The organism is Pseudomonas sp. ABFPK (genome assembly GCF_001586765.1).
GTDB classification, from domain to species: Bacteria; Pseudomonadota; Gammaproteobacteria; order Pseudomonadales; family Pseudomonadaceae; genus Aquipseudomonas; species Aquipseudomonas asiatica.
On the sequence record NZ_LQXW01000001.1, the window covers coordinates 1 to 226,217 of the forward strand.

General features: G+C 62.0%; 217 protein-coding genes and 1 pseudogene (1 of these 218 running past the window's edge). 118 read left to right on the forward strand and 100 right to left on the reverse strand.

Features of this window, described 5'->3' with window-relative positions:
- Nucleotides 1–608: 608 nt before the first annotated feature.
- Nucleotides 609–1,829, reverse strand: coding sequence for a CaiB/BaiF CoA-transferase family protein (locus WM94_RS00010; protein WP_039612431.1), 1,221 nt, complete (start codon nt 1,827–1,829; stop codon nt 609–611).
- A 14-nt stretch (nt 1,830–1,843) separates the two neighbouring features.
- Nucleotides 1,844–3,025, reverse strand: coding sequence for an acyl-CoA dehydrogenase (locus WM94_RS00015; RefSeq protein ID WP_003252907.1), 1,182 nt, complete (start codon nt 3,023–3,025; stop codon nt 1,844–1,846).
- A gap of 161 nt (nt 3,026–3,186) precedes the next feature.
- Between WM94_RS00015 and WM94_RS00020 the strand changes: the two genes are divergently transcribed.
- The 10 genes from WM94_RS00020 (at nt 3,187) to WM94_RS00065 (ending at nt 12,993) form a co-directional block, all read left to right on the forward strand.
- A complete protein-coding gene (locus WM94_RS00020) occupies nt 3,187–4,086 on the forward strand; it encodes a LysR family transcriptional regulator (protein WP_061550156.1) in 900 nt (299 codons plus the stop codon).
- A gap of 436 nt (nt 4,087–4,522) precedes the next feature.
- A complete protein-coding gene (locus WM94_RS00025; RefSeq protein WP_061550157.1) occupies nt 4,523–5,644 on the forward strand; it encodes a Re/Si-specific NAD(P)(+) transhydrogenase subunit alpha in 1,122 nt (373 codons plus the stop codon).
- An 11-nt stretch (nt 5,645–5,655) separates the two neighbouring features.
- Nucleotides 5,656–5,970 (forward strand): NAD(P) transhydrogenase subunit alpha, encoded by a 315-nt coding sequence (locus WM94_RS00030; protein WP_003256966.1) that lies wholly within the window; start codon nt 5,656–5,658, stop codon nt 5,968–5,970.
- A gap of 2 nt (nt 5,971–5,972) precedes the next feature.
- Entirely contained in the window at nt 5,973–7,409 is a 1,437-nt protein-coding gene (locus WM94_RS00035; protein WP_024087962.1) for an NAD(P)(+) transhydrogenase (Re/Si-specific) subunit beta, read from the forward strand.
- 186 nt (nt 7,410–7,595) lie between these two features.
- The gene (locus WM94_RS00040) at nt 7,596–9,089 is read left to right on the forward strand and encodes an acetyl-CoA hydrolase/transferase family protein (RefSeq protein WP_003256967.1); all 1,494 of its coding nucleotides are present in this window, start codon (nt 7,596–7,598) and stop codon (nt 9,087–9,089) included.
- Nucleotides 9,090–9,462: 373 nt separating this feature from the next.
- Nucleotides 9,463–9,678 (forward strand): DUF1127 domain-containing protein, encoded by a 216-nt coding sequence (locus WM94_RS00045; protein WP_003256968.1) that lies wholly within the window; start codon nt 9,463–9,465, stop codon nt 9,676–9,678.
- 306 nt (nt 9,679–9,984) lie between these two features.
- Nucleotides 9,985–10,302 (forward strand): DUF2388 domain-containing protein, encoded by a 318-nt coding sequence (locus WM94_RS00050; RefSeq protein ID WP_015268503.1) that lies wholly within the window; start codon nt 9,985–9,987, stop codon nt 10,300–10,302.
- An 88-nt stretch (nt 10,303–10,390) separates the two neighbouring features.
- Nucleotides 10,391–10,684, forward strand: coding sequence for a DUF2388 domain-containing protein (locus WM94_RS00055; protein WP_061550158.1), 294 nt, complete (start codon nt 10,391–10,393; stop codon nt 10,682–10,684).
- A gap of 36 nt (nt 10,685–10,720) precedes the next feature.
- Nucleotides 10,721–11,041: a DUF2388 domain-containing protein gene (locus WM94_RS00060; RefSeq protein ID WP_003256970.1), complete on the forward strand. Its 321-nt coding sequence runs from the start codon at nt 10,721–10,723 to the stop codon at nt 11,039–11,041.
- Entirely contained in the window at nt 11,038–12,993 is a 1,956-nt protein-coding gene (locus WM94_RS00065; RefSeq protein ID WP_061550159.1) for a DUF4105 domain-containing protein, read from the forward strand. The genes WM94_RS00060 and WM94_RS00065 overlap by 4 nt, the downstream gene beginning before the upstream one ends.
- Before the next feature lie 127 nt (nt 12,994–13,120).
- Here the strand turns inward: WM94_RS00065 and WM94_RS00070 are convergent, their stop codons facing one another.
- Complete coding sequence (locus WM94_RS00070; protein WP_061550160.1) at nt 13,121–13,522, reverse strand: GFA family protein; 402 nt, start codon at nt 13,520–13,522, stop codon at nt 13,121–13,123.
- Nucleotides 13,523–13,789: 267 nt separating this feature from the next.
- On the opposite strand from WM94_RS00070, the gene WM94_RS00075 reads away from it, so the two are divergent.
- From WM94_RS00075 to WM94_RS00115, 9 genes are all read left to right on the forward strand, one after another.
- The gene (locus WM94_RS00075) at nt 13,790–15,097 is read left to right on the forward strand and encodes a CitMHS family transporter (protein WP_061550161.1); all 1,308 of its coding nucleotides are present in this window, start codon (nt 13,790–13,792) and stop codon (nt 15,095–15,097) included.
- A gap of 71 nt (nt 15,098–15,168) precedes the next feature.
- Nucleotides 15,169–15,939 (forward strand): TerC family protein, encoded by a 771-nt coding sequence (locus tag WM94_RS00080; RefSeq protein WP_003256974.1) that lies wholly within the window; start codon nt 15,169–15,171, stop codon nt 15,937–15,939.
- A gap of 194 nt (nt 15,940–16,133) precedes the next feature.
- Nucleotides 16,134–17,792: a Na/Pi cotransporter family protein gene (locus WM94_RS00085; protein ID WP_023661571.1), complete on the forward strand. Its 1,659-nt coding sequence runs from the start codon at nt 16,134–16,136 to the stop codon at nt 17,790–17,792.
- A gap of 30 nt (nt 17,793–17,822) precedes the next feature.
- Nucleotides 17,823–19,223 (forward strand): pitrilysin family protein, encoded by a 1,401-nt coding sequence (locus WM94_RS00090; RefSeq protein ID WP_015268495.1) that lies wholly within the window; start codon nt 17,823–17,825, stop codon nt 19,221–19,223.
- 129 nt (nt 19,224–19,352) lie between these two features.
- The gene (locus WM94_RS00095) at nt 19,353–20,375 is read left to right on the forward strand and encodes a DUF5924 family protein (protein WP_015268494.1); all 1,023 of its coding nucleotides are present in this window, start codon (nt 19,353–19,355) and stop codon (nt 20,373–20,375) included.
- A 201-nt stretch (nt 20,376–20,576) separates the two neighbouring features.
- Complete coding sequence (locus tag WM94_RS00100) at nt 20,577–21,710, forward strand: ABC transporter permease (protein WP_039612424.1); 1,134 nt, start codon at nt 20,577–20,579, stop codon at nt 21,708–21,710.
- Nucleotides 21,707–22,498, forward strand: a complete 792-nt coding sequence (locus WM94_RS00105) for an ABC transporter ATP-binding protein (protein ID WP_039612423.1) — start codon at nt 21,707–21,709, stop codon at nt 22,496–22,498. Before WM94_RS00100 ends, WM94_RS00105 begins: the two co-directional genes overlap by 4 nt.
- A 3-nt stretch (nt 22,499–22,501) precedes the next feature.
- A complete protein-coding gene (locus WM94_RS00110) occupies nt 22,502–23,440 on the forward strand; it encodes an MlaD family protein (RefSeq protein WP_061550162.1) in 939 nt (312 codons plus the stop codon).
- Entirely contained in the window at nt 23,437–24,063 is a 627-nt protein-coding gene (locus WM94_RS00115) for an ABC-type transport auxiliary lipoprotein family protein (RefSeq protein WP_003256980.1), read from the forward strand. Before WM94_RS00110 ends, WM94_RS00115 begins: the two co-directional genes overlap by 4 nt.
- A 140-nt stretch (nt 24,064–24,203) precedes the next feature.
- Here the strand turns inward: WM94_RS00115 and WM94_RS00120 are convergent, their stop codons facing one another.
- The 6 genes from WM94_RS00120 to WM94_RS00140 all read right to left on the reverse strand — a co-directional run bounded on the left by WM94_RS00120 (nt 24,204) and on the right by WM94_RS00140 (nt 29,704).
- A complete protein-coding gene (locus WM94_RS00120) occupies nt 24,204–25,433 on the reverse strand; it encodes a nucleoside recognition domain-containing protein (RefSeq protein ID WP_061550163.1) in 1,230 nt (409 codons plus the stop codon).
- A gap of 236 nt (nt 25,434–25,669) precedes the next feature.
- Nucleotides 25,670–26,998: a glutamate/aspartate:proton symporter GltP gene (gene gltP / locus WM94_RS00125; protein ID WP_003256981.1), complete on the reverse strand. Its 1,329-nt coding sequence runs from the start codon at nt 26,996–26,998 to the stop codon at nt 25,670–25,672.
- Between the two features lie 743 nt (nt 26,999–27,741).
- A complete protein-coding gene (locus WM94_RS00130) occupies nt 27,742–28,212 on the reverse strand; it encodes an inhibitor of vertebrate lysozyme family protein (protein WP_003256983.1) in 471 nt (156 codons plus the stop codon).
- A 2-nt stretch (nt 28,213–28,214) separates the two neighbouring features.
- On the reverse strand, nt 28,215–28,376 hold the full coding sequence (locus WM94_RS28600; RefSeq protein ID WP_003252966.1) for a DUF1328 domain-containing protein: 162 nt from the start codon (nt 28,374–28,376) through the stop codon (nt 28,215–28,217).
- Nucleotides 28,377–28,417: 41 nt separating this feature from the next.
- Complete coding sequence (locus WM94_RS00135; protein ID WP_061550164.1) at nt 28,418–28,708, reverse strand: hypothetical protein; 291 nt, start codon at nt 28,706–28,708, stop codon at nt 28,418–28,420.
- 174 nt (nt 28,709–28,882) lie between these two features.
- Complete coding sequence (locus tag WM94_RS00140; protein ID WP_061550165.1) at nt 28,883–29,704, reverse strand: BON domain-containing protein; 822 nt, start codon at nt 29,702–29,704, stop codon at nt 28,883–28,885.
- Between the two features lie 211 nt (nt 29,705–29,915).
- Here WM94_RS00140 and algB point away from each other — a divergent pair, with 211 nt between their 5' ends.
- Together algB and WM94_RS00150 are read left to right on the forward strand one after the other, a co-directional pair.
- The gene (gene algB, locus WM94_RS00145; RefSeq protein ID WP_061550166.1) at nt 29,916–31,262 is read left to right on the forward strand and encodes a sigma-54-dependent response regulator transcription factor AlgB; all 1,347 of its coding nucleotides are present in this window, start codon (nt 29,916–29,918) and stop codon (nt 31,260–31,262) included.
- A complete protein-coding gene (locus WM94_RS00150; protein ID WP_061550167.1) occupies nt 31,259–33,040 on the forward strand; it encodes a KinB sensor domain-containing domain in 1,782 nt (593 codons plus the stop codon). Before algB ends, WM94_RS00150 begins: the two co-directional genes overlap by 4 nt.
- Nucleotides 33,041–33,080: 40 nt before the next feature.
- Here WM94_RS00150 and WM94_RS00155 read toward each other — a convergent pair whose 3' ends face one another.
- The 7 genes and pseudogenes from WM94_RS00155 to WM94_RS00185 all read right to left on the reverse strand — a co-directional run bounded on the left by WM94_RS00155 (nt 33,081) and on the right by WM94_RS00185 (nt 40,255).
- Nucleotides 33,081–34,685, reverse strand: a complete 1,605-nt coding sequence (locus tag WM94_RS00155) for an EAL domain-containing protein (protein ID WP_061550168.1) — start codon at nt 34,683–34,685, stop codon at nt 33,081–33,083.
- Nucleotides 34,686–34,807: 122 nt separating this feature from the next.
- Nucleotides 34,808–35,596, reverse strand: coding sequence for an N-acetylmuramoyl-L-alanine amidase (locus WM94_RS00160; RefSeq protein WP_061550169.1), 789 nt, complete (start codon nt 35,594–35,596; stop codon nt 34,808–34,810).
- An 80-nt stretch (nt 35,597–35,676) separates the two neighbouring features.
- Nucleotides 35,677–37,602 carry a GGDEF domain-containing protein gene (locus WM94_RS00165; RefSeq protein WP_061550170.1) on the reverse strand — a complete coding sequence of 642 codons (1,926 nt, stop codon included), beginning with the start codon at nt 37,600–37,602 and terminating at the stop codon, nt 35,677–35,679.
- A gap of 27 nt (nt 37,603–37,629) precedes the next feature.
- Nucleotides 37,630–38,462, reverse strand: a pseudogene (locus tag WM94_RS00170) (endonuclease/exonuclease/phosphatase family protein).
- 34 nt (nt 38,463–38,496) lie between these two features.
- The gene (dsbA, locus tag WM94_RS00175) at nt 38,497–39,129 is read right to left on the reverse strand and encodes a thiol:disulfide interchange protein DsbA (protein ID WP_003256950.1); all 633 of its coding nucleotides are present in this window, start codon (nt 39,127–39,129) and stop codon (nt 38,497–38,499) included.
- 174 nt (nt 39,130–39,303) lie between these two features.
- The gene (locus WM94_RS00180; protein ID WP_003256951.1) at nt 39,304–39,921 is read right to left on the reverse strand and encodes a cytochrome c; all 618 of its coding nucleotides are present in this window, start codon (nt 39,919–39,921) and stop codon (nt 39,304–39,306) included.
- Between the two features lie 31 nt (nt 39,922–39,952).
- Nucleotides 39,953–40,255: a cytochrome c5 family protein gene (locus WM94_RS00185; protein WP_015268479.1), complete on the reverse strand. Its 303-nt coding sequence runs from the start codon at nt 40,253–40,255 to the stop codon at nt 39,953–39,955.
- Between the two features lie 201 nt (nt 40,256–40,456).
- On the opposite strand from WM94_RS00185, the gene yihA reads away from it, so the two are divergent.
- Nucleotides 40,457–41,089 (forward strand): ribosome biogenesis GTP-binding protein YihA/YsxC, encoded by a 633-nt coding sequence (gene yihA, locus WM94_RS00190; RefSeq protein ID WP_015268478.1) that lies wholly within the window; start codon nt 40,457–40,459, stop codon nt 41,087–41,089.
- A gap of 421 nt (nt 41,090–41,510) precedes the next feature.
- Here the strand turns inward: yihA and polA are convergent, their stop codons facing one another.
- Nucleotides 41,511–44,258: a DNA polymerase I gene (gene polA, locus WM94_RS00195; RefSeq protein WP_061550171.1), complete on the reverse strand. Its 2,748-nt coding sequence runs from the start codon at nt 44,256–44,258 to the stop codon at nt 41,511–41,513.
- 75 nt (nt 44,259–44,333) lie between these two features.
- On the opposite strand from polA, the gene WM94_RS00200 reads away from it, so the two are divergent.
- Nucleotides 44,334–44,621, forward strand: coding sequence for a DUF2782 domain-containing protein (locus tag WM94_RS00200; RefSeq protein WP_015268476.1), 288 nt, complete (start codon nt 44,334–44,336; stop codon nt 44,619–44,621).
- A gap of 69 nt (nt 44,622–44,690) precedes the next feature.
- Entirely contained in the window at nt 44,691–45,641 is a 951-nt protein-coding gene (locus tag WM94_RS00205) for a homoserine kinase (RefSeq protein ID WP_024087954.1), read from the forward strand.
- Nucleotides 45,642–45,742: 101 nt separating this feature from the next.
- Here WM94_RS00205 and WM94_RS00210 read toward each other — a convergent pair whose 3' ends face one another.
- Entirely contained in the window at nt 45,743–46,699 is a 957-nt protein-coding gene (locus WM94_RS00210) for a zinc ABC transporter substrate-binding protein (protein WP_061550172.1), read from the reverse strand.
- Nucleotides 46,700–46,717: 18 nt separating this feature from the next.
- Between WM94_RS00210 and zur the strand changes: the two genes are divergently transcribed.
- From zur to WM94_RS00230, 4 genes are all read left to right on the forward strand, one after another.
- Complete coding sequence (gene zur, locus WM94_RS00215) at nt 46,718–47,203, forward strand: zinc uptake transcriptional repressor Zur (protein ID WP_013970312.1); 486 nt, start codon at nt 46,718–46,720, stop codon at nt 47,201–47,203.
- The gene (gene znuC / locus WM94_RS00220; protein WP_039612413.1) at nt 47,200–47,976 is read left to right on the forward strand and encodes a zinc ABC transporter ATP-binding protein ZnuC; all 777 of its coding nucleotides are present in this window, start codon (nt 47,200–47,202) and stop codon (nt 47,974–47,976) included. The genes zur and znuC overlap by 4 nt, the downstream gene beginning before the upstream one ends.
- Entirely contained in the window at nt 47,969–48,751 is a 783-nt protein-coding gene (znuB, locus tag WM94_RS00225) for a zinc ABC transporter permease subunit ZnuB (RefSeq protein WP_003256958.1), read from the forward strand. Before znuC ends, znuB begins: the two co-directional genes overlap by 8 nt.
- 127 nt (nt 48,752–48,878) lie before the next feature.
- Complete coding sequence (locus WM94_RS00230; protein WP_061550173.1) at nt 48,879–49,586, forward strand: PA5502 family lipoprotein; 708 nt, start codon at nt 48,879–48,881, stop codon at nt 49,584–49,586.
- Nucleotides 49,587–49,695: 109 nt separating this feature from the next.
- Here WM94_RS00230 and katE read toward each other — a convergent pair whose 3' ends face one another.
- Nucleotides 49,696–51,831 carry a catalase HPII gene (gene katE, locus WM94_RS00235; RefSeq protein WP_061550174.1) on the reverse strand — a complete coding sequence of 712 codons (2,136 nt, stop codon included), beginning with the start codon at nt 51,829–51,831 and terminating at the stop codon, nt 49,696–49,698.
- Nucleotides 51,832–52,058: 227 nt separating this feature from the next.
- On the opposite strand from katE, the gene WM94_RS00240 reads away from it, so the two are divergent.
- The 3 genes from WM94_RS00240 (at nt 52,059) to WM94_RS00250 (ending at nt 54,572) form a co-directional block, all read left to right on the forward strand.
- Nucleotides 52,059–53,066, forward strand: a complete 1,008-nt coding sequence (locus tag WM94_RS00240) for a methionine ABC transporter ATP-binding protein (protein WP_003256960.1) — start codon at nt 52,059–52,061, stop codon at nt 53,064–53,066.
- The gene (locus WM94_RS00245) at nt 53,066–53,737 is read left to right on the forward strand and encodes a methionine ABC transporter permease (RefSeq protein WP_013970307.1); all 672 of its coding nucleotides are present in this window, start codon (nt 53,066–53,068) and stop codon (nt 53,735–53,737) included. Before WM94_RS00240 ends, WM94_RS00245 begins: the two co-directional genes overlap by 1 nt.
- Nucleotides 53,738–53,801: 64 nt before the next feature.
- Complete coding sequence (locus WM94_RS00250) at nt 53,802–54,572, forward strand: MetQ/NlpA family ABC transporter substrate-binding protein (RefSeq protein WP_013970306.1); 771 nt, start codon at nt 53,802–53,804, stop codon at nt 54,570–54,572.
- Nucleotides 54,573–54,691: 119 nt separating this feature from the next.
- Here WM94_RS00250 and WM94_RS00255 read toward each other — a convergent pair whose 3' ends face one another.
- The 5 genes from WM94_RS00255 to WM94_RS00275 are packed head-to-tail and all read right to left on the reverse strand — an operon-like array spanning nt 54,692 to nt 58,575.
- On the reverse strand, nt 54,692–55,324 hold the full coding sequence (locus WM94_RS00255) for an SCO family protein (RefSeq protein ID WP_013970305.1): 633 nt from the start codon (nt 55,322–55,324) through the stop codon (nt 54,692–54,694).
- Entirely contained in the window at nt 55,321–56,214 is an 894-nt protein-coding gene (gene cyoE, locus WM94_RS00260; protein WP_013970304.1) for a heme o synthase, read from the reverse strand. The genes WM94_RS00255 and cyoE overlap by 4 nt, the downstream gene beginning before the upstream one ends.
- The gene (locus tag WM94_RS00265; RefSeq protein ID WP_015268468.1) at nt 56,199–57,278 is read right to left on the reverse strand and encodes a heme A synthase; all 1,080 of its coding nucleotides are present in this window, start codon (nt 57,276–57,278) and stop codon (nt 56,199–56,201) included. Before WM94_RS00265 ends, cyoE begins: the two co-directional genes overlap by 16 nt.
- Nucleotides 57,279–57,287: 9 nt before the next feature.
- Nucleotides 57,288–57,869, reverse strand: coding sequence for a hypothetical protein (locus WM94_RS00270; RefSeq protein WP_023660931.1), 582 nt, complete (start codon nt 57,867–57,869; stop codon nt 57,288–57,290).
- Nucleotides 57,838–58,575, reverse strand: a complete 738-nt coding sequence (locus WM94_RS00275) for an SURF1 family protein (RefSeq protein ID WP_061550175.1) — start codon at nt 58,573–58,575, stop codon at nt 57,838–57,840. The genes WM94_RS00270 and WM94_RS00275 overlap by 32 nt, the downstream gene beginning before the upstream one ends.
- Nucleotides 58,576–58,638: 63 nt before the next feature.
- Between WM94_RS00275 and WM94_RS00280 the strand changes: the two genes are divergently transcribed.
- Entirely contained in the window at nt 58,639–58,842 is a 204-nt protein-coding gene (locus tag WM94_RS00280; protein ID WP_003258925.1) for a twin transmembrane helix small protein, read from the forward strand.
- A gap of 99 nt (nt 58,843–58,941) precedes the next feature.
- Here the strand turns inward: WM94_RS00280 and WM94_RS00285 are convergent, their stop codons facing one another.
- Genes WM94_RS00285 through coxB form a run of 4 tightly spaced genes read right to left on the reverse strand, consistent with a single transcriptional unit; the run spans nt 58,942 to nt 63,183 of the window.
- Nucleotides 58,942–59,829: a cytochrome c oxidase subunit 3 gene (locus WM94_RS00285; RefSeq protein ID WP_003258926.1), complete on the reverse strand. Its 888-nt coding sequence runs from the start codon at nt 59,827–59,829 to the stop codon at nt 58,942–58,944.
- 16 nt (nt 59,830–59,845) lie between these two features.
- Nucleotides 59,846–60,412, reverse strand: coding sequence for a cytochrome c oxidase assembly protein (locus WM94_RS00290; RefSeq protein ID WP_039612408.1), 567 nt, complete (start codon nt 60,410–60,412; stop codon nt 59,846–59,848).
- A 10-nt stretch (nt 60,413–60,422) separates the two neighbouring features.
- On the reverse strand, nt 60,423–62,012 hold the full coding sequence (gene ctaD, locus WM94_RS00295; protein ID WP_061550176.1) for a cytochrome c oxidase subunit I: 1,590 nt from the start codon (nt 62,010–62,012) through the stop codon (nt 60,423–60,425).
- A 43-nt stretch (nt 62,013–62,055) separates the two neighbouring features.
- Nucleotides 62,056–63,183 carry a cytochrome c oxidase subunit II gene (gene coxB, locus WM94_RS00300; protein WP_015268462.1) on the reverse strand — a complete coding sequence of 376 codons (1,128 nt, stop codon included), beginning with the start codon at nt 63,181–63,183 and terminating at the stop codon, nt 62,056–62,058.
- A gap of 370 nt (nt 63,184–63,553) precedes the next feature.
- On the opposite strand from coxB, the gene WM94_RS00305 reads away from it, so the two are divergent.
- Nucleotides 63,554–64,195: a hypothetical protein gene (locus tag WM94_RS00305; protein ID WP_061550177.1), complete on the forward strand. Its 642-nt coding sequence runs from the start codon at nt 63,554–63,556 to the stop codon at nt 64,193–64,195.
- 132 nt (nt 64,196–64,327) lie between these two features.
- Here the strand turns inward: WM94_RS00305 and WM94_RS00310 are convergent, their stop codons facing one another.
- The 6 genes from WM94_RS00310 to prlC form a co-directional block, all read right to left on the reverse strand.
- Nucleotides 64,328–65,860, reverse strand: coding sequence for a SulP family inorganic anion transporter (locus WM94_RS00310; protein ID WP_061550178.1), 1,533 nt, complete (start codon nt 65,858–65,860; stop codon nt 64,328–64,330).
- Between the two features lie 192 nt (nt 65,861–66,052).
- Nucleotides 66,053–66,772 (reverse strand): carbonic anhydrase, encoded by a 720-nt coding sequence (locus WM94_RS00315; RefSeq protein WP_013970295.1) that lies wholly within the window; start codon nt 66,770–66,772, stop codon nt 66,053–66,055.
- Between the two features lie 422 nt (nt 66,773–67,194).
- Nucleotides 67,195–68,253, reverse strand: a complete 1,059-nt coding sequence (locus WM94_RS00320) for a PA0069 family radical SAM protein (RefSeq protein ID WP_061550179.1) — start codon at nt 68,251–68,253, stop codon at nt 67,195–67,197.
- A gap of 77 nt (nt 68,254–68,330) precedes the next feature.
- On the reverse strand, nt 68,331–70,325 hold the full coding sequence (locus WM94_RS00325) for a M3 family metallopeptidase (protein WP_061550180.1): 1,995 nt from the start codon (nt 70,323–70,325) through the stop codon (nt 68,331–68,333).
- Nucleotides 70,326–70,449: 124 nt separating this feature from the next.
- A complete protein-coding gene (locus WM94_RS00330; RefSeq protein WP_013970292.1) occupies nt 70,450–70,731 on the reverse strand; it encodes a YheV family putative zinc ribbon protein in 282 nt (93 codons plus the stop codon).
- Complete coding sequence (gene prlC, locus WM94_RS00335; protein WP_249351837.1) at nt 70,728–72,779, reverse strand: oligopeptidase A; 2,052 nt, start codon at nt 72,777–72,779, stop codon at nt 70,728–70,730. The genes WM94_RS00330 and prlC overlap by 4 nt, the downstream gene beginning before the upstream one ends.
- A 102-nt stretch (nt 72,780–72,881) precedes the next feature.
- Here prlC and WM94_RS00340 point away from each other — a divergent pair, with 102 nt between their 5' ends.
- Both WM94_RS00340 and WM94_RS00345 read left to right on the forward strand, forming a co-directional pair.
- The gene (locus WM94_RS00340) at nt 72,882–73,430 is read left to right on the forward strand and encodes a gamma carbonic anhydrase family protein (protein WP_003261048.1); all 549 of its coding nucleotides are present in this window, start codon (nt 72,882–72,884) and stop codon (nt 73,428–73,430) included.
- Nucleotides 73,431–73,549: 119 nt separating this feature from the next.
- Nucleotides 73,550–74,200, forward strand: coding sequence for an HAD family hydrolase (locus WM94_RS00345; protein WP_061550182.1), 651 nt, complete (start codon nt 73,550–73,552; stop codon nt 74,198–74,200).
- A gap of 123 nt (nt 74,201–74,323) precedes the next feature.
- On the opposite strand, the gene WM94_RS00350 is transcribed toward WM94_RS00345, so the two are convergent.
- Nucleotides 74,324–75,397, reverse strand: coding sequence for an aminopeptidase (locus WM94_RS00350; protein WP_061550183.1), 1,074 nt, complete (start codon nt 75,395–75,397; stop codon nt 74,324–74,326).
- 85 nt (nt 75,398–75,482) lie between these two features.
- Here WM94_RS00350 and WM94_RS00355 point away from each other — a divergent pair, with 85 nt between their 5' ends.
- Complete coding sequence (locus tag WM94_RS00355; protein ID WP_061550184.1) at nt 75,483–75,896, forward strand: hypothetical protein; 414 nt, start codon at nt 75,483–75,485, stop codon at nt 75,894–75,896.
- Nucleotides 75,897–75,951: 55 nt separating this feature from the next.
- Nucleotides 75,952–76,365: a hypothetical protein gene (locus tag WM94_RS00360; RefSeq protein WP_013970286.1), complete on the forward strand. Its 414-nt coding sequence runs from the start codon at nt 75,952–75,954 to the stop codon at nt 76,363–76,365.
- 34 nt (nt 76,366–76,399) lie between these two features.
- Here the strand turns inward: WM94_RS00360 and WM94_RS00365 are convergent, their stop codons facing one another.
- Nucleotides 76,400–76,633, reverse strand: a complete 234-nt coding sequence (locus tag WM94_RS00365; protein WP_020191563.1) for a DUF1161 domain-containing protein — start codon at nt 76,631–76,633, stop codon at nt 76,400–76,402.
- A 73-nt stretch (nt 76,634–76,706) separates the two neighbouring features.
- Nucleotides 76,707–77,132, reverse strand: a complete 426-nt coding sequence (locus WM94_RS00370; protein WP_013970285.1) for an OsmC family protein — start codon at nt 77,130–77,132, stop codon at nt 76,707–76,709.
- Nucleotides 77,133–77,284: 152 nt separating this feature from the next.
- Between WM94_RS00370 and WM94_RS00375 the strand changes: the two genes are divergently transcribed.
- A complete protein-coding gene (locus WM94_RS00375; RefSeq protein WP_061550185.1) occupies nt 77,285–78,289 on the forward strand; it encodes an LLM class flavin-dependent oxidoreductase in 1,005 nt (334 codons plus the stop codon).
- 99 nt (nt 78,290–78,388) lie between these two features.
- Here the strand turns inward: WM94_RS00375 and WM94_RS00380 are convergent, their stop codons facing one another.
- Nucleotides 78,389–78,610 (reverse strand): DUF1161 domain-containing protein, encoded by a 222-nt coding sequence (locus WM94_RS00380; protein WP_003261041.1) that lies wholly within the window; start codon nt 78,608–78,610, stop codon nt 78,389–78,391.
- 101 nt (nt 78,611–78,711) lie between these two features.
- Nucleotides 78,712–78,927 (reverse strand): dodecin, encoded by a 216-nt coding sequence (locus WM94_RS00385; RefSeq protein WP_013970282.1) that lies wholly within the window; start codon nt 78,925–78,927, stop codon nt 78,712–78,714.
- A 150-nt stretch (nt 78,928–79,077) separates the two neighbouring features.
- Between WM94_RS00385 and WM94_RS00390 the strand changes: the two genes are divergently transcribed.
- A complete protein-coding gene (locus WM94_RS00390; RefSeq protein ID WP_003261039.1) occupies nt 79,078–79,401 on the forward strand; it encodes a YqjD family protein in 324 nt (107 codons plus the stop codon).
- On the opposite strand, the gene WM94_RS00395 is transcribed toward WM94_RS00390, so the two are convergent.
- A complete protein-coding gene (locus tag WM94_RS00395; protein WP_061550186.1) occupies nt 79,398–80,294 on the reverse strand; it encodes a LysR family transcriptional regulator in 897 nt (298 codons plus the stop codon). The genes WM94_RS00390 and WM94_RS00395 overlap by 4 nt on opposite strands.
- Nucleotides 80,295–80,405: 111 nt before the next feature.
- Here WM94_RS00395 and trpB point away from each other — a divergent pair, with 111 nt between their 5' ends.
- Both trpB and trpA read left to right on the forward strand, forming a co-directional pair.
- Nucleotides 80,406–81,623, forward strand: coding sequence for a tryptophan synthase subunit beta (gene trpB, locus WM94_RS00400; protein ID WP_015268451.1), 1,218 nt, complete (start codon nt 80,406–80,408; stop codon nt 81,621–81,623).
- On the forward strand, nt 81,620–82,429 hold the full coding sequence (trpA, locus tag WM94_RS00405; RefSeq protein ID WP_013970279.1) for a tryptophan synthase subunit alpha: 810 nt from the start codon (nt 81,620–81,622) through the stop codon (nt 82,427–82,429). The genes trpB and trpA overlap by 4 nt, the downstream gene beginning before the upstream one ends.
- Nucleotides 82,430–82,549: 120 nt before the next feature.
- Here trpA and WM94_RS00410 read toward each other — a convergent pair whose 3' ends face one another.
- Entirely contained in the window at nt 82,550–82,882 is a 333-nt protein-coding gene (locus WM94_RS00410; protein ID WP_013970278.1) for a DOPA 4,5-dioxygenase family protein, read from the reverse strand.
- Nucleotides 82,883–82,934: 52 nt separating this feature from the next.
- Here WM94_RS00410 and WM94_RS00415 point away from each other — a divergent pair, with 52 nt between their 5' ends.
- Nucleotides 82,935–83,552, forward strand: a complete 618-nt coding sequence (locus WM94_RS00415; protein ID WP_061550187.1) for an NAD(P)-dependent oxidoreductase — start codon at nt 82,935–82,937, stop codon at nt 83,550–83,552.
- Nucleotides 83,553–83,661: 109 nt separating this feature from the next.
- Here the strand turns inward: WM94_RS00415 and WM94_RS00420 are convergent, their stop codons facing one another.
- Complete coding sequence (locus WM94_RS00420; protein WP_061550188.1) at nt 83,662–84,561, reverse strand: LysR family transcriptional regulator; 900 nt, start codon at nt 84,559–84,561, stop codon at nt 83,662–83,664.
- Between the two features lie 108 nt (nt 84,562–84,669).
- Between WM94_RS00420 and betC the strand changes: the two genes are divergently transcribed.
- The 3 genes from betC (at nt 84,670) to WM94_RS00435 (ending at nt 88,783) form a co-directional block, all read left to right on the forward strand.
- Nucleotides 84,670–86,187: a choline-sulfatase gene (gene betC / locus WM94_RS00425; protein ID WP_061550189.1), complete on the forward strand. Its 1,518-nt coding sequence runs from the start codon at nt 84,670–84,672 to the stop codon at nt 86,185–86,187.
- A 14-nt stretch (nt 86,188–86,201) separates the two neighbouring features.
- The gene (gene choX, locus WM94_RS00430; RefSeq protein ID WP_013970274.1) at nt 86,202–87,131 is read left to right on the forward strand and encodes a choline ABC transporter substrate-binding protein; all 930 of its coding nucleotides are present in this window, start codon (nt 86,202–86,204) and stop codon (nt 87,129–87,131) included.
- Nucleotides 87,132–87,217: 86 nt separating this feature from the next.
- Nucleotides 87,218–88,783 (forward strand): SulP family inorganic anion transporter, encoded by a 1,566-nt coding sequence (locus WM94_RS00435; RefSeq protein WP_061550190.1) that lies wholly within the window; start codon nt 87,218–87,220, stop codon nt 88,781–88,783.
- A 139-nt stretch (nt 88,784–88,922) separates the two neighbouring features.
- Here the strand turns inward: WM94_RS00435 and aroE are convergent, their stop codons facing one another.
- Complete coding sequence (gene aroE / locus WM94_RS00440; RefSeq protein WP_013970272.1) at nt 88,923–89,747, reverse strand: shikimate dehydrogenase; 825 nt, start codon at nt 89,745–89,747, stop codon at nt 88,923–88,925.
- Nucleotides 89,748–89,772: 25 nt separating this feature from the next.
- The gene (gene hemF / locus WM94_RS00445; RefSeq protein WP_013970271.1) at nt 89,773–90,684 is read right to left on the reverse strand and encodes an oxygen-dependent coproporphyrinogen oxidase; all 912 of its coding nucleotides are present in this window, start codon (nt 90,682–90,684) and stop codon (nt 89,773–89,775) included.
- A 134-nt stretch (nt 90,685–90,818) separates the two neighbouring features.
- Here hemF and WM94_RS00450 point away from each other — a divergent pair, with 134 nt between their 5' ends.
- Entirely contained in the window at nt 90,819–91,796 is a 978-nt protein-coding gene (locus WM94_RS00450; protein WP_061550191.1) for an NADPH:quinone reductase, read from the forward strand.
- A 278-nt stretch (nt 91,797–92,074) separates the two neighbouring features.
- Here the strand turns inward: WM94_RS00450 and WM94_RS00455 are convergent, their stop codons facing one another.
- From WM94_RS00455 to dprA, 3 genes are all read right to left on the reverse strand, one after another.
- Nucleotides 92,075–92,383, reverse strand: a complete 309-nt coding sequence (locus tag WM94_RS00455; protein ID WP_177342339.1) for a hypothetical protein — start codon at nt 92,381–92,383, stop codon at nt 92,075–92,077.
- A 443-nt stretch (nt 92,384–92,826) separates the two neighbouring features.
- Nucleotides 92,827–93,384: an L-threonylcarbamoyladenylate synthase gene (locus tag WM94_RS00460; protein ID WP_024087945.1), complete on the reverse strand. Its 558-nt coding sequence runs from the start codon at nt 93,382–93,384 to the stop codon at nt 92,827–92,829.
- 42 nt (nt 93,385–93,426) lie between these two features.
- A complete protein-coding gene (gene dprA, locus WM94_RS00465; protein WP_061550192.1) occupies nt 93,427–94,524 on the reverse strand; it encodes a DNA-processing protein DprA in 1,098 nt (365 codons plus the stop codon).
- Between the two features lie 207 nt (nt 94,525–94,731).
- On the opposite strand from dprA, the gene def reads away from it, so the two are divergent.
- The 5 genes from def to WM94_RS00490 are packed head-to-tail and all read left to right on the forward strand — an operon-like array spanning nt 94,732 to nt 99,261.
- Nucleotides 94,732–95,238, forward strand: coding sequence for a peptide deformylase (def, locus tag WM94_RS00470; protein WP_003260000.1), 507 nt, complete (start codon nt 94,732–94,734; stop codon nt 95,236–95,238).
- A 60-nt stretch (nt 95,239–95,298) separates the two neighbouring features.
- A complete protein-coding gene (gene fmt, locus WM94_RS00475) occupies nt 95,299–96,231 on the forward strand; it encodes a methionyl-tRNA formyltransferase (RefSeq protein WP_061550193.1) in 933 nt (310 codons plus the stop codon).
- The gene (gene rsmB / locus WM94_RS00480) at nt 96,228–97,538 is read left to right on the forward strand and encodes a 16S rRNA (cytosine(967)-C(5))-methyltransferase RsmB (RefSeq protein WP_061550194.1); all 1,311 of its coding nucleotides are present in this window, start codon (nt 96,228–96,230) and stop codon (nt 97,536–97,538) included. Before fmt ends, rsmB begins: the two co-directional genes overlap by 4 nt.
- Before the next feature lie 23 nt (nt 97,539–97,561).
- Complete coding sequence (gene trkA / locus WM94_RS00485; RefSeq protein WP_013970264.1) at nt 97,562–98,935, forward strand: Trk system potassium transporter TrkA; 1,374 nt, start codon at nt 97,562–97,564, stop codon at nt 98,933–98,935.
- Nucleotides 98,936–98,946: 11 nt separating this feature from the next.
- Complete coding sequence (locus tag WM94_RS00490; protein WP_061550195.1) at nt 98,947–99,261, forward strand: tetratricopeptide repeat protein; 315 nt, start codon at nt 98,947–98,949, stop codon at nt 99,259–99,261.
- A 97-nt stretch (nt 99,262–99,358) separates the two neighbouring features.
- Here WM94_RS00490 and WM94_RS00495 read toward each other — a convergent pair whose 3' ends face one another.
- Both WM94_RS00495 and WM94_RS00500 read right to left on the reverse strand, forming a co-directional pair.
- On the reverse strand, nt 99,359–100,246 hold the full coding sequence (locus WM94_RS00495) for a lysophospholipid acyltransferase (protein WP_003260003.1): 888 nt from the start codon (nt 100,244–100,246) through the stop codon (nt 99,359–99,361).
- A gap of 41 nt (nt 100,247–100,287) precedes the next feature.
- On the reverse strand, nt 100,288–100,839 hold the full coding sequence (locus tag WM94_RS00500; protein ID WP_003260004.1) for a DNA-3-methyladenine glycosylase I: 552 nt from the start codon (nt 100,837–100,839) through the stop codon (nt 100,288–100,290).
- 83 nt (nt 100,840–100,922) lie between these two features.
- Between WM94_RS00500 and glyQ the strand changes: the two genes are divergently transcribed.
- Genes glyQ through WM94_RS00520 form a run of 4 tightly spaced genes read left to right on the forward strand, consistent with a single transcriptional unit; the run spans nt 100,923 to nt 105,281 of the window.
- The gene (gene glyQ, locus WM94_RS00505) at nt 100,923–101,870 is read left to right on the forward strand and encodes a glycine--tRNA ligase subunit alpha (protein WP_013970261.1); all 948 of its coding nucleotides are present in this window, start codon (nt 100,923–100,925) and stop codon (nt 101,868–101,870) included.
- The gene (gene glyS, locus WM94_RS00510) at nt 101,867–103,918 is read left to right on the forward strand and encodes a glycine--tRNA ligase subunit beta (RefSeq protein WP_061550196.1); all 2,052 of its coding nucleotides are present in this window, start codon (nt 101,867–101,869) and stop codon (nt 103,916–103,918) included. The genes glyQ and glyS overlap by 4 nt, the downstream gene beginning before the upstream one ends.
- A 3-nt stretch (nt 103,919–103,921) precedes the next feature.
- Complete coding sequence (gene gmhB, locus WM94_RS00515; protein ID WP_015268435.1) at nt 103,922–104,449, forward strand: D-glycero-beta-D-manno-heptose 1,7-bisphosphate 7-phosphatase; 528 nt, start codon at nt 103,922–103,924, stop codon at nt 104,447–104,449.
- Between the two features lie 46 nt (nt 104,450–104,495).
- Nucleotides 104,496–105,281 (forward strand): 1-acyl-sn-glycerol-3-phosphate acyltransferase, encoded by a 786-nt coding sequence (locus WM94_RS00520; protein WP_025337179.1) that lies wholly within the window; start codon nt 104,496–104,498, stop codon nt 105,279–105,281.
- Nucleotides 105,282–105,482: 201 nt separating this feature from the next.
- Here the strand turns inward: WM94_RS00520 and WM94_RS00525 are convergent, their stop codons facing one another.
- Both WM94_RS00525 and WM94_RS00530 read right to left on the reverse strand, forming a co-directional pair.
- The gene (locus WM94_RS00525) at nt 105,483–107,102 is read right to left on the reverse strand and encodes an MFS transporter (protein WP_061550197.1); all 1,620 of its coding nucleotides are present in this window, start codon (nt 107,100–107,102) and stop codon (nt 105,483–105,485) included.
- 98 nt (nt 107,103–107,200) lie between these two features.
- A complete protein-coding gene (locus WM94_RS00530) occupies nt 107,201–108,847 on the reverse strand; it encodes a GMC family oxidoreductase (RefSeq protein WP_061550198.1) in 1,647 nt (548 codons plus the stop codon).
- A 297-nt stretch (nt 108,848–109,144) separates the two neighbouring features.
- Between WM94_RS00530 and WM94_RS00535 the strand changes: the two genes are divergently transcribed.
- The gene (locus tag WM94_RS00535) at nt 109,145–110,032 is read left to right on the forward strand and encodes a LysR family transcriptional regulator (protein ID WP_013970255.1); all 888 of its coding nucleotides are present in this window, start codon (nt 109,145–109,147) and stop codon (nt 110,030–110,032) included.
- On the opposite strand, the gene WM94_RS00540 is transcribed toward WM94_RS00535, so the two are convergent.
- From WM94_RS00540 to WM94_RS00550, 3 genes are read right to left on the reverse strand one after another with little or no spacing between them, the layout of a single operon-like run.
- A complete protein-coding gene (locus WM94_RS00540; protein WP_061550199.1) occupies nt 110,021–110,839 on the reverse strand; it encodes a sulfite exporter TauE/SafE family protein in 819 nt (272 codons plus the stop codon). The two genes, WM94_RS00535 and WM94_RS00540, sit on opposite strands and share 12 nt — an antisense overlap.
- Nucleotides 110,836–112,107, reverse strand: coding sequence for an FAD/NAD(P)-binding oxidoreductase (locus WM94_RS00545; RefSeq protein WP_061550200.1), 1,272 nt, complete (start codon nt 112,105–112,107; stop codon nt 110,836–110,838). Before WM94_RS00545 ends, WM94_RS00540 begins: the two co-directional genes overlap by 4 nt.
- 39 nt (nt 112,108–112,146) lie before the next feature.
- Nucleotides 112,147–113,031, reverse strand: coding sequence for an MBL fold metallo-hydrolase (locus WM94_RS00550; RefSeq protein WP_061550201.1), 885 nt, complete (start codon nt 113,029–113,031; stop codon nt 112,147–112,149).
- Nucleotides 113,032–113,253: 222 nt separating this feature from the next.
- Between WM94_RS00550 and WM94_RS00555 the strand changes: the two genes are divergently transcribed.
- The 4 genes from WM94_RS00555 (at nt 113,254) to WM94_RS00570 (ending at nt 115,966) form a co-directional block, all read left to right on the forward strand.
- Complete coding sequence (locus WM94_RS00555) at nt 113,254–114,546, forward strand: sigma-54-dependent Fis family transcriptional regulator (RefSeq protein WP_061550202.1); 1,293 nt, start codon at nt 113,254–113,256, stop codon at nt 114,544–114,546.
- 241 nt (nt 114,547–114,787) lie between these two features.
- Complete coding sequence (locus WM94_RS00560; RefSeq protein WP_061550203.1) at nt 114,788–115,195, forward strand: RcnB family protein; 408 nt, start codon at nt 114,788–114,790, stop codon at nt 115,193–115,195.
- A 90-nt stretch (nt 115,196–115,285) separates the two neighbouring features.
- Complete coding sequence (locus WM94_RS00565; protein WP_015268426.1) at nt 115,286–115,588, forward strand: type II toxin-antitoxin system HigB family toxin; 303 nt, start codon at nt 115,286–115,288, stop codon at nt 115,586–115,588.
- Between the two features lie 6 nt (nt 115,589–115,594).
- Nucleotides 115,595–115,966: a type II toxin-antitoxin system HigA family antitoxin gene (locus tag WM94_RS00570; RefSeq protein ID WP_015268425.1), complete on the forward strand. Its 372-nt coding sequence runs from the start codon at nt 115,595–115,597 to the stop codon at nt 115,964–115,966.
- A gap of 273 nt (nt 115,967–116,239) precedes the next feature.
- Here the strand turns inward: WM94_RS00570 and WM94_RS00575 are convergent, their stop codons facing one another.
- The 5 genes from WM94_RS00575 to dnaA all read right to left on the reverse strand — a co-directional run bounded on the left by WM94_RS00575 (nt 116,240) and on the right by dnaA (nt 125,056).
- On the reverse strand, nt 116,240–118,612 hold the full coding sequence (locus WM94_RS00575; RefSeq protein ID WP_061550204.1) for a DEAD/DEAH box helicase family protein: 2,373 nt from the start codon (nt 118,610–118,612) through the stop codon (nt 116,240–116,242).
- A gap of 219 nt (nt 118,613–118,831) precedes the next feature.
- Nucleotides 118,832–121,252 (reverse strand): DNA topoisomerase (ATP-hydrolyzing) subunit B, encoded by a 2,421-nt coding sequence (gene gyrB / locus WM94_RS00580; RefSeq protein ID WP_061550205.1) that lies wholly within the window; start codon nt 121,250–121,252, stop codon nt 118,832–118,834.
- 4 nt (nt 121,253–121,256) lie between these two features.
- Nucleotides 121,257–122,360 (reverse strand): DNA replication/repair protein RecF, encoded by a 1,104-nt coding sequence (gene recF / locus WM94_RS00585; RefSeq protein ID WP_003260018.1) that lies wholly within the window; start codon nt 122,358–122,360, stop codon nt 121,257–121,259.
- A gap of 13 nt (nt 122,361–122,373) precedes the next feature.
- Nucleotides 122,374–123,477 (reverse strand): DNA polymerase III subunit beta, encoded by a 1,104-nt coding sequence (gene dnaN, locus WM94_RS00590; RefSeq protein ID WP_015268408.1) that lies wholly within the window; start codon nt 123,475–123,477, stop codon nt 122,374–122,376.
- Between the two features lie 40 nt (nt 123,478–123,517).
- Nucleotides 123,518–125,056, reverse strand: coding sequence for a chromosomal replication initiator protein DnaA (dnaA, locus tag WM94_RS00595; RefSeq protein WP_025337171.1), 1,539 nt, complete (start codon nt 125,054–125,056; stop codon nt 123,518–123,520).
- Between the two features lie 595 nt (nt 125,057–125,651).
- Here dnaA and rpmH point away from each other — a divergent pair.
- The 21 genes from rpmH to glmS all read left to right on the forward strand — a co-directional run bounded on the left by rpmH (nt 125,652) and on the right by glmS (nt 146,062).
- Nucleotides 125,652–125,786 (forward strand): 50S ribosomal protein L34, encoded by a 135-nt coding sequence (rpmH, locus tag WM94_RS28620; protein ID WP_003253163.1) that lies wholly within the window; start codon nt 125,652–125,654, stop codon nt 125,784–125,786.
- 13 nt (nt 125,787–125,799) lie between these two features.
- On the forward strand, nt 125,800–126,204 hold the full coding sequence (rnpA, locus tag WM94_RS28625; protein WP_003253166.1) for a ribonuclease P protein component: 405 nt from the start codon (nt 125,800–125,802) through the stop codon (nt 126,202–126,204).
- Nucleotides 126,197–126,442, forward strand: coding sequence for a membrane protein insertion efficiency factor YidD (yidD, locus tag WM94_RS28630; RefSeq protein ID WP_015268406.1), 246 nt, complete (start codon nt 126,197–126,199; stop codon nt 126,440–126,442). Before rnpA ends, yidD begins: the two co-directional genes overlap by 8 nt.
- A gap of 2 nt (nt 126,443–126,444) precedes the next feature.
- Nucleotides 126,445–128,127, forward strand: coding sequence for a membrane protein insertase YidC (gene yidC / locus WM94_RS00605; RefSeq protein ID WP_039612381.1), 1,683 nt, complete (start codon nt 126,445–126,447; stop codon nt 128,125–128,127).
- An 88-nt stretch (nt 128,128–128,215) separates the two neighbouring features.
- The gene (gene mnmE, locus WM94_RS00610; RefSeq protein ID WP_013970244.1) at nt 128,216–129,586 is read left to right on the forward strand and encodes a tRNA uridine-5-carboxymethylaminomethyl(34) synthesis GTPase MnmE; all 1,371 of its coding nucleotides are present in this window, start codon (nt 128,216–128,218) and stop codon (nt 129,584–129,586) included.
- Nucleotides 129,587–130,155: 569 nt separating this feature from the next.
- Nucleotides 130,156–132,048 carry a tRNA uridine-5-carboxymethylaminomethyl(34) synthesis enzyme MnmG gene (mnmG, locus tag WM94_RS00615; protein WP_015268403.1) on the forward strand — a complete coding sequence of 631 codons (1,893 nt, stop codon included), beginning with the start codon at nt 130,156–130,158 and terminating at the stop codon, nt 132,046–132,048.
- On the forward strand, nt 132,045–132,695 hold the full coding sequence (rsmG, locus tag WM94_RS00620) for a 16S rRNA (guanine(527)-N(7))-methyltransferase RsmG (protein WP_003260025.1): 651 nt from the start codon (nt 132,045–132,047) through the stop codon (nt 132,693–132,695). The genes mnmG and rsmG overlap by 4 nt, the downstream gene beginning before the upstream one ends.
- 18 nt (nt 132,696–132,713) lie before the next feature.
- Nucleotides 132,714–133,505 carry a ParA family protein gene (locus WM94_RS00625; RefSeq protein WP_012274913.1) on the forward strand — a complete coding sequence of 264 codons (792 nt, stop codon included), beginning with the start codon at nt 132,714–132,716 and terminating at the stop codon, nt 133,503–133,505.
- A 9-nt stretch (nt 133,506–133,514) separates the two neighbouring features.
- Complete coding sequence (locus WM94_RS00630) at nt 133,515–134,387, forward strand: ParB/RepB/Spo0J family partition protein (RefSeq protein WP_061550206.1); 873 nt, start codon at nt 133,515–133,517, stop codon at nt 134,385–134,387.
- 149 nt (nt 134,388–134,536) lie between these two features.
- Nucleotides 134,537–134,944 carry a F0F1 ATP synthase subunit I gene (locus WM94_RS00635; protein ID WP_008092225.1) on the forward strand — a complete coding sequence of 136 codons (408 nt, stop codon included), beginning with the start codon at nt 134,537–134,539 and terminating at the stop codon, nt 134,942–134,944.
- 16 nt (nt 134,945–134,960) lie between these two features.
- Nucleotides 134,961–135,830, forward strand: coding sequence for a F0F1 ATP synthase subunit A (gene atpB / locus WM94_RS00640; RefSeq protein ID WP_003260030.1), 870 nt, complete (start codon nt 134,961–134,963; stop codon nt 135,828–135,830).
- A 144-nt stretch (nt 135,831–135,974) separates the two neighbouring features.
- Nucleotides 135,975–136,232: a F0F1 ATP synthase subunit C gene (gene atpE, locus WM94_RS00645; protein WP_003097235.1), complete on the forward strand. Its 258-nt coding sequence runs from the start codon at nt 135,975–135,977 to the stop codon at nt 136,230–136,232.
- Between the two features lie 56 nt (nt 136,233–136,288).
- Nucleotides 136,289–136,759: a F0F1 ATP synthase subunit B gene (locus WM94_RS00650; protein ID WP_003260032.1), complete on the forward strand. Its 471-nt coding sequence runs from the start codon at nt 136,289–136,291 to the stop codon at nt 136,757–136,759.
- A gap of 12 nt (nt 136,760–136,771) precedes the next feature.
- On the forward strand, nt 136,772–137,308 hold the full coding sequence (locus WM94_RS00655; protein WP_003260034.1) for a F0F1 ATP synthase subunit delta: 537 nt from the start codon (nt 136,772–136,774) through the stop codon (nt 137,306–137,308).
- 21 nt (nt 137,309–137,329) lie between these two features.
- Complete coding sequence (gene atpA, locus WM94_RS00660) at nt 137,330–138,874, forward strand: F0F1 ATP synthase subunit alpha (RefSeq protein ID WP_013974906.1); 1,545 nt, start codon at nt 137,330–137,332, stop codon at nt 138,872–138,874.
- A gap of 48 nt (nt 138,875–138,922) precedes the next feature.
- Nucleotides 138,923–139,783 (forward strand): F0F1 ATP synthase subunit gamma, encoded by an 861-nt coding sequence (gene atpG, locus WM94_RS00665; protein WP_013974905.1) that lies wholly within the window; start codon nt 138,923–138,925, stop codon nt 139,781–139,783.
- Nucleotides 139,784–139,810: 27 nt separating this feature from the next.
- On the forward strand, nt 139,811–141,187 hold the full coding sequence (gene atpD, locus WM94_RS00670) for a F0F1 ATP synthase subunit beta (protein WP_013974904.1): 1,377 nt from the start codon (nt 139,811–139,813) through the stop codon (nt 141,185–141,187).
- Nucleotides 141,188–141,230: 43 nt separating this feature from the next.
- Complete coding sequence (locus WM94_RS00675) at nt 141,231–141,650, forward strand: F0F1 ATP synthase subunit epsilon (protein ID WP_003260039.1); 420 nt, start codon at nt 141,231–141,233, stop codon at nt 141,648–141,650.
- Between the two features lie 122 nt (nt 141,651–141,772).
- Complete coding sequence (gene glmU, locus WM94_RS00680; protein ID WP_061550207.1) at nt 141,773–143,140, forward strand: bifunctional UDP-N-acetylglucosamine diphosphorylase/glucosamine-1-phosphate N-acetyltransferase GlmU; 1,368 nt, start codon at nt 141,773–141,775, stop codon at nt 143,138–143,140.
- Between the two features lie 306 nt (nt 143,141–143,446).
- Nucleotides 143,447–144,223 (forward strand): DeoR/GlpR family DNA-binding transcription regulator, encoded by a 777-nt coding sequence (locus tag WM94_RS00685; protein ID WP_015268400.1) that lies wholly within the window; start codon nt 143,447–143,449, stop codon nt 144,221–144,223.
- Nucleotides 144,224–144,226: 3 nt separating this feature from the next.
- Nucleotides 144,227–146,062 carry a glutamine--fructose-6-phosphate transaminase (isomerizing) gene (gene glmS, locus WM94_RS00690; RefSeq protein WP_061550208.1) on the forward strand — a complete coding sequence of 612 codons (1,836 nt, stop codon included), beginning with the start codon at nt 144,227–144,229 and terminating at the stop codon, nt 146,060–146,062.
- A gap of 125 nt (nt 146,063–146,187) precedes the next feature.
- On the opposite strand, the gene lpdA is transcribed toward glmS, so the two are convergent.
- Entirely contained in the window at nt 146,188–147,588 is a 1,401-nt protein-coding gene (gene lpdA / locus WM94_RS00695; RefSeq protein WP_061550209.1) for a dihydrolipoyl dehydrogenase, read from the reverse strand.
- A 207-nt stretch (nt 147,589–147,795) separates the two neighbouring features.
- On the opposite strand from lpdA, the gene cfaB reads away from it, so the two are divergent.
- Complete coding sequence (cfaB, locus tag WM94_RS00700; RefSeq protein WP_061550210.1) at nt 147,796–148,980, forward strand: C17 cyclopropane fatty acid synthase CfaB; 1,185 nt, start codon at nt 147,796–147,798, stop codon at nt 148,978–148,980.
- Nucleotides 148,981–149,120: 140 nt separating this feature from the next.
- Here the strand turns inward: cfaB and cls are convergent, their stop codons facing one another.
- Nucleotides 149,121–150,560, reverse strand: coding sequence for a cardiolipin synthase (cls, locus tag WM94_RS00705; protein ID WP_061550211.1), 1,440 nt, complete (start codon nt 150,558–150,560; stop codon nt 149,121–149,123).
- A gap of 131 nt (nt 150,561–150,691) precedes the next feature.
- Here cls and WM94_RS00710 point away from each other — a divergent pair, with 131 nt between their 5' ends.
- The gene (locus tag WM94_RS00710; RefSeq protein WP_015272374.1) at nt 150,692–151,219 is read left to right on the forward strand and encodes a DUF3617 domain-containing protein; all 528 of its coding nucleotides are present in this window, start codon (nt 150,692–150,694) and stop codon (nt 151,217–151,219) included.
- Here WM94_RS00710 and folE2 read toward each other — a convergent pair.
- On the reverse strand, nt 151,203–152,108 hold the full coding sequence (folE2, locus tag WM94_RS00715; protein WP_061550212.1) for a GTP cyclohydrolase FolE2: 906 nt from the start codon (nt 152,106–152,108) through the stop codon (nt 151,203–151,205). The two genes, WM94_RS00710 and folE2, sit on opposite strands and share 17 nt — an antisense overlap.
- A gap of 201 nt (nt 152,109–152,309) precedes the next feature.
- Between folE2 and zigA the strand changes: the two genes are divergently transcribed.
- Genes zigA through WM94_RS00730 form a run of 3 tightly spaced genes read left to right on the forward strand, consistent with a single transcriptional unit; the run spans nt 152,310 to nt 155,153 of the window.
- Entirely contained in the window at nt 152,310–153,518 is a 1,209-nt protein-coding gene (gene zigA, locus WM94_RS00720) for a zinc metallochaperone GTPase ZigA (protein WP_061550213.1), read from the forward strand.
- A complete protein-coding gene (locus tag WM94_RS00725) occupies nt 153,515–154,141 on the forward strand; it encodes a DUF1826 domain-containing protein (RefSeq protein WP_061550214.1) in 627 nt (208 codons plus the stop codon). The genes zigA and WM94_RS00725 overlap by 4 nt, the downstream gene beginning before the upstream one ends.
- 40 nt (nt 154,142–154,181) lie before the next feature.
- Nucleotides 154,182–155,153 carry a GTP-binding protein gene (locus WM94_RS00730; RefSeq protein WP_061550215.1) on the forward strand — a complete coding sequence of 324 codons (972 nt, stop codon included), beginning with the start codon at nt 154,182–154,184 and terminating at the stop codon, nt 155,151–155,153.
- Here WM94_RS00730 and WM94_RS00735 read toward each other — a convergent pair whose 3' ends face one another.
- Nucleotides 155,154–155,546: a DUF3301 domain-containing protein gene (locus tag WM94_RS00735; RefSeq protein ID WP_061550216.1), complete on the reverse strand. Its 393-nt coding sequence runs from the start codon at nt 155,544–155,546 to the stop codon at nt 155,154–155,156.
- Nucleotides 155,547–155,666: 120 nt separating this feature from the next.
- On the opposite strand from WM94_RS00735, the gene pdxY reads away from it, so the two are divergent.
- Nucleotides 155,667–156,539, forward strand: coding sequence for a pyridoxal kinase PdxY (gene pdxY / locus WM94_RS00740; protein ID WP_013974845.1), 873 nt, complete (start codon nt 155,667–155,669; stop codon nt 156,537–156,539).
- Here the strand turns inward: pdxY and WM94_RS00745 are convergent.
- The gene (locus WM94_RS00745) at nt 156,536–157,021 is read right to left on the reverse strand and encodes an acyl-CoA thioesterase (protein WP_003260046.1); all 486 of its coding nucleotides are present in this window, start codon (nt 157,019–157,021) and stop codon (nt 156,536–156,538) included. The two genes, pdxY and WM94_RS00745, sit on opposite strands and share 4 nt — an antisense overlap.
- A gap of 343 nt (nt 157,022–157,364) precedes the next feature.
- Here WM94_RS00745 and WM94_RS00750 point away from each other — a divergent pair, with 343 nt between their 5' ends.
- Entirely contained in the window at nt 157,365–159,125 is a 1,761-nt protein-coding gene (locus WM94_RS00750; protein ID WP_061550217.1) for a cation:proton antiporter, read from the forward strand.
- 261 nt (nt 159,126–159,386) lie between these two features.
- On the opposite strand, the gene WM94_RS00755 is transcribed toward WM94_RS00750, so the two are convergent.
- The 5 genes from WM94_RS00755 to zwf form a co-directional block, all read right to left on the reverse strand.
- Nucleotides 159,387–159,794, reverse strand: coding sequence for an SMI1/KNR4 family protein (locus tag WM94_RS00755; RefSeq protein ID WP_013974843.1), 408 nt, complete (start codon nt 159,792–159,794; stop codon nt 159,387–159,389).
- Nucleotides 159,795–159,908: 114 nt separating this feature from the next.
- The gene (locus tag WM94_RS00760) at nt 159,909–160,763 is read right to left on the reverse strand and encodes a Tim44 domain-containing protein (RefSeq protein ID WP_061550218.1); all 855 of its coding nucleotides are present in this window, start codon (nt 160,761–160,763) and stop codon (nt 159,909–159,911) included.
- A 255-nt stretch (nt 160,764–161,018) separates the two neighbouring features.
- Nucleotides 161,019–163,205: a DNA helicase II gene (uvrD, locus tag WM94_RS00765; RefSeq protein WP_061550219.1), complete on the reverse strand. Its 2,187-nt coding sequence runs from the start codon at nt 163,203–163,205 to the stop codon at nt 161,019–161,021.
- A 130-nt stretch (nt 163,206–163,335) separates the two neighbouring features.
- On the reverse strand, nt 163,336–163,650 hold the full coding sequence (locus WM94_RS00770; RefSeq protein ID WP_061550220.1) for a hypothetical protein: 315 nt from the start codon (nt 163,648–163,650) through the stop codon (nt 163,336–163,338).
- 87 nt (nt 163,651–163,737) lie between these two features.
- Nucleotides 163,738–165,180: a glucose-6-phosphate dehydrogenase gene (gene zwf, locus WM94_RS00775; protein ID WP_061550221.1), complete on the reverse strand. Its 1,443-nt coding sequence runs from the start codon at nt 165,178–165,180 to the stop codon at nt 163,738–163,740.
- Between the two features lie 103 nt (nt 165,181–165,283).
- On the opposite strand from zwf, the gene hexR reads away from it, so the two are divergent.
- Nucleotides 165,284–166,150 (forward strand): transcriptional regulator HexR, encoded by an 867-nt coding sequence (gene hexR / locus WM94_RS00780; protein ID WP_011536461.1) that lies wholly within the window; start codon nt 165,284–165,286, stop codon nt 166,148–166,150.
- A 149-nt stretch (nt 166,151–166,299) separates the two neighbouring features.
- The gene (locus tag WM94_RS30650) at nt 166,300–166,518 is read left to right on the forward strand and encodes a PA3496 family putative envelope integrity protein (protein ID WP_080563834.1); all 219 of its coding nucleotides are present in this window, start codon (nt 166,300–166,302) and stop codon (nt 166,516–166,518) included.
- Here WM94_RS30650 and WM94_RS00785 read toward each other — a convergent pair.
- Nucleotides 166,460–167,422: a LysR family transcriptional regulator gene (locus WM94_RS00785; RefSeq protein WP_046615347.1), complete on the reverse strand. Its 963-nt coding sequence runs from the start codon at nt 167,420–167,422 to the stop codon at nt 166,460–166,462. The two genes, WM94_RS30650 and WM94_RS00785, sit on opposite strands and share 59 nt — an antisense overlap.
- Nucleotides 167,423–167,611: 189 nt before the next feature.
- On the opposite strand from WM94_RS00785, the gene WM94_RS00790 reads away from it, so the two are divergent.
- Together WM94_RS00790 and oadA are read left to right on the forward strand one after the other, a co-directional pair.
- Nucleotides 167,612–169,027: an acetyl-CoA carboxylase biotin carboxylase subunit gene (locus WM94_RS00790; RefSeq protein ID WP_013974837.1), complete on the forward strand. Its 1,416-nt coding sequence runs from the start codon at nt 167,612–167,614 to the stop codon at nt 169,025–169,027.
- 11 nt (nt 169,028–169,038) lie between these two features.
- The gene (gene oadA / locus WM94_RS00795; RefSeq protein WP_013974836.1) at nt 169,039–170,847 is read left to right on the forward strand and encodes a sodium-extruding oxaloacetate decarboxylase subunit alpha; all 1,809 of its coding nucleotides are present in this window, start codon (nt 169,039–169,041) and stop codon (nt 170,845–170,847) included.
- A gap of 180 nt (nt 170,848–171,027) precedes the next feature.
- Here oadA and WM94_RS00800 read toward each other — a convergent pair whose 3' ends face one another.
- The 3 genes from WM94_RS00800 to WM94_RS00810 are packed head-to-tail and all read right to left on the reverse strand — an operon-like array spanning nt 171,028 to nt 172,795.
- Entirely contained in the window at nt 171,028–171,699 is a 672-nt protein-coding gene (locus WM94_RS00800) for a GNAT family N-acetyltransferase (RefSeq protein WP_061550222.1), read from the reverse strand.
- Between the two features lie 8 nt (nt 171,700–171,707).
- Nucleotides 171,708–172,154, reverse strand: a complete 447-nt coding sequence (locus tag WM94_RS00805) for a GNAT family N-acetyltransferase (RefSeq protein ID WP_061550223.1) — start codon at nt 172,152–172,154, stop codon at nt 171,708–171,710.
- Nucleotides 172,155–172,165: 11 nt separating this feature from the next.
- Nucleotides 172,166–172,795 carry an FMN-binding negative transcriptional regulator gene (locus tag WM94_RS00810; RefSeq protein ID WP_061550224.1) on the reverse strand — a complete coding sequence of 210 codons (630 nt, stop codon included), beginning with the start codon at nt 172,793–172,795 and terminating at the stop codon, nt 172,166–172,168.
- 90 nt (nt 172,796–172,885) lie between these two features.
- Here WM94_RS00810 and WM94_RS00815 point away from each other — a divergent pair, with 90 nt between their 5' ends.
- Nucleotides 172,886–174,430, forward strand: a complete 1,545-nt coding sequence (locus WM94_RS00815; RefSeq protein WP_061550225.1) for a PLP-dependent aminotransferase family protein — start codon at nt 172,886–172,888, stop codon at nt 174,428–174,430.
- A gap of 30 nt (nt 174,431–174,460) precedes the next feature.
- Here the strand turns inward: WM94_RS00815 and WM94_RS00820 are convergent, their stop codons facing one another.
- The 4 genes from WM94_RS00820 to aspA all read right to left on the reverse strand — a co-directional run bounded on the left by WM94_RS00820 (nt 174,461) and on the right by aspA (nt 179,439).
- A complete protein-coding gene (locus WM94_RS00820) occupies nt 174,461–175,564 on the reverse strand; it encodes a polyamine ABC transporter substrate-binding protein (protein ID WP_061550226.1) in 1,104 nt (367 codons plus the stop codon).
- Nucleotides 175,564–176,607, reverse strand: coding sequence for a histone deacetylase family protein (locus tag WM94_RS00825; RefSeq protein WP_061550227.1), 1,044 nt, complete (start codon nt 176,605–176,607; stop codon nt 175,564–175,566). The genes WM94_RS00820 and WM94_RS00825 overlap by 1 nt, the downstream gene beginning before the upstream one ends.
- A gap of 231 nt (nt 176,608–176,838) precedes the next feature.
- Complete coding sequence (locus tag WM94_RS00830) at nt 176,839–177,831, reverse strand: AraC family transcriptional regulator (protein ID WP_061550228.1); 993 nt, start codon at nt 177,829–177,831, stop codon at nt 176,839–176,841.
- A gap of 183 nt (nt 177,832–178,014) precedes the next feature.
- Entirely contained in the window at nt 178,015–179,439 is a 1,425-nt protein-coding gene (gene aspA, locus WM94_RS00835; protein WP_003260072.1) for an aspartate ammonia-lyase, read from the reverse strand.
- A gap of 182 nt (nt 179,440–179,621) precedes the next feature.
- On the opposite strand from aspA, the gene WM94_RS00840 reads away from it, so the two are divergent.
- A complete protein-coding gene (locus WM94_RS00840) occupies nt 179,622–180,539 on the forward strand; it encodes a LysR substrate-binding domain-containing protein (RefSeq protein ID WP_013974829.1) in 918 nt (305 codons plus the stop codon).
- Here WM94_RS00840 and WM94_RS00845 read toward each other — a convergent pair.
- Nucleotides 180,531–181,157 (reverse strand): hypothetical protein, encoded by a 627-nt coding sequence (locus WM94_RS00845; RefSeq protein ID WP_061550229.1) that lies wholly within the window; start codon nt 181,155–181,157, stop codon nt 180,531–180,533. The genes WM94_RS00840 and WM94_RS00845 overlap by 9 nt on opposite strands.
- A gap of 270 nt (nt 181,158–181,427) precedes the next feature.
- Here WM94_RS00845 and purE point away from each other — a divergent pair, with 270 nt between their 5' ends.
- The 4 genes from purE to WM94_RS00865 all read left to right on the forward strand — a co-directional run bounded on the left by purE (nt 181,428) and on the right by WM94_RS00865 (nt 183,936).
- Complete coding sequence (gene purE, locus WM94_RS00850; RefSeq protein ID WP_003253304.1) at nt 181,428–181,919, forward strand: 5-(carboxyamino)imidazole ribonucleotide mutase; 492 nt, start codon at nt 181,428–181,430, stop codon at nt 181,917–181,919.
- Between the two features lie 10 nt (nt 181,920–181,929).
- The gene (locus WM94_RS00855) at nt 181,930–183,012 is read left to right on the forward strand and encodes a 5-(carboxyamino)imidazole ribonucleotide synthase (protein WP_061550230.1); all 1,083 of its coding nucleotides are present in this window, start codon (nt 181,930–181,932) and stop codon (nt 183,010–183,012) included.
- 96 nt (nt 183,013–183,108) lie between these two features.
- Nucleotides 183,109–183,354 carry a GlsB/YeaQ/YmgE family stress response membrane protein gene (locus WM94_RS00860; protein WP_003260079.1) on the forward strand — a complete coding sequence of 82 codons (246 nt, stop codon included), beginning with the start codon at nt 183,109–183,111 and terminating at the stop codon, nt 183,352–183,354.
- Between the two features lie 48 nt (nt 183,355–183,402).
- Entirely contained in the window at nt 183,403–183,936 is a 534-nt protein-coding gene (locus WM94_RS00865; protein ID WP_371033897.1) for a DUF3299 domain-containing protein, read from the forward strand.
- 61 nt (nt 183,937–183,997) lie between these two features.
- Here the strand turns inward: WM94_RS00865 and WM94_RS00870 are convergent, their stop codons facing one another.
- Both WM94_RS00870 and WM94_RS00875 read right to left on the reverse strand, forming a co-directional pair.
- On the reverse strand, nt 183,998–184,894 hold the full coding sequence (locus WM94_RS00870; protein ID WP_061550231.1) for a D-hexose-6-phosphate mutarotase: 897 nt from the start codon (nt 184,892–184,894) through the stop codon (nt 183,998–184,000).
- A 71-nt stretch (nt 184,895–184,965) separates the two neighbouring features.
- Entirely contained in the window at nt 184,966–185,364 is a 399-nt protein-coding gene (locus WM94_RS00875; RefSeq protein WP_003253317.1) for an acyl-CoA thioesterase, read from the reverse strand.
- 361 nt (nt 185,365–185,725) lie between these two features.
- On the opposite strand from WM94_RS00875, the gene WM94_RS00880 reads away from it, so the two are divergent.
- The 8 genes from WM94_RS00880 to WM94_RS00915 all read left to right on the forward strand — a co-directional run bounded on the left by WM94_RS00880 (nt 185,726) and on the right by WM94_RS00915 (nt 196,297).
- Nucleotides 185,726–187,015, forward strand: a complete 1,290-nt coding sequence (locus tag WM94_RS00880; protein ID WP_003258167.1) for an MFS transporter — start codon at nt 185,726–185,728, stop codon at nt 187,013–187,015.
- Between the two features lie 224 nt (nt 187,016–187,239).
- Nucleotides 187,240–188,238, forward strand: a complete 999-nt coding sequence (locus tag WM94_RS00885; protein ID WP_013974822.1) for a phosphate ABC transporter substrate-binding protein PstS — start codon at nt 187,240–187,242, stop codon at nt 188,236–188,238.
- Between the two features lie 139 nt (nt 188,239–188,377).
- Nucleotides 188,378–190,666 (forward strand): ABC transporter permease subunit, encoded by a 2,289-nt coding sequence (locus tag WM94_RS00890; protein WP_061550232.1) that lies wholly within the window; start codon nt 188,378–188,380, stop codon nt 190,664–190,666.
- A gap of 71 nt (nt 190,667–190,737) precedes the next feature.
- Nucleotides 190,738–192,354, forward strand: coding sequence for a phosphate ABC transporter permease PstA (gene pstA / locus WM94_RS00895; RefSeq protein ID WP_170977512.1), 1,617 nt, complete (start codon nt 190,738–190,740; stop codon nt 192,352–192,354).
- A 72-nt stretch (nt 192,355–192,426) separates the two neighbouring features.
- A complete protein-coding gene (pstB, locus tag WM94_RS00900) occupies nt 192,427–193,260 on the forward strand; it encodes a phosphate ABC transporter ATP-binding protein PstB (protein WP_003258171.1) in 834 nt (277 codons plus the stop codon).
- Between the two features lie 63 nt (nt 193,261–193,323).
- A complete protein-coding gene (gene phoU / locus WM94_RS00905) occupies nt 193,324–194,094 on the forward strand; it encodes a phosphate signaling complex protein PhoU (protein WP_013974818.1) in 771 nt (256 codons plus the stop codon).
- A 164-nt stretch (nt 194,095–194,258) separates the two neighbouring features.
- Complete coding sequence (locus WM94_RS00910; RefSeq protein ID WP_061550233.1) at nt 194,259–195,161, forward strand: response regulator; 903 nt, start codon at nt 194,259–194,261, stop codon at nt 195,159–195,161.
- A 239-nt stretch (nt 195,162–195,400) separates the two neighbouring features.
- Complete coding sequence (locus WM94_RS00915; protein WP_013974816.1) at nt 195,401–196,297, forward strand: M23 family metallopeptidase; 897 nt, start codon at nt 195,401–195,403, stop codon at nt 196,295–196,297.
- A gap of 32 nt (nt 196,298–196,329) precedes the next feature.
- On the opposite strand, the gene WM94_RS00920 is transcribed toward WM94_RS00915, so the two are convergent.
- The 3 genes from WM94_RS00920 to phoB all read right to left on the reverse strand — a co-directional run bounded on the left by WM94_RS00920 (nt 196,330) and on the right by phoB (nt 199,934).
- Nucleotides 196,330–197,670 carry a hemolysin family protein gene (locus WM94_RS00920; RefSeq protein ID WP_013974815.1) on the reverse strand — a complete coding sequence of 447 codons (1,341 nt, stop codon included), beginning with the start codon at nt 197,668–197,670 and terminating at the stop codon, nt 196,330–196,332.
- 218 nt (nt 197,671–197,888) lie between these two features.
- Nucleotides 197,889–199,196, reverse strand: coding sequence for a phosphate regulon sensor histidine kinase PhoR (gene phoR / locus WM94_RS00925; RefSeq protein ID WP_023661986.1), 1,308 nt, complete (start codon nt 199,194–199,196; stop codon nt 197,889–197,891).
- A gap of 48 nt (nt 199,197–199,244) precedes the next feature.
- Complete coding sequence (gene phoB / locus WM94_RS00930; protein ID WP_003253341.1) at nt 199,245–199,934, reverse strand: phosphate regulon transcriptional regulator PhoB; 690 nt, start codon at nt 199,932–199,934, stop codon at nt 199,245–199,247.
- Between the two features lie 172 nt (nt 199,935–200,106).
- Between phoB and WM94_RS00935 the strand changes: the two genes are divergently transcribed.
- Nucleotides 200,107–200,478, forward strand: coding sequence for a hypothetical protein (locus tag WM94_RS00935; protein ID WP_024087921.1), 372 nt, complete (start codon nt 200,107–200,109; stop codon nt 200,476–200,478).
- A gap of 113 nt (nt 200,479–200,591) precedes the next feature.
- Here WM94_RS00935 and ubiA read toward each other — a convergent pair whose 3' ends face one another.
- Nucleotides 200,592–201,482 carry a 4-hydroxybenzoate octaprenyltransferase gene (gene ubiA / locus WM94_RS00940; protein WP_061550234.1) on the reverse strand — a complete coding sequence of 297 codons (891 nt, stop codon included), beginning with the start codon at nt 201,480–201,482 and terminating at the stop codon, nt 200,592–200,594.
- A complete protein-coding gene (locus tag WM94_RS00945) occupies nt 201,482–202,039 on the reverse strand; it encodes a chorismate lyase (protein WP_015272344.1) in 558 nt (185 codons plus the stop codon). Before WM94_RS00945 ends, ubiA begins: the two co-directional genes overlap by 1 nt.
- 227 nt (nt 202,040–202,266) lie before the next feature.
- Between WM94_RS00945 and WM94_RS00950 the strand changes: the two genes are divergently transcribed.
- From WM94_RS00950 to WM94_RS00965, 4 genes are all read left to right on the forward strand, one after another.
- Complete coding sequence (locus WM94_RS00950; RefSeq protein WP_003253349.1) at nt 202,267–202,434, forward strand: rubredoxin; 168 nt, start codon at nt 202,267–202,269, stop codon at nt 202,432–202,434.
- A 16-nt stretch (nt 202,435–202,450) separates the two neighbouring features.
- Nucleotides 202,451–203,599: an NAD(P)/FAD-dependent oxidoreductase gene (locus tag WM94_RS00955; protein ID WP_061550235.1), complete on the forward strand. Its 1,149-nt coding sequence runs from the start codon at nt 202,451–202,453 to the stop codon at nt 203,597–203,599.
- 186 nt (nt 203,600–203,785) lie between these two features.
- The gene (locus tag WM94_RS00960) at nt 203,786–204,085 is read left to right on the forward strand and encodes an HU family DNA-binding protein (RefSeq protein ID WP_013974808.1); all 300 of its coding nucleotides are present in this window, start codon (nt 203,786–203,788) and stop codon (nt 204,083–204,085) included.
- Nucleotides 204,086–204,233: 148 nt separating this feature from the next.
- Nucleotides 204,234–204,608: a hypothetical protein gene (locus WM94_RS00965; protein WP_015272342.1), complete on the forward strand. Its 375-nt coding sequence runs from the start codon at nt 204,234–204,236 to the stop codon at nt 204,606–204,608.
- 134 nt (nt 204,609–204,742) lie between these two features.
- Here the strand turns inward: WM94_RS00965 and WM94_RS00970 are convergent, their stop codons facing one another.
- From WM94_RS00970 to exbB, 6 genes are all read right to left on the reverse strand, one after another.
- The gene (locus WM94_RS00970) at nt 204,743–206,146 is read right to left on the reverse strand and encodes an aminoacyl-tRNA deacylase and HDOD domain-containing protein (protein ID WP_061305170.1); all 1,404 of its coding nucleotides are present in this window, start codon (nt 206,144–206,146) and stop codon (nt 204,743–204,745) included.
- A 78-nt stretch (nt 206,147–206,224) separates the two neighbouring features.
- Entirely contained in the window at nt 206,225–208,303 is a 2,079-nt protein-coding gene (gene recG / locus WM94_RS00975; protein ID WP_061550236.1) for an ATP-dependent DNA helicase RecG, read from the reverse strand.
- Nucleotides 208,304–208,306: 3 nt separating this feature from the next.
- Complete coding sequence (locus tag WM94_RS00980; protein WP_013974805.1) at nt 208,307–209,233, reverse strand: hydrogen peroxide-inducible genes activator; 927 nt, start codon at nt 209,231–209,233, stop codon at nt 208,307–208,309.
- 94 nt (nt 209,234–209,327) lie between these two features.
- The gene (locus WM94_RS00985; protein WP_015272339.1) at nt 209,328–210,059 is read right to left on the reverse strand and encodes an energy transducer TonB; all 732 of its coding nucleotides are present in this window, start codon (nt 210,057–210,059) and stop codon (nt 209,328–209,330) included.
- Entirely contained in the window at nt 210,056–210,484 is a 429-nt protein-coding gene (gene exbD, locus WM94_RS00990; RefSeq protein ID WP_061550237.1) for a TonB system transport protein ExbD, read from the reverse strand. Before exbD ends, WM94_RS00985 begins: the two co-directional genes overlap by 4 nt.
- 3 nt (nt 210,485–210,487) lie before the next feature.
- Nucleotides 210,488–211,462 carry a tonB-system energizer ExbB gene (gene exbB / locus WM94_RS00995; protein WP_013974802.1) on the reverse strand — a complete coding sequence of 325 codons (975 nt, stop codon included), beginning with the start codon at nt 211,460–211,462 and terminating at the stop codon, nt 210,488–210,490.
- A gap of 190 nt (nt 211,463–211,652) precedes the next feature.
- Here exbB and WM94_RS01000 point away from each other — a divergent pair, with 190 nt between their 5' ends.
- Nucleotides 211,653–212,510: an SDR family oxidoreductase gene (locus tag WM94_RS01000; protein ID WP_061550238.1), complete on the forward strand. Its 858-nt coding sequence runs from the start codon at nt 211,653–211,655 to the stop codon at nt 212,508–212,510.
- A 130-nt stretch (nt 212,511–212,640) separates the two neighbouring features.
- Here the strand turns inward: WM94_RS01000 and WM94_RS01005 are convergent, their stop codons facing one another.
- The 5 genes from WM94_RS01005 to WM94_RS01025 form a co-directional block, all read right to left on the reverse strand.
- Nucleotides 212,641–213,372 (reverse strand): hypothetical protein, encoded by a 732-nt coding sequence (locus tag WM94_RS01005; protein WP_061550239.1) that lies wholly within the window; start codon nt 213,370–213,372, stop codon nt 212,641–212,643.
- Between the two features lie 59 nt (nt 213,373–213,431).
- Complete coding sequence (locus WM94_RS01010) at nt 213,432–213,812, reverse strand: RidA family protein (protein WP_003253379.1); 381 nt, start codon at nt 213,810–213,812, stop codon at nt 213,432–213,434.
- A gap of 23 nt (nt 213,813–213,835) precedes the next feature.
- Complete coding sequence (spoT, locus tag WM94_RS01015; RefSeq protein WP_015272335.1) at nt 213,836–215,944, reverse strand: bifunctional GTP diphosphokinase/guanosine-3',5'-bis pyrophosphate 3'-pyrophosphohydrolase; 2,109 nt, start codon at nt 215,942–215,944, stop codon at nt 213,836–213,838.
- Nucleotides 215,945–216,003: 59 nt separating this feature from the next.
- Nucleotides 216,004–216,267 carry a DNA-directed RNA polymerase subunit omega gene (rpoZ, locus tag WM94_RS01020; RefSeq protein WP_003253383.1) on the reverse strand — a complete coding sequence of 88 codons (264 nt, stop codon included), beginning with the start codon at nt 216,265–216,267 and terminating at the stop codon, nt 216,004–216,006.
- Nucleotides 216,268–216,528: 261 nt separating this feature from the next.
- Nucleotides 216,529–217,401, reverse strand: a complete 873-nt coding sequence (locus tag WM94_RS01025) for a LysR family transcriptional regulator (protein ID WP_013974798.1) — start codon at nt 217,399–217,401, stop codon at nt 216,529–216,531.
- A 207-nt stretch (nt 217,402–217,608) separates the two neighbouring features.
- Between WM94_RS01025 and WM94_RS01030 the strand changes: the two genes are divergently transcribed.
- From WM94_RS01030 to WM94_RS01040, 3 genes are all read left to right on the forward strand, one after another.
- A complete protein-coding gene (locus WM94_RS01030; RefSeq protein ID WP_015272334.1) occupies nt 217,609–218,991 on the forward strand; it encodes a glutamine synthetase family protein in 1,383 nt (460 codons plus the stop codon).
- A 4-nt stretch (nt 218,992–218,995) separates the two neighbouring features.
- A complete protein-coding gene (locus tag WM94_RS01035) occupies nt 218,996–219,769 on the forward strand; it encodes a gamma-glutamyl-gamma-aminobutyrate hydrolase family protein (RefSeq protein ID WP_015272333.1) in 774 nt (257 codons plus the stop codon).
- A gap of 113 nt (nt 219,770–219,882) precedes the next feature.
- Complete coding sequence (locus WM94_RS01040) at nt 219,883–221,424, forward strand: APC family permease (protein WP_013974795.1); 1,542 nt, start codon at nt 219,883–219,885, stop codon at nt 221,422–221,424.
- A 124-nt stretch (nt 221,425–221,548) separates the two neighbouring features.
- On the opposite strand, the gene gmk is transcribed toward WM94_RS01040, so the two are convergent.
- Nucleotides 221,549–222,169, reverse strand: a complete 621-nt coding sequence (gene gmk / locus WM94_RS01045) for a guanylate kinase (RefSeq protein WP_024087917.1) — start codon at nt 222,167–222,169, stop codon at nt 221,549–221,551.
- Nucleotides 222,170–222,182: 13 nt separating this feature from the next.
- Nucleotides 222,183–223,046 (reverse strand): YicC/YloC family endoribonuclease, encoded by an 864-nt coding sequence (locus tag WM94_RS01050; RefSeq protein ID WP_015272331.1) that lies wholly within the window; start codon nt 223,044–223,046, stop codon nt 222,183–222,185.
- 228 nt (nt 223,047–223,274) lie between these two features.
- Between WM94_RS01050 and rph the strand changes: the two genes are divergently transcribed.
- On the forward strand, nt 223,275–223,997 hold the full coding sequence (rph, locus tag WM94_RS01055) for a ribonuclease PH (RefSeq protein ID WP_013974792.1): 723 nt from the start codon (nt 223,275–223,277) through the stop codon (nt 223,995–223,997).
- 23 nt (nt 223,998–224,020) lie between these two features.
- Nucleotides 224,021–224,389 (forward strand): DUF4870 domain-containing protein, encoded by a 369-nt coding sequence (locus WM94_RS01060; RefSeq protein WP_003258195.1) that lies wholly within the window; start codon nt 224,021–224,023, stop codon nt 224,387–224,389.
- Between the two features lie 115 nt (nt 224,390–224,504).
- Here WM94_RS01060 and WM94_RS01065 read toward each other — a convergent pair whose 3' ends face one another.
- Nucleotides 224,505–225,284 (reverse strand): exodeoxyribonuclease III, encoded by a 780-nt coding sequence (locus tag WM94_RS01065; RefSeq protein WP_003253401.1) that lies wholly within the window; start codon nt 225,282–225,284, stop codon nt 224,505–224,507.
- 80 nt (nt 225,285–225,364) lie between these two features.
- On the opposite strand from WM94_RS01065, the gene pyrE reads away from it, so the two are divergent.
- Nucleotides 225,365–226,006: an orotate phosphoribosyltransferase gene (gene pyrE / locus WM94_RS01070; RefSeq protein WP_003253405.1), complete on the forward strand. Its 642-nt coding sequence runs from the start codon at nt 225,365–225,367 to the stop codon at nt 226,004–226,006.
- Between the two features lie 97 nt (nt 226,007–226,103).
- Here the strand turns inward: pyrE and argB are convergent, their stop codons facing one another.
- Nucleotides 226,104–226,217 carry the end of an acetylglutamate kinase gene (gene argB, locus WM94_RS01075; protein WP_003258198.1) on the reverse strand. The gene runs 792 nt beyond the window's last position, so only the last 114 of its 906 coding nucleotides appear in the window; the start codon falls outside the window, past its right edge; its stop codon occupies nt 226,104–226,106.

Below are 226,217 nucleotides of genomic sequence, written 5' to 3' on the forward strand. Positions count from 1 at the left end.
GCCAGCGTTCAATCTGAGCCATGATCAAACTCTTCAGTTCAATACTGCTTGGGTTTTTAAGAAACCCTAAACTTGGCTCAGCAATCTCAAATGACTATGTGATTTCTCGCATGGCCACTTGTGATGCCGATAATCTTTGTGACTATCAGTCCGTACTCACAAGCACCCACACGAATTGCTTGATTCGATTTGTTAAAGAGCGTTTGGTTAAGAGCGTTTCGTCTCAACCGAGGCGCGCATTCTACGCTCTCCTCATTTGCTGTCAAGCGTTTATTTTGAAGTTTTCTGCGAGAAACTCGTTTAGCTTCAAACACTTGACTCGCTGCGATCTCTCGTAGCGGGAGGCGAATCATACAGCGTTTAGAAGCGCTGTCAACCACCATCTCAACCGCTGCCGATCATTCGATCGAAGCGCTCCTGACACTACCTGAATCGCCTAACTAATTGATTTACAAGAAGTTTTACGCTTCGACTACGTCAGAAGTGGGGCGCATTATAAGGGGATTCGAAACCGCGTCAACCCTTAATTTCAAGAAACCTTGATATCGCTGAATAGCAAAGCGGGGAGGCCTGACGGCCACCCCGCTTTTCACCAAGGCCAAACGTCCTTAAAGCACACCGGCACTGCGCAGCCGCTGCACCTCACCGGCATCCAGCCCCAATACATCCTCCAGCACCACCTCGGTATGCTCACCCAGCAGCGGCGGCGCCCGACGGTACTCCACCGGCGTATCCGACAGCCGTATCGGGCTCGCCACCTGCGGCACACTCCCCGCCAACGGATGCGGAATGCTTACCGCCAATCCGCGCGCCAGCACCTGCGGGTCCTGGAACATCTGCGCCAGGTCATTGATAGGCCCGCACGGCACACCTGCAGCCTCCAGTTGGCTCACCCATTCCGCCGTGGTCTTGAACACCGTGGCCTGGCGAATCAGAGGAATCAGCTCGGCCCGGTTGGCAACCCGCAGCTTGTTGGTAACGAAACGCGGGTCGTCCGCCCACTGCGGCTGCCCGGCCACCTCGGCGAACTTGCGGAACTGGCTATCGTTGCCCACGGTAAGGATGAAGTCGCCATCCGCCGTCGGAAAATCCTGATAAGGCACGATATTGGGGTGCGCATTACCCAGGCGACGAGGCGGGTTGCCCGTGGTCAGGTAGTTCATCGCCTGGTTCGCCAGGCAGGCCACCTGCACATCGAGCAACGCCATGTCGACATGCTGACCCACCCCGGTCTGCTCGCGATGGGCGAGGGCAGCGAGGATCGCCACCGTGGAATACAACCCGGTAAGGATGTCGGTCAGCGCCACCCCTACCTTGACCGGCCCCGCACCTTCCTCACCTTCCGGGCGGCCGGTCAGGCTCATCAGCCCGCCCAACCCCTGGATCATGAAGTCATAACCCGCGCGCCTTGCATAAGGCCCGGTCTGCCCGAACCCGGTGATGGAACAATAGATAAGCTGCGGGTTGATCGCCTTCAGGCTCTGGTAGTCCAGACCGTAGGCAGCCAACCCACCAACCTTGAAGTTCTCGATGACGATATCGGACTTCGCCGCCAACTCACGCACCAGGCGCTGCCCCTCGGCCTGTGTGAAGTCGATGGTAACCGAGCGCTTGTTGCGGTTGGCCGACAGGTAATAGGCCGCCTCACTGGTGTTCTCACCCTCGGCATCCTTGAGGAAGGGCGGCCCCCATGAGCGGGTATCGTCACCACTGCCAGGGCGCTCGACTTTGATCACATCGGCACCAAGGTCAGCGAGAATCTGGCCAGACCATGGGCCGGCCAACACGCGAGAAAGGTCCAGCACCCGCAGATGTGATAGCGCGCCCATGGGCTGGCTCCTTATCAATAGAAGGCCTGGATGCCGGTCTGCGCACGCCCCAGGATCAGTGCATGCACATCGTGAGTACCTTCATAGGTGTTGACCACCTCCAGGTTGACCAGGTGACGAGCCACGCCGAACTCATCGGAAATGCCATTGCCACCCAGCATGTCACGCGCCATGCGAGCAATATCCAGCGCCTTGCCACAGGAGTTGCGCTTCATGATCGACGTGATCTCCACTGCAGCTGTGCCTTCGTCCTTCATCCGCCCCAGACGCAGGCAGCCCTGCAGTGCCAGGGTGATTTCCGTCTGCATGTCGGCCAGCTTCTTCTGGATCAACTGGTTGGCAGCCAACGGGCGACCGAATTGCTGACGGTCCAGGGTGTACTGACGCGCGGTGTGCCAGCAGGCTTCCGCAGCGCCCAGCGCACCCCACGAGATGCCATAGCGGGCGGAGTTCAGGCAGGTGAACGGGCCTTTGAGGCCGCGTACATCCGGGAAGATGTTTTCCTCCGGCACGAATACGTTATCCATGACGATTTCGCCAGTGATGGAGGCGCGCAGGCCGACCTTGCCGTGAATCGCCGGCGCGCTGAGACCTTGCCAACCCTTTTCCAGAACAAAGCCGCGGATATCACCCGCATCGTCCTTGGCCCAGACCACGAATACGTCGGCGATCGGGCTGTTGGTGATCCACATCTTGCTGCCAGTCAGGCGGTAGCCGCCGTCGACCTTCCGGGCACGAGTAATCATCGAACCCGGGTCGGAGCCGTGGTTGGGCTCGGTCAGGCCGAAGCAACCGATCCACTCGCCGCTGGCCAGTTTGGGTAGGTACTTCTGCTTTTGTGCCTCGGTACCGAACTCGTTGATTGGCACCATCACCAGCGACGACTGCACACTCATCATCGAACGATAACCCGAGTCGATGCGCTCTACCTCGCGAGCAATCAGGCCATAGCACACGTAGTTCAGGCCACTGCCACCGTACTGCTCGGGAATCGTGGCGCCCAGCAACCCGACCTCACCCATTTCACGGAAGATCGCCGGGTCGGTCTGTTCATGACGGAAGGCCTCGAGCACACGCGGGGCCAGCTTGTCCTGGGCGAACTGATAAGCGCTGTCACGCACCATGCGCTCTTCTTCAGTGAGCTGCTGATCGAGCAGCAGCGGGTCGATCCAGTTGAAGCTTGCTTTACCGGCCATGAGCGAAATCCTCGAAATAGGGGGCAGTTTCTTGTGCCTTTGAGCCTAGGCCTGATCGGCCGCCGGGACAAACGAGGATTGCGCACCAATTAGTGATAATTTGTCACTTCGTAAATCGGCAAAACGCCATATTGACAGCCTTACGAGTGAGGTTGACGTACATGCGCCGCAAGATCCCCAGTACCGCCGCTCTGGTTTGCTTCGAGGCGGCGGCGCGCCACGAGAGCTTTACCAAGGCCGCCCAGGAACTCGCCCTGACCCAGGGTGCCGTCTGTCGACAGATAGGCGGCCTGGAAGCCTTCCTCAATGTGGAACTGTTCCGCCGCTCGCGCCGCGGCGTGAAGCTGACCGAAGCCGGCCTTTCCTACAGCCGCCAGGTGGCCGCCCAACTGGACGCGGTAGAGCGCGACACCTTGTCGGTAATGCGCCAGCAGGGCGCAAACGTGATCGAGCTGGCCGTGGTACCCACCTTTGGTACCCAATGGCTGCTACCACGGCTAAAGGACTTCCAGCAGCGCCACCCTGAGGTCACGGTCAACCTCACCAACCGCACCCGGCCATTCCTGTTTGCCGACACCACCTTCGATGCCGCTATCTACTTCGGCGATGCCGACTGGTCCGGCACCCAGTCGCACCGGCTGATGGGGGAAAACCCGGTACCGGTGTGCAGCCCGGCGCTGCTGGGCGGGCAGGGCATACTCGACGCTCAGCGTATTGCCCAACTGCCCCTGCTGCAGCAGAGCACGCGCCCCTATGCCTGGCGGCAATGGTTCGGCAGCGTCGGCATGAATGTGGAACGCGACATGACAGGCCCGCGCTATGAACTATTCTCGATGCTCGCCCAGGCGGCCATGCATGAGATGGGCATCGCCCTGATTCCACCGTTCCTGATCCAGCGCGAGTTGGAGGAGGGTAGGTTGGTGGTCGCTAACAGGCATGCCCTGAGTAGTGACAAGGCCTACTATCTGATGATTCCGGAGCGCAAAGTGGAGTCGGCTTCGCTACGCGCCTTCCGTGACTGGCTGGTAAGCCAGGCCCAGGCGTACACGGCCAAGACGTGAGCAGGCACGATAAATTGACTCCGTAGTCAATTATTTTTAACACCTACAGATATATGTATTTGTCGCATATACATAAACTGTTATGCAGGAGCAAAAATCCGCTTTAACCCTGCTTACGGCGCGGCTTCGCGGGTTATTTTGCGACATTCACCAAGCCGTAAGCGAATCAACCGCAAATTTTTTGTTTTTTTCTCCTAATCTGCCAATAGCCTATGTTTGACAGGCTGCAGCCTGACCGTTGCGACATACGGTCACAGGGTGACTTGTAGTTTTGACTTCGTTTCGCTCCAGAACCGGTTGAAGGCCTCTGGCTTCGTCTGCAAAATGCTTCGCCCGCCCGGGATTCGGCGGGTCGGCGCTCCACAGCCGCCCCAGCGCACCATCCGAAGTGCGCTGGCTTTTAAAAAGACAAAAGGTCACCGCAGGAGAAATAGTCGTGCACATTGGTGTTCCTCTCGAGACGCAGACCGGTGAGACAAGGGTCGCTGCGACCCCGGAAACCATCAAGAAACTGATTGGCCAGGGCCATCAGGTCACCGTCCAACGGGGGGCAGGGCTCAATGCCAGCATTCCGGACAGTGCCTATGAGGCCGTGGGTGCTTCCCTGGGGAGTGCAGCCGATGCCTACGGCGCCCAATTGGTGCTCAAAGTGGTCGCCCCCAACGACCAGGAACTGGCCCTGATCAACAGTGGCAGCCTCCTGGTGGGCATGCTCAACCCCTTCAACAGCGAGCTGATCGGCAAGATGGCCGAGCGCGGCATTACCGCGTTCGCCCTGGAAGCCGCGCCGCGCACCTCGCGGGCGCAGAGCCTGGACGTGCTGTCGTCGCAGGCCAACATCGCCGGTTACAAGGCGGTGTTGCTGGCTGCCCATCACTACCCACGCTTCATGCCCATGCTCATGACCGCCGCCGGTACCGTCAAGGCCGCGCGCGTGCTGATCCTGGGCGCGGGCGTTGCCGGCCTGCAGGCCATTGCCACGGCCAAGCGCCTGGGCGCGGTGATCGAGGCATCCGACGTACGCCCGGCCGTGAAGGAGCAGATCGAGTCGCTGGGCGCCAAGTTCATCGACGTACCCTACGAAACCGAAGAAGAGCGCGAATGCGCCGAAGGTGTCGGCGGTTATGCCCGGCCGATGCCGGCAAGCTGGATGCAACGCCAGGCCCAGGCCGTGCACGAGCGCGCCAAGCAGGCGGATATCGTCATTACCACTGCGCTGATCCCGGGGCGCAAGGCGCCGACCCTGCTCAGCGCCGAAACCGTCGCGCAGATGAAGCCCGGCTCGGTGGTCATCGACCTCGCAGCAGCCCAAGGCGGCAACTGCCCACTGACTGTCGCCGACCAGGTGGTACAGGAGAACGGCGTGATCATCGTTGGCCCGACCAACCTGCCGGCCCAGGTGGGCGCCGATGCCTCGGCACTGTATGCACGCAACCTGCTGGACTTCATGAAGCTGCTGTTCGACAAGGACGGCGCGCTGGTCATCAACCTCGAAGACGACATCGTCGCGGCCTGCTTGATGTGCCGTGATGGTCAGGTCGTCCGCAAGAACGGCTAAGGAGCACGACAATGGAAGACATGCTGATTTCCCATGGCATCTACAACCTGATCATCTTCGTGCTGGCCATCTATGTGGGCTACCACGTGGTGTGGAACGTCACCCCGGCGCTGCACACACCGCTGATGGCCGTGACCAACGCCATCTCCGCGATCGTCATCGTCGGCGCCATGCTGGCCGCCGCCCTGACCGTGACCCCGGCCGGCAAGCTGATGGGCACCCTTGCGGTAGCCCTGGCCGCAGTCAACGTGTTCGGTGGCTTCCTGGTCACCCGTCGCATGCTTGAGATGTTCAAGAAGAAAACCAAGAACGAGGCGCAGAAGTAAGCATGAGCATGAATCTGGTAACGCTCCTCTACCTCGTCGCCTCGGTGTGCTTCATCCAGGCGCTCAAGGGCCTGTCGCACCCGACTACCTCGCGGCGCGGCAACCTGTTCGGCATGATCGGCATGGGTATCGCCATCGTCACTACGGTCGGCCTCATTTATAAGCTCGGGGCCGAGCTTGCCACCGCCGGCATCGGCTACGTCCTCGTTGGCTTGCTGGTCGGCGGCACCGCCGGTTCGATCATGGCCAAGCGCGTCGAGATGACCAAAATGCCGGAACTGGTCGCCTTCATGCACAGCATGATCGGCCTGGCAGCGGTGTTCATCGCCATCGCCGCGGTGCTGGAACCGCAATCGATGGGCATCGTTGCCGCCATGAGCGACCCGATCCCCACCGGCAACCGTCTGGAGCTGTTCCTCGGCGCAGCCATCGGTGCCATTACCTTCTCCGGCTCGGTGATCGCCTTCGGCAAGCTGTCGGGCAAGTACAAGTTCCGCCTGTTCCAGGGCGCACCGGTACAGTTCACCGGCCAGCACAAGCTGAACCTGATCCTCGGCCTGACCACCATCGCCCTGGGCCTGCTGTTCACCTTCACTGGCCACTACAGTGCCTTCACCCTGATGCTGGTATTGGCCTTCATCATGGGCGTGCTGATCATTATTCCGATCGGGGGCGCCGACATGCCGGTGGTGGTGTCGATGCTTAACAGCTATTCGGGCTGGGCAGCGGCCGGTATCGGCTTCTCGCTGAACAACTCGATGCTGATCATCGCAGGCTCTCTGGTCGGCTCGTCCGGTGCCATCCTTTCGTACATCATGTGCAAGGCGATGAACCGTTCGTTCTTCAACGTCATCCTCGGTGGCTTCGGTGGTGATACCGATGCTGGCGCGGCGCAAGGCTCCAAAGAGCAGCGCCCGGTGAAGTCTGGCTCGGCCGACGATGCCACCTTCCTGCTCAGCAACGCCGACAGCGTGATCATCGTCCCTGGCTACGGCCTGGCGGTGGCTCGCGCCCAGCACGCGCTCAAGGAACTGACCGAGAAGCTGAGCCACAACGGTGTGACCGTGAAGTACGCGATCCACCCGGTGGCCGGCCGTATGCCCGGGCACATGAACGTGCTGCTGGCGGAGGCCGAAGTGCCGTACGACCAAGTGTTCGAGATGGAAGACATCAACGCCGAGTTCGGCCAGGCCGATGTGGTGCTGGTGCTGGGCGCCAACGACGTGGTCAACCCTGCGGCGAAGAACGACCCCAAGTCGCCGATCGCCGGCATGCCGATCCTCGAAGCGTTCAAGGCCAAGACCATCATCGTCAACAAGCGCTCCATGGCCAGCGGCTATGCCGGCCTGGACAACGAACTGTTCTACCTCGACAAGACCATGATGGTGTTCGGCGACGCCAAGAAAGTCATCGAAGACATGGTCAAGGCGGTGGAGTGACAACGCCCGCTGCAAACCAGTTGATATAAAGGAAGCCCCGGTCAGAATCTGCCGGGGCTTTTCTTTTATTGATCCGGATCAACGGCTCTATTCCAAGGCTTCTCATACGACCATGGTCGTGGGACGGCAAGGGGCGAAGTCTCTAGACTGCGCTGCAGTAGTTTCAGTAGCCCGAGATAACAATCCATGTACCGTGATCGTATCCGCTTGTCCTCCCTGCACAGCAAGGTAATGAGTGCGGCTGATGCCGCTGGTCTGATCGAGGACGGCATGACCGTCGGCATGAGCGGTTTCACCCGCGCCGGCGAAGCCAAGGCCGTACCACATGCACTGGCCGAACGTGCCAAGCAGTCGCCACTGAAAATCAGCCTGATGACCGGCGCCAGCCTGGGCAACGACCTGGACAAGCAACTGACCGAGGCCGGCGTGCTGGCTCGCCGCATGCCGTTCCAGGTCGACAGCACCCTGCGCAAGGCCATCAACGACGGCCAGGTGATGTTCATCGACCAGCACCTGTCGGAAACCGTCGAGCAGCTGCGCAACCAGCAGCTGAAGCTGCCGGACATCGCGGTCATCGAAGCCGTGGCCATCACCGAGCAAGGCCATATCGTGCCAACTACCTCGGTGGGCAACTCGGCCAGCTTCGCGATCTTCGCCAAGCAGGTGATTGTCGAGATCAACCTCTCGCACAACACCAACCTCGAAGGCCTGCACGACATCTATATCCCGACCTACCGCCCGACCCGCACGCCAATCCCGCTGGTCAAGGTCGACGACCGTATCGGCAGCACCGCCATCCCGATCGACCCGGCCAAGATCGTCGGCATCGTCATCAGCGACCAGCCGGACTCGCCGTCCACCGTATTGCCGCCGGATGACGAAACCCAGGGCATCGCCGACCACCTGATCAACTTCTTCAAGAAAGAAGTCGAGGCCGGCCGCATGACCAACAAGCTTGGCCCGCTGCAGGCCGGTATCGGCAGCATTGCCAACGCAGTGATGTGCGGCCTGATCGAGTCGCCGTTCGAAGACCTGACCATGTACTCCGAAGTACTGCAGGACTCCACCTTCGACCTGATCGACGCCGGCAAGCTGAGCTTCGCCTCGGGCAGCTCGATCACCTTGTCGACCCGCCGCAACGCCGACGTGTTCGGCAACCTGGAGCGTTACAAGGACAAGCTGGTACTGCGCCCGCAAGAAATCTCCAACCACCCGGAGGTGGTCCGTCGCCTGGGCATCATCGGTATCAACACCGCGCTTGAGTTCGATATCTACGGTAACGTCAATTCCACACACGTCTGCGGTACCAAGATGATGAACGGCATCGGCGGCTCGGGTGACTTCGCCCGTAACGCCCATCTGGCCGTGTTCGTCACCAAGTCGATTGCCAAGGGTGGGGCGATTTCCAGCGTGGTGCCGATGGTCAGCCATGTCGACCATACCGAGCACGATGTGGACATCCTTGTCACCGAGCAAGGCTTGGCCGACCTGCGCGGCCTGGCGCCACGCGAGCGCGCCAGGGCGATCATCGACAACTGTGTGCACCCGGACTACCGCGCAGCACTGAGCGACTACTTCGATCGCGCCTGCCAGCGTGGCGGCCATACCCCGCACATCCTGCGTGAAGCCCTGAGTTGGCACGAGAACTTGGAAGAAACCGGGCGCATGCTGGCTAGCTGATACAGATGTGGTACGGAACGGCGGCCCTGCTCCCGCTGTTCCGGCTTCTTCGCATGCTCGCTAGCGAATGGGCCATAACAGTCCAACCCGTCTATCAAGATACCTGGTCGCCGTTACCCAATTAATCTGTACTACTGTACTGGTAATTTCACGCCTTCCTGGCAGACAAATACCTTTGGTTTAATGAAAATGCACCAAATAAGGGCAGACCAGTACAGTTACGCCAGTTTCGAGTGCAACAGTAGGGTTACACAGTTAACTGGACCATCGTCTTTCAACTGAACTGTATCTACTGTTATGGACGACAGAGGAGGATCATTGGCATCAGTTAAATCACTACCTAATCCCGCCATAAGCGGAAGGATGAAACATCATGGAACGTACCCTCAGTTCCGGTCTGGTTTTTGAAAGCAACGCCCAACAATCCAACGCTTCGCTGCCGCTGCGCGCTCTGTCCACCTTGCTGCTGTGGCAGCGCCGCATGGCCAGCCGCCGTCAACTGGCTCGCCTGGACGCCCGCCTGCTGGCCGACGCCGGTATCAGCGAGTCGCAGCGTTACGAAGAGCTGAGCAAGCCATTCTGGCGCTAAGCTCCGGCTTGCCGGCTTCGGCCGGCACCGCGAATTCCCGAAACCCGTTGCAGGTGACTGCGACGGGTTTTTTGTTTGCAGGCGGCATGCCAGAGCCTTTTCCCAGCGAACCTGTACAGTTTTGAAAAACATAAATCAGACCAGAACAGTTTATTGGTGCGCTGTTCATTAACATCCAGAAACACCGGCGCGTGATACGCTTGGCGTAACAGTCTGGTAGAACGCACTGTTGAAAAGTACCGCGACGAGCTGTGCGAGCGTCCGATAAAGCAGAACCACCCGACCCTAGTCCAGGAGTCCACGATCATGTCCCGTAAATACCTGATTGGCGCCGCCCTGATGCTGAGCCTGGCCGGCACCGCAAACGCCACCAGCTTCGTTGTAACCACCGACGCCGTCGTTGGCGCAGTGGCCGCGTCCACCGATGCCACTTCCGATATTTCCTCCTCGTTCCGTGACGACAAGATCGTCCAGGCCGCCCGTGACGACGCCGCCAGCTTCGTTGGCAGCCAGGGCGACATCCGCGGTGCCAAGCTGGAAAGCGCTTTCCTGCACATCCGCTCGCAGATGCCAACCCTGCAGGCCAGCGACGCGCAACTGGCGCAGGCCATCCTGGCGCTCTGACCCCGGCTGAGCCATTCAGCTGTGCTGGTCACCACCAGCACAGCCATACCCACCTTTGCCGCCCACGTTTCCAGTTGTTGTAGAGCCCATGCGTTATCTGTTGCCGTTGCTGTTCTCCGTTGTTGGCATGGCCAGCGCCCATGCCATGGATACCACTACGCAAAACCTGGTCATTACCGGCTATGTAACCAGCCAGGTCACCAGCGCACCGTTCGACCGCAAACTTGTCCGCCAGGCCCAGGACGATGCCGCTGCCTTCGTCGCCAGCGACGGCCAGATCCGCGGTGCACGGCTGGAGGCAGCGCTGGAATCATTACGCCACAATTGCGCACGGCATACCGTCGGCGATCTGGAACTGGCGCAAGCAATTCTCGTCCAATAATTAAATCTGACTCCCTGTATTTTTCGGAGATGCTCCATGCGTAAACCGCTGATTGCCGCTACCCTCGGCATGCTGCTGCTGGCCGACCTGGCCCAGGCACAGACCCTGGTGGCCACCAGCAATATCATCGTGCGCGCCTTTGGCCGTTCGATCGATTTCACCTCTGACACCACCACCTCGATCCGCGATTCAAAAGTGGTGCGCGAAGCCCATGACGACGCCGCCAGCTTTGTCGCCAGCAACGGTGACATCCGCGGCGCCCAGCTTGAGGCTGCCTTCAACACCCTGCGCGAGCGCGTGCCGCAAGCGCGTGACGCCAGCGACCAGGTACTGGCTGAAGCCATCCTCGCGCTGTGAACCGCGTGCGCGCCTGGCTGCTCGGCTGCGCCCTGACGCTGCTCGGCACGCCCGCCCTGGCCGACCTGCAGCTTGAGCTGCAGGCGTCCGGCCTTGATTCACAGCAGGCCCTGGCCACTCAGGCTCTGCTTGACGAAGCCATGGGCAAGCTGCCCCCCAGCTTCAAGCAAATGCTGAAACGCCGAGTGCGGGTCAGCTGGAGCGACAATATGCCGGCCGACGCCTATGGCCAGGCATCGCTGGTCTCTACCCTCGAACTCAATCGTCGCCTGCTGCCCAGCCTCACCGATGGCAGTGCAGCCACCGAACGCACCAACCGCCCGCATGGCACGGTGCGAGAAGAACTGCTGGCCACCGTGCTGCACGAACTCACCCATATCTATGACCGTGCCCGGCTGTGGCCCAGCGCCGAGAACGCGCTGATCGCCCGTTGCAAGCGCCAGCAAGGTACGTTGGGCAAGGTCGGCCTGCCCGAAGCATGCCGTGGCCAGGCCGAGCGCCGCTTCACCCTCAGCGACGACCCGCGCCTGCTCGACCTGGCCGGCTGGCAGCAGTACGTGGGCCGACGCGGCGAGCGCGAGCAGCACAACGGCCAGTTCGTGCGCAGCCCCGACAGCTATGAACTGAGCAGCCCCAAGGAGTACATCGCGGTCAATATGGAGTACTTCCTCCTCGACCCGAGCTACGGCTGCCGCCGTCCGGCGCTGAACCAGTACCTGCGCGAACACTTCGGCTGGGCACCACAGCAGGACAGCTGCGCCAAGGGCCTGCCGTTCATCAATGCCGGCAGCGACTTCGGCCGCCAGCCGCTGGGCGAAATCGACCCCGAGCGGGTCTATGAGGTGGACTACCTGCTGGCCGAAGCCAACCAGAACCTGGTCAGCCGCTGGGGCCACAGCATGCTGCGCCTGGTGATCTGCAAGCCGGGCCGCCCACGCGGGCCGGACTGCCGCCTGGACCTCGACCAGAGCCTGGTGCTGTCGTACCGCGCCTTCGTCAACGATGTACAGCTTTCCAGCTGGGACGGCCTGGTCGGTGCCTACCCCTCGCGTCTGTTCGTGCTGCCGCTGGGCCAGGTGATCGACGAGTACACCAAGACCGAACTGCGCAGCCTGGCCTCGGTGCCCTTGCGGCTCGACCGCGACGAGATCGAGAACCTGGTGCGTCAGGCCGCCGAAATGCACTGGAGCTACGATGGCAACTACTGGTTCCTGTCCAACAACTGCGCAATAGAGTCGTTGAAGCTGCTGCGCAGCGGCACCGCCAACCCACGCCTGAACGACCTCGACAGCATCATGCCCAATGGCTTGCTGGCTGTGCTCAAGGGCAGGGGGCTGGCCGACACCAGCGTACTAGACGACCCCCGCGAAGCGTTGCGCCTGGGTTATCGCTTCGACTCCTACCGTGACCGTTACCAGGCCATGTTCGAGGTGTTGAAGAAGCAGTTGCCAATAAAGCAGGACAAGGTCGAAGACTGGCTGGCCCTTGACGCCGAGCAACGCCGGGGCTGGTTCGCCCAGGCCGACCTGCGCACCAGCGCCGCCTTGCTGCTGCTTGAACAGGCCAGCTTGCGCCGGCAACTGCTGCTGGCCCAGGACGAGGTCAAGCAGCGTTACCTGAACGCCGCCGCGCTGAAGGATGGCAGCGTCAGCAAGGCCGATGCGACCCTCAGACAAATGCTCGCCAACAGTGGCTTCCTCAGCCGCCCGGCAGAGTTGCTCGACAGCAAAGGCTACGGGCTGCCGCAGCCGCAGGAGCGCAAGCACCTGGAACAGGTCAGCAGTGAGCGGCAAGCGCAGTTGCTGCGCTTGAGCACAAGCCTGGACAAAGAGGTGAGGGCGCTGCTGGAGCCGTCGCGGGCCAAGGAAATTGCGGCGGTGGAAGCCAATGTGAAGCAGGTGGGCGAACATCTGCGGGCGCTGCACAAGGCCGCCGGTGGCCTGCAATTGTAACGTCCACTGTGCCGGCCTCTTCGCGGGCATGCCCGCTCCCACAGGATCTGTACAACACCTGAGATCTGCGCCGTCACTGTGGGGAGCGGGTTTACCCGCGAAAGGGCCGGCACAGACAGCACAAAGCCTACAGGTTCTCCTCGGCCTCCGAAGGCAAATCCTCATCCAGATGCAACCAAGGCAACCGGCTACCCACCCAGATATGCCGGTTGGCCTTGACCCGTTCCGGGTGGTCCAGCGTCGCCACCGTCACATCCACCGTCTCCGGGCTATGTGTAGTCACCAACGCCATATGCGCCCCGCAATGCCCACAAAAGTACCGGCTGCAACTGGCCGGCGCCACATAGCAGTTCGGCTCGCCCGCCACCCACCGGAACCCCGAGCGGGGCAGGGTGAGCCAGGTCACCACCAGCCCGCCACTGACCCGCCGGCAGATCGAACAATGGCAATGGGCAATGTCCGTCAGGTCGCCCTCCAACCGATAACGCAAGGCGCCACAATGGCAGCCACCCTCGGTCACATCCTGCATCACCTACCTCTCGTCACCTTTGCTTCGGCGAAAGCTGGCTGAAAGCTTGCCCTCATAGGATAGCCCCCACTACCGGCACAAGACCGGTCAGCCAGGGCACCCGGTAACCACCGCGCCCGGCCCAATCAACAACAACAATGGTGATTCAGATGTATTCCTGTGCCCGACTTTCCGTAGCCCCCCTCCGCATGCTCCCTGCACAGCGCCAAGCGCGCTGATCCGCCCGAATCGACGTTCCTTTCGCCGCGCCACGCCTGGAGTATTGCCATGCTGACCTTCCTCGGCTTTGCCATGGTCATCACCTTCATGTACCTGATCATGACCAAGCGCCTGTCGGCCTTGATCGCGCTGATCCTGGTACCGATCCTGTTCGCCCTGTTCGGCGGTTTTTCCGCCAAGATCGGCCCGATGATGCTCGAGGGCATCAGCAAGCTCGCACCTACCGGCGTGATGCTGATGTTCGCCATCCTCTATTTCGCCCTGATGATCGATTCCGGCCTGTTCGACCCGGCCGTGCGCAAGATCCTCAAGCTGGTCAAGGGCGATCCGCTGAAAGTGTCCGTCGGCACCGCGGTACTGGCCCTGGTGGTCTCGCTCGACGGTGACGGCGCCACCACCTACATGATCTGCTGCGCCGCCATGCTGCCAATGTACAGCCGCCTGGGCATGAGCCCGCGGATCATGGCCGGCCTGATCATTCTCGCCGGCGGGGTAATGAACATGACCCCCTGGGGTGGCCCGACCGCCCGCGCCGCCAGCGCCCTGCACGTGGACCCGTCGGACATCTTCGTGCCGATGATCCCCGCCATGCTGTTCGGTGTGCTGGCGATCCTGGCCATCGCCTACATGTACGGCAAGCGCGAACGTGCCCGCCTTGGCGAGTTGCACCTGCCCACCGACGACATCGACCACAGCGAAATTACCGTTTCGCAGTTCCCGGACGCGCGCCGGCCAAAATTGCTGTACTTCAACGGTGCCCTGACCGCTGCTTTAATGGTCGCGCTGATTGCCGGCGTGTTGCCGCTGCCCGTGCTGTTCATGATCGCCTTCAGCGTCGCCATGATCGTCAACTACCCGTGCCTGCAGCAGCAGAAAGACCGCATCGCCGCCCACGCCGGCAGCGTGCTGGCGGTCACCGGGCTGATCTTTGCCGCCGGCATCTTCACCGGCATCCTGTCGGGCACCGGCATGGTCGACGCCATGTCCAAGAGCCTGCTGTCGGTCATCCCCGAGGCGTTGGGCCCATACCTCGCGGTGATAACCGCGATCGTGAGCATGCCGTTCACCTTCTTCATGTCCAACGACGCATTCTACTATGGCGTGCTACCGGTGCTGGCCGAAGCTGCCAGCCACTACGGCATCAGCCCGGTGGAAATGGCCCGTGCGTCGATCGTCGGGCAGCCGGTACACCTGCTAAGCCCCCTGGTACCCTCCACCTACCTGCTGGTGGCCCTGGCCGGGATCGAGTTCGGCGATCATCAGCGCTTCACCTTGAAGTGGGCAGTGCTGGTGTGCCTGTGCATAATGCTCGCCGCGCTGCTGATGGGGATTTTCCCGCTGTTCAGTAGTCTTTAATAAACACGTATTTCCCTAACGCGACGCGCCCGGATCCGGGCGCGTCGCCTTTACCGTTCGAAGGAAGACACATGGAATGGCTGACCAGCCCGGAAATCTGGGTTGCCTTTTTTACCCTTACCGCGCTTGAGATCGTCCTCGGTATCGACAACATCATCATGATCTCGATTCTGGTCAGCCGCATGCCCAAGCACATGCAGCCGCGCACCCGGATCTTCGGCCTGGCCCTGGCAATGGTCACTCGTATCATGCTGCTGCTGTCGATCACCTGGGTCATGCGCCTTACCGCCGACCTGTTTGTGGTCCTGGGCCAGGGCATCTCCGGGCGGGACCTGATCCTGTTCTTTGGTGGCCTGTTCCTGCTGTGGAAAAGCTCGCAAGAGATCTATCACGGCCTGGAAGGCGAGGACGAAAACCCGGAAGAACCGAAAGGCGCGGGTGGCAAGTTCTTCTACACCATCATCCAGATCGCCATCATCGACATCGTGTTCTCGCTGGACTCGGTGATCACTGCGGTGGGCATGGTGTCCCACGTACCGGTGATGATCGCCGCGATCATCGTCGCCGTGCTGGTGATGATGCTGTGCGCCGGCACCATCAGCGACTTCATCGACAAACATCCGTCGTTGAAGATGCTCGCACTATCGTTCCTGATCGTGGTCGGTACCGTGCTGATCGCCGAATCTTTCGACGTACATGTGCCTAAAGGCTATGTCTACTTCGCCATGGCGTTCTCGCTGGCGGTGGAAGCCATCAACATCCGCATGCGAACTGCCTTGGCCCGCAAGAACGGCAAAGAGCACGAGCCAGTGAAACTGCGCAAGGACATTCCGGGTCAATAAGATCAGGAAGTGCAGGACAAAGGGCCCTTCGGGCCCTTTTTTCATTTCCGCCATATTTCAAACAAATGACAGCCATGCGAAGCTGGCGACAGCTCCGCAGAACAACTAAAGCTTTGAGTGAGCACTGAAAATTCTTCAAACGCTCACGCTTCGTCTCTTGGCCCTCTGGGCCAATGCAACAGGGGGCCGTCGCCATGCTGACCCTGCTCAACCTGCTCTCGGCCGTTACGCTTCTGGTCTGGGGCACCCACATCGTGCGTACCGGAATACTCCGGGTATTCGGCTCGAGCCTGCGGCGCATCATCAGCCAGAACATGAGCAAACGCCCGCTCGCGTTCGTCGCAGGCATTCTGGTCACAGCCCTGGTGCAAAGCAGCAACGCCACAGCCATGTTGGTCACCTCGTTCGTCGGCCAAGGTCTGATGGCCATGACCCCGGCCTTGGCAATCATGCTCGGCGCCGACGTGGGTACCGCGCTGATGGCCCGGGTGCTGACCCTGGACCTGTCCTGGCTGTCGCCGCTGCTGATCTTCCTGGGTGTGATCTTCTTCCTCTCGCGCAAGCAGACGCGGGCGGGCCAGCTGGGCAGGGTAGGGATCGGGCTTGGCCTGATCATCCTGGCACTTGAGCTGATCGTGCAGGCAGCTACACCGATTACCCACGCCCAGGGCGTGAAGGTGCTATTCGCTTCGCTCACCGGCGACATCATGCTCGACGCCCTGGTCGGCGCACTGTTCGCCATGATTTCCTATTCCAGCCTGGCCGCCGTGCTGCTCACCGCGACACTGGCCGGCGCCGAAGTGATCAGCCTGCCAGTGGCCATCGGCCTGGTGGTGGGCGCCAACATCGGCAGCGGATTGCTGGCCTTCATCAGCACCAGCATGCAGAACGCCGCTGGACGCCGTGTGGCCCTGGGCAGCCTGCTGTACAAGCTGATCGGCTTGCTGCTGATCATCCCAGTGCTGCACCCGCTGGTGGGTTGGATGGACTCACTGAGCTTCAGCCCACAGGAGCTGGTCATCGGCTTCCACCTGCTCTACAACACGCTGCGTTGCCTGATCATGCTGCCCACGGTCAAACCCATGGGCCGGCTGTGCAACAGCCTGCTGCCCGAACGGGAAAACGGCAACGGCCAGATTCGCCCGCGCCATCTCGACACCTCGGCGCTGGAAACACCCAGCCTGGCCCTGGCCAACGCCTCCCGCGAAACCCTGCGCCTGGGCGATATCGTCGACAGCCTGCTCGAAGCCATGCTCGGTGCCCTGCGCGGTACCCAGGCCGCCTTGCCGCAGCAGGTCCGCGCCCTGGGCGAGGACGCCGAAGCCTTGTACAGCGCGATCAAGCTGTACCTGGCGCAGATTTCACGTGAAGGCCTCAGCGAACAGGACAACCGCCGCTGGGCAGAAATCATCGAACTGGCGATCAACCTCAAGCTGGCCTGCGACCTGATTGAGCGTATGCTGCGCAAGGTCCAGCAGCAGAAAACCAGCCAGCGCCGGGAGTTCTCCCAGGTGGGCCTGGAAGAACTCACCGGCTTGCAGGAACAGCTGCTGGCCAACCTGCGCCTGGGTTTGTCGGTGTTTCTCAGTGCCGACCCGGAAAGTGCCCGTCTGCTGCTGCGGGAAAAACGCCGATTTCGCGCCCAGGAACGGCGCCTTGCGCACGCCCATGTCAGCCGCCTGCAGCGCAAGGTGGTGCAAAGTATCGAGACCAGTTCGCTACACTTGGAGCTGATCGCCGACATGAAACGGTTGAACTCTTTGTTCTGTAGCAGTGCCTATGTGGTACTGGGCGGCTCGGACACGGGCGGGCTGATGCTCGACAGCGTGCCGGACGAAGCCCGACTGCCGTGATTTCGCCTACCTGAGGACCCAAGCTCGCCCATGCGTTGCCTGATGTTCGTTTGCCTGCTGATCTGCAGCCTGCCCTCATTTGCCCTCGACCGCTCGCGGGTTGAAGGTTACCTGTTGCCCAACGGCCTGCAGGTGATCCTGAAAAACGGCTATGAACGTGACCATGTAGCGATTCGCCTGGTGGTCGGCGTCGGCCTGGATGACTTCAATTGCGAGCAGAAAGAGCTGCCGCACCTGCTCGAGCACCTGCTGTTCAGCGGCATCGACGCAACCGGCGAGGGTGGCCTGGAAGAGCGGCTGCAATCGTTGGGCGGCGAGTGGAACGCCTACACCAGCAGCGCCGACACCACCTTCGTCATCGAAGCCCCGGCGCGCAACCAGCGCAAAGTCCTCGACCTGCTACTGGCGGTGATCCACGAAACCCGCATAGATGCCAAGGCCCTGGCCACTGCCAAGCGCATCATCGAGCGTGAAGATGGCGGCCATTATGGCCACCTGCAGCGCTGGCTCGACCGCCAGGACATCGGCCACCCCGCCAGCGACCAGTTGGCCACCGAGCTAGGCCTGAAATGCCCGGAGCGCTCCAACCTCGACGACATGACCCTGGAGCAGGTGAACACCTTGCGTGACCGCTGGTACGCGGCCAACAACATGACCCTGATAGTGGTCGGCGGCCTCGACCGCCTGCTGCCGGCCTACCTGGAGCGCACCTTTGGCGAATTGCCCGCCACCGAGCCGGAGGAGCGCCGCACCCTGGAAAGCATCGGCCAGCAAGCTGAACAGCGCCGCGACCTGACCCGCGGCTGGCTGGGCGACAGCGTCAAGCTGCACTGGCTGTTCGTCGAGCCGGTGCTGGACAACGACCATCAGGCCACCCTCGACCTGCTGTCGCACTACCTGGATTGGGCGCTGTATGACCAGCTGCGCTTGCGCAACGGGTTGTCCTACGGCCCTTCGGCACAACGCGAGAGCTTCGGCGACACTGGCCTGCTAAGCCTCAATGCCGACCTGGAGCGCGAGGACATCGACCAGGCGGTCGAGGTGATGCAGAAATTGTTCGATCACCTGCGCAAGGAAGGCCTCGACCCGGACACCTTCGAGCGCATCAAGTACGCCAGCGTCGCCAAGGAAAGCTGGAGCACCCAGGGCAACAGTGCCTTGGCCGACTACTATTGGGGCGCGCTGAACGACTATAGCGACGGACGCTTCGCCAACCCGGTGCGCAAGCTGCGCCAGGTCAGCCTGGCGCAGGCCAACGAGGCTCTGAAGGAACTGCTCAAGGAAGATGGCTATGTGCGTATCGAAAAGCCGTTGCTTGGCTATGATGAACTCTATGGGCTGGTTGCCTTGCTATCGGGGCTGATCCTGGCAGCGGGGCTGTTGCGCTGGCGTCGGCATGGTCCAGAAAAACCGAGCGGTGCTACACGCTAGCGGTGAATCGGCGGTATCCTTTTGCCAGTACCGGCCCATTCGCGGGTATCGCAACGCGGTCCCTGTGGGAGCGGGTTCACCCGCGAAGAAGCCGGCACAGCCACCATATCCTTTCTGTTGTAGCCCCCAATGCCCCAAATCCCCCACATCGTCCAGCGCATCATCGAACTGCTCAAACGCTACCCCGGCATCATCGCGCTCGGCGGTTTCCTCTCCGGCATCGGCAGTTTCATACTAGTCGACCGCCAGGCTGGCCTTGCCAGCTGGGTAGCTGTGCTCATGCTGGTCAGCTGGCTCTGGCTGATGCTGGAAAACACCCTCACCGGCCTGTTCGCGCGCACCTTCAACCGCGAAATACCGCAGCCATTGCTGCGCTATGCGACACAGATGATCCACCAGGAATCGCTGTTCTTCGTACTGCCGTTCTTCTTCATCACCACCACCTGGAACAGCGGCCAGTTGGTGTTCACCGGCCTGCTTGGCGCCGCCGGGCTGATTTCGATCATCGATCCGCTGTACTACAAGTGGCTGGCACCGAGGCGCTGGCTGTTCCTGGCGCTGCATACCCTGACCCTGTTCGCCGCCCTGCTGACCGCGCTGCCGATCATCCTGCACCTGACCACCGCGCAAAGCTTCAAGCTGGCCCTGATCGCAGCCATGGCCCTGTCGTTTCCCAGCCTTGCCAGCAGCTTCCCGATCAACAACTGGCGCCGTGCCGTGGCCCTGGTGCTGGTCACCCTGTCGGTCGGCGGCGGGGGCTGGCTTCTGCGCTCCTGGGTGCCACCAGCAACCTTGTGGATGACCGAAGTGGCGGTCAGTACCGAAGTGCTGAACCGCCAGCCGGGCGATTCGCTGCACGAAATTGCCGCCAGCCGCATCCGTAGCAGCGGCCTGTACGCCTACACCGCGATCAACGCGCCACGCGGCCTGAACGAGCGGATCTATCACGTGTGGCAAAAGGACGGCCAGGAAGTTGATCGCATTGCCCTGGACATCCATGGCGGGCGCAAGGAAGGCTACCGGGCCTGGACCCACAAGCAGAACTTCCCGCCGAACCCGGTGGGCAAGTGGCAGGTGAGGGTACTGACAGAGGATGGGCAGGTCATCGGTGTTCTGCGCTTCAAGGTGGTCGATGACGCGCCCGCAGGGTGAGTGTAAGGGCCCCTTTGCGGCCCATCGCCGGCAAGCCAGCTCCCACCGGGCCAGCGATAACCCGCTCCATGTGGGAGCTGGCTTGCCGGCGATGGGCTGCAAAGCAGCCCCCAAGGTCCGTGAAGACAGCACATAATCACCAAACAGCCCATGCCCGCTGCGCTATGATCAGGCCCTAAGCCTTAGCGCCGAGTCAGTAGCATGGAGCCGATGACCACCCCCAGCGCCACTCTGGACACCAGTAGCCAACCGGCCTGCCTGCGCATTACCGGTGACTGGACCCTGGCGCACTACGCCAGCCTCAAGCGTGAGAGCGAGCGCCTGCGGGCGCAATATGCTGCCGATACCGTCGCCGACCTTAGCCAACTGGGACGCCTGGATACCGCCGGTGCCTCGCTGCTGGCCGAACTGCTCGGCTCCGAACGCCTGTCCCGCTGCACCCATGGCCTGCCCGAAGCCAGCCGCGCCCTGCTCAAGAATGTCTACTGCTCGGTGCAGGACTACTGCATTCCGGTCAAGGAACCCGAGCGTAACGTGCTGCTGTTGCTTCTAGAGCGCATCGGCTGCGCCGTTGGCACCTTGTGGCAAGACACCCTGCAAGTGCTCGGTTTCGTTGGCCTGATCCTCGAAACCCTGCTGCGCCGAGCCCTGCAACCACATCGCTGGCGCTTCACCCCGGTCGTGGCGCACATCGAACAGACCGGTCTGGACGCCGCGCCCATCGTCGCCCTGCTGACCTTCCTGGTGGGCGCGGTGGTGGCCTTCCTCGGCGCTACGGTGTTGGCCGATTTCGGCGCGACCATCTTCACCGTCGACCTGGTGGCATTCTCGTTCCTGCGAGAGTTCGCCGTGCTGCTGACCGCCATCCTCATGGCCGGCCGAACCGCCAGCGCGTTCACCGCGCAGATCGGCTCGATGAAGGCCAACGAAGAAATCGACGCCATCCGCACCCTGGGCCTGAACCCCATGGAGATGCTGGTGGTGCCGCGCGTACTGGCGCTGTTGATTTCGCTGCCCTTGCTGACCTTCATCGCGATGATCTGCGGCATCGTCGGCGGCGCGGTGGTGTGCGCGCTGACACTGGACATCTCGCCAGCCATGTTCCTGTCGCTGCTGCAAAGCGACATCGGCGTGCAGCACTTCCTGGTCGGCCTGGCAAAGGCACCGTTCTTCGCCTTCCTGATCGCCGCGATCGGCTGCCTGGAAGGCTTCAAGGTCAGCGGCAGCGCCGAATCGGTTGGCGCGCACACCACCTCGGCGGTCGTGCAGTCGATATTCGTGGTCATCGTGCTGGATGCGGTGGCTGCGCTGTTCTTCATGGAGATGGGCTGGTGAATGGCCAGGAACGTGTGATCGAGGCCCGCGGCATCTGTAACCGCTTCGGCCGTCAGAGCGTGCACGAAGACCTCGACCTCGATCTGTATCGCGGCGAGATACTCGCCGTGGTCGGCGGTTCGGGCAGCGGCAAGTCGGTGCTGTTACGCAGTATTATTGGCCTGCGGCGGCCCAACGAAGGGCAGATCAAAGTGTTCGGCCAGGACCTGTCCGGCCTGCGCGAAGAGCAGCGCTCACTGGTCGAGCGGCGCTTCGGCGTGCTGTTTCAGAAGGGCGCGCTGTTCTCTTCGCTGACTGTCACCGAAAACGTGGCATTGCCGCTGATCGAGCACGCCGGGCTGTCCCGCGCCGATGCCGAGCACCTGGCCGGGGTGAAACTGGCCCTGGCCGGGCTGCCAATCTCGGCCGCCGACAAATACCCGGCCTCGCTGTCCGGGGGCATGATCAAGCGCGCCGCGCTGGCCCGGGCACTGGCACTGGACCCTGACATCCTGTTCCTCGACGAACCCACCGCCGGCCTGGACCCGATCGGTGCCGCCGCCTTCGACCAGTTGATCCTTACCCTGCGTGACGCCCTGGGCCTGTCGGTATTCCTCATCACCCACGACCTCGACACCTTGTACACCATTACCGACCGCATCGCCGTGCTGTCGCAGAAGAAGGTCCTGGTGGCAGGCCCGCTGGCCGAGGTCGAGCAGACCGACGACGCCTGGATTCAAGAATACTTTCATGGCCCACGCGGGCGCGCAGCCGAGCAGGCCGCCACCCGTGCCGGGCAGGAGCGCTGAGCAATGGAAACCCGAGCCCATCACGTTCTTATCGGCCTGGTCACCGTCCTGGTGGTGGCCGGCGCCATGCTGTTCGGCATGTGGCTGGCCAAGTCGAGTGTCGACGACGCCTTCAAGGACTACGTAGTGGTGTTCAACGAAGCCGTCTCCGGCCTGTCCCGCGGCAGCCCGGTGCAGTACAACGGCATCAAGGTAGGCGATGTGTCCACCCTGCGCCTGGACCCGAAAGACCCGCGCCGGGTACTGGCACGGGTGCGCCTGAGCGCCGACACGCCGGTGAAGGAAGACACCCAGGCCAAGCTGACCCTGGCCGGCGTGACCGGCAACTCGTTCATCCAGCTCAGCGGGGGCACCCCGCAAAGCCCCGAGTTGAAAGGCAAGGACGGCAAGCTGCCGGTGATCATCGCATCGCCCTCGCCAATCTCGCGCCTGCTCAATGACAGCAGCGACCTGGTGACCAACATCAACCTGCTGCTGCATAACGCCAACCAGATGTTTTCCGAGGACAACATCGGCCACCTCAGCAACACCCTGTCCAACCTCGACAAGACCACCGGCGCCTTCGCTGGCCAGCACGGCAGCATCACCCAGGCCATCGAGCAACTGGTGCAGGTGGGCAAGCAGGCCAGCGCCACCCTGGCCGAAACCCAGGCACTGATGCGCAATGCCAACGGCCTGCTGGGCAGCGAAGGCAAGCAGGCAATCGGCAGCGCCGAACAGGCCATGCAGTCACTGGCCGAGAGCACCGCCACCATCAACCGCCTGCTCGAGGACAACCGCGAAGCCATCGGCGACGGTGCCCAGGGCCTGAACCAGCTGACCCCGGCGATTCGCGAGCTACGCGAAACCCTAAACGCACTCAAAGGCATTTCCCGGCAACTGGAGGCCGACCCTAGCGGCTACCTGCTCGGCCGCGACAACAACAAGGAGTTCCAACCATGAAACCGTCGCTGCGCCTGCTGGCCCTGGCGGCCGCACTGAGCCTGGCCAGTGCCTGCTCGATCCTGCCGCAGAGCGAGCCCGTCGACCTGTACCGTCTGCCGGTGAACCAGCCCGGCCGGACGGCGCCGGCGCTGGATTGGTCATTGCGCCTGAACAAGCCGCTGGCCAGCGAAGTGCTGGCCGGGCCACGGATTGCAGTGATTCCCCAGGGCGATGTGGTCAGCAGCTACAAGGGCGCGCGCTGGAGCGACGCAGTGCCGGTGCTGCTGCGCAACCGCCTGCTCGACGGTTTCCAGCGTGACGGCCAGGTACAGCGCCTGAGTGCCGACGACAGCAACCTGCAGGCCGACTACGAGCTGGCTGGCGAGCTGCAGGCATTCCAGACCGAGTACCTCCCGGGCGGGGCGGTGGAGGTGGTGATCCGCTATGACGCACGCCTGATTCAAGGCCGCAACCAACGCATTCTGGCCAGCAAACGCTTCGAAATCCGCCAGCCGCTTGCCGACAAGCAGGTGTCAGCGGTGGTTGCCGGCTTCGGGAAGGCCTGCGACCAGCTGACCGGGCAGGTGGTGAGTTGGACCATTGCACAGGCAGGTAGTACACAACCACCATCAGTCCGTTGAGTCAGGCCCGGTTCTATCTCCTGTCAGGGCCTCATCGCCGGCAAGCCAGCTCCCACAGGTACTTCGCATGCCTTGAAGTCTGTGAGGTCAAGGTGGGAGTTGGCTTGCCGGCGATGGGCCGCAAAGCGGCCCCAAAAAGGTCAGGCAAAGAACCAGTAACAGACGAAGATCGCCGCGATCACACCGGAAAACTCCGCCAGCAAGGCGCAGCCGACGGCATGGCGCACGCGCTGGATACCCACCGCACCAAAGTAAACCGCCAGCACGTAGAAGGTGGTTTCGGTACTCCCCTGAATCGTCGCCGCCACCAGCGCCGGGAAGCTGTCCACACCGTGGGTCTGCATGGTCTCGATCAGCATCGCCCGCGCCGCACTGCCGGAGAACGGTTTGACCAGCGCCGTGGGCAAGCCCTCGACGAAGCGGGTGTCCAGGCCCAGCCCAGTCACCGCATGACGAATACCGTCCAAGGCCAGCTCCAGGGCGCCTGAGGCCCGCAATACACCCACCGCCACCAGCATCGCCACCAGGTAAGGCAACAGGCCCTTGGCCACATCGAAACCTTCCTTGGCGCCTTCGACAAAGGCTTCATACACCTTCACCCGCTTCAAGGCGCCGATCACCAGGAACAGGATGATCACACCAAACAACGTGAGGTTGCCCAGGATCGACGACAGGCTGGCCAGCGCGGCCGCCGAAAGGGTGCCGAGAAAGGCCATGAAGCCGCCCAGCAGCAAGGCACCGGGAATCAGGTAGGCAAGCACTACCGGGTCCCACAGGCGCAGGCGCTGCATCACTGCCACCGACAGCAGGCCGACCAAGGTGGAGACGCTGGTGGCCAGCAGGATTGGCAGGAACACCATGGTCGGGTCCGCCGCACCTTGCTGGGCCCGATACATGAAGATGGTCACAGGCAGCAGGGTCAACGACGATGCGTTGAGCACCAGGAACAGGATCTGTGCGTTGCTCGCCGTGGTACTGCTGGGGTTCAGCTCCTGCAGTGCGCGCATGGCCTTCAGGCCGATCGGCGTGGCGGCGTTGTCCAGCCCCAGGCCGTTGGCGGCGAAGTTCATGGTGATCAGGCCCAGGGCCGGGTGGCCGGGCGGAACTTCCGGCATCAGCCGGGCAAACAGCGGGCCGAGCACCTTGGCCAGCCACTCGACGATGCCAGCCTTCTCGGCGATCTTGAGAAAGCCCAGCCAAAGGGTCAGCGTGCCGAACAACAGCACCATCACCTCGACCGACAACTTGGCCATGGCGAATATGCTCTCGACCATCGCCGCGAAGATGCCGGCGTTGCCGCCTATTAGCCATTGGGCCAGGGCGGACACTGCCGCCACCAGGAAAAAGCCAAGCCAAAGGCCGTTGAGCATCCGTGTGTTCCCCCTGAAAAATGCCCGAATGATAGCGTATCGGGGCGTAAGGCTGGAGACCGCAGGCGAGGGCTGCGCCCTTGTATCGCGACACAAGGCCGCTCCCACAGAGGTCGGTGGATGCTGGCCATTGTGGGAGCGGCCTTGCGTCGCGAAAGGGCCGCAAAGCGGCCCCAAGATCTCACAGGCAACAAAAAGCCCCGACAGGTCGGGGCTTCTTGTTCAGCTCATCAGGCTCAGCGCTTGGCAGCTTCGCCAACCATGGCCGCTTCCTGCTTGCCGGCCATCAGCGAGGCGTAGTACTTCTCGCCCTTGGCGGCGTCGTACATGCCTTCCCAGCGCGCGATGACCAAGGCTGCCAGGGCGTTGCCCACAACGTTCAAGGCGGTACGGGCCATGTCCATGATGCGGTCGACACCGGCGATGAAGGCCAGGCCTTCCAGCGGGATACCCACGCTGCCTAGGGTGGCCAGCAGCACCACGAAGGAAACACCCGGTACGCCAGCGATACCCTTGGAGGTGACCATCAGGGTCAGCACCAGCAGCAGCTGCTGGCTCCACGACAGGTCGATACCGTACAGCTGGGCAATGAAGATGGCCGCGATGCTCTGGTACAGGGTCGAGCCGTCGAGGTTGAACGAGTAGCCGGTCGGTACCACGAACGAGCAGATCGACTTCGGAGCACCGTACTTCTCCATCTTCTCGATCACGCGCGGCAGCACGGTTTCCGAGCTGGAGGTGGAGTAGGCGAGAATCAGCTCATCTTTCATGATGCGCATGATCTTGATCACCGAGAAGCCGAACAGGCGGGCAACCAGGCCCAGCACCATGAAGGCGAAGAAGGCGATGGCGAAGTACACCAGTACCACCAGCTTGGCCAGCGGCAGCAGCGAGCTGAACCCGAAGTTGGCCACGGTCACGGCGATCAGGGCGAACACGCCGATAGGGGCGTAGTTCATGATCATGTGGGTGACCTTGAACATGGTCTCGGAAACCGCCTGGAAAGTACGCACCAGCGGGTCGCGCAGCTCTGCCTGCAGGCTCGACAGACCCAGGCCGAACATCACCGAGAAGAAGATGATCGGCAGCATTTCGCCACGCATCAGCGCTGCGAAGATGTTCGACGGGATCAGGTTCAGCAGGGTTTCGATGAACGCATGCTCATGCTGCACCTCGGCCGCGGTAGCCTGGTACTTGGAGATGTCCACTGTACCCAGGGTGCTCATGTCGATGCCGGCGCCCGGGTGGAACAGGTTGGCCAACACCAGGCCGACGACGATGGCGATGGTGGTCACCACTTCGAAGTAGATGATGGTCTTCAGGCCGATACTGCCCAGTTTCTTCGCGTCGCCAACCCCGGCGATACCCACGATCAGCGACGAAATCACGATCGGGACGACGATCATCTTGATCAGGCGAATGAAGATGTCACCAGCGGGCTGGAGGACGTTGCTGATCCACCATGCCTTTTCTGCACTGAAATGATTCAGTAGAGCGCCGATTGCAACACCCAGGACCAGACCGATGACGATCTGCCAGGCGAGGCTCAGTTTTGCCTTCTTCATGTCTTTACCCTTTGTTCTAGTGGTCATGGGCACCCAACGGAAACGCGCGTAACAGAGCTGTTGGCTAGGTCACGGGCAGCAGCTGCTTCCGTCCGGCGACTTCATGTAAGGACACCGCAGGCGAGCGACAGGGGCGCTCGGCCGGCGAAAAAGGCGGCAACTATTGCGATGGCAAAGGGGGAAATCTAATGCCTGAAGCGCATGACCCATGCCGTTTATGCATAACGTTTCTGACCAAAACGGGAGGTTCGCAAGTGCTTGATTTCCAACGTTCGGAATCCCGAACAAGACCAAACCGCCATATTTAGGCAGATTTGGCAGGGTAAAAAGGACAGGAGCGATGGCTTGTTCGACAATCCGAATGGCCGAAATGCCACTTGAACAAGCGCCGAGCTGATCGAAAAAAATTGATGTGCGGTCGAGACAAAATGTGTCTCGAAGAAGAAATCGCGCAGGAAGAGACGTTTCCTACATGGCTCCTCGGAAGTCAGGTCTGGTCAGATGCCCCTATGGCACCGCCGACCTGAAACTTCCGATTCCGCCTTTCCTGACCCGGCCCATTGCTGGAGGCACTCCCTGTACCCCTAGGCCACTCCGATCCTGCAACAATCAGAACAGCCCGACCCCTTGGTCATGTGCAGCCCCTCCTCGGGGCGGCGCATCATAGAAGGCTGAAATATAGAAAGGTTCAGCTTCTATTACGTGACAGTGCATGACCTTTCATCCGTACCGGGTACAAACGCTCAGTACCAGTTCGGGTCACGCTTGAGCTGCTCCTGCAGCATCGCTTTCATGCCGTCGTCCGGCTCACCCAGCCAGCGGTACTGTGCGTGACGGGTGGGCGACTTGTCGTTCGGCAGACCTTCGGGCACCTCCACGAGCATCCCGTAGGCATCATCCTTGTCCCAGCTGAACGCCACGATCAGGCGCTTGTAGGTGCAGTTGTCCTTGCCTTCGCACAACGGGCCGACCAGGTACTTGTCGCCGTCCTCGGTAACTGCAGACATCTGCTGCTGGGAACTGCCGGTCAGATTGACCACCCAGTCAGGCAGGCGTTCCTCGCCTTTGATCGTGTCCTGCCAGGTTTCCCTGTACTCCGGGTCCGAGCCGAGCAACTGGTCGACCCGGACCTGGCCGTCATTGGCCGCCATCGCCGCTGCACTGCCACCCAGTAACAGGGCGGCAGCCAGGGCTGTCCAACGCTTCCTGCCCATCTTCAACCTCGTCCACGTCCAAAGAAGAAGGAGGCTACGAACAGCACCAGGAAGACAATGAACAGAATCTTCGCGATACCCGTGGCAGCGCCCGCGATACCACCGAAGCCCAGTACGGCGGCGACAATGGCGATGATGAGGAAAGTGATAGCCCAACTCAGCATGGTGGTTCTCCTTTCTTTTTCGGAATCGGTTCAGCCGGCGGTCAGAACACCCAGCGGTCCTGGGGTACGACATTTTCCAAGGTGGCCGGTGACGCAGTGGCCTGGCCGGTTGGCAGCGGGTCGGCGGCCTTGACCAGGGTGTTGGCACGGGTTGCCTGAATCTGCGTCAACAGGGCGGTCTGCGCCGCCACTTGCTCGGCCAGGCGTGCGGTCTGCCAGCTGTAATAGAAGAGGCCAGCGGCCAAAGTCAGTACCAGCGCCAGGGTGAGTGACAACACCTGGCGCAGGGGCAGTGCGGCGCTCTGCAAGCGGTTGACGGATTGGCAGTTCATGCCGGCTCCTCCTGCTGTAATTCTTGTTCAAACCTGAATAAGTAATTGCAGCCTGCATGCCAGCCTTTTGATTCAAATAAAATCCTTTAAAATCAAGTATTTATACGGTAGGACAATAATCGACAGGGACGTATCCTGCACGATGCCGTCCGTGGGGTCGTGCGAATTGCACGATCAACCTTCGACCTTGGTCGCTACCTTGAGCAGGTCCGCGTCCACCCCGCGCACGCCGATGATCTGCCTAGCGATTTCCACGGCGATGGTTTTCTGCTCGCTGCTGACCACTTCGCCTGAAAGCCGAACCAGCCCCTCTTCGCTGGCCACTTTCAGGTTCAGGCCATCGAGGTTGCGGCTGAAGCGGTAGCTGTTCTGGATCTTGTCGATGATCCAGCTGTCACTCGGCTGCGGCCCGGTCGGCAGCCCAATCGGAGCTTCCCGGGCCTTGGCCATGGCGGCGGTATCGAGGCTGACCAGGTTGTTGACCAGGTGCACGCCCTCCGTGGTGCGCGCCACCACGCCGGCCAGCTCCTTGGCCTCGGCACTGTCGACCTTGCCGCGCAGGGTCACCACACCTTCGCTGCTCTGTACATCTATATGTGCCTTCTCGGTTATGCGGCTCCATAGCAGCCGAGCACGGATCACCGCAGCCAGGGTGGCGTCCTCCAGGCGCTGGGCGTAGGCACGCAACGCCAGCGGGCGCTCCACCAGCTGGGCATTGACCCGCAGTTGGTTGTCAACTTGCTCGATGCCACGGGTAGCCAGAGCCACATGCTCTGCCAGCTGGCGCTCGACGTCGTTCTCCACCTCACCGGAAAGGCGCGCCTGCTTGCCATCCACCTCGACCTGAATACGGAACGGGTCGAGCATGCGGTTCAGCGACAGGGCAGTTTGCAAGGCTCCCTCCAGGCGGGCGTCTTGCACCGGATCGGCGAATACCGGCGTGAACACCGGTAGCAGTGTGGCTGCCAACATGGCGGCTCGGATGGAAAAGGGCATGGCAGTGCCTCCTTTTGTAGGCAAAAACTGAAAATCCTCGCAACCAATGTGCCACCGTGCGCCTCTAAGAAAATCATCTGGATAGCGCGGCCTCCACGCGCTGATTGGCCAGTGGCTAGCATGCAAAGGACAGGTTCCTTCACAATGGACCATGCAACTTGCCCGATTTTTCCCACACTAAATGAAGATCTTTCCTAAAGGAGCGCAGCACATGGAGTCAGCCCAGGACAACCAAGGCCGCATTCTGCTGGTGGATGACGAGTCCGCGATCCTGCGCACCTTCCGCTACTGCCTGGAGGACGAGGGCTACAATGTGGCAACGGCCAACAGCGCCGCCCAGGCCGAAGCCTTGCTGCAGCGCCAAGTATTCGACCTGTGCTTCCTTGATTTGCGCCTGGGCGAGGACAACGGCCTCGATGTGCTGGCGCAGATGCGTATCCAGGCCCCCTGGATGCGGGTGGTGATCGTCACCGCGCACTCAGCGATCGATACGGCGGTAGACGCGATCCAGGCCGGCGCCGCCGATTACCTGGTCAAGCCGTGCAGCCCCGACCAGCTGCGCCTGGCTACCGCCAAACAGTTGGAAGTGCGCCAGCTTTCCGCGCGACTGGAGGCCCTGGAAGGTGAAGTGCGCAAACCCAAGGACGGCCTCGACTCGCACAGCCCGGCCATGATGGCGGTACTGGAAACCGCCCGCCAGGTCGCTGCCACTGACGCCAACATCCTCATCCTTGGCGAGTCGGGCACAGGTAAAGGTGAACTGGCCCGGGCCATTCACGGCTGGAGCAAGCGCGCGCGCAAATCCTGCGTAACCATCAACTGCCCGTCACTGAACGCCGAGCTGATGGAAAGCGAGTTGTTCGGCCACACCCGCGGCGCCTTCACCGGCGCCAGCGAAAGCACCCTGGGGCGAGTCAACCAGGCAGATGGGGGCACGCTGTTCCTCGACGAGATCGGCGATTTCCCGCTGACCTTGCAGCCCAAACTGCTGCGCTTCATCCAGGACAAGGAATACGAGCGCGTCGGCGACCCGGTAACCCGTCGCGCCGATGTGCGTATACTCGCCGCTACCAACCTCAACCTCGAAGAGATGGTGCGTGAGAGCCGTTTCCGCGAAGACCTGCTGTATCGCCTGAACGTCATCACTTTGCACCTGCCGCCGCTGCGCGAGCGCAGTGAAGACATCCTGACCTTGGCCGACCGCTTTCTCGCCCGCTTCGTCAAGGAATACTCTCGGCCTGCGCGCGGCTTCAGTGACGAAGCCCGCACAGCCCTGCTCAACTACCGCTGGCCCGGCAACATTCGCGAACTGCGTAACGTGGTGGAGCGGGCCAGTATCATCTGCCCGCAGGAACGCGTGGAAATCAGCCACCTGGGCATGGGCGAGCAGCCTACTGGTAACGCCCCTCGCATAGGCGCTGCACTGAGCCTTGATGAGCTCGAGCGCGCCCACATTGGTGCGGTGCTGGCCGCCAGTGACACCCTTGACCAGGCCGCCAAGACCCTGGGGATCGATGCATCCACCCTGTACCGCAAGCGCAAGCAGTACAACCTATGAAATGGCCGCCCATGAAGCTGCGCACGCGGCTTTTCCTCAGCATTTCGGCGCTGGTCACCGTGGCCCTGCTCGGGCTGCTGCTGGGCCTGGTCAGCGTGCTGCAGATGGCCACGGTGCAGCAGCGACTGGTGCGCGATACCACCCACACCTTGGAAATAGGGCTGAAGTTGCGCCAGAACCTTGGCGAACAGTTGACCCTGATCCTCGATGACGAGACCGCCCCGGAAAATCTGCGGCTGCTGCAAGACAACTTCCAGACCCTGCTGAACCAAGGGCTGGACCAAGGTGGCGAGCGCACCGGCTTCAGCAAGGCCAGCAGCAACTATCAGGCCTTCCTCCAGGCCTACCGCGCCAGCCCGGCGCCCTCCCGCAGCATGGGCGTTGACCAACCACTCGGGGCCGCGTTCAACCAGGTCCGCACCGATCTGATCGATTCCCACAAGCAGGCCCTGGAGCACATCACCCGCAGCGAGGAGCACACCCGCGACCACGCCCTGCTGGTCAGCGGCGTACTCGGCCTGATGGGTTTGGTGGTACTGGTACTGGGCTTCATCACCGCGCACAACATCGCCCGGCGCTTCGGCCAGCCGATCGAAGCATTGGCCAAAGCGGCCGACCAACTCGGCAAAGGCGATTTCGACGTCACCCTGCCGGTCACACAGGCCACCGAACTGAACCAGCTCACCCGCCGCTTCGGCCTGATGGCCGATGCCTTGCGCAAGCACCAGGCCACCAACGTCGATGAACTGCTGGCTGGCCAGCAACGCTTGCAGGCCGTGCTGGACAGCATCGACGATGGCCTGCTGATAATCGATCGCCAGGGCCGCCTGGAACACCTCAACCCGGTGGCGCAGCGCCAGCTGGGCTGGACCGACAGCCGCGCCGGTAGCAGCCTGGCCGAAGCCCTGCAGCGCCCGGAACTGGAACAGCAGCTACGCCAGGTACTGCGCGGCGGCAACCTCGACCGCCAGCCAGACGACCTGAACATGGACGTCGATGACGAAACGCGCCTGCTCGCCTACAGCCTGACCCCGGTCAGCCACCCGCAAGGGCCGATACTTGGCGCAGTGATGGTGTTGCATGATGTAACCGAGCAGCGCGCCTTCGAACGCGTGCGCAGCGAGTTCGTGCTGCGCGCTTCCCACGAGCTGCGCACTCCGGTGACTGGCATGCACATGGCCTTCGGTCTGTTGCGCGAGCGGCTCAAGTTCCCGCCAGAGGCGCGCGAGCATGACCTGCTGGAGACCATTGGCGAGGAAATGCAGCGCCTGACCCAGTTGATCAACGACCTGCTCAACTTCAGCCGCTACCAGAGCGGGATGCAGAAGCTCGAGCTGGCTCCCTGCGCCATAGACGAACTGCTGGAACGTGCACAACATCGCTTTGCCGAGCCGGCGGCGAACAAGCAGATCGAGTTGATCACGGAGCTGGAGCCGCCGCTACCGCGTATCCAGGCCGATGTCGCCCAACTCGACCGGGTGCTGGACAACCTGTTGCACAATGCCGTCCGCCATACCGCCAGCGGCGGTCGTATCCGCCTGCATGCACGACGGCATGCGGAGCGGGTGATCATCAGTGTCGAGGACAACGGCGAAGGCATTGCCTATGGGCAACAGGGGCGCATCTTCGAGCCCTTCGTGCAGGTAGGGCGCAAGAAAGGCGGCGCGGGGCTGGGGTTGGCGCTGTGCAAAGAGATCGTGCAGCTGCATGGCGGGCGCATGGGCGTGTTTTCCCGACCGGGGCAGGGAACCCAGTTCTACATGGCACTACCGGTCTGAATGTACCCTGCCCCCGGCCCCATCTTCGGTGCCGGATCAGTCAATGCTCAACCCGCCGCGGCAGCCGACCTCGAGTCACCAGCTCGGCAAACTGCCGGGCATTCAGTGGCCGGGCAAAAAGCCAGCCCTGGCCATAATTGACCCCTTCGCTGTTCAGCAGCACCGCTTGGTCTTCACACTCGATTCCTTCGGCAATCACCCGCAGGTGCAGATCGTGGGCCATGCGAATGATATGCGGGGCAACACCGCTACTGGCGGCGTCGTGCCCCAAGGCATCGATAAACGCCTTGTCGATCTTCAGGCAGTCCACTGGCAGGGTTTGCAAGTACGCCAGGCTGCAATAGCCAGTCCCAAAATCGTCGATCAGCACTTGATGCCCCACTGCGCGCAGCGCCTGGAGGTTGTCGCGGGCCACAACCACGTCGATCAGGCCGCGCTCGGTCACCTCGAAGGCGATCTGGCTGGCCGACACACGGTGCAAGGCCAGCAAGCGTGCCGCCACCCGGCCGATGCGCGGCACCATCACATCACAGGCCGCCAGATTCACCGAAATGTACAAGTTGGGATGCGAGCGCAGCAGTTGCCCTAGCTGTTCCAGCACACGCTGCAGGACAAAGTCCGTGATCTGGCGAATCTGCCCGGTGTTTTCCGCCAAAGGGATGAACAGGTCCGGGCTGGTCAGGGTACCGTCCGGGCGGCGCCAGCGCACCAGAGCCTCGGCCCCGACACAGCGTCGGCTGTCGAGCTCGAAGATCGGCTGGTAGAGCACCTGCAGTTCGCCGCGACGCAAGGCATTCTGCAATTCCGAGCTCATCGACCGCCGCTGCAGGATCAGTTGCAGTACCAGCCAGCCGATGCAACATGCCGCCAGTACACTGCCGGGGAACAGAAGCCAGAGCATGCCGTTCATCCTCAACGGCAGGCTCGCCCGCGGGGCGATCAGCACCAACTGGTAGTCCGGTGACTTGGTCGGCATTCGGTAGATCAGTCGATCGCTGAGTTCAAGCAGCGACTTGTGGCTGGTTGACCAGGCCGAAGGAGGCGGCCATACCTGCGGTGGGCCCAGCACGGGGATGGCCCGGGCACCGTTGTCCAACACCACCACCAGGCTGCCGCCCGGGGGCAGGTCGACCACATCGGTCAGGTGCCCACGAGAGGTGGATACCACGAACTTGCCCCTCCCAAGCATCAGCGCGGCCAGGTTCTCGTTCGGCTCGGTCGTGGTATTCAGCCAGTAGCTGTAGGTCGGCCCTTGTATGTCGGGGGCGCGCAAGGGTTCGAACGCCCGCTCGTCACCGCGGTTTGAGCAGGCCACATCTCCATCCACGTACGCCGCTTCATAAATGAAGCGGGAACTCAGGCCTACCTGCTGCAATGCCGTCAGCATCGCCGGGCTGCAGCCGCGCAAGGGTTGCGCCTGCAGCAGGTCGACCCCTTCGCGCAACTGGCCGAACACCTGCTCGAGGCGCTCCAGAAAGCGTTCGCCCTGGGCGTTCATCTGTGCACTCTCGCTTTGCTTCATCTGTTGCAGGGCAATGCCGATGCTTGCAGAAAGCAACAGTGCCGCGCTGGCCAGTGCTGCCAACGTGGCCAGCATCCAGGGACGGTAAAAAATTTGGCGCAGCAAGGCGATGAGGGCTGGCATCGAGGGCATCCAGTTGATAACTAAGGTATAGCAACTGAATCAGGAATCACCTTTGCCGTTTGGCGCTTCGCTACAAGCGCCGAAGGCCGCTCCTAAACAAGAGCCCGTCTCACCTTGGCAGCTCAACGCATCCGGTTGAGCACCTGCAGCATCGCCGCCGTCTGCGCATCCGGCATGCCATCGAAGCGCTGCGGGCGGAAACGCATCTGGAACGCGGCGATCACATGGCGGGTGGCAACATCCAGTATCCCAGTCTGCTCGATCGCATAGCCAAACCGCGCCAGCTCCTGCTGGTACCAGCCAACGCTCGGCGGGTTGACGCTGAAATAGGCTTGCTGCCGTGCCACGGCAGTTGCATCCGGCCAGACCCCCAGCCCGGCGTCGGCCAGGCGTTTCCACGGAAATAGCGGCCCCGGGTCAAGCTTGCGCAGCGGCGCGATATCGCTGTGGCCAATGATGTGTCGTGGCTCGATGTTGTTACGCTTGACGATGTCCTTGAGCAGCGCGATCAGCGACTGGACCTGCGCTTCGCTGTAAGGGTGCCAGACCCGCCCAGTCGGCGTGTCGGTGAAGCCCGGGTTGACGATTTCGATACCGATGGACGAGGAGTTCAACCAGGTCCGCCCCTGCCACTGGCTATCACCGGCATGCCAGGCGCGGCGGCTTTCATCTACCAGCTGATACACCGTCGCCGGGCCGTCACCAATCAGATAGTGGCTGCTGACTTCCCCTTGGGTCAGCAACGCCAGGGAACGCTCCAGCGAAGCATTGGTGTAGTGCAGGACAACGAACTGGATGCGGTTGTCCTGGTTGATCGAAGGGTGGCTACGGTCGATGCGCAGGCCGGTCGAGCAACCGGCGACAGACAACAGCAGGAAGGAAATCAGGGTTTTTTTAAGCGTGGAAAGCACGTCAGTGGCCTCAGCGTATGAGCGCTACAGTATAACGTGCTCCCCAAGGGCCGTGCGTGCCGCGAGTCAGCAGCTACCGGCTATGCCAGCTCGACACGGTTGCGTCCCGATTCCTTGGCCCGGTAAAGCGCCGCATCGGCGCGCTTGAGCACCTGATCGCCGCGCTCGCCGGGACGGAATGCACCCAGGCCGATGGACGTGGTGATCACCACCCGTTCGCCCTTGAAGTGGAACGGGCACGCCTCGACCGTGGCCCTCAGCACCTCGGCTATCTGGGCAGCGGCAGCCGGCGAGGTCTGCGGCAGCAGCAGGACAAACTCCTCGCCGCCAAACCGGGCGATGAAGTCATGGCTGCGCAGGCGCTTGCGCAACTGGTCGGCGACGATCTTCAAGACCTTGTCCCCAGCCAGGTGCCCATAGCTGTCGTTGATACGCTTGAAATGGTCCAGGTCGAGGATCGCCATCGCCAGATGGCCGCCGTGTGCCTGCCATTCGAGCATTTCGCGCTCGACCCGCTCGCTCCAGGCCGCACGGTTGGGCAGGCCGGTGAGGGGATCGAGCAAGGCCTTCTGGCGCTGCTCTTCCAAGTGCTCACGATAGCCGAGCGCCTCTTGCTCCATGTTCGCCACCCGCTCCGACAGCCCTTGCAGGCGTCCAGCCAGCTCCTGTTCGCGGCGATCACGCTCATGCTTGTGCTCATCCATGGTCACCAACAGACCTTCCAGGCGGTTTTCCAGAATGTGCTTGAGGCTGTCGACGTCAGCGGCACCTTGCACACTGCTCTGCAACCCATCGACGTGCTCACGCAGCTGGGTATCCAGCTCGCGAGCGGCCGAGCTGTTGTCGGCATGGCCGGCGCTAGCCTCGTGCAGGTGGCTCTGGAAACCTTCCAGGCGTTCGTTGAGCTGCTGCAGGTAGGTTTCGAATTCGTGCTGGCCGCTGTCGGTGATCGCCAGCATGAGCACAGCCAGGTCATCCAGCACCGGTATCAGCTCATACCAGTTCAAACCCCGGGCGACGCGTTCACGCATCTCTAGCGCCTGGGCCTTGTGTCGCTCCGGCAGGCTGAGGTCATCGAGCAAGCCGATCAGAGTGTGCTCGATGTGCTCGGCAACCTGGCTGTAGGGCGGCTCCACCGCGTAGGGCAGGGCGTAGGGGCCATCTTCGCCAAAGGTTTCTTCGAGTGTTTGCGCCGGTCCTGCTTCAACCGGCGGCTCGCTGGCGATAGCTACCGGTGCCGGTACATCGTCCGGGAGCGGCTGCGGCAGCGGGGCTGGTGACAGTTCGGCCGTTTCGATAAGCGCCGGGCCTGGTGCCTCCAGCTCGGGCTCCGAAATTACGAGGGCTTCGACAACAGAAGCTGAGGAGGCTGGCAACGGCTGTAGCGCGTCCATGTCGTCGGGCTGCGGGGCATCGACACCGGCAGGTGCCGCCAAAGGCTGCGCCAGAGGCACAAGCGCTGGCTCGCCTTGTACGCCATCCTCGCGGCCGCCGAACAAGCGCTGCAAGAAGCCGGGGCGGGCCTCCGCCGCCGATCTGCCCAAGGCTGACAGCGCGCGGCCCTGCAAGCCGCTCAACTCGCCCAGCAACGGTGGCAGGTCGCGTGACTGGGCCACTCCGCCATCGAGCTTCTTCGCCAGCTTTTTCAACGGACGCGACACATCGTTCGGCAATGGCAGGCCTTGCAGCTGGTCGACCAGCGCTGTCAGCGCATCGCTGACCTGGTTCATGCGGGCTTCCCGACGCTGTTCGGAGTCCAGTACCGCCTTCTCAAGACGAGGAATCAACCCGGCAAGGCCGGCGTCCATGTTGTCGCTGCGGATGACCTCGCGCATTTCCTTCATGCACTGGTCCACCACCTTGTCGCTGCCTTCGGCAGCCAGGGTGCTGCGTACCAAGCCACGACGCAGCAGGTCGAGACGGGCGTCCCAACGGCGCTCGAGCTTTTCCTGCTGCTCGATGCTTTTCAGGTATTTTTCTTTCCAGCGCTCAGCGTCTTCAGTCATGCCCGGGTCCGCAAACGGTGATGGCAATTAGCTCAGGACCGGCAGCGTATCCACAGTCAATGCATCAGGCAATCGAATCTCTACAGCAACGGGAAGGTGGTCGGAAATTGGCTGCGCCAGCACCTCGACACGCTCCAGCGTGAGGCTTGGGCTGAGCAGGATATGGTCCAGGCAACGCTGTGGACGCCAGCTGGGGAAAGTGGCCTCGACTTGCGGGGCTATCAGGCCCAGGTCGCGCAACGGTGAGTGCTCCAGCAGGTCGGTTGCATGGGTATTCATGTCGCCCATCAGCACCTGGTGGCGATAGCCGCCAATCAGCTCGCGGATGTAACCCAGCTGCAGAGCGCGGGTCTTGGCGCCGAGGGCCAGGTGCATCATCACCACGATCAGCGCATCTTCACCCTCGCCAAAGCGCACCAGGATCGCACCCCGCCCAGCCGGGCCGGGCAATGGGTGATCCTCGAGCAGTTGTGGCTTCAAGCGGCTGAGCACGCCATTGCTGTGCTGGGCAAAACGCCCAAGGTTGCGGTTGAGTTGCTGGTACCAGTAGGGGAAGGCGCCCAGGTGGGCAAGGTGCTCGACCTGGTTGACATAGCCCGAGCGCAGGCTGCCGCCATCGGCCTCCTGCAAGGCCACCAGGTCGAAGTCGCCCAGCAGTTGGCCAATCTTCTGCAGGTTACCGGCACGCCCGTTGTGCGGCAGCAGGTGCTGCCAGCTTCGAGTCACGTAATGCCGGTAGCGCTCGGTGCTGATGCCCACCTGGATGTTGAAACTGAGCAGCCGCAGACGACCATCCTCGGGCAGGCCAGGGGCATGCAAGTGATGCTCGTTGACCTGCGGCTGGTGCAGGCCAATGCCACGCGCGGTTCTGAAGCGGCGCATGGGTTACGCCGCTTACTTAGCGGCGCGCTCCTTGGCGATCAGCTGGTCGGCAACATTCAGTACGCCTTCCGGCCCGCCGGCGGTACCCAGGTCGAAGCGGTACTTGCCGTTGACCACCATGCTCGGTACGCCGGTGATCTCGTACTTCTTCGCCAGTTCCTTGGCCTGGTTGACCTGGCCCTTGATGGCGAACGAATTGAAGGTGGCGAGGAACTTGTCCTTGTCCACGCCCTGGGTGGCAAGGAAGTCGGCCATGTCCTGCGGGTCGGTCAGGCGCTTGCGCTGGTTCTGGATGGCATCGAACACCGCGGCGTGTACCTTCTGCTCGACGCCCATGGCTTCGAGGGTCAGGAACATCTGGCCATGGGCGTCCCACGCGCCACCGAACATGGCTGGTACGCGCTTGAAGTTGACGTCCTTGGGCAGTTTATCGACCCACGGGTTGATGGTCGGCTCGAAGTGATAGCAGTGGGGGCAGCCGTACCAGAACAGCTCGACCACCTCGATCTTGCCAGGTACGGAAACCGGAACAGGGTTGCTCAGCTCGAGGTATTCCTTGCCAGCGACAGGCTCGGCGGCCTGGACGGCAGTCATACCGAATACGCTGGCAGCGACCAGCGCGGCGCTGAGAATCAGTTTACGCATGCTTTACTCCTGGGCAGTCATTGGTCGCCACGACGCGACCTGCACTGAGACAGGCCGGGAACGGGCCGAGTTCTGTAGTGTAACGGCTGCGGACGGAAAAAAGGGCGGTCCGGCCGCCCTTTCATCATTGGCCTACAACATTAACTGAAAGTTAATGCGCCGCCTGTAATGGCCTCAGTGCAGGCCCTGGATGTAACTGGCCAGCGCCTCTATGTCGTGGTTGCTCAGCTTGCCGGCGATGGTGCGCATGGTCATGGCATCGCCATCGTTGGTGCGGTTGCCTTCGCGGAAGTCGGTGAGCTGCTTGGTCACGTACTGCGCGTGCTGCCCGCCCAGGTGCGGGAAGCCGGCCAAGGCGATACCCGCGCCGTTCGGCGAGTGGCAGCCGGTGCAGGCTGGCATGCCCTTCTCCAGGTCTCCACCGTTGAACAGCGCCCGGCCACGTTCGACCAACTTGGGATCGGCGGCGCCCACGCTGCCTTTCTGGCTGGAGAAGTAGGCGGCGATATCGGCCAGGTCCTGGTCGCTGAACGCGGCCAGCATGCCGGTCATCTCCAGCACGGTACGCTTGCCCGACTTGATATCGTGCAATTGTTTTTCAAGGTAGCGCTGGCCTTGGCCGGCCAGTTTCGGGAAGTTCGGTGCCAGGCTGTTGCCGTCGGGGTTGTGGCAGGCACCACAGACGGCCGTCTTGGCCTGGCCGGCGGCGGCATCGCCTTTGACGGGTTGCGCAGCAGTGGCCGCACCTGCGACACCCAGGGTCAACAGCAGACTCACGACTAGTTTGTTCATCAGCTAATCCAACACGGCTAAGGGTGAAATGTTATGTATCGGGACTGCCACTCATCCAAAGGATGACCAAACGGTAGTCCTCGGCACTGCAGTCCATGCACAATCCACGCGGCGGCATAGCCTTGAAACCCTGGGTCACGTGCTTCACCAGTACATCCATGCCTTGCGCCAGCCTTGGCTCCCATGCTGCCCGGTCACCCTGCCTGGGTGCCTGTGGCAACTGCCCGGTGTGACAGGCCGCACACGTGCGGTTGTACAACACCTCGGGATCCTGTGTAGCCTGTGCGCTGAAAAACGGCAGGAACATACCGACAGCAAGCAGCCATTTCGCCATGCGGAACGACCTTCAGGGTTGGGGGCCGCGCTGCGTTCTGTTGCGCGAGCTATTGTTCGACACCCCATGCCCGTTCTCCTTCGCCGGGAGAATGAGCACACAAAAACTGGGGCATTATATACTTCCGCCATCCAAACGGAAACGACACCGCTTGCCAGGCTCGGGCCTATAGAGTCAGGCAACACCCACATCGGATATCCCATGCAAGTCAAGAACCCCATCCTCGGCCTCTGCCAGAAAGCCAAATTCGCCCTCAGCGCTGCCAAGGTCGAACAATGCCCGGACGACCAGGGTTACGAGGTGGCTTTCGCCGGCCGCTCCAACGCCGGCAAATCCAGCGCCCTCAACACCCTGACCCATGCCAGCCTGGCACGCACCTCGAAAACCCCCGGGCGCACCCAGCTGTTGAATTTCTTCAGTCTGGACGATGAACGGCGTTTGGTCGACCTGCCAGGCTACGGTTATGCAAAAGTCCCGATTCCGCTCAAGCAGCACTGGCAGAAACACCTGGAAGCCTACCTGGGCAGCCGGGAGTGCCTGCGTGGCGTGATCCTGATGATGGACGTGCGCCACCCGATGACCGACTTCGACAAGATGATGCTCGACTGGGCCAAGGCCAGCAGCATGCCGATGCACATCCTGCTGACCAAGGCCGACAAGCTGACCCACGGCGCGGGCAAGAACACTCTGCTCAAGGTGCAGTCGGAAATCCGCAAGGGTTGGGGCGATGGCGTGACCATCCAGCTGTTCTCGGCGCCCAAGCGCCTGGGCGTGGAAGAGGCATACCGAGTGCTGGCGGACTGGATGGAGCTGGAAGACAAGCCAGTAGCCTGAGGCCTGCACCGCTCGTTGTAGGAGCAGCCTTGTGCTGCGAAGAGGCCATGACAGGCTGTATAGGTCTGTTGGCTGTACCGGCCCTTTCGCAGCACAAGGCTGCTCCTACAGGGGTAGCTGCGCCATCAGGTCAAATTCCGGGCAAAAAAAACCCCGGACTTCGTATGGGGAGGGGGAAGTTCGGGGTCCAAGTCCGGACCGCTAGGGCGGGGTCCAGATATCTGCCAACACTTAACACAACATAGGAGCATCGAAAGGCTTCACCAGCCATTCAGTTACTCTGAGTTCCGTTTCACCGGTTTAGTTCCAAAGCCCTGAAAACTATTTGCGATAGTTTCATGAAACTTCAGCACCGCTGGCACTGAGCAGTGCCGGATCCGCATCGCTACAACACGGATCCTACACAGCTTTCCCCACCCGATCAGTGAGCTTCGTCCCAATTCGCACCAATTCCTGCCTCGACCAGCAGCGGCACATCCAGTTTCGCGGCCTTGCTCATGTGCTGGCGAATTTCATCTTTCACCAGCTCCACCAGGTCCTCGCGCACTTCCAGCACCAGTTCGTCGTGCACCTGCAGGATCACCCGGGCATCCAGCCCGCTCTCGCTCAGCCATTTATCCACATTGACCATGGCCCGCTTGATGATGTCGGCCGCAGTGCCCTGCATCGGGGCGTTGATCGCCGTGCGCTCGGCGCCTTTGCGCAGGGCCGGGTTCTTGGCATTGATATCCGGCAGGTACAGGCGGCGGCCGAACAGGGTTTCTACAAAGCCTTGCTCCGCCGCCTGGGCGCGGGTGCGCTCCATGTACGCCAACACGCCCGGGTAGCGGGCGAAGTAGCGGTCGATGTAATCCTGCGACTGCTTGCGGTCGACGCCGATCTGCTTGGCCAGGCCAAAGGCGCTCATGCCGTAGATCAGGCCGAAGTTGATGGCCTTGGCACTGCGGCGCTGATCGGTGGTGACGTCTTCCAAGGCTACGCCGAATACTTCCGCCGCCGTGGCGCGGTGCACGTCCAGGTTGTTGCGGAAGGCATGCAGCAAGCCTTCGTCCTTGGCCAGGTGGGCCATGATGCGCAACTCGATCTGCGAGTAGTCCGCCGCCAGCAGCTTGTAACCCGGGCTGGCAACGAAAGCCTGGCGGATGCGCCGGCCTTCGGCAGTACGGATCGGGATGTTCTGCAGGTTCGGGTCGCTGGACGACAGTCGACCGGTGGCCGCCACCGCCTGCTGGTATGAGGTGTGGATACGCCCGGTGCGCGGGTTGATCTGCCCCGGCAGCTTGTCGGTGTAGGTGCTCTTGAGCTTGCTCAGGCTGCGGTACTGCATCAGTACCTCCGGCAGCGGGTAGCCTTGCTCGGTCAGTTCGTCGAGCACCGCCTCTGCCGTGGATGGCTGGCCCTTGGTGGTCTTGCTCAGCACCGGCATGCCCAGCTTGTCGTAGAGGATCGCGCCCAGTTGCTTGGGCGAGCCGAGGTTGAACTCCTCACCGGCCAGCTCATAGGCGCGCTGCTCGAGCTCGGCCATCTTTAACCCCAGCTCACCGCTCTGCACCTGCAGCAACGCGGCATCGACCAGCGCCCCCTGGCGCTCGATCTTGGCCAGCACCGGCACCAGCGGCATCTCGATGTCCATCAGCACCGGCTGCACGCTTGGCGTCTGTGCCAGGCGCGCCTGCAGCGCCTGGTGCAGGCGCAGGGTGATGTCGGCATCTTCGGCAGCGTAGGGGCCGGCCTTGTCCAGGTGGATCTGGTTGAAGGTCAGCTGCTTGGCGCCCTTGCCGGCGATATCCTCGAAGGCAATGGTGGTATGGTCGAGGTACTTCTGCGCCAAGCTGTCCATGTCGTGACGGGTGGCGGTGGAGTTCAGCACGTACGACTCGAGCATGGTGTCGTAGGCAACGCCGCGCATTTCGATGGCGGGCGAGCCATTGGCAAGGATGTTGATATCGTACTTGGCGTTCTGCCCGACCTTGGCCTTGGCCGGGTCTTCCAGCAGTGGCTTCAGCGCCAGCAGCACGGCAGTGCGGTCCAACTGGGCCGGCGCGCCTTCATAGTCGTGGGCCAGCGGCACATAGGCCGCTTCGTGCGGTTCAACGGCGAACGACAGGCCGACCAGCTGGGCCTGCTGAGCGTCCAGGCCGGTGGTCTCGGTGTCGAAAGCGAACAATGGCGCCTGGCGCAGCTTCTCCAGCCAGAAGTCGAAACGGGCCTGGTCGAGAATGGTTTCGTACCTGGGCTCGACCTTGGCCACCTGCTCCGCGACCGGCGCGATTTCGTCACCGGCCTTGGCAGCGTCACGCTGCACCTCGGCGATCCAGCTCTTGAATTCCATCTCGGTGTACAGCGCCAGCAACGCATCGCGATCAGGTTCGCCGCACACCAGGGCATCTACTTCGATATCCAGCGGCACATCGACCTTGATGGTAGCCAGCTCATAGGACAGGAACGCCGCGTCGCGGTGCTCTTCCAGCTTGGCCGGCAGGGTCTTGGCACCGCGAATGGCCAGCGTCGGGACCTTGTCCAGATTGGCATACAGGTCGCTGAGACCGCCGCCGATACCGGTCAGCAGGCCCACCGCGGTTTTTTCGCCCACGCCCGGCACACCGGGGATGTTGTCGACCTTGTCGCCCATCAGCGCCAGGAAGTCGATGATATGTTCCGGGCCGACGCCAAATTTCTCGTGCACGCCAGCCACGTCCAGCACGCTTCCGGTCATGGTGTTGACCAAGGTAATGTGCCCGTCCACCAGCTGCGCCATGTCCTTGTCACCGGTCGAGATGATCACCGGGCGGTCCAACGCGGCGCTGCTGCGCGCCAGGGTGCCGATCACGTCGTCGGCCTCGACCCCCTCGACGCACAGCAGCGGGTAGCCCAGCGCCTTGACGCTGGCGTGCAGCGGCTCGATCTGTACCCGCAGGTCGTCAGGCATGCTCGGGCGGTTTGCCTTGTATTCAGCGAACATGGCATCGCGGAAGGTGCCACCCTTGGCGTCGAACACCACCGCGAACAAGCTGTCGGGGTATTGCTTGCGCAGGCTCTTGAGCATGTTCAGCACCCCCTTCACCGCGCCGGTCGGCATGCCCTTGGAGGTAGTCAACGGCGGCAGCGCGTGGAAGGCGCGGTACAGGTAGGAGGAACCGTCCACCAGGACGAGGGGCGCTTGGCTCATGAGCAGAATCAACCTTTTCGACGGGTCCGGCGCTAGAATAGCCAGAATCATTGACGACAAAGGGACAAGGTTATCATGCGTACACTCAATCGCCTGTTACTGCTCGGTCTGTTGGCCACCATGCCTGTCGTCACCCTGGCGGCGGAAGACGCCCCCTCGGCCGATCCCGAGGTGACCATTCGCACGGAAGGCGACAAAACCATCCAGGAGTACCGACAGAACGGGTTCCTGTATGCGATCAAGATCACGCCGAAAAACGGCAAGCCTTATTTCCTGGTACGCGCCGATGGCTCTGATGGCAATTTCATTCGTTCCGACCAGCCGGACATGCTGATTCCGTCCTGGAAGATCTTCGAGTGGTAATCTGACGCGCACCGTTCACATCAACCCGGCACTTCCCGGCGGAAGTGCCCGTATGGGCAAATTTTCATCATGTCAGTCTTCACCCCCGTGACCCGGCCTGAGCTGGAAACCTTTCTGGCGCCGTACGCGCTGGGTCGTCTGCTCGATTTCCAGGGCATCGCCGCCGGCACCGAGAACAGCAATTTCTTCGTCAGCCTCGAACAGGGGGAGTTCGTCCTGACGCTGATCGAGCGCGGGCCCAGCGAGGACATGCCGTTCTTCATCGAGCTGCTGGACACTTTGCACGCAGCCGACATGCCGGTGCCCTATGCCATACGCGACCGCGACGGCAATGGCCTGCGGGAGCTGTGCGGCAAGCCGGCGCTGCTGCAGCCACGGCTGTCGGGCAAGCACATCAAGGCACCGAACGCCCAGCACTGCGCCCAAGTCGGCGAGCTGCTGGCCCACATTCACCTGGCTACCCGCGAGCACATCATCGAGCGCCGCACTGACCGCGGCCTGGACTGGATGCTGGCTTCGGGTGCCGAGTTGCTGCCGCGCCTTACCGCCGAGCAAGCCGCGCTGCTACAACCGGCTCTGGATGAAATCAGTGCGCACAAGGCACAGATCCTGGCCCTGCCACGGGCAAACCTGCATGCCGACCTGTTCCGTGACAACGTGATGTTCGAAGGCACCCACCTGACCGGTGTGATCGACTTCTACAACGCTTGTTCCGGGCCGATGCTGTATGACATTGCCATCACCGTGAACGACTGGTGCCTGGATGAACACGGCGCGATCGATGTGCCACGCGCCCAGGCGTTGCTGGCGGCCTATGCGGCGCTGCGGCCGTTCACCGCGGCCGAAGCCGAGCTGTGGCCGGAGATGTTGCGGGTAGGCTGCGTGCGCTTCTGGCTGTCGCGCCTGATTGCAGCGGAATCGTTTGCCGGGATGGATGTGATGATCCACGACCCGAGCGAGTTCGAAGTGCGTTTGGCGCAGCGTCAGCAGGTGGCCTTGCACCTGCCGTTCGCCCTCTAGAGCGTGTCTGCTTCTTCGCGGGTAAACCCGCTCCCACACAGGCGTGAGGCTGGCGCTATCCCTGTGGGAGCGGGTTTACCCGCGAAGAGGCCGGCACAGGCTTACAACTGCTCCAGGCACCCAACCAGGTCGCCACCCAGCTTCTCCAGCAAGCGCTCATAGCCCTTGCCATCCACCGGGTCGGTACCGCCCAGAGCATCCAGCTCGGCCAGGCGCACCGGCAGCCCGGCGGTCAAGGTCTCGGCTAGCCGCGGCCGCAGCGGCGGTTCGCTGAACACACAGGTCTTGCCCACTTCCTGCAGGCGCTTGCGCATGGCTGCCACGTGCTGCGCACCCGGCTGGACCTCGGACGCCACGCTGAACACCCCGGTGTGCTTCAGGCCATACTCGGCCTCGAAATAGTCGAATGCTTCGTGGAACACGAAGTACGGCTTGCCGGCAATCCCGGCCACCCGCGCCTTGATCCGCCCATCCAATGCGTTCAGGCGTTCGTCGAAGGCCTTGAGGTTGCTCTGATAGCGCGCCGCATTGGCTGGATCGATCTGCGCCAGGTCAGCCGCCATTTTCGCTGCAATCACACGCGCGTTGACTGACGATAGCCACAGGTGAGCATCCAGGCTGCCCGGGCGGTGGTCGTGGTCATGGTCGTCGTGGTCTTCTTCCTCATGGGAATGGCTGTCCTCGCCAAAATGCCGGAGCTTCATGCCCGGTAGCGCCTGCACGGCCACAGTGGGCTTGCTGCGATTGCCCAGTACCCGCGGCAGGAAGCCTTCCATGTCCGGGCCAATCCAGTAAAGCAGGTCGGCATCGCCTACCCGCCGTACGTCGGACGGGCGCAGCGCGTAGTGGTGTGGCGAAGCCCCCGGAGGCAGCAATACCTCAGGGGTGCCAACACCGTCCTGCACGGCAGCGGCAATCTGCTGCAGGGGTTTGATACTGGTCAGCACGCGCACGTCGGCCTGGGCGGAAAATGCGATGAAAGCGACAAAAAGGACTAGGAATCGGGACACGGTGAATACTCGAGTCGTCAGAAACAGGTAACATAATAACGTCTCCATCCAGAACCGTCGCTGCCCATGTCCATCACGCCGCTGGCCAACCGTCCTCACGATCATTCCCATTGCGTACACAGCGCACTGGCTGAAGCCGACGCCTTGTGCACCCGCCAAGGCCTGCGCCTGACCGCGCTGCGCCGTCGAGTGCTGGAACTGGTTTGGCAAAGCCACAAGCCGCTGGGCGCCTACGATATCCTCGCCGTGCTCAGTGAGCAGGACGGCCGCCGAGCCGCGCCGCCCACGGTGTACCGTGCGCTGGACTTCCTGCTGGAAAACGGCCTGGTGCACCGCATCGCCTCGCTCAACGCCTTTATCGGCTGCAGCCACCCCGAACACCTGCACCAGGGCCAGTTCCTGATCTGCCGGGCCTGCCATGTGGCCATCGAACTGGAACAGGACAGCATCAGCGAAGCCATCATCAGCAGCGCCAAGGGCGTGGGCTTCGCGGTCGAGACCCAGACGGTGGAAGTGGTCGGCCTTTGCAGCAATTGCCGGAGCGCGGCATGAGCGATGCACTGATCCGCCTGGAGCAGGTCGGCGTCACCTTCGGTGGCGAGGCGGTGCTCGACAGCATCGACCTGTCGGTCGCACCTGGCCAGATCGTCACCCTGATCGGCCCGAACGGCGCGGGCAAGACCACCCTGGTGCGCGCCGTGCTCGGCCTGCTCAAGCCGCACCGCGGCAAGGTTTGGCGCAGGCCGAAGCTGCGTATTGGCTACATGCCGCAAAAGATCCAGGTCGATGCAACCCTGCCGCTGTCGGTACTGCGCTTCTTGCGCCTAGTGCCCGGTGTAGACCGCGCGGCAGCCTTGTCGGCGTTACAGGAAGTGGGCGCCGAGCAGGTCATCGACAGCCCTATCCAGACCATTTCCGGTGGCGAGATGCAGCGCGTGCTGCTGGCCCGCGCCCTGCTGCGCGAACCCCAGCTGCTGGTGCTCGACGAGCCAGTGCAGGGCGTAGATGTGGTCGGCCAGACAGAACTGTACAACCTCATTACCCGCCTGCGCGACCGCCACGGTTGCGGCGTGCTTATGGTGTCCCACGACCTGCACCTGGTGATGAGCGCCACTGACCAGGTGGTATGCCTGAACCGCCACGTGTGCTGCTCGGGCCACCCGGAGCAGGTCAGCGGCGACCCGGCATTCGTCGAGCTGTTCGGCAAGACCGCCGCCCCCAGCCTGGCCATCTACCACCACCATCACGACCACAGCCACGACCTGCACGGCTCGGTGGTCGCCCCTGGCACCCATGTTCACGGAGCGCACTGCAAGCATGGCTGATTTTCTTCTCTACGCCCTGCTTGCCGGTTTGTCCCTGGCGCTGGTGGCCGGCCCACTGGGCTCCTTCGTGGTGTGGCGGCGCATGGCCTATTTTGGCGACACCCTGTCCCACGCCGCCCTGCTCGGCGTGGCCCTGGGCTTTGCCCTGGACGTCAGCCCGGCGCTGGCGGTAACCGTGGGCTGCCTGTTGCTGGCGATCTTGCTGGTTACCTTGCAGCAACGCCAACCGCTGGCCTCCGATACACTGCTTGGCATCCTCGCCCCCAGCACCTTGTCGCTGGGCCTGGTGGTGCTGAGCTTCATGCATGATGTCCGCATCGACCTGATGGCCTATCTGTTCGGCGACCTGCTGGCCATCAGCACCACCGATCTTGCCTGGATCCTCGGTGGCAGCGCGCTGGTCCTGCTGTTGCTCGCTGCACTGTGGCGGCCGTTGCTTGCAGTCACCGTGCACGAGGAGCTGGCCATGGTCGAGGGCCTGCCGGTGGCCGGGCTGCGCATGGCGCTGATGCTGCTGATCGCGGTGGTGATTGCCGTTGCCATGAAGATCGTCGGGGTGCTGCTGATCACCTCGCTGCTGATCATTCCTGCCGCTGCGGCGCAACGTCACGCCCGTTCTCCCGAACAGATGGCCTTGGGCGCCAGCCTGCTGGGCGTGACCGCGGTATGCGGCGGCCTGGCTCTGTCCTGGTTCAAGGACACCCCTGCCGGCCCGTCGATCGTGGTCTGCGCGGCGGTGCTATTCTTGCTGAGCCTGGCCCTGCCAAAACGCTGAAAAACAGGGCGTGTGAAGGCGCGCCCTGCAACCTTTTCGCACGTAAAGGGTCTGTAAGACTTGTTTTCGAGCGTGCGCACCTGGGTGTAGACTTGCTCGCTTTTTGCGCAAATAGAGAGTCGCAGGAATGAAGCCGTTCGCCTCCCGTTATCTGCTTGTTGCCGCGTTTTCCCTGTTCCTGGCTGCGTGTTCAAACGCGCCGGTCGAACAGGCCACCGCACCTGCCCAAGCAGATGCCTGGCAGCAATTGCAACAGAACATCGCCAGCAACGAGCTGGCCACCGCCGAAGACCAGCTGGCAGCCCTGCAGGCCCAGGCGCCGGATGACACGCGCCTGGAGCAATACCAGCGCCAGCTTGCCGAAGCCTACCTGCAACGCAGCCAGATCTTCCTGCAAAAGGGTGATGTGAACGCTGCCGCCACAGCCCTGGCCCGTGCCCGCGCGCTGATGCCGCAGGCCCCGGCGGTTACTGGTGGCGACGCCGTGACCCAGGCGCGCAAGGCCGAGCTGGAGAAAGCTGAAGCGGCGTTGAAAGCGGCCGAGGCCAAGCCCAAGGCGCGCATCATCGACCCGGCTGCACCGAGCACCGTGGTGGCCTTGAAGACCACCGACAGCCGCGCCATGCGTCGCCAGCTGGATGACATTGCCGCCGATGTGGTGAGCTATCAATGCGAGGTGGTGTTCCAGGTGCCGCGTACCGAAGATGCGCCTTGGCTGAAGACCTTGCTGGAGAAACGCGTGCGCAAGATCGACAGCGGGTTCGAGCTGAAGCAGAAGCACGAGATTCAGCGGTCATTGCCGGCGCAGGTGGTTCTGGTTCCGCATCAGCGTTAAGAATCTGGGGGCGCTGCGCGCCCCTTTCGCGACACAAGGCCGCTCCTACAAGGGAATGCGATCTCCTGTAGGAGCGGCCTTGTGTCGCGATGGGCTGCAAAGCAGCCCCTTAGGCAGGCACAGCCTCCGCAGCCGCCTCCCGCTCCCACACCCGATGCCCCTCTACCGCTTTGACGAAGGCATCCACGGTCTTCTGCTCGTCCCCCAGCAGCAACCCCTTGTCTTCTTTCAGCCCCAAGCTGCCCAAAAGCTCTTTGGTCACCACCATCGCCTTCAGGTGTTTGTAGCCCTCCAGCAGGAAGTGCTTGGCCAAACCACTGCCTGCCAGCGCATCGGTCGAGGCCTTGCCCGCTGGCACGACAATCCCGTCAAACATGATCGAGGGCATCCCTTCCATGGAGGCATCCACCGGCAGTTGCTTACCGTCCGCGGCAGTCACCGGTGCCGAGGTCGGCCCAAGCAGCATCGGCCGGGCACTGTGCGCCTCCAGAGCCTTGACCAGCTTGTCCACGCTGGCAGCGTCTACGCCATCTGCCACCAGCACGGCAATCTTGCGCCCCTTGATGCCAACCGAGCCCGGGTGGTTCATCTGGCTCAGGGCAGGCGACTGCGCAAGCTGGCTTCCCTTCACTTGCACAGTGCCTGCGCTCGGTGCAGGCAAACCGAGGTTGGCAGCAACCGCAGCCGCCAGCTTCAGGTCGATATTGGCGAGAATCTCATTCACTTCCCGAGCACGGATCGTCTCCCGCTCCACCTTGCCCAGCTCAAAGCTGTAAGCCTTGATGATGTGCTGCTGCTCGGTCGGGCTCATGCTCTGGAAGAACAACCGCGCCTGCGAGAAATGGTCGCTGAACGAATCGCTGCGCTGGCGGATCTTGTGCGCATCGATACGCTCCTGGTAGCTCTCGAAGCCGCCATCCTGCGCGGCTGGTGGCGTTTCCTTCGGCCAGCCACCGTCGATGGAGTTGGGCTCGTAGGATGCGCGACCCTTGTGCACCAGATGCTGATGCAAGGCGTCACGCTGGTTGTTGTGGTTAGGAGCGACGGGGCGGTTGATCGGGATCTGGTGGAAGTTGGGCCCGCCGAGGCGGCTAAGCTGCGTGTCGGTGTAGGAGAACAGCCGTCCCTGCAACAAAGGGTCGTTGGTAAAGTCGATGCCAGGCACGATATGAGCCGGGCAGAACGCGACCTGCTCCACTTCGGCAAAGAAGTTGTCCGGGTTGCGATTCAGGACCATCTTGCCCAAAGGTGTAACCGGCACCAGTTCTTCCGGGATTATCTTGGTCGGGTCCAGCAGGTCGAAATCGAATTTGTGCTCGTCGGCTTCCGGCACGATCTGCACACCCAGTTCCCATTCAGGGTAATCACCCGTCTCGATAGTCTCCCACAGGTCGCGACGCTGGAAATCAGCATCCTTGCCTGCCAGCTTCTGCGCTTCGTCCCATAGCAAGGAGTGCACACCCTGGCGCGGTTTCCAGTGGAATTTGACGAAACTGGCTACGCCCTGGGCGTTGATCAGGCGGAACGTATGCACCCCGAACCCTTCCATCATCCGCAAGCTGCGCGGGATAGCGCGGTCCGACATCGCCCACATGACCATATGAGCCGACTCCGGTACCAGCGAGACGAAATCCCAAAAGGTGTCATGGGCCGAAGCGCCGGTCGGGATCTCGTTGTGCGGCTCCGGCTTTACGGCGTGGACGAAATCCGGGAACTTGATCGCATCCTGGATGAAGAACACCGGCATGTTGTTGCCCACCAGGTCGAAGTTGCCCTCGTCGGTGTAGAACTTCACAGCAAAGCCCCTCACGTCACGCACGGTGTCGGCTGAGCCGCGCGGGCCTTGTACCGTGGAAAATCGCACGAAGACGGGCGTGACTTTCTCCGGGTCCTGCAGGAAGCCGGCTTTGGTCAGCTCGGCGTGGTTGCCATAGCTCTGGAAATAGCCATGCGCCCCTGTTCCTCGCGCATGCACGATGCGCTCAGGAATGCGCTCGTGGTCAAAGTGCGTGATCTTTTCGCGCATGATGAAATCTTCGAGCAACGAGGGGCCTCTATCCCCCGCCTTGAGCGTGTTCTGATTGTCAGCGATGCGCACCCCCTGGTTGGTACGCAACGCACTGCCTGTGGCATCGCTTCGGTCAGCCTCCAGGCTCTGCAACTTGGCGTTGGTATTGGCCCGGTCCGGGGTCTGGGTGCCAGCGGCCTCGCTGTGCTTTGGCGCGTCCGTGTTCTTGCTGGGCATGATCGGCTCTCCTCGTCAGTCTTAAGGCATACCCGTTTCGGGCTGTGTGCAAGTAGTGACCGGGAGGCTTTGCCGAGCGTTCAATCAGGATTACCGGTTGTCGCGATATGCCCGAAGGATTGGTGCATTACGAAATAAATGCTAAGAACAGCTATGGGAAAAGGCTAAAATGCGCGACCCCAGCTAACCGCTGACCCAAATTCCATGCGCCCCACAAGGTTCGCTACGTGATCGAGTTCCAACAGGTACACAAGACCTACCGCGTCGCCGGTAGGGAAATCCCCGCACTGAATCCGACCAGCCTGACCATCGAAGATGGCCAGGTGTTCGGCCTGATCGGCCATTCCGGCGCCGGCAAGAGCACCATGCTGCGCCTGATCAACCGCCTGGAAGAGCCTTCCGGCGGCAAGATCATCGTCGACGGCGAAGACGTTACCGCGTTCAACGCGAGCCAGCTGCGCGGTTTCCGTCAGCAGGTCGGGATGATTTTCCAGCACTTCAACCTGCTGGCCTCCAAGACTGTCGCCGACAACGTCGCCTTGCCACTGACCCTGGCCGGCGAGCTGTCGCGCAGCGAAATCGACAAGCGCGTGACCGAGCTGCTGGCCCGCGTCGGCCTTTCCGACCACGCCAGAAAGTACCCGGCGCAGCTGTCCGGTGGCCAGAAGCAGCGCGTCGGCATCGCCCGCGCCCTGTCCACCAACCCGAAGATCCTGCTGTGCGACGAGGCCACCAGCGCCCTCGACCCGCAAACCACCGCCTCGGTCCTGCAATTGCTGGCCGAAATCAACCGTGAGCTGAAGCTGACCATTGTGCTGATCACGCACGAAATGGACGTGATCCGCCGGGTCTGCGACCGCGTGGCAGTGATGGACGCCGGCCAGATCGTCGAGCAGGGCTCGGTGGCCGAGGTGTTCCTGCACCCGCAGCACCCCACCACCAAGCGCTTCGTCCAGGAAGACGAGCAGGTTGACGAAGGCGAGCAGCGTGACGACTTCGCGCACGTGCCGGGCCGTATCGTGCGCCTGACCTTCCAGGGCGACGCCACCTATGCGCCGCTGCTGGGCACCGTGGCCCGCGAAACCGGCGTGGACTACAGCATCCTCGCCGGGCGTATCGACCGCATCAAGGATGTCCCCTATGGCCAGCTCACCCTCGCCCTGATCGGCGGTGACATGGAAGCGGCGTTCGCCCGCTTCAAGGCAGCTGACGTACATATGGAGGTACTGCGTTGATGGACGCCCTGAATTTCTTTGCCAACGTCGACTGGGCCGAAATCTGGCTGGCCAGCGTCGACACCATGATCATGCTGTTCGGCTCGCTGTTCTTCACCGTGCTGCTCGGCCTGCCGCTGGGCGTGCTGCTGTTCCTCTGCGGGCCAAAGCAGATGTTCGAACAGAAGGGTGTGTATGCGCTGCTGTCGCTGATCGTCAACATCCTGCGCTCGCTGCCGTTCATCATCCTGCTGATCGTTATGATCCCGATCACTGTGCTGATCACCGGCACTTCCCTGGGCGTAGCCGGCGCCATTCCGCCGCTGGTGGTGGGTGCTACGCCGTTCTTCGCGCGCCTGGTGGAAACCGCCCTGCGTGAAGTGGACCGCGGCATCATCGAGGCCACCCAGTCGATGGGCGCCACCACCCGCCAGATCATCACCAGCGCACTGCTGCCGGAAGCTCGCCCGGGCATCTTCGCCGCCATTACCGTAACCGCCATCACCCTGGTTTCGTACACTGCCATGGCTGGTGTGGTCGGTGCCGGCGGCCTGGGCGACCTGGCCATCCGCTTCGGCTACCAGCGTTTCCAGACCGACGTGATGGTCGTCACAGTGGTGCTGTTGCTGGTACTGGTTCAAGTCCTGCAGAGCGTGGGCGACAAACTGGTCGTGCATTTTTCCCGTAAGTAACCCCAATGGGGTCGGCCCGGCCGACCCGTTCGGGGGCCGTCGCGGCCCTCACAAGGAGTGATCAATGAAGAAGCTGCTTGCTGTTGTCGCCGCTGTCGCGGCCTTCTCGGCCCACGCCGAGTCCCTGACCGTTGCCGCTACCCCGGTTCCGCACGCCGAGATCCTCAACTTCGTCAAACCTGTTCTGGCGAAAGAGGGCGTGGAGCTGAAGGTCAAGGAATTCACCGACTACATCCAGCCGAACGTGCAGGTGGCGGAAAAGCGCCTGGACGCCAACTTCTTCCAGCACCAGCCGTACCTGGATGAGTTCAACAAGGCCAAGGGTACCAACCTGGTGAGCGTTGCCGGCGTGCACATCGAGCCGCTGGGCGTGTACTCGACCAAGATCAAGAAGCTGGACGAGCTGTCCTCCGGCGCCACCGTGGTCATCCCCAACGACGCCACCAACGGCGGCCGCGCGCTGCTGCTGCTGGACAAGGCCGGTGTGATCAAGCTGAAGGACAACAAGAACATCCTGTCCACCGTGAAGGATGTTGCCGAGAACCCGAAAAGCCTGAAGTTCCGTGAGCTGGAAGCGGCCACCATCCCGCGCGTGCTGACCCAGGTCGATGCTGCCCTGATCAACACCAACTACGCGCTGGAAGCCAAGCTGAACCCGGAAAAAGACGCCCTGGTAATCGAAGGCAGCGACTCGCCTTACGTGAACATCCTGGTTGCCCGCCCGGACAACAAGGACTCGGACGCCATGAAAAAGCTGGCTGCTGCGCTGCACTCGCCTGAGGTGAAGCAGTTCATCAACGAGAAGTACAAAGGCGCTGTGGTTCCGGCGTTCTAAGCCGTCACATCGCGCTGGACTCTTCGCGGGTAAACCCGCTCCCACAGGGATAGCGCAAGGCTCACGGCCTACGCTGTACCTGTGGGAGCGGGTTTACCCGCGAAGCTTTTGGGGCTAACTCAATCCCGCTTCACGAGCCCAGGCAACTGCGCCACCAGCTTCTGGTTGTTGAACGGCGCCCGAATGAACCCGCGCTGACGCCCATCCGGCCCCACAACCGCCAGGTTGCCGCTGTGATCCACGGTATACCCCGGCTTGCTGGTGTCGGCCGGAATGAACGGAATGCTCAAGGCATTGGCCAGCTTCTGGGTATCCTCGATCGACCCCGCCACCCCGACGAAATCCTTGTCGAAATAACCCAGGTACTGCTTCAGCTGGTTCGGCGTGTCGCGGTTCGGGTCAACGCTCACCAGCACCACCTGCAGCCGGTCGACGGCCTCCTTGGGCAGCTCGCTCTTCACCTGGCGCAGCTGGGCCAGGGTGGTCGGGCAGATGTCCGGGCAGTAGGTGTAGCCGAAGAACAGCAACGACCATTTGCCCTTCAGGTCATCCAGTTGCACCGGCTGGCCGTCCTGGTTGGTCATGGTCACGTCGGCCACGGTACGGCTCTGCGGCAGCAGGATGATGCCGGCATCGATCAGCTCGGTGGGGTTGGGCTGGTCGCGGCCATTGAGCACCTTGTTGACGGTCAGGCCCAGGATCAACGCGACCAGGGCAACGAGGATGAAGACGGTTTTCTGGGTTCGGGTCATAGGTTCAGCAACAGGTAGTGGTCGAGGAGCAACGCGATGAACAGCGCGAACAGGTAGCCGATAGAGTACTTGAAGGTGCCGATCGCTGCGTGCGGCCGGCTGCCACGGTACAACACCCATGCCCATTGCAGGAAGCGCAGGCCCAGTACAAGGGCACAGGCCAGGTACAGCGGGCCGCTCATGTGGATGGCGTACGGCAGCAGGCTCACCGCCAGCAATACCAGGGTGTACAGCAGGATATGCAGCTTGGTGTAGCGCTCGCCGTGGGTCACCGGCAGCATCGGTATATCGGCCTTGGCGTATTCCTCCTTGCGGTGGATGGCCAAGGCCCAGAAGTGTGGTGGGGTCCACGCGAAGATGATCAGCACCAGCAGCAGGGGCTCGGCGCTGACATGCCCACTGACCGCCACCCAGCCCAGCAACGGCGGGGCGGCGCCAGCCAAGCCGCCGATGACGATATTCTGTGGCGTAGCGCGCTTGAGAAAACCGGTGTAGAGCACCGCATAACCGAGCAGGGAAGCCAGTGTCAGCCAGGCGGTGAGGGCGTTGGTGAACACCAGCAGCAGGGCCATGCCAAGTAGCGCCAGCGCCAGGGCGAACAGCAGCGCCGGCAGCGGCTCGACCCGGCCCTGGGCAAGCGGCCGTTTGTGGGTACGCGCCATCAGAGCGTCGATGCGTCGGTCCACCACATGATTGACCACCGCCGCGCCGCCTGCACAAAAGCCGATGCCCAAGTTGCCGAACAGCAGCACGCTCCAGCTGACACCCGCACGGGTGGCAAGGAACATGCCCGCCAGCGAGGTGATCAGCATCAGCACCACCACCTTGGGCTTGGTCAGCTCCAGGTAGTCACGCCAACTGGCCCTCTGTGCGCTCAGAAGCGTCGCCACGAATCATTCCTCATGTGGTGGGAGATGCCCACGCCAGCCACAGGCCGCAGGCGCCAGCCATGGCCGACACCCACGCGAACCTTGTCGACCACGCGGATGCGGTAGTTCACCAGCACCATGCTCAGCAGCAACAGCGCCCCACCAGCGTTGTGCGCCACGGCCACGGCCAGCGGCAGGTGCAGCAGCACATTGCTGATGCCCAGGCCGACTTGCACCACCAGCGCCAGCAGCACCAGCCGCGCCAGGCCAGGGAGGCCGCAGCGGTGCAGCTTCCAGCTGAGCATCAGCAGCACGCAGGTCACCAGCAGTGCACCCAGGCGGTGGCTGATGTGGATGGCCGTGCGCGCATCACTGTCCAGTTGCCCACCCAGGTAGTTGGGCCCGACGTGCTGGGTCAGATGGAACCCGTTGCTGAAGTCCGCCGCCGGCCACCACTGGCCGTGGCAGGTGGGCAGGTCGATGCAGGCGACGGCCGCGTAGTTGGCACTGACCCAGCCGCCCAGGGCGATCTGGCCGATCACCACCAGCAAGGCCAGCGCGGCGATCCGGCGCAGGCTCAATGGCAGCTTTGGCAAAGGCGCAAAGGCCCGGGACAGACGCAGGGACAACAGGAACAACAAACTCAGGGTAGTGAAGCCGCCGAGTAGATGCGCGGTGACCACCTGCGGCCACAGCTTGAGGGTGACCGTCCACATGCCGAAGGCTGCCTGGGCCAGCACCACGCCCAGCAGCAGCAAGGGCAGGCGGTAAGGCTGGCCATCGCGGGCATGCCGGCGCAGCGCCTGCAAGGCGAGCAGGGCGATCACCATCGCCAGGGTGCCGGCGAAGTAGCGGTGGACCATCTCGGCCCAGCCCTTGGCGGCTTCCACCGGATGTTCGGGGAAATGCAGCTCGGCATGAGCCAGCTGCGCTTCGCTCTTGGGCACGCTGATGAAGCCGTAGCAACCCGGCCAGTCCGGGCAGCCGAGGCCGGCGTGGGTCAGGCGGGTATAGGCACCGAGCAGGACGACCAGCAGTGCCAGCAAGGTGGCGAACACAGCAAGGCGGAATCCGGGTCTGGCCATGGCAGGCTCCTAGCCGATGTTGGACAGCTTGAGCAGGTGGCGCAGGTCGTCCAGCACATGCTTGCCGTTGACCTTGGCGTCGTAGCGCAGCACCAGGTTGCCGTGTGGGTCGACGATCCACAGCTGCGGGCCGGTCTCGCCGACCTTTTGCAGGTAGCGTTGCGCATCCAGCGGGTAACGCTGCAACTGTGGGTATTCGCGGCCGAGCAACGCCTGGTAATCGGCACTTGCCGGCTGGGCGGCCGCCAGGGCATGGCTGGCACGGCTGGCATCACGGCCCAGGCCGACCTGGATCTGCCGGGCCAGGTACACCAGCCGCTGGCAATCCTCGGCACAGGCTGTGGGTGTGCTCACCAGCAGCTGCCAGCGCTCGTCCTGGCCCGCCACGCCGAGATCGGAAAGGCTCTCACCGTTGCCGATCATCACGCCGTGGTAGCTGCGGCCGTCCGGCACCCAGAACTTGAGCTTGTACATGCTGGTGGCCAGAACCATCGGCCCGAGCACCACCAGCAGAATCAGCAGCAGCTGCAAACGCCCGCGGGCTCTGGGTTTGCTGCGTTCAGGCACTTCCAGTGGAGTGGCGGTGGCCATGACGTTTCTCCTTGTTGTGGTGCCAGCCGAAGTAGAGGTAGAGCAGTACCAAAGTGGTTGCCAGGGCAAACCATTGCACGGCGTAACCCAGGTGTTTTTCCGGGCCCATGGCAACGACCGGCCAGTCCAGGCGATAGGTCGCCGGGCCGGGTTCCAGGCGCAGCTCATGGGCGAAGCCATCGCGATCGAGCTGTTGCCATAGCTGCGCGGCATCCACGGCAGTCAGCAGGTGCGGCCACTGGCCGCCTGCAGGGTCGGGGTGCAGCTGGAACGTGCTACCAGGCGCGACATACACCGAAGCGTCCAACGCCAACGCCTGGGCAGGGGTATCGAAATGCACCGGCACGCGGCGGTCCGGCCAAGGCAGCCAGCCGCGGTTGACCAGCAGCCACACGCCGCTGGCCTGGTCATGGAAGGGTTGCAGCAGTTCGACACCGGCCTGGCCGTCACGCATGCGGTTGTCCAGAAGCAAGCTGTGCTCGGCGTCGAAGCGGCCATAGAGATGCACGCGGCGGAAGGCATTGTCCTGGTTCGCTGTCAGCTGGGCCGTGGCCACGGGCGCTTCGACCCGCCGCTCGGCATAGGCGGCCAGCAGCACGCGCTTTTCCTCGGCACGGCCGAGTTGCCAGCAGCCAAGCGCGATCAGCCCCGGCAGCAGCGCAAGCACCACCAGGGTTGGTACCCAGCCCGGACGAAACGGCCTCATCGGAGCCTCGTCGGGCCGATCGCTATACTTATCCACATCACCGCATCCCCCCGGAGTATCGCCATGCTCAAGGCCGCGATTGTCCTGATGCTGTTGGCCACGATTGCCAGCCTGTTCAGCGGCCTGGTGTTTCTGGTCAAGGACGATGAAAACTCGACCCGTTTGCTGAAGGCACTGACCGTGCGGGTGACCCTGGCGGCCCTCACCATCGGCCTGGTGGCCTGGGGCTTCATCAGCGGTCAGCTGGTCTCACACGCCCCCTTCTGAAGTTTTCACCTGACCCTGTGGGAGCGGGCATCCCCGCGAATGCGATGTTGAATGTACCGACGCATTCGCGGGCGCGCCCGCTCCCACAGGGTTCTCTATTCACAACACATAGACAAAGATGAACAACCCCACCCACACCACATCGACGAAGTGCCAGTACCAACTGGCCGCCTCGAAACCAAAGTGTTTCTCCGGGTTGAAATGCCCGCGCAAGATGCGCACGAACATCACGATCAGGATGATCGTGCCCAATGTCACGTGGGCGCCGTGGAAGCCGGTGAGCATGAAGAACGTCGCGCCGTAGATACCCGACCCCAGCGTCAGCCCCAGCTTGGTATAGGCCTCGTGGTACTCGTAGGCCTGCAACGCGATGAAGCTGGCGCCCAGGACGATGGTCAGCGCCATCCAGAATTTCAGCGGGCCACGGTGGCCGCGACGCAGGGCATGGTGGGCGATGGTGATGGTCACGCTGGAGCTGACCAGCAAGATGGTGTTGATCAGCGGCAGGTGCCACGGGTCGATCACTTCCTTGGGCGGCGGGAACAGTTTCGGGTCGGGCGTGTGCAGCAGCGGCCAGGTGAATTCGAAGGTCGGCCACAACATGTGCGCAACACCCTTGGCCCCTTCACCGCCCAGCCACGGCCCGGCCAGCACGCGCACGTAGAACAGCGCACCGAAGAAGGCCAGGAAAAACATCACCTCGGAGAAGATGAACCAGCTCATGCCCCAGCGGAACGAGCGGTCCAGTTGCGGGCTGTACAGCCCCGCGCGGCTCTCCCGCACCACCGAACCGAACCAGCCGAACAGCATGTAGGCCAGGAACAACGCGCCGATGAAGAAGATCAGCGGCCCGTGCGACTCGGGGTGACCGGCCTTCATGTCGTTGAACCAGGTACCCAGGCCGAACACCGTGATGAACATGCCGATGGTGGCGATGATCGGCCACTTGCTCTGCGCCGGAACGTAATAGTGCTCATGACTTGCCATTGCTGTTCTCCTTCCCTTAACGGGCGCCCTGGACGTCCTGAACCGCGACATGCGCGACCGGCGGGTGGCGAGCGGTGATGTCGAACAAGGTGTAGGCCAGTGTCAGGTGCTTCACGCTGGCCGGCAGGTCGCGGTCGACAATGAAGCGCACCGGCATCTCGATGCGTTCGCCGGGCTGCAGCACCTGCTGGGTGAAGCAGAAGCACTCGGTCTTGTGGAAGTACGCCGCAGCCTCGGCCGGGGTGATGCTGGGGATGGCTTGCGCACTCATCGGCCGATCGGTCGGGTTGTGGGCGATGAAAATCATCTGGTTCACCGCACCCGGGTTGACCTCCAGCTGGTCTGCGGTGGAATAGAAGTCCCAGACCATGTCGCTGGCATTGGTCGACATGAACTGCACCCGCACCGAACGCGTCGGATCGCTGACCTGGCTGCCTTCATACTGCCCACCGGTCTTGCCGTTGATGCCGAAGGCCTTGCACATCACGTCATAGATGGGCACCAGGGCGAAGCCGAAGGCGAACATCACCACCGTCAGCATCAGCAGGCGCAACACCAGGCGTTTCAGCGAAAGGCCGCTCATGGCACGGTTCCTATTTCACTTCCGGTGGCGTCTGGAAGGTGTGATAAGGCGCAGGCGAAGGGATCGACCACTCCAGGCCCTCGGCGCCATCCCATGGCTTGGCCGGTGCCGGCGCGCCGCCGCGGATGCACTTGATGACGATGAACAGGAAGAAGATCTGCGTGGCACCGAACATGAACGCGCCGATCGACGACACCATGTTGAAGTCGGCGAACTGCAGGTTGTAGTCGGGGATTCGCCGTGGCATGCCGGCCAGCCCCACGAAGTGCATGGGGAAGAAGGCCATGTTCATGCCGATGAACGATAGCCAGAAGTGCAGCTTGCCCAGGGTTTCGTCATACATGTGGCCAGTCCATTTCGGCAGCCAGTAGTAGGCCGAGGCGAAGATGCCGAAGATAGCCCCAGGCACCAGCACATAATGGAAGTGCGCCACCACGAAGTAGGTGTCGTGGTACTGGAAGTCCGCTGGAGCGATGGCAAGCATCAGCCCGCTGAATCCGCCGATGGTGAACAGGATGACAAAGGCGATGGCGAACAGCATCGGCGTTTCGAAGGTCAGCGAGCCTTCCCACATGGTGCTGACCCAGTTGAACACCTTCACCCCGGTAGGCACGGCGATCAGCATGGTGGCGTACATGAAGAACAGCTCGCCGACCACGGGAATACCGACCACGAACATGTGGTGGGCCCAGACGATGAACGACAGGAAGGCGATGGCGCCGGTGGCGTATACCATCGAGGTGTAGCCGAACAGCGGCTTGCGCGAGAACGCCGGGATTATCGAGCTGACCGCGCCGAAGGCCGGCAGGATCATGATGTACACCTCGGGGTGGCCGAAGAACCAGAACACGTGCTGGAACAGCACCGGGTCACCACCGCCGGCGGCACTGAAGAAGCTTGTACCGAAGTGGATGTCCATCAGCATCATGGTCACGACGCCGGCCAGCACCGGCATCACCGCAATCAGCAGGAATGCGGTAATCAGCCAGGTCCAGACGAACAGTGGCATCTTCATCAGGGTCATGCCTGGGGCACGCAGGTTGAGGATGGTGGCGATCACGTTGATCGCGCCCATGATCGAGCTGACGCCCATCAGGTGGATGGCAAAAATGAAGAAGGTGACGCTGGCCGGCGCGTAGGTGGTGGACAGCGGGGCGTAGAAGGTCCAGCCAAAGTTGGGCCCGCCGCCCGGGCTGAACAGGGTCGAGACCAGTAGCAGGAAAGCTGCCGGCAGCAGCCAGAAGCTGAAGTTGTTCATCCGCGGCAAAGCCATGTCGGGCGCGCCGATCATCAGCGGGATCATCCAGTTGGCCAGGCCGACGAAGGCCGGCATCACCGCACCGAACACCATGATCAGGCCGTGCATGGTGGTCATCTGGTTGAAGAACTCCGGCTGGACGATCTGCAGGCCAGGCTGGAACAGCTCGGCGCGGATCACCATGGCGAACGAGCCGCCGAGCAGGAACATCATGAAGCTGAACCACAGGTACATCGTGCCGATGTCCTTGTGGTTGGTGGTCAGCACCCAGCGCATCAGGCCCTTGGCCGGGCCGTGCGCATGGTCATGGCCGTGGGCGTGGTCGTCGATCACTGCACTCATGTCCTGTCTCCTGCAATCCATTGATTGCCGCGAGTAACCCGGTTCATTGCGCTTCAGCCTGCTTCAGCGCCAGCACGTCCTTCGGCGTGACCATGTCACCCTTGTTGTTCCCCCAGGCGTTGCGCTCGTAGGTGACCACGGCGGCGATGTCGACTTCCGAGAGCTGCTTGCCGAACGCGGCCATGGCAGTGCCGGGCTTGCCGTGGAAGACGATGCCCAGGTGGGCTTCCTTCGGCCCGGTGGCGATCTTCGAGCCCTTGAGCGCAGGGAACATCGGCGGCAGGCCCTGGCCTTCGGCCTGGTGACAGGCCACGCAGGTGGTGTGGTAGACCTTGTCACCACGTTCCACCAGTTCTTCCAGGGTCCATTCCTTGCTGGTCAGCTCCTTGAGCTTGGCAGCTTCAGCCTTGCGCTCGCCCAGCCAGGTGTCGTAGTCAGCCTTGGACTTGACCTCGACCACCACCGGCATGAAACCGTGGTCCTTGCCGCACAGCTCGGTGCACTGGCCGCGGTAGATGCCGGGCTTCTCGATACGGGTCCAGGCTTCGTTGACGAAGCCGGGGATGGCATCACGCTTGACCGCGAAGGCCGGCACCCACCAGGAGTGGATGACGTCGGCAGCAGTCACCAGAAAGCGCACCTTGGCACCCACCGGCAGCACCAGCGGCTGGTCGACTTCGAGCAGGTAGTGCTCGTCCTTGGGTGCCTTGTTGTGGATCTGCTCGGTGGGGGTGGCCAGGTTGCTGAAGAACTCCACGTCCTGGCCAAGGTATTTGTAGTGCCACTTCCACTGGTAGCCGGTAACCTGGATATCAATGTCCGACTCGCTGGCATCGTAGATGTCGATCAGGGTCTTGGTGGCCGGGATGGCCATGGCTACCAGGATCAGGAAGGGGACCACGGTCCAGAGGATTTCCACCCAGGTGTGCTCGTGGAAATGCGCAGCCTGCTGGCCGGTGGAACGGCGGTGGATGACCATGGACCAGAACATCGCGCCAAAGACAACGATGCCGATGATCACGCAGATCCAGAAGATGGTCATGTGCAGGTCGAAGACGGCGTTGGAGACTTCCGTCGCGCCTGGGTGCATGTTCACGGTCCAGGCGGCGTTGGCCTGACCAAAAACCGACCACAACAGGAGGCCCATCCAGACATGTGGATGTCGCATCATTGCGGGTTCCCCTTCTCGTTCTTGTAGTCCCGGAGGCGTGGCCTGCGGCAAGAGGGAACGGTGGTCAAGACTACCTGGCTTCGACGACCGAGCCCCTGCTAAAAGCAGTCGGGCCTCATCAACGAATCACGTTCACCGGGAGTATAGACAGCGACCAACGGCACGCAACGAAGCCCGTGAAATGAACTTCATGAAATGGCTGAATGGCCTGAAAACCGCGCGCTTGACACGGCATGGCACAATAATGGCTTTTCGATATGCCTGAGCATGCACACGTTTGCGCGAACTTATAACAAATGCGTCTTAGGTATTCTGTATACCGAGCTAATTTAGTGTCTTCCGTTTGAAACGTAATGTCCCTGGAGTTGTCATGAACATCGCTGCTGTACGCGAGCAGGTAAGCCAAGCCCATCAACACGAAGGCCAGACCGGCCAACTGAAAAAGCGTCTCGAGCTGCAACTGCCCCACCTGCACCCCTCGATCCAACTGCCTGAGCAGGACGCCCAGGGTACTTTGGCGCGCTTCGTCAGCGCCTACATCGACCAGGTTCCGGAACTGCTGGAGGCCGCCCATGAGGTCGCCCGCGAGGCCGGGATCGAATCGCAGATCAAACCTGTACTGAAAATCGCCGAAGCCTACTTCCTGCAGCCGCCCAGCCTGATGCAAGGGCATGTGGGCCTGGACTGCCTGCTGGATGAGGCCTACCTGGCGCACCGCCTGGTGGAAGAGGTGAACGACCTGTACATCCGTCACTTCCAGCAACCGTTGATCCCGGTCGACACCACCGTCGCCAACCTGATTGCCCACCAGTTGATTGGCGAGACGTTTGCCAACCAGCTGGATGAAGTGGTGCACCACTCGGTGGATGAAATGTTGAACGACGAAAGCTTCGCGGTGGAGTCGGTGGAGGCCTACCGCGAGAAATTGAGCAGCCCGGAAACGGGCGCGGCCTGGAAGCGCTGGCCGTGCCTGTCACGGCAGTTAGGGGTGGAGCTGGGCCAACCGGCCTGAAGTTCCTGTCCCGGCCTCTTCGCGGGTAAACCCGCTCCCACAGGTACTCCACAGGGTTCATGGCCTGTGCAGTACCTGTGGGAGCGGGTTTACCCGCGAAGAGGCCAGTTCAGGCGATACAGACTTTCAGCTTCAGGCCCCAACCCCCGCCGTAGTCCGCATCCGCCCCTCGATCCGCCGCTTCAAGCGCCGCTGCTCGATCAGCAACCGCGACCCATTGGCCGAATTACTGCGCCCCCAATCCTCAAGCAGCTCAAGGCACGAGTGGTCGATATAGCTGAGGTTACCCAGCGGCACATGCAGCGTGGTCCCCGCCGGCACGCTATCCAGCACCTGGGTCAGCGCCGGCACCTTGAGGAAGGTAGCCGCGCCACTCAACCGCAGCTCCATGTGTCCAGCCTTTTCCAGGCTGACCAGGTTGATCTTCAACCGCGCCGCCTTCAGTGCCAGCTTCAGCAAGGTCAGGGCAAAGCCCAGCAATACACCGGTCAGCAGGTCGGTAAAGATGATCGCCAGCGCCGTCGCCGCGTAGGTGAACATCGGCATGCGGCCATAGCGGCCCAGCCCACGAAACGCCTTGAAATCCACCAGCTTGACCCCGGTGAACACCAGCACACCCGCCAGGCTCGCCACCGGGATCTGCTGCAGCACGCTGCTCAACGCCACAACGAACGCCAGCAGCCACAGGCCATGGAAGATCGCCGAAGCCCGGGTCTGCGCACCTGCCTGCACGTTGGCCGAGCTACGCACGATCACCCCGGTCATCGGCAACGCACCGAGCACCCCGCACAGCATGTTGCCGATGCCCTGGGCCGACAGCTCACGATCAAAGTCCGAACGCTGGCCGCTGTGCATGCGGTCAACCGCTGCAGCCGACAACAAGGTTTCGGCACTGGCGATGAAGGCCAGGGCAAAAGCGGCGACCAACAAGGTAGGGTCGGCCAGTTGCATCAGGTCACCAGGGCGGATCCAGTCGATGGCCTCGGACAGGTCGGCCGGCACCTGTACGCGGTTCACCGGCAAAGCCAGCCAGATGCTGATGGCCGTCATGGCCGACACACCCAGCAGGGCACCCGGGACGAAGCGCAGCTGCTGCGGTCGCAGCCGCTCCCAGCTCCACATGATGGCGATGGTGCCCAGGCCCAGCGCACCGGCCATCCAACCAGAGCCGGCGCTTTCCTGCGGCAGGGCGGCGGCCACGGTCGCCGGGAACTCCAGCAGGTTCTGCATGCCGGATGGCTGCGGCGCGGTGTCGAACATCACATGCACCTGCGAAAGCACGATCAGCACGCCAATCCCCGCCAACATGCCGTACACCACCGCCGGAGCGGTAACCCGGAACCAGCAGCCCAGGCGCAGGCGCCCGGCCAGTAACTGCAGCAAGCCGGCCAGCAGCAGGATCGGCCCGAGCATGGCCATGCCGTGCTGGCGTACCAGCTCGAATACCAATACCGCCAGACCGGCGGCCGGGCCACTGACCTGCAGCGGCGAACCGGCGAGGAAACCAACGACAATACCGCCGATAATGCCGGTAATCAGGCCTTTGGCCGGCGGCATGCCAGAGGCGATCGCAATGCCCATGCACAACGGCAGTGCCACCAGGAAGACCACCACCGACGCTAGCAATTCACGCGGCAGGGCCGCTTTCAACTGTGTAATGTTCACCGTGTTTCTCCTTTCTTTGTCACACAGCCATTCCCCTGGCCGTGGGCACGTTTGCCCCTGACGAGCGCGCAGGCGCGGGCCGCCAGCGGGCGTGCCGGCAAGGCAGTCAGGGAATTCAAGGCAGCCGAAGGCCGTGCCACACCCCTACGGGGTGCAGCCGGCTATCAAGGTTCCAGCGGGTGGATGGGTCGCTTAGTAGCGGCCTCTCGGAGTAGCGCAGGGGACCGGCTCGCCAGCAGCCAAGGGCAGGAAGGTATCGCTGGCAGCGTCGTAGGCTTCGATCTTGCTGGTCTCGATGTCGTAGACCCAGCCATGGATGTACAGCTCACCGGCTGCCAGGCGCGAGGCCACCGAAGGGTGGGTGCGCAGGTGATGCAGCTGGGCGATGACGTTTTCTTTGGTCAGCACCTGCATGGTTTCGTGTTCGCTGCCGCACGAGCAGTTGTTCTCGACCACGGTCCGGGCCACTTCGGCGTGGCGCAACCAGGCGGACACGGTCGGCATCTTGGTCAGCGATTGCGGGTTGAGTACGGCACGCATGGCGCCGCAGTCGGAGTGGCCGCAGACGATGATGTGATGCACTTTCAACGCCAGTACGGCGTATTCGATGGCGCTGGAAACGCCGCCGTTCATCTGGCCATACGGCGGTACCACGTTACCGACGTTACGGGTCACGAACAGGTCGCCAGGTGAACTCTGGGTGATCAGCTCGGGAACGATGCGCGAGTCGGCGCAGGTGATGAACATGGCTCGCGGGGTTTGCGCGGTGGCGAGCTTCTTGAACAGCTCTTGCTGCTCGGGGAAAACGTCATGGTGAAAACGCAGGAAGCCGTCGACGATGTGCTTCAGGGCGGCATCGGCGCTCTCCGCGGGGACCTGCGGTACGACCTTGGATGGGTCCTTGACGGGCATGATTCATCCTCTTGACGGTGTGTAGGTAAATCCATTTTACCGGTGAAAGATTCTGGCTATGCAGGGATTTAGATGACACGCACGGGCCATAGATCACAGTCGGTGAAGACTGATTTCCTACGCTAGCGGGGAAAACTTAACTGAAACTTAATTCGAAGGCTCTAGAACAGGTGTTCCAGATAGGAAAGGCGGGTATTGGATAATAGCAAAAAAACATCAACTGCCAAGAGCCATTACTGCAATTATCAACTTGAATTAGTTGCATTGAGGGCTGGCAATGCGCCACATTCGGGCACCCGGAACCTGCGCAGAACCTGTGGGAGTGGGCGTGCCCGCGAAGGAGGCAGCTCGGTACATGGCACCGGCTGTGCCGGTGTTCGCGGGCGCGCCCGCTCCCACAAAGACCGTACTCTGCTCAAGCATCAGAACAACGCCATCTGCCCACCCGGCGGGCAAAACGCCGAACAATCCAGCGCCTGCGCTTCTCGCCCTTCGAACTCCAGCCGATTCATGGCCTTGGCAAAACGCTGCGCCAGCAATTCGGCAAACACGCCTTCACCGCGCATGCGCGCACCAAAGCGGCTGTCATACAGTTCGCCGCCGCGGCTCTGGCGGATCAGGCTCAATACATGCGCCGCCCGCTGCGGGTAATGGTCCTGCAGCCATTGCTCGAACAACGGTGCCACTTCCAGCGGCAGGCGCAACATCATGTAGGCTGCGCTCTGTGCACCTGCCTCCCTCGCCGCCTCCAGCAGCCGTTCCAGTTCACTGTCGTTGATCATCGGAATCATCGGCGAACACAACACGCCCACCGGCACTCCCGCCTCGCGCAACACGCGGATCGCCCGCAAGCGCGCCTTGGGTGACGCCGCACGCGGTTCCAGCACCCGTTTCAAGTCATCGTCCAGCGTGGTCAGGCTGATCATCACCCGCACCAGGCGCTGGCGAGCCATCTCGGCCAGCAGGTCGAGGTCGCGCAGCACCAGCGACCCCTTGGTGACGATGGTCACCGGGTGGCGAAAACGCAGTAGCACTTCAAGCAGGCGCCGGGTCAGCAGTTGTTCACGTTCGATCGGCTGGTACGGGTCGGTATTGGAACCCAGGTTGATCGGCGCGCACACGTAACCCGGTTTGCTCAATTGTTGCGCAAGCACCTCGGCGGCGTTGGTCTTGGCAATCAGCTTTGTCTCGAAATCCAGGCCGGGGGAAAGGTCCCAGTAAGCGTGGGAAGGGCGGGCATAGCAGTAGGTGCAACCGTGCTCGCAGCCACGGTATGGGTTGATGGAACGGTCGAAGGGCAGGTCGGGCGAGGTATTGCGGCTGATCACCGATTTGGCCGTCTCTACCCGTACCTCGGTGCCCTGGGTTTGCGGCACCTCCTGATACCAGCCGTCATCCTCCGCCATCGAATGGCTGGGGGCAAAGCGGTTGTGCGGATTGTGCGCCGTGCCACGGCCCTTTTGCGGTGCTGGAGGAATCATGGCCTACCCCGAATACTGTATTCATGTACAGTATCGCGCATGCCTGATTCTTTCCAGCACCTCCGGTCAGCCCACTCTCACTTCAGGCCATGCCACTGCAGGAAGGGCAGTTGGCTTGACTGCCGGCCGAGAAACGCCTCAATGCCGTCACGTAAAGGTCGCGATGCCCCAGGGGCAAGCAATGTTTCCTGCAGCGCCCGGCCTGTGGCCCGGTCCAGCAGGCCTTGGGCCTCGAAGCGGGTGAACAGGTCGAATGCGTGCACGTCCGACCACAGATAGGCGTAATAACCGGCATCGTAGCCGTTTACCAGATGGTCGAAGGCATGCGCCGGGTGCTCGAAATCGGCCAAGGGCCAGTAGCCACAACGCTCACGAGCATCGCCCAGGCGCTGCTCGAGGGACCGGCCATCGTTCGGCGTGCCATGCAGGTCCAGATCGAACAGCGCCATGCTCAGGTCGCGCGCGGTTTCCTCCACACCTTGCTGCCGCAAGCGGCGCAGGCATTCATCGACCCGGGCCCGGGAAAGCTTGCTGCCATCCTGAAGTGGCGAAGAGATCGCCACCAGGTAATCCGCGTCCCAGACCCAGCGCTCAAACAGCTTGCCGAACAGTTCCACGCCATCGGTACCGAGTTCGGTGACGTTGGACATCACGTGGTTGGTCGTGCGCACCAGCAAATGGTGCAAGGCATGGCCAAATTCATGGAACAGCTTGCGCAGTGATAGATGGTCCAGTAACGGCTGGCTACCCGGCAGCGCTGCAGGCACGTCGCTGTAGACCACCACCGAGGCCGCCTGGAAGATGCCCTCGGCATCGACCCGGCGGTTGCGAATGTAGGTGGTGAACACCGAGTCAGGTTGCTTGCCGGCATGCTGTACCGCGTCCAGGTACAGGAAACCGATCAAGGCGTTGTCCTGCCACACCTCGAACGGTTGCACGCTGTCATCCCAGGTTGCCAGCGGCTTGGCCAGCAGCGTTACGCCAAACAGTTTTTCCGCCAACTGCTGCAATGCGCTGACCACGGCATTCAGCGGGAAGTGTTCGCGCAAGGCTTCGGTGGAAAGCACCTCGCGCGACGAGGCCTGCAGATAGGCAATGTCCCAGGGCTGGACATTCCCCAGACCTTTGGCTGCGGCCTGATGCTGCATATCTGCACGCCACTGCAGCACGGCCGGCCGCACATGGTCGGCAAGGTCATGAAGAAAGCCGCGCACCTGGGCAACCGAACCCGCGCTCTTCGAATGCAGGCTCTGCTCCAGATGGCTGGCAAAGCCGAGCAAGTGGGCCTTTTCTTCCAGCAGCCTCGCCAGTTGCTCCAGGTGCGAGCGATTATCCTGCTGTTGGCCAAGGCCGACGCCTCGGGTGTTGTAAGCCCGGTATACGCGCTCACGCAGCTGCCTGTTGTCGGCATGCTTGAGCACGGCGTCGGTAGTCACGCTTTCACATGCAATCAACCAACCCGGCTCACCCGCCTCCTGTGCCCTGGTAGCCAGCTCGTCACGGATGCGTTGAGGTACACCGCTCAGTTCGGACTCATCCGTAATGCTCAGCCCTGGCCGGTTGATGTTGCCGCGAAACGCCTCGCGCGCAGCGCCAATCCGTTTCAGCAGTTCGGCCAGGCGTACCTTGCCTGCGGGGTCGAGCGATGCACCACTGGAGGTGAACTTGTGCAGATGCCAGCGCAGCGTGGCGCGTTGCTGGGCATCCAGCTGCTTGCCGATGTCGCTGTTGGCCAAGCGCTCATACAGGGCCTGCAGTGCTGAGTTGGCGAATTTCTGTTCGAACCGCTCCGTGGCCTTGGCGAAGAAGTCGAAGATGGCACCGGCCCAGGCTTGATCCCGACCAACCAATGGCGAGGCGGCATACAACACCGTCAGCAGCTGACTATCCAGCCCGTCCACCGCCAGCACCATGTCATCCCAGGTTGGCAGTTCCTGCTGTTCGCGAATGATGCGCTCGATGCCTTGCTCGTGCGCCAACAGCACGTGGTCGAAGGCAAACTGCATGTTTTGAAGCGTGATCGACGGATAATCGACGGGGATACGGCTATTTTGCAGAAGGGGGTTATCCATGGTGCAACACCTTGCTCGTAGAGAAGAGCAGGCGAGCTTGCATGGCCAGCGTGCAGCAGGTGGCCTGACTATCTACCACCCGGGGCATGCCCGCCCGGGCACGAACCCGGGCGGCACGACGGCTTTATTCAGCCGGTTTCTTCAGCTTCGGGTTGGGGAAGAACTGCACCGTCTGTACCTTGGCCGGCGCGGCTTTCGGTTCCAGATGGTTGACCCGGGTGCCGAGCTCCTTCGGCACCGACAAGCCCTGCTCGTTGAGGGTGTCAGTAAAGCCGCAGGCCACGCACTCGCGGTGCGGTACACCGTCTTCGTTCCACATCATCAGCTTGTCGGTCTCGCTGCACGCCGGGCATACCGCCCCGGCAATGAAGCGTTTCTTGGTCTTGTTCACGGCTACCTCGCTCATGCTGCAGCGTCCTCGCTCAGGCCACTATGGCGCAGCAAGGCATCGATGGAGGGCTCACGGCCACGGAAGTCGACGAACAGCTCCATCGGCTCGCGCGAACCACCACGTGCCAGGATCGCCTCGCGGAAGGCTCGGCCGGTTTCGGCATTCAGCACGCCTTCTTCCTCAAAGCGCGAGAAGGCGTCTGCCGACAGCACCTCGGCCCACTTGTAGCTGTAGTAGCCCGCCGCATAACCACCAGCAAAGATGTGCGCAAAGCTGTTGGGGAAGCGGTTGTACGCCGGTGGGCGCATGACGGACACCTCGTCGCGCACGCCTTCGAGCACCTGCAGCACGCTGCGGCCGTCGCCATGGGTTGCATGCAGCTCGAAGTCGAACAGCGAGAACTCCAACTGGCGCACCATCATCATGCCCGACTGGAAGTTCTTTGCCGCCAGCATCTTGTCCAGCAGGTCCTGGGGCAGGGGGGCGCCAGTTTCGTAGTGGGAGGAGATCAGTGCGAGGCCTTCCGGCTCCCAGCACCAGTTTTCCATGAACTGGCTCGGCAGTTCGACCGCGTCCCAGGCCACGCCGTTGATGCCGGATACACCGGGATGCTCGATGCGGGTCAGCATGTGGTGCAGGCCGTGGCCGAACTCGTGGAACAAGGTGGTGACTTCATCGTGGGTCAAAAGAGCCGGCTTGCCGGGCGCGGCCGGGGTGAAGTTGCACACCAGGTTGGCCACGGGGCTCTGCAACTGGCCAGCGGCTGTGCGGCGACGGTCACGCGCGCCATCCATCCAGGCGCCGCCACGCTTGTTGGCGCGCGCGTAGAGGTCGAAGAAGAAGCGGCCGACGTGCTGGCCGTTTTCCTTGATCTCGAACAGGCGCACATCCGGGTGCCAGCTGTCGAAGCCCTTGAGCTCGGCAATCTCGATACCGTAAAGGCGCTGCACGATGCTGAACAGGCCACCCAGCACCTTGTCGATCGGGAAGTAGGCGCGCAGGGCTTCCTGCGACACGCTGTAGCGCTGCTCGCGCAGCTTCTCGCCGAAGTACCCGGCGTCCCAGCTGGCCAGCTCAGGGCAGCCCTGCTCAGCGGCATAAGCCTTGAGCTGCTCCAGGTCCTGGGCGGCGAACGGCTTGGACCGCTTGGCCAGGTCACGCAGGAAGCTCAGCACCTGGTCACTGGACTCGGCCATCTTGGTGGCCAGGCTAAGCTCCGCGTAGTTCTTGTAGCCCAGCAGTTCGGCCAGCTCCTGGCGCAGGTCAAGGATTTCCTGCATCACCGGGCCGTTGTCGAACTGGCCGGCATTCGGGCCCTGGTCCGAGGCGCGGGTGCAGTAGGCCGCGTATAGCTCTTCGCGCAGGGCGCGGTCGCTGGCGTAGGTCATCACCGCGTAGTAGCTGGGGAATTCCAGGGTGATCAGCCAGCCGTCGAGGCCCTTGGCCTGGGCGGCGGCGGCCATCTGCGCCTTGGCCGAATCGGTCAGGCCGGCCAGCGCGGCTTCGTCGGTAACATGCTTGGTCCAGGCCTGTGTGGCGTCGAGCAGCTGGTTGGAGAAACGGCTGCCAAGCTCGCTGAGCTTGCTCTGCACTTCGGCGTAGCGCTGCTGTTTATCCGCCGGCAGGTCGATACCCGACAGGCGGAAGTCCCGCAGGGCGTGCTTGAGGATAGTCTTTTGCGCCACATCGAAGCCGGCGGCTTCGGGGCTGTCGATCAACGCCTGGTAGGCTTCGAACAGCGCACGGTTCTGGCCCAGTTCGGTAGAGTAGGCGCTAAGCGCCGGCAGGCAAGACTCGTAGGCTTCGCGCAGCTCCGCGCTGTTGCACACCGCATTGAGGTGGCTGACCGGGCTCCAGGCGGCGCCCAGGCGGTCATTCAGTTCGTCCATGGCCAGCACCAGGCCAGCCCAGGTAGGGTTCTTGCCCTGCTTTTCGAGGATCTCGGCAATGGCTTTACGGTTGTCGGCCAGGATCGCTTCGATCGCCGGCAACACGTGTTCGGCACGGATTTGCGAGAAGGGCGGCAGATCGTAGGACTGCAGAAGCGGGTTGTTCGCACTCACGGTTTGGATACCTTGGCAGAAGAAACACTGCCCCATCTTAATTACAATCGACGCCGACCGCAGCAGGCAGCCTGCCTATCGGCACAGATGAGAGACGCTATCATGGCCATCCGAAGCTTCCAGCAACACACTCCGAAAGTTGGGCCCAGGGCCTTCGTCGACCGATCGGCGGTAGTGCTGGGCGACGTGGAAATCGGTGAAGACAGCTCCGTATGGCCTTTGACTGTGATACGCGGCGACATGCACCGCATCCGCATCGGCGCGCGTACCAGCGTGCAGGACGGCAGCGTGCTGCACATTACCCATGCAGGCCCGTTCAACCCGGACGGTTTCCCGCTGATCATCGGTGACGAAGTGACCATCGGCCACAAGGTCATGTTGCATGGCTGCACCCTGGGCAACCGCATCCTGGTCGGCATGGGCAGCACTATCATGGACGGTGCCATCGTGGAGGACGAAGTGATCATCGGCGCCGGCAGCCTGGTGCCGCCGGGCAAGCGCCTGGTCAGTGGGTACCTGTACATGGGCAGCCCGGTGAAGCAGGCCCGGTTGCTGAACGACCAGGAACACGCATTTTTCGCCTACAGCGCCAGTAACTACGTGAAGCTCAAGGACCAGCACCTGGCCGAAGGCTACGACCAACCGGAATGACCGCATTCGCGGGTAAACCCGCTCACAGGTACGGCGCCGACCTCAGGCCCTGTGATATCCCTGTGGGAGCGGGTTTACCCGCGAAGAAGACCACGCAGCATTCAAAGTGGAACCCGCAAATGCACCAGCAAAACATCCTCTTCGACCTGGACGGCACCCTGACCGACCCGCGCCAGGGCATCACCCGCTCGATCCAGTATGCCCTGGCCAAACTGGGCATCGACGAGCCAGACCTGACCCGCCTCGAGCACTTCATCGGCCCACCCCTGCTGCAGGCCTTCATGCAGTTCTACAGCTTCGACGAAGCCAAGGCCTGGGATGCGGTGAACTTCTATCGGGAACGCTTCAGCGTCACCGGCCTGTACGAAAACCTGGTGTTCGAAGGTGTGCCGGAGCTGCTCGAGGCCCTGAGCGGGCAGGGTCGCACGCTGTACATCGCCACCTCCAAACCGTGGAAGTTCGCCCGTGAAATCGCCCGACACTTCGCCTTCGACCACCACTTCAAGGTGATCTATGGCAGTGAACTGGATGGCACACGCACCAACAAGGTCGAACTGATTCGTCACCTGCTTGAGGAAGAAGGGCTGGACCCGGCGCAGACGCTGATGATCGGCGACCGCAAGCATGACCTGATCGGTGCGCGCAGCAATGGCTTGCAGGCGGTGGCGGTGGGGTACGGGTTTGGTAGCCAGGAAGAACTGATGGCGGAAGAGCCGGCCTACCACTTTGCTACCTTGGCCGAGATGCATCAGGCGTTCCTCAAGGCTTGATGGCCCTGGGGGCTGCTTTGCAGCCCATCGCGACGCAAGGCCGCTCCCACATCGATCGGCGTAAGCAGGACCTATGTGGGAGCGGCCTTGCGTCGCGATGGGCCGCAAAGCGGCCCCAAATTCTCACAGGTTCACCATCAACCGCTGCAACGCCACCTTCCGCTCTTCAATCGGCAACCGCCCCAGTTGCTCGACCCGCTGATAAAACCGCTCCCAGTCCCCACCCACCTCACGGAACACCGCCGCAAACGCCGGTACCCACTGGTCATACAGCCCGAACGGCAGCAACTTGGCATTGCTCATCGGCCCATACATCCAGGCGTCATAACGCTTGTCACCACCCCACTGGGCATCACGCACCTGCCGGTATTCCCGCCTAAGCCGCTCGAACTCCGCCTGCTTGGCCGCCCGCTTTTGCACATCATCCAGAGGCCCGGCATAAATCGCCTGCAACCGCTCGCGGCTGGCCAGCACCAAACGGATGAATTGCTCACGCTGCTGCCCCTGCTCCCCGCCAGAGGCAGCCAGGCCCCGCGCCACACGCCATTGCCGCGTGCCTTCCTGCTCGACGAAGGAGGCAAACGACTCGTTGAACTCGGTGTCGTCCTGCACATAGAAGCGCTGGTGGGCCAGTTCATGGAAGATCAGCGTGGCCAGGCGCTCGTCGCTCCAGCCCACCATCGACGACAGGATAGGGTCGTCGAACCAGCCCAGAGTCGAATAGGCCTCCACGCCGCCCACGTACACATCCATGCCGTCCTGGCGCATCAACGCCGCCGCCCCACGTGCCGCGCCTTGCTGATAATAACCGCGATAGGCCACACACCCCGCGATCGGGAAGCAGTGCGTCACTGGCTGCAACGACAGCTCGGGGGTAGCGAACACATTCCACACCACGTAGGGCCGGCCAAGGTCTGCATACACCCGGTAGCTGCGGTTGTCCGGCAGCTTCAGCTGCTGGCTGGCAAATACCCGCGCCTGCCTGGCGTGTTCCAGGCGCGCGCGCAATTGCGCCGAAGTGGCCGGATTGGCCAATACCTGCTCCACCGGCTGCCGTGCGCGTAGCAGCTGCCACTGGCCCTCGGCCAACTGCCCATAGTAGGCGGCGCTGCTGCAACCGTTCAGCAGGAGCACCGCCAGCAGGGGAACCAAACGGGTGAAAACAAGGTCGAGTGGCCCAGGGCCTGAGCGCTGCATAAGAATAAGTCGAAGCATCCGGAACTGTCTGACTCGCTCAAGGCCGATTCACTCCAAGACTATCTCGCCAAGGGGGCGTTTCGCCATGCGTGCACTGTTGGTCACCGGCTCATTGCTGCTGATATCCGCCTGTTCGACCTTGCCAGACCCGGACCCGAACCAGGCCTGGGTCGACCTCACGCCCTACGACAACACCTCGCTGCACGCTGTGCAGGTAGATGAACGCGACTGGGCCGATAGCCGTTACTTCGAAGTACAGCCCGGCAGCCACGAGCTGACCGTGCGCTACCAGTTTCCGGTTACCCCCAGCAATATCGGCCCGGTCGAGGAGCCTTTGTGGCGGGATTGCCAGGTCAAGCTGACCTTCAAGGATTTCAGTGCCGGTCAGCGCTACCAGTTGCAGGCTGGCAGCATCGGCTTCCGCCCCTGGATCAAACTCTATGACCGTCAGCAAAAGCTGGTTGGCCAGGGCTCGCCTGCAGGCTGCCAGCGCACCTGAAACGCACAAACGGCGCTATGCTTGTAGCCTATAAGTCGCAAGTGGGAGTCTTGCCATGCGCCAGCCCATGATGCTGATCGCCCTCAGTGCACTGGGGGCATGCGCCAGCCCCTTGCCGCCCGTCGACCCCAAGCAGGCCTGGGTCGATCTGTACACCATGACTCCCGGCAGGGTGATCATGGCCGACCGCCTCGACGGCAAGCGCCTGGAAGATGGCCGTTACTTCCAGGTGACGCCGGGCAAGCACGAACTGGTAGTGCGCTTCGATTACGAGATCTACGGGGGCGGCCTCATGACCCAGCCCCGGGATCGTACCTGCTACCTGACTGTGCGCTTTGACAACTTCAAGGCCGGTGAGCGCTATCGCCTGGAGGCACGGGCGCCGGTAATGGAGCCGCAAGTGCTACTGTATGACGGCAGCCGCAAGGTGGTGGTGAACGAGCCTAGCGAGGTGTTCTGCATTCCTTGATATGGGGCTGCTTCGCAACCCCAGGCTCTGGAATCTACCGATCATTCTTCTGATAAATGATCTTCTTGGTCCCGCCATCGCAGGTCCCGACGACCATGTTCTGGTCCTTGACCTCGCTGTTGGGCACGATCTCCAGGGTATAGGACGAAACCCCCTGGGCCTGGATCTTGGCCTCGATCTCGGCTTTGAGTTCCTCGCACGGCTTGACCGCCGCCAGCGCAGATGTGGCGACCAGGGAAGCCAACACGGCGATTGCTACGCGAATCATGAAACGGCTCCTGAAAGGGCAGCGTGCTGCCGACGCTGTTTAGACTACAGCAAACCGCCCTCATTGCACGGCTTCATCCCACCAGCGCTGCATCCAGGCTGATCTTCGCGTTCAACACCTTGGACACAGGGCACCCGGCCTTGGCCTTGTCGGCGATCTGCAAGAACTGCGCTTCACTCGCCCCAGGCACCTTGGCCCTGAGCACCAGATGCACTGCGGTAATGGCAAAGCCATCAGCTTGCTTGTCGAGTGTCACTTCGGCAGCGGTGTCGATCCTGTCCGGGGTGAACCCCGCTTCGCCCAACATCATCGACAGCGCCATCGAGAAACAGCCGGCATGCGCCGCACCAATCAGCTCCTCCGGGTTGGTACCGGGCGAGCCCTCGAAACGGGTGTTGAAGCCGTAGGGGTTCTGCTTGAGCGCGCCACTTTCGGTAGAAAGCAGGCCTTTACCGTCCTTCAGGCCACCTTGCCAGATCGCCGATGCTGTCTTTTTCATGATGCCTCCTGGTCTCGGGTTACATGCTTATGGCTTCAGAGGTCAGCCGCCTACGGCAAGTTCAGAGCAATCGCACGGCAAGCATTGAATCCGTCGAATCTGCCCATACAGAGTTGAAAAGGCCTGTGGCCAAACACCTTTGCGGAGGCTCCATGACGCAGCTGCGTGACCTGAAGATTTCCACCCTCGACCTGGTGCCGGTACGCGCCGACGCCGGCCCGGCGCAGTCGCTGCGCAACTCGCTGGACCTGGCGCAGCATGTCGAGCGCTTTGGCTACAACCGCTTCTGGGTAGCCGAGCACCACAACATGGACGGCATCGCCAGCTCGGCGACTTCGGTGCTGATCGGCTACCTGGCCGGGGGGACCTCGAGCATTCGCGTGGGCTCTGGCGGGGTCATGCTGCCCAATCATGCGCCGCTGGTGATCGCCGAGCAGTTCGGCACCCTGGCCAGCCTGTACCCGGGGCGCATCGACCTGGGGTTGGGCCGCGCACCGGGTTCCGACCAGATGACCGCCTACGCCCTGCGCCGCGACCGCGCCGGCGGCCCGGATGACTTCCCGGACGATGTCGAGGAACTGTCACGCTACCTCGGCCCGCGTACCGATGATCAAAAAGTGATCGCCGTGCCAGGGCACGATACCGAGGTGCCGATGTGGCTCCTCGGCTCTAGCCTGTTCAGCGCTCAACTGGCGGGCATGCGCGGCATGCCCTACGCCTTCGCCTCGCACTTTGCGCCGCGCTACGTGCACGAGGCGATCCGCGTGTACCGCAACCACTTCAAGCCCTCGACCACATTGGACAAGCCGTATGTGATGCTGGGCATCCCCATGGTGGTGGCGGAAACCGACGAAAAGGCCGAGTACCTGGCCACTTCGGTGTACCAGCGCATCCTCGCGCTGATTCGTGGGCAGAGCCTGATGCAGAAGCCGCCTGTGGAAAGCATGGATGGGCTGTGGCTGCCCCATGAACGGGACGCGGTGGGTAGCTTCCTCGGCCTGGCGATGATCGGCAGCCCGCAGAAGGTGCGTGCCAAGGTGGAGGTGCTGCTGGAGCAGACCGAGGCGGATGAGCTGATCTTCACCTGTGATTTGTATGAGCATGCGGACCGGATTCGGTCCTATGAACTGATGGCGCAGGCTCTCAACGCCGCGTGATCTTCTTCGCGGGTAAACCCGCTCCCACAGGTACAGCGTCGCTCTCAGGCCCTGTGATATCCCTGTGGGAGCGGGTTTACCCGCGAAGAACCCAACCTGTTAACCGCGCCGGTACACAATCTCCTTGGTACCAGCCTCGCAGCTGCCAATCACCTTGCCGGCCGGGTCGCCCTTGTCGACGATCTCCAGCTTGTAGCCGGTAACACCCTTGGCATCCAGCTTGGCCGCAATCTCTGCCTTGAGTTCCTCGCACGGCTTGCCCGCCGCCAGCGCACCACCGGCCAGGGTCATCAGGCCCAGCGCCAGAATCAGTTTGTTCATCACTCGCTTTCCTTGTGCAGATGAAATCAGAAAGGGCGCCCGCCAAGGCGCCCCCCCCCTAAATACCCCATCATGCCAGGCTCATCCAGCCCGGCAGTGTTTCAGCTATTGGCGATACGGAAGCCGACCTTCAGCGTGACCTGGAAGTGCGCCGCCTTGTTGTCACGGATATGGCCACGGGTATCTATCACTTCGAACCACTCCAGGTGCTTGATGCTCTTGCCGGCTTCGGCCAGAGCATTGTTGATCGCCTCTTCGATGCTGGTGGTCGAAGACCCCACCAGTTCGATCTTCTTGTAGGTGTGATGATCGGTCATGAGCGCTCTCCTCGGATGATGGTGAGATTGAGCCTAGCAGCGCAGGCCTGGTTTACCTGCGAGCGGTCACCATTGGCGAAAGTTCGATCGCACTTTCCTGCGGGCCCAAGGTCGCAATCCTTACAGTCCATACTGCAAAGGAGAGTCAACATGCACCGCAATTCGCTGCGTAGAACGTCCCTGGAAAGCATGGAAGCGGAGATCGAGAGCCTTCTGAAAAGCCTGGAAAACCTCAAGCATGATGCGTCGGAGGAGTCCCAGAAATCGGTGAAGGCAATCCGCAGCAACGCCGAGAGTGCCCTGCGTCATTCGCGCCACCTGTTGAGCGATGCCTACGAGGAAGTGAAGCACCGCACCCGCCAGACCGGCATCGCCACCCGCGACTATGCCCAGGAACACCCGTACACAACTGCCGGCGTTGCCATTGGCGCGCTAGGCTTGCTGGCGGCGTACCTGATGTGCAAACGCAACTAAGCGCCCTGTCGCGCCAGTTCCGCCCTTAGCCACTGCGCCAACTGCTCGGCGCGCCCGTCCGCGGCGCGCCTGGGCACCCACAGCGCCAATGCGGCAGGGGTAGGTGAAAAGCCCCACGGCGCACTCAAACGGCCAGCTCGCAGGTCGTCAGCGACCAGCGGCTGCGGCGCAATCGCCACACCCAGCCCGGCCACGGCAGCTTCCAGCAGGTAATACAGGTGCTCGAAGGCCTGGCCATAGTGGAGGGCCGTCGGCTCCAAACCCTGTTCCAGCGCCCAGGTCGGCCAAGCCTGCGGGCGCGAGGTGGTGTGCAGCAAGGCTTCGCCCAGCAAGGCCTTGGCCGGCGCGCCATGCAAGCGCTCGAAACCGGCGAAATGCGGGCTGAGCACCGGCCCGATGCGCTCCTCGGCCAGTACATGCACCTGCATGTCCGTCGGCCACGGCGGCTCGGCGTAAACCAGCAGCGCATCCAACCCTGGCCGCCGTGGGTCCAGGTCGCCTTCACCGGCCGAAAGGTGCAGACGCAGTTCAGGTAAATCCGCCTGCAGCCGCCCCAATCGCGGGATGAACCAGCGCGCCAGCAGGCTGCCCGAGCAGCCCAGCACGAACGGCGCCTCGCTGACGTTGTGGCTGAGCTCGGCGCACACGCTGCGCAGGCGATCGAAAGCTTCGCCACTTGCATCGCGCAGACGTACGCCGGCATCTGTGAGTTTGATGCCACGCCCGTCCTTCACGAACAGCGCTACGCCCAAGTGCTCTTCAAGTACCTTGATCTGCCGGCTGACGGCGCCATGGGTGACGTGCAGCGCTTCGGCCGCCTGGCTGACGCTGTTGAGCCGTGCGGTAGCCTCGAAAGCCCGCAGGGCGTTGAGGGGAGGGAGATCGTGGGCCATTTTACCTGTGAGTTTTTCTGACAAGTTTGCGCAATCTTATCGGTTTTCAGCTGGGCTTGCCGTGGTTAGAGTAAAGCCCATCACTCATTCATTACGCCCTGGAGCGCCCCCATGACCCAGTCCCAATACCGCCCCGGCCCCGACGCCAATGGCCTGTTCGGCTCGTTCGGCGGCCGCTACGTGGCCGAAACCCTGATGCCACTGGTGCTGGACCTGGCCCGCGAATACGAAGCGGCCAAGGCAGACCCCAAGTTCCTCGAAGAGCTGGCCTACTTCCAGCGCGACTACATCGGCCGCCCCAACCCGCTGTACTTCGCCGAGCGCCTGACCGAGCACTGCGGCGGCGCCAAGATCTTCTTCAAGCGTGAAGAGCTCAACCACACCGGCGCGCACAAGGTGAACAACTGCATCGGCCAGGTGCTGCTGGCCAAGCGCATGGGCAAGAAGCGCCTGATCGCAGAAACCGGCGCCGGCATGCACGGCGTGGCCACCGCCACCGTCGCCGCCCGCTTCGGCCTGCCTTGCGTGATCTACATGGGCGCCACCGACATCGAGCGCCAGCAGGCCAACGTGTTCCGCATGAAGCTGCTTGGCGCCGAAATCGTCCCGGTCACTGCCGGCACCGGCACCCTGAAGGACGCCATGAACGAGGCCCTGCGCGACTGGGTCACCAACGTCGAAGACACCTTCTACCTGATCGGCACCGTGGCCGGCCCGCACCCGTACCCGGCCATGGTCCGCGACTTCCAGTCGATCATCGGCAAGGAAACCCGCGCCCAGCTGCAAGAGAAGGAAGGCCGTCTGCCAGACAGCCTGGTTGCCTGCGTCGGTGGTGGCTCCAACGCCATGGGCCTGTTCCATGAGTTTCTCGAAGAGCCAAGCGTGCAGATCATCGGCGTCGAAGCCGGTGGCCACGGCGTGCACACCGACAAGCACGCCGCCAGCCTGAACGGCGGCGTACCGGGCGTACTGCACGGCAACCGCACCTACCTGCTGCAGGACGAAGACGGTCAGATCACCGACGCCCACTCGATTTCCGCCGGCCTGGACTACCCGGGCATCGGCCCGGAGCACGCCTACCTGCACGAAGTGAAGCGTGTCGAGTACGTCAGCATCACCGACGACGAAGCGCTGGATGCATTCCACGCCACCTGCCGCCTGGAAGGCATCATCCCGGCCCTGGAAAGCTCCCACGCCTTGGCCGAGGCGATCAAGCGCGCACCGAAGCTGCCCAAGGACCACCTGATGGTCGTGTGCCTGTCGGGCCGCGGCGACAAAGACATGCAAACCGTCATGAACCACATGGCCGCCCAGGAGAAACAGGCATGAGCCGTCTTGAAAAACGCTTCGCCGAGCTGAAGGCCGAAGGCCGCTCGGCACTGGTCACCTTTGTCACCGCGGGCGACCCGGGCTATGACGCCTCGCTGCAGATCCTCAAGGGCCTGCCGGCAGCCGGTGCCGACGTGATCGAACTGGGCATGCCGTTCACCGACCCGATGGCCGACGGCGTGGCCATCCAGCTGGCCACCCTCCGTGCCCTGGAAGCCGGCCAGACCCTGGCCAAGACCCTGCAGATGGTTCGCGAATTCCGTGTGGATAACCAGACCACACCGATCGTGTTGATGGGCTACTACAACCCGATCCACCGCTTTGGCGTGGAAAAGTTCGTGGCCGAAGCCAAGCAAGCGGGTGTAGATGGCCTGATCATCGTCGACCTGCCGCCAGAGCACGACGCCGAACTGGCAACCCCGGCCCAGGCAGCGGGTATCGACTTCATCCGCCTGACTACCCCGACCACCGACGACGCGCGCCTGCCGCGCGTACTGGAGCGCAGCTCCGGGTTCGTCTACTACGTGTCGGTGGCCGGTGTGACCGGCGCCGGCTCGGCGACCACCGAGCACGTGACCGAAGCCATTGCCCGCCTGCGTCGGCATACCGATCTGCCAATCAGCGTAGGTTTCGGCATTCGTACGCCGGAGCAGGCTGCGGCCATTGCCCGCCTGTCGGACGGCGTAGTGGTGGGCTCGGCGCTGGTCGACAAGATTGCCCAGGCCAAGAGTGCCGAGCAGGCAGTCAACGATGTATTGAGCCTGTGCTCGGCGCTGGCTGAAGGGGTACGCGGCGCCCGCCGCTGAACCGCGTCGCCTGCTTCGCGGGCACGCCCGCTCCCACAGGGACAACACAGATGCTGAAAGCTGTGGAGGACCTGTAGGAGCGGGCTTGCCCGCGAAGAGGCCAGCACAGGCTATAGAGGCCTATCCCCCGAAAATCGAGAGATCCAGCGGCCGCACAGCCCCCATCCAGATAGCATGGTCACGGTGGTCCGCCAGTTCATCCCCGGTCAGCGGGTGCATGAACACCACCAACCCCTTCCGATACAGTGCCAACCACGGCAGCACCACCCCCACAAACTCCGGCTCGAAGGCCAGCTGGCAGCTCCAGTCCGGGTGCGGCCCCACCGGTTTCTGGTGCATGCGCCCCATGGTCACGGGAAACAGCCGCGCCGCTTCCTCACACAGCTCACGGGCCTGGTCCATGGTCGCTGCGTCGTAGTAAACGTGGGCGTGGTAACCCTTGATCCTCTGCACGATAACTCCTGATTGCGGTCCAAACATCACCACCTGCAAAGGGAGTGATGCAGTGAAAAACGCCGAAACCCCAGTGTTCAAACTGGTCTTGTTCGGGCCTGAAAGCAGCTTGGGCAACGCCCTGATGGTAGAGCTGCTGTCGCGCCAGCACGAAGTCACCGCCGTGGTCGACGACCTCAACCGCCACGCGCCGCGCCCCGGCCTGCATTTCAAGATAGGCGGGCTTGGCGATGCCGACCAGGCGGAGCAGGGCGCGGCAGGCGGGTCGGCAGTAATTGCCCTGTTGTCGACGCTGGCGCCGGGCGATCTGCCCAGGCAAGCCCGCATGAGCGAGGCGCTGGTGGCGGGGCTGAAGCGTACGACTATACGCCGGCTGTTGCTGGTGGGCGATTTCGATGTGCTGGATGAGCCGGGCAAGTACAGCGAGGCGGAGCGGGAGTGTGTGGACCAGGTGGTGGACGGGTTACAGCGCAGTGCGTTGCACTGGACGCTGATCAATGCCCCACAGGAACTGGCCGGGTTGGGGATGGAGCATTTTCGCAGCACCGAAGGCACGCTGGAACCGGGGTTGGCCGAGCCGTTGCGGCACCTGGCCAGGGTCGCGGCAGGGATGGTGGATATGCTGGAGCTGGATTTGCACCGGGGCGAGCATCTGAACTTCGTGGTCTAGATTGCCGGGGCTGCTGTGCAGCCCATCGCGACACAAGGCCGCTCCTACACGGGCCGGCCTTTGTAGGAGCGGCCTTGTGTCGCGATGGGCCGCAAAGCGGCCCCAAATCTCAAAGCCTACGCTCTTGCTCCAGCCAATCCACAAACCGCTCGATCAAAGCCCCACGCCGCTTGCGTGGTGGCAGCACCGCGTAATACCCGCGCGCCGAGCGCAAACTCCCCTCCAACGGCCGGCATAGCAACCCTTGCTCCACCAGCCCATCCACCAGATGCCCCCAGCCAATCGCCACCCCTTGCCCGGCAATCGCCGCCTGGATCAGCAACGTATAGTTATCAAACCGCAGCTGCCCGGCCGGCGGCGGGCTGGCCACACCAAACCCGCGAAACACCCCCGCCCAGTCAAACCAACGGCTAGCCTGCTCGCCCTTCAAGTGCAGCAAGGGCAATCGTTGCAAAGCCACGGCTGACAAGGGTTTGCCATGAATCAGCCGGGGGCTGCATACCGGGAAAACCTCCTCATCGAATAGCCAGCGGCTCTCGCCCTGGTGAAAACGCCCGTCGCCAAACAGCACCGCCACATCGATGTCCGGTCGCAACATGCCCTGGCTGCGCTCACCGGTCACCAGGCTCACGTCCACCTGTGGATAAGCCTCGTGAAAACGCTGCAGCCGTGGCATCAGCCAGAACGCCGCAAAGGCGAAGTCGGTAGCCACCTGCAGCACTTCCCTCTGGCCGCGCCCACTGGCCTGGGCAATGCCGTACTCCATGGCCTGCAGGCCCTGGTGCACCTGTTCGAACAGCACCTGGCCGGCCTCGGTCAGCTCGATACCCCGGTAAATGCGGTCGAACAACCGCGTGCCCAGCTGTGCCTCCAGCCGTTTGACTTGCTGGCTCACCGCCGGCTGCGTGGTGCCCAGCTCCAGTGCCGCAGCGGTAAAACCACGCAACCGTGCGGCAGCCTCGAACACGCGCAGTGTATCCAGCGACAATTTGGCAAGGTGGTCAAACATAAGCAGGGCTAATCCCCGTCATTGCCCGCCATGGGCTTTACCCATGTTATCCACAGTCGCATCTTGATAGGCAAGCAGTTCGCATAACCCTCAACGATGGAAGCCACCATGACGCGCCCGAATATCCTGTTCATCATGGCCGACCAGATGGCCGCGCCCTTGCTGCCGATCTACGTCTCTTCGCCGATCCAGATGCCGCACCTGAGCCGCCTTGCCGAACAGGCGGTGGTGTTCGACTCGGCTTACTGCAACAGCCCGTTGTGCGCGCCGTCGCGCTTCACCCTGGTCAGCGGCCAGTTGCCCAGTCGCATCGGCGCCTACGACAACGCCGCCGACTTCCCTGCCGATGTACCGACCTATTCCCATTACCTGCGCCGTCTGGGTTACCGCACCGCGCTGTCGGGCAAGATGCACTTCTGCGGGCCGGACCAACTGCATGGCTACGAAGAACGCCTGACCAGCGATATCTACCCGGCCGACTACGGCTGGGCGGTGAACTGGGATGAGCCCGACGTGCGCCCGACCTGGTATCACAACATGTCCTCGGTACTGCAGGCCGGCCCGTGCGTGCGCACCAACCAGCTGGATTTCGACGAGGAAGTGGTGTTCAAGGCGCGTCAGTACCTGTACGACCATGTACGCGAAAACGATGGCCGGCCGTTCTGCCTGACCGTGTCGATGACCCACCCGCACGACCCCTACACCATCCCCCGGCGCTATTGGGATCGCTACGAGGGTGTGGATATCCCCATGCCCCGCGCCGAATTCGACCAGGCAGAACTCGACCCGCACTCGCAACGCCTGCTGAAGGTCTACGACCTGTGGAACAAGCCGCTGCCTGTGGACAAGATCCGTGACGCCCGCCGTGCCTACTTCGGCGCCTGCAGCTATATCGACGACAACATCGGCCTGCTGCTGCAGACCCTGGAGGAATGCAACCTGGCTGACGACACCCTGATCGTGTTCTCCGGCGACCACGGTGACATGCTCGGCGAGCGCGGCCTCTGGTACAAGATGCACTGGTTCGAGATGTCGGCGCGGGTGCCTCTGCTGGTGCACGCGCCGAAGCGCTTCGCACCAGCTCGGGTCAGCGCCTCGGTGTCTACCTGCGACCTACTGCCGACTCTGGTCGAGCTGGCTGGCGGCGCTGTGGATAACCACCTGCACCTGGATGGCCGCTCGCTGGTCGGCCACCTGCAAGGGCAGGGCGGCCATGACGAAGTGATCGGCGAATACATGGCCGAAGGCACCGTCGGCCCGCTGATGATGATCCGCCGGGGGCCGTACAAGTTCGTGTACAGCGAAGACGACCCATGCCTACTCTATGACCTGAGCCGCGACCCGCACGAGCGGGAGAACCTCACCCGCAGCCCGGAACACCAGGCGCTGCTGCAGGCATTTGTCGATGAAGCACAGCAGCGTTGGGATATTCCCAGCCTGCGCCAGCAGGTTCTTGCCAGCCAGCGGCGCCGCCGCCTGGTGGCCGAGGCGCTGGCCGTCGGCAAGCTGAAAAGCTGGGACCACCAACCGCTGGTGGACGCCAGCCAACAGTACATGCGCAACCACATCGATCTCGACGACCTCGAGCGCAAGGCACGTTATCCACAGCCCGCCCCCCTGGATTGAGAAGAGAGGCCGCCATGCACAAGTTCTCCGCCGCCGTGTTCGCCCTGGCCCTGAGCCTGGGTACCGCCACGGCCCACGCCGCCGACAGCGACGCGCAATGCACCACCGTGAAGATGGCCGACCCCGGCTGGAGCGACATCGCAACGACCAACGCCTTGGCCCGCCTGCTTCTGGAAAGCCTGGGTTACCAGGTGAAAATCGACAGCCTGGCCGTGCCGATCATCTACGGCGGCCTCAAGGATGGCCGCGTCGATGCCTTCCTCGGCAACTGGATGCCGGCGCAGCAGGGCTTTCATGACAAGTTCATCGCCAATGGCGATGTGCAACAGCTTTCGCGCAACCTGGAAGGAACCGAGTTCACCTTGGCAGTGCCCGACTATGTGTGGAATGCCGGGGTGAAGGATTTCGCCGACTTGCAGAAACACGCCGACCAGTTCGACAAGAAGCTGTACGGGATCGGTTCCGGGGCACCGGCCAACCTGTCGTTGAAGGAAATCATCGACAAGAATGAGTTCAACCTCGGCCAGTGGAAACTGGTGGAGTCCAGCGAGCAGGCGATGCTGGCACAGGTCGACCGGGCGGTGAAGAAACAACAGTTCATCACCTTCCTCGGCTGGACCCCGCACCCGATGAACGTGAAGCTGAAGATGCATTACCTGAGCGGCGGGGAGAAGTGGTTTGGCAGCAAGGGCGAGGTGTATACCCTGACCCGTAAGGGTTATCCACAAGCCTGCCCGAATGCGGCCAAGCTGCTGGGTAACCTGAAGTTCACGCTGGACATGGAAAACACCATCATGGCCGAAGTTGTGGACAAGAAGATCAGCTTCGATGATGCGGCCAAGGCTTGGTTGAAGGCGCACCCCGAGTTGCTGGAAGGGTGGTTGGCCGGGGTGACGACCAAGGCCGATGGCAATGCGCTGGAGGCCGTCAAAGCCAAACTGTAACCTCACAAGCAAAACCTCTATCCCTGTGGGAGCGGGCATGCCCGCTCCCACAGGGTTGGCGAAACAGTAAGGAATGTGGATAACCCATGCATCGCCTCACTCACCTGCTGCCCTTCCTCTCATGGCTCCCCCGCCAATCGGGCCGCAGCCTGCGCCAGGACCTGCTGGTGGGCCTGAGCGGTGCAATCCTCGCCCTGCCGCAATCCATCGCCTATGCCCTGATCGCCGGCCTGCCGGCCGAATACGGGCTGTACGCCGCCATCGCGCCAGTGCTGATCGCCTGCCTGTGGGGCTCTTCCTGGCACCTGATCTGCGGCCCGACCGCTGCCATCTCCATCGTCCTCTACGCCAGCATCAGCCCGCTGGCCGTTGCCGGCAGCGCCGACTATGTCACCCTGGTGCTGCTGCTGACGTTCCTCGGCGGCATCTTTCAGTTACTGCTGGGGCTTTTGCGCTTCGGCGCACTGGTCAATTTCGTCTCCCATTCCGTGGTGCTCGGCTTCACCCTGGGCGCCGCTGTCGTCATTGCCCTGGGCCAGTTGCCCAACCTGCTGGGCATGGACCTGCCAAGCCAGGCCACGGCGCTGAAGACCGTGCAGGACCTGGCCAGCCATGCCGGCGAGGTCGACCTGCCTTCCTTGATTCTGGGCCTGGCCACAGTGGTGATCGGCGTAGGCTTCAAGCTCTGGCGCCCGCGCTGGCCCAGCCTGTTGATAAGCCTGATTTTGGTAAGCCTGCTGGCCTGGCTGCTGCCCGGGTTCTTTGGCCATGTGCCGCGTGTGCCGGCATTCACCGGCCAGCTACCACCCTTCAGCCCGCTGCCGTTGCTGGATGTGGAACTGATCCTGCGCCTGCTGCCCAGCGCTGTGGCAGTGGGCATGCTCGGGCTGGTCACCAGCCTGTCAATTGCCCGCTCATTGTCGGCACGTTCGGAGCAGTTGATCGACGCAGACCAGGAAATACGCGCACAAGGCCTGTCGAACATCGTTGGTGCATTTTTCTCCGGTTACCTGTCTTCCGGCTCCTTCACCCGTTCCGGGCTGAGCTACGACGCCGGCGCCCGCTCGCCCATGGCCGGGGTATTCTCGGCGCTGTGGGTGGCCGTGTTCGCCGTTGCCGGAGCTGGGCTGATCGCGCACCTGCCGATTCCGGCCATGGCCGGCAGCATCCTGCTGATCTGCTGGGGGTTGGTGGACCACCGGGGGATTCGTGCGCTGTTCCGGGTCAGCCGCTCGGAGTTTCTGGTAATGGCGCTGACGGCGGCAGCGACCTTGTTGCTGGAGCTGCAGACGGCGATCTATGCCGGAGTGCTGGCGTCGCTGTTCTTCTATCTGAAGCGCACCTCGCGGCCACGGGTGCAGCAGAGCCGTGAAGGGGAAGCAGATGTGCTGCGGGTGGGCGGGTCGATCTTCTTTGGCGCGGCGCATTACCTGCAGGTGCGCTTGCAGCGCTGCCAGGGGCCGCATGTTGTTATCGATGCGCGGCAGGTGAACTTCATCGATTACTCGGGTGTGGATATGTTGCACCGCGAGGCGCGGCGGTTGCGGCGGGCAGGGGGGAGTCTGACCCTGCACCGGGCCAGGCCGCAGGTGATCGAGGAGTTGCAGAAGCTGGAAGGGGTGGAGTTGTGCCCAATCCGGTTTGAGGAGTGAGGCTGAGATATGGGGGCTGCTTTGCAGCCCATCGCAGGCAAGCCAGCTCCTACAGGGATATCAGAAGGCCTGAGGCCGGCGCTGTCCCTGTAGGAGCTGGCTTGCCTGCGATGGGACCGCAAAGCGGTCCCCGACAATCTCAGCCGCGAGCCAGCTGCCGGCGCAACTCAGCCAACACTGGCGCCGTATCCGGCCGCACCCCACGCCAGATAAAGAACGCCTCAGCCGCCTGCTCAGCCAGCATCCCCAGCCCATCCAGCACCTTGGCCGCCCCCAGCTTCTCGGCCCACTGGCAAAACGGCGTAGGCTCCTTGCCATACATCATGTCGTAGCAAACCGTGCGCCCCGCCTCGACCAGGCTGTCGGCGATCGGCGGCAACTCACCGGCCAGGCTCGCCGAGGTGGCATTGATGATCACATCCACCGGTTCCTGCAACCAGGCAAATCCGCTGGCTACCACCGGCCCCAGCTCATCGAACTCACGCGCCAGTTGCTCGGCCTTTTCCACGGTACGGTTGGCAATCACCAACGACTGCGGCTTGTGCGCCAGGATCGGCTCCAGCACGCCACGCACCGCGCCACCAGCACCCAGGATCAGAATGCGTTTGCCTGCCAGCTCGACCCCGGCATTCACCGTCAGGTCGCGCACCAGGCCAGCGCCATCGGTGTTGTCGCCCTGCAGGCTGCCATCGGCCAGCTTGCTCAGCGTGTTCACTGCGCCAGCGCGCCGGGCACGCGGGGTCAGGCTGTCGCACAGGCGGTAGGCCTCTTCCTTGAACGGCACGGTGACGTTGCCGCCGCGGCCTTGCTTGAAGAAGCCGCGCGCGCAGTCGCTGAACTCGTCCAGCGGCGCCAGCAGGGTGGCGTATTCAAGGTCCTGGCCGGTCTGTTCGGCGAACAGGCGATGGATCAGCGGCGACTTGCTGTGGCCGATGGGGTTACCAAAAACGACGTACTGGTCCATGACGGCTCCTAGGTTATCCACAGGCTTACTGGCCGAGCCAGTCGCGGTCCTGCAGGAAGTACTCGGTCAGGCGTGCTTCTTCGCTGCCGGGCGCGGCCTTCCAGTCGTAGCCCCAGCGCACCTGCGGCGGCAGCGACATGAGGATGGACTCGGTGCGGCCGCCGGACTGCAGGCCGAACAAGGTGCCACGGTCGTAGACCAGGTTGAACTCCACGTAGCGGCCACGGCGGTATTCCTGGAACTCACGCTGCTGCGGGGTGTAGGGCGTGCCCTTGCGGCGCTGGACGATCGGCAGGTAGGCGTTGACGTAGGCGTCGCCAATGGCGCGGATGAAGGCGAAGCAGGTGTCGAAGTCCCACTCGTTCAGGTCATCGAAGAACAACCCACCAATGCCGCGTGGCTCGCCACGGTGCTTGAGGTGGAAGTAGCGGTCGCACCAGGCCTTGTAGCGCGGGTACACGTCGGCGCCGAACGGCGCGCAGGCCTGCTCGGCCACACGGTGCCAGTGGATGCAGTCTTCTTCATTGCCGTAGTACGGAGTCAGGTCGAAGCCGCCGCCGAACCACCAGACAGCCTCTTCACCTTCCTTTTCGGCGATGAAGAAGCGCACGTTGGCGTGGGAGGTGGGCACATGCGGGTTGTGCGGGTGGATCACCAGCGACACGCCCAAGGCCTCGAAGCCACGGCCCGCCAGCTCGGGGCGGTGGGCACTGGCCGACGGCGGCAGACCGGCGCCGAACACGTGGGAGAAGTTGACCCCCCCTTTCTCGATCACCTTGCCATCGCCGATCACCCGCGTGCGGCCCCCGCCACCGGCTTCGCGCACCCATGCGTCCTCGACGAAGCGGGCGCCGCCGTCTTCAGCTTCGAGGGCAGAGCAGATGCGGTCTTGCAGGTCGAGCAGGTAGGCTTTCACGGCCTCGGTGCGGCTAGTCATCGGGTCACCAGGAACGGGCAGGGAAGAATTCGCCGCGTAGCATACCACCCCCAGCCCGCGCGCCGCAGTTGACGGCGATCAAGCAAAGGCGTCCGATAGAAGGTCTTTCCCGACCCATACGACAGGAGTGCGAGATGGCCAAGCGTATCCAGTTCAGCCAGCATGGCGGCCCGGAAGTGCTGCAGTTTGTGGAATTCGAACCAGCCCCGCCAGGGCCACAGCAGGTGCGTGTACGTAACCATGCGATCGGCCTGAACTTCATCGATACCTACTTCCGCAGCGGTCTGTATGCACCGCCATCCCTGCCTTCAGGGCTGGGCACTGAAGCGGCTGGCGTGGTCGAGGCCGTGGGCGAGGGTGTGACCCGGCTGAAAGTGGGTGACCGCGTGGCCCATGCCGGCGGCCCGTTGGGCGCGTATAGCGAGGTGCATACGCTGCCGGAAGCCAACTTGGTGAAGCTGCCCGACAACATCAGCTTCGAGCAGGCAGCGGCGGTGATGCTCAAGGGTTTGACCGTGCAGTACCTGCTGAAGCAGACCTATGAGGTGAAGGCAGGTGACGTGATCCTGTTCCACGCAGCAGCTGGCGGCGTGGGTTCGTTGGCGTGCCAGTGGGCCAAGGCCTTGGGCGCCAAGCTGATCGGGACCGTGAGCTCTGCCGAGAAGGCCAAGCGGGCCAAGGCGCTGGGGGCGTGGGCGACCATCGATTACAGCCGTGAAGACGTGGCCAAGCGGGTGCTGGAGCTGACCGACGGCAAGAAATGCCCGGTGGTGTATGACGGTGTGGGTGCCGACACCTGGCTGACCTCGCTGGACTGCCTGCAGCCGCGCGGGTTGATGGTGAGCTTTGGCAATGCCTCGGGGGCGGTGAGCGGGGTGAACCTGGGGATTCTGGCGCAGAAAGGGTCGCTGTATGTGACCCGTCCGACGTTGGCGACCTATGCCAACAATGCCGAGAATACCCAGGCCATGGCCGATGACCTGTTTGCGATGATCGGCAGTGGTAAACTGGTTGTGGATATCCAACAGCGGTACCCGCTGAGTGAGGCGGCCAAGGCACAGGCGGAGCTGTCGGCTCGGCGGACTGTGGGTTCCACAATTCTGCTTCCTTGAGTTCACTCCCACAGGCACTGCACCGATCTTAAGTGCAGTGCCATCCCTGTGGGAGCGGGCATGCCCGCGAAGCAAGCACCGCGGTGCATGGCACCGGCTACGCCGGTGTTCGCGGGCGCGCCCGCTCCTACAGGTACTTCACCAGTCTTGAATACAGCGCTATCCCTGTGGGAGCGGGTTTACCCGCGAAGAAGACACCGCAGTGGATGGCACCGGCTGCGCCGGTGTTCGCGGGTGAACCCGCTCCCACAGGTACTGCGTCGGCCTTGAACAGGGCGCTATGCCTGTGGAGGACGGGTGGTTGGTATCGACTCGATACCATCGAGAATCGCCTCCACCAATCCCTCCGCCAATTCAATGGAATGCAGGCTCGACCAATACATGCCACGGCCTCCTTCGCGCAGGTACTCGAGGGCTTTCGAGCCCGTTTCGTAGGCGCCTCGCAGATACAGAGCTACATGAACCAAGGCGTCCTCGGCGGAAATGTTCGGGTTTACGGTGAACAGCGGTTCGTGGCCGGCATCGCAGCGGCCGAAGGGGCGGGTGGATGTGCAGGGTAGGGGTGGATCGGGGACAATCCTCTTCATCACTAGATCTCGCTTCATGGCACCACCCAGTCGTTACCACACGAATAGGTGGCAGCTGTACGCAGGGTGGTAAACCGGGTGGGAGATCTAAAACCCAGCAGGCACGAAGCCTCCTGCGAACAGCCGCCATGGACTGCCAAGATCACCCAGAACCCGGGTTACCACACCCGATCGCCAAGTTATTCGGCGACGGCTGAAGACTAAGGGCAGAGGTTCCCACTGAGAAGGTGATGGCAGGGGACGCGGCTCGTAGGATATTTCTCAATCCTCAAACCGGACAGCCATTCGGGACAAAATCAGAAAAATCTGGGGGGGCTTGGCCCTGACCTGTGGGAGCGGGCATGCCCGCGAATACGGGCGAAGCCCGTGCCAGGCACCGCGTTGGATTCTTCGCGGGCTCGCCCGCTCCCACAGGAGGTCCCGGCCAGGCCTGTGGATATGTGTCAGCCCGGACGAACGACTTCGCCAGTCACCAGGTCACGAATCACACTCGGGTTCTTCCTTCCACCCAACGCCCCACCCAGCACCAGATCCAGCTGACCATGGAAGTACTGCTCCACCCGCAACCGGGTCTTCGCCGCCGGGCGCCCGCCCGGATTGCACGAGGTGGAAATCAACGGCCCCACCAACGCACACAGCTCACGTACCACCGGGTGGTCACTGACCCGCAGTGCCACGGTGTCATGTTGCCCGGTAACCCATTCGGGCAACAGGTCCTGGTGCGGCACCAGCCAGGTGTTCGGCCCCGGCCAGGTGCTGCCCATGCGGTCGATCCAGTCTTCGGGGAAGTCCTCGAACAAGAAGTCGAACTGGCGGATGTTGTCGGCTACCAGGATCAGGCCTTTATCCACAGGCCGCGACTTCAGCGCCAGCAGGCGATACACCGCGTCCTCGTTCCACGGGTCGCAGCCCAGGCCCCAGACCGCTTCCGTCGGGTAGGCGATCACTGCACCCGCCCGGATCTCACGTGCGGCTTGTTGCACACGAAAACTGCTCACCATTTCTGTTACTCCGCCTATATACCTTGCTTGTGAGCAGTGTACTTAGCCCGCGCGGGCAAACCAACGCCCGGCTTCATTGCTGACCCGGCCTTCCAGCTCCAGTTCGGTCAGCTGCGCCAGCACGTCGGCAAGCGGCAGCTCGCTGCAGTGGGCCAAGCTTTCACTGGTCTGTGGCGCGGCATGCAGCAGGGCAAGCAGTGGATGGTCAAATTTATCCTCAACCGCAGGTGGCAGGTTCTGCCAACCCTGCAGGCTTTCCAGTATCTGCTCCACGCTCTCCACCAGCAGCGCGCCGTCACGGATCAACTGGTGGCAGCCCTTGGCCCCAGGATGGTGAATGGATCCCGGTATGGCATACACCTCGCGGCCTTGCTCGGCAGCCAGGCGTGCGGTGATCAGCGAACCACTGGCCAGGCTTGCCTCGACCACCAGCACGCCCAGCGACAGGCCACTGATGATGCGATTGCGCCGCGGGAAGTTGCCAGGTAGCGGCCCAGCGTCCAGCGGGTACTCGGAAACCAGCGCGCTACCGTTGTCGATCATCGCTTGCGCAAGCGAAGTGTGGCGCTGTGGATAAAGTTTTTGCAACCCCGTACCGAGCACGCCAATCGTGCTCCCGCCAGCCTGCATTGCGGCCCGATGAGCGGCACCGTCGATGCCCACGGCCAAGCCGCTGGTAATGGTGAAACCGGCCTGCGCCAAGTAGCGGGAAAATGCCGCAGCGGTGTCGAGCGCCGGTGGTGAAGCACGCCTGCTGCCCACAATTGCCAGTTGTGGGCGCTCGAGCAAGGCCGGGTCTCCAGCTACGAAAAGCAGTGGAGGGGCATCGTCGATTTCCGCCAATAGTGGCGGGTAGCCAGGGCCGTCCCACATCAGCAAATGCTGGCCCTGACGCTCTAGCCAGGCCATTGCGGCCAGTGCACCCTCACGAACTTCGGCACTGCGCCGGGCATCGATGGTGGCCTGGGGTATGCCCAATGCGCGCCAGGCGCCAGCCGGTGCGCACAGTGCCGACGAGGCACTGCCAAAGGCCTCCAGCAAGCTGTTAAAGCGACGCAATCCCGTTTCCGGCAGCCGGTGCAGGCGTAATCTCGCCTCCAGTTCGGCAGGCGGAAGAGGCGACGAATGGTAGGTCTGCATGGGGATCATCCTTGATCGAATCGGGGCCATCGACGTGGCACAAACTGTGGATAACTTTGTTGATAACGCTTTGACAACCTGTCCATCGAATGGGCAATAAGCTGGCCTTGAAAACCCTAGACGAGCTTTCACAGGTGCTGAAATCCCCGTTTCCCTTTATTATGTGTGCTCAGTTTTCAACCGAACGCACAGTGACTGCCTGACCTTATGGCCATCTTGAACATTCTCGAATTCCCGGACCCGCGCCTGCGCACCATCGCCAAGCCGGTGACGGTGTTCGACGACGCCCTGCGTCAGCTGATCGACGACATGTTTGAAACCATGTACGAAGCCCCTGGCATCGGCCTCGCCGCTACTCAGGTCAACGTGCACCAGCAGGTCGTGGTCATGGACCTCAGTGAAGACCGCAGCGAGCCGCGCGTCTTCATCAACCCCACGGTCGAAGAGCTGACCCACGACATGGGCCAGTACCAGGAAGGCTGCCTGTCGGTACCTGGCTTCTACGAGAACGTCGACCGCCCGCTGCGTGTGCGGGTCAAGGCCCAGGACCGCGACGGCAAGCCTTACGAGCTGGAGTGCGAAGGCCTGCTGGCGGTGTGCGTGCAGCATGAATTCGATCACCTCAACGGCAAGCTGTTCGTCGACTACCTGTCGCAGCTCAAGCGCGACCGGATCAAGAAGAAGCTGGAAAAGCAGCACCGCCAGCAAGCCTGATCCCCACCTTCCAGAAGGCTTGCTCCGGCAAGCCTTTTTCTTTTTTGAAGCGAGAACTCCATGCGCATCGTCTTTGCAGGCACTCCAGAGTTTGCCGCCGAACACCTCAAGGCCCTGCTCGACAGACCGTACGAGATCGTGGCCGTCTACACCCAGCCCGACCGCCCCGCTGGCCGTGGCCAGAAGCTGATGCCGAGCCCGGTCAAGCAACTGGCTGTGGCCCATGACATCCCGGTGTTCCAGCCGCCGACCCTGCGCAACCCCGAAGCCCAGGCCGAACTGGCTGCGCTGAAGCCGGACCTGATGGTGGTGGTCGCCTATGGCCTGATCCTGCCGCAGGTGGTGCTGGATATCCCGCGCCTGGGCTGCATCAACAGCCATGCCTCCCTGCTGCCACGCTGGCGCGGTGCCGCACCGATCCAGCGCGCCGTGGAAGCCGGCGACGCCGAGAGCGGTGTGACCGTGATGCGTATGGAAGCGGGCCTGGACACCGGCCCGATGCTGCTCAAGGTGGTCACCCCGATCAGCGCCGAAGACACCGGCGGCAGCCTGCACGACCGCTTGGCCGAGATGGGCCCGCCCGCAGTCGTCCAGGCCATCGCCGGCCTGGCCGATGGTTCGCTGCACGGTGAAGTGCAGGACGATGCCCTGGCCACCTACGCGCACAAGCTGAACAAGGACGAAGCGCGCATCGACTGGAGCCGCCCGGCCGTCGAGCTGGAACGCCTGATCCGTGCCTTCAACCCATGGCCGGTGTGCCACAGCACCCTCGATGGCGAAAGCGTGAAAGTGCTGGGCGCCAACTTGACCACAGCGACAGGCACCCCGGGTGAGATCCTCTCCGCCAGCAAGGACGGCCTGGTTGTCGCCTGCGGTGACCAGGCACTGAGCCTGACCCGCCTGCAACTGCCCGGCGGCAAGGCACTGAACTTCAGCGACCTGTTCAACAGCCGTCGTGAGAAATTCGCCAGCGGCAAGGTGCTGGGCCAATGAACCCACGCCTCGCCGCCGCCCGTGCCCTTGCCGCTGTACTCAGTGGCAAGGCCTCGCTGAACAGTTCGCTGCCAGCGCAACTGGACAAGGTCGATGAGCGCGACCGCGGCCTGACCCAGGACCTGGCGTTCGGTACCGCACGCTGGCAGCCACGCCTGGACCTGCTGGCGGCGCAGCTGCTGCAGAAGCCGTTCAAGGCCGCCGATGCCGATGTGCAGGCGTTGCTGCTGGTCGGCCTGTACCAGCTGTTCTACAGCCGTATCCCGGCCCACGCGGCCATTGGCGAGACCGTTGGCTGTGCCGACAAGCTGAAGAAGCCGTGGGCCAAGGGCCTGCTCAATGCCGTGCTGCGCCGCGCCCAACGCGAAGGCGAAGAATTGCTGGCCGGCATGGAGCGCGACCCGGTGGTACGCACTGCCCACCCGCGCTGGCTGCAGAAGTCGCTCAAGGCCTTCTGGCCGGAGCAGTGGGAGGCCATCTGCGCCGCCAACAACGCCCACCCGCCGATGATCCTGCGGGTCAACCGTCGCCACCACAGCCGCGATGCCTACCTGGCACTGCTGGCCGAGGCAGGTGTTGGCGCCAGCGCCTGCCAGTACAGCCGTGACGGTATCGTGTTGGCCGAAGCCTGCGACGTGCGCGGCCTACCAGGCTTTGCCGAAGGCTGGGTGAGCGTGCAGGACGAAGCCGCGCAGCTGTCCGCCGACCTGCTGGAACTGGCCCCCGGCCAGCGCGTGCTCGACGCCTGCTGTGCACCGGGTGGCAAGACCTGCCACCTGCTGGAAGCCGAAACCGGCCTGGCCCACGTGGTGGCCATCGACCTCGAAGCCAAGCGCCTGACCCGCGTGCGCGAGAACCTCGACCGCCTGCAACTGGACGCCGAGCTGATCGCCTGCGATGCCCGCGACACCGCCAGCTGGTGGGACGGCAAGCCGTTCCAGCGCATTCTGCTCGATGCCCCCTGTTCGGCCACCGGCGTGATCCGCCGCCACCCTGACATCAAGCTGACCCGTCAGGCCGACGACATCCCGGCCCTGGCCACGCTGCAAGGTGAGCTGCTCGATGCCCTGTGGCCGACCCTGGAAGTGGGCGGCATGCTGCTATACGCCACCTGCTCCAGCCTGCCGACCGAGAACACCGAAGTGATCGATGCCTTCCTTGCCCGCACCCCGGGCGCCCGTGAGCTGGACCTGGCCACCGAAGCCGGCCTGCGCCAGCCCCACGGCCGCCAGTTGTTGGCACAGGAAGGCGGCCACGACGGTTTCTACTATGCCAAGCTGATCAAGATCGCCGCCTCGCGCGGATAAAAACAAAAGGTAGGGAGTAGCGGATGAAGATCATCATCCTCGGCGCAGGACAGGTAGGCGGTACGCTGGCGGAGCACCTGGCCAGCGAAGCCAACGACATCACCGTGGTCGACACTGACGGCGACCGCCTGCGCGACCTGGGCGACCGCCTGGACATCCGCACCGTGCAAGGCCGCGGCTCGCTGCCTACGGTGCTGCGCCAGGCCGGTGCCGACGACGCCGACATGCTGGTGGCGGTAACCAACAGCGACGAAACCAACATGGTCGCCTGCCAGGTGGCCTATTCGCTTTTCCACACCCCGACCAAGATTGCCCGGGTGCGCGAGTCGGCCTACCTGACCCGCGAAGAGCTGTTCGACAACGACCATATCCCGGTCGACGTACTGATCAGCCCCGAGCAGGTGGTGACCAACTACATCAAGCGCCTGATCGAGCACCCAGGCTCGCTGCAGGTGATCGACTTCGCAGAAGGCAAGGCCCAGCTGGTGGCAGTGAAGGCGTACTACGGTGGCCCGCTGGTAGGCCAGCAACTGCGCCAGATCCGCGCGCACATGCCCAACGTCGACACCCGCGTGGCGGCCATCTTCCGCCGCGACCGCCCGATCACCCCGCGGGGCGACACGGTGATCGAAGCAGACGACGAAGTGTTCTTCATCGCCGCGAAGAAGGACATCCGCGCGGTGATGGGTGAGCTGCGCCGTATCGACGAAACCAACAAGCGTGTGGTCATCGCCGGTGGCGGGCAAATCGGCGAACGCCTGGCCGAGGCCATCGAAAGCCGCTACCAGGTGAAGATCATCGAGATGAGTCCGGCCCGTTGCCGACACCTCTCCGACACCCTGGAAAGCACCGTGGTGCTGCAGGGCAGCGCCTCGGACAAGGACCTGATGCTGGAGGAGAACATCGCCGACGCCGACATCTTCCTGGCCCTGACCAACGACGACGAGGCCAACATCATGTCGTCGCTGCTGGCCAAGCGCCTGGGTGCGCGCAAGGTGATGACCATCATCAACAACCCGGCCTATGTCGACCTGGTGCAGGGTGGCGACATCGACATCGCCATCAGCCCGCAGCTGGCCACCATCGGCACCTTGCTGGCGCACGTGCGCCGGGGCGACATCGTCAGCGTGCACTCGCTGCGCCGTGGCGCGGCAGAGGCGATCGAAGCGGTGGCGCACGGGGATTCGAAGTCGAGCAAGGTGGTCGGCAAGGCGATCGAAGACATTGCCCTGCCGCCGGGCACTACCATCGGCGCGATCATTCGTGACGAAGAGGTGATGATTGCCCACGACGACACCATGATCGAATCGGGCGACCATGTGATCCTGTTCGTTGTGGATAAAAAGCATATTCGGGATGTGGAGAAGCTGTTCCACGTCGGCTTGAGTTTCTTCTAGGAGCACAGGGCATGCGCGAATCGCTGGAGAAGATGCTGGCCAAGGGTGTGGATAACCCTTTGTTGAGGTTCGGCCTGGGCAAGGCCTGGCTGGATGAAGGCAATGGTGCTGAAGCGGCGGTGCATCTGGCACGGTGCGTGGAACAGGACCCGAAGTACTCGGCGGCGTGGAAGCTGCTGGGCAAGGCGCATCAGCTGCAGGGTGACCTGGCGGCGGCGCGCAAGGCCTGGGAGGAGGGGATCGTGGCCGCGCAGGCCCATGGGGACAAGCAGGCCGAGAAAGAGATGACCGTGTTTCTGAAGAAACTCAACAAGACATCAGGTTAACGCGGTCCCTGTGGGAGCGGGTTCACCCGCGAATGCGATGTTGGATTCACCGACGCATTCGCGGGTAAACCCGCTCCCACAGGGGACAGTGAAAATCTCAGTACCAGCGTGGCTCGCCAGCCGGGCGCTTCTTGAAGCGCTTCATGCTCCACATGTACTGGCTCGGGTACTCGCGCACATAGCGCTCGACCACCTTGCTCATCGCCGCCGCCGACACGGTCACGTCGGTGCTGTACATCTCTTCCGGCGCCGCCTCCAGGAACACCTTGAAGCCCGAGCCGTCAGGCAACCGCAGGGCATGCAGGAACACCCCAACCGCCTTGCCACCGGCCAGCATGTTCGGAACGAACTTGCTGGTCAGCGCCTGGGTACCCAGGAACGGCACGAACACCCCGGCCGACTCCGCCGGCTCCGGGTCGGCAGGAATACCCACCTGGCCACCACGGCGCACTTCTTTGATCACGCTGAGGATGCCTTCCTTGGTCGAAGGCGCCACGCGGTTGCCCATCTGCACCCGCTGCTCGCGCAGCAGGTCATCCACCGCCTTCAGCTTCGGCGGGCGATAGAAGATGATCGGTTTGCACTGGTTGCAGTAGAAGTGGTTCAGCACTTCCCAGTTACCCAGGTGGCTGGTGATGCCGACCACGCCCTTGCCCGAGGCCAGGGCCTGCTCCAGCACTTCCAGGCCGTGCACTTCCTTGACCAGCTCCAGCGAGCGCTGCGGCGGCCAGATCCAGGCACAGGCACTTTCGACGAAGGATTTACCGATATCCTTCAACGCGCGGCCCACCAGCTGCTCGCGCTCGGCCGGGTCCATCTCCGGGAAGCACTTGGCGAGGTTGATGCGCACGACATTGCGCGAGCCGTTGGGGATCTTCCACATCAGCCAGCCGATACCGGCGCCGACGCGCTGCACAGCGCCCCAGGGCAGCTTGGCAAACAGGCGCAGCACCCCGACCATCAGGGCGCCCTTGAACTTTTCCACAGGCGAATTCCTTATTTCAGCAAGGCGCGCATTGTAACCCCTCAGCGCAACAAGGCGGCGTAGCGATCGCAATCGGTGGTGTGGTCCATGACCATGCCGGTGGCCTGCATGAAGGCATAGCAGATGGTCGGGCCAACGAACGTGAAGCCGGCTTTCTGCAGGGCTTTGCTCATCGCCTTGGCTTCATCGGTAACCGCTGGCACCTCGCTGCGGCCAGTGAAGTGGTTGATCTTCGGCGCACCACCGACGAATGACCAGAGCCAGTCGGCGGGGTTGTCCACAGCCAGCCAGGCCTGGGCATTACGCCTGGCAGCCTTGAGCTTGAGGCGGTTGCGGATGATGCCGGCATCCTGCATCAGCTCCTCGATGCGTTCGTCGCTCATGACGGCGAGTTTCACCGGATCGAAGCCGTGCATCACCTCGCGATAACGCTCGCGTTTACGCAATACGGTGATCCACGAAAGCCCCGCCTGGAACCCTTCGAGCAAAAGCATCTCGAACAGCAACGCCGGGTCACGCTGGGGCGTTCCCCATTCCTGGTCGTGGTAGGCCTGGTACAACGGATCGTCGGTACACCAAAAGCAGCGTGGCATAAGGCTCCAATGAGTAGAGGGCGAGGCGAATCAGGTTATACTCCCGCTCTTTACATCCGCATCCCCAGATACAGGTGAATTTCGTGAGCCAGCCTACGCCAGCCGTGCGTACCTTCCAAGACCTGATCCTCGCCCTGCAGAACTACTGGGCCGAGCAAGGTTGTGTGGTGCTTCAGCCCTACGATATGGAAGTAGGCGCCGGCACTTTCCACACCGCTACATTCCTGCGCGCCGTGGGTCCAGAAACCTGGAACGCCGCCTATGTGCAGCCTAGCCGTCGCCCTGCCGACGGGCGGTATGGCGAAAACCCCAACCGCCTGCAGCACTACTACCAGTTCCAGGTGGTACTGAAGCCCAACCCGGCCAACTTCCAGGAGCTGTACCTCGGCTCGCTGAAAGCCATCGGCCTGGACCCGCTGGTCCACGACATTCGCTTCGTCGAAGACAACTGGGAATCGCCGACCCTCGGCGCCTGGGGCCTGGGCTGGGAAATCTGGCTCAACGGCATGGAAGTCACCCAGTTCACCTACTTCCAGCAGGTAGGCGGCATCGAGTGCTACCCAGTCACTGGTGAAATCACCTACGGCCTGGAGCGCCTGGCCATGTACATCCAGGGCGTCGACTCGGTGTACGACCTGGTGTGGGCCGACGGCCCGTTCGGCAAGGTCACCTACGGCGACGTGTTCCACCAAAACGAGGTGGAGCAGTCGACCTACAACTTCGAGCACGCCAATGTCGACAAGCTGTTCGAGCTGTTCGACTTCTACGAAAGCGAAGCCAACCGCCTGATCAAGCTTGAGCTGCCGCTGCCGACCTATGAAATGGTCCTGAAGGCCTCGCACACCTTCAACCTGCTGGACGCCCGCCGCGCCATCTCGGTAACCGAGCGCCAGCGCTACATCCTGCGTGTACGTACCCTGGCCCGGGACGTGGCGCAAAGCTATCTGCAAGCCCGCGCACGCCTGGGCTTCCCGATGGCCACCCCTGAACTGCGTGACGAAGTGTTGGCTAAGCTGGAGGCTGCACAATGAGTGCTCAAGATTTCCTGGTAGAACTGGGCACCGAGGAGCTGCCACCGAAGGCCCTCGCCAGCCTTGGCGAAGCCTTCCTGGCGGGTATCGAGAAGGGCCTGCAGGCCGCTGGCCTGAACTACAGCGGCAAGCAGGTTTACGCCGCGCCGCGCCGCCTGGCCGTGCTGATCCGCCAGCTGGACGTGCAGCAGCCTGACCGCAGCATCAATATCGACGGCCCGCCCCTGCAGGCTGCTTTCAAAGACGGCGAGCCGACCCAGGCTGCCTTGGGCTTTGCCAAGAAATGCGGTGTGGAGCTGTCGGAAATCGACCAGAGCGGCCCCAAGCTGCGCTTCTCCCAGCACATCCCGGGCAAGGCCACCACCGGCCTGCTGCCGACCATCGTCGAAGACTCGCTCAACGACCTGCCGATCCCCAAGCGCATGCGCTGGGCGGCCAGCCGTGAAGAGTTCGTGCGCCCGACCCAATGGCTGGTGATGCTGCTGGGCGACCAGGTGGTCGACTGCACCATCCTGTCGCAGAAGGCAGGCCGTGAATCCCGTGGCCACCGCTTCCACCACCCGGAAAACGTGGTCATCACCACCCCGGCCAACTACGTCGAAGACCTGCGCAAAGCGTACGTGCTGGCCGACTTCGCCGAGCGCCGCGAGCTGATCAGCAAGCGTACCGCCGAGCTGGCCATGCAGCAGGAAGGCAGCGCCATCGTGCCGCCGGCGCTGCTGGACGAAGTGACCGCCCTGGTCGAGTGGCCAGTGCCGCTGGTGTGCTCGTTCGAGGAGCGTTTCCTCGAAGTGCCACAGGAAGCCCTGATCACCACCATGCAGGACAACCAGAAGTACTTCTGCCTGCTGGACAGCGAAGGCAAGCTGCTGCCGCGCTTCATCACCGTGGCCAACGTCGAGAGCCGCGACCCGAAGCAGATCGTGCAAGGCAACGAGAAGGTCGTACGCCCACGCCTGACCGACGCCGAGTTCTTCTTCAAGCAGGACAAGAAGCAGCCGCTGGAAACCTTCAACGAGCGCCTGAAGAACGTGGTGTTCCAGGCTCAGCTGGGTACCGTGTACGACAAGGCCGAGCGCGTCTCCAAGCTGGCCGCCTTCATCGCCCCGCTGATCGGCGGCGACGCCCAGCGCGCCGGCCGCGCCGGCCTGCTGTCGAAGTGCGACCTGGCCACCGAGATGGTCGGCGAATTCCCTGAAATGCAGGGTGTTGCCGGTTACTACTACGCGCTCAACGACGGTGAGCCGGAAGACGTGGCCCTGGCCCTGAACGAGCAGTACATGCCGCGCGGTGCTGGCGCCGAGCTGCCGCAGACCCTCACCGGTGCTGCGGTGGCCATCGCCGACAAGCTCGACACCCTGGTCGGCATCTTCGGCATCGGCATGCTGCCTACCGGCAGCAAGGACCCGTACGCCCTGCGCCGTGCCGCCTTGGGCGTGCTGCGTATCCTGATCGAGAAGCAGCTGGACCTGGACCTGACCGGTGCGGTCGAGTTCGCGGTCAAGCAGTTCGGCGCCAAGGTCAAGGCCGCCGGCCTGGCCGAACAGGTGCTGGAGTTCATCTTCGACCGCCTGCGTGCGCGTTACGAAGACGAAGGCATCGACGTGGCCACCTACCTGTCGGTCCGTGCCCTGCAGCCAGGTTCTGCCTTGGACTTCGACCAGCGCGTGCAGGCTGTACAAGCCTTCCGCAAGCTGCCGGAAGCCGAGGCCCTGGCCGCGGTGAACAAGCGCGTGTCGAACCTGCTGAGCAAGGCCGAAGGCGCCATCGCCGATCACGTCGAGCCGAAGTACTTCGACAACGCCAACGAGTTCTCCCTGTACTCGGCCATCCAGCAGGCCGACCAGGCCGTGCAACCGATGGCTGCTGCGCGCCAGTACAGCGAATCGCTGGCCCGCCTGGCGGCCCTGCGTGACCCGGTCGACGCCTTCTTCGAGGCGGTGATGGTCAACGCCGAGGATGCCAAGGTACGCGCCAACCGTTATGCCCTGCTCAGCCGCCTGCGCGGCCTGTTCCTGGGCGTGGCCGACATTTCGCTGCTGGGGTAAGCCTTGAAACTGCTGATTCTCGACCGTGACGGAGTAATCAACTACGACTCCGACGCCTACATCAAGACGCTGGACGAGTGGGTGCCGATCCCTGGCTCGGTCGATGCGATCGCGCAGTTGAGCAAGGCGGGCTGGACGGTGGCCGTGGCCACCAACCAGTCCGGCATCGCCCGTGGCTACTATGCGCTGACTACCCTCGAGGCCATGCACGCGCGCCTGCGCGCGCTGGTGGCCGAGCAGGGTGGCGAAGTGGGCCACATCGTGTATTGCCCGCACGGGCCGGACGAAGGCTGCGATTGCCGCAAGCCCAAGCCTGGCATGCTGCGGGCGATCGCCGAGCATTACCAGGTCGGCCTGGAAGGCGTCTGGTTCGTTGGCGACAGCAAAGGTGACCTGGAGGCCGCCCTGGCCGTCGGTGCACAACCCGTGTTGGTGAAAACCGGCAAGGGCGAGCGGACCCTGGAAAAAGGCGTCCCGGAAACTACACTGATTTTCGACGATCTGGCAGCTATCGCCAGAGAACTAATTTAAACAGTGCGCCTTCGGGCGCATTTTTCTCAGGCGGGCATGCCCCGCAATGGTACAAGCCACTATGTCGATCCTGCAGGCGATCAGAATCTTTCTTTTTTACCTGCTGCTGGGCACCAGTTCGCTGCTGTGGTGCTCGCTGAGCTTCTTCGTCGCGCCGTTCCTGTCGTTCCCCAAGCGCTACAAGTTCATCAACGTGTACTGGTGCCGTTGCGCGTTGTTCCTGGTGCGCACCATCCTGGGTATCGACTACAAGATCACTGGCGCCGAGAACGTGCCTGATGAGCCTTGCGTGATCCTGTCCAACCACCAGAGCACCTGGGAAACCTTCTTCCTTTCCCAGTATTTCTCGCCGCTGAGCCAGGTGCTCAAGCGCGAGTTGCTGTACGTGCCGTTCTTCGGTTGGGCCATGGCCATGCTGCGGCCGATCGCGATCAACCGCGATAACCCCAAGGAAGCCCTGCGCCAGGTAGCCAGCAAGGGTGACGAGCTGCTCAAGCAGAAGACCTGGGTGCTGATCTTCCCGGAAGGCACCCGCGTGCCATTCGGCACCATGGGAAAGTTCTCCCGTGGCGGTACCGCGCTGGCAGTGAATGCCGGGCTGCCGGTGCTGCCGATTGCCCATAACGCCGGCAAGTTCTGGCCCAAGACCGGTTGGGGCAAGCGCGCGGGCACAATCGAGGTGGTGATTGGCGAGCCGATGTACGCCAACGGCACCGGGCCACGGGCCATCGCCGAGCTCAACGACCGCGCCGCGGCGTGGAACGAAGCGACCCAGCGGGCCATGGGTTCGCTGCCGCCAGCAGAGGAAAAACCCCAGGAACAGATGGCCTGACCATCTGTGGATAACTTGTGAACTGTTTTTGGATTAAAAGCCTGAAGTGATCGCTAAGTGTTTGAATTAGTTGTTTATTTCTGTGTATGACATTTTTCTGAAAATCGTGCATAAGTTTTTTTGGGGCATAAGAAAACCGGCTTTTACAGCCGGTTTTTTTATTGCCTCATGCGGGCGTGTGGAAACGGCCCGTTGCAGCCGTCAGATCTTGTCGATATCCACATCCCTGGTTTCTTTCAGGCAGAAGATCCCCACCACCAGGCTGACCCCGGTCACCAGCACCGGGTACCACAGCCCATAGAAGATATCCCCGGTGTACACCACCAGCGCGAACGACAGCGTTGGCAGGAAGCCACCGAACCAGCCGTTGCCAATGTGGTAGGGCAGTGACATCGAGGTGTAGCGGATGCGAGTGGGGAACAGCTCGACCATCACCGCCGCCAGCGGGCCATAGGTCATGGTCGCGATCAGGATCATCGCCACGATCAGCACCACCACCATCACCTGGTTGACCTGCCCAGGGTCGGCCTTGGCCGGGTAACCGGCCTGTTCCACCGCAGCACGCATGGCTGCTTCGTCGAAGCCGTTGATGGTCTTGTCACCGATGTTAACCACCACATCGCTGCCGGCCACATCCACAGAGCTGTACGGTAGGCCTTGCTTGACCAGGAAAGTCTTGACCTTGTCGCACGGGCTGTCGAAACGCGCCTTGCCCACCGGGTCGAACTGGAAGGTGCAGCCTTGCGGGTCGGCAGTGACAACGATCGGCGCCTGGCGGCTGGCTGCGTCGATCTGTGGGTTGGCGTAGTGGCTCAGCGCCTTGAACAGCGGGAAGTACAGCACCGTGGCCAGGAGCAGGCCGAGCATCAGGATCGGCTTGCGGCCAATACGGTCGGACAACCAGCCGAAGAACACGAAGAACGGCGCACCAATGACCACGCTGATGATCAGCAGGGTGTTGGCCTGGGCCGGGTCCATCTTCAGCATCTGGGTCATGAAGAACAGCACGTAGAACTGCGCCGTGTAGAAGGTCACGGCCTGCCCGGCGTTGATGCTGAACAGGGCGGTGAGCACCACTTTAAGGTTCGGCCAGGAAGTGAACGACTCACGGATCGGCGACTTGCTGACCTTGCCCTGAGCCTTCATTTTCACGAAGGCCGGCGACTCGTGCATGCTCATGCGAATCCAGGTGGAAATCGCCAGCAGCACGATCGACAACAGGAACGGCAGGCGCCAACCCCAGGTTTCGAACTGGTCGCCACTGATATAGCGGCTGCCCAGCACGACCACAAGCGACAACAACAGGCCAAGGGTGGCGGTGGACTGGATGAAACCCGTGTGGAAACCGCGCTTGCCGGGCGGCGCATGCTCGGCCACATAGGTGGCCGCACCGCCGTATTCACCACCCAGCGCCAGCCCCTGCAGCATGCGCAGGACCACCAGGATGATCGGTGCCGCGATGCCGATGCTGGCGTAGGTGGGCAACAACCCTACCGCGAAGGTGGACAGGCCCATCAGCACGATGGTGACCAGGAAGGTGTACTTGCGCCCGATCATGTCGCCCAGCCGGCCGAACACCAGCGCGCCGAATGGCCGCACCAGAAAGCCGGCGGCAAAGGCCATGAGGGCGAAGATGAAGGCCGTGGTGTCGTTCACGCCAGCGAAGAACTGCTTGCTGATGACCGCTGCCAGCGCACCATAGAGAAAAAAGTCATACCACTCGAAAACTGTCCCGAGGGATGACGCGAAAATGATCTTGCGTTCTTCACGACGGCTGGAGCTGCTGGCCGCCGCACCCTGCTCTTGGATGTAATCCGACATCGTTGCTGTCCTCGGCCCGCAGGCCACAGTGATTATTCTTGTTGTTCCACTGTCGGCAGCTTCTGACCGCCAGCTGCCGGTACTGCACGCACCCGGGGTCAGGGCGTCGGTATCGCGTCTTCGTTCAGATAGGTCTGGGTAGCAGCTCCTTTGAGGATCAGTTGCGCCGCCTTCTCGGCGATCATCAGGGTGGGTGAACAGGTATTGCCGGAGGTGATCTGCGGCATGATCGAGGCGTCCGCCACGCGCAGGCCGGGGATGCCGTGTACGCGCAACTGGTTATCCACAACGTCCAGTTCGCCATTGCCCATGCGGCAGGTGCCGACCGGGTGGAAGATGGTGGTGCCGATCTTGCCGGCGGCTTCGAACAGCTCTTCTTCGGTTTGCAGGGCTGGGCCCGGCAGGTATTCCTTTGGGTCGAACGCAGCGAGGGCAGGGGCCTGGACGATACGCCGGGTAAGGCGAATGGCATCGGCGGCGACGCGCAGGTCCTGGGAGTCGCTGAGGTAGTTGGGGTCGATCAGCGGCGTGCTGTTCATGTCGCTGCTGCGGATATCGATACGCCCGCGGCTGGCCGGGCGCAGGTTGCACACCGAGGCGGTAAAGGCCGGGAACGTGTGCAGTGGTTCGCCGAATCGCTCAAGTGACAGCGGCTGCACGTGGTACTGCAGGTTGGCGGTGGCCTGCTCCGGGCTTGAACGCACGAATGCACCCAGCTGGCTCGGGGCCATGGCCAGCGGGCCACTGCGGTCATAGAGGTAGCGCAGGCCCATGCCCATCTTGCCCCACAGGCTGTTGGCCATCTGGTTCAGGGTACGGGAATTGCGGATCTGGTAGATCAGGCGCAGCTGCAGGTGATCCTGCAGGTTGCCGCCAACACCGGGCATGTCGTGACGCACGCCAATGCCCAGGCTTTCCAATAACTGCCGCGGGCCGATGCCGGAGCGCTGCAGGATACCGGGAGAGCCCACAGCACCCGCACAGAGGATGATCTCGCGACGTGCCGCAAACTCGTGCCAGGCACCCTGCCAGAACGCCTTTACCGCACGCGCACGGGTGTTGTTGAGCAGCACCTGGTCAACCTGAACGCCGGTCAGCACGGTGAGGTTGGGGCGGTCCTTGATCGGCCGCAGAAAAGCCTTGGAAGCGTTCCAGCGCACACCGCTGCGCTGGTTGACCTGGAAATATCCACAGCCCTGGTTGTCGCCGGTATTGAAGTCCTCGACCTTGCCGATGCCGCTTTGCTCGGCGGCATCACGGAAGGCATCGAGGATCGGCCAGCTATAGCGCTGGCGCTCGACCCGCCATTCGCCATCACCACCGTGGTGCTCGCTGGCGCCGGCAAAGTGGCTTTCGCTGGCCTTGAACAGCGGCAGTACGTCCTTCCAGGCCCAGCCTTCGTTGCCTTGCTCGGCCCAACGGTCGTAGTCGGCAGCCTGGCCGCGCATGTAGATCATGCCGTTGATCGAGGAGCAGCCACCTAGCACCTTGCCGCGAGGGTAGCCCAATGCACGACCACCCAGACCGGGCTGCGCCTCGGTCTTGAAGCACCAGTCGGTGCGCGGGTTGCCGATGCAATAGAGGTAACCGACGGGGATATGGATCCAGGGATAGTTGTCGCGGCCACCCGCTTCCAGCAGCAGTACGCGGCAGGAAGGGTCGGCGGACAAACGATTGGCCAACAGGCAACCGGCGGGACCGGCTCCTACGACCACGTAGTCGAAGACAGAATCGGCTGATGGCATTTGCAACCTCGGGCCTGATTATTATTCTTGTCCCGATCCATCTTAGTGAGTAATTTCGTGGAGGAAACACGAGATTTCGCGCAGCCGCTGTGCGTTTTAGCACAGCGATCATCACGGCAACGGCGCGGTCCTGTAGGAGCGGCCTTGTGTCGCGATGGGGCGCGCAGCGGCCCTGAGTCAGCACATGTGGTCCTTCAGGTAGACCGAGTTTGCTGAATTCAGGGCCGCTGCGCGCCCCATCGCGACACAAGGCCGCTCCTACAAAGGTTCGCGCGGTCTGGATGCATAGGGACAAGCATGTTCGACTGGAACGATCTGCGGTTTTTCCTCGAGTTGCAGCGCAGCGGCCGCCTGCTTACCGCCGCCAAGCGCCTCAACACCACCCACAGCACCGTGGCCCGGCACATCGAGAGCATCGAGCAAAGCCTGGGGACTGCGCTGTTCGTGCAGCATGCCCAGGGCTATGAACTGACCCCCTCGGGCCAGGCCCTGCTCAAGCACGCCGAAGCCATGGAAAACGTCGCCCTGCTGGCGCAGGAAGAAATCACCCAGGCCATCACGCCGCTGGGCAAGATTCGCCTGGGGGTGACCGAAGGCATCGGCATCATGTTCTTCACCCCGCGCATGAATGCGCTGTTCGACCGCTACCCCGGCCTGGAAGTGGAGTTGGTGGCGGTACCGCGCTTCGTCAGCATCCTCAACCGCGAGGCGGAGATCAGCATCCACCTGGAACGGCCCAACGCCGACCTGCTGATCACCCGCAAGCTCACCGACTATCGCCTGGCCCTGTACGCCAGCCAGGACTACCTGGATCGCGCGCCCCCGCTGCGCAACCGCGAGGACCTGGCCCGGCATAGCTGGATCGGCTACGTCGACGACTTGCTGTTCAGCCAGGAACTGCTGTTTCTCAACAGCTTCTGCCGGGCCCCCAACGTGGTGTTTCGCAGCACCAGCGTGATCGCCCAGCAAACCGCCGCCCGCGCCGGGTTGGGCATCGCCGTACTGCCCAACTACATGGCCCGCCACGACCCGACGCTGGTGCGCGTGCTGCCTGGCGAAACCATCCAGCGCAGCTACTGGATCTGCACCCGCCGCGAACTGCACAAGTCGGTGCGCCTGCGGGTAGTGTGGGACTACCTGCTGGCGCTGTGCGCGGCAGAACAGAGCGAGCTGCTAGCCCAGTAGCGCCTTGCCGGCCAGCAGCAGGGCCGCAGCCCAACCGGCCACGGCAAACATCTGCTGCAAGCGCGGCCCGGCCAGCCTGGCCGCCAATGGCCGCGCCAGCAGCAGGCCGAGCACCGCGCCAACGGCGAACGGGGCGCCTACCTGCCAGTGCATGACCCCTGCCAGGCTGGCGCTGACCACACTGCCGGTGGACACCAGCGCGATCACCGCCAGCGAAGTGGAAACGATGCTGGCCATGCGCAGGTTGGTGTAGCGGTTAAGGGCCGGGATGATGACAAAGCCACCGCCCACGCCCAGCAGGCCGGACAGCAGCCCTGACAATGCGCCGGTAAAGGCCAGGGCGCGCGCGCAGGGCAGGGTCCAGCGCAAACGGCCCTGCAGCGGGTTCAGCACGCAGGGTTCGATGTAGCGATGGGCATCATTGGCTTCGTCGTGCAGTTCCTTGGCCGCCTTGCGCCAGATGCGCAGGCAGGCATACACCAACACCCCGGCGAACACCAACTGCAGTGGCGTGTTCGGCAGGCGGTGCGCCAGCATCAGCCCGAACGGCGCCGCTGCCACACCGATCAATGCGATGAACAGCGCCGCCCGGTAGCGCACCAGGCCCTGCCGCAAGCCCAGCACAGCACCCACCGCTGCCGCCATGCCTACGGCCAGCAGGCCGACCGGTGCCGCCTCGACCATCGACAGCCCCAGGCCGAACACCAGCAAAGGCACTGCGAGAATGCCACCGCCGGCACCGGTCAACGCCAGCACGGCACCGATGATCGCGCCCAGGCCCGCTCCCAGTATTTGATGTTCGATCACTGCCGACCCTCGGCTACCAACGGCTGTGGCCGTGCCAGCCACTCGCGGCCCTTGAGCATGCCTTTCCAGTACAAGGGTGGCAGCACCTGCGCCTTGAGCAACCAGGCCAGACGTGTCGGCTTGCGGCCATCCAGCAACCAGTTGGGGAAGCTTGGAGCCAACTTGCCGCCATAGGTGAACTCGGCAAGGACGATCTTGCCGCGTTCGACGGTGAGCGGGCAGGATCCATAACCATCGTACTGGGCCAGGGTAGGCAGCCTGCCCAGGGCCACCAGTACATTGTTGGCCACGACCGGAGCCTGCTTGCGTGCAGCGGCGGCGGTCTTGGCATTGCTGGTGTTGGTCACGTCCCCAAGGGCATGGACATTGGTGAAGTGGCGATGGCGCAGGGTGTGCGGGTCGACATCGACCCAGCCGGCGCTGTCGGCCAACGGGCTTTCACGAATGAAGTCCGGTGCCACCTGCGGCGGTACCACGTGCAGCATGTCGAAGGCCTCGATACGGGTTTCGCTGCTGCCATCGGCCAAGGTGCGCACGAAGGTGGCTCGCTTGTTCGGGCCGTCCACGGCGACCAGGCGGTGGGAAAAATTGAGGTCCACGGCGTACTTCTCGATGTACTTCATGAGTGCGGGCACGTAGTCCGCCACTCCGAACAACACTGCACCGGCATTGAAGAAACTGGCTTTCACAGCCCCCAGGTGACCATGCCGCAGCCAGTGGTCGCAAGACAGGTACAGCGCCTTCTGCGGCGCGCCTGCGCACTTGATCGGCATAGGCGGCTGGCAGAACAGCGCTCGCCCTTGCTTGAGCTTCTGCACCAGTTCCCAGGTGTAGGGCGCCAGGTCGTAGCGGTAGTTGGAGGTGACGCCGTTGCGGCCCAAGGTCTCGCTGAGGCCATCAATGGCCGCCCAATCCAGCTTGAGGCCGGGGCAGACCACCAACTGTTCATAACTGATGGCGCGGCCGCCTTCGAGGAGGACCAGTTGGCCCAGCGGGTCGAACCCCTGCACACGTGCGTTTATCCAGCGAACGCCGCGCGGAGTGGTCGAGGCCATAGTGCGAGCAGTGCTTGGCGCCATGAACACACCGGCACCGACCATGGTCCAGCCGGGCTGGTAGTAATGCACTTCGGCGGGGTCGATCAAGGTCACATCCAGCGACGGGTCACGGCTGATCAAGCTGGAAGCGGTGGCGATTCCGGCGGCGCCGGCACCGACGATGACCACTTTGTGGTGATCGGTATTGGCAGGGGACAACAAGGCAGGCATGGCGGTAAATCCTGTAAATCTGGTTATGGGGCAGGGCGGTCACAGCTTGTTCAGCGGTATCTTCAGGTAGCTCACACCGTTATCTTCCGGCGCGGGGAACTGGCCGCTGCGCATGTTCACCTGCACCGAAGGCAGGATCAGCACGGGCATGTCGAGGGTCTTGTCGCGGGCTTCACGCATGGCGACGAAGCTGTCCTCATCGATGCCCTGGTGGATATGAATATTGTTGGCGCGCTGCTCGGCCACGGTGGTGACGTACTGCATGTCACGGCCACCTGGCAGGTAGTCGTGGCACATGAACAGCCGGGTCTGGTCGGGGAAGGCCAGCAGACGACGGATCGAGCGGTACAGGGTACGGGCATCGGCCCCCGGGAAGTCGCAACGGGCGGTACCGTAGTCGGGCATGAACAGGGTGTCGCCGACGAACACCGCTGTCTCGCCGGCGTCCTCGATCATGAAGCTCATGCACGCAGGCGTGTGCCCCGGGGTGTGCAACGCGCGGGCATGCAGGTTGCCAATGCGAAAACCTTCCTCGTCCTCGAACAGCACATCGAACTGGCTGCCATCGCGGGCGAAGCCAGGCTCGGCGTTGAACAGGGTACCGAACACTTTCTGTACCTGGGTGATATGCGCGCCGATGGCGGTATGGCCGCCAAGCTTTTCCTTCAAATAGGCCGCCGCCGAAAGGTGGTCGGCATGCACATGGGTTTCCAGCACCCACTGCACGTCAGCTCGCAGCTCCTTCACCCGGTCAATCAACTGGTCCGCCGAAGCAGTGCAGGTACGCCCCGACTTGGGGTCATAGTCCAGGACACTGTCGATCAACGCACACTTGCGCGTTTCGCCGTCCATGACCAGGTAGCTGATGGTCGAGGTCGCCTTGTCGTAAAAAGCGTCCACGTGCAGGTTGTTGCCGATGATCATCGCGTTCTCCAATTTATCCGCCCAGCCTTGTACAGGCGTAGGCAGTGCCAGGAGGTTTATCAAGATGCATGCCAGGCATTTTCCTGCGTTTGGGCCAATGAAACCGGCCCGTTGCTGACAGTTGCCGACGACAGTGGCAGCGCAGATGGCAGTCGACTGTCAGCCGATGGCAGTGTTTGGCAGTCCTTGTTACCCTGCGCCGGTCATCCAATCGGTGCCGTCATGCCTGAAGCCCATCCCCTCATCCTAGCTTTGGTTTCCTATCTTGAGCACGATGCCCTGCCAACCATCGTGCTGGATACCGACTACAACATCCTGGCGGCCAACGCTGCCTATCGCCGCCAGTTCGGTCGCCATGAGCAGGCGCCGCTGGGTGAGAAATGCCACAAGGTCTCGCACCACTACGCCGTGCCTTGCGACCAGGCCGGCGAGCATTGCCCGATGCGCAAGGCGTGGCAAAGCAAGGTTCCGGAGCGTGTGTTGCATATTCATCACACGCCACGTGGCCCCGAGCATGTGGATGTCGAGCTGCGGCCGATCCTGGATGAACAGGGCAGGGTGGTGGCCTTTGTCGAACGCCTGACCAGCATCACCCTCGCGTCGGCGCAGCCTCAGGAACAAGGGCTGGTCGGCCGCGCGCCAGCGTTCAAAGCGGCCCTGGCCAGCCTGCAACGTGCGGCACCGGCGCAGATCCCGGTGTTGCTACAGGGTGAGTCGGGTACCGGCAAGGAACTGTTCGCCCGCGCAGTGCACTTGGGTAGCCCCCGGGCCAACGGCCCGTTGGTGGTGGTTGACTGTACCGGCCTGAACGAGTCGTTGTTCGAGAGCGAGTTGTTCGGCTACGAGAAGGGCGCGTTCACTGGCGCCAACCAGCGCAAGATCGGCCTGGCTGAAGCGGCGCATGGTGGCACCCTGTTTCTGGATGAAATTGGCGAGGTCCCGCTGGCGATGCAAGTGAAGCTGCTGCGCCTGATCGAGTCCGGCAGCTTCCGCCCGGTAGGTAGCCTGCGTACGGTGCATTCGGATTTCCGCCTGGTATCGGCAACCCATAAACCGCTGAAGCAAATGGTCGCGGACGGCACCTTCCGCGAAGACCTGTACTACCGCATCAGCGGCTTCCCGATACGTCTGCCGGCATTGCGCGAACGAGCAGAAGACCTACCGTTGCTCGCCCAGAGCCTGCTGCAGCGCATGGCCGGCAAGCCGACACCCAGGCTGAGCGACGAGGCCTTGCAGAAACTCGTGCTGCATCCATTCCCAGGCAATATTCGCGAACTTCGCAACATTCTGGAAAGGGCGCGTTTGTTTGCGGACGACGGACTTATCCGGCCCGAGCATTTGCCGGAGGACATTGGGTCGACAGGGGCGATCACGGCAGATGGCCGGCGCAATCACCTGGGTGAGCTGGCCCAGGCACTGCAACAGTTCAAGGGCTCGCGCAGTGAACTGGCCCGTCACCTTGGCCTGAGCGAGCGCACCCTGTATCGCCGGTTGAAGGAGCTTGGCCTGAATTGACGCGTTCGGTTAACGCGGTCTACAAGGACACGCGTATCCCCGAGGGCAACACACATCCTGTGGGAGCGGGTTCACCCGCGAACACCAGCGAAGCCGGTGCCATCCACCGCGCCTCCTCAGACCTTTACCGGACCTTTACCTCTGTCCTGACATTTAGCGGGAATGATTGTGGTCTGATCAGTTAACCGAACCTGGCAGCCAGTCAGCTCCCGCCAGGCGTCAACATGCAGAGGACCGCAAAATGAAGACAACCCTGACCGTGATCTGCGCCGCGCTCATGCTCAGCGCCCCCTTGGCCAGTTTCGCGCAGCCAGGCCCACCTGACCGGCATGATGGCGGCCCATCGCACCAGGGCAACCCACCGCATGGGCAGCCACAGTACCAAGGCCGACATGACAATGGTCGCGGTCCCGCCTACCGCGACCCGAACTTCCGCCCACAACAGGGCATGCCGGTTCCGCATCAGCAGTGGCAGCGTGGCCATGTGGTTGACCCGCATTACCGTGGCGACCGTTACTGGGTGACCGACTGGAAAGCACGCCACCTGTATGCGCCACCGCGTGATCACCGTTGGTTGTATGTGAACGGGGACTATGTGCTGGTGGCTATTGCCAGTGGTGTGATCGTCAACGTCCTCAGCGGTTACTGAATACCTGTTCCACGTGGAACGTTGAATCGTTGTCGGAGCGACTCTACCAACCCTTGCGTGCAGTCCCACCATGGGACTACACTACCAAACATGAAGATCATCGCCATCAGCCAGTTGAAAGCCTTTTGGGAAACCTACCCAAACGCTGAACAACCACTACGCGCATGGGTCGACGAAGCCAGGAAAGCGACATGGACGAGTCCTGATACCATCAAGAGCCAGTACCGTAACGCAAGCATCCTGAAAGGCAGACGCGTCGTCTTCAATATCAAAGGGAACGATTACAGGCTGGTGGTAGCCGTTGCCTACCGCTTTGGAGCGGTCTACATCAAGTTTGTCGGAACGCACGAGGAGTACGACAAAATCGACGCAAACACTGTGGAGATGGAGTGACTATCAATGAACATCCGCCCAATCCGCACCGACTACGACTACCGGGCAGCACTCAAGGAGATCTCTCCGCTGTTCGAGAATGAGCCAGAACCTGGCACACCCGAGGGAGACGCTTTTGAAGTCATGATCACCTTGATCGAGGCTTACGAGAGCAAGCATTTTCCGGTGGAGCTGCCAGACCCGATCGAGGCCATCAAGTTTCGTATGGAACAGTCCGGCCTAACCGCTGCCGATTTGGCTCCTGCCATAGGTAAGACAAACCGGGTCTATGAAGTGCTAAATCGTAAGCGTTCATTGACGCTGCCAATGATTTGGAAATTGCACGAAATGTTTGGCATTCCGGCTGAAAGCCTGATCAAACCAATGAAGACAGCTTGAAGCCAGCTGTCCACACTATTTGTGGAAGAGCGAATAAGCCTTGGAGGAATAGGGAAAGGTCACTAGCCTAAGAACCCGCTTCCCAAAGCCAACTATCATGGTCCCACTCCACTCGGCGCAGTTCCTCAACAACGTCATCTGAAAAATCGCCGAAGGTCTCCTCCCGGCACACCGAGAGACCGCGCCCATACAAACGATGGATGGCTTCCACTTGAGGGGCTACGCCGCTATCAACAATCACCAAGTACGGCAATTGGCGTAGATTAGGCGGCACTAGAGAAGTTTCATAGTGGCCAGACTGTCCGTCAGCCGATACCCCATCATCTTGTAGCCTATTTTTCGCTTCTCCCACATTCGCATTAATGCGACGTTGCCCTCATCAACAAAATCGATGACTTGTACATCAGTCTTGGCGGTGTGCGTTCGATTCAATCGACCAGTGTATTGCTGGAGGATTCCCCGCCAGGAAATGGGCATAGCCAGCACGAGTGTATCCAATGCAGGATGATCAAAGCCCTCACCAATCAGTTTTCCCGTAGCAAGGAGGACTCGAGGCGTGTCTTCAGACAAGGATTCAAGCTCTCCAAGACGGGATAATCGCTGCTTCTTGGGCATTCTTCCATGAAGGGTAAAGAGGTTTTCAATATACGCCTTCAGTGCCTGCTCTAAGGCATCCACATGCTCCGTGCGTTGCGTCAACACTAGTACTTTTCTACCTTGCTCATAGGCTGAGCGGATCTCTGAAACGATCTGCGCAGTACGCCCCGGGTCGTCGGCAAGTCTTTTGAAGACCTCTTGTATTCCCGCACCATCAGATACAGGAACCGGACCACTAAGCATCCGAGGAGTGACTGACAAATCGTGGGGGGCATTTTCTGGTCGTGCCGCAGTATGCCGAATGGGACCGCACTGCATGAAAATAATTGGCTGCTGTCCGTCTCGGCGGATGGGTGTAGCAGTCAGACCAAGCACATAGCGCGCGGGGGCGCTTCGTAGTAATGCTTCAAAGGAGACCGCAGAGAGGTGATGACGCTCATCCACAATAATCTGACCGTAATTTTTGATCAGGTCACTGATTTCACCTTTCCGCGAAAGTGACTGCATCACAGCGATATCAATCAGCCCGGTTGTCTTAGGCTTTCCACCGCCAATCGTACCGACTACCTCCTTTCCTACGCCCAAGAAGGTCTGTAATCGGGCTTGCCACTGCCGAAGCAGTTCCGTGCGATGCACAAGTACCAGAGTGTTAACTCTACGCCTGGCAATTAGAGCAGCGGCGGTTACTGTTTTACCAAACGCCGTTGGGGCGCAAAGTACTCCTGTGTCATGCGGAATCAGTGCAAGGATTGCCGCGTCCTGATCTGGACGTAATGCACCCAAGAATTTGACCTCGAGGGCAGCGCCAGCAAAGCGTTCATCCTGAAGTTGCGGAGTGATCTTGTGGTCTTTTAAGAGATCCTCTACCGCATCCCAACAGCCGCGAGGAATCCCAATATGCAGAGGGAAATTTTGAGCGCAGCCAATGACTCTGGGTTTATTCCAAACCGATAGCCGCATTGCCTGCGCCTTGTAAAAATCAGGGTTTTGAAAAGCCGCAAGCCGAATGAGCTGGTTAGCCAATGGCTGGGGTAGCTGTGACTTCTCAAAATAAATCAGGTTAGCCAGCGTAACGTTGAGGGTATCTGGTAAAGGGCATGTCAGCGACCGGGAAGTTGGCTCACGATGTTTCCAGGGTTCGGCTTCACTCTGCTCGTCAAAAAAAGCAACACCCAAAGGATCTCGATTGCCCATGGCTTGATTGATAACCGGCTGGATGCTTTCTGGACTCATCCGCCGAACAGAAGCCAGGAACCCCCATTGATCGGGATACGGTTCCAGTGAGTCGTCGACAAAAACACTGTGATTGTTTGCCCTGGCTCGCTTCTGCAGCGGCAGAGCAATCAGGTTGCCGAACCCACCCTTGGGCATAAAGTCCTGATTCGGGAAGAGCCTGTCGTACGAACTGAGTGACAGCTGTCGGGTGCGCTCGCAAGCATGACTTATGATCGCGGCTCCCAAACGGCGGGCGTCACTGGCAGGCACTTTGTCTTGGAAGAAAATCCACGCGTGTGCCCCATTGCCAGAACGCGAGATTTCCAGAATTACAGGAACATCGAGAGAACGGCCAGCATGCACAAACGCCAGCGCATCCTCTCGCCAGTCAGCTTCATCGAAATCGACAGCTAGGAAGTGACACGTATCATCCGAAAGCAGCGGATAGACCCCAACCACAATAGTCCCTGAGAGGTGACGATAAATGACCTCGTCGTTCACTGGTAGGAGTTGACGCTTGCCACAATCTCCGCATTTGATAAGTGGCTTTTCACAGATTCCGGGCCGCCATTCATTGGCACAGGCAGGTGCATACCCAGACTTGCCGCCTCTACTTTCCCAGCGCAATGGGTAGGTGTCGATACGTCCTTTGAACAAGCTACGGAAAAGAGCGAGTTTGCTATCAGTATCAAGGTTGGTGAGCGGCTGATTACCCAGTACCGGCATACATACAGACTCAGCTGGAAGCTGCCACTCAATGCCATGCGCCTCAAGCAAGGCTACAAGTCGCTCATTCTCTGCCCGCAATTTTGCAACCAGCGTGGAATCGCTCACTGCTTAGAAGCCTCTGTCGCTGAACAGGTTGCTAACCTAGTTACGGGTATGACGGCGGCCATCAAATGCCTTCGGGGCCTTCAGGTGAGGCTGAAGAAAATAGAGGCAAAAAAAAGCCCGCGCGTGCGAGCTTGATGTTGACCGGTGGGGACCAGAATCTGGGCCCGGCCGGTCATCTATCTGTGAAAGCGTGCAGCTTTTCTGTAAACCTACACCGAATCAGAAGTCCAGGTTCGATACCGACAGCGCGTTGCTTTCGATGAAGTCACGACGCGGCTCGACCGCATCACCCATCAGGGTGTTGAAGATCTGGTCGGCAGCGATCGCATCCTCGATGGTGACCTTGAGCATACGGCGGACGGTTGGGTCCATGGTGGTTTCCCACAGCTGCTCAGGGTTCATCTCGCCCAGCCCTTTGTATCGCTGGATGGTGTGGCGCTTGGTGGTTTCGTTCATCAGCCAATCCAGGCCTTCCTTGAACTCGACAATTGCCTTGCGGCGCTCACCGCGCTGCACATAAGCACCTTCGCCCAACAAGCTGGACAGCTTGGCACCAATGTTGACTACGGTACGGTAGTCATTACTGCCGAAGAAGTCCCGGTTGAAGGTGACGTAGCTGGCCAGGCCGTGGGAGGTAACTTCCACTTCTGGCAACCATACGTTGCGCTCTTTGTCTTCGCGCAGGCTGGCTTTGTAAACCAGGCCGGACTTCTGGCTGTTGTTCAGACGTTCCTGGAACTTGGCCAGCCAGGCTTGCATCACAGCATGGTCACCCAGCTGTTCCAGGCTGACTTCCGGCAGGTAGATGAAGTGCTCGGTCAGCTCTTCCGGGTACAAGCGCGACAGACGCTTGAGTGTCTTCATGACACTACGGAATTCATTCACCAGTGCTTCCAGCTGTACACCGGAAACCGCTGGTGCCGACTCGTCCAGATGCAGGCTGGCATCTTCCAGGGCCGACTGGGTCATGTACTCTTCCATGGCCTCGTCGTCCTTGATGTACTGCTCCTGCTTGCCTTTCTTCACCTTGTACAGCGGTGGCTGGGCAATGTAGATGTAGCCGCGCTCGACCAGCTCCGGCAGCTGACGGAAGAAGAAGGTCAGCAGCAGGGTACGGATGTGCGAACCGTCAACGTCAGCATCGGTCATGATGATGATGTTGTGATAACGCAGCTTGTCGATGTTGTACTCTTCGCGACCGATACCACAGCCCAGTGCAGTGATCAGCGTGCCAACTTCCTGGGACGAGATCATCTTGTCGAAGCGCGCTTTCTCGACGTTGAGGATTTTACCCTTCAACGGCAGGATTGCCTGGGTACGACGGTTGCGGCCTTGCTTCGCCGAGCCACCCGCGGAGTCACCCTCCACCAGGTACAGTTCGGAAAGGGCAGGGTCCTTTTCCTGGCAGTCCGCCAGTTTTCCTGGCAGGCCGGCGATATCCAGCGCGCCTTTACGGCGAGTCATTTCACGGGCTTTACGTGCCGCTTCACGGGCACGGGCAGCATCGATCATCTTGCCAACGACGGCCTTGGCCTCGTTGGGGTTTTCCAGCAGGAAGTCGGCGAAGTACTTGTTCATCTCCTGTTCCACGGCGGTTTTCACCTCCGAGGAGACCAGCTTGTCCTTGGTCTGCGAGCTGAACTTAGGGTCCGGCACCTTCACCGAGATGATCGCGGTCAGGCCTTCACGGGCGTCGTCGCCAGTGGTCGCCACCTTGTTCTTCTTGGCCAGGCCTTCCTGTTCGATGTAGCTGTTCAGGCTACGGGTCAGCGAGGAACGGAAGCCCACCAGGTGAGTACCGCCATCACGCTGCGGAATGTTGTTGGTGAAGCACAACAGGTTTTCGTTGAAGCTGTCGTTCCACTGCAGGGCGACTTCAACACCCACGCCATCGTCACGCTGGACGTTGAAGTGGAACACCTGGGAGTTGACCGGGGTCTTGTTGGTGTTCAGATATTCAACGAACGCACGCAGGCCACCTTCGTACTTGAAGAACTCTTCCTTACCGCTACGTTCATCCTTCAGCAGGATGCCAACGCCCGAGTTGAGGAACGACAGCTCGCGGATACGCTTGGCCAGGATGTCCCAGCTGAAGTGAATGTTCTTGAAGGTTTCAGCCGAAGGCTTGAAGTGGATGTGGGTACCGGTGGTTTCGCTGTCACCGACAACCGCCATCGGTGCCTGTGGAACACCGTGAACGTAGGTCTGTTCCCAGATCTTGCCGCTACGGCGAACGGTCAGTACCAGTTTCTCAGACAGGGCGTTCACTACAGAAACACCTACGCCGTGCAGACCGCCGGATACCTTGTAGGAGTTGTCGTCGAACTTACCGCCAGCGTGCAGCACGGTCATGATGACCTCGGCTGCGGAAACGCCTTCTTCTTTATGCACGTCGACCGGAATGCCGCGACCGTTGTCGCGCACACTGATGGATTCGTCCGGGTGGATGATGACGGTGATGTCATCGCAGTGACCGGCGAGGGCTTCGTCGATCGAGTTGTCGACCACCTCGAAGACCATGTGGTGCAGGCCGCTACCATCATCGGTGTCGCCAATGTACATGCCGGGGCGCTTGCGCACGGCATCCAAACCTTTCAGCACCTTGATGCTGGAGGAGTCGTACGTTTGATTTTCGCTCATGCATTCACTCCCGATGGTCGTGGGTCTGGGTGATACGGCCTTGTTCCACGTGGAACAAAGCAACTGGCGTTTCCGTCTGCCAGCCTTCCCTCAGTAATTCGTGATCTACACAGGTGATGAACACCTGGCAGCGTAATTCTTCAAGCAAGCGACACAGCGCGCGGCGATGCTGGTCGTCCAGTTCGGACGGCAAGTCATCCACGAGATAAATACAGTGACCGCGGCGAGCCTGACTAACGAGGTGGCCTTGGGCAATGCGCAATGCGCACACCACCAGCTTTTGCTGACCACGCGACAGGATGTCGGCTGCATTGTTGGCAGCCAGACGAAGACGCAGATCAGCACGCTGCGGACCGGCCTGGGTGTGGCCCATCTGCTGATCGCGAAGGAGAGAGGAAGCGAGTACTTCTTGCAGTTCCCGGTCCTTGTCCCAGCCTCGGTAGTAGCTAAGGGTCAACCCGTCCAGCTCGACCAGTTCGCTCAGGGTTCGCTCGAAGACGGGCTTCAAGGCCTTGATGTAGTTGCGACGGTATTCATCTATTTCCGCACTGGCCAGGCACAATTCCCGGTCCCAGGCGGCTTGCGAAGCTGGGTCAAGTGTACCATGCCGCAACCATGAGTTCCGCTGCCGGAGTGCCTTCTGCAGCCGTTGCCAGGCTGGCAGAAAACGAGGTTCCACGTGGAACACCCCCCAATCCAGGAACTGGCGGCGTATTTTCGGAGCGCCTTCCAACAAGCGGAAACTGTCCGGATTGATGAGCTGAAGCGGTAGCAATTCAGCCAGTTGCGCCGCACTCCGCGCATTCTGCCCATCGATGCGAATAGTGAACTCCCCCTGCCGCTCCCGGGATACACCCAGGTTACTGCTGCCACCCTCGGCCAATTGCACTTCGCCAAACACGGTACAGGCCGGTTGTTCGTACTGGATAACCGGGTTCAGGCGGGTGCTGCGGAACGAGCGCGCCAGCCCGAGCAGGTGCACGGCCTCAAGCACGCTGGTTTTGCCGCTGCCGTTGGCGCCGTAAAGGATATTGATGCGGGGGGACGGTGAGAGTGTCACCGGGTGCAAGTTGCGCACCGCGGTGACCATGATACGTCGAAGAGACATTTCGCCTGCTACGTTACAGACGCATCGGCATGACAACGTAGGAAGAATCGTCATTGCCAGCTTCCTGCAGCAGGGCACTGCTGTTGGAATCGGACAGGATCAGACGAACTTGCTCGGTAGTCATTACGCCCAGCACGTCCAGCAGGTAGCTGACGTTGAAGCCGATTTCCAGCGAGCTACCTTCGTAGTCCACGCTGATTTCTTCTTCAGCTTCTTCCTGCTCCGGGTTGTTGGCCTGGATTTTCAGTTGGCCAGCAGCCAGTTGCAGGCGGATACCGCGGTACTTTTCGTTGGAAAGAATCGCAGTACGGCTGAAGGCTTCACGCAGCGCCTGACGGTCGCCGACCACCAGCTTGTCACCGCCCTTGGGCAGTACGCGCTCGTAGTCCGGGAACTTGCCGTCCACCAGCTTGGAAGTGAAGGTGAATTCACCGGTGGTGGCGCGAATGTGGTGCTGGCCCAGGACGATGCTGACCATGCCTTCCGGGTCGGTCAGCAGGCGTGCCAGTTCGAGGATACCTTTGCGTGGCACGATGACCTGGTGGCGATCATCCTGCTCGATCGGTGCGCTCATGGAGCACAGCGCCAGCCGGTGACCGTCAGTGGACACAGCTCGCAGGGTGTTGCGGGAAACCTCCAGCAGCATACCGTTGAGGTAGTAGCGCACATCCTGCTGGGCCATGGCGAAACTGGTGCGCTCGATCAGGCGGCGCAGCTTGCTCTGTTCCAGGTTGCAGGTCAGCGAGCCCGGGCCTTCTTCCACGGTCGGGAAGTCATTGGCTGGCAGGGTCGACAGGGTAAAGCGGCTGCGGCCGGCCTTGACCAACAGTTTCTGCTCGTCGACCTTGATATCGATCAGGACGTCGTTCGGCAGGCTTTTGCAAATGTCCATCAGCTTGCGTGCCGGGACAGTGATTTCGCCAGGCTCGGCCGGCTCTTCCAGTTGCACGCGGCCTACCAGTTCGACTTCCAGGTCGGTACCAGTCAACGACAGTTGCTGGCCTTGCACGACCAGCAATACGTTGGACAGGACCGGCAAGGTCTGGCGGCGCTCGACGACACCGGCGACCAGTTGCAGGGGTTTCAACAGGGCTTCGCGTTGAATGGTGAAATGCATGGTCTAGTCCCTTGCCTTCAATTAGCTGCGCAGACGGCCATCAGGTCGTCAGCGTCCGCAGCAGGTTCTTGTAGTCCTCGCGGATGTCCGCGTCGGATTCCTTCAGTTCGTTGATCTTGCGGCAGGCGTGCAGCACGGTCGTATGGTCGCGACCACCGAACATGTCGCCGATTTCCGGCAGACTGTGGTTGGTCAGTTCCTTGGACAGGGCCATGGCCACCTGGCGTGGACGCGCCACGGAACGCGAACGACGCTTGGACAACAGATCGGAGATCTTGATCTTGTAGTACTCGGCGACGGTACGCTGAATGTTATCCACACTGACCAGTTTGTCCTGGAGCGCCAGCAGGTCCTTGAGCGACTCACGAATCAGTTCGATGGTGATGTCGCGGCCCATGAAGTGCGAGTGAGCGATCACCCGCTTCAATGCGCCTTCCAGTTCACGGACGTTGGAACGGATGCGCTGGGCAATGAAGAAGGCCGCGTCATGCGGCAGTTCAACCTTGGCCTGGTCGGCCTTCTTCATCAGGATCGCCACGCGGGTTTCCAGCTCTGGTGGCTCGACCGCCACCGTCAGGCCCCAACCAAAGCGCGACTTCAGACGCTCTTCCAGGCCTTCGATCTCCTTGGGGTAGCGGTCAGAGGTAAGGATTACCTGCTGGCCACCCTCGAGCAGGGCGTTGAAGGTGTGGAAAAACTCTTCCTGCGAGCGCTCTTTACGGGCAAAGAACTGGATATCGTCGATCAGCAACGCATCCACCGAGCGGTAGAAACGCTTGAATTCATTGATGGCGTTGAGCTGCAGCGCCTTGACCATGTCCGCGACGAAGCGCTCCGAATGCAGGTACACGACCTTGGCGTTCGGGTTCTTCTTCAGCAGGTGGTTACCCACAGCATGCATGAGGTGGGTTTTACCCAGGCCCACACCACCATAAAGGAAGAGCGGGTTGTAACCATGCTTGGGGTTGTCTGCCACCTGCCAGGCAGCCGCGCGCGCCAGCTGGTTCGACTTACCTTCGACGAAGGTGTCGAACGTGAAGGTGCGGTTCAGGTAACTGGTGTGTTTGAGCGCACCTTCAACCTGCACGGTGCGCTGTTCGGTCCGGGCACTGCCAGCCGACGCAGAAGCCGGTTCGGCCATGGCATCGAAGCTATCACGCGAGGATGGCTCGGCCAGTTCATCGACCAGCACAGGCTCGGCCGCCGCCACGGCGACGGGTTCGACCGCTGCCGGCACTGCCTTCTGTGTCTGGCTCTGAGCCTGGGTCTGGGCCAGCGAGGCGGCCACCGCAGCACTTACTGGCGCATTGGGTGCGGCACGTGGCGCAGAGCTGCGACGGCTGCCGATCAACAAGGAAAGGGCAGGCGCAATGCCGCTGCCGTTTTCGCCCAACAGCTCGAGCAAACGACCCAGGTACTTTTCATTGACCCAATCGAGAACGAAACGGTTAGGCGCATAGACGCGCAACTCGTCGCCTTCGGCTTCGACCTGTAGCGGACGGATCCAGGTGTTGAATTGCTGGGCAGGCAGTTCATCGCGCAGAAGCTCCACGCACTGCTGCCAAAGTTCCACTGACACGGATATCCCCTGAGTTTGAAAGCCGGATGAGGCAAAAACAAACCGCCATTGTACCGGTCGAGCGTTCAGTTATCCACATGTGGACACGTTAGGAACCATGACAAAACAGCCATTTATCGACCAAAACGGCTTCTTCGCACTGTGAATAAGCCCTGTGGATAAGCAACCATGAGCGCTATGCACAACCCCAAGGTCAGGCCTGTTGATAACTCATCTGTGGATAAGCGGCTATTTAATCCACAGCTTTTGACCACGAAGAAAACAAGCGCAGCACCGGTTGAGAACACAGTTGTAAAACTCTGTACAGCCCGGATTTTCTAGCCTCAAGCAGGTTATCCACAGAAGGTTATCCACTTAAGATTTATAGATTCTTCAGAAAAGCTTTTTATATGTCTCTTCTTTTTTTTCATGTTGTCCCCAATTCGTGTGTCCGATCAAGCACCCTTGGGAGATGGACAAGCACGCACCGTCCATCACGTGCTCTATATGGAAAGACTGGTTGGAAATTGACCTACGGGCTTGCTTTCTCTAGAATCGCCGGTCTCTTAAAAAGGGGGCCATCCCGGCCCGTCGTCGACAAACCAGGTAACACGCCATGAAACGTACTTTCCAACCAAGCACCATCAAGCGCGCGCGCACCCACGGCTTCCGTGCCCGTATGGCTACCAAGAACGGCCGCGCTGTTCTGTCGCGTCGTCGTGCCAAAGGCCGTAAGCGTCTGGCCATTTGATTTTTCGGCACAGGTGGTGAGTCAGGACTTCAGTCGGGAAAAGCGACTGCTTACACCCCGACATTTCAAAGCGGTCTTCGACTCCCCAACCGGCAAGGTTCCAGGGAAAAACCTGCTGATCCTTGCTCGCGAGAACGGCCTCGATCACCCACGCCTTGGCCTGGTGATCGGCAAGAAGAGCGTCAAGCTCGCCGTTCAACGCAACCGCCTCAAGCGCTTGATGCGCGATTCCTTTCGCCTGAACCAGCAATTGCTTGCCGGGTTGGACATTGTGATCGTCGCGCGCAAGGGATTGGGTGAGATAGAAAACCCGGAATTGCACCAACACTTTGGCAAACTCTGGAAACGCCTGGCGCGCAGCCGGCCCACTCCAGCAGTGACCGCCAATTCCGCAGGGGTAGACAGCCAAGATGCGTAAACTGGCGCTCGTTCCGATCCAGTTTTACCGTTACGCCATTAGTCCTCTGATGGCCAACCACTGTCGTTTCTTCCCCAGTTGCTCCTGTTACGCTTATGAAGCCATCGAAAACCACGGCCTCTGGCGTGGTGGGTGGCTAGCCGTTCGTCGCCTGGGGCGTTGTCATCCGTGGAACGACGGCGGTTTCGATCCCGTTCCTCCCGCTCCTTCCTCCCGAACTTCTTCGATAGCCGAGTAATCATGGATATTAAACGCACGATCCTGATCGTCGCCCTGGCAATCGTGTCCTACGTCATGGTCCTCAAGTGGAACCAGGACTACGGCCAGGCTGCCCTGCCGACTCAGAATACTGCTGCCAGCACCGTTGCCCCGGGTTTGCCGGATGGCGTACCGGCCGGTAATGCCGGCGCCAGCGCCGATGTGCCAAGCGCCAACGCCGAAACCAGCGCTGCCGAACTGGCGCCGGTTGCGGTCAGCAAGGACCTGATCCGGGTCAAGACCGATGTCCTGGAACTGGCTATCGATCCGGTCGGTGGTGACATCGTCCAGTTGAACCTGCCGCAGTACCCACGTCGTCAGGACCACCCGGACATTCCGTTCCAACTGTTCGACAACGGTGGCGAGCGTGTCTACCTGGCACAAAGCGGCCTGACCGGCGTCAACGGTCCGGATGCACGTCCTGCCGGTCGCCCTCTGTACGCTACTGACAAGAAGGGTTACCAGCTGGCCGATGGTCAGGAACAACTGGTGGTCGACCTGAAGTTCAGCGACAACGGCGTCAACTACATCAAGCGCTTCAGCTTCAAGCGTGGCGAGTATGACCTGACCGTCAGCTACCTGATCGACAACCAGAGCGGCCAGGCCTGGAGCGGCAACATGTTTGCCCAGCTCAAGCGTGACGCCAGCTCCGATCCGTCGTCGAGCACTGCCACCGGCACCGCTACTTACCTGGGCGCTGCCCTGTGGACCCCTTCCGAGCCTTACAAAAAGGTCTCGATGAAGGACATCGACAAAGGCAATTTGAAAGAAAATGTGTCCGGCGGCTGGGTTGCCTGGCTGCAGCACTACTTCGTGACCGCCTGGATTCCGGCCAAGTCGGACAACAACGTTGTCCAGACCCGCAAGGACAGCCAAGGCAACTACATCATCGGCTACACCGGCCCGGCCATCAGCGTGCCTGCTGGCGGCAAGGTCGAAACCAGCGCCATGCTGTATGCCGGCCCGAAAATCCAGTCCAAGCTGAAAGAGTTGTCCCCAGGTCTTGAACTGACTGTCGACTACGGTTTCCTGTGGTTCATCGCCCAGCCGATATTCTGGCTGCTGCAACATATCCACAGCCTGCTGGGTAACTGGGGCTGGTCGATCATCGTGCTGACCATGCTGATCAAAGGCCTGTTCTTCCCGCTGTCGGCTGCCAGCTACCGTTCGATGGCGCGCATGCGTGCCGTCGCACCAAAGCTCGCTGCACTGAAGGAACGCTTCGGTGACGATCGCCAGAAGATGTCCCAGGCGATGATGGAGCTGTACAAGAAAGAGAAGATCAACCCGCTGGGCGGCTGCCTGCCGATCCTGGTGCAGATGCCAGTGTTCCTGGCCCTGTACTGGGTACTGCTGGAAAGCGTGGAAATGCGCCAGGCCCCATGGATGCTGTGGATTACCGACCTGTCGATCAAGGATCCGTTCTTCATCCTGCCGATCATCATGGGCGCCACCATGTTCATCCAGCAGCGCCTGAACCCGACGCCGCCGGATCCGATGCAGGCCAAGGTGATGAAAATGATGCCGATCATTTTCACCTTCTTCTTCCTGTGGTTCCCGGCTGGTCTGGTGCTGTACTGGGTTGTGAACAACTGCCTGTCGATCACACAGCAGTGGTACATCACTCGCAGCATCGAAGCAGCCAGCAAAAAAGCTGCTGCTTGACAGGCTACTGCGCTAGCCTGTGAATAAAAAACGCCCCCTAGTGGGGCGTTTTTGCTATCTGTCGTTTTTGTCGTAGAGGCTTTCGAGCATGAACACTGTGCGTGAAACCATCGCCGCCATCGCCACCGCCCAGGGCCGCGGCGGTGTGGGTATTGTCAGGTTGTCCGGCCCTCTGGCCGCCAAGGCCGGCCAGTTGATCACCGGCCGTACGCTTACCCCGCGCCACGCCCATTACGGCCCGTTCCGCGACGAGGAAGGCTTGGTACTGGATGAAGGGATCGCGCTGTTCTTCCCCGGGCCGAATTCGTTCACCGGCGAGGACGTGCTGGAACTGCAGGGCCATGGTGGCCCGGTGGTGCTGGATATGCTGCTGCAGCGCTGTGTACAGGTTGGTTGCCGGCTGGCTCGCCCGGGTGAGTTCAGCGAGCGTGCATTCCTCAACGACAAGCTCGACCTGGCCCAGGCCGAAGCCATAGCCGATCTGATCGAAGCCAGTTCCAGCCAAGCTGCGCGCAATGCCCTGCGTTCGCTACAGGGGGAGTTCTCCAAGCGCGTGCACTTCCTGACCGAGGCGTTGATTGCGCTGCGCATCTACGTCGAGGCGGCGATCGACTTCCCTGAAGAGGAAATCGACTTCCTCGCCGACGGCCATGTGCTGGCGATGCTCGATACGGTGCGGGGCGAGTTGTCCAAAGTACAGCGTGAAGCCGGGCAGGGGGCTTTGCTGCGTGACGGCATGACTGTGGTCATCGCCGGTAGGCCGAATGCCGGCAAGTCGAGCCTGCTGAACCAGCTGGCCGGACGGGAAGCGGCCATCGTCACCGACATTGCCGGCACCACGCGGGACATCCTGCGCGAACATATCCACATCGACGGCATGCCGCTGCACGTGGTCGATACTGCCGGTTTGCGCGACACCGATGACCATGTGGAAAAGATTGGCGTGGAACGTGCGCTGAAGGCCATTGGCGAGGCAGACCGGGTGTTGTTGGTGGTGGACTCCACCGCGCCCGAGGCCAGCGACCCGTTTGCCCTGTGGCCAGAATTTCTCGACCAGCGGCCAGACCCGGCCAAGGTGACGCTGATTCGGAACAAGGCCGATCTTAGTGGTGAGCGGGTAGCGCTGGAACAGTGCGATGACGGGCATGTAACGATCACCCTCAGTGCCAAAGGGGACGATGCAGGGCTGCAGTTGCTGCGTGACCACCTGAAGGCCTGCATGGGTTATGAACAGACGGCCGAGAGTGGCTTCAGTGCTCGCCGGCGCCATCTGGATGCCCTGCGCCAGGCCAGTGAGCACCTGGAACATGGCCGTGCACAACTGACCCTGGCTGGCGCGGGTGAGCTGTTGGCGGAAGACCTGCGGCAGGCGCAGCAGGCCCTGGGGGAGATTACCGGGGCATTCAGCTCTGATGACCTGCTGGGGCGGATTTTCTCCAGTTTCTGCATCGGCAAGTAATTCACAGCCAGGCAAAACCAAGAGCCGCTCCTTCGGGAGCGGCTTTTTTTGCCTCAAATTTCGCAGCTCCTACGGAAAACGCGCCGCACCTGCAGGCTGTGCAGACCCCTGTGGGAGCGGGTTCACCCGCGAAGAGGCCGGTGCAGGTTCACATTTTTTTCATTCACCTACCCCAATCTGCTCTCAGGAGCCCTGTGGAAAACTCGCCTTCAGCTCCGTTGATAAGCAGGCTTTTTTTCTGAGGACAAACCCGCTTGTGGGTAAACAGCCATTTAATCCACAGGCTAAATCGTGTTATCCATAGCCCTCATGGTACTCCAGCCACAGGGTTTAATTTTTCTCTACACGGCATGAATAAAGGCCTGCATAACCTTATCCACAGTAAAGCTTGTGCATAAGAATAAACATAAAAACAAAGCTTTTTTAAATTCTTCCTCTTTGATTTCTGTTGGCTGCCACTCATCCACAGACTGGTCAAAATTTGCTCAGACGGTTTCTTTAAAGGGGGTGAAGTCCCTATACTTGTCCGCTTACCTTCTCTATTCGCAAAAACAGGCACGAGGTGCGTGGTGGATTTCCCTTCCCGTTTTGAAGTGATCGTCATCGGCGGCGGCCATGCCGGTACCGAGGCTGCGCTTGCGTCTGCACGCATGGGTGTGAAAACCCTGCTGCTGACCCATAACGTGGAAACCCTCGGTCACATGAGCTGCAACCCCGCCATTGGCGGTATTGGCAAAAGCCATCTGGTCAAAGAGATCGATGCCCTCGGCGGCGCCATGGCGCTGGCCACCGACAAGAGCGGCATCCAGTTCCGCGTTCTGAACAACCGCAAGGGCCCGGCCGTACGCGCCACCCGTGCACAGGCCGACCGCGCCATCTACAAGGCAGTGGTGCGTGAAATCCTGGAAAACCAGCCGAACCTGTGGATATTCCAGCAGTCCTGCGACGACCTGATCGTCGAGCAGGACCAGGTCAAAGGCGTGGTGACCCAGATGGGCCTGCGTTTCTTCGCCGAATCGGTGGTACTGACCACCGGTACCTTCCTCGGCGGGCTTATCCACATTGGTTTGCAAAACCATTCCGGTGGTCGCGCCGGCGATCCACCTTCGATTGCCCTGGCCCACCGCATGCGTGAACTGCCGCTGCGCGTCGGCCGCCTGAAAACCGGTACCCCGCCGCGCATCGACGGCCGTTCGGTGGACTTCTCGGTGATGACCGAGCAACCAGGCGATACGCCGATCCCGGTGATGTCGTTCATGGGCAACGCCCAGATGCACCCGCGTCAGGTGAGCTGCTGGATCACCCACACCAATGCGCGCACCCACGAGATCATCGCCTCGAACCTCGACCGTTCGCCGATGTACTCGGGTGTCATCGAAGGTGTTGGCCCGCGCTACTGCCCGTCAATCGAAGACAAGATCCACCGCTTCGCCGACAAGGAAAGCCACCAGGTGTTCATTGAGCCGGAAGGCCTGACCACCCATGAGCTGTACCCCAACGGTATTTCCACTTCGTTGCCGTTCGACGTTCAGCTGGAGCTGGTGCGGTCGATCCGCGGCATGGAGAACGCCCACATCGTGCGCCCTGGCTATGCCATCGAATACGACTACTTCGACCCGCGCGACCTCAAGTACAGCCTCGAGACCAAAGTCATCGGCGGCCTGTTCTTCGCCGGCCAGATCAACGGCACCACCGGTTACGAAGAAGCCGGCGCCCAAGGTCTGCTGGCCGGGACCAACGCGGCCCTGCGGGCGCAGGGCCGAGACAGCTGGTGCCCGCGCCGCGACGAGGCATACATCGGCGTACTGGTCGACGACCTGATTACCCTGGGTACCCAGGAGCCGTACCGCATGTTCACTTCGCGTGCCGAGTACCGCCTGATCCTGCGCGAAGACAACGCCGACCTGCGCCTGACCGAAAAGGGCCGCGAACTCGGCCTGATCGACGATCAGCGTTGGGCCGCCTTCTGCGCCAAGCGCGACGGCATCGAACGCGAGGAGCAGCGTCTGAAGTCGACCTGGGTCCGCCCGAACACCGAGCAAGGCCAGGCCATTGTGGATAAGTTCGGTACTCCGCTCAGCCACGAGTACAGTCTGCTCAACCTGCTGGCGCGCCCGGAAATCGACTACGCCGGGCTGATCGAGGCAACCGGCGGTGAAGCGATTGATCCACAGGTCGCCGAGCAGGTCGAAATCCGCACCAAGTACGCTGGTTACATTGATCGCCAGCAGGATGAAATCGCACGTCTGCGTGCCAGCGAAGACACCCGCCTGCCTGTGGATATCGATTACTCGACGATTTCCGGCCTGTCCAAGGAAATCCAGGGCAAGCTGGGCCAGACCCGTCCGGAAACCCTGGGTCAGGCTTCGCGTATCCCGGGCGTGACCCCGGCGGCGATTTCCCTGTTGCTGATTCACTTGAAAAAACGCGGCGCTGGCCGCGAATTGGAGCAAAGCGCTTGAGTTCCCTGGTCACCCCGCAACACGCTGAAGAGTTGTCCACAGGTGCGCGCCAGCTCGGTGTCGAGCTGAGCGCCGAGCATCACGAGAAGCTGCTCGGCTACCTCGCCCTGCTGATCAAATGGAACAAAGCCTACAACCTCACCGCCGTGCGCGACCCCGACGAAATGGTGTCGCGTCACCTGCTCGACAGCCTCAGTGTCATGCCGTTTATCCACAGCGAGCGTGACAACTGGCTGGATGTCGGCAGTGGCGGTGGCATGCCCGGCATCCCATTGGCTATCCTGCATCCGCACAAGCGCGTGACGGTGCTGGACGCCAATGGCAAGAAGACCCGCTTCCTGACCCAGGTGAAAATGGAGCTCAAGCTGGACAACCTCACGGTTATCCACAGCCGGGTCGAAGCCTTCCAGCCGGCACAACCTTTCAGCGGAATCATCTCTCGCGCCTTCAGCAGCATGGAGAACTTCACCAACTGGACCCGCCACCTGGGCGACACCGGGACGCAATGGCTTGCAATGAAGGGGCTGCATCCTGCCGATGAACTGGTAGCATTGCCCGCAGACTTCACAGTGGAAAGCGAGCAGGCTCTGACCGTTCCAGGTTGCCAGGGCCAGCGCCATCTGCTGATACTGCGCCGCAAGGCATGACTGGGAACACACGCAACAATGGCTAAGGTATTCGCAATCGCGAACCAGAAAGGTGGTGTGGGCAAGACCACCACCTGTATCAATCTCGCCGCCTCGCTGGCCGCGACCAAGCGTCGTGTGCTGCTGATCGACCTCGATCCGCAGGGCAACGCCACCATGGGCAGCGGTGTGGACAAGCACGAGCTCGAGCACTCGGTCTACGACCTGTTGATCGGGGAATGCGACCTGGCCCAGGCCATGCATTACTCCGAGCACGGTGGTTTCCAGTTGCTGCCGGCCAACCGTGACCTGACAGCCGCCGAAGTGGTGCTGCTGGAAATGCAGGTCAAGGAGAGCCGCCTGCGCAACGCCTTGGCGCCTATCCGCGAGAACTACGACTACATCCTCATCGATTGCCCTCCGTCGCTGTCGATGCTGACGCTCAACGCCCTGGTCGCTTCCGATGGCGTGATCATTCCGATGCAGTGCGAGTATTACGCACTGGAAGGTCTCAGCGATCTTGTGGATAACATCAAGCGCATCGCCGCCCGGTTGAACCCGGAGCTGAAGATCGAGGGCCTGCTGCGGACCATGTACGATCCGCGCCTGAGCCTGAACAACGATGTCTCGGCGCAGCTGAAGGAGCACTTTGGCCCGCAGCTGTACGACACGGTCATTCCGCGCAACATTCGCCTGGCCGAGGCCCCGAGCTTCGGCATGCCGGCCCTAGCCTACGACAAGCAATCGCGAGGCGCGCTGGCTTATCTGGCCCTGGCCGGGGAACTGGTACGCCGTCAACGCCGTCAATCACGCACTGCACAAACAACTTAAGGAATCCGTATGGCCGTCAAGAAACGGGGTCTCGGACGTGGGTTGGATGCACTGCTCAATGGTCCTTCCGTCAGCGCGCTCGAAGAGCAGGCTGTGAAGATCGACCAGAAAGAACTGCAACACCTGCCGGTCGAGCTGATCCAGCGTGGCAAGTACCAGCCGCGCCGGGACATGGACCCGGAGGCGCTGGAAGAGCTCGCGCACTCGATTCGCAACCATGGCGTGATGCAACCGATCGTGGTGCGCCCGATCGATGGCAACCGCTACGAGATCATCGCCGGTGAGCGCCGCTGGCGCGCCACCCAGCAGGCTGGCCTGGACAAGATCCCGGCGATGGTCCGCGAAGTGCCCGACGAAGCCGCCATCGCCATGGCGCTGATCGAGAACATCCAGCGCGAAGATCTCAACCCGCTGGAAGAGGCCCTGGCCCTGCAGCGCCTGCAGCAGGAGTTCGAGCTCACCCAGCAACAGGTGGCCGATGCCGTGGGCAAGTCGCGGGTAACCGTGGCCAACCTGCTGCGCCTGATCACCCTGCCTGACGCGATCAAGACCATGCTCGCCCATGGCGACCTGGAGATGGGCCACGCCCGTGCATTGCTCGGCCTGGAAGAACACCGCCAGGAAGAGGGGGCGCGTCATGTTGTCGCACGTGGCCTCACCGTGCGCCAAACCGAGGCACTGGTTCGCCAGTGGCTCAGCGACAAACCTGATCCGGTCGAACCGAGCAAACCTGATCCGGATATCGCACGCCTTGAACAGCGGCTCGCAGAGCGCCTGGGCTCGGCCGTGCAGATACGCCATGGCAACAAGGGCAAAGGCCAATTGGTTATTCGCTACAACTCGCTTGACGAGTTGCAAGGCGTGCTTGCTCACATCCGCTGAAACAATTCCCGTTGTAGCGCGCAGTCGGAAATCACTACCGAATAGTTGAATAGGGGTTAATCCACCCCTATACTCTGCGCGCATTTTGTCGGCACAAATTATGCCAAGTCATAACTGACTTGCTGGTCGACTTCCGAGGAGCAGTTGTGATGGAAATCCGCACGCCAAACCGCCTGCCTTTCCATCGCTGGGCGGTTTTCCCGGTACTGCTGGCTCAATTCGTCGTACTGCTGCTGGCAACGTTGGTGTTGTGGCAGTGGAAAGGGGCGGTCAGTGGATATTCAGGCCTTTGCGGAGGTTTGATTGCCTGGCTACCCAATGTGTATTTCGCCTGGAAGGCTTTTCGCTTCAGCGGGGCCCGGGCGGCACAAGCCATCGTCAAGTCGTTCTACGCTGGCGAGGCAGGCAAGATGATTTTGACGGCAGTGCTTTTTGCACTGACCTTCGCAGGAGTGAAGCCACTGGCGCCGCTAGCAGTATTCGGCGTCTTCGTGTTGACCCTTTTGGTCAGCTGGTTCGCGCCCCTGCTGATGAATAAAAGACTTTCGAGACCTTAGGGCGTTTGAGGCAACCATGGCAGCAGAAACCGCTTCGGGCTATATCCAGCACCACTTGCAGAACCTGACCTACGGTCAACTACCAGACGGCAGCTGGGGCTTCGCCCATTCGGCTGCAGAAGCCAAGGCAATGGGCTTCTGGGCGTTCCACCTGGACACCCTGGGTTGGTCCGTCGCGCTGGGTCTGATCTTCCTGTTCATCTTCCGCATGGCGGCCAAGAAGGCGACTTCCGGCCAACCTGGCGGCCTGCAGAACTTCGTAGAAGTGATGGTGGACTTCGTCAACGGCAGCGTGAAGGACTCCTTCCACGGCCGTAGCCCGGTAATCGCTCCGCTGGCGCTGACCATTTTCGTCTGGGTATTCCTGATGAACGCCGTCGACCTGGTACCGGTCGACTGGATTCCTCAGCTGGCCATCCTGATCTCCGGTGACCCGCACATTCCGTTCCGCGCCGTGTCGACCACCGACCCGAACGCGACCCTGGCCATGGCCTTCTGCGTGTTCGCCCTGATCATCTTCTACAGCATCAAGGTCAAGGGCCTGGGCGGCTTCATCGGTGAGCTGACCCTGCACCCGTTCGGCAGCAAGAACATCTTCGTTCAGATCCTGCTGATTCCGGTCAACTTCCTGCTGGAATTCGTCACCCTGATCGCCAAGCCGATCTCGCTGGCACTGCGTCTGTTCGGCAACATGTATGCCGGCGAACTGGTGTTCATCCTGATCGCTGTAATGTTCGGCTCCGGCCTGCTGTGGCTCAGCGGCCTGGGTGTGGTGCTGCAATGGGCGTGGGCTGTGTTCCACATCCTGATCATCACCCTGCAAGCTTTCATCTTCATGATGCTGACCATCGTCTACCTGTCGATGGCTCACGAAGATAACCATTAAGACCGCCTGGCGTGTCTGATAGCCTTCCCCGCCTGTTCGGGGGGAGGGCTTAAAAAGTCCGCAAGGGCATGCTGTACCAAACGATTTGTTTTACCGCTTCAAACTAAAAACCTAACCAATACGACGTAAAAGTCGGGAGGAAAGATGGAAACTGTAGTTGGTCTGACCGCTATCGCTGTTGCTCTGCTGATCGGCCTGGGTGCTCTGGGTACCGCCATTGGTTTCGGCCTGCTGGGCGGCAAGTTCCTGGAAGGCGCTGCTCGTCAACCAGAAATGGTTCCGATGCTGCAGGTTAAAATGTTCATCGTTGCCGGTCTGCTCGACGCCGTAACCATGATCGGTGTTGGTATCGCTCTGTTCTTCACCTTCGCGAATCCGTTCGTTGGTCAGATCGCCGGCTAATCACTCGTCACCACGAGTTGATGGCTGTATGAATTAAGACCGAGCGAGGTGTTGGCGTGAACATTAATGCAACCCTGATTGGCCAATCCGTTGCTTTTCTGATTTTTGTACTCTTCTGCATGAAGTATGTGTGGCCTCCGGTCATCACTGCCCTGCAAGAGCGCCAAAAGAAGATTGCCGACGGCTTGGACGCTGCCAACCGCGCAGCTCGCGACCTGGAGCTGGCCCAAGAGAAAGCGGGTCAGCAACTGCGCGAAGCTAAAGCACAGGCAGCCGAAATCATCGAGCAAAGCAAGAAACGCGCTGCTCAGCTTGTCGAGGAAGCCCGTGATCAGGCCCGCGTCGAAGCTGACCGTGTGAAGGCTCAGGCTCTGGCCGAGATCGAACAGGAACTGAACAGCGCTAAAGACGCCCTGCGCGCCCAAGTGGGTGCCCTGGCCGTTGGTGGTGCTGAAAAGATCCTTGGCGCCACAATCGATCAAAACGCGCATGCGGAGCTGGTTAACAAACTGGCCGCTGAAATTTAAGCGAGGGCGATCATGGCAGAACTGACCACGTTGGCCCGACCTTACGCTAAGGCTGCCTTTGAGCATGCCCAGGCCCATCAGCAACTGGCCAATTGGTCAGCCATGCTCGGCCTGGCTGCTGCGGTGTCGCAAGACGACACCATGCAGCGCCTGCTCAAGGCCCCGCGACTGACGAGCGCAGAAAAGGCCGCCACGTTCATTGACGTGTGCGGTGACAAGTTCAATGCACAGGCACGGAATTTCATTCATGTTGCCGCGGAAAACGACCGTCTCCTGCTTCTGCCGGAGATTGCCGCCCTGTTCGACCTGTACAAGGCCGAGCAAGAGAAATCCGTGGACGTGGAAGTCACCAGTGCCTTCGCGTTGAACCAAGAACAGCAAGACAAACTCGCCAAGGTTCTCAGTGCACGGTTAGGCCAGGAAGTGCGCCTGCACGCGTCGGAGGATGCCAGCCTGATTGGCGGCGTCGTCATCCGCGCTGGTGACCTGGTAATCGATGGCTCTGTTCGCGGCAAAATCGCGAAACTGGCCGAAGCATTGAAATCTTGAGTTTGAAGGGGCAGCAGAGCAATGCAGCAACTCAATCCTTCCGAAATTAGTGAAATCATCAAGGGCCGCATCGACAACCTCGATGTGAGCTCCCAAGCCCGTAACGAAGGTACCGTTGTTTCGGTATCCGACGGTATCGTGCGGATCCACGGTCTGGCCGACGTCATGTACGGCGAAATGATCGAGTTCCCTGGCAGCGTATTCGGCATGGCCCTGAACCTGGAGCAAGACTCCGTAGGTGCAGTGATCCTGGGTGCCTATGACACCCTCGCCGAAGGCATGAGCGCCAAGTGCACCGGTCGCATCCTGGAAGTTCCGGTCGGCAAAGGCCTGCTGGGCCGCGTCGTCGACGCTCTGGGTAACCCGATCGATGGCAAAGGTCCTCTGACCACCACCGAAACCGACGCGGTCGAAAAGGTCGCTCCAGGCGTGATCTGGCGTAAGTCGGTAGACCAGCCTGTACAGACTGGCTACAAGTCCGTCGACGCCATGATCCCTGTCGGCCGTGGCCAGCGCGAGCTGATCATCGGTGACCGTCAGATCGGCAAGACCGCCATGGCCATCGACGCCATCATCAACCAGAAAGACTCCGGTATTTTCTGTGTTTATGTTGCTGTCGGCCAGAAGCGTTCCACCGTTGCCAACATCGTTCGCAAGCTGGAAGAAGCCGGCGCCCTGGCCAACACCATCGTGGTCGTTGCCAGTGCTTCGGAATCCGCCGCACTGCAGTTCCTGGCGCCATACGCCGGCTGCACCATGGGCGAGTTCTTCCGTGACCGCGGTGAAGACGCCCTGATCGTTTACGATGACCTGTCCAAGCAGGCCGTTGCCTACCGTCAGATCTCCCTGCTGCTGCGTCGTCCACCAGGACGTGAAGCGTACCCAGGTGACGTGTTCTATCTCCACTCCCGTCTGCTGGAGCGTGCATCGCGCGTTTCGGAAGAGTATGTCGAGAAGTTCACCAACGGCGCAGTCACTGGCAAGACCGGTTCCCTGACCGCCCTGCCGATCATCGAAACCCAGGCTGGCGACGTTTCCGCGTTCGTTCCGACCAACGTGATTTCCATCACCGACGGTCAGATCTTCCTGGAATCGGCCATGTTCAACTCGGGCATCCGCCCAGCAGTGAACGCCGGTGTTTCGGTATCCCGCGTAGGTGGTGCCGCTCAGACCAAGATCATCAAGAAGCTGTCCGGTGGTATCCGTACCGCTCTGGCTCAGTACCGTGAACTGGCTGCATTCGCCCAGTTCGCTTCCGATCTGGACGAAGCGACCCGCAAGCAGCTGGAGCATGGTCAGCGCGTTACCGAGCTGATGAAGCAGAAGCAGTACGCGCCGATGTCCATCGCGGACATGGCCCTGTCGCTGTATGCCGCTGAGCGTGGCTTCCTGACTGACGTAGAAGTCTCCAAGATCGGTAGCTTCGAGCAAGCACTGATCGCCTTCTTCAACCGTGATCACGCTGAGCTGATGGCGAAGATCAACGTGAAGGGTGACTTCAACGACGAAATCGACGCAGGCCTGAAAGCCGGTATCGAGAAGTTCAAGGCCACCCAGACCTGGTAAGCCGCAGCGGGGGCTCAGGCCCCCGCTTGCTAACCTGATAGGTGATACATGGCAGGCGCAAAAGAGATTCGCAGTAAGATTGCGAGCATCAAAAGCACGCAAAAAATTACCAGCGCCATGGAGAAAGTGGCGGTCAGCAAGATGCGCAAAGCACAAATGCGCATGGCTGCTAGCCGTCCTTACGCGGAGCGTATCCGCCAGGTGATCGGTCATCTGGCCAACGCCAACCCGGAATACCGCCACCCGTTCATGATCGAGCGCCCTGTAAAGCGCGCCGGTTATATCGTGGTGAGCAGTGACCGTGGTCTGTGCGGTGGCTTGAACACCAACCTGTTCAAGGCCCTGGTCAAGGACATGAACGAAAACCGCGAACAGGGCGTGGAAATCGACCTGTGCGTGATCGGCAGCAAGGGTGCGACTTTCTTCCGCATCTTTGGCGGCAACGTCGTAGCCGCGATCAGCCACTTGGGCGAAGAGCCATCGATCAACGATCTGATCGGCTCCGTCAAAGTGATGCTGGACGCCTACCTGGACGGCCGTATCGATCGCCTCTCGGTGGTTTCGAACAAGTTCATCAACACCATGACCCAGAAGCCAACGGTCGAGCAATTGGTACCGTTGGTGGCAACCCCGGATCAGGATCTCAAGCATCACTGGGACTACCTGTACGAACCCGACGCAAAAGAGCTGCTGGACGGCTTGATGGTGCGTTACGTGGAGTCGCAGGTGTACCAGGCGGTGGTCGAGAACAACGCTGCTGAACAAGCGGCCCGGATGATCGCCATGAAGAACGCCACAGACAACGCCGGTGATTTGATCAAAGAGCTTCAGTTGATCTACAACAAGGCGCGTCAGGCTGCGATCACCCAGGAGATCTCGGAAATCGTCGGCGGCGCTGCCGCGGTTTAACGGTTCAAATATTCAGAGGATCCAGCTATGAGTAGCGGACGTATCGTTCAAATCATCGGCGCCGTCATCGACGTGGAATTCCCACGTGACGTCGTGCCGAGTGTTTACAACGCGCTGAAAGTACAAGGCGCGGAAACCACCCTGGAAGTTCAGCAGCAGCTGGGCGACGGCGTGGTTCGTACCATTGCGATGGGCTCGACCGAAGGCCTGAAGCGCGGTCTGGAAGTCGTTGACTCCGGCGCTGCCATTTCCGTTCCTGTTGGTAAGGCCACCCTGGGCCGTATCATGGACGTACTGGGCAACCCGATCGACGAGGCCGGCCCGATCGGCGAAGAAGAGCGTCGCGGTATCCACCAGCCAGCGCCTTCGTTCGCTGACCAGGCAGGCGGCAACGACCTGCTGGAAACCGGCATCAAGGTTATCGACCTGGTTTGCCCGTTCGCCAAGGGTGGTAAGGTTGGTCTGTTCGGTGGTGCCGGTGTCGGCAAGACCGTAAACATGATGGAACTGATCCGTAACATCGCCATGGAACACAGCGGTTACTCCGTGTTCGCTGGTGTGGGTGAGCGTACTCGTGAGGGTAACGACTTCTACCACGAGATGAAGGACTCCAACGTTCTCGACAAGGTAGCGCTAGTCTACGGTCAGATGAACGAGCCACCAGGAAACCGTCTGCGCGTAGCGCTGACCGGCCTGACCATGGCCGAGAAGTTCCGTGACGAAGGTAACGACGTTCTGCTGTTCGTCGACAACATCTATCGTTACACCCTGGCCGGTACCGAAGTATCCGCACTGCTGGGCCGTATGCCTTCGGCAGTAGGTTACCAGCCGACCCTGGCTGAAGAGATGGGCGTTCTGCAAGAGCGTATCACCTCCACCAAGGAAGGTTCGATCACCTCCGTTCAGGCCGTATACGTACCTGCGGACGACTTGACCGACCCGTCGCCAGCGACCACCTTCGCCCACTTGGACGCCACCGTCGTTCTGTCCCGTGACATCGCCTCCCTGGGTATCTACCCAGCCGTCGACCCACTGGACTCGACTTCGCGCCAGCTGGACCCGAACGTGATCGGCAACGAGCACTACGAGACCGCTCGTGGCGTTCAGTATGTTCTGCAGCGCTACAAAGAGCTGAAGGACATCATCGCGATCCTGGGTATGGACGAACTGTCCGAAGCCGACAAGCAACTGGTAGCCCGCGCTCGTAAGATCCAGCGCTTCCTGTCGCAGCCGTTCTTCGTGGCCGAAGTCTTCACCGGTTCGCCAGGCAAGTACGTTTCCCTGAAAGACACCATCGCTGGCTTCAGCGGCATCCTCAAAGGTGACTACGACCATCTGCCAGAACAAGCGTTCTACATGGTCGGCAGCATCGACGAAGCGATCGAGAAAGCCAAGAAACTGTAATTCCTGCGCCCCGCAAGGGGCGCTATCAGGTTGAGGCAAGCAGATGGCTATGACAGTCCATTGCGATATCGTCAGCGCGGAAGGAGAGATCTTCTCCGGCCTGGTCGAGATGGTAGTTGCGCACGGTAACCTAGGTGATCTTGGTATCGCTCCGGGTCACGCGCCGCTGATCACCAATCTCAAGCCTGGTCCGATCACGCTGACCAAGCAGGGTGGCGCCCAAGAGGTGTTCTACATCTCTGGTGGTTTCCTCGAGGTTCAGCCGAACATGGTCAAGGTGCTTGCCGATACCGTGCAACGTGCTGCAGACCTGGATGAAGCTCAGGCTCAGGAAGCCCTCAAGGCTGCCGAGAACGCCCTGAATCTGAAAGGCGCGGACTTCGACTACGGCGCCGCCGCCGCACGTCTGGCCGAGGCCGCAGCTCAGCTGCGTACCGTCCAGCAAATGCGCAGAGGCAAGTAATCGGCTCTCGGCTGATAACTTCTGTAGCGATTGAGTAAAAGGGTAGCCTCGGCTACCCTTTTTCTTTTTCTGATTTCTCCCCCCCGGTCATTTCACTGACCACCCAGGATTGGTAGCCAGTAATGTCACTCGATATCGTTATTCTCGCCGCCGGCCAAGGCACCCGCATGCGCTCGGCGCTGCCCAAGGTGCTGCACCCGGTAGCCGGCAACTCCATGCTTGGCCATGTTATCCACAGCGCGCGCCAGCTGCAGCCGCAAGGTATTCATGTGGTCATTGGCCATGGTGCCGAGTTGGTTCGCGAGCGCCTGGCCGCCGACGACCTGAACTTCGTCATGCAGGACAAGCAGCTGGGTACCGGCCATGCGGTTGCCCAGGCATTGCCGGCCTTGACCGCCGAAACCGTGCTGGTGCTGTACGGTGATGTGCCGTTGATCGAAGTGGAAACACTGCAGCGTCTGCTGGCCAAGGCCAACGAGCAGCAGCTAGGCCTGCTCACGGTGACCCTCGACGACCCGACCGGTTATGGCCGCATCGTGCGTGACGAGCAGGGCAAGGTGACCGCCATCGTTGAGCACAAGGACGCCAACGATGCGCAGAAAGCGATCAAGGAAGGCAACACCGGTATTCTGGCCCTGCCGGCCGCGCGCCTGGCGGACTGGATGGGCCGCCTGTCGAACAACAACGCCCAGGGCGAGTATTACCTGACCGACGTCATCGCCATGGCTGTGGCCGATGGGCTGGTGGTGGCTACCGAACAGCCACACGACCCGATGGAAGTGCAAGGCGCCAACGACCGCCGCCAGTTGTCCGAGCTGGAGCGCCACTACCAGTTGCGCGAAGGCCGTCGCTTGATGGCCCAGGGTGTGACCCTGCGCGACCCGGCGCGTTTTGATGTCCGCGGTGAAGTGACCGTTGGCCGTGACGTGCTGATCGACATCAACGTGATTCTCGAAGGCAAGGTGGTCATCGAGGACGATGTGCAGATCGGCCCGAACTGTGTGATCAAGAACACCACCCTGCGCAAAGGTGCAGTGGTCAAGGCCAACAGCCACCTCGAAGGTGCCGTGATGGGCGAGGGCAGCGATGCCGGCCCGTTCGCCCGCCTGCGCCCGGGTAGCGTGCTGGACGCCAAGGCCCATGTGGGTAACTTCGTCGAACTGAAGAACGCTCACCTGGGTGAGGGCGCCAAGGCCGGTCACCTGACTTATCTGGGCGATGCCGAAATCGGTGCTCGTACCAACATCGGCGCCGGCACCATCACCTGCAACTACGATGGCGCGAACAAGTTCAAGACCGTGATGGGCGAGGATGTATTCATCGGCTCGAACAACTCGTTGGTAGCGCCTGTGGAAATCAAGGCTGGTGCGACCACTGCAGCCGGTTCGACCATCACTCAGACCGTTGAGGCAGGCGATCTGGCGGTGGCTCGTGCACGTCAGCGCAACATCTCGGGTTGGAAGCGGCCGGAAAAGATCAAGAAGAGCTGAGTTATACACAGCTGTTTCGATCGAAAGCCGACTTATGTGAATAAGTCGGCTTTTTATTTTGCGGCATATCGCAGCCTCTGTAGGAGCGACCTTGTGTCGCGATGGACTGCAAAGTAGGCCCGACAATTTCTGTTTTGCCTCGAAAACCCAGGGGCCGCGCTGCGGCCCATCGCGACACAAGGCCGCTCCTACAGGGGCCGCGCCAGTGCAGAGAGAATCTATCCACAGGGCAGTGACGACTTGACGAATCGCTCATCTTAGGTTTTGATTGCCATCATTATCTTTCGAATCGAAACTTAAGCGCTCATGTCGAAACGAAACACCCCGCAGCGGCGGCACAACATCCTGGCTTTGCTCAGCGAGCAGGGCGAGGTGAGTGTGGACGCGTTGGCCAAGCGTTTCGCTACCTCGGAGGTCACCATCCGCAAGGACCTCGCTGCCCTGGAAACCAATGGCCTGTTGCTACGGCGTTATGGTGGCGCGGTCCCGGTGCCTCAAGAGCTGCTCGGTGAACCTGCCCAGCCGGTGTCTTCCTATAAAAAGGCCATCGCCCGCGCTGCTGTGGCGCGTATCCGCGAACATGCGCGCATCATCATCGACAGCGGCAGCACCACGGCAGCCATGATCCCTGAACTGGGCCGCCATCCTGGCCTGGTGGTGATGACCAATTCGATGAACGTGGCCCGCGCCATCTGCGACCTTGAACACGAGCCGGTGCTGCTGATGACCGGTGGCACCTGGGACCCGCATTCCGAGTCTTTCCAGGGCCAGGTGGCTGAGCAGGTGTTGCGCTCCTACGATTTCGACCAACTGTTCATAGGCGCCGACGGTATCGACCTCGGCCGCGGCACCACCACCTTCAACGAACTTCTCGGCCTGAGCCGGGTCATGGCCGAAGTCGCCCGTGAAGTGATCGTGATGGTCGAATCGGACAAGGTAGGGCGCAAGATCCCCAACCTCGAGCTGCCCTGGGGCAGCGTGCACACCCTTATTACCGACGAACGCCTGCCCGCAGCGGCACGCGAACAAATTCAAGCCCGCGGCATCAACCTGATCTGCGCCGCGATCAGCCAGGAGCAATAAACCATGTGTGGAATCGTTGGTGCCGTCGCCGAGCGCAACATCACAGCCATCCTGATCGAAGGCCTCAAGCGTCTTGAGTACCGCGGGTACGACAGCGCCGGCCTGGCCGTCCTCGCCCAGAACGGTGAACTGCAGCGCCGTCGCCGTATCGGCAAGGTCAGTGAACTGGAAGCCGCTGTTGCCGCCGAGCCACTGGCCGGCCAGCTGGGCATCGCCCACACTCGCTGGGCCACCCACGGTGCGCCGACCGAGGGCAACGCCCACCCGCACTTCTCGGGCAATGAAGTGGCCGTGGTGCACAACGGCATCATCGAGAACCACGAAGAACTGCGCGAAGAGCTGAAGGGCCTTGGCTATGTCTTCACTTCGCAGACCGATACCGAAGTCATCGTCCACCTGATCCACCACACCCTGAAGAGCGTTCCGGACTTGACCGATGCCCTGAAGGCTGCGGTGAAGCGCTTGCATGGTGCTTACGGCCTTGCGCTGATCAGTGCCAAGCAGCCTGACCGCCTGGTAGCCGCACGCAGTGGCAGCCCGCTGGTCATCGGCCTGGGCCTGGGCGAGAACTTCCTGGCGTCCGACCAGCTGGCCCTGCGCCAGGTCACCGACCGCTTCATGTACCTGGAAGAAGGCGACATTGCTGAAATCCGCCGTGACCAGGTCTCCATCTGGGACCAGGATGGCCACAAGGTCCAGCGCGAAACCGTGCAGTACCACGAAGGTGCCGAAGCTGCCGACAAAGGGACCTACCGCCACTTCATGCTCAAGGAAATCCACGAGCAGCCAAGCGTGGTGCAGCGCACCCTGGAAGGCCGCCTGGGCAAGGACAACGTGATGGTCCAGGCCTTCGGCCCGCAGGCTGCCGAACTGTTCGCCAAGGTGCGCAACGTGCAGATCGTTGCCTGCGGTACCAGCTACCACGCCGGCATGGTCGCCCGTTACTGGCTGGAAAGCCTGGCCGGGATCCCGTGCCAGGTCGAAGTGGCCAGCGAGTTCCGTTACCGCAAGGTGGTAGTGCAGCCGGACACCCTGTTCGTCTCCATCTCGCAGTCTGGCGAAACCGCCGACACCCTGGCCGCACTGCGCAACGCCAAGGAGCTGGGCTTCCTCGGCAGCCTGGCGATCTGCAACGTCGGTATCAGTTCGCTGGTGCGTGAGTCGGACCTGACCCTGCTGACTCTGGCCGGCCCGGAAATCGGCGTGGCTTCGACCAAGGCTTTCACCACCCAGCTTGTTTCGCTGATGCTGCTGACCCTGGCTCTGGGCCAGGTGCGCGGTACCCTGGAAGCCGGCGTCGAAGCCGAGCTGGTTGATGAACTGCGCCGCCTGCCGGCCCGCCTGGGCGAAGCCCTGGCCATGGACGCCACCGTCGAGAAAATCGCCGAGCTGTTCGCCGACAAGCACCACACCCTGTTCCTCGGCCGTGGTGCGCAGTACCCGGTGGCGATGGAAGGTGCGCTCAAGCTCAAGGAAATCTCCTACATCCACGCCGAAGCCTACCCGGCAGGCGAGCTGAAGCACGGCCCGCTGGCTCTGGTGGACAACGACATGCCAGTGGTAACCGTTGCGCCGAATAACGAACTGCTGGAGAAGCTGAAGTCCAACCTGCAGGAAGTACGCGCCCGTGGTGGCGAGCTGGTAGTGTTTGCCGACGAGCAGGCCGGCATGACCAATGGCGAAGGTACCCACGTGATCAAGGTGCCGCACATCGCCGACGCCCTGGCGCCGATCCTGTATACCATCCCGCTGCAGCTGCTGTCGTACTACGTCGCCGTGCTCAAGGGCACCGACGTGGACCAGCCGCGTAACCTGGCCAAGTCGGTTACGGTCGAGTAAGCCAGAAGCCAGGGGCGCTTTGCGCCCCGTCGCGACACAAGGCCGCTCCTACAGGAAACTGCGTTCTCCTGTAGGAGCGGCCTTGTGTCGCGATGGGCTGCAAAGCAGCCCCCGGCTATCTCGCATCAGATCTGCATCGCCATCCCGTCCACATTCATCGCTGCCTGGCGCAAGGCCTCGGAGCGGGTAGGGTGGGGGTGGCAGGTGAGGGCGATGTCTTCCGCCGAGGCCGAAAACTCCATGGCCACGCAGAACTCACCGATCATCTCGCTGACACTTGGGCCTACCAGGTGCACACCCAGCACTTCGTCGGTCTCGGCATCGGCGATGACCTTGGCGAAGCCTTCGGTCTCGTGGTTGATCTTGGCCCGGCTGTTGGCCGTGAACGGGAACTTGCCTACTTTATAAGCACGCCCTTCGGCCTTGAGCTGCTCTTCGGTCTTGCCCACGGTGGCCAGCTCCGGGCGGGTGTAGATCACGCCAGGAATAAGGTTGTAGTTGACCTCGTGGGGCTTGCCGGCGATGCGTTCGATGCAGGCCACCGCTTCGTCTTCGGCTTTGTGCGCCAGCATCGGGCCGGAGGTGACGTCGCCAATCACCCAGATACCCGGCACGGAAGTGCGGTGGTGGTCATTGCCGAGCATGCCGCGCTTGTCGGTTTCCAGGCCTACGCTTTCCAGGTTCAGCCCCTTTGTATAGGGGCGGCGGCCGATGGCGACCAGTATGTAGTCGGCCTGCAGCGTTTCTGCGGTGCCGCCGGCGGCTGGCTCCAGGGTCAGGTTCACGCCATCGGCGCTGGCGTTCGCCTGGGTCACCTTGCTACCCAGCTTGAACACCATGCCTTGTTTGGCCAAGGCCTTCTGCAGGGTCTTGGCGGTTTCTTCGTCGGTGCCCGGACAGATGCGGTCGAGGTATTCGATGACCGTGACCTGGCTGCCCAGGCGGCGCCATACCGAACCCAATTCGAGGCCGATCACGCCAGCTCCGATCACGACCAAATGCTTGGGCACCTGTGGCAGCGACAGCGCGCCGGTGGAGTCGATGATGCGCTGGTTGTCGATGGTCACGCCCGGCAGGGGCGTAGGTTCGGAGCCGGTGGCAATGACGATGTCTTTGGTCTGCAGTGCGGTTTCGCTGCCATCCTCAGCCTTGACCACGACCTTGCCGACGCCATCCAGGCGACCCCAGCCCTTGATCCAGTCGACCTTGTTCTTGCGGAACAGGTACTCGATGCCCTTGGTCAGGCCGGTCACGCTCTCGTCCTTCTGTTTCATCATCTGGGCGAGGTTGAGGGTAGGTTTGACTTCGATACCGAGGTGGGCGAACTCGTCACCACTGGCGGCTTCGTACAGCTCGGAAGCATGCAACAGTGCCTTGGAGGGCATGCAGCCCACGTTCAGGCAGGTGCCGCCCAAGGTCGAGCGGCCTTCCACGCAGGCTACGCTCAGGCCCAGTTGGCCGGCGCGGATGGCTGCGTTGTAGCCGCCAGGGCCACCGCCGATGATCACCACGTCATAGGATTTCATGGGTTCAACTCCAGGATGAAGAAGCGCAAGAGGGGCACAAGGTTAAGCTGAGACGCAAAAATTGTATACAATCTGCTGCGTGGATAAGATCAGTTGGTTCTAGACCATGGTCTCGTTTAGAGGAAACATCCCACGAATGAACTACTCTGATCCGGCGACGTTCGAAATATAAGGCGTCGTGGCCAAATACGGACAGGAGGGTCGTTCATGCTTGCGCAACTTCCACCGGCACTGCAGAGCCTGCATCTGCCGCTGCGGCTGAAACTGTGGGACGGTAACCAGTTCGATCTGGGGCCTAGCCCGCAGGTCACTATCCTGGTCAAGGAGCCACAGTTGATCAGCCAGTTGAGCCACCCGAGCATGGACCAGCTGGGCACGGCATTCGTCGAAGGCAAGCTGGAGCTGGAGGGCGATATTGGTGAAGCCATCCGCGTATGCGATGAGCTGAGCGAAGCGCTACTGACCGATGAGGACGATGCCCCACCGCAGCGCCGGGCCCATGACAAGAGCACCGACGCCGAAGCCATTTCCTACCATTACGATGTTTCCAACGCGTTCTACCAGCTATGGCTGGATCAGGACATGGCCTACTCGTGCGCCTACTTCCGTGAGCCGGACAACACGCTGGATCAGGCACAGCAGGACAAATTCGATCATCTGTGCCGCAAGCTACGCCTGGAAGCGGGTGATTACCTGCTCGACGTTGGCTGCGGCTGGGGTGGGCTGGCGCGTTTCGCTGCTCGCGAATATGGCGCCAAGGTGTTTGGTATCACCTTGAGCAAGGAGCAGCTCAAGCTCGGTCGCGAGCGGGTGAAGGCAGAGGGGTTGGCCGACAAGGTCGACCTGCAGATTCTCGACTACCGCGACCTGCCTCAGGACGGCCGCTTCGACAAGGTTGTCAGCGTTGGCATGTTCGAGCATGTCGGGCATGCCAACTTGGCGCTGTATAGCCAGAAGCTGTTCGGTGCCGTGAGGGAAGGGGGCCTGGTGATGAATCACGGTATTACCGCCAAGCATGTGGATGGTCGCCCGGTCGGGCGTGGCGCTGGCGAGTTCATCGATCGCTACGTGTTCCCCCATGGCGAGCTGCCGCACCTGTCGATGATCAGTGCCAGCATCTGTGAAGCGGGATTGGAGGTAGTAGACGTGGAGAGCCTGCGTTTGCACTACGCCAAGACCTTGCACCACTGGAGCGAGAACCTGGAGAACCAGCTGCACAAGGCGGCGGCGCTGGTGCCCGAGAAGACCTTGCGCATCTGGCGCCTGTACCTGGCCGGGTGTGCCTATGCCTTCCAGAAGGGCTGGATCAACCTGCATCAGATCCTGGCCGTGAAGCCGTACGCCGATGGGCACCATGACCTGCCTTGGACGCGTGAAGACCTGTATCGCTGAATTGCAACAAAGCACGCAAGCGCGACACCATACCCTGTGGAGCGGGTTTACCCGCGAATGCGTCGGTACAGCCACTGACGTCTTCGCGGGTAAACCCGCTCCCACAAGGTCCGCGATACCCTGCAACGGGCGCAGGCGCATCAGAGAATCGGCGAAATCAGCCGAGCAATCCGCATCCCCAGTTGCTGCAGCCGATGAGTATCGCGGCTGTCCTCCGCAGTAATTTCCCGTGCCTGTTCAAAGTCATTGCTCAGCATTTTCTCGACCTGGTCAGCGAAGCCGCGGTCGACCGTGAGCAGGGTGATTTCGAAGTTCAGGCGGAACGAGCGGTTGTCCAGGTTGGCACTGCCGATCGCGCTGACATCGTCATCCACCAGCACCACCTTCTGATGCAGGAAGCCCGGTTGGTAGCGGAACATGCGTACACCCGCACGTACTGCTTCGAAGGCGAAAAGGCTGGAGGCGGCATAGACGATGCGATGGTCTGGGCGTGACGGAATCAGCACTCGCACATCGATCCCACGCAGTACTGCCAAACGCAACGCGGCGAACACCGCCTCGTCGGGGATGAAGTACGGGCTGGTGATCCACACGCGCCGGGTGGCTGAATGGATCGCCTCAAGGAAGAACAGCGAGCAGGTTTCCTGTGGATCGGCCGGGCCGCTGGCCAAGGCTTGGCACAGCACGCCGTTGTCAGGGTAGGCGTCCGGCAGAATCAGCGGCGGTAGCTGGCGCGTGGCCCAGTACCAGTCCTCGGCGAACGACTCCTGCAGGCAGGCCAGCACCGGCCCGCTGATCTGCACGTGGGTGTCGCGCCAAGGTGAAAGCTGCGGGTGGCCACCGAGGTACTCATCGCCCACGTTGTGCCCGCCGATAAAACCGAGCAAGCCATCCACCACCACGATTTTGCGGTGGTTACGGAAGTTAACCTGGAAGCGGTTGAACCAGCCCCGACGGGTTGCGAAGGCATGAATCTGTACACCACCGTCGCGCATCAACTGGCTGTAGCTTGCCGGCAAGGCATGGCTGCCGACACGGTCATACAGCACGAACACCCGCACCCCCTCGGCGGCTTTGCGCAGCAGCAGTTGCTGCAATGCTTTGCCAAGGTTGTCGTCATGGATGATGAAGAACTGCACCAACACCACGTCGCGGGCTTTTTCGATGGCGGCAAATATTGCATCGAATGTTGCCTTGCCATCGATCAGCAGCTTCACCTCGTTATTGGCAAGGCAGGGCATCCGCCCGAGTTTGGGCATGGCGCGCAAGGCCGCATAGCTTTCCGACTCGCGGGCGGTAAGGGCTTCTTCTACCCAAGGCCGCCAGTTGAGGTTGGCCATGGCCACATGCATTTCCTGGTTGGCCTGGCGCCGAGCCTTGATGTAGGCATAGAACGAGCGCGCACCGAAGATCAGGTAAGGGATCAGGGTGAGGTAGGGGATGAAGAACAACGGCATGGCCCAGGCGATTGCGCCCTGGGCAGTGCGCACGGTGAACAGTGCGTGTAATGCGGCGACGATACCCAGCAAATGAACCAGGCCGAGTAGGTAACCGAAGAAGTAGGGGCTGTGGTAGTCCATATGCATCCTGCTTGCCGAGTACACTTGAGTAACAGAACACGTTCCCGGTCCGCCTTGCAACCTGCAGGTGGATTTGGCGTCTAAGGCACAGACCGGCCCGCTTGGCCGGCTTTTTCCAGGAGCGTTCGTCCATGAAGATTCGTCTGCCACTGTTGGCGTTGGCCCTAGGTGTGAGCAGCCCGCTGGTGCATGCTCAGATGCTACAGCCAGGTTTGTGGGAGCTGACCACCAGCAACATGCAGGTCGATGGCAAGCCGTTACCCGATATGGAGTTCATGCTCGGCCAGTTGAAGAACCTGCCGCCAGAGCAGCGCGCGATGATGGAAGGGGTGCTGGCCAAGCAGGGAGTGACTGTTGGGGGTAAGGGGGTGCGCTCGTGCCTGACGCCAGAACAGGTGGCAACCAACGATATCCCCCTGCAGGACCCGAAGTCAGGTTGTACACAAAAGATAACCGACCGCACCGGCAATGTATGGAAGTTCCAGTTCAGCTGCCCCAAAGCGCAGGGCAGTGGCCAGGCGACTTTCCTCAGTGACCGGGAATTCACCACCCAGGTCAACGGTACATTCAACGCTTCGGGTGTACAGCAGCAAGGCAGCATGAACACCCGTGCCGTGTGGTTGGGTAATGACTGCGGCTCGGTCAAGCCGCGCAGCTGACATCCCATTGCCACTGGCTGGTCGCGACAGCATCGTGGGCATGCAGGCTTTCTGCATGTTCCACGCGCAGCTTGAAGGCCGTGCTCCATTCCATTTGCCGTAGCGCCTTGTGCAGGCGTCGTGCGGCGTCTTCGCAGAACATCAGATTCTGGCCGTTGGCCAAGGCAAAGGCTTGTTCGTCTGCGCGCTTAACTGCGGTCTGCACCGCTGTCCCCAGGCTTGCTTCTATGCGGTCGATCAACTCGGTGATTGGCAGAACCTGCTGATTGCTGCGCAGCCTTACCTGGATTTGCGCGCTACTACGTTGGCTATGGGGCGTCGCTACGATGCCTTCGGCGCTGCCAAGCCACTGCAGCACTGCAGATTTGTCGACCTGCTCTGCACTGAAATGCGCCTGGAACTGCTGCTGAATCAGTTGCCGTGCAAGTGCAGCCGAGCATGGGCAGGTCGAGGAGTAAGGGACAGAAACGGATAGTTCCACGTGGAACATTTCATTTTCGATCCTTGCATCGACTGTGACGGCATAGCTTTTCCAACCCTCCAGCGGGCTGATCAATGCAGGCCTTTTTAGCAGATGCTCGAAGCGCAGACGCAAATAGGCTGAGGAAGAAAGGCCTTCATGGCTGCTGAGGAAGTCAGTCAGCAGCTGGTGGATGGTGAGCGGCGTCAGGGGCTGGTGCTCCAACGACTCCAGGGCGAGATAAAGCCGTGACATATGGATACCGCGTGAGCTGCCGTCTACCAGGCTAACGCCGGCATCGACAGTGGCAGCTGCTGTGCGCCCCTCGAACTGCACAGGTTGGGCGATCCCGCACATACCCACCCAGTTCAAAGGTAAGGCGTATTCATGGGTTTGTGCGGCTATGTCGGGGAGCTTGAGCTGAGTCATCTGCTATTCCAAACAAAAGGGAGATCAGCGGCCACCACCGATCAAGCTGCAATGCCGGGAGGGGCACCCTGGCACTTGGCGGGTTCATTTCTCCTCCCGGGGACACTCGTTCGTCACGAACGGCTTGGCGAAATTGTATTGTTACTTTATAACATTGTGCAATGCATCGTTTCGAATGCGCTCGCCTGAAGAGGTTTCGCCATGTCCAACCGTCTCCCTGTCACCGTGCTATCCGGCTTCCTTGGCGCCGGCAAGAGCACCTTGCTCAACCATGTGCTGCGTAACCGCGACAACCTGCGAGTCGCGGTCATCGTCAATGACATGAGCGAAATCAACATCGATGCGAGCGAGGTGCAGCGCAACGTAAGCCTCAACCGTGCCGAGGAGAAGTTGGTGGAAATGAGCAATGGCTGCATCTGCTGCACGCTGCGTGAAGACCTGCTCGAGGAAGTGGCACGGCTGGCTGAAGAAGGGCGTTTCGATTATTTGCTGATCGAGTCCACGGGGATCTCGGAGCCACTGCCTGTGGCCGAGACCTTCACCTTCCGCGACGAACAGGGCCGTAGCCTGTCCGACATGGCGCGCCTGGACACCATGGTCACTGTGGTCGATGGCCTGAACTTCCTGCGTGATTACCAGGCAGCAGACAGCCTGGCCAGCCGTGGCGAAACCCTGGGTGAGGAAGACGAGCGCTCAATCAGTGACTTGCTGATCGAGCAGATCGAGTTCGCCGATGTACTGTTGCTGAGCAAGATCGACCTGATCAGCCAGCACGAGCGCGAAGAGCTCATGGCCATTCTGCGCAGCCTCAATGCTCGGGCGCAGATCGTGCCCATGGTCATGGGCCAGGTACCGCTGGACCGCATCCTCGACACCGGCCTGTTCGACTTCGACCAGGCCGCCCAGGCACCGGGCTGGCTGCAAGAGTTGCGCGGCGAGCATGTGCCGGAAACCGAAGAGTATGGCATTGCCGCCACCACCTGGCAGGCCCGGCGCCCCTTTCATCCACAGCGCTTTTTCGACTTTATCCACAAGCCCTGGAGCAATGGCCGCCTGCTGCGTTCGAAAGGTTTTTTCTGGCTGGCCAGCAAATACCAGGAAGCTGGAAGCTGGTCGCAGGCAGGCGGCATGATGCGCCATGGCTTGGCGGGCCGCTGGTGGCGTTTCGTGCCGCGCGAGCAGTGGCCACAGGATGTGGATAACACTGCCGCGATCTTGAAGAACTGGGTTGCCGAGAGCGGTGACTGCCGCCAGGAACTGGTGTTCATCGGGCAGAATATCGACTTCGAAGAATTATCCACTGCACTCGATGCATGCCTTTTGACCGATCAGGAAATGGAAATGGGGCACATGGGCTGGTTGCGCCTGCCCGATCCGTTCGGTTCATGGCATGAGGAGGCCGCAGCATGAACCCTGCATCCAAGCCTGTGGATATTTTCCAGGTATTTGGCGAGACACCGCAGGTGCTGACCGATGTGCTGCAGGATGGCGTAAACCTGGCGGTATGGCGCCGACGTTTGCCGCCGCAACTGGAGGACTTTGCCGCGCTGGTGGTCAGCCTCGGCCAGCCCTTGGCAGACCAGCGCGTCATCGATGTGGATGAGCAACACATGCCGGTTTTCACCGAACTCTTGCGCGAAGCGGCCGACTTGCAAGGCTATGAGGCATTCGTGGCGGATGTGGCCTGGCTGGTGGCGGCCTATACCTGCCTGGTGGGTGCGCAGCGGGTAGGTTTGCGCCTGCGGGTACTGACAGGCCCGATGTGCCCGCGCTTCCATGTGGATAACGTTCCGCTGCGTCTGCTCACCACCTACGCAGGCCCAGGTAGCGAGTGGTTGAAAGAGGACGCGAGCCCTCGTGGCAACTTACACACAGCTATATTGCCTGTGGATAAAGTGCAGCACCTGCAAGCTGGCGACGTGGCTGTGCTCAAAGGTGAGAAGTGGCAGGGCAACGAAGGTGCGGGCCTGGTGCATCGTTCGCCGTCGGGGCAGCTGGGGCGCCTGCTGCTCAGCCTTGACTGGCTGGCCTGACAGCGCATAGTGAGGCATCACCATCGCCCGAAGCCGCCCCATGCTGCAGAACATTCCCACCCACGTGATTGCCGGCCCGCTGGGGGCCGGCAAGACTACCCTGATCCGTCACCTGCTGGCCCAGCGCCCGGCCAATGAGCGCTGGGCGGTATTGATCAACGAATTCGGCCTGATAGGCCTGGATGCGGCCTTGCTCAGCTGTGACGAAGACGGCATCGCCATCGGCGAGGTCGCAGGTGGCTGCCTGTGCTGCGTCAATGGCATGCCGTTCCAGGTGGGGCTGGGCCGACTGCTGCGCAAATCCCGCCCTGACCGGCTGTTCATCGAGCCGTCCGGGCTGGGTCATCCTTTGCAGTTGCTCGCTCAGTTGCAAAAAGCCCCTTGGGCTGGAGTGCTGACAATACAGCCATTGCTGATGGTCGTGGACGCGCAGTCGATGGTACGGAACGAGCAGCTTCCGGAGGCTCAACAGCAGGCGTTCGATGCTGCTGAAAACGTTGTCTTGAACAAATCAGAGGCTGTGGATGAAAGTACTAAATTGTTGATAAATAATAGATTTCGTGAAAAGAAAATCTTCTGGACCGTCCAAGGTAGGCTGCCCTTGTCGGACCTTCCGGCTGTAACTAATGGCATTGTCGACAGCTCGGTTGTGGATAACAGGATTGTCGACAATCTTGTAAATCCACCGACAGCGCTATGGGCAGACCCCGGGCAGCCGATTTGTCTTGCACAGCAGGGAGAGGGAGGTTGGAGCATCGGCTGGCGCTGGCACCCTGGCCAGCAATTTTATCCACAGCGGCTGCAGGCGTTCTTGCGGGCTTGGCCGTGGCGGCGCGCGAAGGGGGTTATCCACAGCGTGGAGGGGTGGCAATCATTCAATGGCCTGAATGGGGACATGCCCGCCTGGCAGCCCAGTGACTGGCGCAGGGATACGCGTATCGAGCTGATTTTCGACCAGCCGCAATCGCAATCCGCGCTGCAGGCCGGGTTGAGCGAATGTCGTGTCAGCTGATCAGTTGCGCCAGCGGTTGTGCTCCTGGCGCCACTGCTGCATCTCGATGACATTGTCGGTGCGCGGTGGGGTCTTGATCTCGAACGGGTAGGGCGCCAGTTCGATCTGCACGCTGTGGGCGCCGAACTGGGTCACGGTACCGGGGTGGCGCTGCTCGCCCGTGACGGTGAATTCGAATGCGTAGACGCGCGCCAGGCGCTTGCGGCCGTTGGCGTCACGGACAAAGGCGATGCGCTTGAGTGCGACCGCGTCGTCGAGCAGTTCGAGGTCGAGCTTGGCGCAATGCTGTTTGACCCGTTCCAGGGCTTTCTCGCGCAACCCGTGGTTGTGCCACAACCAGCCGCCTGCCGTGGCGACCAGCATCAGGACGAAGAGGTTTTCCAGGGTCAACATTTGCGTATGCTCCAAACAGGTCGATCCAGCTTAACTGCGTCCCTGGCCTGTCGTACAGGTGGCAATCGAGTTCATACTGCGTTGCGCACAATCCCTGAAACAGCTTTGGAAACCTCCCGCATGAAACGTACCCCGCACCTGCTCGCCATCCAGTCCCACGTGGTGTTCGGCCACGCCGGCAACAGCGCCGCGGTGTTTCCCATGCAGCGTATCGGGGTCAATGTGTGGCCGCTCAATACCGTGCAGTTCTCCAATCACACACAGTATGGCCAGTGGGCGGGTGAAGTGCTTGCCCCCGCGCAAATTCCCGCGTTGGTGGAAGGCATTTCCAACATCGGCGAGCTGGGCCATTGCGATGCGGTGTTGTCCGGTTACCTGGGCAGTGCCGAACAAGGCCGGGCGATTCTGGCTGGCGTCGAGCGGATCAAGGCAGTCAACCCAAAGGCTTTGTACCTTTGCGACCCGGTCATGGGGCACCCTGAGAAGGGCTGTATCGTGCCAGCGGAAGTGAGCGAGTTCCTGCTCGATGAGGCGGCTACCAGGGCCGATATCCTGTGCCCCAACCAGCTGGAGCTGGACAGCTTCTGTGGCCGCCGAGCGCAGTCGCTGGAGGACTGCGTGAACATGGCGCGCAGCCTGTTGCAGCGCGGGCCGCAGGTGGTGCTGGTCAAGCACCTTGCTTACCCCGGGCGCGCCGAGGACCAGTTCGAGATGCTGCTGGTGACCGCCGAGCAGAGCTGGCATCTGCGCCGCCCGCTGCTGGCGTTCCCGCGGCAGCCGGTAGGGGTGGGTGACCTGACCTCAGGCCTGTTCCTGGCCCGAGTCCTGCTCGGCGACAGCTGGGTGCAGGCGTTCGAATTCACCGCTGCGGCCGTACACGAAGTGCTGCTCGAAACCCAGGCCTGCTCCAGCTATGAACTGCAGCTGGTGCGGGCCCAGGACCGCATTGCGCACCCAAGGGTGCGCTTCGAGGCACAGCTGCTGGCGCTTTAAATCGCGTCGGTTTTCAGGTCCTGGTAGCGCTTTTCCAGCTCCTGGCGGATCTGACGGCGCTGCTGGCCCTGCAGGAAGCGGCGCTTTTCTTCACTGCTTTGCGGCTGGCGCGGCGGCACCTGCACCGGGCGACGGTTGTCGTCGACCGCTACCATGGTGAAGAAGCAGCTGTTGGAATGGCGCACCGAGCGCTCGCGGATGTTCTCGGTCACCACCTTGATGCCCACCTCCATCGAGGTGTTGCCGGTGTAGTTTACCGACGCCAGGAAGGTCACAAGTTCACCCACGTGCACCGGCTCACGGAAGATCACCTGGTCGACCGACAGGGTGACTACATAGCTGCCGGCATAGCGGCTGGCGCACGCATAGGCCACTTCGTCGAGGTACTTGAGCAGGGTGCCGCCATGTACGTTGCCAGAAAAGTTGGCCATGTCCGGGGTCATCAGGACGGTCATGCTCAGCTGGGCGTTTCCAGGTTCCATAGTGTGCTCACGGTGAGGTTGCGCGGAATCGAGCGAATGGGGGGCATTATCTGCAGACACTTCTGTTCCCCTCTTTTGAATTTGCCTTCCTGGTACGGGACGTTGGCTGACGCTCCATCGTCACGCCGATCATGCCATCAGCGGCGCTTTTCCAGCCGATCTGTTTCTGCATATTGCACCGCCTCTTTGCGGCGGGGTGCGATGTTAACCTGACTGCACCCATGCAACATGGGCTTTTCCTGCATTCAAAACAGTATGTACTTGCTGCTCGCTCAGGGTTGCCTTGGCAGAGGAGCGGTCTGCCCAGGCATCCAGCAACGGACGAGAAAAGGAGTATCACGCCATGCATGCCATCAGCTTCATCCAGGACCTGGCAGTCATCATGCTGGTTGCTGGCGTGGTCACCATTCTCTTTCACCGCCTCAAGCAGCCTGTGGTGCTGGGCTACATCGTCGCCGGCTTCATCATCGGCCCGCACACCCCACCATTCGGCCTGATCCACGATGAAGACACCATCAAGACGCTCGCCGAGCTGGGAGTGATCTTCCTGATGTTCTGCCTGGGGCTCGAATTCAGCCTGCGCAAGCTGTTCAAGGTAGGCGCCACGGCGTTCATCGCGGCGTTCCTGGAAATCGTGCTGATGATCTGGATCGGCTTCGAGATCGGCCGCTGGTTCGGCTGGAACACCATGGATTCGCTGTTCCTCGGCGCCATCCTGGCGATTTCCTCGACCACCATCATCGTCAAGGCGCTCAACGACCTGAAGATGAAGAACGAGCGTTTCGCCCAGCTGATATTCGGCGTGCTGATCGTCGAGGACATCCTCGGTATCGGCATCATCGCCCTGCTGTCGGGCATCGCCGTCAGCGGCACGGTCAGCTCGGGCGAGGTGTTCTCCACTGTCGGCAAGCTGTCGCTGTTCATGATCGTCGCGCTGGTCATTGGCATCCTGCTGGTGCCGCGCCTGCTGGCCTACGTGGCCAAGTTCAAAAGCAACGAGATGCTGCTGATAACCGTATTGGGCCTGTGCTTTGGCTTCTGCCTGCTGGTGGTGAAGCTCGAGTACAGCATGGTGCTTGGCGCCTTCCTGATTGGCGCGATCATGGCCGAATCGCGCCAGTTGCTGAAGATCGAGAGCCTGATCGAACCGGTACGCGACCTGTTCAGCGCCATCTTCTTCGTCGCCATCGGCCTAATGATCGACCCCCAGGTGCTGATCGACTACGCCTGGCCAATCGTGGTCATTACCCTGGCGGTGGTGTTGGGCAAGATGTTGTCGTGTGGCATGGGCGCGTTCATTGCCGGAAATGACGGGCGTACATCGCTGCGGGTGGGCATGGGGCTTTCGCAGATTGGCGAGTTTTCCTTCATCATCGCCGCGCTGGGCATGACTCTGCAGGTGACCAGCGACTTCCTCTACCCGGTGGCTGTGGCGGTATCGGCAATCACGACGCTGCTGACACCCTACCTGATCCGTGCCGCCGACCCGCTGTCGCTCAAGCTGGGCAAGGTGGTGCCCAGCCGCCTGGCGCGGGTGTTGTCGTTGTATGGCGAATGGTTGCGCAGCATCCAGCCGCAAGGCGAGAGCGCCATGCTCGCGGCGATGATCCGGCGCATCCTGTTGCAGGTTGGGGTGAACCTGGCGCTGGTGATCGCCATCTTCTTCAGTGGTGGCTATTTCGCCGAGCGGATCGGCAACTGGCTCAGCGAGTGGGTTAGCGATACCAGCCAACAGAAAGCGCTGATCTGGGGCGCAGCGCTATTGCTGTCGCTGCCATTCCTGATTGCCGCCTATCGAAAGCTCAAGGCGCTGTCGATGCTGTTGGCGGAGATGGGCGTCAAACCCGAAACGGCCGGACGGCATACTCAGCGCGTGCGCCGAGTTATTGCCGAGGTGATCCCGTTGTTGTCGCTGCTGGTGATTTTCCTGCTGCTGTCGGCGCTGTCGGCGAGCATTCTGCCAACCAGCGAATTGCTGCTGGTGATTGCCGTGGTGGCTGCGGTGGTGGTGGCCTTGCTGTGGCGCTGGTTTATCCGCGTGCATACGCGCATGCAGATTGCCTTGCTGGAGACGCTGGAGAACAGCCGCGAGAATACGCACTGAAGAGAGCAATGCTCCCTGCGCAAGATTTCACCGTTGTCCGAGGGGATGGAGCGGTAGCGATGTCGCCAGGCGCAGAAAGCCTGGCGATATTAACTATACCAGTGGCACTAGGCCATAAGTTTCCCATTTCTGGGCCGGCCTCTTCGCGGGTAAACCCGCTCCCACAGGTACTGCACAATGATCAGCACCTGTGCAATACCTGTGGGAGCGGGTTTACCCGCGAAGAGGCCGGCACAAGCAGGACCAGATCAGAGATTGAAATCAGCTCTCCAGCCAGACATCCCGCGCCCAGTGCCACACTGATTCCCAGCTGTCTTCACCGACGATTTCCTCTTCGGCATCCCACAGCACCACGGTCCCATCCTCTTCGACGCAGTAGTAGTTGTCGCCGTCCTGGCACAGTGGAATCAGGTCACGCGGTACGCCGGCATCCCAGGCGTTGGCGGCGACGTCGGGCAGGTAGGTATGTGACTGTGGGTCGGTAACGGTCACCGGCTCCAGTGAGCCATACACCACGTCACTGACGGTCAGCAGGAACTCTTTGAACACGAACGGAATGTTAATGAACAGCTCTTCTTCGATTTCGACCAGCAGGTCCTCGTCGGGAAGCTCAAGGGGCACCGGCACTGGCTCGTTGGCTTCACGGAGTTGTTCGATCACTTCTTCCACGGTTCACTTCCTCTGACCTAGATGACAACGCTGCGCGTTATACCCTAGTAGGCCACTCTGGCAAAAGCAAAAACCCCGGGACAGGCCCGGGGTTTTTTGTGCAGCACGCAGCGGTTAGCCGTTTTGACGGATACCGGCCACCAGCCAAGGCTGGTTTTCGCCCTGGGCGCGAACCATGTGCCAGCTTTCGCTGAACACTTCGCCCTGGTCGAAGCGCGAGTTCTTCGACACGCCACGGAAGGTCAGGGTGGCGTCGGTACGGTCGGCGCGGTCGTCAACACCGTCCAGCTGTACCTCGAGGTTGTCGATGTAGGTGGACTGGAAGCCATCACCCAGTTCGGCGCGCTCGCGCTTGAGGAACTCGAGCATCTGCGGGGTGACGAACTCGGCGATCATGTCCATCTCGTTGGCGTCCCAGTGCTGCTGCAGCGCCTGGAAGTGGTTACGGGCAGCAGCCAGGAAGTTCTGCTCGTTGAACCAGGCCGGGGCGTTGATCACCGGGGCGGCTGCGGCAGCAGGTGCGGCCGAACCACCGAAGATCGACGGCTGGGCCGGCTGCGCGTGAGTTTCACGCTGCATCGGCGCATGGCCCGGCATGGCCATTTGCGGCTGCTGCTGGCGACGGCGCGCGGCGATGAAGCGGAACACCAGGAAGGCGATGAGCGCCACGATCAGGAAGTCCATGATCTGGAAGCCTTCGAAACCGTCGCCCATGAACATGGAAGCCAGCAGGCCACCGGCGGCGAGGCCGGCCAGAGGGCCTAACCAGCGCGAAGCACCGCTGGCGGCCGGAGCGGCACGGCCAGGTGCGGTCGGCGCGGCGGCAGGCGTGGTTGGCGTGGCCTGGCGGGTCTGGTGAATAGGCGCGGAGCCCGAGCTCTTGCCGCCGCCAAAACGCTTGGCGTTGGCGTCCAGGCTCAGCGTCAGGCCGACGCAGAGCGCCAGAGCGATGCTAAGAAAACGTTGCATAAGTGGGATATCCCCTGTTGTGGATTGCACGCGCGTCATGGTGCACAGGTTCCCGGGCACATGACCAGCGACATAATGTTTCGAGCTTTTGCCTGAATGTTACAAGGTGCTTATGACGGACCTGTAGGGGCGGCCTTGTGTCGCGAAAGGGCTGCGAAGCAGCCCTAAGATATCAGCGTCGACGCCATGATTGTGGGGCCGCTTTGCGGCCCTATCGCGACACAAGGCCGCTCCTACAAGGGACCGCGCAGGCTTTCAGATGGCCTCGAGCTTGGCATACCCCAGCATCAGCCACTTGCTCCCTTCGGCAAAATTCACCTGCACACGCGCCTGGGCGCCGGAGCCCTCGAAGTTGAGGATCACACCCTCGCCAAACACCGCGTGCTGCACACGTTGGCCAAGGTTGAACGCGGTCTGCGGAATGCTGGCATTGGCGAACAGGTTGCTGTTCGTGGCCGTCTTGGCCCCGCCGAACGGTCGGCTGACGCTGTTGGACAGGCGCACTTCCTGAACCAGGCCTGCCGGAATTTCGCGTATGAAACGTGACACCTTGTTGTAGGTCTCGCTGCCATACAGGCGACGCGTTTCGGCGTAGGTCATGACCAGCTGGCGCATGGCGCGGGTGATACCCACATAAGCCAGGCGGCGTTCCTCTTCCAGGCGACCAGGCTCTTCCAGGCTCATCTTGTGCGGGAACAGGCCTTCTTCCATGCCCACCAGGAACACATACGGAAACTCCAGGCCCTTGGCACTGTGCAAGGTCATCAGCTGGACGCTGTCTTCATGCTCGTCGGCCTGTGTATCGCCTGCTTCGAGCGAGGCGTGGCCAAGGAATGCCGAGAGAGGCGAGAGGTCGGCGTCTTCGTCGGTAGACTCGAAGTTGCGCGCTGCGCTGACCAGTTCCTCAAGGTTTTCTACCCGTGCCTGGCCCTTCTCACCCTTTTCTTCCTGATGGTAGATGATCAGCCCGGACTGCTCGATGGTGGTTTGGGTCATGGTATGCAGCGGCATGTCCACGACCTTGGCAGCTAACCCTTCGATCAGCTCGATAAATGCACCCAGGGCACTGGCAGCGCGGCCTTTCAGGGCTTTGGCGGCAAGCAGCTGGCACATTGCTTCCCACATCGAAAGCTGGCTGTGGCGGGCGTGCTCGCGTATGGCTTCGACAGTTTTTTCGCCAATGCCACGTGGCGGCACGTTGATCACCCGTTCCAGGGCAGCATCGTTACCGCGGCCTTCTATCAGCCGCAGGTAAGCCATGGCGTTCTTGATTTCGGCGCGCTCGAAGAAGCGCTGGCCACCGTAGATGCGGTAGGGGATGCGTTCGCGCAGCAGGGCTTCTTCCAGCACCCGCGACTGGGCGTTGGAACGGTACAGTATGGCGATCTCGTTGCGCGCATTGCCCTTCTTGACCAGGCTCTCGATGGTTTCCACCACGTAGCGCGCTTCGTCGTGCTCGTTGTAGGCCGCATACAGGGTCAGCGGTTCGCCTTCACCCATGTCGGTCCACAGCTCTTTGCCCAGGCGCCCGCTGTTGTTGGCGATCAGTGCGTTCGCCGCCTTGAGGATGCCACCGGTGGAGCGGTAGTTCTGCTCCAGGCGGATCATCTCGGCGTCGGGGAAGTCGGCAGTGTACTGGTGAATGTTCTCGATCTTGGCACCGCGCCAGCCGTAGATCGACTGGTCGTCATCGCCCACCGCCATCAGGCTGTCACCGCCGCGCGCCAGCAGGCGCAGCCAGGCGTACTGCACGGCGTTGGTATCCTGGAACTCGTCCACCAGCACGTGGCGGAAGCGCCGCTGGTAGTGCTCCAGCAGGCCCGGGTGGTCGCGCCACAAGTCCAGGGCGCGCAGCAGCAGCTCGGAGAAGTCGATGACCCCGGCGCGCTCGCAGGCCTGCTCATAGGCGGTATAGACGTCGCGCATGGTCGACAGGAACAGGTCGCCCCCGGCCTGGATATGCTGTGGACGCAGGCCTTCGTCCTTTTGCCCGTTGATGAACCACTGGGCCTGGCGTGCCGGCCATTTCTGCTCGTCCAGGCCCAACTCGCGCATCACCCGCTTGATCAGGCGCTGCTGGTCGTCGCTGTCGAGGATCTGGAAGTTCTGCACCAGCCTCGCTTCCTGCCAATGGGCCCGCAGTAGGCGATGGGCCAGGCCGTGGAAGGTGCCGACCCACATGCCCGCCGGGTTGATACCCAGCAGTTGCTCGATACGCTGGCGCATTTCTGCCGCGGCCTTGTTGGTGAAGGTCACCGACAGGATCGAGTGCGGCGATGCCTGCTCCACCTGGATCAGCCAGGCAATGCGGTGCACCAGCACGCGGGTTTTACCGGAACCGGCGCCAGCAAGCACCAGTTGACGCCCGAGCGTGGCCGCTACGGCCTGGCGTTGGGCATCGTTGAGGGAGTTCAGCAGGAGGGAGAGGTCGTCTGTGCGCATCGGGCCATTCTAGGGCGCGGCAGGAAATGGGGCAAACCTCTACTGTATAAATATTCACCTGCCACATGTCCGTTCATCGAGCCGATGGAAGGTGCCAGGCCACCGCTCGGGCGACCTGGCCGGCAGCGGCTCAGTCAATCGCCTCGATGGTACGAATTTCGCAGCGCTGCGAACCGTCTGCATGAATGATCTCCACGGTTTTCCAGCCAGTGCCGCCTGCACGCTCGAAAGCCACGGTTTTTTCCGTCAGCACCTGCGGAGTGATTGCGCCGCTATCCAGAAGTTGAAGCTCAAGCACTTCCCAGCCACCCCTGTGGCGCAGCTTGGGTTCGACCAGCACCGGTTCTATGGCCGGGGAGGCGACCGTAACGGTGCCGTGAACCCTGAAAACCTGCTTGCCGTGGGCGATGTCGTTGATTGCAACGAGGTTGGTGATAGTAGCCATTGTCTGCTCCTGTCTCGGGTTGAAAGTAGCGCCAGTGCGCTGGGCTACTTTCTGCCCTTTGGCCTACCAGGGGAGCAGGGCAGTGCTTCAGCTATGCCAGTGCCTGCCGTGCCTGGCGAGCAGGCTGTTGGCTTGCTCTGGCCCATTACAGCCTGCCGGGTACGGTCGCGGCGCCTGGAAGTGCTCTTCACAGCCCTTGATGATCGGGTCGATCCAGGCCCAGGCCGCTTCCACTTCATCGCGGCGCATGAACAGCGTCGAGTCGCCCTCCAGCACATCCAGCAGCAGGCGCTCGTAGGCGTCCCAGCGGCGGGTCTGGCTGAACACCTGGGCCAGGTTCAGGTCCAGGTCCACAGGTTCCAGGCGCATGCCCTTGCCCGGGCTCTTGGTCATCATGCGCAGGCTGATGCGCTCGTCCGGTTGCAGCTGAATCAGCAGCTGGTTGACCTGGCCACCATTGAAAAGCTCGTGGGGCACCGGCTTGAACTGGATGACGATCTGCGATGAGCGCCGTGCCATGCGCTTGCCGGTACGCAGGTAGAAGGGCACGCCCGCCCAGCGCCAATTGTCGATGTGCGCCTCGATGGCGATGAAGGTTTCGGTGTCGCTGTCGTTGTCGACGTCCTTTTCGAAGTAATAAGCCGGCACTTCCTGGCCGCCGATGCGCCCGGCGCCATACTGGCCGCGTACGGTCTTGTCCTGCACGTCCTGGCCAGTGATGGGCTTGAGGGCCCGCAGGATCTTCACTTTCTCGTCACGCACCGCTTCGGCCTCGAACTGCGCGGGGGGCTCCATGGCCACCAGGCATAGCAGTTGAAGCAGGTGGTTCTGCAACATGTCGCGGGTCGCCCCGGCGCGGTCGTAGTAGGCACCACGGTTCTCTACACCCAGGGTCTCGCAAACGCTGATCTGAACGTGATCAACCTGGTTGTTGCGCCACACCGGCTCCAGCAGGGCGTTGGCAAAACGCAGGGCCATGAGGTTCTGCACGGTTTCCTTGCCCAGGTAGTGGTCGATGCGAAATACCTGGTTTTCCTCCAGCACTGCGCCAATCGCTTCGTTGATGGCGGTAGCCGATTCCAGCGAGTGGCCGATCGGCTTTTCCAGCACGATGCGCGCCTCAGTGTCTGCCAGGCCGGCGTTATGCAGGTGCTTGGCAATCGGCACGAACAGATTGGGGGCGGTGGCCAGGTAGAAGATGCGCGTCAAGCCGCCGGGTTCGCCCAGGTAGCGCGCCAGGCGACCGAAGTCGGCGCTTTGCGAAGCATCCATGGAGAAATAGTCGACCCGCGCGGAAAACCGCTGCCAGACCTCTTCGTCGAAGTCGTTGCGGGCAATCTGTGCCCGGCAATGGCGTTCGGCGAGCTTGAGATAATCGTTACGTGGCAAGTTGCGTCGTGCCAGCGCGATGATCCGCACGGCGTTGTTCAGACGGGCCTCGCGAAACAGGTGGTAGAGCGCCGGAAGCAGTTTGTGCAGGGCCAGATCGCCGGTGCCGCCGAAGACCAGAATGTCGCAAGGAATAGTCAAACCACCACTCTCCACGTTCGTTTAACTGGGCGGGTTGGCGTCCATGTAGTATAACTACAAGAAAGCTACAACCCGGCCAGCCGATCATAACCGAGTCCAGCCTGTGAATCTGTTGCAACATATCGCCCAATCGCGCCACCTGCTGCGCAAATCGGAACTCAAGGTAGCCGACCACGTGCTGCTCGACCCGGCTGCCGTCATGCACAGCTCCATGGCCGATCTGGCGCACAGCGTGGGTATCAGCGAACCGACCATCGTGCGTTTCTGCCGCGCGATCGGTTGCTCGGGGTTCCAGGACCTGAAGCTGAAGCTGGCGCAGAGCCTGGCTGCGGGGGCGAGTTTCGGCCAGTTCGCCATCCATGAAGACGACTCGGTCGCCGACTACAGCCTGAAGATCTTCGACACCACGCTGCACACCCTGATGGAAGTGCGCGAGCACCTCGACCCACAGGCGCTGCAGCAGGCGGTGACTGCCATGGCCCAGGCGCAGCGTGTGGAGTTCTATGGCTTTGGCGCCTCCGGTGCGGTGGCGGCCGATGCTCAGCACAAATTCTTCCGTCTGTTGCTCAGCGCGGCAGCCTATTCCGACCCGCACATGCAGGCGATGTCGGCGGTGACCCTGAAACCAGGTGATGTCGCGGTATGCATTTCCCAGTCGGGCCGTTCCAAGGACCTGCTGATTACCGCCAACCTGGTCCGTGAGAGCGGCGCCAACCTGATTACCCTGTGCCCAAGCCAGACACCGCTGGCGGAGCTTTCGACTGTCAACCTGGCGATCGATGTGCATGAAGACACCGAAATCTACACCCCGCTGACCTCGCGTATCGCCCACCTGGTGGTGATCGACGTGCTGGCCATGGGCGTAGCCATGGCGCGCGGGCCGAGCCTGGTCAACCACCTGAAGAGCGTGAAGCGCAGCTTGCGCAGCCTGCGCTTGTCGCCCAAGTCGATCAAGGCTACCGACGACTGAATTCTCCCTGCGCCGGCCTCTTCGCGGGCTTGCTCGCGAATGGGCCGGTACAGGGAGTGAAAATTCACGATTCTGTCACCATTCCACAGCCAAACCGTAAACCACTCAAGCCAGTCTGAAACTCCCGCATCCTATCTGGGAGACAGGCAATGGCTCGTGACTTCGACGGTACGTACCAACCCAGCGCCAAGGCTCGCAAGCAGCAGGAAAAGGATCAGCGCCGCATGGAATACCGCCGCGCGATCGAAAGCTATTGCGACCAACGTCAATTGCTCCGCGAACTAGTGGACTACCCCGAACTGCAAGAGCTCACGGTCTGGCAGGCGTCGGCAGCAGCTTCCCCGAAAAACGCTCAACCAGCGCGCTGATCAGCGCACGTTCGCTGCGGATGAACGCCAGGAAAGCCAAGGCCACCGGCGACTGCCGTTTGGCCTTGGACTGCACCACGCACCAGCTGCGGTACAGCGGCAGTTCTTCCACCGGCAGCTCCCTCAATACACCGGTAGCCAGCTCCAGGTTGACCGCATGGCGGGTAAGCATGGCAATGCCCAGCCCGGCAATTACGCACTCGCGCTGGGCGTCGGCCGAGGCCACCTCCAGGGTCTGGGTGAAATGCACGCGCTTGTCCTTGAAGTATTCCTCGCAAGCCTTGCGCGTGCCCGAACCCTGTTCGCGGACCAGCAGGGTATGAGGCTCCAGGTCCTGCAGGCGCAGTTGCTCCAGTTTGCACAGCGGGTGCTCGGGCGGTGCCACCGCGACAATCGGGTTGTTGAGGAACGGCAGAAACTCCAGGCCCATGTCCTGCGGCACCATGGACATGATGATCAGGTCGTCGCGGTTGTCTGACAGGCGGCGGATGGCCTGGGCGCGATTGACCACCGTCAGGGTCAGGTTGACCTCCGGGTGACGCTGCTTGAAAGCCGCGAACAGGTGTGGCACGAAGTACTTGGCACTGGACTCGATCGCCAGTTTCAACTGCCCCTGCAATGAGCCCTGCATGTCCGAAAGCTGCATGTCCAGGCTCTCCAGGCGCCCGAAGATATCGCGGCTGGCGCGTTGCAGGGCCTCGGCAGCTTCGGTCAGGTAAAGCTTCTTACCCACGTACTCGAACAGCGGCTGACCGATCAGCTCTTCGAGCTGACGGATCTGTAGACTAACGGCGGGTTGCGTAAGCGCCATCTCTTCTGCCGCACGGCTGTATGAACGCAAATCGCACACCTCGTTGAAGATCTGCAGTTGACGCAAAGTCATACGCATCAAGGACTTACGCATTTTTATCCGCCCTTCGGCAACACCTTGTTACCGCACTATAAGCTTTTGCTAATACAGCCCCTAACAAATATTGATTTTTGTTTATCAACCTACAGCGCTAGGGTGAATGTGCGACTGGCCAGCAACGTCTGGTCACGCGCCGACCGGGAGAACCGGCTCGACTGTTCCTACGGCTTTGGGAAGACTCCAGTGATAAAAAAAATCCTGATCGCCAACCGAGGTGAAATTGCAGTTCGGATCGTGCGTGCGTGCGCCGAAATGGGCATTCGCTCGGTGGCGATCTATTCCGACGCCGACCGCCATGCGTTGCACGTCAAGCGTGCCGATGAAGCCCACAGCATTGGTGCCGAGCCGCTGGCCGGTTACCTGAACCCGCGCAAGCTGGTGAACCTGGCTGTGGAAACCGGCTGTGATGCCCTGCACCCAGGTTATGGTTTCCTGTCGGAAAATGCTGAACTGGCAGAGATTTGCGCCGAGCGCGGGATCAAGTTCATCGGCCCGGCCGCCGAGGTCATCCGCCGCATGGGCGACAAGACCGAAGCGCGTCGCACCATGATCGCCGCTGGTGTGCCGGTAACCCCGGGTACAGAAGGCAACGTTGCCGATATACACGAAGCCCTGAGCGAAGGTGACCGCATCGGTTACCCGGTCATGCTCAAGGCCACCTCTGGTGGTGGCGGCCGTGGTATTCGCCGTTGCAACAGCCGTGAAGAACTGGAACAGAATTTCCCCCGCGTCATCTCCGAGGCTACCAAGGCCTTTGGTTCTGCGGAAGTGTTCCTGGAAAAGTGCATCGTCAACCCCAAGCACATTGAGGCGCAGATCCTCGGTGACAGCTTTGGCAACGTCGTGCACCTGTTCGAGCGCGACTGCTCGATCCAGCGCCGCAACCAGAAACTCATCGAAATTGCTCCGAGCCCCCAGCTCACCCCCGAACAGCGCGCCTACATCGGCGACCTGGCGGTGCGTGCGGCCAAGGCAGTGAACTACGAGAACGCCGGTACCGTGGAGTTCCTGCTCGCCGATGGCGAGGTGTACTTCATGGAAATGAACACCCGGGTGCAGGTGGAACACACCATCACCGAGGAAATCACCGGTATCGACATCGTCCGTGAGCAGATCCGCATTGCCTCGGGCCTGCCGCTGTCGGTCAAGCAGGAAGACATCCAGCACCGCGGTTACGCGCTGCAGTTCCGCATCAACGCCGAAGATCCGAAGAACAACTTCCTGCCCAGCTTCGGCAAGATCACCCGTTACTACGCACCCGGCGGCCCGGGCGTGCGTACCGACACGGCGATCTACACCGGCTACACCATCCCGCCGTTCTATGACTCCATGTGCCTGAAACTGGTGGTGTGGGCGTTGACCTGGGAAGAAGCCATGGACCGCGGCCTGCGGGCCCTGGACGACATGCGCGTGCAAGGGGTGAAGACCACCGCCGCGTACTACCAGGAAATCCTGCGCAATCCGGAATTCCGTAGCGGCCAGTTCAACACCAGCTTCGTCGAAAGCCACCCGGAACTGACCAATTACTCGATCAAGCGCAAACCCGAAGAGCTGGCCCTGGCCATCGCCGCCGCCATCGCCGCCCACGCAGGCCTGTGAGGAACCCCATAATGTCCAAGAAAATTCACGTAACCGACACGATCCTGCGCGACGCCCACCAGTCCCTGCTGGCCACCCGCATGCGTACTGAAGACATGCTGCCGATCTGCGACAAGCTCGACAAGGTCGGCTACTGGTCGCTGGAAGTCTGGGGTGGCGCCACCTTCGACGCCTGCGTGCGCTTCCTCAAGGAAGACCCGTGGGAGCGCCTGCGCAAGCTGCGCGCAGCGCTGCCCAACACCCGCCTGCAAATGCTGCTGCGCGGCCAGAACCTGCTGGGCTACCGCCACTACAGCGACGACGTGGTCAAGGCGTTCGTCGCCAAGGCCGCGGTCAACGGTATCGACGTATTCCGTATCTTCGATGCCATGAACGACGTGCGTAACCTGCGCGTGGCCATTGAAGCGGTCAAGGCTGCCGGCAAGCACGCTCAGGGCACCATCGCCTACACCACCAGCCCGGTGCACACCATCGAAGCCTTCGTGAACCAGGCCAAGCAGATGGAAGCCATGGGTTGCGACTCGATCGCGATCAAGGACATGGCCGGCCTGCTGACCCCGTTCGCCACCGGCGAACTGGTCAAGGCGCTGAAAGCCGAGCAGTCGCTGCCGGTGTTCATTCACTCCCACGACACTGCCGGTCTGGCCGCAATGTGCCAGCTGAAGGCTGTGGAAAACGGCGCCGATCACATCGACACCGCCATCTCCAGCTTCGCTTGGGGCACCAGCCACCCGGGTACCGAGTCGATGGTTGCCGCGCTCAAGGGCAGCGAATTCGATACTGGCCTGGACCTGGAACTGCTGCAGGAAATCGGCCTGTACTTCTATGCCGTGCGCAAGAAGTACCACCAGTTCGAAAGCGAGTTCACCGCCGTGGACACCCGCGTACAGGTCAACCAGGTACCGGGCGGCATGATTTCCAACCTGGCCAACCAGCTCAAGGAACAGGGCGCCCTCAACCGCATGAACGAAGTGCTGGCTGAGATCCCGCGCGTGCGTGAAGACCTTGGCTTCCCACCGCTAGTGACCCCGACCTCGCAGATCGTCGGTACCCAGGCGTTCTTCAACGTGCTGGCCGGCGAGCGCTACAAGACCATCACCAACGAGGTGAAGCTGTACCTGCAAGGCGGTTACGGCAAGGCTCCGGGCGTGGTCAACGAGCAGCTGCGCCGTCAGGCGATCGGCAGTGAAGAAGTGATCGACGTGCGCCCGGCCGACCTGCTGAAGCCGGAAATGGCCAAGCTGCGTGCCGATATCGGCGCCCTGGCCCGTTGCGAAGAAGACGTGCTGACTTTCGCCATGTTCCCTGACATTGGTCGCAAGTTCCTCGAAGAACGCGAAGCCGGCACCCTGACCCCTGAAGTCCTGCTGCCAATTCCTGAAGCGGGCGCAGTGGCGTCCCATAGCGGTGAAGGCGTACCGACCGAGTTCGTCATCGACGTGCACGGCGAAACCTACCGCGTCGACATCACCGGTGTGGGCGTGAAGGCCGAAGGCAAGCGCCACTTCTACCTGTCGATCGACGGCATGCCGGAAGAAGTGGTGTTCGAGCCGCTCAACGAATTCGTCGGCGGCGGCAGCAGCAAGCGCAAGCAGGCCAGTGCCCCGGGCCACGTCAGCACCACCATGCCAGGCAACATCGTCGATGTGCTGGTCAAGGAAGGCGACATGGTCAAGACCGGCCAGGCCGTGCTGATCACCGAAGCCATGAAGATGGAGACCGAAGTGCAGGCGGGTATCGCTGGCAAGGTCGTGGCCATCCACGTGGCCAAGGGCGACCGTGTGACTCCGGGCGAGATCCTGATCGAGATCGAGGGCTGAGATAAGCCCTCATCTATAGGCGGTTTACCTCTGGGGAGCGGATGCTCCCCTTTTTTTTTGCGTTGAATCTGCCGGCCTCTTCGCAGCACAAGGCTGCTCCTACAGGCCCCCGCAAGCCTGAGGTCAGTACCTGTGGGAGCGGGTTTACCCGCGAAGAGGCCGGCTGATCCAACACAACTCTCAACCTTTACGGCATGCCTCAAGTGTTTCTACCTGACCTCCAGGTTGTTGGTTGGTATCGCTCAACCACCGCTCGAACCCGGCGGCCACCGCTGGCCACTCATCATCGGTAATCGAATACCACGCCGTATCCCGATTGTGGTCCTTCACCACCAGGTGCTTGCGGAACACTCCTTCATAGACAAAGCCAAACCGCTCCGCCGCGCGCTTGGAGCGGGCGTTGGCGTTGTTGCACTTCCACTCCAGCCGGCGGTTGCCCAGCTCGAAGCCCAGCTTGCCCAGCAGGTACACCGCCTCGGTGCCCTTGGGTGTACGCTGCATGGCGGCGCCGAAGGCGATGTGGCCAATTTCGATGCGACCGTGGTCGGGCACGATCGACATCAGGCTGAGGATGCCCTGGGCCTGGCCGCTGGTGCGGTCGATGACGGTGTAGAACAGCGGGTCGCGGCCGGCGGCGTTGCCTTCCAGCCAACGGTCGAAGGCGGCACGCTCGGCAAATGGGCCATAGGGCAAGTAGTCCCACAGTACCGGATCGGCAGCCGGGCCTTGCAACACCTCCCAGAGGTCGTCGCCATGTCGCGCCGGGTCAAGCTTTTCGAGGCGGATGAAACGGCCGTCGATAGGGTCGGCCTGTGGGACTGCGGCGGGTTTCCAGTTCAATGCGTCGGTCATGTTCGGCCTTAGAACTCTTTGCGGAATTGGATGAAGCCCGAGCGCTCGGCAACCTGTTGGTACAGGCTGATGGCGGTGGCGTTGGTCTCATGGGTCACCCAGTACACCTTGATGCAGTTGTCGGTCTTGGCTTGGGCGTAGACGTGCTCGATCAGCTGGCGGCCGATGCCCAGGCCGCGCTGCCCGCTTTCCACGTACAGGTCCTGCAGGTAGCAGGCGTTGCCAATGCTCCAGTTGGAACGATGGTAGATGAAGTTGACCATGCCCACCGCCTTGCCATCGACCCAGGCCAAGGCTGAATGGGTCGGTTCGTTTGGGTCGAGCAGGCGTTGCCAGGTGCTGAGGCTGACCTCATCGGCCAATTCGGATTCATAGAAGTGCAAGTAGGCCTGCCACAAGGCGAGCCAGGCAGCATGGTCTTGGGTGGTGACAGGACGCAGGGTAACGCTGGACATGGGCTATTCCTTCAGAGTTGGTGCATATGCGCCGCGAGTTGGTTATCCAGGTAATCGGGGCTGGCGCTAAGGCCTTCACGCACGCCGGCAATGTCTTGCTCAGAGCGGTTCTGGCTTAGCTTGCGCGCGCCTTGCAGGCGGGTGATGGGCAAGCGAACACCGACGATGGCGCGGAGCATGCCATCGAGGTAATCACGCGGGGCGTCGGTGACTTTCCACGGTTCGCCGCGGCCTTGTTCGTGGCGCTCGGTCAGTCGGCTGACAATGGCCAGCAAGGGTTCGGCTTCGTGGATCACTTCGGCTGGGCCATAGGCGTGCACCGCCAGGTAGTTCCAGGTTGGCACCACCTTGGGGTTGTCGGTCTTGCTCGGGTAGTAACCGGGGCTGACATAGGCATCGGCGCCGGGGAACACCAGCAGGGCTTCGCCACCTTGCCTCAGGTCGTGCCATTGGGGGTTGGCCCGCGCCAGGTGGGCATAGACGGTGCCGAATTCGCCTTCGGCAATATCGACCAGCACTGGCAGGTGCGTGGCCAGCAGGCCTTGTTCGCCCTGGCTGACCAGGATGGCCAGGCGGGTGTCGAGCATGTGCTGGTGCAGGCGCCCGAGGTCGTGTTCCTGATGGGGTTTGCTGTTGTACATGCTCGGTTTCCTTGTGCGATGGCTCCATCCTAGGCAGGCTATTGGTTCATAGTAAGAGCCATTAACAGCTGTTTTTATAGGTCCAATGCCATGAGCGAGCGCCCCCTCGTGTTGCCTTTCGACCCTGCCGGGATCGACCTCGATCGCCGCCGCGGGCTCAGCCAGCAGCTGTACCAGGCGCTACGTGCGCGGGTGCTGGACGGGCGCCTGAGCAGTGGCACACGGCTACCGGCCACTCGTGATCTGGCCGCCATGCTGGCGCTGTCACGCAACAGTGTGGTGCGGGCCTATGACCAGCTATATGCCGAGGGCTACATCGAAAGCCGGGTAGGCGACGGCACCTATGTGAGCCAGTTACCGAAGCTCTCAAGTGCAAAACTATCCACAAAAGTATCCACAGGGTTATCCCGTGTGTTATCAACAGACTTATCCACAAATCCCTCAGAAAATACTGAGGATTTATCCAGCAAGCGCCGTTCCAGCGAGCCTTTGCAGCGCCTGAAAAGTAACCATCTGCCGCCCCCAAAAAGCGGTGCACCGCGTGCTTTTCGCGTCGGTATTCCGGCGTTCGACCTGTTCCCCTTCGACGTCTGGGCCAAGCTACAGGCGGGTTTCTGGCGCAACCCGGCTCCGGCGCAGTTGGGTTATGGTGACCCGGCAGGCGAGCCGCTGCTGCGTGAACTGATCGCGGCCTACCTGCGTCGCTCGCGTGGGCTGAGTTGTACCGCTGAACAAATTGTGATCACCAGTGGTGCGCAGCAGGCAATCAGTCTTTGTGCACAGTTGCTGTTGCAGCCGGGCGACGGTGTGGCTGTGGAAAACCCGGGTTACCGCGCAGCCGGGCATGCCTTTGCGCTGGCCGGTGGCAGGCTGTGTGGCGTGCCGGTGGACGAGGACGGCATGGACTGTCGCCGGCTCGGGCAACTGACGGATTGCCGGCTGGCCTATGTCACGCCAGCCCACCAGTACCCGACCGGGGTGACCATGACTCTGGCGCGACGCCTGGAACTGCTGGCCTGGGCCGAGCGCAGCGAAGGCTGGATCATCGAAGACGACTACGACGGCGAGTACCGGTACAGCGGTGCGCCCTTGGCCCCGCTAGCAGCGCTCGACCGGCACGGGCGGGTGCTGTACGTCGGTACCTTCGGCAAGATCGCCTTTCCGGCGTTGCGCCTGGGCTATCTGGTACTGCCACCGCAACTGGCGCAGCCGTTCAGCCAGGGCAGGGCGCTGGCGGTGCGGCATTCGGAGGTCAGTAGCCAGTGCGTGATGGCCGAGTTCATGGCCCGGGGGCACTTCCAGCGGCATATTCGGCGCATGCGCAAGGCGGCGTTGAGCCGGCGCAATGTGCTGAAGGCTGGCTGGCCCGTGGATATTCCGGGTTTGAGCGGCATGCCGGAGGTGGCGGCCGGGCTGCATGTGAAGGTCGATGTGGATAACTTTGCGCGGGAGCAGGAGTTGGTGGCCAAGGCTGAAGCGGTGGGGGTTGAGGTGACGCCGCTTAGCAATTTCTGGCTGGCTGACAGCGAGGTGCCTGTGGATAAAAGGGCAGGGCTGGTGCTGGGGTTTGCAGCGGTGCCGGAGGGGGAGATTGCCGAGGCGTTGATGCGCTTGCGCAAGGCCTGGAGAAAGTGAATGGGGCCGCCTAGCGGCCCCGGCTCTAAATCAGGTACCAGACTTGATCCGTGTCCAGGCCCTGGTCCGAGCTCGCTCGGCATCCCGCGCCAGGGGCTTGAGGGTATACAGCTTGGCCATCGCCTCCGCTGTCGGATACAGGTTGGGGTTGTTGCGAATCGCCGGGTCGACCTTGTCGGTCGCATCCTTGTTCGGGTTCGGGTACCCGACAAAGTCGCTGATAGGCGCAATCACCTCAGGCCGCAGTAAGTAGTTGATGAACGCGTGGGCATCTTCCGGGTTGGTCGCATTCTTCGGAATCGCCAGCATGTCGAACCAGATCGGTGCACCTTCCTTGGGCAGGCGCATGTCCACCACCACGCCATTCTTCGCCTCGCGGGCGCGGTTGGCTGCCTGAGAGAAGCTACCGCTGTAGCCCACTGCCACGCAGATATCGCCGTTGGCGATGTCAGCCATGTACTTCGAGGAATGGAAGTAGGTGATGTGCGGGCGAATCTTCAGCATCAGCGCTTCGGCTTTCTTGTAATCAGCCGGTTTGTCGCTGTTCGGTGGCAGGCCCAGGTACTGCAGGGCCAGCGGCATGATCTCCGACGGCGAGTCGAGCAGGGCCACGCCGCATTGCTTGAGCTTGGAGATGTTCTCTTCCTTGAAGATCAGGTCCCAACTGTCCACCGGGGCGTTGTCGCCGAGCGCAGCCTTGACCTTGGCCGGGTTGAAGCCGATCAGCACGGTGCCGTACATGTAGGGTACGGCAAATTTGTTGCCGGGGTCGTTGGCTTCGATCAGCTTCATCAGCGCCGGGTCCAGGTGCTGCCAGTTCGGCAGCTTGCTGCGGTCCAGCGGCTGGAACACACCCGCTTCGATCTGCTTGGCGAGGAACACGTTGGATGGCACTACCACGTCATATCCGGAGTTGCCGGTCAGCAGTTTCGCTTCCAGCGCCTCATTGGTGTCGAAGATGTCGTAGACCAGCTTCACTCCGCTGTCTTTCTGAAACTCGGTGAGAGTTTGCGGAGTGATGTAGTCGAACCAGTTGAACACCCTCAGGGTGCGCTGTTCGGCCTGGGCCTGCAGGGCACCGGTGAACAGGGTAGCGGCGATGAACGGGGCGAGCAGACGCTTGAGTCGAACCATTATCGGGCTCCTGGCTGGGCCTGCTGGAAGCCTTCCAGCACATTGACCGCGTTGATACCGATTTCTTCCACAGCGTAGCCGCCTTCCATCACGAAAAGGGTCGGCTTGCCGAGCTGGGCGATGCGCTTGCCCATTTCCAGGTAGTCCGGGCTGTCCAGCTTGAACTGCGAGATCGGGTCGTCTTTGAAGGTATCCACACCCAGCGAGATCACCAGCACTTCAGCGTCATAGGCGGCGATGCGCTGGCAGGCGTCCTCCAGGGCGGCGTTCCAGGCGGCCCAGTCGCTGCCAGCCGGCAGTGGGTAGTTGATGTTGCAGCCTTCGCCGGCACCCTCGCCGGTTTCATCGGCATAGCCGAGGAAGAACGGGAACTCGTCGCGCGGGTCGCCATGGATCGAGGCGAAGAACACATCGTTGCGGCTGTAGAAGATGTCCTGGGTGCCGTTGCCGTGGTGATAGTCGACATCGAGGATTGCGACCTTGCGCCGGCCCTGGTCAAGGAAGGCCTGGGCGGCGATGGCGGCGTTGTTCAGGTAGCAATAGCCGCCCATGACTTCGCCAGCCGCATGGTGCCCTGGCGGGCGGCACAGGGCGAAGGCGGAATGGGCGCCTTGCTGGATCGCCGCCTGGGCGGTGAGGGCGACCTGGGCGGCGCTGTAGGCAGCCTGCCAGGTCCCGGCGGTGATCGGTGCGCCGGCGTCGAAGCTGTAGTAGCCCAGCTCACCGTGCAGGCCGGTGGGTTTTATCTGGCGCAGGGAGCGTGCGGGCCAGGTGAATGGCAGCAGGTCGCCTTCCTGGCCCAGTGCGGCCCAGCGCGCCCAGGCGCCTTCGAAGAAGTCCAGGTAGCCGGCACTGTGGATACGCAGCAACGGTGCACGGCCATAGTCGGTGGGGCCCTGGATGTCGCCAAGGTTGCGCTTTTTCACCTGGTCGAGCACATGGTCGGCGCGTGACGGCATTTCGAAACAGGGCATCAGCTTGCCGTCGATCAGCTCGCAGCGGCCATGGTGCAGGCGGTGGTCATCGGAATAGATCGTCAGCATTGTTGTTCTCCATTGGATACTGGCGTGGGCCCATTTTCATGGGCGAGCCACCCGGGGAGAATGACGCATACGGCCAAAAGGGGATCGATGTGGCCAAGCTCATTGGCAGAATTTGTTGGTGGCCTGTACTGGCCCTTTCGCGGGTGAACCCGCTCCCACAGGTACGGTGTTGCACCTGAGTGGGTGCAATCCCTGTGGGAGCGGGTTCACCCGCGAAAGGGCCGGTAAAGTTCAACCGCGAAAATGGCTTGGCGCTACACCACTCCAACGCTGGAAGGCATGCCGAAAACTGGCGGTCTCGCTGAACCCCAGGGACTCGGCAATCCGGTAGATCGGCATCTGCGCATCAGCCAGCAACTGTTTGGCCCGCTCGAACCTCAGTTCATCCAGCAGCTGTTGATAACTGCTGCCCAACGCCTGCAAATGCCGGCGCAGCGTGCGCGAGGAGCAGTTCATCTGCCGTGCCAGCCCTTCCAGCCCGGGCGCTGCATCCAGTTGCTGCGCCAGCAGTTGGCGAATCCGCCCCAGCCAGGCCTGGCGGCCGGTGAATTCCAGGTTCAGGCGCCGGCAGCGTTCGCTCATTGCCTTGTGGGTAATCGGGTCGGCCAGCGGCAGTGGCGTGTCCAGCCAGCGCCGTTCGAAGGCAAAGGCATTGTCCTCGGCGTCGAAACCGACTGGGCACTGGAATGCCCCGGCATAGAGAGCATGGTAACCGGGCCGTGGGTGTTCAAAACGAGCACCCAGCAGGGGCAGCGGGCGGCCGAGCAGGTCGTCGCAGATGACCTTCAGCGACACCAGGCAGAACTCGGCATTGAAGGCGGTCAGCGCCGGGCTGTCGTGGTAATCGCTGGCGCTGAACCAGACACGCTGGCCGTCATCGAGCAAACGCAGCTTGAAGATTGTTCCCAGCAGTGCCGGATACTGCAGTGCCAAGCGCAAGGCGTCACCCAAAGTGGCACTGGAGAGCAGGGCGTAACCGAGCATGCCGTAGCACGACACATGCATGCGCTGGCCCAGCTCCAGGCCTATATCTTCGCGTCGGGCAACGGCGTTGGCGCACACCTGCAGTTCCTGCTGGGTGGTGATACGCGCATCGGCATGGCCCAGGTCTGCCGGGCCGATGCCGCTGCCGGCCAGCAGCGCCGACGCCTCGCAACCGTCTGCCTGGAAGACGTTGAGGATCAGCGAAACCGCGTTGAGGGTGGTCAGGTGGCTGTGCAGCATGCTGGGTAATCCCGTTGGCCTGGGACGCATTATGGAGCAAGTTGTGTGCCGTTGTTCGGGGGGCCGCAAAGCAGCCCCAAAATCCTTCAGGCAAAAAAAAGGCCCGAAGCATAGGCTCGGGCCTTTGAAAGGTTGAGAGGTGTCTAGTCCCTCGACCTGGTGAGACTGTTTACAGCAGCCTGGTTACGCCTTCAGCGGAACCAGACGGGGAGCGATCATGTTTTCCGGACGCAGGATGTCGTCGAGCATCGCGTCGTCCAGCAGCTTCTCTTCGCGCACCAGTTCCAGTACGCCGCGGCCGGTTTCCAGGGCAACGCGGGCGATACGGGTGGCGTTTTCGTAGCCGATGTACGGGTTCAGGGCGGTGACCAGGCCGATCGAGTGCTCGACCAGTTCACGGCAGCGCTGTTCGTTGGCGGTGATGCCGACGATGCAATGCTCGCGCAGCATGTCCATGGCACGTTGCAGCAGGCGGATCGAGTCGAAGATCTTGTAGGCGATCAGCGGCTCCATCACGTTCAGCTGCAGCTGGCCACCTTCGGCGGCGACGGTCAGGGCCAGGTCGTTGCCCATGATGGCGAAGGCCACTTGGTTGACGGCTTCCGGGATAACCGGGTTGACCTTGCCTGGCATGATCGAGCTGCCTGGCTGACGCGCTGGCAGGTTGATTTCGTTGATGCCGGTGCGTGGGCCGCTGGACAGCAGGCGCAGGTCGTTGCAAATCTTCGACAGCTTGACTGCAGTACGCTTGAGCATGCCGGAGAACAGTACGAAGGCGCCCATGTCGGAGGTGGCTTCGATCAGGTCGGCAGCCGGTACCAGCGGTTGGCCGCTGATGGCAGCCAGGCGCTGTACGGCCAGGGCCTGGTAGCCAGGGTCGGCGTTGATGCCGGTACCGATGGCGGTACCGCCCAGGTTGATTTCGGTCAGCAGTTCCGGGGCCAGCGAGCGCAGGCGCTGCAGGTCTTCGGTCATGGTGGTGGCGAAGGCACGGAATTCCTGGCCCAGGGTCATCGGTACGGCGTCCTGCAGCTGGGTACGGCCCATCTTCAGTACGTGGTCGAACTCTTTACCCTTGGCAGCGAAGGCCTGGATCAGGCTGTCGAGGCTGGCCAGCAGCGCGTCGTGGCCCAGCAGCAGGCCCAGGCGGATAGCCGTCGGGTAGGCGTCGTTGGTCGACTGCGCCATGTTCACGTCGTTGTTCGGGTGCAGGTACTGGTACTCACCCTTCTGGTGGCCCATGGCCTCCAGCGCAACGTTGGCGATCACTTCGTTGGCGTTCATGTTGGTAGAAGTACCAGCACCGCCCTGGATCATGTCCACTACGAACTGGTCGTGGTAATCGCCTTTGATCAGACGGGCGCAGGCTGCGGTGATGGCAGCGTGCTTGGCATCGCTCAGGTGGCCCAGCTCACGGTTGGCGTCAGCAGCAGCCTGCTTGACCATGGCCAGGGCCACGACCAGCTTCGGGTAGTGCGACAGCGGAACACCGGAGAGGTGGAAGTTGTTGGCAGCGCGCAGGGTCTGGATGCCGTAGTAGGCATCTGCAGGAACTTCAAGGGTACCCAACAAATCTTTTTCGACGCGGAACGATGCAGCGGAGGACATGATGTATATCATCTCGATTTTGACCCGGCACATGCCAGAATGGCGCCAATCCTAGGCCTGAAGGTGATTTTGCGGCCAATGCTGTTGCACGCTAACCTATGCACAAACGGCATAGTGTTTCATGTGACGCCAATTGATATTCGAGCGTGTTCCATTTTGGTGCACGCCAGGAGATGTGCTTCGTGAACCTTGAAAGCAAATGGCTGGAAGACTTCAGCGCGCTGGCTGCGACCCGCAGTTTTTCCCAGGCGGCAGAACGGCGTTTCGTTACCCAACCTGCCTTCAGCCGGCGTATACGCAGTCTGGAAGCAGCTTTGGGCCTGCAATTGGTGAATCGTTCCCGCACGCCGATCGAACTGACCGAGGCCGGGCAGCTGTTTCTCGTCACCGCGCGTACTGTTGTCGACCAATTGAGCGAAATTCTCCGCCATTTGCATCATCTGGAGGGCGGGCAGGGTGAAGTGGTACAGGTGGCCGCTGCACACTCGCTGGCGTCGGGCTTTTTCCCGCGTTGGGTGGCCCAGTTGCGCAACGATGGTTTGAACATTGCCACCCGCCTGGTTGCGACCAACGTCGGAGATGCCGTGCATGCATTGCGTGAAGGTGGCTGCGACCTGATGCTGGCCTTCTATGACCCGGATGCCGCCTTGCAGATGGATGCCGAAATCTTCCCGTCGCTGCACATGGGCACCACTGAAATGTTGCCGGTGTGCGCCGTGGATGCCGACGGCAAGCCGTTGTTCGACCTGGAAGGCGAGGGCAGTGTGCCGCTGCTGGCGTATACCGCCGGCGCTTTCCTCGGTCGGTCGGTCAATTTGCTGCTGCGCCAGCGAAACCTGCGCTATACCACCGTCTACGAAACCGCCATGGCCGACAGCCTCAAGAGCATGGCGTTGGAGGGCATGGGCATCGCCTGGGTGCCGCGCCTGTCGATGCGTGGCGAACTGGAGCGGGGCGAACTGGCGATCTGCGGCGGCAGCCAGTGGCATGTGCCACTGGAAATTCGTCTGTACCGCTGCGCACTGGTGCGCAAGGCCAACGTCCGCTTGTTGTGGCGCAAGCTTGAGTCGTCAGGCGCACAAGGTGAGGCTTCAGTTTGAGTTGTATTTCAAGTAGTCCGCGATATTCGCGCGATTCTTGTCGCTATAGCGGTAGCAATTGGATCGGGCCGGTACACGGGGGTGGGTGTACGTTTCACACACCCAGCCATTGAATTTCAGCTCGGCATCTTCGTGCGTGGCGCCTAGCAAATGACCGATTTCATGGGCTGGAGCACCGTATGCACCTGCCGACGCAATAGCCGTGTTTTGCTTCTGATAGGCAAGGCCGGCGTTGTAGTTCAGGCCGCTGTGATCATAGCTGTTGCGCGTCAGCAGCAGTTGTTTATCCATAAAGGAAAAGGATGGGTGGCGCTGTTGTTCATGCAGTTGCCGGGTGAAGGCCTCGAGTAGTTGAGCGGACGGCATTCCTGCATAAGCAATATCGGTAATGTGTTCTACCTCGCGTTGAAATATGACCTCGATGGACTGTTGGCTGAAACTGCGCATCTCGTCCAGCCAATGCTGAAAGAAGTCCTTGTTCAATTGCTCATTGCTCATGTCGGCAAGGTCGTCGTGAACATAGACGGTGACGGTCAGCGAGCGGGCAGCAGAAACAACTGGCAGTTGCAAGCTGAGTACCAGGCCACACGAAAGCGCGAAGAGGCGTGAAACACTCATATGTACGTACCTGAATTTTCGAGATCGGGGATACAAGCGTCTGGTATTCGCCGAGCCAGAGGCGGCAGGAAAAAGTTGTCCTGCGAGACAGCTTGCCCTTTGATCAGACATGTGCTTGCGGGGGTGGGCGCAGGGCCTTGAAATACGCTACAATCCCGCGCCTTCGGCCGACCTGGTCGATTTAGAATCCGTATGACAAGCCACGCCGGCCCACCTGCGTGGCTTGTTGCTTTTAGCGCGCCAGAAGGCGCTTGCAGGAGAGGCTCGACGATGAGTGCACTGGTTGGCGTGATCATGGGCTCCAAGTCCGATTGGTCCACCCTTAGCCACACCGCCGATATGCTGGAAAAACTCGGCATTCCCTACGAGGTGAAGGTGGTTTCCGCCCACCGTACCCCGGATCTGCTGTTCCAGTATGCCGAGGAGGCTGAGGGTCGTGGCATCGAGGTGATCATCGCCGGTGCCGGTGGCGCTGCCCACCTGCCAGGCATGTGCGCCGCCAAGACCCACCTGCCGGTGCTGGGTGTGCCCGTACAATCGTCGATGCTGTCGGGTGTCGATTCGCTGCTGTCGATCGTGCAGATGCCAGCCGGCGTGCCGGTTGCCACCCTGGCCATCGGTCGTGCCGGTGCGGTCAACGCGGCGCTGCTGTCGGCCAGCATCCTCGGCGCCAAGTACCCGCAGTACCACGCGGCGCTCAAGCAGTTCCGCACGGAACAGACCGACACCGTTCTGGACAACCCAGACCCGCGCCAGGCTTGAGGCTCAACCCATGAAGATCGGTGTAATCGGTGGCGGCCAGCTGGGCCGCATGCTGGCCCTGGCGGGTACCCCGCTGGGCATGAACTTCGCCTTCCTCGACCCGGCGCCGGACGCCTGCGCCGCGCCGCTGGGCGAGCACCTGCGTGCCGACTACGGCGACCAGGACCACCTGCGTCAGCTGGCCGACGAAGTCGACCTGGTCACCTTCGAGTTCGAAAGCGTCCCGGCCGAGACCGTGGCCTTCCTCTCGCAGTTCGTGCCGGTGTACCCCAGCGCCGAAGCGCTGCGCATCGCCCGTGACCGCCTGTTCGAGAAGAGCATGTTCCGCGACCTGGGTATCCCTACCCCGGCCTTCGCCGACATCCTCTCGCAGGCCGACCTGGACGCCGCGGTGGCCAGCATCGGCCTGCCGGCCGTGCTGAAAACCCGCACCCTGGGTTACGACGGCAAGGGCCAGAAGGTGCTGCGCACGCCTGAGGACGTGGTCGGTACCTTTGCCGAGCTGGGCAGCGTACCTTGCCTGCTGGAAGGCTTTGTGCCGTTCACCGGCGAAGTGTCGCTGGTGGCCGTGCGTGCCCGTGATGGCGAAACCCGCTTCTACCCTCTGGTGCACAACACCCACGAAAGCGGCATCCTGCGCCTGTCGGTCGCCAGCCAGGCGCACCCGCTACAGGCCCTGGCCGAAGACTACGTGGGCCGCGTGCTCAAGCAACTGGACTATGTGGGCGTGATGGCCTTCGAGTTCTTCGAAGTCGACGGCGGCCTGAAGGCCAACGAAATCGCCCCGCGCGTGCACAACTCAGGGCACTGGACCATCGAAGGCGCCGAATGCAGCCAGTTCGAGAACCACCTGCGCGCCGTCGCCGGCCTGCCGCTGGGCTCGACCGCCAAGGTCGGCGAGAGCGCGATGCTCAACTTCATCGGTGAAGTGCCGGCGGTGGAAAAGGTAGTTGCCATCGGTGACTGCCACCTGCATCACTATGGCAAGGCGTTCAAGGCCGGTCGCAAGGTTGGCCACGCCACCCTGCGCTGCCACGACATGGCCACCCTCGAGCGCAAGATTGCCGAAGTAGAAGCCCTGATCGGCAACTGATCGAACTTCTACCAGCGGCTTGCCCTCTGAAATGGCAACGAGCCAAAGCGCTGTCTAGGCTTTGGCTTGTTCCATCTTCACTGCAGAGGGATTGCCATGGGTATCATTGGAACCATCTTCATCGGCCTCATCGTTGGCCTGCTGGCCCGCTTCATCAAGCCGGGCGACGACAGCATGGGCTGGATCATGACCATCCTGCTGGGGATTGCCGGCTCCCTGCTGGCCACCTACGGCGGCCAGGCACTGGGCATCTATCAGGCCGGGCAGGCTGCGGGATTCCTTGGCGCGCTGGTCGGTGCCGTGATCCTTCTGGTGATTTACGGATTCATCAAGAAGCGCTGATTAGTGGTTAGAATGCCCGGCAATTCATTGGAGTTGCCGAGCATTTTCATGCGTGCCTTTTTCCTCGCCCCACTGTTGCTGGCCAGCGCCCTGGCCCATGCCGAACTGCCTGAAACCGACTGGCTGGAGCTGATGCCCGAGTCGGACCAGCAGGCCCTCGAGCAAATGCCCGAGATCGATCACAACTCGCCGGAAGCCATGGGTACCTTTACCGACAAGGGCGGCCTGAAGCAGAGCAAGGGCCTGCCGGCGGTGATGTACTCGACCAAGACGGTGGCGGCCATGAATGGCAAGGATATTCGCCTTGGGGGCTACCCGGTGCCGCTGGAGAGCGATGCCAAGGGCAACAGCACGCTGTTCTTCCTGGTGCCGTACCCAGGCGCGTGCATCCATGTGCCGCCGCCACCGCCGAACCAGCTGGTGCTGGTGCGCTACCCGAAGGGTCTGAAGATCGATGATATCTACACACCGCTGTGGGTCAGCGGCAAGCTGAAGGTGGAGAAGGTCAGCAATGACCTGGCCGATGCGGCCTATGCGCTGGATGCCGGGAAGGTGAGGGTGGTGGAGGACGCAGACCTCTGACGCCTGCACTGGCCTCTTCGCAAGCAAGCCCGCGAAGAGGCCCGCATAGGCACTGCAAGACTCAGATCATTTCACAGCCAATCCTGACCCCCAGCGAGCTGCTGCCCCCAGGCTTCAATTCCACCAGGTCATCCCACGCATTCGCCGTCTCGATGCACAGCATCCGCTGCCACCCATCGTCGGCCATGTCTGGCAGTTCCCTGGCCCGTTCAGTCCAAGGGTTCCAGATCACCGCCGAGCGCGACCCACTGCTGGTCAAGGTAATGCGCCGCTTCCAGTGTGGGTCGACGATGCTCAGGGTTTGCGGTGTCGCCAGGTAGATCCGGTCAGTCTCCCCGGCAAACGCCAGCGGCCCCTTCTGCTGGCACTGCTCCCAGTCAGCCAGGGTCTCGATATAGCTCAGCCCCTCCACCCCTTCGACCCGCGCCTGGCGAACGTCACTGACCGCGCAGTAGCTGTGCAGGGCCTGGCTGATGGTCACGGGGGTATTGCCCATGTTGCGGCTGGTCAGGTTCAGCTGCAGGTCCTCGCCCAGCTCCACCACCAGCTTCAGCTCGACGTCATGAGGCCAGCCAGGCAGGTCACCCTGCGCTTCCGGCAGTTCGAATTCGATGCGCAGGCCTTCGCCCGCCTCCTCGATACCCAGCAATTGCCAGTCGCGCGCGCGCGCCAGGCCGTGGGCGGGTGCCTGTTCGCCGTGGTACATGGCCTGCACGGCCTGGGGGTTGCGCTGCAGGTTGCCGAACCACGGCCAGCACACCGGCACACCGGCGCGTACCGACTTGCCCTTACGGAAGATGGCCTGGTCGCTCAGCCACAGCAGCGGTGGCTGGCCAACGCGCTGGTAGCTGAGGATCTGCGCGCCCTGCTGGGCGATCAGTAGTTCGGCGTGGTCACTGCTGATACGCCAGCAGTTGAGTTCGCCATGTTGCTCGGTTACGACCTGGAAGGTAGCCATTGCATTCATCTCATTGATTGCCAGTGGGCCTTGGACCCGGGCACATGCAATGAGTTTACCGCCGGCGTGGCTCAGCGACGAGGTACGGAGCGGGTGCGGCCACTGCCGTCGATGGCGACGAAGACGAAGACTGCTTCGGTGACCTTGCGCCATTCGCTGGACAGCGGGTCGTCGCTCCACACTTCGACCATCATCTGGATCGAGCTGCGGCCGATTTCCAGGGTCTGGGTATAGAACGATAGCTGCGCGCCGACGGCGACCGGGACCAGAAAGGCCATGCGGTCGATGGCCACGGTGGCCACGCGGCCGCCGGCGACACGGCTGGCCATGGCGGTGCCGGCCAGGTCCATCTGGGCGACAAGCCAGCCGCCGAAGATGTCGCCAAACCCGTTGGTTTCGCGCGGGAGTGCGGTGATCTGCAAGGCCAGGTCGCCTTGCGGGATTGGATCTTCTTGTTCGAGCTCAATCATGCGATGGGGCCTCTGACCCGTGACGCTTTTCGTTGGTGTGGCGCAAAGGCCGGGTAAACGATTCAGCTTGAAACATACTACGCCGATTTCGTTTCACTGGGCGGCCGTAGGGAAACTCTGCGAAACCGCCTGACAGTAATGACCGGCGTTTTCGCACAACATCCCACGTTAGGAGCAACCTTTTCCTACGAAGTGCCAGTATATAGAGCATAACGGCCAGCGACGACCGAGCATTCATGAATATGTGTAGGGATTTTGTATCGCTTTCGGCGCAGCTCAGCAATTTGCTATCTTCGCCTGTCTCCCAATCCAGAAGCCGCATGCCAAGCGGCCTGCATGCCCACAAAGAGAACAATGAGCGATGACTTCCGTGCCGAGCAGTATCGAGCAGCCTTCGCGGCCGCTGACCCGCAGTGACTACAAGACCCTCTCACTGTCCGCCCTGGGCGGCGCGCTGGAGTTCTACGACTTCATCATTTTCGTGTTCTTCGCCACAGTGGTCGGCAAGCTGTTCTTCCCGGCTGACATGCCCGAATGGCTGCGCCTGATGCAAACCTTTGGCATTTTCGCCGCCGGCTACCTGGCGCGGCCGCTGGGCGGCATCATCATGGCCCACTTCGGTGACCTGCTCGGGCGCAAGAAGATGTTCACCCTGAGCATCTTCATGATGGCCCTGCCGACGCTGATCATGGGCCTGCTGCCCACTTATGCACAGATCGGCATGTGGGCGCCGATCCTGTTGCTGCTGATGCGCGTGATCCAGGGCGCGGCCATCGGTGGCGAGGTACCGGGCGCCTGGGTATTCGTGTCCGAGCACGTGCCAGAGCGCAACACCGGCTACGCCTGCGGCACCCTCACCGCAGGCCTGACCGCGGGCATCCTGCTTGGTTCGCTGGTGGCGACCCTGATCAACAGCGTCTACAGCGCACAGGAAGTGGCAGATTACGCCTGGCGTATCCCGTTCCTGCTCGGCGGTGTATTCGGCCTGTTCTCGGTGTACCTGCGCCGTTGGCTGCACGAAACCCCGGTGTTCGCCGAGATGCAGCAGCGCAAGGCGCTGGCCGAGGAGCTGCCGTTGCGCGCGGTGCTGCGTGACCATCGCGGCGCGATCATCCTGTCGATGCTGCTGACCTGGATGCTGTCAGCCGCCATCGTGGTGCTCATCCTGATGACTCCGGCGCTGCTGCAGAGCATCTACCACATCAGCCCAACCGACTCGCTCAAGGCCAACAGCCTGGCCATCGTGCTGCTCAGCTTCGGCTGCATCGGCGCTGGCAGCCTGGCCGATCGCTTCGGCGCGGGCCGGGTGTTCGTGATCGGCAGCCTGCTGCTGCTGGCGACCTCCTGGACCTTCTACCACAGCCTGCCGACCCGGCCCGAGCTGCTGTTCCCGCTGTATGCAGTGACCGGCCTGTGCGTGGGCGTGATTGGCGCGGTGCCTTATGTGATGGTCAAGGCGTTCCCGGCGGTGGTGCGCTTCAGCGGGCTGTCGTTCTCGTACAACGTGGCCTACGCGATCTTTGGCGGGCTGACACCGATGGTGGTGACTGCGCTGCTGAAAGTGAGCCCGATGGCGCCGGCCTACTATGTGGCGGGGCTGTGTGCCGTTGGTCTGGTTGTTGGCCTGTACCTCCTGGCCAACAAGCGTTAAGGCTGCTGGCCTCTTCGCGGCTAAAGCCGCTCCCACAGAAATTGCACCGGCTTCAAGGCAATGCCGCACCTGTGGGAGCGGCTTTAGCCGCGAAGAGGCCAGACCTGCTTTTGATGATGGCCTTTCATCCAATTGTCATATTCAAGTCATATCGTATTCATGCGGCCTACAGATACTTGGGCCCGTTCCATCCAACACCCCAATATTCCTGCTAGGAGCAAGGCATGAAACTGAAGCGTTTGATGGCGGCCCTCACCTTTGCCGCCGCTGGCGTTGCAACCGCCAACGCGGTAGCCGCTGTCGATCCTGCGATCCCGACCTACACCAAGACCACTGGTGTTTCGGGCAACCTCTCCAGCGTCGGTTCGGACACCCTCGCCAACCTGATGACTCTGTGGGCCGAGGCCTACAAGAAGGAATATCCTAACGTAAACATCCAGATCCAGGCTGCCGGCTCCTCCACCGCGCCACCCGCGCTGACCGAAGGCACCGCCAACCTCGGCCCGATGAGCCGCAAGATGAAGGACGTCGAGCTGCAGGCCTTCGAGCAGAAATACGGCTACAAACCGACCGCCATCCCGGTCGCCGTAGACGCCCTGGCTGTGTTCGTGCACAAGGACAACCCGATCAAAGGCCTGACCATGGCCCAGGTCGACGCCATCTTCTCTTCCACCCGCCTGTGCGGTGGCAAAGCCGACGTCAAGACCTGGGGTGACCTGGGCGTGACCGGCGACCTGGCCAACAAGCCGGTGCAGCTGTTCGGCCGTAACTCGGTATCGGGCACCTACGGCTACTTCAAGGAAGAAGCCCTGTGCAAAGGCGACTTCAAGCCTAACGTCAACGAACAGCCTGGCTCGGCTTCGGTCGTGCAATCGATCAGCTCCTCGCTGAACGGCATCGGCTACTCGGGTATCGGCTACAAGACCGCCAGCGTCAAGACCGTGGCCCTGGCCAAGAAGGAAGGCGGTGAGTTCGTTGAGGACAATGAAGCCAACGCCCTGAACGGCACCTACCCGCTGTCGCGCTTCCTGTACGTCTACGTCAACAAGGCCCCGAACAAGCCTCTGGCCCCGCTGGAAGCCGAGTTCGTCAAGCTGGTGCTGTCGCAAGCTGGCCAGCAGGTCGTGGTGAAGGATGGCTACATCCCGCTGCCGGCCAAAGTCGTCGACAAGACCTTGGCTGACCTGGGCCTGTCCCACGCAGGTAACGTCGCAAAAAAGTAAGTAACTGAAGGGGAGGCCGGCGCTGATGCCCGGCCTCTTCCACGAAGCTCCAGTCCGAAGCCAGGTTTCCTGTGCGGCGGGCTTTCGTGCGTCACCACTTTGTAATGTTTTTGTCACACGGGACCGCTAGGGTGTGCGCATGAATGATCTGGCCAATTCCAACATGACCCAAAACTCCCAGCCCGTGCGGATTGATTTCAATACGCCGGAGTTGCAACGCAAGCGCCGCATGCGCGCGCTAAAGGACCGCCTGACCCGCTGGTATGTACTGGTAGGCGGGCTTGCCGTATTGGCGGCTATCACCCTGATCTTCTTCTATCTGGCCTATGTGGTGCTGCCGCTGTTCCAGGGGGCCGAGCTGACCAGCAAAAAAGCCCTGGAGCCGACCTGGCTGCAACAGGATGCCGGCAAGCCGCTGATGATCGCGCTTGAAGAGCAGAACCTGGTGGGCATGCGTGTTTCGGACAAGGGCCAGGCACTGTTCTTCGATACCAAGACCGGTAACGAGCTCAAGCGTGTCGACCTGCCACTGCCGGCAGGCACCCAGGTCACTTCGATCAGTGCCGACCAGCCGGGTAGCCCGCTGGTGGTGCTGGGCTTGTCCAATGGCCAGGCGCTGGTGTTTCACCACACCTACAAGATCACCTACCCGGACAACAAGAAAACCATCGCCCCCGGCATCGACTACCCGTACGGCGAGCAGCCGTTCGTGCTCGACGAGCAGGGGCGTGCGCTGGATCATGTCAGCGTAAACGTCAATGGCGACACCCTGCTGCTGGCTGCTTCCACCGGCGCGCACCTGCAGGTGGTCGAGTTGACCCGCACCGAGAACATGATGACCGAAGAGGTCACGACCGAGCAGAACCGCATCGAACTGCCGCAGATGACCGAAACGGTGAAGAACATCTTCATCGACCCGCGTCAGCAGTGGCTGTACGTGATCAACGGCCGTGCCACCGCGGACGTGTTCAACCTGCGCGACAAGAGCCTCAACGGCCGCTACAAACTGTCTGAAAGCGCCGACACCGAAATTACCGCCACCGCCCAGCTGGTCGGCGGCATCTCGCTGATCATCGGTGATTCCAAGGGCGGCCTGGCCCAGTGGTTCATGGCCCGTGACCCGGATGGTGAATCGCGCTTCAAGCTGATCCGCACTTTCCAGATGGGCAAGGCCGCAGTCGTGCAGATCGACGCCGAAGAGCGTCGCAAGGGCTTCGTGGCCCTCGACGCCGCAGGCGAGCTGGGCGTGTTCCACAGCACCGCGCACCGTACCCTGCTGGTCGAGCCGGCCGCCGAAGGCCCAGGCATCCTGGCCCTGTCGCCACGTGCCAACCGCATCATCATCGAGGAAGGTGGCAAGCTGCTGCCACTTAGCCTGCGCAACCCGCACCCGGAAATTTCCTTCAGCGCGCTGTGGGGCAAGGTGTGGTACGAGAACTACGACGAGCCGAAATACGTCTGGCAATCGACCGCTTCGAACACCGACTTCGAGCCCAAACTGAGCCTGTCGCCGCTAACCTTCGGTACCCTCAAGGCTGCGTTCTACGCCATGATCCTGGCGGCCCCGCTGGCGATTGCCGCGGCCATCTACACTGCCTACTTCATGGCCCCGGGCATGCGCCGCAAGGTCAAGCCGGTGATCGAACTGATGGAAGCGATGCCGACGGTGATCCTCGGCTTCTTCGCCGGCCTGTTCCTGGCCCCGTATCTGGAAGGCCACCTGCCGGGCGTGTTCAGCCTGTTCCTGCTGATGCCGCTCGGTATCCTGCTGGCCGGGTTCGCCTGGACCCGCCTGCCCGAGTCGATTCGCCTGCGTATCCCGGATGGCTGGGAAGCGGCGATCCTGATCCCGGTCATCCTGTTCACCGGGTGGTTCGCCCTGACCATGAGCCCGCACCTCGAGAGCTGGTTCTTTGGCGGTGACATGCGCCTGTGGATCACCAACGACCTGGGGATAACCTACGACCAGCGCAATGCCCTGGTCGTGGGTATCGCCATGGGCTTCGCGGTCATCCCGAACATCTACTCCATCGCCGAAGACGCCGTGTTCAGTGTGCCACGCAGCCTGACCCTGGGCTCCCTGGCGCTGGGGGCGACGCCCTGGCAGACCCTGACCCGCGTGGTCATCCTCACCGCCAGCCCAGGTATCTTCTCGGCGCTGATGATCGGCATGGGCCGTGCGGTGGGCGAGACCATGATCGTGTTGATGGCCACTGGCAACACCCCGGTGATGGAGCTGAACCTGTTCGAGGGCATGCGCACCCTGGCCGCCAACGTGGCGGTGGAAATGCCGGAATCGGAAGTCGGCGGCAGCCACTACCGCGTGCTGTTCCTGGCCGCGCTGGTGCTGCTGATGTTCACCTTCATCATGAACACCTTGGCCGAGCTGATTCGCCAGCGTCTGCGCAAGAAATACTCGTCGCTTTGATAGAAAGGTAGCGATCCGTGAAAAAGGATTCCCTCAAAGGCTGGTTCAAGAGCGGCGCCCCAGGCGTCTGGATGAGCGGCGGCGCGGTGGCCATGGCAGTGATCATGACCGTTGGCCTGCTGGCGGTGATTGCCGTGCGCGGCCTGGGCCACTTCTGGCCGGCCGATCTTGTCCAGGCTACCTACAAGGTGCCGGGCCAGGCCGACCATGTCGTCATTGGCGAAGTGGTGCAAAAGGAAGAAGTACCCCGTGCCCGCCTGAAGGGCGCTGGCCTGCCAGTGCCTGACCAAGGCCCGGAGTTCATGACCCGTGAGCTGATCAAGGTGGGCAACCGCGACCTCAACGGCAGCGACTTCACCTGGGTGGTCGGCGACTGGCTGGTCGACGAAAGGCACCCGACCGACCTGGTCGCCCTGGAGCGCCGCGAGTGGGGCAACTTCTACGGTTACCTGGTCAGCGTCAAGGAAGAAGGCCGCGTGGTCGCCGAAGGCGCTGCGGCCTGGGCCGAGCTGCAGGCCCGCCTCAAGCGCGCCAACCAGCTCAACAGCGAACTGCAAAGCCTCGAAAAGAAAGACATCGGCGCCATCAACCATGGCCTCGAGCGCCTGCGTCTGCAAGCGCGCAAGCTGGAGCTGGACGGCAAGCTGGACGCCGCCGCCCAGGCCGATATGGACGCCGAGCGCGCCGAGCTGAACAGTCGCTACAAGGCCATCGAAGACCGCCTGACCGGTCTGCACCAGGCCTTCGCCCGCGACAGCCTGGTGGCCCGTGATGGCAACGGCCGTGAAGTGGAAATCAACCTCAGCAAGGTGGTGCACGCCATCCAGCCTAACGCCATGTCGGGGTTCACCAAGCTGGGCACCTACTTCACCAAGGTCTGGGAGTTCCTCAGCGATGACCCGCGTGAAGCCAACACCGAGGGCGGTATCTTCCCGGCCATCTTCGGTACTGTGATGATGACCCTGATCATGGCCGTGATCGTCACCCCGTTCGGTGTGCTGGCTGCCGTGTACCTGCGCGAATACGCCAGACAGGGCCCGGTGACCCGCTTGATCCGCATCGCGGTGAACAACCTGGCTGGTGTGCCCGCGATCGTCTACGGCGTGTTCGGCTTGGGCTTCTTCGTCTACGTGCTGGGTGGCTCGATCGACCGCCTGTTCTTCCCCGAAGCACTGCCGGCGCCAACCCTGGGTACCCCAGGCCTGTTGTGGGCATCGCTGACCCTGGCGCTGCTGGCCGTGCCGGTGGTGATCGTGGCCACGGAGGAAGGCCTGGCGCGTATCCCGCGCACCGTGCGCGAAGGCTCGCTGGCCCTGGGCGCTACCAAGGCCGAAACCCTGTGGAAGATCGTCCTGCCGATGGCCAGCCCGGCGATGATGACCGGCATGATCCTCGCCGTGGCCCGCGCCGCCGGTGAAGTGGCGCCGCTGATGCTGGTGGGTGTGGTAAAGCTGGCTCCATCCCTGCCGGTGGACGGGAACTACCCGTACCTGCACCTGGACCAGAAGATCATGCACCTGGGCTTCCATATCTATGACGTCGGCTTCCAGAGCCCCAACGTAGAAGCCGCGCGGCCGCTGGTATACGCCACGGCGTTGCTGCTGGTGCTGGTGATCGCGGCCCTCAACCTCTCGGCCGTGTGGATCCGTAACCACCTGCGCGAGAAGTACAAGGCCCTCGACAGCTGATCCTGATTGCAAGCGTGCCGCCCGTTAAACGGGCGGCCCTTAGAAACGAATTGTTAGCGTATGGAGTTGACCATGCAGCAAGAATCCCATACCCACGGCATCGACATGTCTGCCCTGGGCCGCGACAAGCAGAGCCTGCGCCTGGCCGAAGAAACCGTAGCCATCGAAGTGCCGGGCCTGAGCCTGTTCTACGGTGACAAACAAGCGCTGTTCGATGTGCAGATGAACATTCCCAAGCAGCGCGTGACCGCCTTTATCGGCCCGTCCGGCTGCGGCAAGTCGACCCTGCTGCGCACCTTCAACCGCATGAACGATCTGGTTGATGGTTGCCGCGTGGAAGGCGCCATCAACCTGTATGGCAATAACATCTACCGCAAGGGCGAAGACGTGGCCGAGCTGCGCCGTCGTGTGGGCATGGTGTTCCAGAAGCCCAACCCGTTCCCAAAGACCATCTACGAAAACGTGGTCTACGGCCTGCGGATCCAGGGCATCAACAAGAAGCGCGTGCTGGACGAAGCGGTCGAATGGGCGCTGAAGGGCGCGGCACTGTGGGACGAGGTCAAGGACCGCCTGCACGATTCGGCACTGGGCCTGTCCGGTGGCCAGCAGCAGCGTCTGGTCATCGCCCGCACCATCGCCGTGGAGCCGGAAGTGCTGCTGCTCGACGAACCGTGCTCGGCACTGGACCCGATCTCGACCCTGAAAGTCGAGGAACTGATCTACGAATTGAAATCCAAGTACACCATCGTCATCGTGACCCACAACATGCAGCAGGCGGCCCGTGTTTCGGACTACACCGCGTTCATGTACATGGGCAAACTGGTCGAATTCGGGGATACCGACACCCTGTTCACCAACCCGGCGAAGAAACAGACCGAAGACTACATCACCGGTCGCTACGGCTAAGCCTGGCCAGCCAGGGCACGACACGAACTACTTGAAGCTTGCAGCTTCTTCGCGGAGCGAACGATGATCAACAAAGAAAGCCTTACGCATCACATTTCCCAGCAGTTCAACGCCGAGCTCGAAGAGGTGCGTAGCCACCTGCTGGCCATGGGCGGCCTGGTCGAAAAGCAGGTCAACGACGCAGTCACTGCGCTGATCGAAGCCGACTCGGGCCTGGCCCAGCAAGTGCGCGAAGTCGACGAGCAGATCAACCAGATGGAGCGCAACATCGACGAGGAGTGCCTGCGCATCCTCGCCCGTCGTCAGCCGGCGGCCTCCGACCTGCGTCTGATCATCAGCATCTCCAAGTCGGTGATTGACCTGGAGCGCATCGGTGACGAGTCGACCAAGATCGCCCGCCGCGCCATCCAGCTGTGCGAGGAAGGCGAGTCACCGCGCGGCTATGTCGAGGTGCGCCACATCGGCGACCAGGTACGCAACATGGTCCGTGACGCGCTGGACGCCTTTGCCCGCTTCGACGCCGACCTGGCACTGTCGGTGGCCCAGTACGACAAGACCATCGACCGCGAATACAAGACCGCCCTGCGTGAGCTGGTGACCTACATGATGGAAGACCCGCGCTCGATCTCGCGGGTACTGAGCGTGATCTGGGTCCTGCGTTCGCTGGAGCGTATCGGCGACCATGCGCGCAATATCTCCGAGCTGGTGATCTATCTGGTGCGCGGCACCGACGTGCGTCACATGGGCCTCAAGCGCATGACGGCAGAAGTGCAAGGCACTGCTGTTTCCGACGGCGAAAACGCTAATGTTCCGGCTGAACCTGACGATAAGTAAGGTTGCTCCCGAGCATCGACGCCCGGCCTTGGCCGGGCGTTTTCGTTTGCGGTCGAGGAGCCGGCAGGCACCCGCGAACGATGTGAAGAAGTCCCGGCGTGACCAGGTTGTAGCAAGTGGCCATTATTCGGCGGTAGGCTAGTCGGGATTCAGAAGGAGTATCGATGAGTAAAGTGAATGTGCTGGTCGTGGATGACGCCCCGTTTATCCGTGATCTGGTCCGCAAATGCCTGCGCAATGCCTTCCCGGGCATGACCATCGACGACGCCGTCAACGGTCGCAAGGCAATGGCCATGCTGGGCAAGGAAGCGTTCGACCTGGTTCTGTGCGACTGGGAAATGCCGGAAATGTCCGGCCTGGAACTGCTCACCTGGTGCCGCCAGCAGCCTGAGTTGAAGAACCTGCAATTCATCATGGTGACCAGCCGTGGCGACAAGGAAAACGTCATCCAGGCGATTCAGGCGGGCGTTTCCGATTTTGTCGGCAAGCCGTTCACCAACGAGCAGTTGCTGACCAAGGTGAAAAAGGCTCTGACCAAGATCGGCAAGCTCGACAGCCTGATGTCCAGCGGCCCGGCACGGGTCAACTCGGCGTTCGCCAATGACTCGCTGAATGCGCTGACAGCCGGCAAGCCTGAAGCGGTGAAGGTCGCGGCGCCAGCTCCGGCACCTGCAACCGCACCCGCCAGGCCAGTGGCCAATGCCCCCCGGCCCGCCACTCCCGCGCCGACCGGCCGTGGCCAGGGCCAGTTGCGCCTGGCCGGCGGCATGCAGCCGTGCGTGATCAAGGCGCTGAGCCTGAAAGAGGCGCTGCTGGTGGTGCGCCGTGGTGAAGCGCTGCCACAGGTGCTGGAAGGCGCGGTGCTGGACCTGGAGCAGGGCGAGAACGCCGAAATCGCGCGCCTGAACGGCTACCTGCATGCCGTCGCGGCACTTGAGCCCAAGCCCGACAGCGATTGGTTGCAACTGACCTTCAAGTTCGTCGATCAGGATGCCCAGAAGCTCGACTACCTGTCGCGGCTGATTGCCCGCGGGACGGCGCAGAAGCATTTCACCCCGGGCGCCTGACCGCAGCCTCACACCGCACTTTTTGTAGGAGCAGCCTTGTGCTGCGAATGGGCTGCAAAGCAGCCCCCAGGTATCAATGCCGCCGCAAGCATTGCCGGGGCTGCTCCGCAGCCCATTCGCAGCACAAGGCTGCTCCTACAAAACGCTGCGCAACCCCGGGCCATCCGACCAACTGTCATACCCGTTGCAAAACCCCCTGCTAGGCTTCGACAAACCATAACTGTCAAAAAGCCACTATCATGCCCGCCCGCCTGCTGCTGTTCTGTGCATTGCTCATGGCCTCGGCGTCGAGCCTGGGCATGACCATTTACGAGATCACCGATGATGGCCGTGTGACCTCCTATTCCGACCGGCCCGGCCCCGGTGCCAAAACCTTTGTGCGGCGCGTACCTATGGTCGAGGTGCCCGAAGGCCAGGTTCTGCTGAACGCGATAACCTTCAACGGCGGCGTGAGCTTTTCGGCCCGCAACCAGCTACACGTGCCAGTGGAGGTGGAGTTGCGCCTGGACAACCTGGTGAACGCACAAGGTGGCAATGCCCCGCGTACCGTGCGCCGCGTACTGCCGCCGCGCACCACGCAAATGCTCAGCGTGCTCAGGGGGCGCCCCGGGATGCTGCTGAACTACCGCTCGACCCTGCTACAGGCCATGGGCGACCCGGGCAAGCGGCCCCAGGGCTTCCGCTATGCATTCCCCTGGATTGGCGGGCCGTTCCGCGTGACCCAGGGCCCCAATGGCCGGGTCAGTCATTTTGGGCCCAAGGGGCGTTACGCCATGGACATCGCCATGCCCGAAGGCACTACCATCATCGCGGCGCGGGAAGGGGTGGTGGTGAAGACGGAGAACAGCCAGAGCGGGCGCGGCCCCAACCCCTCGGGCAATTTCGTCAGGATCCTGCACCCGGACGGCACCATGGGTGTGTACCTGCACCTGATGCGCGGTTCGGTGGTGGTGGCAGAGGGGCAACGGGTGCGGCAGGGGCAGATGCTGGCCAAGTCGGGCAATACCGGCAACAGCACCGGGCCGCACCTGCATTTCGTGGTACAGCGCAATGTGGGGTTGGCGCTGGAATCGATACCTTATCGGTTCGACAGGCCGATCGGAGGGTTGCCTGACTTCACTGCGGGTAACCCTTGAGATTTTTGGGGCTGCTTTGCAGCCCCTGGCCCTCAATCCAGCTTGAGCACCTTGGCCAGCACGATCTTCGGCCCTTTCATCTTCTTGATGATGATGCGCAGCCCTTCGACCTCCAGCACTTCCTCTTCTTCAGGCACGCGCTTGAGCGTCTCGTAGACCAGACCTGCGAGGGTTTCCGCCTCGATATGGTCAAGGTCGACGCCCAGCAGGCGCTCGACCTTGAACAGCGGCGTGTCGCCACGCACCAGCAGCTTGCCCGGCTGGTAGGCGAGGATGCCGCGCTCGGTCTTGCGGTGCTCGTCCTGGATATCGCCCACTAGCACTTCCAGCACGTCTTCCATGGTCAGGTAGCCAATCACCTTGCCATCGGCTTCCTCCACCAGCACGAAGTGCGCGCCGCCCTTGCGGAACTGCTCCAGCAACTGCGCCAGCGGCATGTGCCGCGACACACGCTCCAGCGGCCTGGCCAGGTCGTCGAGGTCGATGGTTTCGGGCAGGTGCTCGAGTTCGGCCAGTTCCAGCAGCAGGTCCTTGATATGCAGCAGGCCGGTGAACTCCTCACGCTCGGCGTCGTACACCGGGTAGCGGCTGAACTTGTGGCGGCGTACCAGCGCCAGTATCTGCTTCAACGGCGCATGGGCGTCGATGCTGACCATGTCCTCGCGCGAGTTGGCCCAGTCGACCACCTCCAGCTCGCCCATTTCCACGGCAGAGGCCAGCACGCGCATGCCCTGGTCGCTCGGGTCCTGGCCACGGCTGGAGTGCAGGATCAGCTTGAGTTCTTCACGGCTGTAGTGGTGCTCGTGATGCGGGCCGGGCTCGCCCTGGCCAGCAATGCGCAGGATGGTGTTGGCGCTGGCATTGAGCAGGTAGATGGCCGGGTACATCACCCAGTAGAACAGGTACAGCGGCACGGCGGTCCACAGCGACAGCAGTTCTGGCTTGCGGATGGCCCAGGACTTGGGCGCCAGCTCACCGACCACGATGTGCAGGTACGAAATGACGAAGAAGGCGACGAAGAACGATATCGCCTTGATCAGCTCGGGCGTGTCCACGCCAAGGTATGCCAGCAGCGGCTCGAGCAGGTGGGCGAACGCCGGTTCACCGACCCAGCCCAGGCCCAGCGAGGCGAGGGTGATCCCCAGCTGGCAGGCCGACAGGTAGGCGTCGAGCTGGTTGTGTACTTTGCGCAGGATGCTGCCACGCCAGCCATGCAACTCGGCGATGGACTCGACGCGGGTAGCGCGCAGCTTGACCATGGCGAACTCGGCGGCAACGAAGAAGCCGTTGAGCAGCACCAGGAGCAAGGCAAAGATGATCATGCCGAAATCGGCGAATAACGAGGTGAGGCTGATACCAGGGGAAGGGTCCATGATGGAGTTTTTACGGGGTCCGTCTTCGAGATAGAGAGAAAAAAAGTGCCAGCTCTTGCTGGCACAGGGGGTCCAATGTAGCGGCTGGGACCGTAAAAGCAAAGGGCGATGGATTCTTTGGGGGCGCTTTGCGCCCCATCGCGACACAAGGCCGCTCCGCGATCCCGTGTAGGAGCGGCCTTGTGTCGCGATGGGCTGCAAAGCAGCCCCCGAGGCCCTCAAGCCTTGCCGTTGGCCAATTGTGCCGGCGCGAAGTGACAGGTAAACGTACTGCCATGCCCCGGCACGCTGCTGATCTCCAGCTTGCCGCGGTGGCGCATCAGCACATGCTTGACGATCGCCAGCCCCAGCCCGGTGCCCCCGGTATTCGACGCACGGCTGGAGTCGACCCGGTAGAAGCGCTCGGTCAGACGTGGCAGGTGCTTGGCATCGATGCCCACCCCCGAGTCCTGCACCGACAGGTGTGCGCCCTGGGCATCGGCCCACCAGCGAATCCGGATGCTGCCTTCGTCCTGGGTGTACTTGACCGCGTTGAACACCAGGTTGGAAAAGGCACTGCGCAGCTCTGACTCGCTGCCCTTCAACTGCACACCGGGCGCGGCTTCAAGGGTGATGCGCTGTTTGCGGGGCCCGGACAGAGCCTGGGCGTCGTTCTTGATCGCGCAGAGCAAGGCATCGACCGCCACCGGGTGGTTGTCCGACGGATAGTCGGTGGCCTCAAGCTTGGCCAGCAGCAACAGGTCGTTGAGCAGTGTCTGCATGCGTGAGCCTTGCTGGCTCATCTGTTGCAGGGCTCGGCTCCAGCGCGGGTTCACGTCCTCGACGTTGTCCAGCAGGGTTTCCAGGTAGCCGGTGATGACCGTCAGCGGCGTGCGCAGCTCGTGGGACACGTTGGCGACGAAGTCCTTGCGCATCTGCTCCAGCTGGTGGATGCGGGTAACGTCGCGCACCAGCATCAGGTGCTCGTTGTTGCCGTAGCGGGTGATGTGCAACTGCACGCGCATGCGGTCGTTGATCGGCGAAGGGATTTCCAGCGGCTCGAGGTAGTTTCCCGCCTCGAAGTACTCCTTGAAGCGCGGGTGGCGCACCAGGTTGGTCACCTGCTGACCGCCGTCCTGTGGGGTCTTGAAGCCCAGCAGGGTCTCGGCGGCGCGGTTCCACCATTCCAGGTTGCCATCGCTGTCGAGCATGATCACTGCGTCTCGCAGTGCGGCAGTAGACTCCTGCACCCTGTCGATCACCGCCTGCAGGCGGCCGCGTACACGCTGGTCGCGGCGTTGCAGGTGGTAGATGCTGTCGAACACCTCGCCCCACAGCCCGTAGCCATCGGGCGGTGCTTCGTCGGGTTGGTGGTTGCGCAGCCAGTCATGCAGGCGCAGCAGTTGCTTGAGGGTCCAGCCCAGGTAGAGCGCCAGGCCGATGGCCAGGCTCCAGCCATAGTAGCCACTGACCAGCCCACCGATGAGGCAGACGGTAATCAGCAGCAGCAGGTGGCGAATCAGGGTCGCGTGCCAGTTCTGGTTCAATTGACGGTCCTTGTACAACGACGTGCAGCTTGGCGCCTTTCAGCTCGATCAGCTCTTGGTCGAGAAGCGGTAGCCGGTGCCCCGGACGGTTTGTACCAGATTTTCGTAGGCTTCACCCAGCGCCTTGCGCAGGCGGCGGATGTGTACGTCGACGGTGCGTTCCTCGACATAGACGTTACCGCCCCATACCTGGTCCAGCAGTTGGCCACGGGTGTAGGCGCGCTCCTGGTGGGTCATGAAGAACTGCAGCAGACGGTATTCGGTAGGGCCCATCTCGGCTGGCTTGCCGTCGATGGTCACGCGGTGGCTGATCGGGTCGAGCAGCAGGCCACCGACTTCGATCGGTGCCTCGCTGTCGCTCGGGCCGGTGCGGCGCAGCACGGCTTTCAGGCGGGCGACCAGCTCGCGTGGTGAGAACGGCTTGGTGATGTAGTCGTCGGCACCCACTTCCAGGCCTTGGATCTTGTTGTCCTCTTCACCCTTGGCGGTGAGCATGATGATCGGGATGTCGCCGGTCAGCTCGTCGCGCTTGAGGCGGCGGGCCAACTCGATGCCGGAGGTGCCCGGCAGCATCCAGTCGAGCAGGATCAGGTCCGGTTTGCGGTCGACGATGATCGCGTGGGCCTGTTGGGAGTTTTCCGCTTCCAGGCAGTCATAGCCGGCCATTTCCAGGGCAACGGCGATCATCTCGCGAATTGGTGCTTCGTCGTCGACGATCAGAATGTTCCTGCCAACCATGCTCAAAACCTCTCCTGGATACGGTGTCTTGGCCCGCATTAGATAACGGAATTATTGCAGCTGTGTGACAGGGTGTTGGCCGTTCTGGCGACATTCCGTGACTGAACTAGGCTTGAAAGGGCCGTGGTTGCGGCAACTTGAACCCAATCCCCCCGAAACAATGGTGAATCCAATGACACGACAAACGCTGAGCTGGATGGCCCTTTTCACTGCGCTGGCGCTCCCGGGGGTGGCCTTGGCCGACCATGCGATGGAGAAGGGCGGCATGTTGGTCGATCATGCCGGCATGACCCTGTACACCTTCGACAAGGATGCGGGCGGCAAGTCGATGTGCAATGGCGAATGCGCCAAAAACTGGCCGCCGCTGATGGTCAAGGCCAATGACGAACCGGCCAAGGACAAGTGGACAGTAGTGATGCGCGATGATGGCAGCAAGCAGTGGGCCTATGACGGCAAGCCGCTGTACACCTTCATCAAGGACAAAAAGGCCGGCGACATGACCGGTGACGGCATGAAGGACGTCTGGCACGTTGCCAAGCCTTGAGATTGCCGGGGCCGCTTTGCGGCCCATCGCGACACAAGGCCGCTCCTACAGGAATGCGCGATACCCTGTAGGAGCGGCCTTGTGTCGCGATGGGCTGCAAGGCCCCAGAATATTCAGCGCAGTGCGTAATCCAGCACCACCCCGACGAACACCAGCATCCCCGCCCAGTGATTGTGCAGAAACGCCTTGAAGCACGACTCCCGGTCCAGCTTGCGCGTCGACCAGTACTCCCAGGCAAAGCACGCCGCCGCGCCCAGTAGCCCCAGGTGGAACCAGCCACCCAGCTCGAAGCGGCTGCCGGCCAGCAACAGGCAGCCCAGCGACAGCAGCTGCAAGGTCAGGATGATGGTGCGGTCGGCATCGCCGAACAGGATGGCGGTCGACTTCACGCCAATCTTCAGGTCGTCATCACGGTCGACCATGGCGTAGTAGGTGTCGTAGCCCACCGTCCACAGCAGGTTGGCGATATACAGCAGCCAGGCGCTGGCCGGCAGCTCGCCACCCGCTGCGGTGAAGGCCATGGGAATGCCCCAGGAATACGCCGCCCCCAGCACCACCTGCGGGTAATAGGTGTAGCGCTTCATGAACGGGTAGCAGAACGCCAGAGCTACCGCACCGAACGACAGCCACACCGTGTGGCTGTTGGTGCACAGCACCAGCAGGAAGCTCACTCCGACCAGGATGGCGAACAGCGCCAATGCTTCGCGCGGGCGGACCCGGCCGCTGGCAAGGGGGCGGTCGGCTGTGCGTTTGACGTGGCCGTCCACCTTGCGGTCGGCAAAGTCGTTGATGCAGCAACCTGCGGCGCGCATCAGCACCACACCGAGGCCGAAGATCAGCACGTTGGCCAGGGTTGGTGAACCGTTGCCGGCAATCCACACCGCCGACAAGGTCGGCCACAGCAGCAGGTAGATACCAATCGGCCGGTCCATGCGGCTGAGCTGGACAAAGTCCCAGGCCCGTGGGTGCAGGCGGTTGAGCGACTTCAGCAGTTGCATGTACATCAGCGGTTTTCCTCCTTGGCCGCTTGCCACAATGCTGGCAGGAACACCTCTGCCACCAGCAAGTCCAGGCCGCCACGTTCGAAGCGCGACCGGCGGCCCCACAGCGCAGTATGGGCGGCTTCGCTCGGCAGCCAGGCTTGTGGATAACTGCACACCTCGATGGGGTGGCGGATGAATGCCTGATCGCAGAACAGCAACTCGCCCAGCGAACGGCTGCCCAAGGTTTCCAGGTCCAGCCCGCCGCGCTCCAGGGCACTGCGGCTGGCGACGCTGCGGGCGAATACCCAGGGTTGGCCATGGCCGCGCAGGTACACCTCGCGCACCCAGCCTTCGGCACCGGCGGCGATGCCCAGTGCCTGGCATTCGTCATCGCGCAGCGGCTGCCAGCCCTCAAACAGCGGGGTGACAGAGAAGTGATCGTTGGACAGGCGGGTCAGGCGGCGGGTCAGCGAGCCCTCGTCGAACAGCCAGTCAAGGGTGGGCTGGTCGATGTCGGTCGCCAGCCGTGAATACGGCAGCCACGCGACAGCGGCTGCTTGCGGGGATTCGTACGACACGTCGGTCTGCTTGTTACAACCAGAGAGGCGGCGAGCTTAGCATGATTGCCCGGACTGCTTGCATACTGCTGACAGGGCCGCTACAAAGCCCCACGAATTGCGCGCAGGCTTCGTCGCGGGTAAACCCGTTCCCACAGGCTACGCGGTCGCTGTAGGAGTGGGTTCACCCGCGAAGAGGCCATCAGCAGCAACACAAAGCTCCAGCTTGAACCGAGGAAAAAGACCTGATGAAGAAGTGGCAATGTATTGTCTGTGGCCTGATCTACGATGAAGCCGAAGGCTGGCCCGACGACGGCATCGCCCCCGGCACACGCTGGGAAGACGTGCCTGAAGATTGGCTATGCCCCGACTGCGGCGTGGGCAAGAGCGACTTTGAAATGATCTCCATCGGCTAATCGAGGAAAGCACGACATGACGTCCCCTGTGGTAATCATCGGTACCGGCCTTGCGGGCTACAACCTGGCCCGTGAATTTCGCAAGCTCGATGCGCAGACGCCGCTGCTGCTGATCACCGCCGATGACGGTCGTTCCTACTCCAAGCCCATGCTGTCCACCGGCTTTGCCAAGCAGAAGGACGCCGACGGCCTATGCATGGCCGAGCCGGGCGCCATGGCCGAGCAACTGAATGCCGAGATTCGCACCCATACCCGCATCAGCGGCATCGACCCGGGCCACAAGCGCTTGTGGATAGGTGAAGAGGCGGTGGAATACCGCGATCTGGTGCTGGCCTGGGGGGCGCAGACGGTGCAGGTGCCGATCGAAGGTGATGGCGGCGATAGGGTGTTCCCGATCAACGATCTGGAAGACTACGCGCGCTTCCGTGCCGCTGCCGTCGGCAAACAGCGCGTGCTGATCCTCGGTGCCGGCCTGATCGGCTGCGAATTCGCCAACGACATGAGCCTGGGCGGCTTCCAGGTCGATGTGGTAGCGCCGTGCGAGCAAGTCATGCCGACCCTGCTGCACCCGGCTGCTGCCACTGCCGTGCAGGCCGGGCTGGAAGGCCTGGGCGTGCGTTTTCACCTCGGTCCGGTACTGACCCGCCTGCAGCAGGTGGCGCAGGGCCTGGAGGCGCACTTGTCCGACGGCAGCGTGATCATCTGTGACCTGGTGGTTTCGGCCATCGGCCTGCGCCCGCGCACCGACCTGGCTGCCGCTGCTGGCCTGCAGACCAACCGCGGCGTTTGCGTGGACCGCCAGTTGCGCACGTCCCACGCCAATATCTTTGCCCTTGGCGACTGTGCCGAAGTCGATGGCATCAACCTGCTTTATGTGATGCCGCTGATGAGCTGTGCCCGGGCCCTGGCGCAAACCCTGGCCGGCAAGCCGACAACGGTCGCCTACGGGCCGATGCCGATCACCGTGAAAACCCCGGCCTGCCCGCTGGTGGTCTCGCCGCCGCCCCAGGGCCACGAAGGCACCTGGCAGGTAGAGGGGCAGGGCAGTGACCTCAAGGTGCTCTGCCTTGATGCAGAGGGCAAGCTGCTGGGCTATGCCCTCACCGGGGCGGCCGTGATGGAAAAGCTGGCCCTGAATCGCCAGCTGCCGGCCGTGATGGCGTAAATAGCTGGCGTTCTGTCGGATTTATCCTGTTGTTGCTTGCACAATGGCCGCCCAGATACTGGCGCGGCCCCTGTGCACGTGCCATCCTCACTTCCGTCTGCCGCAGATTAGAGCCTGCGGTGCCTTGAGCGCTGCTCCCAGGGCAGCACGGCATAACAACAAGAATTCCGTCAAAGAGGCTTCACTATGCGCAAACCAGAACTCGCCGCCGTCATCGCCGAAAAGGCCGATCTGACCAAGGAAAAGGCCAATCAGGTTTTGAACGCGATTCTCGACAGCATCACGGGTGCCCTGGACAAGGACACCGTGACCCTGGTCGGTTTCGGCACCTTCGAAAAACGTCATCGCGGTGCGCGTACCGGCAAGAACCCGCAAACCGGTGAACCGGTCAAGATCAAGGCCAGCAATACCGTGGCTTTCAAGCCAGGCAAGAACCTGCGCGACAGCGTCAACGCCCCCGTCAAGCCGGCCAAGAAAGGCAAGTGATCGCTCCCTGACAACTCCAGTGTCAGCCAAGCGGGCGCCCCAGGGCGCCCGTTGTGCTTTCTGAAGGCAAAAGGTTTCGAACTTGCATAAATAGTTCTGGAAAAGGATAGACTGCGCGCCTTAGTCACTTTTAATTCGAGGCGCGTTGATGAAGTTCCGCTTTCTTCTCTGGGCCATGGGGCTGTTGATGGCCAGGGCCAGCCGCAACAACCCGGCGTTCCAGCAGCAGCTCAAGGGCAAGGACCTGGTGTTCCAGATGCAGACCCTGGACGGCAAGGTCGCCCGGCACTTCATAGTCAACAACGAACGCGTCAGCAGCAAAGGCGGTGCGCACCCGCAGCCAGCGTTCGCCATTGCCTTCAAGGACGCCGCCTATGGCTTCACCACCATGCAGGCAGGTAACAAGCAGTTGGCGTTCATGCAGGGGATTCAGGACAAGCACATCCAGATCAAGGGCAACCCGGCGCTGGTGATGTGGTTCCAGGGGTTGATGAAGTACCTGAAGCCGAAGAAGAAGGCCTGAAATTGAAGGGGCTGCTTTGCAGCCCAATCGCCGGCAAGCCAGCTCCCACAGGGATAGCACTGCCCTCAGGCCTGTGTCGAACCTGTGGGAGCCGGCTTGCCGGCGATTGGGCCGCAAAGCGGCCCCTTTTGATATCAGTGCGGTGCGTGGAACTGCGAAGCCAGCTCACGCAGCAGGCTCTCTGCCTCGAGCACCTTGTTCACCACATCCTCGGCCTTGTCCCGGGTAATCCCCAGCCGTTCCAGCAGCTCGTCAGGAATCTCCTGCTGTGGCCCAGAGCCAATCCCCCGCGAGCGCAGCAGGCGGGTAGCCAGGCACACCAGGTTGGGGAACGCCGAAAACTCGCCTTCATAGGCCGGGTCGTGCTGGAAGCGCAGTGCGGCGGACAGTTCTTCCGGCATGTCCCACAGCTTCATCAACCAGGCACCGATCTGCTCGCGGCTGATGCCCAGCAGGTGTTGTTCCACATAGGTGTGGCACAGGTGCGGGTTGACCTCCAGGTGGCGGCAGATCAGTGAGAAGTGCGGCGGGAACACGTGCGCCAACAGCAAATAGCCAAAGTTGTGCAGCAGCCCGGCCAGGTAGGTCAGGCCGGCCTCGGGGCGCTCGGCCCGTGGCATGGCGCGGGTCAGGCCTTCGATGATCGCGGCGGTGTAGATCGACTGCTGCCAGTACGGCGTGGCTTGCTGCGGGTGGTCTTTCGGCAGGCTCAGGGTCTTGCCCAGCGCCAGGCCCAGGGCCAGGTTGATCACCAGGTCGAAGCCCAGCACACGCACGATGGCGTCTTCCACCGAGCGGATCTTGCCAGGTGAGGCGTAGTAAGGCGATGCCGCCCAACTCACCACCTGTGCCGCCAGCGCCGGGTCGGTTTCGACCACGCCGGTGATATCGTCGATGCTGGCGTTGGGGTCTACCCGTAGCTTGATGATCTTTTGCGCGGTGTCGGCCAGCGGCGGGATTTCGATGGTTTCTTCCAGGCGCTTCTGGATGCGCCGGGCAGTGAAGGCCTGGACGGCGTTGGTGATTTCCCGGGTGTCATCATCGGGGCGGTCGAGGTTGGGGCTGATTGCCTCGACTTCCTGGCCGAAGCTGCTGGCGCTGGCCTTGACCAGCATGCGCTTGAAGTGCGCGCGTTCGATTTCCAGCAGCAGGCCGGCTTCGCCAGACTGGATAAACACGGTTTCAGCGTCGAGCAGGCTCTTTTCGTACTGGCACGGCGAGCTGGTCAGCGCCGGGATGCCCGGCAGGGCCTTGAGCTGGTGCTTGTCCAGCATCTGCTTCAGGCGCGGCACCGACACCGCAGTGAGCTTGCGACCGGTCAGTTCGGCCAGGCGGTTGAGGTCCAGCAGCTGGCTCTGCGGGAATAGCACCATCAGGGCGCCGACCTCGTCGTCGAGCAGCACGGCCTGTACCCGCGACGCTGCTGGCAGGTGCGGATGTTCGACCACCTCGCGGTAGGCCACGCCGAGTTTGTCGAGCAGCAGCCGGATGACCGAGGGAGCGTGTGGGGTTGCGGTGTCCAGGGCAACTTCAGTCATGGTCCGTATCCACTGATTCCTTTAAACGCGAAGTATAACCAGCCTCTGGGCAAAACTGGATCCATTATGGGACCAGCGTCACACTTGGCCATATTGCTGGCCATGACGCAGCCAGCGATCGAGCAGCGGGCTGACGTGCTCCGGCCAGCGTGCGATCAGGGCCTGGGCGGCGTCGCGCACGGCCGGCAGCAGGTCGGCGTCACGCATCAGGTCGGCGACCTTGAACTGCAAAAGGCCTGTCTGGCGGGTGCCGAGCATCTCGCCCGGGCCACGCAGCTCCAGGTCCTTTTCGGCGATGATGAAGCCGTCGTTGGTTTCCCGCATGATCCCTAGCCGCTCGCGGCCGATCTGCGACAGTGGTGGGTGGTACAGCAGCACGCAATGGCTGACGGCGCTGCCCCGGCCAACCCGGCCACGCAACTGGTGCAGCTGTGCCAGGCCCAGGCGCTCTGGGTTCTCGATGATCATCAGGCTGGCGTTGGGCACGTCCACGCCCACCTCGATGACCGTGGTGGCGACCAGCAACTGCAAGTTGCCGGCCTTGAACTCAGCCATGATCTCGGCCTTTTCCGCCGGCTTCATGCGCCCGTGGATCAGCCCCACCCGTAGCTCGCCCAGGGCACTGTCCAGCTCCTCGTAGGTGCTTTCGGCGGCCTGGCAGGTAAGCTCTTCGGATTCTTCGATCAGTGTGCACACCCAGTAGGCCTGGCGCCCTTCGGCGCAGGCGGCGCGCACCCGCTCGACCACTTCGAAGCGGCGGCTATCGGCCACCAGCACGGTGTTCACCGGGGTGCGTCCGGGAGGCAGTTCGTCGAGCACCGAGGTGTCCAGGTCGGCGTAGGCGCTCATGGCCAAGGTGCGCGGAATGGGTGTGGCGGTCATGATCAGCTGGTGCGGGCACAATTCCCCGGCCACGCCCTTCTTGCGCAGGGCCAGGCGTTGCTGCACGCCAAAACGGTGCTGTTCATCGATGATCGCCAGGGCCAGGTGCTTGAACTTCACCTCTTCCTGGAACAGCGCATGGGTGCCGACCACCATTGGCGCGCCATTGGCGATCTGCTCCAGGGCGGCTGCCCGGGCTTTGCCCTTTAGCTTGCCGGCCAGCCACGCGACTTCGATGCCCAGCGGTTCGAGCCAGCGTTTGAAGGTGATGTAGTGCTGTTCGGCGAGTATCTCGGTGGGCGCCATCAAGGCCACCTGGTAGCCGGCCTCCAGGGCCTGTAGCGCGGCCAGGGCGGCGACCACGGTCTTGCCGGCACCCACATCGCCCTGCACCAGGCGCATCATTGGCTCATGCTGGCTGAGGTCGTAGGCAATTTCGTTGGCCACCCGCTGCTGCGCGCCGGTCGGCTGGAAGCCCAGGTTGGCCAGGTACTGTGCCTGCAGGCGCTGGGCCTTGGGCAGCACTGGCGCGCGCAGGCTGCGCAGGCTTTCACGCAGGCGTTGCTGCGACAACTGGTGGGTCAGCAGTTCTTCGAAGGCCAGGCGGTGCTGGGCCCAATGCTGGCCTTCGGCAAGCTCGTCGAGGTCGGCGTCGGCCGGCGGGTTGTGCAGGTAGCGGATGGCATCGTCCAGCGGCGCCAGCTGGTAGTCCCGGGCCAGTTCGTCGGGCAGCCAGTCCGGCAGGCTGCGCGGGCCCAGCAGGCCCAGGCTCTGCTGACAAAGCAGCCGCAGGCGTTGCTGGGTAAGGCCTTCGGTGGACGGATAGATCGGCGTCAGGGTCTGCTCGACCGGTGGCGGCGGTTCGTCGCCGTTCAGCGCCCGGTATTCCGGGTGGTAGATTTCCAGGCCCGAAGCGCCGGGGCGTGCTTCGCCGTAACAGCGCAGGTGGGTGCCACGCTTCAGGCCTTCCTTCTGCGCGTTGCTGAAGTGGTAGAAGCGCAGGCTCAGCACACCGCTGCCGTCACCCAGGCGCACCACCAGGCTGCGGCGCTTGCCCATGGTCACGTCGGCGCCGCTGACCACGCCCTCGATCACCGCGTCCTGGCCAGGGCGCAGTTGACCGATCGGCACCACGCGGGTGCGGTCCTGGTAGCGCAGGGGCAGGTGGAACAGCACGTCCTGCAGGTTCTCCAGGCCGACCTTGGCGAGCTTCTCCGCCATGGCCTCGCCAACCCCCTTGAGTACCGTCACCGGGACCTTCGACAGCTCACTCATGACTCAGGCCGGTTGTTCCGCAGGGGCTTTGGCGACCGAGCACAGGCGGATCGAGTCGGCGAGGATCTCGATGGCCTTCGGCCGCGGGAAGCTGGCGCGCCAGGCGATGGCTACGGTGCGGAATGGTGCCGGTGCGGTCAGTGGGCGAACCTCGATGACACCGGGGGCGTAGTGGTGGCTGTGCACCGCCGACAGCGGCAGGATCGACACGCCAAGGCCCGAGGCCACCATGTGACGGATGGTTTCCAGCGAGCTGGACTCCACCGTGGTGTGCTTGGAGCCTTCACCGCCCTTGTTCAGCGTTGGACAGGCCTCCAATACCTGGTCACGGAAGCAGTGGCCTTCACCGAGCAGCAACAGGCTCTTGTCGTTGAGCATGGCGGTGTCGATGGTCTTTTTCGCTGTCCACGGGTGGTCAGCCGGCATCAGGGCGCAGAACGGCTCATCGTACAGTGGCAGGGTCAGCACATCGGCTTCGTTGAACGGCAGGGCGATGATCACCGCGTCCAGTTCGCCGTTGCGCAGCTTTTCGCGCAGTACGTGGGTGAAGTTCTCTTCGATGTAGAGCGGCATCTGCGGTGCCACGCGGTGCAGCTGCGGAATCAGGTGCGGGAACAGATACGGGCCGACGGTGTAGATGGCACCGACCTTGAGTGGCGCAGTCAGCTGGTTCTTGCCGGCCTGGGCCAGCTCGCGAATGCCCTGGGCCTGCTCCAGTACCTTTTGCGCCTGGGCGACGATGCTTTCGCCGACCGGGGTCAGGCGGACCGCGCTCTTGCTGCGCTCGAAGATCAACACGCCAAGCTCATCCTCGAGCTTCTTCACACCGACCGACAGGGTCGGCTGGCTCACGTGGCAGCGTTCGGCGGCATGGCCGAAATGCTGTTCCTGGGCGAGTGTGACGATGTAGCGTAATTCTGTGAGGGTCATAACGTGCGTCCATGAAGTTGCGAGCCCAGCATAGCGGCTGCAATCGATAGACGCACGTTATCAGACTTGCCGATTTGTGACAGAAACAAAAGTCTCAGCGGCGGTCCAGCGAGTAGACGAACGGGGCCACGACTTCGATCGTGCCATTGTTCAGCAACTCGGGTGGCGGCTTGGGTACCGTGCCGGCCCGACGGATCATTTCCAGGGTCGCCCGGTCCAGAGCGGCACTACCCGAACCTCCGGCCATGGAGTACGACACCACCTTGCCTTCGGCGTCGACCACGAAACGTAAGCGGTTTATGCCCTGCAGCCCGCGACGGCGCGCGTCTTCCGGGTAACGCTTGTACTTGGCCAGGTGACGCAGCAGGTCGCTCTGCCAGGTCGGCAGGGCTTTGCTGTTGGACGCAATGCTCGGTGCCGGTGCCGCGGACTTCTGCGGTGGCGTGTTGCTGGGCGGTGCGTCTACCGTTTGTTCGGTCGGCGGTGCTTCCTTCGGCGGCTCAGGCTTTTTCTCGGGCTTGGGCGGCTGTGGCTTGGCCTTTGGCTTGGGCGGCTTGGGAATGGCGATCTTGGGCTTGGGTGCCTCGGCCAGCTTCGGCAGTGGCGGTTCCTCGACCGGTGCCGGTGGCTGCGGCGCCGCTTTCGGGGGCGGTGGTGGCGCAGGCTCCGGCAACGGCGCCAGCTCGACCATCATGGCTGCCGGTGGCAGTTCGATGGCCTGGGGCACCGACCAGTTGAGCGTCAGCAGCACGGCGACCACGTGCACGCCCAGCACGATCGCCAGGCTGCCACCGTAGCGCGCCATGTTCGAGCGCGTTCTTGTCATTTCTTGGCTGCCGTCTCTAGACCTACCAGACCGACTTTCAGGTAGCCGGCCGCGCGCATGTTGTTCATCACTTCCATCAGGTCACCGTAATCCACGCCTTTGTCAGCCTGGAAGAAGATGGTGGTTTCCTTGTCGCCCTTGGTCTGGGCATCGAGCATCGGGCCAAGCTGGTCGGGGGCAGGGACCTGATCGTCACCGACGTACAGCTTCTGGTCGGCCTTGACGCTGACGAATACCGGTTTCTCGGGCCTCGGCGCCGGCTTGGCGGTCGAGGCCGGCAGGTCGACCTTGATGTCGACCGTGGCCAAGGGGGCTGCGACCATGAAAATGATCAGCAGCACCAGCATCACGTCGATGAACGGCGTAACGTTGATTTCGTGGTTTTCGGCGAGGTCGTCGCCACCTTCGTTGAGATGCAGGCCCATGGCTTACCCCACTTTCACCATGTGCGGGGCAACACGCTCGCTGCCCTGGTGGTCCAGATCACGGCTGACCAGCAGCAGCACCTGAGCGGAGGCGTCGGATACCTGGGCCTTGTAGCCGGCGATGGAGCGGGCGAAGACGTTGTAGATGACCACGGCCGGAATTGCGGCGACCAGACCCAGGGCGGTGGCCAACAGGGCCTCGGCGATACCTGGGGCAACCACGGCCAGGTTGGTGGTCTGGGTCTTGGCGATGCCGATGAAGCTGTTCATGATGCCCCATACGGTACCGAACAGGCCAACGAATGGCGCAGTGGAGCCGATGGTGGCGAGTACGCCGGTGCCGCTGCTCATGGTGCGACCGCTGGCGTGTACCAGGCGCTCCAGGCGGAAGCTGACGCGCTCCTTGATGCCCTCTTTTTCGCGGGCGTTGGCCGACAGGCGCATCTCTTCGAGTGCGTCGTGGACCAGGGTGTGGGCCAGGGTGCCTTCCTTGTTGGAAACGTCGCTGGCTTCCTTGAGGCTGGCGGATTTCTTCAGCAGGGCGATTTCACCACGCAGGCGACGCTTGGCGCCCATCAGCTCGAAGCCTTTGGCAATCCAGATGGTCCAGGTGATGATGGAGGCGATGGCAAGGCCGATCATCACTGCCTTCACCACCACGTCGGCGTTCTTGTACATGCCCCAAGGGGACAGGTCGTGGGCCATGCCCAGCGAGGTGTCTTCAACCAGAGCCTCGACGCTCGGGTCTGCAGCGACCGGGGCATCAACCGGGGTGGCGGCAACTGCACCGCCAGCCGGTGCTGCGGCTGGAGCAACTGCCGGAGCAGCCGGTGCGGTAGCGGCAGCAGGCGCGGCAGCATTGGCGGTTGGCTCATCGGCCATGGCCACTGGGGCCAGCACCAGGCTGAGTGTCAGCGCGGCGATGGCGCGCCAGGCGCGCGACGGGGTTGGCGAAGCGGAAGGTTGAGTACGTGTCATGCTGGCCGGACCTGATGAAGAATAAAGTTCACGTTCTCCAAGGCCTCGAGGCAGGCCGAGAACAATTTGGCGGCCATTATTGCAAGTAATTCTTGTTAACAAAAGTAATCTTGTTGCTTTTTTCGCCTATGGTCTAGCCATCCATCGTGTAGCGTGGTCGGGCTGATCAATTGGTCTAGGGAGTTTAGAGATGTCAGACCTTTCCGTGATGGTGGTGGGATGTGGTGATGTAGGCGGGCGTCTTGCCCGGCAGATGCTTGCGCGCGGCTGGCAGGTGAGCGGCCTGCGTCGCTCGGTCGGGCGGTTGCCTGCGGGGGTCGTGCCGGTGGCAGCGGACTTGTCTGAGCCATCGATTCCCGACACCTGGCCGCAGCGCGCGCCGGACTACCTGGTGTATTGCGTGGCGGCCAGCCAGCACGACGAAGCGGGTTACCAGGCAGCCTATGTCGACGGTTTGCGCCATGTGCTGGGCTGGCTGGCCGAGCGCGGCCAGCGCCCACGACGGCTGCTGTTCGTGTCCAGCAGCAGCGTGTATGCACAGAAGGACGGCGAGTGGATCGAAGAAGGCGCGGCCACCGAGCCTGAAGGTTATTCCGGGCGGTTGATGCTGGAGGCTGAGCGGCTGGCGCTGGCCAGCGGCATCCCGGCCAGCGTGGTGCGCCTGACCGGCATCTATGGCCCCGGCCGCGAGTGGCTGCTCAGTCAGGTGCGCCAGGGCTATCGCGTGGCCGAGGAGCCACCGCTGTATGGCAACCGCATCCATGCCGAGGATGCTGCCAGCCTGTTGGCGTTCCTGTTGCAGGCCGATGCCGACGGCAAGGTGCTCGACGACTGCTACATCGGCGTCGACGACGACCCGGCGCCGCTGGCCGATGTGGTGGCCTGGCTGCGGGCGTACATGGGGGTAACCGAGTGGTCGGATGAGCAGCGGGTGCGGCGGACCGGCAGCAAGCGCTGCAGTAATGCCCGGGCGCGGGCATTGGGCTGGGCGCCGGTGTATCCGAGTTACAGGGAAGGCTATGCCGCAATCCTGAAAGGCGTGCGCTGAGTCTACCGGCCTCTTCGCGGGTAAACCCGCTCCCACAGGTGCACCGCTGGTTTCAAGCCTGGCGGTGTGCCTGTGGGAGCGGGTTTACCCGCGAAGAGGCCGGTGAGTTCGACCACGATTTCAGCAGGCTTCAGTCCAGTTCCAGCACCCACTGGCGCTTGCCGGCCGCCAACACTGGCATTTCATCCGGCTGCGCACGGTTCACCGCCTGGAAGATCTCCAGCTTGTCGCCATCGCGCTTGAGGATGAACGGCGCGCCACGCTGGTTGCGCTCCAGCCACAGGCTGTCATTGCTGCCACCCATGGTCGCGCAGTCACCCGCCAGGCACAGGGCGAAACGGTCTGGCCCCGGCAGGCCGGTGACATTGCCGGTGTCGCCGAAGCGCACGCTGGCACCTTTGCCCTGGCCTTCGATGATCTTCCAGTTGCCGCCCAGATAAGCCTGGTACAGGGCTTTCTCGAAGCTGCTGCCCAGTGGCGCATTGGCCGTCGCCGGCGCTTTGGCGCGCACGAAGGTCTGCTTGCCGCCGCTTTGATCGACCGCCTGCAGTTCGTCGCCATCGAGCGACAGCTGTTCGGTCTGGCCACCCTGGAAGCTGGCCTGCCATTGCTTGTCGGTGGCGCTCAGCTGGCCGTCGGCCGCTTCGAAACCATTGCTGTAGCTGGCCTGTTGGCTGGCGACGTCGAGCTTCCACTCGAACACCGGCCCGTGCTCATTGAGCGCCTGACGCAGGCTGCCGCCCTTGACGGCCGCATTGATGGCGTCCTGGTTGATCCAGGTGCCGTTGAAATCTTCGGGTTTGTGGCTGGCGCAGCCGCCCAGAAGCAGGGCTGCCAGCGCGAGGGGCAGTGCTTGACGCATGACGGGGTAACCTTGCAGAGAAGGGAAGGTGACGGGCAGGGCGCCCGTCACCGGGGGCATCATTCGATGACCAGGATGGCGTCCATTTCGACCTGGGAGCCTTTCGGCAGTGCGGCAACGCCGATGGCAGCGCGGGCCGGGTAAGGCTGCTCGAAGTAGCGGCCCATCACCTCGTTGACCTTGGCGAAGTGGCTCAGGTCGGTGAGGAAGATGTTCAGCTTGACGATGTCCTTGAACGAACCGCCAGCGGCTTCAGCCACGGCCTTGAGGTTCTCGAACACCTGTACGGTCTGGGCTTCGAAGCCTTCGACCAGTTCCATGGTCTTCGGGTCCAGCGGGATCTGGCCCGACATGTACACGGTGTTGCCGGCCTTGATCGCCTGCGAGTAGGTGCCGATGGCGGCAGGGGCCTTGTCGCTGTTGATGACGGTCTTGCTCATGATGACTCCTTGCGGTTGGCGGACTACGTACGCATGCGGGTGATGCGGACCACACCGGTCAGGGTACGCAGCTTCTTGATCACACGCGCCAGGTGCACGCGGTCGTGCACGCTGACCACCAGTTGGACCACGCTGATACGGCCGTCGCGTTCGTCCATGCTGATCTTCTCGATGTTGCCGTCGGCTGCGTTGACACTGCTGGCCAGAAGGGCAATCAGGCCGCGCTGGTGTTCCAGTTCGACACGCAACTCGACATTGAACTCACCGGTGATGTCCTTGGCCCAGGAGAGTTGTACGCACTTTTCCGGGTTGTGGCGGATTTCACTGATGTTGCGGCAGTTTTCCAGGTGCACGACCATGCCCTTGCCGGCTGACAGGTGGCCGACGATCGGGTCGCCCGGGATCGGCGTGCAGCACTTGGCGTAGCTCAGCACCAGCCCTTCGGTACCACGAATCGCCAGCGGGCCTTCCGGTGCCGGCAGCTGCTCGCCTTCGGCCGACAGCAGGCGGCGCGCGACCACGTAGGCCATGCGGTTGCCCAGGCCGATGTCTTCGAGCAGGTCTTCGATCAGCTCCAGGCGGTACTCGGCGAGAATGGCCTGGATACGCTCCTGGGGGATCATTTCCAGGCTGCTGTCGAAGCCGGTGAGCACCTTGTTCAGCAGGCGTTCGCCCAGGCTGATGGACTCGGAGCGACGCTGCTGCTTGAGCGCGTGGCGGATGTGCGTGCGCGCCTTGCCGGTAACCACGAAGTTGAGCCAGGCCGGGTTCGGCCGCGCGCCCGGGGCGCTGACGATTTCCACTGTCGAGCCGCTTTGCAGCGGTTCGGACAGCGGCGCCAGGCGGCGGTTGATGCGGCAGGCGATGCAGCTGTTGCCGACGTCGGTGTGCACCGCGTAGGCGAAGTCGACCGCCGTGGAGCCTTTGGGCAGCTCCATGATGCGGCCTTTGGGCGTGAACACGTAGACCTCGTCCGGGAACAGGTCGATCTTCACGCTTTCGATGAATTCCAGCGAGTTGCCGGCACGTTGCTGCAGCTCGAGGATGCCCTTGACCCACTGGCGGGCGCGGGCGTGGCTGCCCTTGGGTTGCTCGTCGTCGTTGGACTTGTACAGCCAGTGCGCGGCGATGCCGTTGTTGGCCATCTCTTCCATCTCGCGGGTGCGGATCTGGATTTCGATGGGCACGCCGTGCATGCCGAACAGCGTGGTGTGCAACGACTGGTAGCCGTTGGCCTTGGGGATCGCGATGTAATCCTTGAAGCGACCGGGCAGCGGCTTGTAGAGGTTGTGCACCGCACCGAGTACGCGGTAGCAGGTATCGACCTTGTCCACGACGATGCGGAAGGCGTACACGTCCATGATCTCGTTGAAGGCGCGGCGCTTGCCGCGCATCTTCTTGTAGATGCCATAGAGGTGTTTCTGCCGGCCGCTGATCTCGCCCTCGATGCCGTCGGCGGCCAGGCAGTTGGCCAGCGAATGCTCGATCTTGGCGACGATCTCCTTGCGGTTGCCGCGTGCGCTTTTCACCGCACGGTGGATCAGCGACGAACGCATCGGGTGCATGGCCTTGAAGCCGAGGTCCTCGAACTCAACGCGCACGGTGTGCATGCCTAGGCGGTTGGCAATGGGGGCGTAGATCTCGAGGGTTTCCTTGGCGATGCGCCGGCGTTTTTCGCCGGACAGCACTTCCAGGGTGCGCATGTTGTGCAGGCGGTCGGCCAGCTTGACCAGGATCACGCGGATATCGCGGGCCATGGCCATGGCCATCTTCTGGAAGTTTTCGGCTTGCGCCTCGGCCTTGGTCTCGAAGTTCATCTGGGTCAGCTTGCTGACCCCATCGACCAGTTCGGCCACGGTCTCGCCAAACTGCTGGCTGAGGGCTTCCTTGGCGATGCCGGTATCTTCGATCACGTCGTGCAGCATGGCCGCCATCAGGCTCTGATGGTCCATGTGCATGTCGGCAAGGATGCTGGCCACGGCCAGCGGGTGGGTTACGTAGGGCTCGCCACTGCGGCGGCGCTGCCCATCGTGGGCCTGTTCGGCGTAGAAATAGGCGCGCCGGACCAGGTTGACCTGTTCGGGGCCAAGGTAGGTCGACAGCCGTTCGGCCAAGGCTTCTATACCCGGCATGGGTTCACCTCCTGCCGAGGAAGGGGGCCTTGCGCCGTGCGACGTCGACCTGGCATCAATCAGACAGCCTCGTTGTTCTCGTCCTCGAATGCGGCGAACACCGGATCCTCGGTGACGATCTCTTCAGCGGCGATGAACTCGTTGGTGACGATGCCTTCGGCGATTTCACGCAGGGCAACAACGGTCGGCTTGTCGTTTTCCCACGCAACGCGTGGCTCTTTGCCGCCGGTCGCCAGCTGGCGAGCGCGCTTGGTCGAGAGCATGACCAGCTCAAAGCGGTTATCCACGTGTTCCAGGCAGTCTTCAACAGTTACGCGGGCCATGGTCTTCCTCAGTAGCAATTGCGGTGGGCGTGCAGCCCGATAATGGGCAGGCGGACTCGATAGTTTAAAAAATCACCAGCCAATAGGGAAGCGCTGTTTTGTCGGGTGGTTACCTTCAAGCCCTGTGTTGCCTTCTTCGCGGCTGAAGCCGCTCCCACAGGGACCGCATTGTCCTCAGGTTCATCACCGCACCCTGTGGGAGCGGCTTCAGCCGCGAAAGGGCCGGAACAGACACCCTATCGCTTGAACCTGACGATAACCTCAGAGCATCGCGTCACGCAACCGCGGGGTCAGCTCCTCGAACAGGGTCTGCACCGAGCGCAACGCCCGGCAGTCCGGCCGGGTCAGCAGCCACAGCTGGGTGTCGCAACCCGGCAGCGGCCCGCTCAGCGCATCCACCCCGGGCAGAGCATGCACCATGTAGTCCGGCAGCGCTGCCACGCCGAGCCCGGCCGTGACCAGTTGAGCGATGGTCGACATGCCGCTGCACTGGTAGCGCGGGCTCAACCCCGGGTGCTGCTGGTTGCGCCAGACCACCGTGGGGTGGTCCTGCATCGAGTCGTCGGGGGCGATCCACGGCACGCTGGCAGGTGACTCGGCCAGGCGCTCGCGCCACTGCGGCTGGCCGCAGACCACGTAGGAGGTGGACCCCAGGTTGCGGCCCACCAGGTGCTCCGGCGGCGTGTTGGTCAGGCGCAGGGCAATGTCGGCATCGCGCCGGCTGAGGTTGGCGAAGGTGTTGGAGGTGCCCATCTCCAGCGACAAGGCCGGGTAGTTGGGCATGAACTCGGCCAGCGCCGGCAGCAGCAGGCTGTGCATCACCGCCTCGGTACAGGTCAGGCGCACGGTGCCGCTGACCACCTGCTCGCCACTGGTCATGGCGATGCGCGCCGCCTCCAGCGCCTGCTCGGCGCGCTCGGCCTGCTCGGCCAGGGCCTGGGCGGTGTCGGTCGGCAGGTAGCCTTTGCGGCTCTTGACGAACAAGGCGGTGCCCAGCGCCGACTCCAGCCGGCGGATCGAGCGGAACACCGTCGAAACATCGACCTTGAGCAACTCGGCAGCCTTGGCCAGCGAGCGGCCACGTTCCAGGGCCAGGACCAGGGAGAGGTCGGCATGGGTAATCTGATATTGCATTGGTGCACGCTCTGCTTGCCGAATTGCCAATGTCTGTTGCGTTTTGGCCATTTTATAGTGAAACGGCCCCCGGGAATCAATGCGCCCGGTCGGGTAACCAATCCCCACGATGGGAAAGTGAAAAGAACAACAGCTGCAACCATCGTCGCCCGTGAGGCGCCAGCCGTATCCCCCACATCGCCGCAGCAAATCAAAGGATGTACAGCCATGACGTCGGTAACCCCGTGCGCCAGTTCTTCCAGCGAGATGAATGACTTCCTCCAGGCCCATCCGGACACGCAGTACGTCGACCTGCTGATCTCCGACATGAACGGCGTTGTACGTGGCAAGCGCATCGAGCGGGCCAGCCTGCACAAGGTGTACGAGAAGGGCATCAACCTGCCGGCATCGCTGTTCGCCCTGGACATCAACGGGTCCACCGTCGAGAGCACCGGCCTTGGCCTGGACATCGGCGATGCCGACCGCATCTGCTTCCCGATCCCCGGCACGCTGTCGGACGAGCCGTGGCAGAAGCGCCCCACCGCCCAGCTGCTGATGACCATGCACGAACTGGATGGCCAGCCGTTCTTCGCCGACCCGCGCGAAGTACTGCGCCAGGTGGTGAGCAAGTTCGATGACCTGGGCCTGGATATCTGCGCCGCGTTCGAGCTGGAGTTCTACCTGATCGACCAGGACAACCTCAACGGTCGCCCGCAGCCGCCGCGCTCGCCGATTTCCGGCAAACGCCCGCAGTCGACCCAGGTGTACCTGATCGACGACCTCGATGAATATGCCGACTGCCTGCAGGACATGCTCGAAGCGGCCAAGGAGCAAGGCCTGCCCGCCGATGCCATTGTCAAGGAAAGCGCCCCGGCACAGTTCGAGGTCAACCTGCACCATGTGGCCGACCCACTGAAGGCCTGCGACTACGCGATCCTGCTCAAGCGCCTGATCAAGAACGTTGCCTACGACCATGAGATGGATACCACCTTCATGGCCAAGCCCTACCCGGGCCAGGCAGGCAATGGCCTGCACGTGCACATTTCGTTGCTGGACAAGAAAACCGGCAAGAACATCTTCGCCAGTGACGACCCGCTGCAAAGCGACGCGCTGCGCCATGCCATCGGTGGTGTTCTGGAGACCATGCCGGCGTCGATGGCCTTCCTCTGCCCGAACATCAACTCCTACCGCCGCTTCGGCGCGCAGTTCTACGTGCCCAATGCGCCAAGCTGGGGCCTGGACAACCGTACCGTGGCCGTGCGCGTGCCCACCGACAGCAGCGATAACGTGCGCCTCGAGCACCGCGTGGCCGGTGCCGACGCCAACCCCTACCTGATGCTCGCGGCGATCCTCGCCGGTGTTCACCACGGCCTGACCAACCAGGTCGAGCCGCAGGCACCGATCGAAGGCAATTCCTACGAACAGCTGGAGCAGAGCCTGCCAAACAACCTGCGCGATGCCCTGCGCGCACTGGACGACAGCGAAGTCCTCAACCAATACATCAGCCCGGATTACATCGATATCTTCGTGGCCTGCAAGGAAAGCGAACTGGCCGAGTTCGAAGTGTCGATTTCCGATCTCGAGTACAACTGGTACCTGCACACGGTGTAAACCCATGAGCGCAAATGCGGTCCCCTTGATCGGTGTCAGCGCCTGCCGCCAGCAGGTGGGGAAGAACTCGTCGCATACGGTAGGCGACAAGTATGTCGAGGCGGCCGGCTTTGCCGGCTTGCCATTGATCTTGCCGGCCCGTGACGGGGGCAGCGACACGCAGGCGCTGCTGGCCCGTCTGCATGGCATTGTTTTTACCGGCTCACCTTCAAATATCGAACCGCATCATTACAATGGCGCCCCCAGCGCGGCAGGTACCCGGCACGATCTGGCACGCGATCGCCTGACCCTGCCGCTGTTGCAGGCGGCCATTGCCGCCGGTGTGCCGGTGTTCTGTATTTGCCGTGGCTACCAGGAATTGAACGTGGCCCTGGGCGGCAGCCTGCACCAGCGCGTGCAGGAACTGCCCGGCTACCTGGACCACCGTGAACCAGAGGACGCACCTCTGGAGGTGCAATACGGCCCTCGTCACCTTGTCGGTATCGAGCCTGGCGGGTTGTTCGAGCGCCTGGGCCTGGCGGCGCAGTTCGAGGTCAACTCGCTGCACAGCCAGGGCATCGACCGCCTGGCCCCGGGCCTGCGCGTCGAGGCACGGGCCCCGGATGGCCTGATCGAAGCGGTGTCCATGCCTGCCGCGCCGGGCTTTGTGCTCGGCGTGCAATGGCACCCGGAGTGGCGATTTACCGAAAACCCGGTCTCGTTGCGCCTGTTCCAGGCGTTTCGCGAGGCCTGTTTTGCCTATGCAACACGGGAGGGCGCACGGCAGGAGGCACTCTGACGTCACCCGAAGGTCTCGGATGACTTGTTCCCGGCAGCAAGCTTTCAATGAGTGAAAGCGGGCCTTGTACGCAAGGCCTGTGAAAACAATTCCAAAATTTACGGCAAATACTCATGAGCAATTACACAGAAGCCGGCCGCCCACCCGATGTGGCGGCCGACGCGGGCAACACCCAGCGCAGCAAGGGGCTGGCCACCGGCCGGCTGGGCTTGCTGGCCAGCGTGGTGCTGGGCATTTCCACCATCGCCCCGGTCTACACCCTGACCGGCGCCCTTGGCCCGACCGTGCGTGAAGTGGGCGCGCACCTGCCAGCGGTATTCATCGTCGGCTTCCTGCCGATGCTGTTGGTAGCCTTGGGCTATCGCGAACTGAACTCGGCGGAGCCGGACAGCGGTACTTCGTTTACCTGGTCGGCGCGTGCCTTCGGTCCGATGATCGGCTGGATCGGTGGCTGGGGTCTGGTGGTCGCCACCACCATCGTGTTGTCGAACCTGGCAGGGGTGGCGGTCGACTTCTTCTACCTGTTCCTTGGTCAGATCACCGGCAAGCATGAACTGGCGGCATTGGCCGACAACCTGCTCATCAACATAACCACCTGTTGCGTGTTCATCGCCCTGGCGGTGTGGATCTGCTGCCGCGGCATGACCACCACCATGACGGTGCAATACGGCCTGGTGGCCCTGCAGTTGCTGGTGCTGATCGGCTTTGCCTTTGCCGCTTTCGGCGAAACCACGGCGCCGCCACCGCTGGAATTCGATTTCGCCTGGTTCAACCCGTTCGGCGTCGAATCGTTCTCGGCCTTTGCCGCCGGGCTGTCGCTGTCGATCTTCATCTTCTGGGGCTGGGACGTGTGCCTGACTGTCAGCGAGGAATCGGTCGGCAGTGACGAGGTGCCGGGCAAGGCGGCCACCTGGACCGTGCTGCTGATCCTCGGCCTGTACCTGTTCACCGCGATTGCCACCCTGCAGTTTGCCGGTATCAGCGAACAAGGCCTGGGCCTTAACAACCCGCGCATCCAGGAAAACGTCTTCGCTCACCTGGCCGGCCCGGTCATGGGGCCGCTGGCGATCCTGATGTCCATCGCGGTGCTGGCCAGCACCGCGGCGTCGCTGCAGTCGACCTTCGTGTCGCCGGCGCGCACACTGTTGGCCATGGGTTACTACGGTGCGGTGCCGCAGAAGTTCGCCAGCGTCTGCCCTCGTTCGCAGACCCCGCGTTACGCCACCATCTGCGCCGGCGTGGCCGCGGGTCTGTTCTACGTGACCATGCGCACCCTGAGCGAGAACGTGTTGGCAGATACCATCACTGCACTGGGCATGATGATCTGCTTCTACTATTCGCTGACGGCCTTTGCCTGTGTCTGGTACTTCCGCCACAGCCTGTTCGACAGCCTGCGCCACTTCCTCATGCGCGGCTTGTGCCCGCTGGTGGGTGGGGTGATCTTGTCGGTTATCTTCGTGCGTACAGCCATCGACAGCGCCTCGCCGGACTTCGGCAGCGGCTCGCATGTGGGCGGGCTGGGGCTGGTGTTCGTGATCGCCGCGATCATCTCGGTGCTGGGGATCGTGCTGATGATGCTGTCGCGGCTGCGCGCGCCGGCGTACTTCCTGGGGGCTACCCTGCGTCAGCAGGCTACCTTGCCATTGCAGGAATAAGGCTGGGGGCGCTTCGCGCCCCATTCGCAGCACAAGGCTGCTCCTACATCGATGGCGTACATTGCGCCATTGTAGGAGCAGCCTTGTGCTGCGAATGGGCTGCAAAGCAGCCCCATGCGGTCTTTCAGGAGAGCAGTTCTTTCAGAAGCCCGCTGTTGCGCTGTTGCTGCTTGTTCAGCAGCAGGCGGTTCGAGCGGAACACTGCCTTCAAGTCTTCCAGCGCCTCGTCGAAGTCATCGTTGATGATCACGTAGTCATACTCGTCGTAGTGCACCATCTCGCTGACCGCTTCCTTCATGCGCCCGGCGATGATTTCTTCGCTGTCCTGCCCGCGGCCGTCCAGGCGCTCGCGCAGTGCCTGCTGGCTTGGTGGCAGGATGAACACCGACAAAGCCTGCGGCATCAGCTTGCGTACCTGCTGGGCGCCTTGCCAGTCGATTTCCAGGATCAGGTCGTAACCCTGGTTCAGGGTCTGCTGCATGGCGCTGCGCGAGGTGCCGTAGAAGTTGCCGAACACCTCGGCATGCTCCAGGAAGTCGCCTTGGTCGATCAGAGCCTTGAATTCCTCGTGGACGACGAAGTGGTAGTTCACCCCGTGCTGCTCGCCCGGGCGCATGGCGCGGGTGGTGTGCGAGACCGAGACGCGGATTTGCGAGTCGTCCTGGGTCAGGGCAGTGACCAGGCTGGTCTTGCCGGCGCCCGAAGGGGCCGAAACGATGTAGAGAGTGCCGCTGCTGTGCTTCATGGTCGGGGTGGCCTTACTCGATGTTCTGTACTTGTTCACGCATCTGTTCGATCAATACCTTCAGGTTGACCGCCGCTTGCGTGCTGCGTGGGTCAAAGGCTTTGGAGCCGAGGGTGTTGGCCTCGCGGTTGAGTTCCTGCATCAGGAAGTCGAGGCGCCGCCCGGCAGCACCGCCACCCTTGAGCACGCGGCGCACTTCGGTGACGTGGGTGCTGAGGCGGTCGAGCTCCTCGGCCACGTCGCTCTTCTGGGCCAGTAGCACCATCTCCTGCTCCAGACGTTGCGGGTCGAGTTCGGCCTGCATATCGCCGAAGCGGTCGAGGATCTTCTGCCGCTGTGCTGCCAGCATCTGCGGCACCAGGGCGCGCAGGGTGGTGACTTCGCTGGCCATGTTGTCCAGGCGTTCGTTGATCAGCCGGGCCAGTTCCAGGCCTTCACGCTGACGCCCGGCCTTGAGCTCGGCCAGCGCCTCATCGAACAACGCCATGGCTTCGGTATTCAATGCCTGCGGATCGTTGGCGTCGGCCACCAACACGCCTGGCCAGGACAGCACCTCCAGCGGGTTCAGTGGTGCCGGCTGCTTGATCAGGCCGGCCACTTCCTCGGCGGCGGCAACCAGCTGCGCGGCGCGCTCGCGGTCCACCTTCAGCGGTTTGCCGTTGCTGTCTTCGTTGAGGCGCAAGGTGCATTCTACCTTGCCCCGCGACAGGCCTTGGCGCAGCCCTTCACGCACGGCGCCTTCGAGGTCGCGCAGGGCCTCGGGCAGGCGCAGGTGCGGCTCCAGGTAACGGTGGTTGACCGAACGCAGCTCCCAGACCAGGGTACCTTGGCTGCCGGCGCGCTCGACACGAGCAAAAGCGGTCATGCTGTGCACCATGGGGAGTACCTCGCGTATATGAATGAACGGTGGGAGCCTCTCGGCTGCAAGGCGCAGGATTGTAGCGCAGTGGGGCCTTGGCGCCCAATCCACCCATGTTACCGACGGGTGGCCTGGCCGGCAGGAAAAGGCGACGGGCTGTGTCGGGCGCGACAATAGGCATGTCTTCCCCGGGCCGTGGGCTCTATAATGCTCGGCAGATTCAAAGTCCCAGTACAGGTATCCCAGATGAAACGTCCAAGTGGTCGCGCCGCCGATCAGCTCCGCTCGATCCGCATTACCCGCAACTACACCAAGCACGCCGAAGGGTCGGTACTGGTCGAGTTCGGTGACACCAAGGTCATCTGCACGGTCAGCGTGGAAAACGGTGTGCCGCGCTTCCTCAAAGGCCAGGGCCAAGGCTGGCTGACTGCCGAGTACGGCATGCTGCCGCGTTCCACCGGCGAGCGTAACCAGCGTGAAGCCAGCCGTGGCAAGCAGGGTGGCCGCACCCTGGAAATCCAGCGTCTGATCGGCCGTTCGCTGCGCGCCGCGCTGGACATGAGCAAGCTCGGTGATATCACCCTGTACGTCGACTGCGACGTGATCCAGGCCGATGGTGGCACCCGTACCGCGTCCATCACCGGTGCCATGGTCGCTCTGTGCGATGCCCTGGCGGTGATCAAGAAGCGCGGTGGCCTGAAAGCCGGCAACCCGCTCAAGCACATGATCGCCGCAGTGTCGGTGGGCATGTATCAGGGCGAAGCGGTGCTCGACCTGGACTACCTGGAAGACTCCGCCGCCGAAACCGACCTGAACGTGGTCATGACCAGCGCCGGTGGTTTCATCGAAGTGCAGGGTACTGCCGAAGGCGCACCGTTCCAGCCTGAAGACTTCAACGCCATGCTCGCCCTGGCGCAGAAGGGCATGAGCGAGATCTTCGAACTGCAGCAGGCGGCACTGGCCGACTGAACCCAGCCAGGGAGGTGCGGGGCATGAGCGAATCGAACCTGTCGATCACCCCGCCCAATGCCGAAATCCGGCAATGGGCGATGTTCTGCCACCTCTCCGCGCTGCTGGGCCTGGTGGTGCCGCTCGGGCACTTGCTGGGCCCGCTGGTGCTTTGGCACCTCAAGCGCGAGCAAGACCCTTTCATCGACGCCCAAGGCAAAGAGGCGCTGAATTTTCAGATCAGCGTAACCATTGCCGGGTTCATCTGCTTCCTGCTGATGTTCGTTTTCATCGGGCTGGTGCTGTTCGCCATGCTGATGGTCGCGGTGATGATCCTGATCATCATTGCGGCAGTGCGGGCGAATGAGGGCAAGCCGTATCGCTACCCGATGATCTGGCGGCCGATCAAATAAAGCTGGGGCTGCTTTGCAGCCCTATCGCGACACAAGGCCGCTCCTACAAGGGATGTGCATTCCCCTGTAGGAGCGGCCTTGTGTCGCGATAGGGCCGCAAAGCGGCCCCATGCCTTCAGATGGTCAACGTCCAGTCATAGTCGACGATCAGCGGCGCATGCTGGGAGAAGCGCGGCTGACGCGGCAGGCGGGCATTGCGCACGAAGCGGCGCAGGCCCGGGGTGAGGATCTGGTAGTCGAACCGGTAGCCCAGGTTGAGCATCTCGGCCTGCTCGTTGTCCGGCCACCAGCTGTACTGGTCGCCTTCACGGCTGACTTCGCGCAGGGCGTCGACGTAACCCATCTCGCCGGTGATCGCATCCATCCAGGCACGCTCCGGCGCCAGGAAACCCGGCGACTGCTGGCTGTCACGCCAGTTCTTGATATCGAGCTTCTGCTGCGCCACGTAGAACGAGCCGCAGTAGATGTATTCGCGACGCTTGCGACGCTGTTTGTCCAGGTACTTGGCGAAGTCGTCCATCAACTTGAACTTCTGGTTCAAGTCTTCGTCGCCGTTCATACCCGAAGGCAGCAGCAGGCTGGCAATACTGACTTTGTCGAAATCTGCTTGCAGGTAACGCCCGTAGCGGTCGGCTGTCTCGAAGCCCAGGCCGGTGATGACTGCCTTGGGCTGCATGCGCGAATACAGGGCCACACCACCTTGGGCAGGCACCTCCGCGTCGCAGGCATAAAGGAAATAGCCATCGAGCTGGAAAGCTGGGTCATCGAGTTCAAAGGCCGAGGCGCGGGTATCCTGAAGGCAGATGACGTCGGCATTCTGGGCTTGCAGCCAGCTGAGCAAACCACGCTCGGCCGCAGCCTGAATGCCATTTACGTTCACACTGATGATCCGCATAAATGGCCCCAAAAATCTCGTGCGTGTATGATACCCGAGCTCAACCCATTTAGCTAAATCCGTGGTGTCCGGGACTATCCATGCAGCCGTATCAGCGCGACTTCATCCGTTTTGCCATCGATCGCGGGGTACTGCGTTTCGGTGAATTCACCCTGAAATCGGGGCGTACCAGCCCGTATTTCTTCAATGCCGGCCTGTTCAACACCGGCTCCGCCCTGGCCGAACTGGGCCGTTGCTATGCCGCAGCCATCGTCGACAGCAAGATCCCGTTCGATGTGCTGTTCGGCCCGGCCTACAAGGGTATCCCGCTTGCAGCGACAACTGCCGTGGCCCTTGCCGATCAGCATCAGCTCGATGTGCCATGGTGCTTCAACCGCAAGGAAGCCAAGGACCACGGTGAAGGTGGCAGCCTGGTCGGTGCACCGCTGGCCGGTGACGTACTGATCATCGACGACGTGATCACCGCCGGTACCGCCATTCGTGAGGTCATGCAGATCATCAATGCCCAGCAGGCCAAGGCCGCTGGCGTGCTGATCGCGCTGAACCGCGAGGAGCGTGGCAATGGCGAGCTGTCGGCGATCCAGGAAGTGGAACGCGACTTCGGTATTCCGGTGGTCAGCATCGTTTCGCTGACCCAGGTGCTGGAGTTCCTGGCCGATGACCCGCAGCTGAAGCAGCATCTGCCGGCGGTCGAGGCTTACCGGGCGCAGTACGGGATCTGATCCGGGCCTGTAAATGAAAAAGGCGACCTTCTTGTGAAGGTCGCCTTTTTTGTATCTGCTGCACCGGCGATAGGGCCAGTGCAGGTTAACCAACCAATCAGCGCTGCTTGCGGTTGGTAATCAGGGTACCCACGCCGCTGTCGGTGAAGATCTCCAGCAGCACCGCATTCGGCACGCGGCCGTCGATGATGTGGGAGCTATTCACACCGCC

Excerpts from the sequence above, each read along its gene's own strand:
- WM94_RS00010 (WP_039612431.1), bottom strand. The coding sequence starts at position 1,829 with ATGGGCGCGCTATCACATCTGCGGGTGCTGGACCTTTCTCGCGTGTTG.
- WM94_RS00015 (WP_003252907.1), bottom strand. The coding sequence starts at position 3,025 with ATGGCCGGTAAAGCAAGCTTCAACTGGATCGACCCGCTGCTGCTCGAT.
- WM94_RS00020 (WP_061550156.1), top strand. The coding sequence starts at position 3,187 with ATGCGCCGCAAGATCCCCAGTACCGCCGCTCTGGTTTGCTTCGAGGCG.
- WM94_RS00030 (WP_003256966.1), top strand. The coding sequence starts at position 5,656 with ATGGAAGACATGCTGATTTCCCATGGCATCTACAACCTGATCATCTTC.
- WM94_RS00035 (WP_024087962.1), top strand. The coding sequence starts at position 5,973 with ATGAGCATGAATCTGGTAACGCTCCTCTACCTCGTCGCCTCGGTGTGC.
- WM94_RS00040 (WP_003256967.1), top strand. The coding sequence starts at position 7,596 with ATGTACCGTGATCGTATCCGCTTGTCCTCCCTGCACAGCAAGGTAATG.
- WM94_RS00045 (WP_003256968.1), top strand. The coding sequence starts at position 9,463 with ATGGAACGTACCCTCAGTTCCGGTCTGGTTTTTGAAAGCAACGCCCAA.
- WM94_RS00050 (WP_015268503.1), top strand. The coding sequence starts at position 9,985 with ATGTCCCGTAAATACCTGATTGGCGCCGCCCTGATGCTGAGCCTGGCC.
- WM94_RS00055 (WP_061550158.1), top strand. The coding sequence starts at position 10,391 with ATGCGTTATCTGTTGCCGTTGCTGTTCTCCGTTGTTGGCATGGCCAGC.
- WM94_RS00060 (WP_003256970.1), top strand. The coding sequence starts at position 10,721 with ATGCGTAAACCGCTGATTGCCGCTACCCTCGGCATGCTGCTGCTGGCC.
- WM94_RS00070 (WP_061550160.1), bottom strand. The coding sequence starts at position 13,522 with ATGCAGGATGTGACCGAGGGTGGCTGCCATTGTGGCGCCTTGCGTTAT.
- WM94_RS00075 (WP_061550161.1), top strand. The coding sequence starts at position 13,790 with ATGCTGACCTTCCTCGGCTTTGCCATGGTCATCACCTTCATGTACCTG.
- WM94_RS00080 (WP_003256974.1), top strand. The coding sequence starts at position 15,169 with ATGGAATGGCTGACCAGCCCGGAAATCTGGGTTGCCTTTTTTACCCTT.
- WM94_RS00085 (WP_023661571.1), top strand. The coding sequence starts at position 16,134 with ATGCTGACCCTGCTCAACCTGCTCTCGGCCGTTACGCTTCTGGTCTGG.
- WM94_RS00090 (WP_015268495.1), top strand. The coding sequence starts at position 17,823 with ATGCGTTGCCTGATGTTCGTTTGCCTGCTGATCTGCAGCCTGCCCTCA.
- WM94_RS00095 (WP_015268494.1), top strand. The coding sequence starts at position 19,353 with ATGCCCCAAATCCCCCACATCGTCCAGCGCATCATCGAACTGCTCAAA.
- WM94_RS00100 (WP_039612424.1), top strand. The coding sequence starts at position 20,577 with ATGGAGCCGATGACCACCCCCAGCGCCACTCTGGACACCAGTAGCCAA.
- WM94_RS00110 (WP_061550162.1), top strand. The coding sequence starts at position 22,502 with ATGGAAACCCGAGCCCATCACGTTCTTATCGGCCTGGTCACCGTCCTG.
- WM94_RS00115 (WP_003256980.1), top strand. The coding sequence starts at position 23,437 with ATGAAACCGTCGCTGCGCCTGCTGGCCCTGGCGGCCGCACTGAGCCTG.
- WM94_RS00120 (WP_061550163.1), bottom strand. The coding sequence starts at position 25,433 with ATGCTCAACGGCCTTTGGCTTGGCTTTTTCCTGGTGGCGGCAGTGTCC.
- gltP (WP_003256981.1), bottom strand. The coding sequence starts at position 26,998 with ATGAAGAAGGCAAAACTGAGCCTCGCCTGGCAGATCGTCATCGGTCTG.
- WM94_RS00130 (WP_003256983.1), bottom strand. The coding sequence starts at position 28,212 with ATGGGCAGGAAGCGTTGGACAGCCCTGGCTGCCGCCCTGTTACTGGGT.
- WM94_RS28600 (WP_003252966.1), bottom strand. The coding sequence starts at position 28,376 with ATGCTGAGTTGGGCTATCACTTTCCTCATCATCGCCATTGTCGCCGCC.
- WM94_RS00135 (WP_061550164.1), bottom strand. The coding sequence starts at position 28,708 with ATGAACTGCCAATCCGTCAACCGCTTGCAGAGCGCCGCACTGCCCCTG.
- WM94_RS00140 (WP_061550165.1), bottom strand. The coding sequence starts at position 29,704 with ATGCCCTTTTCCATCCGAGCCGCCATGTTGGCAGCCACACTGCTACCG.
- algB (WP_061550166.1), top strand. The coding sequence starts at position 29,916 with ATGGAGTCAGCCCAGGACAACCAAGGCCGCATTCTGCTGGTGGATGAC.
- WM94_RS00150 (WP_061550167.1), top strand. The coding sequence starts at position 31,259 with ATGAAATGGCCGCCCATGAAGCTGCGCACGCGGCTTTTCCTCAGCATT.
- WM94_RS00155 (WP_061550168.1), bottom strand. The coding sequence starts at position 34,685 with ATGCCAGCCCTCATCGCCTTGCTGCGCCAAATTTTTTACCGTCCCTGG.
- WM94_RS00165 (WP_061550170.1), bottom strand. The coding sequence starts at position 37,602 with ATGACTGAAGACGCTGAGCGCTGGAAAGAAAAATACCTGAAAAGCATC.
- dsbA (WP_003256950.1), bottom strand. The coding sequence starts at position 39,129 with ATGCGTAAACTGATTCTCAGCGCCGCGCTGGTCGCTGCCAGCGTATTC.
- WM94_RS00180 (WP_003256951.1), bottom strand. The coding sequence starts at position 39,921 with ATGAACAAACTAGTCGTGAGTCTGCTGTTGACCCTGGGTGTCGCAGGT.
- WM94_RS00185 (WP_015268479.1), bottom strand. The coding sequence starts at position 40,255 with ATGGCGAAATGGCTGCTTGCTGTCGGTATGTTCCTGCCGTTTTTCAGC.
- yihA (WP_015268478.1), top strand. The coding sequence starts at position 40,457 with ATGCAAGTCAAGAACCCCATCCTCGGCCTCTGCCAGAAAGCCAAATTC.
- polA (WP_061550171.1), bottom strand. The coding sequence starts at position 44,258 with ATGAGCCAAGCGCCCCTCGTCCTGGTGGACGGTTCCTCCTACCTGTAC.
- WM94_RS00200 (WP_015268476.1), top strand. The coding sequence starts at position 44,334 with ATGCGTACACTCAATCGCCTGTTACTGCTCGGTCTGTTGGCCACCATG.
- WM94_RS00205 (WP_024087954.1), top strand. The coding sequence starts at position 44,691 with ATGTCAGTCTTCACCCCCGTGACCCGGCCTGAGCTGGAAACCTTTCTG.
- WM94_RS00210 (WP_061550172.1), bottom strand. The coding sequence starts at position 46,699 with ATGGAGACGTTATTATGTTACCTGTTTCTGACGACTCGAGTATTCACC.
- zur (WP_013970312.1), top strand. The coding sequence starts at position 46,718 with ATGTCCATCACGCCGCTGGCCAACCGTCCTCACGATCATTCCCATTGC.
- znuC (WP_039612413.1), top strand. The coding sequence starts at position 47,200 with ATGAGCGATGCACTGATCCGCCTGGAGCAGGTCGGCGTCACCTTCGGT.
- znuB (WP_003256958.1), top strand. The coding sequence starts at position 47,969 with ATGGCTGATTTTCTTCTCTACGCCCTGCTTGCCGGTTTGTCCCTGGCG.
- WM94_RS00230 (WP_061550173.1), top strand. The coding sequence starts at position 48,879 with ATGAAGCCGTTCGCCTCCCGTTATCTGCTTGTTGCCGCGTTTTCCCTG.
- katE (WP_061550174.1), bottom strand. The coding sequence starts at position 51,831 with ATGCCCAGCAAGAACACGGACGCGCCAAAGCACAGCGAGGCCGCTGGC.
- WM94_RS00245 (WP_013970307.1), top strand. The coding sequence starts at position 53,066 with ATGGACGCCCTGAATTTCTTTGCCAACGTCGACTGGGCCGAAATCTGG.
- WM94_RS00250 (WP_013970306.1), top strand. The coding sequence starts at position 53,802 with ATGAAGAAGCTGCTTGCTGTTGTCGCCGCTGTCGCGGCCTTCTCGGCC.
- WM94_RS00255 (WP_013970305.1), bottom strand. The coding sequence starts at position 55,324 with ATGACCCGAACCCAGAAAACCGTCTTCATCCTCGTTGCCCTGGTCGCG.
- WM94_RS00265 (WP_015268468.1), bottom strand. The coding sequence starts at position 57,278 with ATGGCCAGACCCGGATTCCGCCTTGCTGTGTTCGCCACCTTGCTGGCA.
- WM94_RS00270 (WP_023660931.1), bottom strand. The coding sequence starts at position 57,869 with ATGGCCACCGCCACTCCACTGGAAGTGCCTGAACGCAGCAAACCCAGA.
- WM94_RS00275 (WP_061550175.1), bottom strand. The coding sequence starts at position 58,575 with ATGAGGCCGTTTCGTCCGGGCTGGGTACCAACCCTGGTGGTGCTTGCG.
- WM94_RS00280 (WP_003258925.1), top strand. The coding sequence starts at position 58,639 with ATGCTCAAGGCCGCGATTGTCCTGATGCTGTTGGCCACGATTGCCAGC.
- WM94_RS00285 (WP_003258926.1), bottom strand. The coding sequence starts at position 59,829 with ATGGCAAGTCATGAGCACTATTACGTTCCGGCGCAGAGCAAGTGGCCG.
- WM94_RS00290 (WP_039612408.1), bottom strand. The coding sequence starts at position 60,412 with ATGAGCGGCCTTTCGCTGAAACGCCTGGTGTTGCGCCTGCTGATGCTG.
- ctaD (WP_061550176.1), bottom strand. The coding sequence starts at position 62,012 with ATGAGTGCAGTGATCGACGACCACGCCCACGGCCATGACCATGCGCAC.
- coxB (WP_015268462.1), bottom strand. The coding sequence starts at position 63,183 with ATGATGCGACATCCACATGTCTGGATGGGCCTCCTGTTGTGGTCGGTT.
- WM94_RS00305 (WP_061550177.1), top strand. The coding sequence starts at position 63,554 with ATGAACATCGCTGCTGTACGCGAGCAGGTAAGCCAAGCCCATCAACAC.
- WM94_RS00315 (WP_013970295.1), bottom strand. The coding sequence starts at position 66,772 with ATGCCCGTCAAGGACCCATCCAAGGTCGTACCGCAGGTCCCCGCGGAG.
- WM94_RS00320 (WP_061550179.1), bottom strand. The coding sequence starts at position 68,253 with ATGATTCCTCCAGCACCGCAAAAGGGCCGTGGCACGGCGCACAATCCG.
- WM94_RS00325 (WP_061550180.1), bottom strand. The coding sequence starts at position 70,325 with ATGGATAACCCCCTTCTGCAAAATAGCCGTATCCCCGTCGATTATCCG.
- WM94_RS00330 (WP_013970292.1), bottom strand. The coding sequence starts at position 70,731 with ATGAGCGAGGTAGCCGTGAACAAGACCAAGAAACGCTTCATTGCCGGG.
- WM94_RS00340 (WP_003261048.1), top strand. The coding sequence starts at position 72,882 with ATGGCCATCCGAAGCTTCCAGCAACACACTCCGAAAGTTGGGCCCAGG.
- WM94_RS00345 (WP_061550182.1), top strand. The coding sequence starts at position 73,550 with ATGCACCAGCAAAACATCCTCTTCGACCTGGACGGCACCCTGACCGAC.
- WM94_RS00350 (WP_061550183.1), bottom strand. The coding sequence starts at position 75,397 with ATGCAGCGCTCAGGCCCTGGGCCACTCGACCTTGTTTTCACCCGTTTG.
- WM94_RS00355 (WP_061550184.1), top strand. The coding sequence starts at position 75,483 with ATGCGTGCACTGTTGGTCACCGGCTCATTGCTGCTGATATCCGCCTGT.
- WM94_RS00360 (WP_013970286.1), top strand. The coding sequence starts at position 75,952 with ATGCGCCAGCCCATGATGCTGATCGCCCTCAGTGCACTGGGGGCATGC.
- WM94_RS00365 (WP_020191563.1), bottom strand. The coding sequence starts at position 76,633 with ATGATTCGCGTAGCAATCGCCGTGTTGGCTTCCCTGGTCGCCACATCT.
- WM94_RS00370 (WP_013970285.1), bottom strand. The coding sequence starts at position 77,132 with ATGAAAAAGACAGCATCGGCGATCTGGCAAGGTGGCCTGAAGGACGGT.
- WM94_RS00375 (WP_061550185.1), top strand. The coding sequence starts at position 77,285 with ATGACGCAGCTGCGTGACCTGAAGATTTCCACCCTCGACCTGGTGCCG.
- WM94_RS00380 (WP_003261041.1), bottom strand. The coding sequence starts at position 78,610 with ATGAACAAACTGATTCTGGCGCTGGGCCTGATGACCCTGGCCGGTGGT.
- WM94_RS00385 (WP_013970282.1), bottom strand. The coding sequence starts at position 78,927 with ATGACCGATCATCACACCTACAAGAAGATCGAACTGGTGGGGTCTTCG.
- WM94_RS00390 (WP_003261039.1), top strand. The coding sequence starts at position 79,078 with ATGCACCGCAATTCGCTGCGTAGAACGTCCCTGGAAAGCATGGAAGCG.
- WM94_RS00395 (WP_061550186.1), bottom strand. The coding sequence starts at position 80,294 with ATGGCCCACGATCTCCCTCCCCTCAACGCCCTGCGGGCTTTCGAGGCT.
- trpB (WP_015268451.1), top strand. The coding sequence starts at position 80,406 with ATGACCCAGTCCCAATACCGCCCCGGCCCCGACGCCAATGGCCTGTTC.
- trpA (WP_013970279.1), top strand. The coding sequence starts at position 81,620 with ATGAGCCGTCTTGAAAAACGCTTCGCCGAGCTGAAGGCCGAAGGCCGC.
- WM94_RS00420 (WP_061550188.1), bottom strand. The coding sequence starts at position 84,561 with ATGTTTGACCACCTTGCCAAATTGTCGCTGGATACACTGCGCGTGTTC.
- betC (WP_061550189.1), top strand. The coding sequence starts at position 84,670 with ATGACGCGCCCGAATATCCTGTTCATCATGGCCGACCAGATGGCCGCG.
- choX (WP_013970274.1), top strand. The coding sequence starts at position 86,202 with ATGCACAAGTTCTCCGCCGCCGTGTTCGCCCTGGCCCTGAGCCTGGGT.
- WM94_RS00435 (WP_061550190.1), top strand. The coding sequence starts at position 87,218 with ATGCATCGCCTCACTCACCTGCTGCCCTTCCTCTCATGGCTCCCCCGC.
- aroE (WP_013970272.1), bottom strand. The coding sequence starts at position 89,747 with ATGGACCAGTACGTCGTTTTTGGTAACCCCATCGGCCACAGCAAGTCG.
- hemF (WP_013970271.1), bottom strand. The coding sequence starts at position 90,684 with ATGACTAGCCGCACCGAGGCCGTGAAAGCCTACCTGCTCGACCTGCAA.
- WM94_RS00450 (WP_061550191.1), top strand. The coding sequence starts at position 90,819 with ATGGCCAAGCGTATCCAGTTCAGCCAGCATGGCGGCCCGGAAGTGCTG.
- WM94_RS00455 (WP_177342339.1), bottom strand. The coding sequence starts at position 92,383 with ATGAAGAGGATTGTCCCCGATCCACCCCTACCCTGCACATCCACCCGC.
- WM94_RS00460 (WP_024087945.1), bottom strand. The coding sequence starts at position 93,384 with ATGGTGAGCAGTTTTCGTGTGCAACAAGCCGCACGTGAGATCCGGGCG.
- dprA (WP_061550192.1), bottom strand. The coding sequence starts at position 94,524 with ATGCAGACCTACCATTCGTCGCCTCTTCCGCCTGCCGAACTGGAGGCG.
- def (WP_003260000.1), top strand. The coding sequence starts at position 94,732 with ATGGCCATCTTGAACATTCTCGAATTCCCGGACCCGCGCCTGCGCACC.
- fmt (WP_061550193.1), top strand. The coding sequence starts at position 95,299 with ATGCGCATCGTCTTTGCAGGCACTCCAGAGTTTGCCGCCGAACACCTC.
- rsmB (WP_061550194.1), top strand. The coding sequence starts at position 96,228 with ATGAACCCACGCCTCGCCGCCGCCCGTGCCCTTGCCGCTGTACTCAGT.
- trkA (WP_013970264.1), top strand. The coding sequence starts at position 97,562 with ATGAAGATCATCATCCTCGGCGCAGGACAGGTAGGCGGTACGCTGGCG.
- WM94_RS00490 (WP_061550195.1), top strand. The coding sequence starts at position 98,947 with ATGCGCGAATCGCTGGAGAAGATGCTGGCCAAGGGTGTGGATAACCCT.
- WM94_RS00500 (WP_003260004.1), bottom strand. The coding sequence starts at position 100,839 with ATGCCACGCTGCTTTTGGTGTACCGACGATCCGTTGTACCAGGCCTAC.
- glyS (WP_061550196.1), top strand. The coding sequence starts at position 101,867 with ATGAGTGCTCAAGATTTCCTGGTAGAACTGGGCACCGAGGAGCTGCCA.
- WM94_RS00520 (WP_025337179.1), top strand. The coding sequence starts at position 104,496 with ATGGTACAAGCCACTATGTCGATCCTGCAGGCGATCAGAATCTTTCTT.
- WM94_RS00525 (WP_061550197.1), bottom strand. The coding sequence starts at position 107,102 with ATGTCGGATTACATCCAAGAGCAGGGTGCGGCGGCCAGCAGCTCCAGC.
- WM94_RS00530 (WP_061550198.1), bottom strand. The coding sequence starts at position 108,847 with ATGCCATCAGCCGATTCTGTCTTCGACTACGTGGTCGTAGGAGCCGGT.
- WM94_RS00535 (WP_013970255.1), top strand. The coding sequence starts at position 109,145 with ATGTTCGACTGGAACGATCTGCGGTTTTTCCTCGAGTTGCAGCGCAGC.
- WM94_RS00545 (WP_061550200.1), bottom strand. The coding sequence starts at position 112,107 with ATGCCTGCCTTGTTGTCCCCTGCCAATACCGATCACCACAAAGTGGTC.
- WM94_RS00550 (WP_061550201.1), bottom strand. The coding sequence starts at position 113,031 with ATGATCATCGGCAACAACCTGCACGTGGACGCTTTTTACGACAAGGCG.
- WM94_RS00555 (WP_061550202.1), top strand. The coding sequence starts at position 113,254 with ATGCCTGAAGCCCATCCCCTCATCCTAGCTTTGGTTTCCTATCTTGAG.
- WM94_RS00560 (WP_061550203.1), top strand. The coding sequence starts at position 114,788 with ATGAAGACAACCCTGACCGTGATCTGCGCCGCGCTCATGCTCAGCGCC.
- WM94_RS00565 (WP_015268426.1), top strand. The coding sequence starts at position 115,286 with ATGAAGATCATCGCCATCAGCCAGTTGAAAGCCTTTTGGGAAACCTAC.
- WM94_RS00570 (WP_015268425.1), top strand. The coding sequence starts at position 115,595 with ATGAACATCCGCCCAATCCGCACCGACTACGACTACCGGGCAGCACTC.
- gyrB (WP_061550205.1), bottom strand. The coding sequence starts at position 121,252 with ATGAGCGAAAATCAAACGTACGACTCCTCCAGCATCAAGGTGCTGAAA.
- recF (WP_003260018.1), bottom strand. The coding sequence starts at position 122,360 with ATGTCTCTTCGACGTATCATGGTCACCGCGGTGCGCAACTTGCACCCG.
- dnaN (WP_015268408.1), bottom strand. The coding sequence starts at position 123,477 with ATGCATTTCACCATTCAACGCGAAGCCCTGTTGAAACCCCTGCAACTG.
- rpmH (WP_003253163.1), top strand. The coding sequence starts at position 125,652 with ATGAAACGTACTTTCCAACCAAGCACCATCAAGCGCGCGCGCACCCAC.
- yidD (WP_015268406.1), top strand. The coding sequence starts at position 126,197 with ATGCGTAAACTGGCGCTCGTTCCGATCCAGTTTTACCGTTACGCCATT.
- yidC (WP_039612381.1), top strand. The coding sequence starts at position 126,445 with ATGGATATTAAACGCACGATCCTGATCGTCGCCCTGGCAATCGTGTCC.
- mnmE (WP_013970244.1), top strand. The coding sequence starts at position 128,216 with ATGAACACTGTGCGTGAAACCATCGCCGCCATCGCCACCGCCCAGGGC.
- WM94_RS00625 (WP_012274913.1), top strand. The coding sequence starts at position 132,714 with ATGGCTAAGGTATTCGCAATCGCGAACCAGAAAGGTGGTGTGGGCAAG.
- WM94_RS00630 (WP_061550206.1), top strand. The coding sequence starts at position 133,515 with ATGGCCGTCAAGAAACGGGGTCTCGGACGTGGGTTGGATGCACTGCTC.
- WM94_RS00635 (WP_008092225.1), top strand. The coding sequence starts at position 134,537 with ATGGAAATCCGCACGCCAAACCGCCTGCCTTTCCATCGCTGGGCGGTT.
- atpB (WP_003260030.1), top strand. The coding sequence starts at position 134,961 with ATGGCAGCAGAAACCGCTTCGGGCTATATCCAGCACCACTTGCAGAAC.
- atpE (WP_003097235.1), top strand. The coding sequence starts at position 135,975 with ATGGAAACTGTAGTTGGTCTGACCGCTATCGCTGTTGCTCTGCTGATC.
- WM94_RS00655 (WP_003260034.1), top strand. The coding sequence starts at position 136,772 with ATGGCAGAACTGACCACGTTGGCCCGACCTTACGCTAAGGCTGCCTTT.
- atpA (WP_013974906.1), top strand. The coding sequence starts at position 137,330 with ATGCAGCAACTCAATCCTTCCGAAATTAGTGAAATCATCAAGGGCCGC.
- atpG (WP_013974905.1), top strand. The coding sequence starts at position 138,923 with ATGGCAGGCGCAAAAGAGATTCGCAGTAAGATTGCGAGCATCAAAAGC.
- atpD (WP_013974904.1), top strand. The coding sequence starts at position 139,811 with ATGAGTAGCGGACGTATCGTTCAAATCATCGGCGCCGTCATCGACGTG.
- WM94_RS00675 (WP_003260039.1), top strand. The coding sequence starts at position 141,231 with ATGGCTATGACAGTCCATTGCGATATCGTCAGCGCGGAAGGAGAGATC.
- glmU (WP_061550207.1), top strand. The coding sequence starts at position 141,773 with ATGTCACTCGATATCGTTATTCTCGCCGCCGGCCAAGGCACCCGCATG.
- WM94_RS00685 (WP_015268400.1), top strand. The coding sequence starts at position 143,447 with ATGTCGAAACGAAACACCCCGCAGCGGCGGCACAACATCCTGGCTTTG.
- glmS (WP_061550208.1), top strand. The coding sequence starts at position 144,227 with ATGTGTGGAATCGTTGGTGCCGTCGCCGAGCGCAACATCACAGCCATC.
- lpdA (WP_061550209.1), bottom strand. The coding sequence starts at position 147,588 with ATGAAATCCTATGACGTGGTGATCATCGGCGGTGGCCCTGGCGGCTAC.
- cfaB (WP_061550210.1), top strand. The coding sequence starts at position 147,796 with ATGCTTGCGCAACTTCCACCGGCACTGCAGAGCCTGCATCTGCCGCTG.
- cls (WP_061550211.1), bottom strand. The coding sequence starts at position 150,560 with ATGGACTACCACAGCCCCTACTTCTTCGGTTACCTACTCGGCCTGGTT.
- WM94_RS00710 (WP_015272374.1), top strand. The coding sequence starts at position 150,692 with ATGAAGATTCGTCTGCCACTGTTGGCGTTGGCCCTAGGTGTGAGCAGC.
- folE2 (WP_061550212.1), bottom strand. The coding sequence starts at position 152,108 with ATGACTCAGCTCAAGCTCCCCGACATAGCCGCACAAACCCATGAATAC.
- zigA (WP_061550213.1), top strand. The coding sequence starts at position 152,310 with ATGTCCAACCGTCTCCCTGTCACCGTGCTATCCGGCTTCCTTGGCGCC.
- WM94_RS00725 (WP_061550214.1), top strand. The coding sequence starts at position 153,515 with ATGAACCCTGCATCCAAGCCTGTGGATATTTTCCAGGTATTTGGCGAG.
- WM94_RS00730 (WP_061550215.1), top strand. The coding sequence starts at position 154,182 with ATGCTGCAGAACATTCCCACCCACGTGATTGCCGGCCCGCTGGGGGCC.
- WM94_RS00735 (WP_061550216.1), bottom strand. The coding sequence starts at position 155,546 with ATGTTGACCCTGGAAAACCTCTTCGTCCTGATGCTGGTCGCCACGGCA.
- pdxY (WP_013974845.1), top strand. The coding sequence starts at position 155,667 with ATGAAACGTACCCCGCACCTGCTCGCCATCCAGTCCCACGTGGTGTTC.
- WM94_RS00745 (WP_003260046.1), bottom strand. The coding sequence starts at position 157,021 with ATGGAACCTGGAAACGCCCAGCTGAGCATGACCGTCCTGATGACCCCG.
- WM94_RS00750 (WP_061550217.1), top strand. The coding sequence starts at position 157,365 with ATGCATGCCATCAGCTTCATCCAGGACCTGGCAGTCATCATGCTGGTT.
- WM94_RS00760 (WP_061550218.1), bottom strand. The coding sequence starts at position 160,763 with ATGCAACGTTTTCTTAGCATCGCTCTGGCGCTCTGCGTCGGCCTGACG.
- uvrD (WP_061550219.1), bottom strand. The coding sequence starts at position 163,205 with ATGCGCACAGACGACCTCTCCCTCCTGCTGAACTCCCTCAACGATGCC.
- WM94_RS00770 (WP_061550220.1), bottom strand. The coding sequence starts at position 163,650 with ATGGCTACTATCACCAACCTCGTTGCAATCAACGACATCGCCCACGGC.
- WM94_RS30650 (WP_080563834.1), top strand. The coding sequence starts at position 166,300 with ATGGCTCGTGACTTCGACGGTACGTACCAACCCAGCGCCAAGGCTCGC.
- WM94_RS00785 (WP_046615347.1), bottom strand. The coding sequence starts at position 167,422 with ATGCGTAAGTCCTTGATGCGTATGACTTTGCGTCAACTGCAGATCTTC.
- oadA (WP_013974836.1), top strand. The coding sequence starts at position 169,039 with ATGTCCAAGAAAATTCACGTAACCGACACGATCCTGCGCGACGCCCAC.
- WM94_RS00800 (WP_061550222.1), bottom strand. The coding sequence starts at position 171,699 with ATGACCGACGCATTGAACTGGAAACCCGCCGCAGTCCCACAGGCCGAC.
- WM94_RS00805 (WP_061550223.1), bottom strand. The coding sequence starts at position 172,154 with ATGTCCAGCGTTACCCTGCGTCCTGTCACCACCCAAGACCATGCTGCC.
- WM94_RS00810 (WP_061550224.1), bottom strand. The coding sequence starts at position 172,795 with ATGTACAACAGCAAACCCCATCAGGAACACGACCTCGGGCGCCTGCAC.
- WM94_RS00815 (WP_061550225.1), top strand. The coding sequence starts at position 172,886 with ATGAGCGAGCGCCCCCTCGTGTTGCCTTTCGACCCTGCCGGGATCGAC.
- WM94_RS00820 (WP_061550226.1), bottom strand. The coding sequence starts at position 175,564 with ATGGTTCGACTCAAGCGTCTGCTCGCCCCGTTCATCGCCGCTACCCTG.
- WM94_RS00825 (WP_061550227.1), bottom strand. The coding sequence starts at position 176,607 with ATGCTGACGATCTATTCCGATGACCACCGCCTGCACCATGGCCGCTGC.
- WM94_RS00830 (WP_061550228.1), bottom strand. The coding sequence starts at position 177,831 with ATGCTGCACAGCCACCTGACCACCCTCAACGCGGTTTCGCTGATCCTC.
- aspA (WP_003260072.1), bottom strand. The coding sequence starts at position 179,439 with ATGTCCTCCGCTGCATCGTTCCGCGTCGAAAAAGATTTGTTGGGTACC.
- WM94_RS00845 (WP_061550229.1), bottom strand. The coding sequence starts at position 181,157 with ATGAGTGTTTCACGCCTCTTCGCGCTTTCGTGTGGCCTGGTACTCAGC.
- purE (WP_003253304.1), top strand. The coding sequence starts at position 181,428 with ATGAGTGCACTGGTTGGCGTGATCATGGGCTCCAAGTCCGATTGGTCC.
- WM94_RS00855 (WP_061550230.1), top strand. The coding sequence starts at position 181,930 with ATGAAGATCGGTGTAATCGGTGGCGGCCAGCTGGGCCGCATGCTGGCC.
- WM94_RS00860 (WP_003260079.1), top strand. The coding sequence starts at position 183,109 with ATGGGTATCATTGGAACCATCTTCATCGGCCTCATCGTTGGCCTGCTG.
- WM94_RS00865 (WP_371033897.1), top strand. The coding sequence starts at position 183,403 with ATGCGTGCCTTTTTCCTCGCCCCACTGTTGCTGGCCAGCGCCCTGGCC.
- WM94_RS00870 (WP_061550231.1), bottom strand. The coding sequence starts at position 184,894 with ATGGCTACCTTCCAGGTCGTAACCGAGCAACATGGCGAACTCAACTGC.
- WM94_RS00875 (WP_003253317.1), bottom strand. The coding sequence starts at position 185,364 with ATGATTGAGCTCGAACAAGAAGATCCAATCCCGCAAGGCGACCTGGCC.
- WM94_RS00880 (WP_003258167.1), top strand. The coding sequence starts at position 185,726 with ATGACTTCCGTGCCGAGCAGTATCGAGCAGCCTTCGCGGCCGCTGACC.
- WM94_RS00885 (WP_013974822.1), top strand. The coding sequence starts at position 187,240 with ATGAAACTGAAGCGTTTGATGGCGGCCCTCACCTTTGCCGCCGCTGGC.
- WM94_RS00890 (WP_061550232.1), top strand. The coding sequence starts at position 188,378 with ATGAATGATCTGGCCAATTCCAACATGACCCAAAACTCCCAGCCCGTG.
- pstA (WP_170977512.1), top strand. The coding sequence starts at position 190,738 with ATGAGCGGCGGCGCGGTGGCCATGGCAGTGATCATGACCGTTGGCCTG.
- pstB (WP_003258171.1), top strand. The coding sequence starts at position 192,427 with ATGCAGCAAGAATCCCATACCCACGGCATCGACATGTCTGCCCTGGGC.
- phoU (WP_013974818.1), top strand. The coding sequence starts at position 193,324 with ATGATCAACAAAGAAAGCCTTACGCATCACATTTCCCAGCAGTTCAAC.
- WM94_RS00910 (WP_061550233.1), top strand. The coding sequence starts at position 194,259 with ATGAGTAAAGTGAATGTGCTGGTCGTGGATGACGCCCCGTTTATCCGT.
- WM94_RS00915 (WP_013974816.1), top strand. The coding sequence starts at position 195,401 with ATGCCCGCCCGCCTGCTGCTGTTCTGTGCATTGCTCATGGCCTCGGCG.
- WM94_RS00920 (WP_013974815.1), bottom strand. The coding sequence starts at position 197,670 with ATGGACCCTTCCCCTGGTATCAGCCTCACCTCGTTATTCGCCGATTTC.
- phoB (WP_003253341.1), bottom strand. The coding sequence starts at position 199,934 with ATGGTTGGCAGGAACATTCTGATCGTCGACGACGAAGCACCAATTCGC.
- WM94_RS00935 (WP_024087921.1), top strand. The coding sequence starts at position 200,107 with ATGACACGACAAACGCTGAGCTGGATGGCCCTTTTCACTGCGCTGGCG.
- ubiA (WP_061550234.1), bottom strand. The coding sequence starts at position 201,482 with ATGTACATGCAACTGCTGAAGTCGCTCAACCGCCTGCACCCACGGGCC.
- WM94_RS00950 (WP_003253349.1), top strand. The coding sequence starts at position 202,267 with ATGAAGAAGTGGCAATGTATTGTCTGTGGCCTGATCTACGATGAAGCC.
- WM94_RS00955 (WP_061550235.1), top strand. The coding sequence starts at position 202,451 with ATGACGTCCCCTGTGGTAATCATCGGTACCGGCCTTGCGGGCTACAAC.
- WM94_RS00960 (WP_013974808.1), top strand. The coding sequence starts at position 203,786 with ATGCGCAAACCAGAACTCGCCGCCGTCATCGCCGAAAAGGCCGATCTG.
- WM94_RS00965 (WP_015272342.1), top strand. The coding sequence starts at position 204,234 with ATGAAGTTCCGCTTTCTTCTCTGGGCCATGGGGCTGTTGATGGCCAGG.
- WM94_RS00970 (WP_061305170.1), bottom strand. The coding sequence starts at position 206,146 with ATGACTGAAGTTGCCCTGGACACCGCAACCCCACACGCTCCCTCGGTC.
- recG (WP_061550236.1), bottom strand. The coding sequence starts at position 208,303 with ATGAGTGAGCTGTCGAAGGTCCCGGTGACGGTACTCAAGGGGGTTGGC.
- WM94_RS00980 (WP_013974805.1), bottom strand. The coding sequence starts at position 209,233 with ATGACCCTCACAGAATTACGCTACATCGTCACACTCGCCCAGGAACAG.
- WM94_RS00985 (WP_015272339.1), bottom strand. The coding sequence starts at position 210,059 with ATGACAAGAACGCGCTCGAACATGGCGCGCTACGGTGGCAGCCTGGCG.
- exbD (WP_061550237.1), bottom strand. The coding sequence starts at position 210,484 with ATGGGCCTGCATCTCAACGAAGGTGGCGACGACCTCGCCGAAAACCAC.
- exbB (WP_013974802.1), bottom strand. The coding sequence starts at position 211,462 with ATGACACGTACTCAACCTTCCGCTTCGCCAACCCCGTCGCGCGCCTGG.
- WM94_RS01000 (WP_061550238.1), top strand. The coding sequence starts at position 211,653 with ATGTCAGACCTTTCCGTGATGGTGGTGGGATGTGGTGATGTAGGCGGG.
- WM94_RS01005 (WP_061550239.1), bottom strand. The coding sequence starts at position 213,372 with ATGCGTCAAGCACTGCCCCTCGCGCTGGCAGCCCTGCTTCTGGGCGGC.
- WM94_RS01010 (WP_003253379.1), bottom strand. The coding sequence starts at position 213,812 with ATGAGCAAGACCGTCATCAACAGCGACAAGGCCCCTGCCGCCATCGGC.
- spoT (WP_015272335.1), bottom strand. The coding sequence starts at position 215,944 with ATGCCGGGTATAGAAGCCTTGGCCGAACGGCTGTCGACCTACCTTGGC.
- rpoZ (WP_003253383.1), bottom strand. The coding sequence starts at position 216,267 with ATGGCCCGCGTAACTGTTGAAGACTGCCTGGAACACGTGGATAACCGC.
- WM94_RS01025 (WP_013974798.1), bottom strand. The coding sequence starts at position 217,401 with ATGCAATATCAGATTACCCATGCCGACCTCTCCCTGGTCCTGGCCCTG.
- WM94_RS01030 (WP_015272334.1), top strand. The coding sequence starts at position 217,609 with ATGACGTCGGTAACCCCGTGCGCCAGTTCTTCCAGCGAGATGAATGAC.
- WM94_RS01035 (WP_015272333.1), top strand. The coding sequence starts at position 218,996 with ATGAGCGCAAATGCGGTCCCCTTGATCGGTGTCAGCGCCTGCCGCCAG.
- WM94_RS01040 (WP_013974795.1), top strand. The coding sequence starts at position 219,883 with ATGAGCAATTACACAGAAGCCGGCCGCCCACCCGATGTGGCGGCCGAC.
- gmk (WP_024087917.1), bottom strand. The coding sequence starts at position 222,169 with ATGAAGCACAGCAGCGGCACTCTCTACATCGTTTCGGCCCCTTCGGGC.
- WM94_RS01050 (WP_015272331.1), bottom strand. The coding sequence starts at position 223,046 with ATGGTGCACAGCATGACCGCTTTTGCTCGTGTCGAGCGCGCCGGCAGC.
- rph (WP_013974792.1), top strand. The coding sequence starts at position 223,275 with ATGAAACGTCCAAGTGGTCGCGCCGCCGATCAGCTCCGCTCGATCCGC.
- WM94_RS01060 (WP_003258195.1), top strand. The coding sequence starts at position 224,021 with ATGAGCGAATCGAACCTGTCGATCACCCCGCCCAATGCCGAAATCCGG.
- WM94_RS01065 (WP_003253401.1), bottom strand. The coding sequence starts at position 225,284 with ATGCGGATCATCAGTGTGAACGTAAATGGCATTCAGGCTGCGGCCGAG.
- pyrE (WP_003253405.1), top strand. The coding sequence starts at position 225,365 with ATGCAGCCGTATCAGCGCGACTTCATCCGTTTTGCCATCGATCGCGGG.